Origin of the sequence: Microbacterium trichothecenolyticum (genome assembly GCF_030818955.1) — a bacterium.
Lineage (GTDB): Bacteria > Actinomycetota > Actinomycetes > Actinomycetales > Microbacteriaceae > Microbacterium > Microbacterium trichothecenolyticum_B.
Window position 1 is genome coordinate 510,851 of sequence record NZ_JAUTBF010000001.1, and the last position, 229,189, is coordinate 740,039.

At 69.4% G+C, this 229,189-nt stretch carries 213 protein-coding genes, 8 tRNA genes and 7 pseudogenes (2 of these 228 cut by a window edge); 152 read left to right on the forward strand and 76 right to left on the reverse strand.

All coding sequences use genetic code 11. The features are described from left to right. A protein-coding gene (locus tag QE412_RS02390; protein ID WP_307479689.1) for an MBL fold metallo-hydrolase crosses the window boundary here: on the reverse strand, positions 1-508 show its 5' portion. It extends 131 nt beyond the left edge of the window; the window shows 508 of its 639 coding nt (coding positions 1-508); it begins with the start codon at positions 506-508; its stop codon lies off the left edge, out of view. A gap of 185 nt (positions 509-693) precedes the next feature. Between QE412_RS02390 and QE412_RS02395 the strand changes: the two genes are divergently transcribed. Further along, positions 694-769: transfer RNA gene (locus QE412_RS02395), tRNA-Glu, on the forward strand. A gap of 171 nt (positions 770-940) precedes the next feature. Here QE412_RS02395 and QE412_RS02400 read toward each other — a convergent pair. Together QE412_RS02400 and QE412_RS02405 are read right to left on the reverse strand one after the other, a co-directional pair. After that, the gene (locus QE412_RS02400; RefSeq protein ID WP_307479693.1) at positions 941-1,984 is read right to left on the reverse strand and encodes a DUF4349 domain-containing protein; all 1,044 of its coding nucleotides are present in this window, start codon (positions 1,982-1,984) and stop codon (positions 941-943) included. Beyond that, the gene (locus QE412_RS02405; RefSeq protein WP_307479695.1) at positions 1,981-2,535 is read right to left on the reverse strand and encodes an RNA polymerase sigma factor; all 555 of its coding nucleotides are present in this window, start codon (positions 2,533-2,535) and stop codon (positions 1,981-1,983) included. Before QE412_RS02405 ends, QE412_RS02400 begins: the two co-directional genes overlap by 4 nt. A gap of 156 nt (positions 2,536-2,691) precedes the next feature. On the opposite strand from QE412_RS02405, the gene QE412_RS02410 reads away from it, so the two are divergent. Continuing rightward, on the forward strand, positions 2,692-3,756 hold the full coding sequence (locus QE412_RS02410; RefSeq protein ID WP_307479698.1) for a TerC family protein: 1,065 nt from the start codon (positions 2,692-2,694) through the stop codon (positions 3,754-3,756). A 25-nt stretch (positions 3,757-3,781) separates the two neighbouring features. On the opposite strand, the gene QE412_RS02415 is transcribed toward QE412_RS02410, so the two are convergent. Then, a complete protein-coding gene (locus QE412_RS02415; RefSeq protein WP_307479700.1) occupies positions 3,782-5,095 on the reverse strand; it encodes an LLM class flavin-dependent oxidoreductase in 1,314 nt (437 codons plus the stop codon). After that, a complete protein-coding gene (locus QE412_RS02420; protein WP_307479703.1) occupies positions 5,092-6,402 on the reverse strand; it encodes an O-acetylhomoserine aminocarboxypropyltransferase/cysteine synthase family protein in 1,311 nt (436 codons plus the stop codon). Before QE412_RS02420 ends, QE412_RS02415 begins: the two co-directional genes overlap by 4 nt. Before the next feature lie 252 nt (positions 6,403-6,654). Between QE412_RS02420 and leuC the strand changes: the two genes are divergently transcribed. From leuC to QE412_RS02450, 6 genes are all read left to right on the forward strand, one after another. Further along, on the forward strand, positions 6,655-8,154 hold the full coding sequence (gene leuC / locus QE412_RS02425) for a 3-isopropylmalate dehydratase large subunit (protein WP_307479705.1): 1,500 nt from the start codon (positions 6,655-6,657) through the stop codon (positions 8,152-8,154). 1 nt (position 8,155) lies between these two features. Further along, complete coding sequence (gene leuD / locus QE412_RS02430) at positions 8,156-8,752, forward strand: 3-isopropylmalate dehydratase small subunit (RefSeq protein ID WP_307479708.1); 597 nt, start codon at positions 8,156-8,158, stop codon at positions 8,750-8,752. A 63-nt stretch (positions 8,753-8,815) separates the two neighbouring features. Then, positions 8,816-10,192 carry a UDP-N-acetylglucosamine 1-carboxyvinyltransferase gene (murA, locus tag QE412_RS02435; RefSeq protein WP_307479711.1) on the forward strand — a complete coding sequence of 459 codons (1,377 nt, stop codon included), beginning with the start codon at positions 8,816-8,818 and terminating at the stop codon, positions 10,190-10,192. A gap of 4 nt (positions 10,193-10,196) precedes the next feature. After that, positions 10,197-10,934 carry a lysophospholipid acyltransferase family protein gene (locus tag QE412_RS02440; RefSeq protein ID WP_307479713.1) on the forward strand — a complete coding sequence of 246 codons (738 nt, stop codon included), beginning with the start codon at positions 10,197-10,199 and terminating at the stop codon, positions 10,932-10,934. After that, positions 10,924-12,066 carry an NAD(P)H-dependent glycerol-3-phosphate dehydrogenase gene (locus QE412_RS02445; protein ID WP_307479715.1) on the forward strand — a complete coding sequence of 381 codons (1,143 nt, stop codon included), beginning with the start codon at positions 10,924-10,926 and terminating at the stop codon, positions 12,064-12,066. Before QE412_RS02440 ends, QE412_RS02445 begins: the two co-directional genes overlap by 11 nt. Then, positions 11,966-13,051 (forward strand): D-alanine--D-alanine ligase family protein, encoded by a 1,086-nt coding sequence (locus QE412_RS02450; RefSeq protein WP_307479718.1) that lies wholly within the window; start codon positions 11,966-11,968, stop codon positions 13,049-13,051. Before QE412_RS02445 ends, QE412_RS02450 begins: the two co-directional genes overlap by 101 nt. A 162-nt stretch (positions 13,052-13,213) precedes the next feature. Here QE412_RS02450 and QE412_RS02455 read toward each other — a convergent pair. Next, positions 13,214-13,501, reverse strand: a pseudogene (locus tag QE412_RS02455) (DUF3515 family protein); the annotation flags it as partial. A 109-nt stretch (positions 13,502-13,610) separates the two neighbouring features. Between QE412_RS02455 and thiL the strand changes: the two are divergent. Then, complete coding sequence (thiL, locus tag QE412_RS02460; protein WP_307479720.1) at positions 13,611-14,615, forward strand: thiamine-phosphate kinase; 1,005 nt, start codon at positions 13,611-13,613, stop codon at positions 14,613-14,615. Positions 14,616-14,641: 26 nt separating this feature from the next. On the opposite strand, the gene rsmD is transcribed toward thiL, so the two are convergent. Then, complete coding sequence (gene rsmD, locus QE412_RS02465) at positions 14,642-15,205, reverse strand: 16S rRNA (guanine(966)-N(2))-methyltransferase RsmD (protein WP_307479725.1); 564 nt, start codon at positions 15,203-15,205, stop codon at positions 14,642-14,644. A gap of 122 nt (positions 15,206-15,327) precedes the next feature. On the opposite strand from rsmD, the gene QE412_RS02470 reads away from it, so the two are divergent. The 7 genes from QE412_RS02470 to QE412_RS02500 all read left to right on the forward strand — a co-directional run bounded on the left by QE412_RS02470 (position 15,328) and on the right by QE412_RS02500 (position 22,621). After that, the gene (locus QE412_RS02470; RefSeq protein ID WP_307479729.1) at positions 15,328-17,502 is read left to right on the forward strand and encodes an ATP-dependent DNA helicase RecG; all 2,175 of its coding nucleotides are present in this window, start codon (positions 15,328-15,330) and stop codon (positions 17,500-17,502) included. A 41-nt stretch (positions 17,503-17,543) separates the two neighbouring features. After that, on the forward strand, positions 17,544-18,041 hold the full coding sequence (coaD, locus tag QE412_RS02475; RefSeq protein WP_307479731.1) for a pantetheine-phosphate adenylyltransferase: 498 nt from the start codon (positions 17,544-17,546) through the stop codon (positions 18,039-18,041). A 400-nt stretch (positions 18,042-18,441) separates the two neighbouring features. Beyond that, on the forward strand, positions 18,442-18,936 hold the full coding sequence (locus QE412_RS02480) for a YceD family protein (protein ID WP_307486980.1): 495 nt from the start codon (positions 18,442-18,444) through the stop codon (positions 18,934-18,936). A 2-nt stretch (positions 18,937-18,938) separates the two neighbouring features. Further along, positions 18,939-19,148, forward strand: a complete 210-nt coding sequence (gene rpmF / locus QE412_RS02485; protein WP_013586329.1) for a 50S ribosomal protein L32 — start codon at positions 18,939-18,941, stop codon at positions 19,146-19,148. Positions 19,149-19,158: 10 nt separating this feature from the next. Then, positions 19,159-19,851 (forward strand): ribonuclease III, encoded by a 693-nt coding sequence (gene rnc / locus QE412_RS02490; protein WP_307479735.1) that lies wholly within the window; start codon positions 19,159-19,161, stop codon positions 19,849-19,851. Further along, on the forward strand, positions 19,844-20,734 hold the full coding sequence (gene mutM, locus QE412_RS02495) for a bifunctional DNA-formamidopyrimidine glycosylase/DNA-(apurinic or apyrimidinic site) lyase (protein WP_307479737.1): 891 nt from the start codon (positions 19,844-19,846) through the stop codon (positions 20,732-20,734). Before rnc ends, mutM begins: the two co-directional genes overlap by 8 nt. 99 nt (positions 20,735-20,833) lie before the next feature. Beyond that, positions 20,834-22,621 (forward strand): AIPR family protein, encoded by a 1,788-nt coding sequence (locus QE412_RS02500; protein ID WP_307479739.1) that lies wholly within the window; start codon positions 20,834-20,836, stop codon positions 22,619-22,621. A 72-nt stretch (positions 22,622-22,693) separates the two neighbouring features. Here the strand turns inward: QE412_RS02500 and QE412_RS02505 are convergent, their stop codons facing one another. Then, positions 22,694-23,776 (reverse strand): GNAT family N-acetyltransferase, encoded by a 1,083-nt coding sequence (locus QE412_RS02505; RefSeq protein WP_307479741.1) that lies wholly within the window; start codon positions 23,774-23,776, stop codon positions 22,694-22,696. 62 nt (positions 23,777-23,838) lie between these two features. After that, positions 23,839-24,105 (reverse strand): hypothetical protein, encoded by a 267-nt coding sequence (locus QE412_RS02510; RefSeq protein WP_307479744.1) that lies wholly within the window; start codon positions 24,103-24,105, stop codon positions 23,839-23,841. A 446-nt stretch (positions 24,106-24,551) separates the two neighbouring features. Here QE412_RS02510 and smc point away from each other — a divergent pair, with 446 nt between their 5' ends. The 4 genes from smc to QE412_RS02530 all read left to right on the forward strand — a co-directional run bounded on the left by smc (position 24,552) and on the right by QE412_RS02530 (position 29,957). Beyond that, positions 24,552-28,073 (forward strand): chromosome segregation protein SMC, encoded by a 3,522-nt coding sequence (gene smc / locus QE412_RS02515; RefSeq protein ID WP_307479752.1) that lies wholly within the window; start codon positions 24,552-24,554, stop codon positions 28,071-28,073. Between the two features lie 4 nt (positions 28,074-28,077). Next, complete coding sequence (gene ftsY / locus QE412_RS02520; protein ID WP_295840074.1) at positions 28,078-28,950, forward strand: signal recognition particle-docking protein FtsY; 873 nt, start codon at positions 28,078-28,080, stop codon at positions 28,948-28,950. A gap of 73 nt (positions 28,951-29,023) precedes the next feature. After that, entirely contained in the window at positions 29,024-29,524 is a 501-nt protein-coding gene (locus tag QE412_RS02525; RefSeq protein ID WP_307479756.1) for a DUF2004 domain-containing protein, read from the forward strand. 4 nt (positions 29,525-29,528) lie between these two features. Next, complete coding sequence (locus QE412_RS02530; RefSeq protein ID WP_307479758.1) at positions 29,529-29,957, forward strand: MSMEG_6728 family protein; 429 nt, start codon at positions 29,529-29,531, stop codon at positions 29,955-29,957. Between the two features lie 9 nt (positions 29,958-29,966). On the opposite strand, the gene lipA is transcribed toward QE412_RS02530, so the two are convergent. Together lipA and lipB are read right to left on the reverse strand one after the other, a co-directional pair. Further along, positions 29,967-30,971 carry a lipoyl synthase gene (lipA, locus tag QE412_RS02535; protein ID WP_307486983.1) on the reverse strand — a complete coding sequence of 335 codons (1,005 nt, stop codon included), beginning with the start codon at positions 30,969-30,971 and terminating at the stop codon, positions 29,967-29,969. Between the two features lie 26 nt (positions 30,972-30,997). Next, positions 30,998-31,636: a lipoyl(octanoyl) transferase LipB gene (gene lipB, locus QE412_RS02540; protein ID WP_307479760.1), complete on the reverse strand. Its 639-nt coding sequence runs from the start codon at positions 31,634-31,636 to the stop codon at positions 30,998-31,000. A gap of 67 nt (positions 31,637-31,703) precedes the next feature. Between lipB and QE412_RS02545 the strand changes: the two genes are divergently transcribed. Then, positions 31,704-32,252 carry a TetR/AcrR family transcriptional regulator gene (locus QE412_RS02545; RefSeq protein WP_307479763.1) on the forward strand — a complete coding sequence of 183 codons (549 nt, stop codon included), beginning with the start codon at positions 31,704-31,706 and terminating at the stop codon, positions 32,250-32,252. Between the two features lie 171 nt (positions 32,253-32,423). Continuing rightward, positions 32,424-33,968 carry a signal recognition particle protein gene (ffh, locus tag QE412_RS02550; RefSeq protein WP_307479764.1) on the forward strand — a complete coding sequence of 515 codons (1,545 nt, stop codon included), beginning with the start codon at positions 32,424-32,426 and terminating at the stop codon, positions 33,966-33,968. A gap of 45 nt (positions 33,969-34,013) precedes the next feature. On the opposite strand, the gene QE412_RS02555 is transcribed toward ffh, so the two are convergent. Then, entirely contained in the window at positions 34,014-34,733 is a 720-nt protein-coding gene (locus tag QE412_RS02555; RefSeq protein ID WP_307479766.1) for an SGNH/GDSL hydrolase family protein, read from the reverse strand. A 49-nt stretch (positions 34,734-34,782) separates the two neighbouring features. After that, the gene (locus QE412_RS02560; protein ID WP_307479769.1) at positions 34,783-35,946 is read right to left on the reverse strand and encodes a glutamate--cysteine ligase; all 1,164 of its coding nucleotides are present in this window, start codon (positions 35,944-35,946) and stop codon (positions 34,783-34,785) included. Between the two features lie 250 nt (positions 35,947-36,196). Between QE412_RS02560 and rpsP the strand changes: the two genes are divergently transcribed. From rpsP to trmD, 4 genes are read left to right on the forward strand one after another with little or no spacing between them, the layout of a single operon-like run. Beyond that, a complete protein-coding gene (gene rpsP / locus QE412_RS02565; protein ID WP_307479772.1) occupies positions 36,197-36,610 on the forward strand; it encodes a 30S ribosomal protein S16 in 414 nt (137 codons plus the stop codon). Between the two features lie 5 nt (positions 36,611-36,615). Beyond that, entirely contained in the window at positions 36,616-36,846 is a 231-nt protein-coding gene (locus QE412_RS02570; RefSeq protein WP_056230892.1) for an RNA-binding protein, read from the forward strand. Next, the gene (gene rimM / locus QE412_RS02575) at positions 36,846-37,505 is read left to right on the forward strand and encodes a ribosome maturation factor RimM (RefSeq protein ID WP_307479779.1); all 660 of its coding nucleotides are present in this window, start codon (positions 36,846-36,848) and stop codon (positions 37,503-37,505) included. The genes QE412_RS02570 and rimM overlap by 1 nt, the downstream gene beginning before the upstream one ends. Position 37,506: 1 nt before the next feature. After that, the gene (gene trmD, locus QE412_RS02580; RefSeq protein WP_307479782.1) at positions 37,507-38,196 is read left to right on the forward strand and encodes a tRNA (guanosine(37)-N1)-methyltransferase TrmD; all 690 of its coding nucleotides are present in this window, start codon (positions 37,507-37,509) and stop codon (positions 38,194-38,196) included. Positions 38,197-38,259: 63 nt separating this feature from the next. Here trmD and map read toward each other — a convergent pair. Next, a pseudogene (gene map / locus QE412_RS02585) lies at positions 38,260-39,043 on the reverse strand (type I methionyl aminopeptidase). A 109-nt stretch (positions 39,044-39,152) separates the two neighbouring features. Here map and QE412_RS02590 point away from each other — a divergent pair. The 10 genes from QE412_RS02590 to QE412_RS02635 all read left to right on the forward strand — a co-directional run bounded on the left by QE412_RS02590 (position 39,153) and on the right by QE412_RS02635 (position 47,085). Next, positions 39,153-39,644 (forward strand): MFS transporter permease, encoded by a 492-nt coding sequence (locus QE412_RS02590; RefSeq protein WP_307479785.1) that lies wholly within the window; start codon positions 39,153-39,155, stop codon positions 39,642-39,644. A 160-nt stretch (positions 39,645-39,804) separates the two neighbouring features. Continuing rightward, on the forward strand, positions 39,805-40,152 hold the full coding sequence (gene rplS / locus QE412_RS02595) for a 50S ribosomal protein L19 (protein ID WP_058597687.1): 348 nt from the start codon (positions 39,805-39,807) through the stop codon (positions 40,150-40,152). Between the two features lie 143 nt (positions 40,153-40,295). Continuing rightward, positions 40,296-41,048, forward strand: a complete 753-nt coding sequence (gene lepB, locus QE412_RS02600) for a signal peptidase I (RefSeq protein ID WP_307479788.1) — start codon at positions 40,296-40,298, stop codon at positions 41,046-41,048. Next, complete coding sequence (locus tag QE412_RS02605; RefSeq protein WP_307479791.1) at positions 41,045-41,698, forward strand: ribonuclease HII; 654 nt, start codon at positions 41,045-41,047, stop codon at positions 41,696-41,698. The genes lepB and QE412_RS02605 overlap by 4 nt, the downstream gene beginning before the upstream one ends. 96 nt (positions 41,699-41,794) lie before the next feature. Then, positions 41,795-42,118, forward strand: coding sequence for a DUF2469 family protein (locus tag QE412_RS02610; protein ID WP_295840058.1), 324 nt, complete (start codon positions 41,795-41,797; stop codon positions 42,116-42,118). 92 nt (positions 42,119-42,210) lie between these two features. Beyond that, positions 42,211-42,573: a YraN family protein gene (locus QE412_RS02615; protein ID WP_307479796.1), complete on the forward strand. Its 363-nt coding sequence runs from the start codon at positions 42,211-42,213 to the stop codon at positions 42,571-42,573. Next, positions 42,570-44,093, forward strand: coding sequence for a YifB family Mg chelatase-like AAA ATPase (locus tag QE412_RS02620; protein WP_307479798.1), 1,524 nt, complete (start codon positions 42,570-42,572; stop codon positions 44,091-44,093). The genes QE412_RS02615 and QE412_RS02620 overlap by 4 nt, the downstream gene beginning before the upstream one ends. Continuing rightward, entirely contained in the window at positions 44,090-45,241 is a 1,152-nt protein-coding gene (gene dprA / locus QE412_RS02625) for a DNA-processing protein DprA (protein ID WP_307479801.1), read from the forward strand. The genes QE412_RS02620 and dprA overlap by 4 nt, the downstream gene beginning before the upstream one ends. A gap of 118 nt (positions 45,242-45,359) precedes the next feature. Next, a complete protein-coding gene (locus tag QE412_RS02630) occupies positions 45,360-46,265 on the forward strand; it encodes a tyrosine recombinase XerC (RefSeq protein WP_307479804.1) in 906 nt (301 codons plus the stop codon). A gap of 211 nt (positions 46,266-46,476) precedes the next feature. Next, on the forward strand, positions 46,477-47,085 hold the full coding sequence (locus QE412_RS02635; protein WP_307479806.1) for a hypothetical protein: 609 nt from the start codon (positions 46,477-46,479) through the stop codon (positions 47,083-47,085). A gap of 92 nt (positions 47,086-47,177) precedes the next feature. Here QE412_RS02635 and QE412_RS02640 read toward each other — a convergent pair whose 3' ends face one another. After that, the gene (locus QE412_RS02640; RefSeq protein ID WP_307479808.1) at positions 47,178-47,657 is read right to left on the reverse strand and encodes a murein hydrolase activator EnvC family protein; all 480 of its coding nucleotides are present in this window, start codon (positions 47,655-47,657) and stop codon (positions 47,178-47,180) included. A gap of 314 nt (positions 47,658-47,971) precedes the next feature. Here QE412_RS02640 and rpsB point away from each other — a divergent pair, with 314 nt between their 5' ends. The 9 genes from rpsB (at position 47,972) to QE412_RS02685 (ending at position 54,738) form a co-directional block, all read left to right on the forward strand. Beyond that, positions 47,972-48,865, forward strand: coding sequence for a 30S ribosomal protein S2 (rpsB, locus tag QE412_RS02645; protein WP_307479811.1), 894 nt, complete (start codon positions 47,972-47,974; stop codon positions 48,863-48,865). A gap of 141 nt (positions 48,866-49,006) precedes the next feature. Then, positions 49,007-49,834 (forward strand): translation elongation factor Ts, encoded by an 828-nt coding sequence (tsf, locus tag QE412_RS02650; protein WP_307479813.1) that lies wholly within the window; start codon positions 49,007-49,009, stop codon positions 49,832-49,834. A 152-nt stretch (positions 49,835-49,986) separates the two neighbouring features. After that, a complete protein-coding gene (gene pyrH / locus QE412_RS02655; RefSeq protein WP_307479818.1) occupies positions 49,987-50,706 on the forward strand; it encodes a UMP kinase in 720 nt (239 codons plus the stop codon). A gap of 75 nt (positions 50,707-50,781) precedes the next feature. Continuing rightward, the gene (gene frr, locus QE412_RS02660) at positions 50,782-51,336 is read left to right on the forward strand and encodes a ribosome recycling factor (protein WP_307479821.1); all 555 of its coding nucleotides are present in this window, start codon (positions 50,782-50,784) and stop codon (positions 51,334-51,336) included. Between the two features lie 4 nt (positions 51,337-51,340). Further along, positions 51,341-52,390: a phosphatidate cytidylyltransferase gene (locus QE412_RS02665; RefSeq protein WP_307479824.1), complete on the forward strand. Its 1,050-nt coding sequence runs from the start codon at positions 51,341-51,343 to the stop codon at positions 52,388-52,390. Further along, positions 52,387-52,962 (forward strand): DivIVA domain-containing protein, encoded by a 576-nt coding sequence (locus QE412_RS02670; protein WP_307479827.1) that lies wholly within the window; start codon positions 52,387-52,389, stop codon positions 52,960-52,962. The genes QE412_RS02665 and QE412_RS02670 overlap by 4 nt, the downstream gene beginning before the upstream one ends. 49 nt (positions 52,963-53,011) lie before the next feature. Next, positions 53,012-53,719, forward strand: coding sequence for a transglycosylase SLT domain-containing protein (locus QE412_RS02675; RefSeq protein ID WP_307479830.1), 708 nt, complete (start codon positions 53,012-53,014; stop codon positions 53,717-53,719). A 9-nt stretch (positions 53,720-53,728) separates the two neighbouring features. Beyond that, positions 53,729-54,016: a hypothetical protein gene (locus QE412_RS02680; protein WP_307479832.1), complete on the forward strand. Its 288-nt coding sequence runs from the start codon at positions 53,729-53,731 to the stop codon at positions 54,014-54,016. Next, a complete protein-coding gene (locus QE412_RS02685) occupies positions 54,016-54,738 on the forward strand; it encodes an alpha/beta hydrolase (RefSeq protein ID WP_307479835.1) in 723 nt (240 codons plus the stop codon). The genes QE412_RS02680 and QE412_RS02685 overlap by 1 nt, the downstream gene beginning before the upstream one ends. A 2-nt stretch (positions 54,739-54,740) precedes the next feature. On the opposite strand, the gene QE412_RS02690 is transcribed toward QE412_RS02685, so the two are convergent. Beyond that, positions 54,741-55,814, reverse strand: coding sequence for an AI-2E family transporter (locus QE412_RS02690; protein ID WP_307486986.1), 1,074 nt, complete (start codon positions 55,812-55,814; stop codon positions 54,741-54,743). 176 nt (positions 55,815-55,990) lie between these two features. On the opposite strand from QE412_RS02690, the gene QE412_RS02695 reads away from it, so the two are divergent. Beyond that, positions 55,991-57,766, forward strand: coding sequence for a glycosyl transferase (locus QE412_RS02695; RefSeq protein ID WP_307479840.1), 1,776 nt, complete (start codon positions 55,991-55,993; stop codon positions 57,764-57,766). Next, complete coding sequence (locus QE412_RS02700) at positions 57,763-58,713, forward strand: tetratricopeptide repeat protein (protein ID WP_307479842.1); 951 nt, start codon at positions 57,763-57,765, stop codon at positions 58,711-58,713. Before QE412_RS02695 ends, QE412_RS02700 begins: the two co-directional genes overlap by 4 nt. A gap of 72 nt (positions 58,714-58,785) precedes the next feature. On the opposite strand, the gene glgB is transcribed toward QE412_RS02700, so the two are convergent. From glgB to glgX, 3 genes are all read right to left on the reverse strand, one after another. After that, positions 58,786-60,927 (reverse strand): 1,4-alpha-glucan branching protein GlgB, encoded by a 2,142-nt coding sequence (gene glgB, locus QE412_RS02705; protein WP_307479845.1) that lies wholly within the window; start codon positions 60,925-60,927, stop codon positions 58,786-58,788. Further along, positions 60,924-62,891: an alpha-1,4-glucan--maltose-1-phosphate maltosyltransferase gene (locus QE412_RS02710; protein ID WP_307486989.1), complete on the reverse strand. Its 1,968-nt coding sequence runs from the start codon at positions 62,889-62,891 to the stop codon at positions 60,924-60,926. The genes glgB and QE412_RS02710 overlap by 4 nt, the downstream gene beginning before the upstream one ends. Before the next feature lie 185 nt (positions 62,892-63,076). Beyond that, positions 63,077-65,095: a glycogen debranching protein GlgX gene (gene glgX / locus QE412_RS02715; protein WP_307479848.1), complete on the reverse strand. Its 2,019-nt coding sequence runs from the start codon at positions 65,093-65,095 to the stop codon at positions 63,077-63,079. A gap of 118 nt (positions 65,096-65,213) precedes the next feature. Here glgX and QE412_RS02720 point away from each other — a divergent pair, with 118 nt between their 5' ends. From QE412_RS02720 to QE412_RS02730, 3 genes are all read left to right on the forward strand, one after another. Then, the gene (locus QE412_RS02720) at positions 65,214-66,398 is read left to right on the forward strand and encodes a cysteine desulfurase family protein (RefSeq protein ID WP_307479851.1); all 1,185 of its coding nucleotides are present in this window, start codon (positions 65,214-65,216) and stop codon (positions 66,396-66,398) included. A gap of 9 nt (positions 66,399-66,407) precedes the next feature. After that, entirely contained in the window at positions 66,408-67,505 is a 1,098-nt protein-coding gene (gene mnmA, locus QE412_RS02725; RefSeq protein WP_307479853.1) for a tRNA 2-thiouridine(34) synthase MnmA, read from the forward strand. 206 nt (positions 67,506-67,711) lie between these two features. Further along, the gene (locus tag QE412_RS02730) at positions 67,712-70,165 is read left to right on the forward strand and encodes an NAD-dependent DNA ligase LigA (RefSeq protein ID WP_307479857.1); all 2,454 of its coding nucleotides are present in this window, start codon (positions 67,712-67,714) and stop codon (positions 70,163-70,165) included. Positions 70,166-70,175: 10 nt separating this feature from the next. Here QE412_RS02730 and QE412_RS02735 read toward each other — a convergent pair whose 3' ends face one another. Further along, positions 70,176-71,855, reverse strand: coding sequence for a long-chain-fatty-acid--CoA ligase (locus QE412_RS02735; RefSeq protein ID WP_307479858.1), 1,680 nt, complete (start codon positions 71,853-71,855; stop codon positions 70,176-70,178). 83 nt (positions 71,856-71,938) lie between these two features. On the opposite strand from QE412_RS02735, the gene gatC reads away from it, so the two are divergent. The 6 genes and pseudogenes from gatC (at position 71,939) to QE412_RS02765 (ending at position 77,738) form a co-directional block, all read left to right on the forward strand. Then, positions 71,939-72,238, forward strand: coding sequence for an Asp-tRNA(Asn)/Glu-tRNA(Gln) amidotransferase subunit GatC (gene gatC / locus QE412_RS02740; RefSeq protein ID WP_307479861.1), 300 nt, complete (start codon positions 71,939-71,941; stop codon positions 72,236-72,238). Then, positions 72,235-73,756: pseudogene (gatA, locus tag QE412_RS02745) on the forward strand (Asp-tRNA(Asn)/Glu-tRNA(Gln) amidotransferase subunit GatA). Before gatC ends, gatA begins: the two are co-directional and overlap by 4 nt. Beyond that, positions 73,756-75,270 carry an Asp-tRNA(Asn)/Glu-tRNA(Gln) amidotransferase subunit GatB gene (gatB, locus tag QE412_RS02750; protein ID WP_307479864.1) on the forward strand — a complete coding sequence of 505 codons (1,515 nt, stop codon included), beginning with the start codon at positions 73,756-73,758 and terminating at the stop codon, positions 75,268-75,270. Before gatA ends, gatB begins: the two are co-directional and overlap by 1 nt. Before the next feature lie 249 nt (positions 75,271-75,519). Beyond that, entirely contained in the window at positions 75,520-76,776 is a 1,257-nt protein-coding gene (locus QE412_RS02755) for a DNA polymerase IV (RefSeq protein ID WP_307479867.1), read from the forward strand. Positions 76,777-76,849: 73 nt separating this feature from the next. Further along, entirely contained in the window at positions 76,850-77,170 is a 321-nt protein-coding gene (locus QE412_RS02760; protein WP_307479869.1) for a hypothetical protein, read from the forward strand. Then, complete coding sequence (locus QE412_RS02765; RefSeq protein ID WP_307479872.1) at positions 77,145-77,738, forward strand: hypothetical protein; 594 nt, start codon at positions 77,145-77,147, stop codon at positions 77,736-77,738. The genes QE412_RS02760 and QE412_RS02765 overlap by 26 nt, the downstream gene beginning before the upstream one ends. Positions 77,739-77,776: 38 nt before the next feature. Here QE412_RS02765 and QE412_RS02770 read toward each other — a convergent pair whose 3' ends face one another. From QE412_RS02770 to QE412_RS02795, 6 genes are all read right to left on the reverse strand, one after another. Further along, a complete protein-coding gene (locus tag QE412_RS02770) occupies positions 77,777-78,145 on the reverse strand; it encodes a DUF2017 family protein (protein ID WP_307486991.1) in 369 nt (122 codons plus the stop codon). Between the two features lie 105 nt (positions 78,146-78,250). Continuing rightward, complete coding sequence (clpS, locus tag QE412_RS02775; protein WP_307479875.1) at positions 78,251-78,559, reverse strand: ATP-dependent Clp protease adapter ClpS; 309 nt, start codon at positions 78,557-78,559, stop codon at positions 78,251-78,253. Next, positions 78,550-78,831: a metallopeptidase family protein gene (locus tag QE412_RS02780; protein WP_373426564.1), complete on the reverse strand. Its 282-nt coding sequence runs from the start codon at positions 78,829-78,831 to the stop codon at positions 78,550-78,552. The genes clpS and QE412_RS02780 overlap by 10 nt, the downstream gene beginning before the upstream one ends. 261 nt (positions 78,832-79,092) lie before the next feature. Then, a tRNA-His gene (locus QE412_RS02785) sits at positions 79,093-79,168 on the reverse strand. 36 nt (positions 79,169-79,204) lie between these two features. Beyond that, positions 79,205-79,831, reverse strand: a complete 627-nt coding sequence (gene orn / locus QE412_RS02790; protein ID WP_307479880.1) for an oligoribonuclease — start codon at positions 79,829-79,831, stop codon at positions 79,205-79,207. Between the two features lie 37 nt (positions 79,832-79,868). Further along, positions 79,869-79,941 (reverse strand) — tRNA-Arg (locus QE412_RS02795). A gap of 103 nt (positions 79,942-80,044) precedes the next feature. Between QE412_RS02795 and QE412_RS02800 the strand changes: the two genes are divergently transcribed. Then, on the forward strand, positions 80,045-80,254 hold the full coding sequence (locus QE412_RS02800) for a methyltransferase (RefSeq protein WP_307479882.1): 210 nt from the start codon (positions 80,045-80,047) through the stop codon (positions 80,252-80,254). Positions 80,255-80,265: 11 nt separating this feature from the next. Here the strand turns inward: QE412_RS02800 and yczE are convergent, their stop codons facing one another. Continuing rightward, positions 80,266-80,874, reverse strand: a complete 609-nt coding sequence (yczE, locus tag QE412_RS02805) for a membrane protein YczE (RefSeq protein WP_307479885.1) — start codon at positions 80,872-80,874, stop codon at positions 80,266-80,268. Between the two features lie 61 nt (positions 80,875-80,935). Between yczE and yczR the strand changes: the two genes are divergently transcribed. After that, on the forward strand, positions 80,936-82,354 hold the full coding sequence (gene yczR / locus QE412_RS02810; protein ID WP_307479888.1) for a MocR-like transcription factor YczR: 1,419 nt from the start codon (positions 80,936-80,938) through the stop codon (positions 82,352-82,354). 90 nt (positions 82,355-82,444) lie between these two features. Here yczR and QE412_RS02815 read toward each other — a convergent pair whose 3' ends face one another. Next, positions 82,445-82,702, reverse strand: coding sequence for a hypothetical protein (locus QE412_RS02815; RefSeq protein ID WP_307479891.1), 258 nt, complete (start codon positions 82,700-82,702; stop codon positions 82,445-82,447). A 204-nt stretch (positions 82,703-82,906) separates the two neighbouring features. Between QE412_RS02815 and QE412_RS02820 the strand changes: the two genes are divergently transcribed. The 4 genes from QE412_RS02820 to QE412_RS02835 all read left to right on the forward strand — a co-directional run bounded on the left by QE412_RS02820 (position 82,907) and on the right by QE412_RS02835 (position 86,325). Further along, entirely contained in the window at positions 82,907-83,443 is a 537-nt protein-coding gene (locus QE412_RS02820; RefSeq protein ID WP_307479896.1) for a single-stranded DNA-binding protein, read from the forward strand. A gap of 78 nt (positions 83,444-83,521) precedes the next feature. Next, entirely contained in the window at positions 83,522-84,025 is a 504-nt protein-coding gene (locus QE412_RS02825; RefSeq protein ID WP_307479899.1) for a DUF6993 domain-containing protein, read from the forward strand. A 70-nt stretch (positions 84,026-84,095) separates the two neighbouring features. Next, on the forward strand, positions 84,096-85,775 hold the full coding sequence (gene ettA, locus QE412_RS02830; RefSeq protein WP_077051590.1) for an energy-dependent translational throttle protein EttA: 1,680 nt from the start codon (positions 84,096-84,098) through the stop codon (positions 85,773-85,775). 67 nt (positions 85,776-85,842) lie between these two features. Further along, a complete protein-coding gene (locus QE412_RS02835) occupies positions 85,843-86,325 on the forward strand; it encodes an acyl-CoA thioesterase (protein WP_307486994.1) in 483 nt (160 codons plus the stop codon). A 54-nt stretch (positions 86,326-86,379) separates the two neighbouring features. Here the strand turns inward: QE412_RS02835 and QE412_RS02840 are convergent, their stop codons facing one another. Beyond that, positions 86,380-87,249 carry an acyl-CoA thioesterase gene (locus tag QE412_RS02840; protein ID WP_307479902.1) on the reverse strand — a complete coding sequence of 290 codons (870 nt, stop codon included), beginning with the start codon at positions 87,247-87,249 and terminating at the stop codon, positions 86,380-86,382. Between the two features lie 52 nt (positions 87,250-87,301). Here QE412_RS02840 and QE412_RS02845 point away from each other — a divergent pair, with 52 nt between their 5' ends. Beyond that, positions 87,302-87,970 (forward strand): hypothetical protein, encoded by a 669-nt coding sequence (locus QE412_RS02845; protein WP_307479905.1) that lies wholly within the window; start codon positions 87,302-87,304, stop codon positions 87,968-87,970. Positions 87,971-88,138: 168 nt separating this feature from the next. Then, positions 88,139-88,984 carry a cation-transporting ATPase gene (locus QE412_RS02850; protein ID WP_307479908.1) on the forward strand — a complete coding sequence of 282 codons (846 nt, stop codon included), beginning with the start codon at positions 88,139-88,141 and terminating at the stop codon, positions 88,982-88,984. A gap of 38 nt (positions 88,985-89,022) precedes the next feature. Here QE412_RS02850 and QE412_RS02855 read toward each other — a convergent pair whose 3' ends face one another. The 5 genes from QE412_RS02855 to pepN all read right to left on the reverse strand — a co-directional run bounded on the left by QE412_RS02855 (position 89,023) and on the right by pepN (position 95,159). Continuing rightward, the gene (locus QE412_RS02855; protein WP_373426522.1) at positions 89,023-89,472 is read right to left on the reverse strand and encodes a globin; all 450 of its coding nucleotides are present in this window, start codon (positions 89,470-89,472) and stop codon (positions 89,023-89,025) included. Beyond that, positions 89,469-90,701: a mechanosensitive ion channel family protein gene (locus QE412_RS02860; protein ID WP_307479910.1), complete on the reverse strand. Its 1,233-nt coding sequence runs from the start codon at positions 90,699-90,701 to the stop codon at positions 89,469-89,471. The genes QE412_RS02855 and QE412_RS02860 overlap by 4 nt, the downstream gene beginning before the upstream one ends. A gap of 68 nt (positions 90,702-90,769) precedes the next feature. Continuing rightward, entirely contained in the window at positions 90,770-91,570 is an 801-nt protein-coding gene (locus QE412_RS02865) for an ABC transporter permease subunit (protein WP_307479914.1), read from the reverse strand. Next, a complete protein-coding gene (locus QE412_RS02870) occupies positions 91,567-92,478 on the reverse strand; it encodes an ABC transporter ATP-binding protein (RefSeq protein WP_307479916.1) in 912 nt (303 codons plus the stop codon). The genes QE412_RS02865 and QE412_RS02870 overlap by 4 nt, the downstream gene beginning before the upstream one ends. 131 nt (positions 92,479-92,609) lie before the next feature. Then, a complete protein-coding gene (pepN, locus tag QE412_RS02875; RefSeq protein WP_307479920.1) occupies positions 92,610-95,159 on the reverse strand; it encodes an aminopeptidase N in 2,550 nt (849 codons plus the stop codon). A gap of 151 nt (positions 95,160-95,310) precedes the next feature. On the opposite strand from pepN, the gene QE412_RS02880 reads away from it, so the two are divergent. From QE412_RS02880 to QE412_RS02905, 6 genes are all read left to right on the forward strand, one after another. Further along, a complete protein-coding gene (locus QE412_RS02880) occupies positions 95,311-96,498 on the forward strand; it encodes a ferrochelatase (RefSeq protein WP_307479923.1) in 1,188 nt (395 codons plus the stop codon). An 88-nt stretch (positions 96,499-96,586) separates the two neighbouring features. After that, the gene (locus QE412_RS02885) at positions 96,587-97,129 is read left to right on the forward strand and encodes a ribose-5-phosphate isomerase (protein ID WP_307479926.1); all 543 of its coding nucleotides are present in this window, start codon (positions 96,587-96,589) and stop codon (positions 97,127-97,129) included. Continuing rightward, positions 97,129-98,121: an Fpg/Nei family DNA glycosylase gene (locus QE412_RS02890; RefSeq protein WP_307479929.1), complete on the forward strand. Its 993-nt coding sequence runs from the start codon at positions 97,129-97,131 to the stop codon at positions 98,119-98,121. The genes QE412_RS02885 and QE412_RS02890 overlap by 1 nt, the downstream gene beginning before the upstream one ends. Then, positions 98,100-98,672: a GNAT family N-acetyltransferase gene (locus QE412_RS02895; RefSeq protein ID WP_307479932.1), complete on the forward strand. Its 573-nt coding sequence runs from the start codon at positions 98,100-98,102 to the stop codon at positions 98,670-98,672. The genes QE412_RS02890 and QE412_RS02895 overlap by 22 nt, the downstream gene beginning before the upstream one ends. Before the next feature lie 69 nt (positions 98,673-98,741). After that, positions 98,742-99,365: an FMN-binding negative transcriptional regulator gene (locus QE412_RS02900; protein WP_307479934.1), complete on the forward strand. Its 624-nt coding sequence runs from the start codon at positions 98,742-98,744 to the stop codon at positions 99,363-99,365. Then, positions 99,362-100,855: an amidohydrolase gene (locus tag QE412_RS02905; RefSeq protein ID WP_307479936.1), complete on the forward strand. Its 1,494-nt coding sequence runs from the start codon at positions 99,362-99,364 to the stop codon at positions 100,853-100,855. Before QE412_RS02900 ends, QE412_RS02905 begins: the two co-directional genes overlap by 4 nt. 157 nt (positions 100,856-101,012) lie before the next feature. Here the strand turns inward: QE412_RS02905 and QE412_RS02910 are convergent, their stop codons facing one another. After that, on the reverse strand, positions 101,013-101,498 hold the full coding sequence (locus QE412_RS02910) for a Dps family protein (protein WP_307479939.1): 486 nt from the start codon (positions 101,496-101,498) through the stop codon (positions 101,013-101,015). A gap of 198 nt (positions 101,499-101,696) precedes the next feature. Here QE412_RS02910 and QE412_RS02915 point away from each other — a divergent pair, with 198 nt between their 5' ends. Together QE412_RS02915 and QE412_RS02920 are read left to right on the forward strand one after the other, a co-directional pair. Continuing rightward, complete coding sequence (locus QE412_RS02915; RefSeq protein ID WP_307479941.1) at positions 101,697-102,413, forward strand: alpha/beta hydrolase family protein; 717 nt, start codon at positions 101,697-101,699, stop codon at positions 102,411-102,413. Beyond that, complete coding sequence (locus QE412_RS02920) at positions 102,410-102,976, forward strand: gamma carbonic anhydrase family protein (RefSeq protein WP_307479944.1); 567 nt, start codon at positions 102,410-102,412, stop codon at positions 102,974-102,976. Before QE412_RS02915 ends, QE412_RS02920 begins: the two co-directional genes overlap by 4 nt. Positions 102,977-103,014: 38 nt before the next feature. Here the strand turns inward: QE412_RS02920 and QE412_RS02925 are convergent. After that, positions 103,015-103,088, reverse strand: a tRNA-Gly gene (locus QE412_RS02925). Positions 103,089-103,248: 160 nt separating this feature from the next. On the opposite strand from QE412_RS02925, the gene QE412_RS02930 reads away from it, so the two are divergent. The 7 genes from QE412_RS02930 to QE412_RS02960 all read left to right on the forward strand — a co-directional run bounded on the left by QE412_RS02930 (position 103,249) and on the right by QE412_RS02960 (position 110,277). Then, positions 103,249-103,325, forward strand: a tRNA-Pro gene (locus QE412_RS02930). Positions 103,326-103,591: 266 nt separating this feature from the next. Continuing rightward, a complete protein-coding gene (locus QE412_RS02935; protein WP_307479947.1) occupies positions 103,592-105,124 on the forward strand; it encodes an APC family permease in 1,533 nt (510 codons plus the stop codon). After that, positions 105,121-105,873 (forward strand): gamma-glutamyl-gamma-aminobutyrate hydrolase family protein, encoded by a 753-nt coding sequence (locus tag QE412_RS02940; RefSeq protein ID WP_307479949.1) that lies wholly within the window; start codon positions 105,121-105,123, stop codon positions 105,871-105,873. Before QE412_RS02935 ends, QE412_RS02940 begins: the two co-directional genes overlap by 4 nt. Further along, entirely contained in the window at positions 105,870-106,640 is a 771-nt protein-coding gene (locus QE412_RS02945; RefSeq protein ID WP_307479951.1) for an SDR family NAD(P)-dependent oxidoreductase, read from the forward strand. The genes QE412_RS02940 and QE412_RS02945 overlap by 4 nt, the downstream gene beginning before the upstream one ends. Continuing rightward, positions 106,637-108,010, forward strand: a complete 1,374-nt coding sequence (locus QE412_RS02950) for a glutamine synthetase family protein (protein ID WP_307479953.1) — start codon at positions 106,637-106,639, stop codon at positions 108,008-108,010. Before QE412_RS02945 ends, QE412_RS02950 begins: the two co-directional genes overlap by 4 nt. A 2-nt stretch (positions 108,011-108,012) precedes the next feature. Then, positions 108,013-109,476, forward strand: coding sequence for an aldehyde dehydrogenase family protein (locus QE412_RS02955; protein WP_307479955.1), 1,464 nt, complete (start codon positions 108,013-108,015; stop codon positions 109,474-109,476). Positions 109,477-109,551: 75 nt separating this feature from the next. Then, the gene (locus QE412_RS02960) at positions 109,552-110,277 is read left to right on the forward strand and encodes a FadR/GntR family transcriptional regulator (protein ID WP_307486998.1); all 726 of its coding nucleotides are present in this window, start codon (positions 109,552-109,554) and stop codon (positions 110,275-110,277) included. Between the two features lie 18 nt (positions 110,278-110,295). Here the strand turns inward: QE412_RS02960 and QE412_RS02965 are convergent, their stop codons facing one another. After that, complete coding sequence (locus QE412_RS02965; RefSeq protein WP_307479957.1) at positions 110,296-110,838, reverse strand: acetolactate synthase small subunit; 543 nt, start codon at positions 110,836-110,838, stop codon at positions 110,296-110,298. Positions 110,839-110,897: 59 nt separating this feature from the next. Beyond that, positions 110,898-112,583 (reverse strand): alpha-keto acid decarboxylase family protein, encoded by a 1,686-nt coding sequence (locus QE412_RS02970; protein WP_307479959.1) that lies wholly within the window; start codon positions 112,581-112,583, stop codon positions 110,898-110,900. A gap of 122 nt (positions 112,584-112,705) precedes the next feature. Here QE412_RS02970 and QE412_RS02975 point away from each other — a divergent pair, with 122 nt between their 5' ends. The 6 genes from QE412_RS02975 to clpX all read left to right on the forward strand — a co-directional run bounded on the left by QE412_RS02975 (position 112,706) and on the right by clpX (position 118,551). Next, positions 112,706-113,143: an Lrp/AsnC family transcriptional regulator gene (locus tag QE412_RS02975; RefSeq protein WP_307479962.1), complete on the forward strand. Its 438-nt coding sequence runs from the start codon at positions 112,706-112,708 to the stop codon at positions 113,141-113,143. 258 nt (positions 113,144-113,401) lie between these two features. Next, complete coding sequence (tig, locus tag QE412_RS02980; protein WP_307479964.1) at positions 113,402-114,862, forward strand: trigger factor; 1,461 nt, start codon at positions 113,402-113,404, stop codon at positions 114,860-114,862. Between the two features lie 335 nt (positions 114,863-115,197). Further along, positions 115,198-115,686: a tetratricopeptide repeat protein gene (locus tag QE412_RS02985; RefSeq protein WP_307479966.1), complete on the forward strand. Its 489-nt coding sequence runs from the start codon at positions 115,198-115,200 to the stop codon at positions 115,684-115,686. Positions 115,687-115,764: 78 nt separating this feature from the next. Continuing rightward, the gene (locus QE412_RS02990) at positions 115,765-116,349 is read left to right on the forward strand and encodes an ATP-dependent Clp protease proteolytic subunit (RefSeq protein ID WP_307479968.1); all 585 of its coding nucleotides are present in this window, start codon (positions 115,765-115,767) and stop codon (positions 116,347-116,349) included. Positions 116,350-116,372: 23 nt separating this feature from the next. Beyond that, positions 116,373-117,035 (forward strand): ATP-dependent Clp protease proteolytic subunit, encoded by a 663-nt coding sequence (locus tag QE412_RS02995; protein WP_307479970.1) that lies wholly within the window; start codon positions 116,373-116,375, stop codon positions 117,033-117,035. A 247-nt stretch (positions 117,036-117,282) separates the two neighbouring features. Then, complete coding sequence (gene clpX, locus QE412_RS03000; RefSeq protein WP_307479973.1) at positions 117,283-118,551, forward strand: ATP-dependent Clp protease ATP-binding subunit ClpX; 1,269 nt, start codon at positions 117,283-117,285, stop codon at positions 118,549-118,551. Between the two features lie 47 nt (positions 118,552-118,598). Here clpX and QE412_RS03005 read toward each other — a convergent pair whose 3' ends face one another. Beyond that, positions 118,599-120,650, reverse strand: a complete 2,052-nt coding sequence (locus QE412_RS03005) for a M3 family metallopeptidase (RefSeq protein ID WP_307479976.1) — start codon at positions 120,648-120,650, stop codon at positions 118,599-118,601. Positions 120,651-120,731: 81 nt separating this feature from the next. Between QE412_RS03005 and QE412_RS03010 the strand changes: the two genes are divergently transcribed. Continuing rightward, the gene (locus tag QE412_RS03010) at positions 120,732-121,322 is read left to right on the forward strand and encodes a winged helix-turn-helix domain-containing protein (RefSeq protein ID WP_307479978.1); all 591 of its coding nucleotides are present in this window, start codon (positions 120,732-120,734) and stop codon (positions 121,320-121,322) included. Then, the gene (locus QE412_RS03015) at positions 121,319-121,543 is read left to right on the forward strand and encodes a hypothetical protein (protein WP_307479981.1); all 225 of its coding nucleotides are present in this window, start codon (positions 121,319-121,321) and stop codon (positions 121,541-121,543) included. Before QE412_RS03010 ends, QE412_RS03015 begins: the two co-directional genes overlap by 4 nt. Before the next feature lie 297 nt (positions 121,544-121,840). On the opposite strand, the gene valS is transcribed toward QE412_RS03015, so the two are convergent. Next, positions 121,841-124,408, reverse strand: coding sequence for a valine--tRNA ligase (gene valS, locus QE412_RS03025; protein ID WP_307479984.1), 2,568 nt, complete (start codon positions 124,406-124,408; stop codon positions 121,841-121,843). A 304-nt stretch (positions 124,409-124,712) separates the two neighbouring features. On the opposite strand from valS, the gene QE412_RS03030 reads away from it, so the two are divergent. The 9 genes and pseudogenes from QE412_RS03030 (at position 124,713) to ndk (ending at position 136,857) form a co-directional block, all read left to right on the forward strand. Then, positions 124,713-125,552, forward strand: a complete 840-nt coding sequence (locus tag QE412_RS03030) for a DUF559 domain-containing protein (RefSeq protein WP_307479986.1) — start codon at positions 124,713-124,715, stop codon at positions 125,550-125,552. A gap of 257 nt (positions 125,553-125,809) precedes the next feature. Next, a complete protein-coding gene (locus QE412_RS03035; protein ID WP_307479988.1) occupies positions 125,810-127,438 on the forward strand; it encodes an ABC transporter substrate-binding protein in 1,629 nt (542 codons plus the stop codon). Positions 127,439-127,489: 51 nt separating this feature from the next. Next, the gene (locus tag QE412_RS03040) at positions 127,490-128,443 is read left to right on the forward strand and encodes an ABC transporter permease (protein WP_307479992.1); all 954 of its coding nucleotides are present in this window, start codon (positions 127,490-127,492) and stop codon (positions 128,441-128,443) included. Then, positions 128,440-129,291, forward strand: coding sequence for an ABC transporter permease (locus tag QE412_RS03045; RefSeq protein ID WP_307479994.1), 852 nt, complete (start codon positions 128,440-128,442; stop codon positions 129,289-129,291). Before QE412_RS03040 ends, QE412_RS03045 begins: the two co-directional genes overlap by 4 nt. Next, positions 129,288-130,919 carry a dipeptide ABC transporter ATP-binding protein gene (locus tag QE412_RS03050; RefSeq protein WP_307479997.1) on the forward strand — a complete coding sequence of 544 codons (1,632 nt, stop codon included), beginning with the start codon at positions 129,288-129,290 and terminating at the stop codon, positions 130,917-130,919. Before QE412_RS03045 ends, QE412_RS03050 begins: the two co-directional genes overlap by 4 nt. A gap of 328 nt (positions 130,920-131,247) precedes the next feature. Beyond that, a pseudogene (gene ileS / locus QE412_RS03055) lies at positions 131,248-134,677 on the forward strand (isoleucine--tRNA ligase). After that, positions 134,674-136,027: pseudogene (locus QE412_RS03060) on the forward strand (bifunctional folylpolyglutamate synthase/dihydrofolate synthase). Before ileS ends, QE412_RS03060 begins: the two co-directional pseudogenes overlap by 4 nt. Continuing rightward, positions 136,015-136,437, forward strand: a complete 423-nt coding sequence (locus QE412_RS03065) for a DUF4233 domain-containing protein (protein ID WP_307479999.1) — start codon at positions 136,015-136,017, stop codon at positions 136,435-136,437. Before QE412_RS03060 ends, QE412_RS03065 begins: the two are co-directional and overlap by 13 nt. Positions 136,438-136,440: 3 nt before the next feature. Continuing rightward, positions 136,441-136,857 carry a nucleoside-diphosphate kinase gene (ndk, locus tag QE412_RS03070; RefSeq protein WP_055954335.1) on the forward strand — a complete coding sequence of 139 codons (417 nt, stop codon included), beginning with the start codon at positions 136,441-136,443 and terminating at the stop codon, positions 136,855-136,857. Positions 136,858-137,090: 233 nt separating this feature from the next. Here ndk and QE412_RS03075 read toward each other — a convergent pair whose 3' ends face one another. The 6 genes from QE412_RS03075 to QE412_RS03100 form a co-directional block, all read right to left on the reverse strand. After that, entirely contained in the window at positions 137,091-137,687 is a 597-nt protein-coding gene (locus tag QE412_RS03075; protein ID WP_307480003.1) for a vitamin K epoxide reductase family protein, read from the reverse strand. A gap of 124 nt (positions 137,688-137,811) precedes the next feature. Beyond that, complete coding sequence (locus tag QE412_RS03080; RefSeq protein ID WP_307480004.1) at positions 137,812-138,624, reverse strand: hypothetical protein; 813 nt, start codon at positions 138,622-138,624, stop codon at positions 137,812-137,814. A gap of 714 nt (positions 138,625-139,338) precedes the next feature. Beyond that, positions 139,339-139,653, reverse strand: a complete 315-nt coding sequence (locus QE412_RS03085; RefSeq protein ID WP_307480005.1) for a hypothetical protein — start codon at positions 139,651-139,653, stop codon at positions 139,339-139,341. After that, entirely contained in the window at positions 139,650-140,081 is a 432-nt protein-coding gene (locus QE412_RS03090) for a hypothetical protein (RefSeq protein WP_307480008.1), read from the reverse strand. Before QE412_RS03090 ends, QE412_RS03085 begins: the two co-directional genes overlap by 4 nt. A 14-nt stretch (positions 140,082-140,095) precedes the next feature. After that, a complete protein-coding gene (locus QE412_RS03095) occupies positions 140,096-140,395 on the reverse strand; it encodes a WXG100 family type VII secretion target (RefSeq protein ID WP_307480011.1) in 300 nt (99 codons plus the stop codon). Further along, complete coding sequence (locus QE412_RS03100; RefSeq protein ID WP_307480014.1) at positions 140,392-140,799, reverse strand: YbaB/EbfC family nucleoid-associated protein; 408 nt, start codon at positions 140,797-140,799, stop codon at positions 140,392-140,394. Before QE412_RS03100 ends, QE412_RS03095 begins: the two co-directional genes overlap by 4 nt. Before the next feature lie 303 nt (positions 140,800-141,102). On the opposite strand from QE412_RS03100, the pseudogene QE412_RS03105 reads away from it, so the two are divergent. Beyond that, positions 141,103-143,650 (forward strand): annotated as a pseudogene (locus tag QE412_RS03105) (Rne/Rng family ribonuclease). Between the two features lie 114 nt (positions 143,651-143,764). Here QE412_RS03105 and QE412_RS03110 read toward each other — a convergent pair. After that, positions 143,765-144,040, reverse strand: a complete 276-nt coding sequence (locus tag QE412_RS03110) for a DUF4031 domain-containing protein (RefSeq protein ID WP_307480019.1) — start codon at positions 144,038-144,040, stop codon at positions 143,765-143,767. A gap of 213 nt (positions 144,041-144,253) precedes the next feature. Between QE412_RS03110 and rplU the strand changes: the two genes are divergently transcribed. From rplU to rsfS, 9 genes are all read left to right on the forward strand, one after another. Beyond that, positions 144,254-144,562, forward strand: coding sequence for a 50S ribosomal protein L21 (gene rplU / locus QE412_RS03115; RefSeq protein ID WP_076675829.1), 309 nt, complete (start codon positions 144,254-144,256; stop codon positions 144,560-144,562). Between the two features lie 18 nt (positions 144,563-144,580). Beyond that, positions 144,581-144,838 carry a 50S ribosomal protein L27 gene (rpmA, locus tag QE412_RS03120; protein ID WP_058596273.1) on the forward strand — a complete coding sequence of 86 codons (258 nt, stop codon included), beginning with the start codon at positions 144,581-144,583 and terminating at the stop codon, positions 144,836-144,838. Between the two features lie 93 nt (positions 144,839-144,931). Continuing rightward, positions 144,932-146,476, forward strand: a complete 1,545-nt coding sequence (gene obgE / locus QE412_RS03125) for a GTPase ObgE (protein WP_307480025.1) — start codon at positions 144,932-144,934, stop codon at positions 146,474-146,476. After that, positions 146,473-147,309: a glutamate 5-kinase gene (proB, locus tag QE412_RS03130; protein WP_307480028.1), complete on the forward strand. Its 837-nt coding sequence runs from the start codon at positions 146,473-146,475 to the stop codon at positions 147,307-147,309. The genes obgE and proB overlap by 4 nt, the downstream gene beginning before the upstream one ends. Before the next feature lie 4 nt (positions 147,310-147,313). Then, positions 147,314-148,573 (forward strand): glutamate-5-semialdehyde dehydrogenase, encoded by a 1,260-nt coding sequence (locus QE412_RS03135; RefSeq protein ID WP_307480030.1) that lies wholly within the window; start codon positions 147,314-147,316, stop codon positions 148,571-148,573. Between the two features lie 49 nt (positions 148,574-148,622). Continuing rightward, a complete protein-coding gene (locus QE412_RS03140; protein WP_307480032.1) occupies positions 148,623-148,847 on the forward strand; it encodes a hypothetical protein in 225 nt (74 codons plus the stop codon). Positions 148,848-148,857: 10 nt separating this feature from the next. Beyond that, complete coding sequence (gene nadD, locus QE412_RS03145) at positions 148,858-149,454, forward strand: nicotinate-nucleotide adenylyltransferase (RefSeq protein ID WP_307480035.1); 597 nt, start codon at positions 148,858-148,860, stop codon at positions 149,452-149,454. Then, entirely contained in the window at positions 149,451-150,497 is a 1,047-nt protein-coding gene (locus QE412_RS03150) for a hypothetical protein (protein WP_307480037.1), read from the forward strand. Before nadD ends, QE412_RS03150 begins: the two co-directional genes overlap by 4 nt. Further along, a complete protein-coding gene (gene rsfS / locus QE412_RS03155) occupies positions 150,494-150,871 on the forward strand; it encodes a ribosome silencing factor (RefSeq protein WP_307480040.1) in 378 nt (125 codons plus the stop codon). Before QE412_RS03150 ends, rsfS begins: the two co-directional genes overlap by 4 nt. A 147-nt stretch (positions 150,872-151,018) precedes the next feature. On the opposite strand, the gene QE412_RS03160 is transcribed toward rsfS, so the two are convergent. From QE412_RS03160 to QE412_RS03170, 3 genes are all read right to left on the reverse strand, one after another. Beyond that, a tRNA-Ala gene (locus QE412_RS03160) sits at positions 151,019-151,091 on the reverse strand. Positions 151,092-151,130: 39 nt separating this feature from the next. Continuing rightward, positions 151,131-152,039, reverse strand: coding sequence for a 3-methyladenine DNA glycosylase (locus QE412_RS03165; protein WP_307480042.1), 909 nt, complete (start codon positions 152,037-152,039; stop codon positions 151,131-151,133). Next, positions 152,036-152,746: an SOS response-associated peptidase gene (locus QE412_RS03170; protein WP_307480046.1), complete on the reverse strand. Its 711-nt coding sequence runs from the start codon at positions 152,744-152,746 to the stop codon at positions 152,036-152,038. The genes QE412_RS03165 and QE412_RS03170 overlap by 4 nt, the downstream gene beginning before the upstream one ends. Before the next feature lie 291 nt (positions 152,747-153,037). Here QE412_RS03170 and srmL point away from each other — a divergent pair, with 291 nt between their 5' ends. Together srmL and QE412_RS03180 are read left to right on the forward strand one after the other, a co-directional pair. Further along, positions 153,038-153,919, forward strand: coding sequence for a PheS-related mystery ligase SrmL (gene srmL / locus QE412_RS03175; protein ID WP_307487001.1), 882 nt, complete (start codon positions 153,038-153,040; stop codon positions 153,917-153,919). 303 nt (positions 153,920-154,222) lie between these two features. Then, positions 154,223-155,117 (forward strand): IS5 family transposase gene (locus QE412_RS03180; protein WP_307480048.1). Its coding sequence is split into 2 segments (ribosomal slippage): positions 154,223-154,573 and positions 154,575-155,117, totalling 894 coding nucleotides; the frame shifts between segments, so codons are not numbered across the junction. Here the strand turns inward: QE412_RS03180 and QE412_RS03185 are convergent. Both QE412_RS03185 and QE412_RS03190 read right to left on the reverse strand, forming a co-directional pair. Next, a complete protein-coding gene (locus tag QE412_RS03185) occupies positions 155,114-156,145 on the reverse strand; it encodes an App1 family protein (protein WP_307480050.1) in 1,032 nt (343 codons plus the stop codon). The two genes, QE412_RS03180 and QE412_RS03185, sit on opposite strands and share 4 nt — an antisense overlap. A gap of 5 nt (positions 156,146-156,150) precedes the next feature. Further along, entirely contained in the window at positions 156,151-156,831 is a 681-nt protein-coding gene (locus QE412_RS03190; protein WP_307480053.1) for a DedA family protein, read from the reverse strand. A 42-nt stretch (positions 156,832-156,873) separates the two neighbouring features. Between QE412_RS03190 and QE412_RS03195 the strand changes: the two genes are divergently transcribed. After that, positions 156,874-158,112: an anthranilate synthase component I family protein gene (locus QE412_RS03195; RefSeq protein ID WP_307480055.1), complete on the forward strand. Its 1,239-nt coding sequence runs from the start codon at positions 156,874-156,876 to the stop codon at positions 158,110-158,112. 65 nt (positions 158,113-158,177) lie between these two features. After that, positions 158,178-160,751, forward strand: coding sequence for a leucine--tRNA ligase (gene leuS / locus QE412_RS03200; protein WP_307480057.1), 2,574 nt, complete (start codon positions 158,178-158,180; stop codon positions 160,749-160,751). Positions 160,752-160,821: 70 nt separating this feature from the next. Here the strand turns inward: leuS and QE412_RS03205 are convergent, their stop codons facing one another. After that, positions 160,822-161,322, reverse strand: coding sequence for a DUF2087 domain-containing protein (locus tag QE412_RS03205; protein ID WP_307480060.1), 501 nt, complete (start codon positions 161,320-161,322; stop codon positions 160,822-160,824). Positions 161,323-161,420: 98 nt separating this feature from the next. Here QE412_RS03205 and QE412_RS03210 point away from each other — a divergent pair, with 98 nt between their 5' ends. The 3 genes from QE412_RS03210 (at position 161,421) to QE412_RS03220 (ending at position 165,668) form a co-directional block, all read left to right on the forward strand. Further along, positions 161,421-162,035: a ComEA family DNA-binding protein gene (locus QE412_RS03210; protein ID WP_307480063.1), complete on the forward strand. Its 615-nt coding sequence runs from the start codon at positions 161,421-161,423 to the stop codon at positions 162,033-162,035. 2 nt (positions 162,036-162,037) lie between these two features. Further along, a complete protein-coding gene (locus tag QE412_RS03215) occupies positions 162,038-164,329 on the forward strand; it encodes a ComEC/Rec2 family competence protein (RefSeq protein WP_307480066.1) in 2,292 nt (763 codons plus the stop codon). 298 nt (positions 164,330-164,627) lie between these two features. Further along, positions 164,628-165,668 (forward strand): hypothetical protein, encoded by a 1,041-nt coding sequence (locus tag QE412_RS03220; protein WP_307480069.1) that lies wholly within the window; start codon positions 164,628-164,630, stop codon positions 165,666-165,668. A 3-nt stretch (positions 165,669-165,671) separates the two neighbouring features. Here QE412_RS03220 and QE412_RS03225 read toward each other — a convergent pair whose 3' ends face one another. Together QE412_RS03225 and QE412_RS03230 are read right to left on the reverse strand one after the other, a co-directional pair. Further along, positions 165,672-166,790, reverse strand: a complete 1,119-nt coding sequence (locus QE412_RS03225; RefSeq protein ID WP_307480071.1) for a hypothetical protein — start codon at positions 166,788-166,790, stop codon at positions 165,672-165,674. Between the two features lie 344 nt (positions 166,791-167,134). After that, positions 167,135-169,480 (reverse strand): AAA family ATPase, encoded by a 2,346-nt coding sequence (locus tag QE412_RS03230; protein ID WP_307480073.1) that lies wholly within the window; start codon positions 169,478-169,480, stop codon positions 167,135-167,137. A 314-nt stretch (positions 169,481-169,794) separates the two neighbouring features. Here QE412_RS03230 and QE412_RS03235 point away from each other — a divergent pair, with 314 nt between their 5' ends. Then, positions 169,795-170,013, forward strand: a complete 219-nt coding sequence (locus QE412_RS03235; RefSeq protein WP_307480075.1) for a hypothetical protein — start codon at positions 169,795-169,797, stop codon at positions 170,011-170,013. Positions 170,014-170,093: 80 nt separating this feature from the next. On the opposite strand, the gene QE412_RS03240 is transcribed toward QE412_RS03235, so the two are convergent. The 9 genes from QE412_RS03240 to QE412_RS03280 form a co-directional block, all read right to left on the reverse strand. Further along, positions 170,094-170,387 carry a hypothetical protein gene (locus QE412_RS03240; protein ID WP_307480079.1) on the reverse strand — a complete coding sequence of 98 codons (294 nt, stop codon included), beginning with the start codon at positions 170,385-170,387 and terminating at the stop codon, positions 170,094-170,096. 191 nt (positions 170,388-170,578) lie between these two features. Next, positions 170,579-171,756, reverse strand: a protein-coding gene (locus QE412_RS03245; protein WP_307480082.1) for an IS3 family transposase whose coding sequence is annotated in 2 segments (ribosomal slippage) — positions 170,579-171,460 and positions 171,463-171,756 — 1,176 coding nt in all. Because the reading frame shifts where the segments join, the coding sequence is not laid out codon by codon here. 51 nt (positions 171,757-171,807) lie between these two features. Further along, complete coding sequence (locus tag QE412_RS03250) at positions 171,808-172,236, reverse strand: hypothetical protein (RefSeq protein WP_307480085.1); 429 nt, start codon at positions 172,234-172,236, stop codon at positions 171,808-171,810. A gap of 122 nt (positions 172,237-172,358) precedes the next feature. Then, complete coding sequence (locus tag QE412_RS03255; RefSeq protein WP_307480088.1) at positions 172,359-172,958, reverse strand: VOC family protein; 600 nt, start codon at positions 172,956-172,958, stop codon at positions 172,359-172,361. After that, the gene (locus QE412_RS03260; RefSeq protein ID WP_307480091.1) at positions 172,955-173,674 is read right to left on the reverse strand and encodes an ABC transporter permease; all 720 of its coding nucleotides are present in this window, start codon (positions 173,672-173,674) and stop codon (positions 172,955-172,957) included. Before QE412_RS03260 ends, QE412_RS03255 begins: the two co-directional genes overlap by 4 nt. After that, positions 173,671-174,600 carry an ABC transporter ATP-binding protein gene (locus QE412_RS03265; protein WP_307480094.1) on the reverse strand — a complete coding sequence of 310 codons (930 nt, stop codon included), beginning with the start codon at positions 174,598-174,600 and terminating at the stop codon, positions 173,671-173,673. The genes QE412_RS03260 and QE412_RS03265 overlap by 4 nt, the downstream gene beginning before the upstream one ends. After that, positions 174,597-175,394: a SagB family peptide dehydrogenase gene (locus tag QE412_RS03270; protein WP_307480097.1), complete on the reverse strand. Its 798-nt coding sequence runs from the start codon at positions 175,392-175,394 to the stop codon at positions 174,597-174,599. The genes QE412_RS03265 and QE412_RS03270 overlap by 4 nt, the downstream gene beginning before the upstream one ends. Positions 175,395-175,405: 11 nt before the next feature. Continuing rightward, positions 175,406-176,488: a YcaO-like family protein gene (locus QE412_RS03275; RefSeq protein ID WP_307480100.1), complete on the reverse strand. Its 1,083-nt coding sequence runs from the start codon at positions 176,486-176,488 to the stop codon at positions 175,406-175,408. An 83-nt stretch (positions 176,489-176,571) separates the two neighbouring features. After that, positions 176,572-177,510: a TOMM precursor leader peptide-binding protein gene (locus QE412_RS03280; RefSeq protein WP_307480103.1), complete on the reverse strand. Its 939-nt coding sequence runs from the start codon at positions 177,508-177,510 to the stop codon at positions 176,572-176,574. A gap of 1,120 nt (positions 177,511-178,630) precedes the next feature. Here QE412_RS03280 and QE412_RS03285 point away from each other — a divergent pair. From QE412_RS03285 to QE412_RS03305, 5 genes are all read left to right on the forward strand, one after another. Then, positions 178,631-179,254, forward strand: a complete 624-nt coding sequence (locus QE412_RS03285) for an alpha/beta hydrolase family protein (protein WP_307480106.1) — start codon at positions 178,631-178,633, stop codon at positions 179,252-179,254. Positions 179,255-179,363: 109 nt separating this feature from the next. Next, the gene (locus tag QE412_RS03290) at positions 179,364-180,335 is read left to right on the forward strand and encodes an ABC transporter ATP-binding protein (RefSeq protein ID WP_307480109.1); all 972 of its coding nucleotides are present in this window, start codon (positions 179,364-179,366) and stop codon (positions 180,333-180,335) included. Then, entirely contained in the window at positions 180,332-181,138 is an 807-nt protein-coding gene (locus QE412_RS03295) for a hypothetical protein (RefSeq protein WP_307480111.1), read from the forward strand. The genes QE412_RS03290 and QE412_RS03295 overlap by 4 nt, the downstream gene beginning before the upstream one ends. 25 nt (positions 181,139-181,163) lie before the next feature. Further along, the gene (locus tag QE412_RS03300; protein WP_307480114.1) at positions 181,164-182,384 is read left to right on the forward strand and encodes a sensor histidine kinase; all 1,221 of its coding nucleotides are present in this window, start codon (positions 181,164-181,166) and stop codon (positions 182,382-182,384) included. Then, complete coding sequence (locus tag QE412_RS03305) at positions 182,381-182,992, forward strand: response regulator transcription factor (RefSeq protein ID WP_307480117.1); 612 nt, start codon at positions 182,381-182,383, stop codon at positions 182,990-182,992. Before QE412_RS03300 ends, QE412_RS03305 begins: the two co-directional genes overlap by 4 nt. A 37-nt stretch (positions 182,993-183,029) precedes the next feature. Here QE412_RS03305 and QE412_RS03310 read toward each other — a convergent pair whose 3' ends face one another. Further along, on the reverse strand, positions 183,030-183,242 hold the full coding sequence (locus tag QE412_RS03310; protein ID WP_307480118.1) for a hypothetical protein: 213 nt from the start codon (positions 183,240-183,242) through the stop codon (positions 183,030-183,032). A gap of 214 nt (positions 183,243-183,456) precedes the next feature. Here QE412_RS03310 and holA point away from each other — a divergent pair, with 214 nt between their 5' ends. After that, on the forward strand, positions 183,457-184,494 hold the full coding sequence (gene holA / locus QE412_RS03315) for a DNA polymerase III subunit delta (RefSeq protein WP_307480121.1): 1,038 nt from the start codon (positions 183,457-183,459) through the stop codon (positions 184,492-184,494). A 319-nt stretch (positions 184,495-184,813) separates the two neighbouring features. Here the strand turns inward: holA and rpsT are convergent, their stop codons facing one another. Next, the gene (gene rpsT / locus QE412_RS03320; protein WP_307480123.1) at positions 184,814-185,074 is read right to left on the reverse strand and encodes a 30S ribosomal protein S20; all 261 of its coding nucleotides are present in this window, start codon (positions 185,072-185,074) and stop codon (positions 184,814-184,816) included. A gap of 118 nt (positions 185,075-185,192) precedes the next feature. Beyond that, positions 185,193-185,915 (reverse strand): alpha/beta fold hydrolase, encoded by a 723-nt coding sequence (locus tag QE412_RS03325; RefSeq protein ID WP_307480125.1) that lies wholly within the window; start codon positions 185,913-185,915, stop codon positions 185,193-185,195. Between the two features lie 81 nt (positions 185,916-185,996). Here QE412_RS03325 and QE412_RS03330 point away from each other — a divergent pair, with 81 nt between their 5' ends. The 14 genes and pseudogenes from QE412_RS03330 (at position 185,997) to leuA (ending at position 201,392) form a co-directional block, all read left to right on the forward strand. After that, entirely contained in the window at positions 185,997-187,151 is a 1,155-nt protein-coding gene (locus QE412_RS03330; protein ID WP_307480128.1) for a pyridoxal phosphate-dependent aminotransferase, read from the forward strand. 29 nt (positions 187,152-187,180) lie between these two features. Continuing rightward, positions 187,181-189,026 (forward strand): annotated as a pseudogene (gene lepA / locus QE412_RS03335) (translation elongation factor 4). Positions 189,027-189,147: 121 nt separating this feature from the next. Further along, positions 189,148-189,696, forward strand: a complete 549-nt coding sequence (locus QE412_RS03340) for a DUF1990 family protein (RefSeq protein WP_307480130.1) — start codon at positions 189,148-189,150, stop codon at positions 189,694-189,696. Beyond that, positions 189,696-190,913, forward strand: coding sequence for a radical SAM family heme chaperone HemW (gene hemW, locus QE412_RS03345; RefSeq protein WP_307480133.1), 1,218 nt, complete (start codon positions 189,696-189,698; stop codon positions 190,911-190,913). Before QE412_RS03340 ends, hemW begins: the two co-directional genes overlap by 1 nt. 273 nt (positions 190,914-191,186) lie before the next feature. Continuing rightward, positions 191,187-192,227: a heat-inducible transcriptional repressor HrcA gene (hrcA, locus tag QE412_RS03350; RefSeq protein ID WP_307480135.1), complete on the forward strand. Its 1,041-nt coding sequence runs from the start codon at positions 191,187-191,189 to the stop codon at positions 192,225-192,227. A 54-nt stretch (positions 192,228-192,281) separates the two neighbouring features. Next, positions 192,282-193,403, forward strand: coding sequence for a molecular chaperone DnaJ (gene dnaJ, locus QE412_RS03355; RefSeq protein WP_307480138.1), 1,122 nt, complete (start codon positions 192,282-192,284; stop codon positions 193,401-193,403). A gap of 2 nt (positions 193,404-193,405) precedes the next feature. Then, positions 193,406-194,140 carry a 16S rRNA (uracil(1498)-N(3))-methyltransferase gene (locus tag QE412_RS03360; RefSeq protein ID WP_307480141.1) on the forward strand — a complete coding sequence of 245 codons (735 nt, stop codon included), beginning with the start codon at positions 193,406-193,408 and terminating at the stop codon, positions 194,138-194,140. Between the two features lie 193 nt (positions 194,141-194,333). Next, complete coding sequence (locus QE412_RS03365) at positions 194,334-194,681, forward strand: HIT domain-containing protein (RefSeq protein ID WP_307480144.1); 348 nt, start codon at positions 194,334-194,336, stop codon at positions 194,679-194,681. 49 nt (positions 194,682-194,730) lie between these two features. Next, positions 194,731-195,756, forward strand: coding sequence for a PhoH family protein (locus QE412_RS03370; protein ID WP_307487003.1), 1,026 nt, complete (start codon positions 194,731-194,733; stop codon positions 195,754-195,756). Further along, entirely contained in the window at positions 195,753-196,220 is a 468-nt protein-coding gene (gene ybeY, locus QE412_RS03375) for an rRNA maturation RNase YbeY (protein ID WP_307480148.1), read from the forward strand. Before QE412_RS03370 ends, ybeY begins: the two co-directional genes overlap by 4 nt. After that, positions 196,217-197,527 (forward strand): hemolysin family protein, encoded by a 1,311-nt coding sequence (locus QE412_RS03380; protein ID WP_307480151.1) that lies wholly within the window; start codon positions 196,217-196,219, stop codon positions 197,525-197,527. Before ybeY ends, QE412_RS03380 begins: the two co-directional genes overlap by 4 nt. Continuing rightward, the gene (gene era / locus QE412_RS03385) at positions 197,524-198,417 is read left to right on the forward strand and encodes a GTPase Era (RefSeq protein ID WP_307480154.1); all 894 of its coding nucleotides are present in this window, start codon (positions 197,524-197,526) and stop codon (positions 198,415-198,417) included. The genes QE412_RS03380 and era overlap by 4 nt, the downstream gene beginning before the upstream one ends. A 54-nt stretch (positions 198,418-198,471) precedes the next feature. Continuing rightward, positions 198,472-199,419 (forward strand): quinone oxidoreductase family protein, encoded by a 948-nt coding sequence (locus QE412_RS03390; protein ID WP_307480156.1) that lies wholly within the window; start codon positions 198,472-198,474, stop codon positions 199,417-199,419. Positions 199,420-199,631: 212 nt separating this feature from the next. Then, entirely contained in the window at positions 199,632-201,392 is a 1,761-nt protein-coding gene (gene leuA / locus QE412_RS03395; protein WP_307480158.1) for a 2-isopropylmalate synthase, read from the forward strand. Between the two features lie 15 nt (positions 201,393-201,407). Here the strand turns inward: leuA and QE412_RS03400 are convergent, their stop codons facing one another. Further along, positions 201,408-201,641 carry a hypothetical protein gene (locus QE412_RS03400; RefSeq protein ID WP_307480160.1) on the reverse strand — a complete coding sequence of 78 codons (234 nt, stop codon included), beginning with the start codon at positions 201,639-201,641 and terminating at the stop codon, positions 201,408-201,410. A gap of 95 nt (positions 201,642-201,736) precedes the next feature. On the opposite strand from QE412_RS03400, the gene QE412_RS03405 reads away from it, so the two are divergent. Next, positions 201,737-201,943 carry a hypothetical protein gene (locus QE412_RS03405; protein WP_307480162.1) on the forward strand — a complete coding sequence of 69 codons (207 nt, stop codon included), beginning with the start codon at positions 201,737-201,739 and terminating at the stop codon, positions 201,941-201,943. Between the two features lie 39 nt (positions 201,944-201,982). Here QE412_RS03405 and QE412_RS03410 read toward each other — a convergent pair whose 3' ends face one another. Continuing rightward, positions 201,983-202,681 (reverse strand): trimeric intracellular cation channel family protein, encoded by a 699-nt coding sequence (locus QE412_RS03410; protein WP_307480164.1) that lies wholly within the window; start codon positions 202,679-202,681, stop codon positions 201,983-201,985. Between the two features lie 270 nt (positions 202,682-202,951). On the opposite strand from QE412_RS03410, the gene recO reads away from it, so the two are divergent. The 11 genes from recO to QE412_RS03465 all read left to right on the forward strand — a co-directional run bounded on the left by recO (position 202,952) and on the right by QE412_RS03465 (position 215,535). After that, positions 202,952-203,680 carry a DNA repair protein RecO gene (gene recO / locus QE412_RS03415; protein ID WP_307480166.1) on the forward strand — a complete coding sequence of 243 codons (729 nt, stop codon included), beginning with the start codon at positions 202,952-202,954 and terminating at the stop codon, positions 203,678-203,680. Beyond that, positions 203,677-204,483 carry an isoprenyl transferase gene (locus tag QE412_RS03420; protein ID WP_307480169.1) on the forward strand — a complete coding sequence of 269 codons (807 nt, stop codon included), beginning with the start codon at positions 203,677-203,679 and terminating at the stop codon, positions 204,481-204,483. The genes recO and QE412_RS03420 overlap by 4 nt, the downstream gene beginning before the upstream one ends. A gap of 46 nt (positions 204,484-204,529) precedes the next feature. After that, entirely contained in the window at positions 204,530-205,213 is a 684-nt protein-coding gene (locus QE412_RS03425; protein ID WP_307480171.1) for a DsbA family oxidoreductase, read from the forward strand. 81 nt (positions 205,214-205,294) lie between these two features. Continuing rightward, positions 205,295-206,461: a tRNA dihydrouridine synthase DusB gene (gene dusB, locus QE412_RS03430; RefSeq protein WP_307480173.1), complete on the forward strand. Its 1,167-nt coding sequence runs from the start codon at positions 205,295-205,297 to the stop codon at positions 206,459-206,461. Between the two features lies 1 nt (position 206,462). Further along, positions 206,463-207,782, forward strand: a complete 1,320-nt coding sequence (locus QE412_RS03435; RefSeq protein WP_307480175.1) for a deoxyguanosinetriphosphate triphosphohydrolase — start codon at positions 206,463-206,465, stop codon at positions 207,780-207,782. Beyond that, positions 207,782-209,620: a DNA primase gene (dnaG, locus tag QE412_RS03440; RefSeq protein ID WP_307480178.1), complete on the forward strand. Its 1,839-nt coding sequence runs from the start codon at positions 207,782-207,784 to the stop codon at positions 209,618-209,620. The genes QE412_RS03435 and dnaG overlap by 1 nt, the downstream gene beginning before the upstream one ends. An 89-nt stretch (positions 209,621-209,709) precedes the next feature. Then, entirely contained in the window at positions 209,710-210,483 is a 774-nt protein-coding gene (locus tag QE412_RS03445) for an ATP-binding cassette domain-containing protein (protein ID WP_307480181.1), read from the forward strand. A 62-nt stretch (positions 210,484-210,545) separates the two neighbouring features. Further along, a tRNA-Asn gene (locus tag QE412_RS03450) sits at positions 210,546-210,618 on the forward strand. Between the two features lie 181 nt (positions 210,619-210,799). After that, on the forward strand, positions 210,800-213,742 hold the full coding sequence (glsA, locus tag QE412_RS03455; RefSeq protein ID WP_307480185.1) for a glutaminase A: 2,943 nt from the start codon (positions 210,800-210,802) through the stop codon (positions 213,740-213,742). A gap of 114 nt (positions 213,743-213,856) precedes the next feature. Continuing rightward, entirely contained in the window at positions 213,857-214,231 is a 375-nt protein-coding gene (locus QE412_RS03460) for a hypothetical protein (protein ID WP_013586497.1), read from the forward strand. Continuing rightward, positions 214,231-215,535 carry a glutathionylspermidine synthase family protein gene (locus QE412_RS03465; protein WP_307480190.1) on the forward strand — a complete coding sequence of 435 codons (1,305 nt, stop codon included), beginning with the start codon at positions 214,231-214,233 and terminating at the stop codon, positions 215,533-215,535. The genes QE412_RS03460 and QE412_RS03465 overlap by 1 nt, the downstream gene beginning before the upstream one ends. Before the next feature lie 216 nt (positions 215,536-215,751). Here QE412_RS03465 and QE412_RS03470 read toward each other — a convergent pair whose 3' ends face one another. Both QE412_RS03470 and def read right to left on the reverse strand, forming a co-directional pair. Further along, on the reverse strand, positions 215,752-217,944 hold the full coding sequence (locus QE412_RS03470; protein WP_307480193.1) for a YncE family protein: 2,193 nt from the start codon (positions 217,942-217,944) through the stop codon (positions 215,752-215,754). Positions 217,945-218,283: 339 nt separating this feature from the next. Further along, positions 218,284-218,850, reverse strand: a complete 567-nt coding sequence (gene def, locus QE412_RS03475; RefSeq protein ID WP_307480196.1) for a peptide deformylase — start codon at positions 218,848-218,850, stop codon at positions 218,284-218,286. A gap of 41 nt (positions 218,851-218,891) precedes the next feature. Between def and QE412_RS03480 the strand changes: the two genes are divergently transcribed. Together QE412_RS03480 and QE412_RS03485 are read left to right on the forward strand one after the other, a co-directional pair. Continuing rightward, positions 218,892-219,854, forward strand: a complete 963-nt coding sequence (locus tag QE412_RS03480) for a DMT family transporter (protein WP_307480199.1) — start codon at positions 218,892-218,894, stop codon at positions 219,852-219,854. A 62-nt stretch (positions 219,855-219,916) separates the two neighbouring features. Continuing rightward, positions 219,917-219,990, forward strand: a tRNA-Ile gene (locus QE412_RS03485). 112 nt (positions 219,991-220,102) lie between these two features. Here the strand turns inward: QE412_RS03485 and QE412_RS03490 are convergent. The 3 genes from QE412_RS03490 to QE412_RS03500 all read right to left on the reverse strand — a co-directional run bounded on the left by QE412_RS03490 (position 220,103) and on the right by QE412_RS03500 (position 224,051). After that, positions 220,103-221,524, reverse strand: a complete 1,422-nt coding sequence (locus tag QE412_RS03490) for a helix-turn-helix transcriptional regulator (protein WP_307480201.1) — start codon at positions 221,522-221,524, stop codon at positions 220,103-220,105. A 110-nt stretch (positions 221,525-221,634) separates the two neighbouring features. Continuing rightward, positions 221,635-222,657, reverse strand: a complete 1,023-nt coding sequence (locus QE412_RS03495) for a CNNM domain-containing protein (protein ID WP_307480203.1) — start codon at positions 222,655-222,657, stop codon at positions 221,635-221,637. Beyond that, positions 222,654-224,051 (reverse strand): hemolysin family protein, encoded by a 1,398-nt coding sequence (locus QE412_RS03500; protein ID WP_307480206.1) that lies wholly within the window; start codon positions 224,049-224,051, stop codon positions 222,654-222,656. Before QE412_RS03500 ends, QE412_RS03495 begins: the two co-directional genes overlap by 4 nt. A 312-nt stretch (positions 224,052-224,363) precedes the next feature. On the opposite strand from QE412_RS03500, the gene QE412_RS03505 reads away from it, so the two are divergent. Beyond that, a complete protein-coding gene (locus QE412_RS03505) occupies positions 224,364-224,705 on the forward strand; it encodes a DUF7882 family protein (protein ID WP_307480208.1) in 342 nt (113 codons plus the stop codon). 60 nt (positions 224,706-224,765) lie between these two features. On the opposite strand, the gene QE412_RS03510 is transcribed toward QE412_RS03505, so the two are convergent. Together QE412_RS03510 and QE412_RS03515 are read right to left on the reverse strand one after the other, a co-directional pair. Then, positions 224,766-226,193: a sensor histidine kinase gene (locus tag QE412_RS03510; protein WP_307480210.1), complete on the reverse strand. Its 1,428-nt coding sequence runs from the start codon at positions 226,191-226,193 to the stop codon at positions 224,766-224,768. Continuing rightward, entirely contained in the window at positions 226,190-226,864 is a 675-nt protein-coding gene (locus QE412_RS03515; protein WP_307480213.1) for a response regulator transcription factor, read from the reverse strand. Before QE412_RS03515 ends, QE412_RS03510 begins: the two co-directional genes overlap by 4 nt. Before the next feature lie 146 nt (positions 226,865-227,010). On the opposite strand from QE412_RS03515, the gene QE412_RS03520 reads away from it, so the two are divergent. The 3 genes from QE412_RS03520 to QE412_RS03530 form a co-directional block, all read left to right on the forward strand. After that, positions 227,011-227,508, forward strand: coding sequence for a hypothetical protein (locus QE412_RS03520; RefSeq protein ID WP_307480217.1), 498 nt, complete (start codon positions 227,011-227,013; stop codon positions 227,506-227,508). Between the two features lie 203 nt (positions 227,509-227,711). Next, on the forward strand, positions 227,712-228,506 hold the full coding sequence (locus tag QE412_RS03525; RefSeq protein ID WP_307480220.1) for a hypothetical protein: 795 nt from the start codon (positions 227,712-227,714) through the stop codon (positions 228,504-228,506). Between the two features lie 287 nt (positions 228,507-228,793). Next, positions 228,794-229,189, forward strand: partial view of a DUF3145 domain-containing protein gene (locus QE412_RS03530; protein WP_307480223.1) — the 5' portion only. Its footprint extends 108 nt past the window's final position; only the first 396 of its 504 coding nucleotides appear in the window; it begins with the start codon at positions 228,794-228,796; its stop codon lies off the right edge, out of view.

Sequence of the window (229,189 nt, forward strand, 5' to 3'; positions counted from 1 at the left end):
CGCGGTCGGGCTTGACGTCGACGACGAAGTCCATCGTGTCGCCGATCTTCAACCAGGGCGCACCGACGGGGGCCGCCAGGAGCGACACCTTCTTGTGCTTCGGGATGGCGTACGAGTCGCCGGGGTAGTAGAGCGCTTCGTTCACGAGCACGCCGACGTTGTCGACGACGGGGATGGACTCATGGATGACGGCGTGCCGACCGCCGAAGAACTCCAGGTGGAAGGGACCGAGGTCGAGCGTGTCACCCGGGTGGACGACGGTCACCTCGAACCCGGCGGCGGCGTGTGCGACCCCCTCCGGTCCGTAGATCGGCGCCCCGGGATGGGCGCTCAACAGACGCGTGAGATGTTCGGGCGTCCAGTGGTCGGGGTGCTCGTGCGTGATGACCACGCCGACGAGACCGACGAGGTCTTCCAGTGGCGAGGTGAAGCTACCCGGATCGATGACCAGGGTGTGTCCCGACTCGACGAGGACCAGGGCCGCGTGTTCGTGCTTCGTAAGGCGCATGCGTCTAGTTCACTCCGGCTCGGGGCGGGCGGCAACCGCTGGCGTGGCGGGCGATCTCGGGCTAGCCGCTCTTCCGTCGGGCCCGTCTTCGCGGTACCGTGTCCGGACACGCCCGAGAATTCGGCGGCTCGGCCTCGATTTTGCGTGCGCGTCAATCGTGGTGCATACTTGAACGGTTGCGACGCGGCCCCATCGTATAGCGGCCTAGTACGCCGCCCTCTCACGGCGGTAACGCGGGTTCGAATCCCGCTGGGGTCACCAACAGCGAAAGGCTCCGACCGAATGGTCGGGGCCTTTTTGCTGTTCTGGTGCGGTGGCGGAACGAGGAGCCGTATGCGCGGGTTGGGCCCCGCCCGGAGGCTCCGCGCGCCGCGCCGGATCCGGGACGATCCCAGCGCCCGATGTGGATCCGGCGACACCTTCCGGATCCACTCAGGTGTCGGCGCCCCGAGCGCGCCGGCGGCGGGCACGGCGCACGACCCACACCACGGCGGCGACGAGTCCGGCCGCGGCGAGCCATGGCAGCAGGAACCCGAGTCCGATCACAACACCGTTCAGCGTGGTGACGAGGCCGTTCCACCCCGCCACCAGACCGTCGCCGAAACCCGCCGGGTCGGCGGCCACCGTCGCTGCGGCGGGCATGACCTGGACGGTCAGCGACGACATCGCCACCTGCGACTCCAACAGCGCGAGCTGTTGACGATCGGCGTCGAGCTGCGCCTGTCGGTCGGCGAGCGCGGACTCGGCGGCGATGAGGTCGGCGACCGAGCCGGCCTGCGACATCAGCTCGGTGAGTCGGGCGACGGATGCCTCGGCGGCGGTGATCCGAGCCCGGAGGTCGACCGTCTGGTCGGTGACGTCACTGCGGGTGACCTTCGACGCTGTCACCGTTCCGAGCGTGGACAGGCCGTCCATCACGCTCGTGAGCGCATCGACGGGAACGCGGACGCGGATCCAGGCCGTCGAGGCGTCGGCGGGAAAGCTCTGCGCGCTCGCGTCGCCCGCGATCGGGATCGCACCCGATGTCGCACCGACCTGCGACGACTCGACGTAGCCGCCAGCCGAGGTCGCGGCATCCGAGACGGCTCTGACAGTCGTGGGCACATCGCTCACCTCGAGCGTGACCGACCCGTCCGCGATGACCTCGCGCACGGCAGTGCCGGGCGCCGCCTCGACCACTGTGCCGTCGAGCAACCTCAGTTCGGGGGAGGTGGGGGCGCTGAACGGCTCCGTCAGCGCGCTGCCGCTCGTTCCCGCCGCGGACTGATCGGCGAGCGAGATGCTCCCGCCGTGCACCACGGCGGGGCCGACCATCGCCGCGACCAGCACGACTGCCGCCGCGGCAACGGACCAGCCGCCGATCCGCGCACGGCGTCGCCGGCGCTCGGCTCGCTCGGTGCCGATGCGGGCGAAGATCGTCGTCTCCAGGGCGTCCACTCGGTCGTCGGAGAGCGTGGGCAAGGTGGGCGTGGTCATGGGGTCTCCGTTTCCATCGCGGTGGCGCGCACCCGGGTGCGGATGCGGGAGAGACGATTGCGCACCGTGCCGTGCGACACCCCGAGCGCGTCGGCCGCCGCCTGATAGCCGTATCCCTCGGCCGCGCACAGGCGGAAGATCTCGCGATCGAGGTCGCCCAATCCCTCCACCGCGGCGAGGATCGCGCGGACCGTCTCCGCGTCCACGACGTCGCGTTCGACGTCGATCCGGGCGGGCAGGTCTTCGTCGAGCGCCGCGTGCGCGCCGTGCCGTGACCGCGCGCGGAGGCGATTGGCGGCCTGGAGCCGGCAGACCGTCGCCAGCCAGGGCAACAGTGACGTTCCCTCCAGCGTGAGCTGGGGCAGTTTCCGCCACGCGACGACGAAGGTCTCCTGCACCACGTCGTCGGCGTCGGCGGCGTTGCCGACCAGTCCCATCGCCGTCCAGTACACGGGGCGTACGTACGCGCGATAGAGCGATCGGAAGGCCGTCTCCGACCCGGCGGCGGCGCGCGCCACGAGCGCCCTGTCGTCGATCACGTCGTCAGCCATGGCATCCATTTCTTCGACCGGCTTTCGCCGGTGCGAGCACTCTCTCATTGAGAGGTGTCAGCGCGCGCGAGATCGTCTCAGCGGGTTTCCGAAGTCCCGTTCGCGCGCCGTCCCCATGGATAAACTGGAGCGTTTCCCCGACGAAAGGCCCCGTGCATGGAGCTGCAGATCGATCCGCTTTTCCAGACGATCACGCTGATCGCGCTCGTGGTCATCCTGATCGCCGATCTGCTGATCATCCTCAAGCGTCCGCACATCCCGGCCGCGAAGGAGTCGACCCTCTGGGTGGTGTTCTACGTCACCCTGGCGCTGATCTTCGCCGGCATCCTGTGGGCCGTCGCCGGGGGAGAGGTGGCCGGGCAATTCGTGGCCGGGTGGCTGACGGAGTACAGCCTCTCGATCGACAACCTCTTCGTGTTCGTGCTGATCATGGGGCAGTTCGCCGTGCCGCGCCGGTATCAGCAGGAGGTGCTGATGGTGGGCATCATCATCGCGCTCGTCCTGCGCGGGGCGTTCATCCTCGTCGGCGCGACGATCATCGAGAACTTCAGCCCGATCTTCTACCTGTTCGGTGCGTTCCTCGTCTACACGGCGATCCGTCAGGCCTTCCCGGGTGGCGACCATGACGACGACACGCAGAAAGAGAACCTCATCGTGCGGACGCTACGCCGCGTGCTGCCGATGAGCGACTCCTACGACGGCAAGAAGGTCATCACGCGCGTGAACGGCAAGAAGCTGTTCACGCCGATGATCATCGTGTTCGTCGCGATCGGCGTGACCGACCTGCTCTTCGCGATCGACTCGATCCCCGCGATCTTCGGCATCACCCAGAGCCCGTTCATCGTCTTCACCGCGAACCTCTTCGCCCTGATGGGCCTGCGTCAGTTGTACTTCCTGCTCGGCGATCTGCTCGACCGCCTGAAGTACCTGCACTACGGCATCGCGTTCATCCTCGCGTTCATCGGCGTGAAGCTCATCCTGCACGCGATGCACGTCAACGAGCTGTCGTTCATCAACGGCGGCGAGCACATCGAGTGGGCGCCCGAGATCTCGACCTGGGTGTCGCTCGCGGTCATCGTGCTGTCGATGGCGGTGGCCACGATCGCGAGCATGGTCGCCGCGCGCCGCGAGCCGGCCGCGGCGGGGCCGCGGGAGGCCGCCGCCGAGGTCGCCGACGAGAAGGGCACCCCCGCGACGGTGGAGCACCCCGAGCGCGACTGACGCGGCTCGCATCGGCGTCCGCAGACTAGAACGCGCGCAGGTTCGCCGCCAGACCGCCCTCGACGTACTCCTCGCGGAGGATGCCGCGGCGGCGGAGGATCGGCACGAGCTCGTCGAGCGCGCGGTGCACGGTGACCGGGTGCAGGTCGCCCCACAGCAGGACGCCGTCGTTGCCCCAGTCGCCGAGTTCCTCGATGCGGTCGGCGAACTCATCCGCCGTGCCCACGAAACCGGTGCCGTCGTTCAGGCGGCCCAGGCGCGCGTGAGCGGCCAGAAGGGTCCGCAGCGGCGCGTCGGCGTCGTGCTTCCCGATCAGCCGCTTGATGCTGCCCTCCGACACGTGCTCCCCGAAGATCGAGCGGTCGAGCGGCCGGTCGAGGTCGAGGCCGGTCAAGTCGGTCTCGAGGTCGCTCGACTGCTTGCGGGCGATCTCGATCAGCTTCTCCTCGGAGGGGTGAGCGGATGCCGCGACCAGGCGGTCGGCCTCCTCCGGCGACGACACGAGCACCGGCTGAATGGCGAAGAGGATCTTGATGTCGTCGGCCGAGCGCCCGGCCGCCTCGGCCGCGGCGTGGATCCTGCCCCGGTACGCGCGGATGCTCTGCTCGTCGAGGGGAGCCAGCGCGAGCTGCACGTCGGAGTTGTGCCCGGCGAAGGTGAGCCCCCGCCCCGACCCGCCGGGGGAGACGATCGCCGGCTCGCCGTCGGTGAAGGGGACGGCGTTCAGCGGCCCGTCGAACCCGAAGTATTCGCCGCGGTGGGGCGTGGCATCCAGTTTCGAGCCGTCGGCGTACACACCGGACTCCTCGTCGACGACGAGCGCGCCCTCGCCCCAGCTCCGCCACAGCTGACGGATGCCGTCGAGCCACTCCTCGGCCCGGTCGTAGGCCGCGTCGTGCCCGAGCTGCGGAGCGGGGGAGAAGTGACGCGCGCTGCCGGTGTCGGTGACGACGTTGAGTCCCAGACGGTGCCCGCTCAGGTGCTGCAGCGTCGCGAACTGCCGGGCGGCGGTGTACGGCAGGTACGCGGCCGGATTCACCGTCGGCACGACGCCGAGATGACGGGTGGCGGCGAAGAGGTACGGGGCGAGCAGCAGCGGGTCGTGCTTCGGTCCGCCGAACGCGTGGCGCACGCGCAGGTCGATCGTCTCGGCGCTGCCGAGCGAGGGCGCGTCCTCGATGATGAGCAGGTCGAAGCCGGCCTGTTCGAGCGTGCGGGCCGAGTCCTGGTACAGGCCGGGCTCGGTCCAGCGGTGGTTCCACCGCAGGTACGGGTGGCCCCAGCCGTGCGGCCCGAAGCCGCGCGCGAGGAACCAGCCGAAGTGTTGCAACCGGCTCACAGCACGACCGTCTCGCGTTCGGCGACGGGGATGCCGACGAGCGCCTGCTCGAGGTCGGCGAGGAGGTCGTCGATGTCCTCGATGCCGATGGAGAATCGGACGGTCCCCGGGAAGACCCCCGCCCGCTCGCGCTCCTCGACGGTGCGCGCGGTGTGCGAGGTGCTTTGCGGGTGCAGGACGAGGGAGCGCACGTCGCCCAGGTGCGTCATGTGCGTGATGACCCGCACCGACTGCACGAGGTGGCGAGCGGCCTCGAGGCCGCCCCGGAGCGTCACGGTGAAGACCGAGCCCGTACCGCGTGTGAGGTACCGCGCGCCGAGGGCGTGGTGGCGGTGCGAGGCGAGGCCGACGTGATCGACGCGCTCGACCTCGGGACGCTGCTCGAGCCAGCGCGCCACGGCGAGGGCGTTGGCGGACTGCCGCTCGACGCGAAGACTCAGCGTCTCGATGCCCTGACCGATGAGGAAGGCGTTGAGCGGAGAGGGCGCGGGACCGAAACGCGGTGCGACGCTCTCACGGATGTAGGCGCCGCGCGCCCGCGGCCCGTGCTTCTCGGCGTAGCTGGTTCCACCGAGACGATCGGTCTGCACGAGGTGCGGGAAGAGGTGCCCGGATGCCGCGGCGTCGAAGCGTCCGTCGTCGACGATCACGCCGCCGAGCACCGCCCCCTGTCCGGCGAGGAACTTGCTCGCGGAATGCACCACGATCGCGGCCCCGTGCTCGATCGGACGCAGCAGGTACGGCGTGGTGAAGGTGCTGTCGACGACGAGCGGGATGCCGCGCTCCCGGCCGATCGCGGAGACGGCGGCGATGTCGAGCACGTCGTTGCGGGCATTGGAGAGCGTCTCGGCGAAGAGGGCCTTGGTGCGCGGGGTGATGGCATCCCGCCAGGCGGAGAGGTCGGACGTGTCGACGAAGGTCGTCTCGACACCGAGGCGCGCGAGGTTGTCGAGGAGGAGGCCTCGGGTGCCCTCGTAGATGTGCTCGGAGACCACGACGTGATCGCCCGCGCCCGCCAGGGCGAGCAGGGCGACGGTGACGGCCGCCTGACCGCTGGAGACGAGCACCGCCTGGTCGCCGCCCTCGAGCGAGGCGAGGCGCTCCTCGACGGCCTGCACGGTGGGATTGCCGGTGCGCGTGTAGCCGAAGCCGGTCCCGGTGCCGAAATGCTCGGCAGAGTGCTCGAGGTCGTCGAAGGTGAAACCGGCCGTCAGATAGATCGGCAGCGCGCGCGGTGACGCCGGCACCGTGGACGAGCCGACGTGCACCTGACGTGTCGAGAAACCGGTGTGGGTGCCTGTGGCCATGAGGCACGCTCCTTCGTTCGGGATCGGGCCAGATTCGCACGCACGTCGGCGTAGCACCGAAATGTGCGGCGCCGTGTTACGCGCCGCTCCGTACGCCCGGGGTCGGCGGGGGTGCAGCATGCCGGTGGTATCGTGGCGAGGTGCGGATCGTCGGCCTCCTCCTTAGCGGCCGCGACGAGACCTTGTTCTAGGCCTTTCTCGTCGCGGAGTTCGTCGCGGGCCTCACACCCCTCCCGAGGAGAAACCCCAGCCATGAGCAGCACATCGATCGACGGCATCCACGTTCCGGATCGCCCCCGTACCCTGGCCGAGAAGGTCTGGGACGACCACCTCGTCGTCAAGGGTGAGGACGGCCAGCCCGACCTCATCTACATCGACCTGCACCTCGTGCACGAGGTCACCAGCCCCCAGGCCTTCGACGGCCTGCGTGCCGAGGGGCGCCCCGTGCGCCGGCTCGACCTCACGATCGCGACGGAAGACCACAACACCCCGACGCTCGACATCGACAAGCCGATCGCCGATCTCACGAGCCGCACGCAGATCGACACCCTCCGCCGCAACGCCGAGGAGTTCGGCGTGCGCATCCACTCGCTGGGCGACAAGGAGCAGGGCATCGTCCACGTCGTCGGCCCGCAGCTCGGGCTGACCATGCCGGGCATCACGGTCGTCTGCGGCGACTCGCACACCTCGACCCACGGCGCCTTCGGGGCGATGGCGTTCGGCATCGGCACCAGCGAGGTCGAGCACGTGCTCGCCACGCAGACCCTGCCGCTCAAGCCCTTCAAGACGATGGCCATCACCGTCGAGGGCGAGCTGAAGCCCGGCGTCACCGCGAAGGACATCATCCTCGCGATCATCGCCAAGATCGGCGCGAACGGCGGCCAGGGCTACGTGCTCGAGTTCCGCGGCAGTGCGATCCGCTCCCTCTCGATGGAGGGGCGCATGACGATGTGCAACATGTCGATCGAGGCGGGCGCCCGCGCGGGCATGATCGCCCCCGACGAGACCACCTTCGCCTACGTCAAGGACAAGCCGCACGCTCCGCAAGGCCAGGACTGGGACGACGCGGTCGCGTACTGGCGCACCCTCCCCAGCGACGAGGGCGCCGTCTACGACGCCGAGGTGTTCCTGGATGCCGACGAGCTGGAGCCCTTCGTCACGTGGGGCACGAACCCGGGCCAGGGCGTCTCGCTCTCGGACGTCGTGCCCACCCCGTCCGACATCGCCGACCCCAACGAGCGCGCGGCGGCCGAGCGGGCGCTGGAGTACATGGACCTCGCAGCCGGTACGCCCATGAAGGACATCCCCGTGGATGCCGTGTTCATGGGCTCGTGCACGAACAGCCGCATCGAAGACCTGCGGGCCTTCGCCTCCGTCATCCAGGGCCGCACGAAGGCCGAGAACGTCCGCGTCATGGTCGTCCCGGGATCGGCACGCGTGCGCCTGGAGGCCGAGGCCGAGGGGCTCGACAAGGTCTTCCAGGAGTTCGGCGCCGAATGGCGCTTCGCCGGCTGCTCGATGTGCCTGGGCATGAACCCCGACCAGCTGGCACCGGGCGAGCGGTGCGCGTCCACCTCGAACCGCAACTTCGAAGGACGCCAGGGCAAGGGCGGGCGCACGCACCTCGTCTCGCCACTGGTCGCGGCAGCCACCGCCGTGCGCGGCACCCTGTCCAGCCCCGCCGATCTGGAGCCGCTAAAGGACACCTTGATCAGCACCGACGCGATCGTTTCGACCGGGGCGGAGGCCTGACATGGAGAAGTTCACCACGCACACCGGAATCGCTGCTCCCCTGAAGCGTTCGGCGGTCGACACCGACCAGATCATCCCGGCCGTCTACCTCAAGCGCGTCACCAAGACCGGCTTCGACGACGCGCTGTTCGCGAATTGGCGCCAGGATGCCGAATTCGTCTTGAACCAGGACGCCTACCGGTCGGCATCCGTCCTCGTCGTCGGACCCGACTTCGGCACCGGCTCCAGCCGCGAACACGCCGTGTGGGCGCTGCGCGACTACGGGTTCAAGGTGGTGCTGAGCCCGAAGTTCGCGGACATTTTCCGCGGCAACTCGGGCAAGCAGGGCCTGGTGACGGGTGTGATCTCGGAAGCCGACCTGGAGCGCCTCTGGGCGGCGATCGAGGCGCAGCCGGGCATCGAGATGACCGTCGACCTGACCGCGAAGACGGCCACGGTGGGTGACCTCCGGGTCTCGTTCGAGATCGACGATTACACTAGGTGGCGGCTTCTCGAAGGGCTCGACGACATCGGGCTCACGCTGCGCGACGAAGACAAGATCACGCAGTTCGAGGCGCGCCGCGAGGCATGGCGGCCGCGGACCCTTCCGGTCCGCTGAGCCCGATCGCCCCGATCGGGTCGATTCTCCGCCCCTCGTCCACGAAGTGAGGTCCACCCCCCTATGAGCACACTCGTTTCCGACACCGGAGAACACCACATCGGGCAGCAGCCGGACTGGGAGGCGGCAGAGACGCTCACCATCCGCGGCGGTCGCCCCTTGCGCGGCACCGTGGAGGTCAAGGGGGCGAAGAACCTCGTCACCAAGGCGATGGTGGCGGCGCTTCTCGGTGACACCACCAGCACCCTGCGCGACGTGCCGATGATCAGCGACGTGAAGGTCGTCCGTTCCCTCCTCGAGGTGCACGGCGTGACGGTCACCGAGGGTGCCGAAGAGGGCACCCTGCACCTCGACCCCTCGGGCGCCGTTGCCGCGCACTTCGAGGAGATCGACGCGCACGCGGGCGCCTCGCGCATCCCGATCCTGTTCTGCGGTCCGTTGCTGCACCTGCTCGGTGAGGCGCTCATCCCCGACCTCGGTGGATGCCGTATCGGCGACCGGCCGATCAATTTCCACATGGACGCGCTGCGCGCGTTCGGCGCCGTCGTCGACAAGAGCTACGAGGGCATCCGCATCACCGCCCCGAACGGCCTGCACGGTGCGAACATCACCCTGCCCTACCCGAGCGTGGGCGCCACCGAGCAGGTGCTGCTCACGGCGGTGCGCGCGAAGGGCGTGACGGAGTTGCGCAACGCGGCGATCGAGCCCGAGATCATGGATCTCATCGCGGTGCTGCAGAAGATGGGCGCGATCATCTCGTACGAGCCCAACCGCGTCATCTTCATCGAGGGCGTCGACAAGCTCGACGGCTACGACCACCGGGCGATCTTCGACCGCAACGAGGCGGCATCGTGGGCCTGCGCGGCGCTGGCGACCGACGGCGAGATCTTCGCCAAGGGTGCGCGTCAGCAGGACATGCTGACATTCCTCAACGTGTTCCGCAAAGCCGGTGGGTGGTTCGATGTCCGCGAGGACGGCATCCTGTTCCGCCGGGGCGAGGCGCTCAAGCCCGTCATGGTCGAGACCGACGTGCACCCGGGCTTCATGACGGACTGGCAGCAGCCGCTCATCGTCGCGCTCACGCAGGCTCCCGGCACCTCTACGGTGCACGAGACCGTCTACGAGAACCGCCTGGGCTTCACCGAGGCGCTGAACAAGATGGGTGCCGACATCGTCGTGCACCCGAAGGGGCTCGCCAGCGCCGACCGCCGTGTTCCGCGCCGCGACCTCGAGCAGGCGGCCGTCATCAATGGTCCGACGCCGCTGCACGGGGCCGACGTCGAGGTGCCCGACCTGCGCGGCGGCTACAGCTACGTGATCGCCGCACTGGCGGCCGAGGGCGAGTCCACGGTGCGCAACATCGGCATCATCCGCCGCGGCTACGAGAAGTTCCTCGAGAAGCTCACCGCTCTCGACGCCGACTTCTCCGTCGTGGGCTGAGGCCGTGAGCGCCACCCCCGAGAAGAGCAGGCCGAGCGCCTTCTGGCCGCTCGCGGCGATCGTGATTCCCGCGGTGGGCCTGTTCGCCCGCATCGAGATCCGCGGTGCGGAGAACCTCCCGCGGGAGGGCGCATACGTGCTCGCTGCGAACCACAACTCGGAGTTCGATCCGCTCATCGTCGCCGTTGCGGTCTGGCGGCTCGGGCGCGCGCCACGCTTCATGGCGAAAGAGAGCCTGTTCACGGTCCCCGTGCTCGGTGCCGCCCTGAAGGCGACCGGAATGGTGCCCGTGCCGCGCAGCTCGTCGAGTGCGAACCAGTCGATGAAGGCCGCGCAGCAGATCGCCGAGGACGGGCGCGGTGTCATCGTGTACGCCGAGGGCACTCTGACGCGCGACCCCGAGCTGTGGCCGATGCGCGGCAAGACCGGGGCGGTCCGCCTGGCCCTCGCCGGTGATCTGCCTCTCATCCCGCTCGCGCAGTGGGGGGTGCAGGAGATCATGCCGCGGTACGGCAAGCTGAAGTTCCCTCGGCGCTCGCACGTCGTCGTGCAGTTCGGTCCGGCCATGGACGTGTCCGAGTATGCCGGGGCGACGACCCCGGCCGTGCTCACGCGCGCCACCGACGAGCTCATGGGACGCGTCTCGTCGATGCTGTCGGACATCCGCGGCATCCCGGCCCCGGCCGAGCGGTGGAACCCGTCGCAGCACGGGCAGAGCGAGACGGGCCGCCTTGAGTCGTAAGAGCCCGGCGCCCGCCGTCGGCCCGAGGGTCGCGGTCATCGGTGCGGGGAGCTGGGGAACGACGTTCGGCAAGATCCTCGCCGATGGCGGGGCGTCGGTGGTCATGTGGGCTCGCCGGGCCGAGCTGGCGGCCGAGATCACCGAGTCCAAGCGCAACAGCCGGTATCTCGCGGGCATCAACCTGCCGCGCACCATGACGGCGACGACCGATCTCGCCGAGGCGATCAACGGCGCCGAGCAGATCTACCTGTCGGTTCCGAGCCAGTCGCTGCGGGAGAACCTCGCGGCGATCAAGCCGTTCGTCGAGCGAACCGACGTGCCGATCGTGTCGCTCATGAAGGGCGTCGAGAAGTCGACGGGGCTGCGCATGAGCCAGGTCATCGAGCAGGTGCTGGAGTGCGATCCGGCGCGGATCGCCGTCGCCTCCGGACCCAACCTCGCCCTCGAGATCGCGCGCGAGCAGCCCACGGCCGCGGTCATCAGCTCGCTCAGCGCCGAAACCGCCGAGGCCGTGGCCCGACGCGCACGCAACCGCTACTTCCGCTCGTTCGTCAACACCGACGTCATCGGTACGGAGTTCGGCGGTGTGCTGAAGAACCTCATCGCCGTGGCCATCGGCATCGTCGACGGCGTGGGGTACGGCGAGAACACCAAGGCATCGATCATCACCCGGGGCCTGGTCGAGATGACCGACTTCGCCGTCGCGCAGGGCGCCCAGCCCGAGACGCTGCAGGGCCTCGCGGGACTCGGCGACCTGATCGCCACCTGCCAGTCGCCGCTCAGCCGTAACAACACGGCGGGGCGCCTGCTCGGCCAGGGATACGGCTACAAAGACGTGGTCGCACAGATGCAGCAGACCGCCGAGGGCCTGGCATCCGTCGCCCCGGTGCTCCAGCTCGCGAAGCAGGTCGGTGTCGACATGCCCATCGTGCGACAGGTGAAGATGGTGCTCGACGGCACGATGGATCCGCGCGACATCGCACCCCACCTGACGACCGACGACGACCAGCCGCAGGGCGAGAGGACGCACAATGACCAGAACAGCGGTGGTGGTGCTCTTCGGCGGGCGCTCCAGCGAGCATTCGATCAGTTCCGCCACGGCGGGCGGAGTGCTGCGGGCGATCGATCGTGACCGCTTTCGGGTGATTCCGGTCGGTATCACCCGCGACGGCGCCTTCGTGCTCGAAGACGACGATCCCGACAAGTTCGCGCTGCGCCCCGAGGCCCTGCCCGAGGTTGTCGACAACGGCACCCGCGTGCGTCTGCCCGATTCGACGCTCTCGCGCGAGTGGACGGTGACGGATGCCGAGGGTACCCGCTCCCTCGGAGACGTCGACGTGGTGCTGCCGATCCTGCACGGCCGCTTCGGCGAGGACGGCACCGTGCAGGGCCTGCTCGAGCTTCTCGACATCCCGTACGCCGGCGGCGGGGTGCTCATGTCGGCGATCGGCATGAACAAGAACGTCACCAAGCGCGTGCTGCGCTCGGCGAACGTGCCGGTGGTCCCGTGGGTGGCCGTGACACGAGCGGATCTCGCGCGCGACCGCGAGCTGTGGGAGCGCCGCATGCGGGGGCTGGGCCTTCCCGTCTTCGTGAAGCCGAACGAGGCCGGATCGAGCGTCGGTGTGTCGAAGGTCTCGCGCTGGGAAGACCTGGATGCCGCTCTCGACACCGCCTTCGCCGAAGACGGCCTGGTGCTCGTGGAACAGGCGATCGTCGGTCGCGAGGTCGAGTGCGGCGTGCTGCCCGGCCGCGACGGCGGACCGATCCGTGTGAGCGTCGCGGGCGAGATCGTCGTGACGGGCCGGGAGTTCTACGACTTCGAGGCGAAGTACCTCGACGCGCCGGGCGTCGACCTGGTCTGCCCCGCGGATCTGAGCGACGGCGAGCTGGCCGAGATGCAGCGCATCGCCGCGCAGGCGTTCGAGGCGATCGGCGGTCAGGGCCTCGCGCGCGTGGACTTCTTCTATACGGGCACCGAGTTCTACGTGAACGAGGTCAACACCATGCCCGGGTTCACGCCGATCTCGATGTTCCCCACGTGCTGGATCGCCTCGGGGCTGAGTTACCCCGAGCTCATCAGCGACCTGCTCGACGCGGCTCTCACGAAGCGCTGACTCGTCGGCGCACTTCCCGACGATTACGGGGTGGGCGACGGTGACGGCGAGGCCGTGGCATCCGTCGCCGACGTGCACACGGCGCCCCGTGGCGGTGAGGTAGTCGCGGATGAGCGGACCGAGGGCCTGGGCGACGTCGGCGCTGCTGGCGGCCTGGTAGTCGAGGAACACCTGCACCGCGGGCTGACGGCCGAACGTGGTGAGGGTGTACCGGTTGTCGGCCGCCTGCGACTCGTCGACGAGCCAGTCCACGCCGTCGAACGACCGGCAGGGCAGCGTCGAGGGGGCCGGGGCCTCGAGTCCGCAGGTCATGAGAAAGGATGCCGGATTGCCCCACGCTCCGGTCGCCTGCGCGTCGGTCCAGCGGCGCTCCTGCCCCGAGATCGTCTTCGGCAGGCGGGCGACGATCTCGGCACAGGCCGGGTCGTTCGCGAGCTTCGCGGGCTGCATCGCGACCGTCGTGCTGCAGGCCGCGAGTCCCGGGAGGAGGGCGACGGTGGCGATCAACGCGAGGATCCGGGAAGAGCGGGGCACCCGTCCAGGCTAATAGCGTGGGAGCGTGACCGACGCCGAGACCACCCGTGAGACCACCGTGGGAGAACTGTCCGAGGGACAGATCCTCCGCGGCATCCTGGACCGCCTTCCGCCGTCGACGGCGCTCGTGGGCCCCGGCGACGACGCGGCGGTGCTCGCCGTGCCCGACGGTCGCGTGGTCGCGACGACCGACACGCTCGTGCACGGCCCGGACTTTCGGCTGGCGTGGTCGTCGGCGCACGACCTGGGCTTCAAGGCGGCTGCGGTCAACCTTTCCGATGTCGCGGCGATGGGCGCCCGGCCGGTCGCGCTGCTCGTCGCCCTCGCGATGCCCGACGCCACCCCCGTCTCGTTCGTACGGGGTTTCGCCGACGGCCTGGCCGCGGCGTGCGCCGAGCTCGCGCCCGGCTGCGCCGTCGAGGGCGGCGACCTCACCGTCTCGGACACCCTGACCATCGCCGTGACGGCACTCGGCTCGCTCGACGGTCGTGAGCCGGTGCGGCGCTCGGGGGCGCGGGTGGGCGACGGCGTCTACGTCATCGGTGAGCTGGGGCAGGCGGCGCGCGGACTCGACGTGCTGTTCCGGCGGTTCACGGATGCCGAGGGTGCCCCCGTCGCGCTCACGGCCGAGGCTCGCGCCGACCTGTCGCCCGCCGACGCGCACGCCTTGTCGCGTCAACTCACCCCGCACCCGCCGATCGCCGATGCCCTGCGGGCAGCCGCTGCGGGGGCGACGGCCATGATGGACATCTCGGACGGTCTGGCCCTCGACGCCACCCGGCTCGCGGATGCGTCCGAGGTGACGATCGCGTTCGCTTCGGCGGCCCTCGGAGACGACGCGGCGCTGGCCCTCGGCGGGGGAGAGGACCACGGTTTCCTCGTGACCTTCCCCGCGGATGCCGTCCCCCTCGGCCGCCGAGTGGGCACGGTTGAGGCGCGCGGAGCCGACGCGATCACGGTCGACGGGCGCGCGTGGACCGGGCGCGCCGGATGGGACCCGTACCGCGACTGGGACGCGGGGCGCGGCTGAGTCGGGGTGGGGACGTCGGGGCCGGGTCAGTCCCGGGGACGGCCCCACCACATCGTCGTGTCGCCGTACGCCCGGTCGCGCTCCGCCACGAGACCGGCGGTGGCCCACGCCGGTGCCGCGGAGCGCGTGGCCCGTTCCACGATCACCGTGGCGTCGGGGCTCAGACGCGGCGCGAGCGCGACCAGGGCCCGCGTGAGCTCGTCGTCGCCGATGTCGTACGGGGGGTCGAGGAAGACGAGGTCCCACTCAGCGCCGGATGCCGCGAGGTACGTCGACACGTTCGCCCGGTGCACCCGCGCGGGCGCGGCCACACCCGCGGTTCGCACGCGCTCGGCGTTGTTGCGGATGAGGGCTGCAGCGGGGGCGGAGAGCTCGACGAGGTCGGCCGACGCCGCGCCGCGGCTGAGGCTCTCGAGGCCCAGAGCGCCGGAGCCGGCGTACAGATCGGCGACGCGCGCGTCGTCGAGCAGTCCGGCCGCCTCCAGCGCGCCGAACAGTGACTCGCGCACACGGTCGCTCGTGGGGCGCGTGCCTTTCGGGGGGACATCGAGCACGGTGCCGCCGGCGCGGCCGGAGATGATGCGCGTCACCGTCTCAGCCTAGGGTCCCAGATGCCGGGGAGCAGCGCGAGCGAGGGGTGGGGGCGCCGCGGCTCGCGGACCGAGGCACCCGGTGATCGGGCCATGTCGGTGGCCCTCCCTAGACTCGGTGCATGCCCGGTCTTTCGCTCGCGTCCCGTCTCGACGGCGCCATCGGTGGGAAGACGGCGGCGGCTTTCGACCGCGCCTTCGGCATGAAGACCGTGGGCGAGCTGCTCGAGCACTATCCGCGGCGCTATGCCCGTCGTGGCGAACTGACCCCGATCTCGACCCTGCCCCTGGGGGAGCCGGTGACCATCGTCGCCGAGGTCGTCAGCGCGAACGAACGGCGTATGCAGAACCGTCGCGGCTCCCTGCTCGAGGTCGTCATCAGCGACGGTGACGGACGCATGTCCCTCACCTTCTTCAACCAGCCGTGGCGTCTGAAAGAGCTCGCCCCCGGTCGGCGGGGGATCTTCTCGGGCAAGGTCGGTGAATACCGTCGGCAGACGCAGCTCACCAATCCCGACTACGAACTGTTCGACGACATCGCCGAGGCGCGTGCCGAGGCCGAGGTGACGGCCAAACGCCCGATCCCGATCTATCCGGCCACGAGCACCGTGCCCAGCCCGCTCGTGCAGAAGACGATCGCGCTCGTGCTCGACGGCCTGGGCGAGGTCGACGACCCGCTCCCCGACGATCTGCGCGCCCGCCGGGGCTTGCTCCCTGCACGCAGGGCGCTCGAGCAGATCCACCGCCCCGAGAACGACGACGACATCCCTCCCGCGGTCGCCACCCTGCGCATGCAGGAGGCTTTCGTCCTGCAGACCGCGCTCTTGCAGCAGCGGCAGTTCGTGCGCGCTCTGTCGGCGACGAAGCGACCCGCCGCGCCCGGCGGGCTGCTCGAGCGCTTCGACCGCATCCTCCCCTTCGACCTCACCCCCGATCAGCGCAGTGTGGGGGAGCGCATCGCCGCCGACATGGTGGGCGACTGGCCGATGAACCGGTTGGTGCAGGGCGAAGTCGGTTCGGGCAAGACGCTCGTCGCCCTCCGAGCGATGCTGCAGGTAGCCGAGTCGGGCGGGCAGTGCGCCCTCATCGCGCCCACAGAGGTGCTCGCCGCCCAGCACCTGCGCTCGATCGCACGCATGCTCGGCCCCGAACTCGCGCCCGAGCTCATGCCCACGCTTCTCACCGGGCAGCTCCCCGCCGCCGAGCGTCGCAAGGCCGCCCTGCGGGTCGCGTCCGGCCAGGCCCGGATCGTCGTGGGCACGCACGCCCTTCTCAGCGCGACGACGACCTTCGCCGACCTCGGCTTCGTGGTCGTCGACGAGCAGCACCGCTTCGGCGTCGACCAGCGCGAGGCGCTGCGGTCGAAGGGCGATTCGCCGCACACGCTCGTGCTCACGGCCACCCCTATTCCCCGCACGGTCGCCATGACGGTCTTCGGCGACCTCGACGTGTCGACGATCCGCACCATGCCGGCCGGGCGTGCCGGCATCCAGACCTTCGTCGCCCCGCTGGCCGAGAAGCCGAGCTGGTTCGCGCGCGTGTGGGATCGTGTCGCCGAAGAGGTACGCATCGGTCGGCAGGCCTTCGTGGTCTGCGCGGCCATCGACGCCGAGCAACTCACCGCAGACGACAAGAGCGACGAGCCGGCCGACGCACCGGCGGCTGCCGCCGAGAGCGCTCGCACCCGGTGGGGTGTCGTGCAGGTCGAGGCGCTGCTGTCGCGGCTGCCCGCGTTCGCCGACATCCGGGTCGAGATCCTGCACGGCAAGATGCCCGCTGACGAGAAAGACGCGGTCATGCAGGCGTTCGCGCGCGGTGAGATCGACGTGCTCGTCGCGACCACCGTCATCGAGGTGGGTGTGGATGTGCCGAACGCCTCGACGATGGTCATCCTCGAGGCCGATCGTTTCGGGGTGTCGCAGTTGCACCAGCTGCGCGGGCGCGTCGGTCGTGGGGGTCTCCCCGGGCTGTGTCTGCTGGTCACCGAGGCGTCTCCCGGGTCGTCGTCGCGCTCGCGGGTCGAGGCGGTCGCGAGCACGCTCGACGGCTTCGCCCTGGCCGAGGTCGATCTCGAACTCCGCGGCGAGGGCGATGTGCTCGGCGGGGCGCAGTCGGGGGCGCGGTCGTCGCTGCGGCTGCTGCGCGTCGTGACCGACGCCGATCTCATCACCGAAGCGCGGGCCGAGGGAGAACGCCTGCTCGCCGACGACCCCGCCCTGCAGCGGCATCCCGGACTCGCGGCGGCCCTCGAACGGCGCGTCGGTGTCGAAGAGCGGGCCGCTCTCGCCAAGTCGTGAGTGCCGGAGCCGTCGCGGGCCGTCGTCGGTAGGCTGGCCGCATGGACCCCCGGATCGCCGTCGTGCCCGGCTCGTTCGACCCGCCCACGCTCGGTCACCTCGACGTGATCCGTCGGGCCGCCGGTCTGTTCGACCAGCTGCACGTGCTCGTCGTGCACAACCCCGGCAAAGCGGCCATGCTGCCGATCGCCCAACGGCAGTCGTTGCTCGAGCAGTCCATCAGCGAGGCGGGCATCGAGGGCGACGTCATGGTCGCGACCTGGAGCGTGGGGCTGCTCGTCGACTACGCCACCGGAGTGAACGCCCGGGTTCTGGTCAAAGGCATTCGCTCGCAGGTGGATGTCGCGTACGAGACGCCCATGGCGATCGTCAATCGCGACCTCGCGCACGTCGAGACGGTGTTCCTGCTTCCCGACCCGTCGCACGCGCTCGTGTCCAGTTCGCTCGTGCGTCAGGTGGCCGGCCTCGGCGGCGACGTCTCGCCATACGTTCCGCCCGCCGTGGCGCGCTTCCTCGACACCGAGCGGCGCGACGTCTGACGCGAGTCGCCGTCGCCCGCGTTCCGCGGAGGGGCGCGGGGCGGGGGTGGCTGCGGCGTTGTGGTGGTGAGGCGTTGAGGCGTTGAGGCAGCGCCGGTGCCGATGCGGGGTCGGCGGTGTCGCGTCGGCGCTGCCGCGTCGGCCCTCACGCCTCAGCCCCCGTGTGCTGCTCCAGCGCAACGGCTTCGGGACACGCGGTAGCCCGGCGGACGGTCGCGCGTCCGCCGCGCGTCGTGCGAACGCCGCGGCACCTGCCCCGCGCTGCGGCACCCGCCCCGCGTCGCCCCGCGCCGCCCGGCCCTCGTCCAGGGGCACGCGGGTAGCATGGACGACCGTGAGAACCCACCGTCCCGGCCCCTTCCAGCTCCCCGTGCGCGACATCGAGCGCAAGCCCGGTGAGATGCGCGAGCACAGCCTCGAGATCCCCGCACCCGAGAAGTGGGGCGAGGGTCTCGTCTCCGTTCCCGAGGCTGAGCCGCTCGAGCTCGAGGTCCGCCTGGAGTCGGTGCACGAGGGCATCCTCGTCTCCGGAACGGTCGACTCCACCGCCACCGGCGTGTGCGGACGCTGCCTGATCGACATCGAAGAGCCTGTCGAAGTCGAGTTCCAGGAACTTTTCGCGTATCCTGGGCATGAAGCGAGTGACTTCGACGTTCAAGACGACCACGTGGATCTTGAAAATCTGGTCCGGGATGCCATTGTCCTGTCGCTTCCGTTCCAGCCGGTGTGTCAGCCGGACTGCCCCGGGCTCGACCCGATCACGGGCGAGAAGCTGACGGAAAGCCCCGGCGACACGGAGCGAACGTCCGTTGATCCTCGATGGGCTGCGCTCCAGCAGTACACCCCAGACGACGGCGATGCGCTCCGCGCCGCCCCCAAGACAGAGAAGAGCTAGTCATGGCAGGTAACCCCCCGAAGCGGAAGGTCTCCCGCTCCAACACCCGCTCGCGCCGCGCGCAGTGGAAGGCCGAAGCCCCCGCGCTGGTCAAGACCATCGAGAACGGCAAGGTCGTCTACAGCCGCCCCCACCAGGCGAAGGTCGTCACCGACTCGCAGGGCACCGAGCTCTTCCTCGAGTACAAGGGCCGCAAGGTCGCCGACGTCTGATCGGCGCTTCGTGACGCGTAACACCACCGAGCGCTCCGCGCTCACCGAGAAGCTCGGGGTCGATATCGACCCCGAGCTTCTTTCGCTCGCCCTGACGCACCGCTCGTACGCGTACGAGAACGGGGCGATCCCGCACAACGAACGCCTCGAGTTCCTCGGCGACTCCGTCCTGGGCCAAGCGGTCACGGTACGCCTGTTCACCCGGCATCCCGATCTCGATGAGGGCAGCCTCGCCAAGCGGCGCGCCAGCGTCGTCTCGACTCTCGCCCTGGCTGAGGTCGCTCGCGGTATCGGTCTGGGCGATCACGTGCGCCTGGGGCGAGGCGAGATCCTCACCGGGGGGCGCGACAAGGACTCGATCCTCGCCGACACGATGGAGGCCCTGATCGGGGCGACCTATCTGTCGGCGGGACCCGAAGCCGCGACGGCCATGGTGCTGCGCCTCGTCGAGCCGCTGCTCGCCGACCCCGAGCGCTACGGCGCGGCGATGGACCCCAAGACGAGCCTGCAAGAGATCGCTGCGCGCCAGGGCCTCGCCGCCCCCGCCTACGCAGTCGTAGCCACCGGTCCCGATCACGACCGGCGCTTCACGGCGACCGTCACGGTGGGAGATCTGGCGACGACCGGCGAGGGCACCAGTAAGAAGCAGGCCGAGATGGCCGCAGCGCTCTCCGCGTGGCGCGAACTCGACGCGCGTGCCTGAGCTCCCCGAGGTGGAGGTCGTCCGTGCGGGCCTCGAACCGGCCGTCACCGGAGCGCTCATCGCCTCTGTAGACGTGCGCGACGACCGCGCCCTCACACGGCACACCGGGGGAGCGGCGCATTTCGAGGCGGAGCTCACGGGCCGGCGGATCCGCGCAGCCGTTCGCCGAGGCAAATTCCTGTGGATGCCAGTGGCCGACGACGAAGCCGTCGTCACTCATCTCGGTATGAGCGGCCAGATGCTGCTGCGGGCGCCCGGATCTCCGGAGGAGCGCCATGAGCGCATCCGTATCGAACTGGAGCACCCCCTGCACGGCGCGTTATCGGTCGTGTTCGCCGACCAGCGCACGTTCGGGTCGCTCGCACTCGACGCCTTGGTGGCCACGCCCGACGGCGCCGCCGCGGGTCGCGGTTCCGACCTCGCGAAAGTGCCCACCCAGGTCGCCCACATCGCCCGCGATCCCCTCGACCCCGCCTTCAGCGATGCGCGCTTCCGCGCGCGGATGGCCGGCACCTCATCTGCCGTCAAGCGTGTGCTGCTCGATCAGACCGTGGCCAGCGGTATCGGCAACATCTATGCCGACGAGTCGTTGTGGGCGGCGCGGATCCACCCCGAGACCCCCGGATCCGCTCTGCCGACGCGGGCGGTCAACCGCCTCCTCGGCGAGGTGCGGGCGGTGCTGGAGAAGGCGCTGGCCGAGGGCGGCACGAGCTTCGACGCGCAATACGTCAACGTCAACGGTCAGGCCGGGTACTTCGCGCACTCGCTGAACGCGTACGGGCGCACGGGTCAGCCGTGCCCGCGCTGCGGGCGGCCGATCGTGCGCGTGTCGTTCATGAACCGGTCCAGCCATTTCTGCCCGAGGTGTCAGCGCTTGCGCTGATTCGCGAGGATCTGAGTCGGCGGGTGGGAAGAGTCGCTTAGGCTGAGAGCTGTGCCGCGTTTGTAGCGCGATCGAGGTCGAACTTTAGGGGGGGCAACGATGGTTGCAGAAAAGGGTCCGAAGCACGATAGTTGGACGGCGGCTTTCCGGCAATTCTCGCAGTCCCTCGAGTTGGGGGCCGACGGGATTGGGCTTTTCGCTATCGATCAAAGATTCGGTGTGGAAGACGTTCGGACCGCAGCGGTTGAGTCCATCACCGGGGGTGGCGATGACAAGAAGCTGGATGTAATATTCCTCGATGTAAGTCGCGGGCTATTAGTTATTGCGCAGTGCTTCGATTCACCAAAGCCGAAGCAGGCTGCACCAGCCAACAAGGCATCAGACCTAAATTCCGCGGTCGCATGGCTCTTGAATTCCAGTATTGACTCGGTTCCGGAAGAGATTCGCGGTAGAGTTGCGGAAGTGAGGGATGCGCTCGAAGCTGACATGATTCGAGACTTCCACCTCTGGTATGTGCACAATGCGCCGGAGTCAAAGAACGCGTCGGTAGAGGTTCTCAATGCCGAGCGAACCGCCGCCAAGCTACTCTCGAAACGAGGTGGCGTTCAAGTTTTCGGTGCGGAGGTTGGAACCGAGACGCTGGAGCGGTGGTACCTCGGTTCGAAGCGTGCAATTAAGGCGACGAGTAAATTCTCAGTTAGGGTCGCCGATGCTATTGAGATTTCGAGTGATCGATGGAGTTCAGTGACGACGCTTGTCCCCGGACATTGGCTCCGTCAACTGTTCTTGGATCATAAAGAAGATCTCTTCTCGGCAAATGTGCGGGATTACTTGGGCTCCAGGCGTAGCGGCGACAACATTAACAACGGGATCAAGGAAACCGCTACTACGGAGCCGTCGGATTTTGCTGTCTACAACAACGGAGTGACGGCTCTAGTTCTTGACTACCACCTCGGACCGCGAGCCCGTGCTGGACGCAAACTGGACGTCGTGGGTATCTCGGTGGTTAATGGAGCGCAGACTACTGGCTCGCTCGGGTCACTTCCAGAAGATCCCGATCCCGACCTTCTTGTTCCTATTCGGTTTGTGAAATCGAGCGACGAGCAACTGCTGGCGAAGATCGTACGCTTCAACAACATGCAGAATAAAGTTCAGGCTGCAGACTTTCGGAGTGGTGACGAAATTCAGAACCGGTTACGTTCCGAGTTTCAGGGTATGGCCGGCGTGAGCTACGATGGCGGCCGCCGAGGAGGATCGAGCGATGCAATCAAGCGAAGTCGTACATCGATTGCGGCTCATACGGTTGGGCAGGTTCTAACCGCGTTCCACGGCGATCCTGTGGCGGCGTATGACAAGAAGGCTGACATCTGGGTGGATGACGGATTATACTCGCGGATCTTCTCTGAGCGAACCTCGGCCGCACACATCCTTTTCGCGTATTCCCTTTACGACGCCCTGACTACTCGCCTGCTCACTCTACGAGGTAAGGCTCGCGTGGGTGGACCCGGGCTGACAGAGCCCGAGGAGAAGGAACTACGCTTCTTGTCGCTAAAGGGCGCTCCCTACCTTCTTGTCGAAGTCGTGGCTCGATCTCTCGAGACCATCATTGGGCAGACCGTTCCTAACAGGTTTGCGTTGCGATTCAGTGGAACGCCGACGTTGGCCGATTCAGCCGCAAAGTGGCAGATTGTGATCGATGCTGTGCTGCCGCTCTCCGAACAGCTGCGTGGTGCATTCAATCGGGGACGAGTAGTTCGCGACGGAAAGGACGCGGCGATCGTTGCGTTCGACGGTCTGTTTCGCGCTCTCCAAAGCCTCCGCCCGGAAGCGTTTCAGGAGTTCGCCAAGGCCGTGAAGGTAGTGGAGCCCGAACTGCAAAAGAGCTGAGCTGGGCTCTGCACCGGATTGATCTACCTCAGGGCGGACGGACGCGATGGTTTCCGGCGACTGCGCGTGGCGTCAGAGCAGCACCTTCTTCCATGCTCCTTCGTAGGCCGCGGGGACGAAGCCGATCTCCTCGTTGATCGAGAGCATCGGGCGGTTCTCCTCCGCGTTGTAGGTGAGGACGCGCGGGGAGTCGGGCGCGATGTCCCGCCAGGCGAGTAGGCCCGCGCACTTCACGAGCATCCCGAGGCGGTGGCCGCGGTGCCCGGCGAGCACCAGGGTGTCGTGCTGGTGCGTCGCGCCGGCGCGGTCCTTGCCGATGGCCAGTTCGTTGAAGGCGACGAGGTCTCCGCTGTCGATGTGCTGCGCGGCCGTGACGAGCAGGAGTCGTCCGGCGTCGAGGTAGGTGCGTTCGTAGCGGCGCACGCGCGCGGCATCCCACACCTCGCCGTCGAACTCCAAACCCGCGGCCGGCGCGTCGGTCACCATGCGCTCCTTCATCCGCGCGAGCCCCTCGACGAACTCGTCGGGAGTCGGCAGCGTCCACTGGACGACGCGGTATCCGACCGCGGCCTCCTCGGCGCGGGCGAGCAGCTCCTCCAGGCGCGGGCGTGCCTGCGCGAGGTCGAGGGAGCTCATGCGCTCGACCTGTTCGAGCGTGTGCCCGGATGCCAGGAAGTACCGCGCGATGTGATCGTGCGGCACCGAGCCGAAGCCGGTGGGGGCCTCCAGGTGCGGGCCGTCCGCGGCGGGGTGCTCCGCCCAGGACTGTAGGACGGTCCGACCATGTTCGCGCGCGGTGCGCTCGACGAGCTCGAACCCGGCCCGGCCGATGCCGCGCCCCCAGACGGAGCGGAGCAGCTCGACGAGCCAGAACCCCGACCGGGCGCCGTCTTCTTGCGGAAGGTCGAGGCCGACGCGGCCGACGACCTCGCCGTCGAGCACCGCCAGCCAGGAGAAGCGCAATTGTGCGGGGTCGAGCTGAAAGTTCGGGAGGAGCTCGTCGGCGGGCATGAAGTGATCGTCGTGGCCGGAGATCTCGGCGTACACGAGATTGCGGACGCGCGTCATCTCGCGGAAGTCCACGGCGTCGTCGCCGTCGATGGAGGCCGGGATGTGGAGGCGTCGGAACTCGAGGCCGGCGGGGAACGTGGTCATGAGGTGTCCTTCGTGGGGAGAGGGAGGGGTGCGCGCCGCCCGCGGGGGACGGCGCGCACCGATCAGGAAGGCGGACGCAGCAGCGTCGCCGCGCGGTACCAGTCGCGTTCGCGCTGTTCGCGCTGCGCCGTCTGGACACGCGCCCGGTGGGCGTCGGCCGTGCGGAGCTCGATCACCTGCACGCGCGCGGCGTGGCGCGTCAGCAGCCAGAGGCCGAGACGGAGGGTGAGTCGATCGATGAGGCCGACGCGGCGGTCGGTGGTCGAGGGAAGGGAAACGGTGGGCGTGGCCGCGGTGTGCTGCGGCGCGCGCGTGGGCAGGGTGCTCATGCGGAGGCTCCGAAATGGGGGGAGAGCGAGGGAGGACGGCGAGCGATGCTCGCGCGGTGAGGGATCGAGAGATCCGGATGCCCGGCATCCACGAGGATGCGGCACGGAAGGCGGAGGCGCGGGGCGTCTCGACGCGGGGGTCAGCCCTGGTGAGAGGGCATTCCGACGACGGTGGTCACTCCGGCGGACGGGGCAGACAGCACGGGAACGGCGATGAAGCCGGTAGCGGCGAAGCCGGTGGTGTTGCGAATCATGGGAGGACCTCCTTTCGTCGTCGGTTGCGACCCCCGACGCTAGCGGGGGCGTTCGGCGAATGTCAAGCTGACTTCCAGATTCGCGCGTCGCCCGGGCGCGCCGCAGCCGGTGTCACCGGCTTGCCGCCGCGGAATCCCGGGGCTCATCCGGTAGCGTGAGGCGCTCAGGACCGGGGCGGGAGGCGCGGCGACATGCACTTGAAGAGCGTGACGCTCAAGGGCTTCAAGTCGTTCGCCCAGTCCACGACCTTCGCGCTCGAACCGGGTGTGACCTGCATCGTGGGCCCCAACGGATCGGGCAAGTCCAACGTCGTCGACGCCCTCGCGTGGGTGATGGGCGAGCAGGGGGCGAAGACCCTGCGCGGCGGCAAGATGGAGGACGTCATCTTCGCCGGCACGTCCACCCGCGGGCCGCTCGGACGCGCCGAGGTCCAGTTGACGATCGACAACTCCGACGGCGCTCTGCCGATCGAGTACAGCGAGGTCACGATCAGCCGCACGCTGTTCCGCACCGGCGCCAGCGAATACGCGATCAACGGGCAGACAAGCCGCCTGCTGGACGTGCAGGAGCTGCTCAGCGACTCGGGTCTCGGCCGCGAGATGCACGTGATCATCGGGCAGGGGCGACTGGACACGGTGCTGCAGGCCACTGCCGAGGATCGGCGCGGTTTCATCGAGGAGGCCGCGGGCATCCTCAAGCACCGCCGCCGCAAAGAAAAGACCGTCCGCAAGCTCGACGCGATGGAAGCGAACCTGACGCGCCTCAGCGACCTCGCCGGCGAACTGCGCCGGCAGTTGAAGCCCCTGGGCAAGCAGGCCGAGGTCGCGCGCGAGGCCGCCGGGATCGCGGCGGTGGTGCGCGACGCGAAGGCCCGTCTCTTCGCCGACGAGCTCGTCCGGCTCCGCACCCAGCTCGCTGACGCCGCGCGCGCCGAGACCGAACGCCATACCGAGCGGTTGGTGCTCCAGGAGCAGGCGGACGGCCTGCGTCGACGGGTCGAGCGGCTGGAGGAGGAGCAGCGCTCCGAGGCCGTGGACCACGCGCGTCGCGTGGCCTTCTCGCTCGAACAGGTGCAGGAACGACTCCGCGGTCTCTACACCCTCGCCGGTCAGCGTCTCGCCCTGCTGTCCGACGACGATCGCGACCAGATCGCCTTCTCGCCGACCGTCTCGCAGGCGACGATCGACGACCTCCGCAGCGAGATCGATGACATCGCGGCCGGCCTGGGGGACGCCCAGGATGCCGCCGCGGACGCCGCCCGCGCGGTGACGCGCGCTCGCGGCGATCTCGATGCGCTGGACGTCGACATCGCGGCGCAGAGCGCGCTCGTCTCGGAGCACGACATGAAGCTCACCGCCCTGCGGGGCGCGGCCGCGGCGGCGTCGTCGACCCGGGATGCCGTCCGCGCGGGCGTCGAACGACAGCAACGCGCGCTGGACGCGGCGTTGGCCCGCCGTGCCGAGGCCGAGGAGGCCCTCGCCGCTCTCGACCCCGCCGCGGCACCCGAGGCGTCGACCGCCGAGCACGCCGCCGCCTACGAACGTGCGCAGCGCGCTGCCAACGACGCGGAGTCCGCCGTCACGGACCTGCGCGAACGCCTGCACGCGTCCGAACGCGAACGCGACGCACTCTCCGCGCAGACCACGGCGCTCGGTCGCGCTCTGGACGTGCGCAACGCCGCCGCCGACCTCGTCGCCTCCGGGCAGCCAGGGGTGCGCGGCCTGGTCGGCGATGCGGTCAAGGTCACGTCGGGGTACGAGGCCGCCGTCGCGGCCGCGCTCGGGTCGCTCGCTGAGGGCGTCCTCGTCGACGACGCCGACGCGGCCTTCGCGACGGCCCGGGCGGCCTCCGAAGACGATCTGGGTATCGTCGAGATCGCTGTCGCGACCCCCGCGCGCGGCGAGCCGCCGGTCGCCGCCGTGGAGGGCGGTGTCCGCGCGATCGATGTCGTGACGGCCCCGGCGGGGGTGCTCGGCATCCTGTCGCGCGTTCTGATCGTCGATGACCTCGAGAGCGCCCGCGCGGCGCTGGCCGACCTCGACGCGGGGGCGATTCTCGTCACGCGGGCGGGGGAGGTTCTGACGACCCACACCCTGCGGGCGGGCTCGGGCGCCGGCCGGTCACGCCTCGAACTGGCCGCCGAGCGGGATGCCGCCGCGGAGCGCCTCTCGGAGATCGTCGTCGTCGCCGACTCGCTGCGCGAAGCCCTGAGCGATGCGCAGCGGACGCTGACCGACGCCCGACAGCGGACCAAGGACACCCTCGCCACTCTCCGCTCGCACGATGCGGCGCTTGCCGCGCACGCCGAGAAGGTCAACCGCGTCACCGTGCGGCACGAGGCCGCGGTCGCCGAATGCGAACGCCTCGAGGCCGGTCTCGCGCAGGCGGCGGACGCCGTCACCGAGGCGGAGGACGCGGCCGCGGCGGCGGATGCCGCGTTCGCGCGCGCCGCGGAGGCTCCGCGGCCCATCCTCGACGCCTCGGCGCGGGACGGGCTGCTCGCCGAGCTCGAGGCTGCCCGCGAGACGGAGATGCGAGCGCGGCTCGACATCGAGACGTTGAAGGAGCGCGTCCGCGCGGGGGAGGCCCGCATCGTCCAGCTGGAGCAGCAGCGCGAGCGCGAACGTGCGGCGGCCGAGGAAGCCGCCCGCCGCGCGGTCGTCCGCCGCGCCCAGCGGGAGATCGCGGCGGACGTCGCGCGGCAGTTGCCCGCGCTGCTCGATTCGGTCGACCGGTCCGTCAGCCAGGCCCGTGTCCAGCTCGCGGCGGCCGAGGCCACGCGGACCGCCGTCTCGGCGGATCTGGCGAGAGCACGCGCCGACGAGACCGAAGTCCGCGAGCGTCTGGCGCGCCTCACGGAGAGCGTGCACGGCCTCGAGCTGCAGATGCACGAGAAGCGACTGCACGTGACGAGTCTGCTCGAGCGCGTGCAGTCCGAGCTCGCCCTCGACGAGGACATTCTCATTTCGGAATATGGTCCGGACCAGCCGATCCCGACCGATGGAGAGGGTGAGCCGACCGCGTTCGACCGGTCCGCGCAGAAACGGCGCCTGCAAGACGCCGAGCGCAAACTGAGTCAGCTCGGCCGGGTGAACCCGCTGGCCCTCGAGGAGTTCGCGGCGCTGGAGCAGCGTCACGCGTTCCTCACGGAGCAGCTCGCCGACCTGCAGCAGACGCGCAGCGACCTGCAGACGATCATCGCCGAGCTCGACGAGCGCATGCAGACGATCTTCGTCGCGGCCTTCGAGGACACGCGCGCGGCTTTCACGGAGATCTTCCCGATCCTGTTCCCGGGCGGTGCCGGGAGCATCTCGCTGACCGATCCCGACAACCCGCTGACGACGGGCATCGAGGTCGCCGTCCGCCCCGTGGGGAAGAAGATCGAACGTCTGTCGCTGCTTTCCGGCGGAGAGCGATCACTCGCGGCCGTCGCGTTCTTGACCTCGATCTTCACCGCGCGGCCGAGCCCCTTCTACATCCTCGACGAGGTCGAGGCGGCCCTCGACGACGCGAACCTCGGTCGCCTGCTCGGCGTGTTCGAGAAGCTCCGGGCGAGCAGTCAGCTCATCGTCATCACGCACCAGAAGCGCACGATGGAGATCGCTGACGCGCTGTACGGCGTCTCGATGCGCCAGGACGGGGTGTCGGCCGTCGTCGGGCAGCGCGTGGGCGACCGTGCCGCGAGCCGGGCGGAAGCCGCGCCCGTAAGCTGAAGCAATGGCTGAGAACTCCTGGTCGCTGGGCCGCGCGCTGCGCGGGCTGTTCGTCAAACCCACCATCGATGAGACGACGTGGGACGACCTGGAGACGGCGCTGCTGACCGCGGACTTCGGCCCCGACGTGACCGAACGCCTCATCGACGAGCTGCGCGAGAAGGTCGAGCGCTATCGCACGACCGACCCGCGCGACCTGCAGCGCATGCTCCGCGAGACGCTCGAGGAGCACTTCGCGAAGTTCGACACCACCCTGCGCCTGACGGAGCGGCCGGCCGTGGTGCTCGTGGTGGGTGTGAACGGCGTGGGCAAGACCACCACGATCGGCAAGTTCGCGAAGTTCCTGCAGCGCTACGGGCGCACGGTGACGGTGGGCGCCGCCGACACGTTCCGCGCCGCCGCGGTCGATCAGCTGGCCACGTGGGCTGAGCGCGGGGGAGCCACGATCGTGCGCCCGCAGCACGAGGGCCAAGACCCCGCATCCGTCGCCTTCCAGACCGTCGCGCACGCGAAAGAGACCGGCACCGAGATCGTGCTCGTCGACACCGCCGGCCGCCTGCACACCAAGGGCGGGCTCATGGACGAGCTCGGCAAGATCAAGCGCGTGATCGAGAAACAGGCGCCGATCAGCGAAGTACTCCTCGTGCTGGATGCCACGACCGGACAGAACGGCCTCATGCAGGCGCAGGCGTTCCTCGACAGCGCCGGCGTCACGGGGCTCGTGCTCACCAAGCTCGACGGCTCGGCCAAGGGCGGTTTCGTGCTCGCGGTGCAGGAGCGCACCGGTATTCCGGTCAAGCTCCTCGGCCAGGGCGAGGGCATCAACGACCTCACCGGTTTCACCCCGCACGTGTTCGCCGCGTCGCTGGTGGACTGACCGGCCCTCATCGCACCACGGCGCCCGGGCGGGTCGTCTTCCCGAACACGGGGCGGGCTGCTTACATGGACTCATGGCCATCGAGCACGATTTCTTCGGACTCCTCGAGTCGGGCCCCGACGGGTCGATCTTCTGGAGCGAGAACGTCGAGTTCGGCGATCAGAGCGTCACGGTCGACCTGACGGCACCCGACCAAGACGACGTGTCGGTCGAGGCGCTCGACGTCGCGGCATCCATGATCTCCTCGCTCGAGGCGATCGATCTCGCCGCCCGCAACGCCATGGTGAACGAGCTCGACGACCGCACGAGCGAGGTGACCGAGTACATCCTGCAGCAGCAGTCGACCCTCGGCGACGAGCTCGAAGATCTGCTCACCGATGTGACGGGCGACACCCATATCGACGTCATCAAGGCGCTGCAGCTGATGAGCATGACGATCCTCGCCGACGAGCACGGGGGAGCCGACCCCTTCGCGGTACTGGAGTACGCCCTCGACCCCGACGCCACCGATGACGTGCTGCTGGTCAACCTCGCCTCCGACGGGCGCGTGCAGTCGGTCACGAGCGCCGACTGACCGCGTGCAGACCTTCCTGCCGTATCCGTCGTTCGCCGACTCCGCGAGAGCCCTGGATGCCAAGCGCCTGGGCAAGCAGCGCGTCGAGACGTTTCAGCTGCTGCGGGCGCTCACGGTGCCGGATCACGGCTGGCGCCACCATCCGGCGGCCAAGATGTGGGACGGTCACCTGCCCGCGCTCGTGTCGTACGGCCTGGTCATGACCGACGAGTGGATCGCGCAGGGGCGCAACGACACGGTTCGCGAGAAGATCCGCGTGTTCGCGCCGGAGGTCGACGGGGTGCCGCAGAGCGCTCTCGACCTGCCGCCGTGGATCGGCGACGAGGCTTTCCACCTCGCGCACCGGTCCGACCTCATCCGTAAGGACGCCGAGTTCTACGTGCCCCGCTTCGGCGACGTGCCCGACGACCTGCCCTACATCTGGCCGGTGTGAGCCGCGCGCCTACACCGCCTGTGCGAAGCCGGCGTCGGCCGCGGCGATGTCCTTCGCGAGGTGCGACAGGTGCGGCGGGATCTCGCGGCCCTTCGACACCATCGACTGCGCCCACAGGCGCCCGGCGCGGTACGACGAGCGCACGAGCGGACCGGCGAGCACACCGAGGAAGCCGATGCGCTCGGCCTCTTCCTTGAACTCGACGAACTCGGCCGGCTTCACCCAGCGCTGCACCGGCAGGTGCCGGGGCGTCGGGCGGAGGTACTGCGTGATGGTGATGATGTCGGTGCCGGCCTCGTGCAGATCCTGCAGCGCCTGGACGACCTCTTCCGGCTCCTCGCCCATGCCGAGGATGAGGTTCGACTTGGTGATGAGACCGGCGTCGCGCGCTGCCGTCAGCACGCCGAGCGAGCGCTCGTACCGGAAGGCGGGGCGGATGCGCTTGAAGATGCGCGGCACCGTCTCGACGTTGTGCGCGAACACCTCGGGCCGCGACGAGAACACTTCCTCGAGGTGCGCGGGGTTTCCCGTGAAGTCGGTCGCGAGGATCTCGACGCCCGTCCCCGGGTTCTCGGCGTGGATGCGGCGCACCGTCTCGGCGTGCAGCCACGCGCCCTCGTCGGGCAGGTCGTCGCGCGCGACGCCCGTGACGGTGGCGTAGCGCAACTGCATCCGGGTGACGCTCTCGGCCACGCGACGCGGCTCGTCCGTGTCGTAGTCGGCGGGCTTGCCGGTGTCGATCTGGCAGAAGTCGCACCGGCGCGTGCACTGCGAGCCGCCGATGAGGAACGTCGCCTCGCGGTCCTCCCAGCATTCGAAGATGTTGGGGCACCCGGCTTCCTGGCACACCGTGTGCAGTTCCTCGGTCTTCACGAGGTTCTGCAGGGCGGTGTACTCGGGGCCCATTCTGGCCTTGGTCTTGATCCACTCGGGCTTGCGCTCGATCGGCGTCTGGGCGTTGCGCACCTCGAGGCGCAAAAGCTTCCGTCCGTTCGGAGCGGTGGATGCCGGCATCCCGGCGCTGCCGGTCCCGCAGGCGCTCACGCCGCCACCGTCGCAGCCGACGCGGCGAAAACGCGCTCGATCGTGGGCGCGAGGTCGGCGGGGGAGACGTCGGCACCGACCACCTCGCTGACCGTGGTCACTCCGGCATCCGTGATCCCGCACGGGACGATGCGGCGGAACGCGGCGAGACTGTTGTCGCAGTTGACGGCGAAGCCGTGCATGGTCACTCCTCTTTCCACGCGGACGCCGATCGCCGCGACCTTGTCGATGCTGAGGGGGCGACGTACCCAGACGCCGCTGCGCCCCTCGACCTGGAATCCCTCGACGCCGTGCGCGCCGAGCGCCTCGATGAGCAGGGATTCGAGTCGCCGCACGTGGGCGACGACGTCCATCGGCTCGGGCAGTCGCACGATGGGATAGCCGACGAGCTGCCCCGGGCCGTGCCAGGTGATCTTGCCGCCGCGGTCGACGTCGACCACGGGCGTGCCGTCGTCGGGACGCTCGTGCGCCTCGGTGCGCTTGCCGGCGGTGTAGACGGCCTCGTGCTCGAGCAGGAGCAGCGTGTCGCCGCGGTCGCCGGCCACCACGTCCGCGTGGATGCGGCGCTGGTGCGCCCAGCCGTCGAGGTAGGGGACGTAGTGCGGGGCGAGGCCCACGTGCTGGATGTCGATCATCGACCGCCTCCGATGTTGGATCGCGTCCAACAATACACTCGCCCCTCACCTCTAGGCTGATGACACCATGGCTTCCGAGCATCGCAGCGGTCGACCCCGCGCCTCATCGCGAGAGGTCCTCGCCGAAGCCGCGTGCGAGCTCTTCCTCGAGCAGGGCTACGACGCCACGAGCGTCTCCGACATCACGCGCCGCGCGGGCGTCAGCCGCTCCAGCTTCTTCAACTACTTCTCGGCCAAGAGCGACGTGCTGTGGTCGGGTCTCGACGAGCAGATGGATGCCGCGACCCGGCGCCTGCGCGACGGCGAGTCGGTCGATGACGCGCTGGCCGCGATCGGCGATCGCCTCGCCCCCGATGCCTTGGCGCTGGCGATCACCAACGCCGAGGCGATGGGCATCGCGACCGAGCTCGACCGTGAGCGTGCCGTGCGGCAGTTCCGCCTGCAGCGCGAGCTCTCGGCGCGGCTCGCGCGCGACGGGATGCCGCCCCTCGCCGCCGAAGTCCGCGCCGGTGCCCTGGCGGCGGCGGTGCTGGCCGCGGTCTGGGCCTGGGCGGATCGCACGGGCGCGGGCAGACCCCTGGGCGAGGTGCTCGCCGAGGCGCTCGCGCTGGTCTGAGCGCGGGCCCGGCGGCTGCGTAACCTCAGTGATCTGCACGAAGTCAGTGGCATCCGGCCGGTTCGGGCTGAGGTTGTGCGGATCGCTGAGGTTGTGAGCGGGATGCGGGGCGCAGGCATGCGCGGCGCCGCGGCAGCGCCGTCGGCGGCACCCGCGTAAACTCGTTTCATCATGGCGACTTTCGGCACCCTCTCCGACCGGCTCACAGAGACCTTCCGCAATCTTCGGAAGAAGGGCCAGCTCACGCCCGCCGACGTCGACGGCACGGTGCGCGAGATCCGGCGCGCCCTGCTCGACGCCGACGTGGCGCTGCCCGTCGTCAAGGAGTTCACCGCCGCGGTGCGCGAGCGCGCCCTCGGCGACGAGGTCAACCGTGCCCTGAACCCCGCGCAGCAGGTCGTGCAGATCGTCAACGACGAGCTCATCGGCATCCTGGGCGGCCAGCAGCGTCGTCTGCAGTTCGCCAAGAACCCGCCGACCGTCATCATGCTCGCCGGTCTCCAGGGCTCGGGTAAGACCACCTTCGCCGGCAAGCTCGCCAAGATGCTCGAGAAAGACGGGCACACCCCCCTCCTCGTGGCGTGCGACCTGCAGCGTCCGAACGCCGTCAACCAGCTCCAGGTCGTCGCCGAACGCGCCGGGGCCGCGATCTACGCGCCCGAGCCCGGCAACGGCGTGGGCGACCCGGTCAAGGTCGCTCGCGACGGCGTCGCTCACGCCACGCGCCAGCAGCACGACATCGTCATCATCGACACCGCCGGTCGCCTCGGCGTCGACGCCGAGCTGATGAAGCAGGCCGCCGACATCCGCAAGGCCACCCAGCCCGACGAGGTGCTGTTCGTCATCGACGCGATGATCGGTCAGGATGCCGTCAACACGGCCAAGGCGTTCCAGGACGGCGTCGACTTCACCGGTGTCGTGCTGTCGAAGCTCGACGGCGACGCGCGCGGTGGCGCCGCGCTGTCGGTCGCGTCCGTCACGGGCCGCCCCATCATCTTCGCGTCGACCGGTGAGGGGCTCGATGACGTCGAGCCGTTCCACCCCGACCGCATGGCATCGCGCATCCTCGACCTCGGTGACATCCTCACCTTGATCGAGCAGGCGCAGAACGCGTTCGACGAGGCCGAGGCGATGAAGGTCGCCGAGAAGCTCGCGACCGAGACGTTCACGCTCGAGGACTTCCTCGAGCAGATGCAGCAGATGAAGAAGATGGGCTCCATGAAGAAGATGCTCGGGATGCTCCCGGGCATGGGAAACATGAAGCAGCAGCTCGAGGACTTCGACGAGCGCGAGATCGATCGCACCGAGGCGATCATCCGCTCGATGACGGTTGCCGAGCGTCGCAACCCCAAGATCCTCAACGGCTCGCGACGCCTGCGTATCGCGCGGGGTTCCGGTATGACCGTCACCGACGTCAATCAGCTCGTGCAGCGTTTCGACCAGGCGGCGAAGATGATGAAGACCGTCGCGCGCGGCGGTGTGCCCAACATCCCGGGCATGGGTCCCGTCGGCGGCAAGCCCGGCGCGTCGTCCAAGCGCGGCAAGCAGCAGAAGGCGAAGGGCTCGCGCTCGGGCAACCCGGCCAAGCGCGCGGCCGAGAACGCCGGCATCGCGGCATCCACGGCTCCCACCGGTTCGGGCTTCGGCCTGGGCGGTCAGAAGATGCCGAGCGAGGCCGACCTCGCCGAGCTGCAGAAGATGCTCGGCCGCGGCTGACGACCGTCAGGGGACGACCCTGGACATCGGCTCGGGTCGTGAGCGTCAGGGCAGGATGTCGTCGTCCTGCAAGGCCGACATGACGGTCTGCTCGATGGCCCGCTGACCCCGCGGTGTGGGATGGATGTCGTCGTCCTGCATCCAGTCCGGGTGATGGGCGAGCGGCTGACCGATGTCGATGAATGTGCCGTCGACGGCCTCCACCGCGTCACGGAGCGCGTCGGAGGTGACCGCGGTGTCGTCGGGAACGTCGGGGTCGTCGTTCCAGATCGTGCTGAGTCCGACGATGTGCGTGTCGGGGAGGGCCTCATGCAGTGCCTTGACGGCATCGGCGGTGTCCATGCGGATCTCGTCGTCGTCTTCCCAGAAGTCGTTGCTCGAGGACTCGATGACGATGAGCTGCGGCTGCAGCGCCACCGCCGCGGGCACGAATCCCGAGAAGGTGACGTCGCAGTCGCCGGGCACGACGAATCCGCCGCCTGCGCAGGCGAGGTTCGTGACAGCGAGGTGCGCCCGCGAGCCGAGAAGCGCGGGCCACGCCTGCTCGGGCCGCAGCCCGAAGCCGGACATCAGGGAGTCCCCGATGGTGACCACCCGCATCGGGGGAGGCCCGCTGCTGGTCGTCGGCGACGGGGAGGCCGACAGCTCCGGTTCGCTGAACGTGGGTGCGGGGCGGGCGGTGGGGGGCTCCGCCGCGCACGCCGTGAGCGCGAGGGCCAGCCCGAGGGACACCGTGGCAGCAGCCGTCGAACGCCCCAAGATCATGACGTGATCCTAAGAGGCGGATTCTATGAACGAGCGCCGAAGCGGGTGGTCACACGCGCAGCGCCGCGAGGTGTTCGCGAAGCGTGGGGCCCCCGCGGAATTCGCGGATGAGGTGCTGCACGACTGCGCGCAGATCCCCGTCGGCCGCCTCGGCCACCGCGATCTGGCGTGCGGAGCTGCCGCCGGTGGCGAGAATGGTGTCGAGGCCGGCGAACTCGCGCGCGCAGTGCAGCTCGACCGCGATGTCGGCGAGTTCGTCCATGGTCGAGCGCAGGTGCTCCACGACCGGCAGCTGGGTGCCCTCGCGGTCGACGATGACGCGGGCGTCCAGCCCGTACCGTGCGGCGCGCCATTTGTTCTCGCGCGCAAACCAGGGCGGGATGCCGGGGAGCTCGCGGCCCTCGTCGATCATGCGCGAGAAGTGCTCGACGAGGGTCTGCGCGAGCGCGGCGACGGCCGCCAGCTCGGGCAGGGTCGACATGCCGTCGCATGCGCGGATCTCGACGGTGCCCCACCTCGGCGCGGGACGGATATCCCACCGCACTTCACTGGCATCCGCCATCACCCCGGTGCGCACCATGTCGTCGAGGTAGTTCTCGAAGTCGGTCCACGAGGCGAGCTGCCACGGCAGGCCCGCCGTGGGCAATTGCTGGAACACCAGCGAACGGTTGGAGACGTAGCCGGTGCGCTCGCCCGCCCAGAACGGGCTGGATGCCGACAGGGCCTGGAGGTGAGGGAGGAAAACGGTCAGCGCGTTGACGATCGGCAGCACCTTCTCGACGTCGTCGACGCCGATGTGCACGTGCACGCCCCAGATCATCATGTTGCGCCCCCACCACTGGGTGCGCTCGATGAGGGTGTGGTAGCGGGTCTTGTCGGTGACCTGCTGGTCGTACCACTGGGCGAACGGGTGGCTGCCCGCGCAGAGCAGTTCGATCCCTCGCGGCTCGGTCTCTTCGCGGAGGGCGCCGATGGCGTCGGCGATGTCGTCCACCGCGCCGGCGACGGTGTCGCCCACGCCGCTGGTGACCTCGACGGTGTTGGTGAGGAGCTCTCCCGTGACGGTGAAGCGCTCGAGGGCCGTGCGCTCTTCGAGGCGCTCCAGGATCTCGGGCGCGCGGGGGACCAGGTCGCCCGTCTCGCGATCGGCGAGCATGAGCTCCCACTCCAGCCCGACGGTCGAACGCGATGACGGAGCGAACGGCAGCCTCATGCGGCTCAGTCTCGCACGCGGCGTGAGATGGGCCGCGTCGTGGGAGACGTCGTGTTACGTGCAAGTGGCCGACGCGGGATGTCATCGGACGACGCTGTCGCAGGGTGGGCGGACGATCTGGCAGAATAGAGGGTCGGACCCACCACTCGACCCTCTATCCAGTGTCGGTCCGCCCTTTTGAGCTTCCGCCGGGTGTGCACCCCACGCTCCAGGCGTTCGGTTCGTTCGTTTTCCATCATCAGGAGTCATCGTGGCTGTCAAGATCCGTCTCAAGCGCCTCGGAAAGATCCGTGCGCCCTACTACCGCATCGTCGTCGCCGACTCGCGCACCAAGCGCGACGGTCGTGTGATCGAGGAGATCGGCAAGTACCACCCGACCGAGGAGCCCTCGTTCATCGAGGTCGACTCGGAGCGCGCCCAGTACTGGCTGTCGGTCGGCGCCCAGCCCACCGAGCAGGTCGCCGCCATCCTCAAGCTCACGGGCGACTGGGGCAAGTTCAAGGGCGACAAGAACGCCGTCTCGACCGTCAAGGTCCGCGAAGAGAAGGTCGCGTTCGAGGCCGACGCCTCGAAGAAGTCGGTCGTCAAGCCCAAGGCCGAGAAGAAGGCCGAAGCTCCCGCCGAGGCGCCCGCTGAGGACGCCGCCGAGACCTCGGCCGAGTAATTCCCGTGCTGTCTGCCGCGCTCGAACACGTCGTCAAGGGGATCGTCGATCACCCGGACGCCGTGACCATCCGTTCCAGCTCGTCGCCCCGCGGCGACGTGCTGGAGGTTCGCGTGCACCCCGATGACCGGGGTCGCGTGATCGGGCGCGGCGGACGCACTGCCAAGGCTCTGCGCACGGTCGTCTCCGCTCTCGCCGACGGGCGTCGCGTGCGCGTCGACGTCGCCGACGACTGATGGCGGGCGGCGACACCGCGGGCGCCCAGCCCGCCAAGACCCAGCTTCGCGTCGGACGCCTCGTCAAGGCCCACGGCCTGAAGGGTGCCTTCAAGCTGGAGCTGTACACCGACGATCCCGACGGGCGATTCGTCCCGGGCAGCACTTTCACGCTGCAGGTGCCGGAGTCCTCTCCCTGGCACGGACGCGAGCTGACCGTCCGCGAGTTCCGCTGGATGAACTCCCACCCCGTCGTCTTCTTCGAGGGCGTCGACGACCGCACGGTCGCCGAAGAGCTCGTGAAGGCGATCCTGTGGATCGACCAGGACACCGAGGCGGCCCCCGCCGAAGACGACGCCTGGTACGACCACCAGCTCGTCGGTCTCGACGTCGTCCGTGAGGATGCCGTCATCGGCCGCGTCGTTCGGGTCGATCACTTCCCCGCACAAGACCTTCTGATCGTGCGCCCGACCGGCGATGAGCGCGAGGTTCTCGTGCCGTTCGTGAGCGCGATCGTTCCGGAGGTCGACATCGCCGGCGGTCGCGTGGTCGTGACGCCCCCCGCCGGGCTCTTCGAAGACCTGCCCGCCGACGACGGCGACGAGCCGGAGCCCGTCGCCCCGGCGACCGACGACGCCGAGGGCGCCGCCGCGGAGAACGCCGCTCCCCGCGAGGGCTGACGTGCGCATCGACGTCGTCTCGATCTTTCCGACGATCTTCGACGCGCTCGAGGTGTCGTTGCTCGGCAAGGCCCGCCAGAGCGGCCTTCTCGACGTCCGCGTGCACGACCTGCGCGACTACACGCACGATCGCCATCGCACGGTCGACGACACGCCCTATGGCGGCGGGGCCGGCATGGTCATGAAGCCCGAGCCGTGGGGCGAGGCCCTCGACGACATCGCGCGCGACGCCGCGGCGCGGCCTGTGATCGTGTTCCCCTCGCCCGCGGGGGAGCGCTTCACCCAAGCCACCGCTCGCGAGCTGTCGACCGTGTCGCACCTCGTGTTCGGATGCGGTCGCTACGAGGGTATCGACGAGCGGGTCTTCGACTACGCCGCAGAACTCGGTGACGTGCGACTGCTCAGCCTCGGCGACTACGTGCTCAACGGCGGCGAGGTTGCCGTGATGGCCATGGTCGAGGCCATCGGCCGCTTGATCCCCGGAGTCGTCGGCAATCCTGAGAGCCTCGTGGAGGAATCGCACGAGGACGGGCTGCTGGAGTATCCCTCCTTCACCAAGCCCGCCCTCTGGCGTGAGCGCGAGGTGCCGCCGGTGCTGCTGAGCGGCAACCACGGCGCTGTCGCCGCGTGGCGTCGGGAACAGCAGGTCGAGCGCACGCGGGAACGCCGGCCCGACCTGCTCGCGGACTGACGCCCGGCCCGCGGGCGCCGGGGCGGCGCTTCGTCACCCGCCGCGGCGTCGGTGAACCAGGTATCAGTCGACGCCCAGGAACGAACGGTCCGTCAGCACGATCGGGCCATCCGCGGTGATGGCTACGGTGTGCTCCGAATGCGAACCCCGCGAGCCGTCGGCACTGCGCAACGTCCATCCATCGGGGTCGGTGACGAGCTCGTCTGTTGTCTGCAGGAACCACGGCTCGAGGGCCACGACCAGACCCGCCCGCAGGGGATAGCCGCGTCCCGCCTTGCCGTCGTTGGCGACGTGGGGGTCGCCGTGCATCGTGCGGCCGACACCGTGGCCGCCGAAGTCGGTGTTGATGCTCAGCCCCTCGGCGCGGGCCACCGCAGCGATGGCGGCCGAGATGTCGCCGATCTTGTGGCCGACGGTGGCGGCGTCGATGGCGGCGGGCGAGGGCACGCTGGGTCGTGTCGATCAGCGCGAGATCCTCGTCGCGGGCGGTGCCGACGACGAAGGAGACGGCGGAGTCGGCGACCCAGCCGTCGACGGAGGCGGCGAAGTCGAGCGAAACCAGGTCGCCGTCGCGCAGCGTGTAGTCGTGGGGGAGTCCGTGCAGCACCGCGTCGTTGATCGAGGTGCACAGCACCTTGCCGAACGGGCTCGCGCCGAACGACGGGTGGTAGTCGATGTAGCAGGACACCGCACCGGCGGCGCGGATCATCTCGTGGGCGCGGCGATCGAGGTGCAGGAGGTTGGTGCCCACCTTGGTCTCGTCGCGAAGCGTCGCGAGCACCTCCGCGACGAAGCGGCCGGCGGGGCGCATCGCCTCGATCTCGGCCGGGGTGCGCAGTTCGATCATGGTGGTTCCTCTCGTCGAACCTCTATTCTCTCCGAAGGCGCGAGCGGGCGCGAAAGCCGGCATGGCATTCTCATAGCCGCTCCACATTCGCGCGACGTAGCATCGCGACATGGCGCTGCGCAGACTCTTCCTTCGCTGGCTCTTCCCGGCCGCATTCGTCCTGCCGCTGTGGCTGTTCGTGGGATGGGTCGTCTTCGCCGGAGGGAGCGCGTGGGCTCTGCTCTGGCTCTTCGTCGCCGTCCCCGCCGTCTTCGTCTCGCAGCTGCTGCTGGCCCTGCTCATCCGCGCGCGGGCGAGCGTGCGCGACAGTCGCGCCGCGTCGTGGCGAGATCTCGCCGGCGTCGGTGTGTGGCAGATCGTCATCGTCGCCCTCGGCCTGTTCGACTCCCGTGTGTTCTTCCCGCTGCTCGTGCTCTCGGTCGTCGGCGCACTGCTGCTGTTCTGGTCGTCGCTCGCGCAGCTCTGGAACGAAGCGCGCGGCGCGGTCACGGTCCTGCACGCCAGTGACGGCACGGCCTACATCCCGCCGACACCGGAGCACACCGTGCCGCGTCCAGGAGGCGAGGTCATCATCGTGTCGGAGACCCGACAGCCCGACTGAGCCGGTTTGGTCGGGCGCGGCGTCCGTGGCAGAATAGACGCTTGTGCCCTGACCGGCTCTGCCTCAGGGGAGTCCCGCCGCATCCGCGGCCTCGGGCACGCCTCATCCTTTTCCCTTTTATCGTGCGATCGACCTGTGGCGGTCGCAGGAAGTGACGATCATGCAGATCCTCGACTCCGTCGACGCGGCCTCGCTCCGCTCCGACATCCCCGCCTTCGCCCCCGGCGACACCGTCAAGGTGCACGTCAACATCACCGAAGGCAACCGCTCGCGTATCCAGGTCTTCCAGGGCGTCGTCATCGGCCGCTCGGGCGACGGCGTGCGCGAGACCTTCTGCGTCCGCAAGGTCAGCTTCCAGGTCGGCGTCGAGCGCACCTTCCCGGTCCACAGCCCCGTGATCGATCACATCGAGGTCGTCACCCGCGGTGACGTGCGTCGCGCCAAGCTCTACTACCTGCGCAACCTGCGTGGCAAGAAGGCGAAGATCAAGGAGAAGCGCGACCGCTGAGTCTCGCTCCCCGAACGCCCCGTGGAATTCACCACGGGGCGTTCGGCGTTTTCGCGGCCCCGTCGGTCGTCGCGGGGCCTCGCGGTGTGCGAACCTGGACGATGGGGTTCGGTCGGTGTGCGACGAACCCGGTAAAGGAACACATGAGCGACCAGACCGCCTCGACCCCGGATGCCATGGCATCTCGTTCCGACCGACGGCGTCGCCGCGGTTGGGGGGCGTTCTTCCGCGACCTGGTCGTGATCGTGCTGATCGCGTTGGTCGTGTCGTTCCTCGTCAAGACGTTCGTCGTGCGGTCGTTCTACATCCCATCCGCGTCGATGGAGAACACGTTGATGATCAACGACCGGATCCTCGTCGACGAGCTGACGCCGCGCTTCGGCGAGTACTCCCGGGGTGATGTCGTGGTGTTCCGCGATCCGGGCGGCTGGCTCGACACCGCCCCGTCGGCGCCGCGTTCGCCGGTCGTCGAGGGAGTCGACTGGGTGCTGTCGCTGTTCGGCCTCGCGGCGCCCGACAGCGAAGACCACCTCATCAAGCGCGTGATCGGTGTCGCCGGTGATCACGTGGTGTGCTGCAACGCTCTGGGGCAGACGACCGTCAACGGCGTGCCGCTCGACGAGACCTACGTTCGGCTCCCCCCGGGCGCCACCGCGCCGGAGCCCGTGCCGTACGACGTCACCGTGCCCGAGGGCTCGCTCTGGGTGCTCGGTGACAACCGCAACAGTTCGCGCGACTCCCGCTTCAATCAGGATCAACCGGGCCACGGGTTCGTCCCGGTCGACAACGTGGTGGGTCGCGCGTTCCTCAAGACCTGGCCGCTCGACCGGTTCGGTCTGATCGACTTTCATCACGAGGTGTTCGCGGGGGTTCCCGCACCGGGGACCGGGCAGTGATCGCACCCACCCTCACGCTCGAGCGTCGCCTGCTGAAGGAGCACGCGATCGTCATCGCCTGCGACGAGGTCGGACGCGGTGCGCTCGCGGGGCCGGTGGCCGTCGGCGCGGCGGTGATCGACCCGGTCCGCTCGCGCAAGCGTGTGCCGCCGGGGCTGCGAGACTCCAAGCTCGTCCCCGAGCCGCGCCGCCCCGAGGTCGCTGCACGGGCGGCCGCGTTCGTGCAGCACAGCGCGGTGGGGTGGGCCAGTTCGGTCGAGGTCGATGAGATCGGCATCATCCGCGCGTTGGGACTGGCAGCCGTTCGAGCCATCGCCGACCTGCGCGCGCACGGCGTCGTACCGGAGGAGGCCGTCGTCATCCTCGACGGCAACCACGACTACATCACGCCCGCGGGGGAGGCGGGGTTGACGGTGCGCCCCGTCGTCAAGGCCGACCGCGACTGTGCGAGCGCCGCCGCGGCATCTGTCATCGCCAAGGTCGCGCGCGACACCCTCATGACCGGCCTGCACGACGATCTCCCGGCGTACGGGTGGGCTCGCAACAAGGGGTACGCGAGCCCGGACCACCGCGAGGCGATCACCGCGCACGGGATGAGCGTGCACCACCGTCACTCGTGGGCGATCGCGGCGGCGCCGACGTTGTTCTGACCGTCGACACCACGTGTGCGGCGGGTCGCGCGAGACGCGCCCGGGTGCCCCCGGCATGAGGCGTACCCCGCGATGCCCGCCTAGGATGGAGAGACCATGGATGACGACGTCTTCGAGGACTACGACCGCGAACTCGAACTGGCCCTGTACCGCGAGTACCGCGATGTCGTGCGCCAGTTCACCTACGTGATCGAGACCGAGCGCCGGTTCTATCTGGCCAACGACGTCAACGTCGTGCGCCGCGACACCGAGCACGACTTCTACTTCGAGATCTCGATGACCGACGTGTGGGTGTGGGACATCTACCGCGCCGACCGGTTCGTGAAGTCGGTCCGCGTGCTGACCTTCAAAGACGTCAACGTCGAGGAGCTCTCGCGCCACGACTTCCAGCTTCCCGACGAGCTCTCGCTCGACAGCTGAGGCTCCTCCCCAGGGAGCATTCTCGTCGAGCTCTCCACGGATGAGCGGCTCCCGTCCCCGTCACCGACGATCCGGATGCCACGCTCTCGGGCATGGCAGCGAAAGACGACCTCGGCAGAGCCGGAGAAGAGCGCGCCGTCGCCTTCTTGATCGGCGACGGGTACCGGATCATCGCACGCAACTGGCGATGTCCCCAGGGCGAGATCGACATCGTCGCGGAGCGCGACGGCACGATCGTCGTGGTCGAGGTCAAAACTCGCCGCAGTGACGAGTACGGGCATCCGTTCGAGGCGATCGACCGGCGCAAGGCCGCGAGACTCTGGCGCGTGGCGATGGCTTTCCTCGCACAGCATCGCGACCTGGTGCGGGGGCTCCAGCTCCGCATCGACGCGATCGCCGTGATCGGCGCCGACCCCGCGACGGGCCGACTCGAGCACCTCGAGGACGCGCTGTGACCGTCGCGCGCACGTGGTCGGTAGCGCTGTCGGGGCTGCGCGGAGACCTCGTCGAGGTGGAAGCCGACGTGTCGTCGCAGACGCCCGAGTTCGCCATCATCGGTCTCCCCGACAAGGCCCTCGGCGAGGCGGGACGACGCGTGCGCAACGCCTGCGCGAACCGCGGTCTCGACCTGCCGAAGCGGCGCATCACCGTCAATCTCTCCCCGGCGAGCCTTCCGAAGCGGGGCTCGGGCTTCGACGTGGCCATCGCGATCGCCGCTCTCGCAACCAGCGGCCGGATGGATGCCGATCGTATCGCCCGCACCGTGCACGTGGGCGAGCTGGGGCTCGACGGGCGGCTCCGGCCCGTGCCGGGGGTGCTCCCCGCGGTCGTCGCCGCGCGCGGAGCGGGGCACACGCGCGTGGTCGTGCCCGCCGCGAACGCCGCCGAGGCGGCCCTCGTCGAGGGAGTCGAGGTCTTCGCGGGAGCATGTCTGGCGGAAGTGGTGCGCTGGCACGGGGGAGTGTGCGACGCAGCGCCGCTCGCGCCTGTGCAGGGCGCGATCGTCGACGAACCCGATGACGTGCCCCTGGAGCTCTCCGACGTCGTCGGCCAGGCCGACGCGGTGGACGCGCTGGTGGTGGCTGCCGCGGGTGGCCACCATCTGCTGATGAGCGGACCGCCCGGTGCGGGCAAGACGATGCTCGCGCGACGGCTGCCCGGCATCCTGCCTCCGCTGGACGACGAAGCGTCCCTCTCGGTGGCGTCGGTGCGCTCCTTGGCGGGCGAGACGGTGACGCGGCTGTCGCGTACGCCGCCGTTCGAGAGCCCCCATCACGGAGCTTCGGCGGCGGCGCTCATCGGCGGCGGCTCCGGGGTCATCCGCCCCGGCGCGATCGCCCGCGCCAGTGAGGGCGTGCTGTTCCTCGACGAAGGGGGCGAGTTCCCCGCCGCGGTGCTCGATGCCCTTCGCCAGCCCCTCGAAAGCGGCGTGATCCAGGTGCACCGGTCGGGCGTCGCCGCGACATACCCGGCCCGGTTCCAACTCGTCGTCGCGACGAACCCCTGCCCGTGCGGCCAGTACGGCGTTCCGGGCGGGGCGTGCGAGTGCGCGCCCCAGGCGATCCGTCGTTACACGCGGCGTCTCTCCGGTCCCTTGCTGGACCGGATCGACATCGACGTTCGTCTGCAGCGTGTGTCTGCCGCGCGACGAGAGGGCGGCTCGCGGCCGGTCACCACGGGACGAGCGCGTGAGACGGTCGCCGAGGCGCGAGCGCGCGCCGCGCGGCGGTGGGCCGGCACGCCCTGGCATCGCAACGCCGATGTACCGGGAACCTGGCTGCGCGGCCCCGCCGCACCCTCGACAGAGGTGCTGCGCCCCCTCGACGCGGCGTTGCGCCGGGGAGCGCTCACCCTGCGCGGCTACGACCGGCTCCTGCGCGTGGCGTGGACGGTGGCCGATATCGCCGGGCACGACACCCTTCTCGCCGACGATGTGGGGCGCGCGCTGTACCTGCGCCGAGGAACGGCATCGTGAACCTGCCCGATCTGACGGCGGCGTCCACTCGTCGGGCGCTCGCGGGAATGCGGGGCGACGAGACGCGCACGGGTGATGCCTATGCGCGAGCGATCTGGAGCGTCCTGGTCGAGCCGGGCGACGGCGTCGCGGGCGCGCTCATCCAGCGGCACGGCGCCGAAGACGCCCTGCGCGTCGCGCTCACCGCATCGGGGGAGACCCTGTCGGAAGCTCGCGCACGATGGCTGCCGCGGATGCGGCCGGTCCTCATCTCCGCGGCGCTGGAGGCGGCTCGACGCGCCGGAGCCGCCCTCGTCGTCCCGGGCGACGACGACTGGCCCGCCCGTCTCGACGACTTGGGCGAGCACGCGCCGATCGCCCTCTGGCGCCGTGGCCGCACCTCGCGCAACGACGCCCCGGTCGTGGCGCTGGTGGGGGCACGCGCATCGACCGCGTACGGGGAGGGAGTCGCAGCCGATCTGGCGGCCGACCTGGCATCCGAGGGGGTGACCGTCGTATCCGGCGCCGCGTATGGGATCGATGGAGCGGCGCATCGCGCAGCGCTGAGCGTCGGGGGAGCCACGAGCGCCTTCCTCGCGGGAGGAGTGGACCGGTCCTATCCGCGCGGCCATGAGGGACTCCTCGCGCGCATTGCCGAATCGGGCGGCGTCTGGAGCGAGACGCCGTGCGGCGCAGCGCCGACGAAGTGGCGCTTCCTGTCGCGTAACCGTTTGATCGCCGCGACGGCCGACGTGGTCGTCGTGGTCGAGGCGGGATGGCGCAGCGGGTCGCTCAACACCGCGGCCCACGCGGCGACGCTCGGGCGAGCACTGGGTGCCGTGCCGGGACCGGTGACGAGCGCAGCATCGGCTGGGTGTCACCGCGTCCTGCGGGAGTACGACGGCGTGTGCATCACCTCCGCCGGCGATGTGCGCGAGATGCTCGGAGCCGGTTCCGGCGGGGGAGGGACAGAGGACTCTCGCACCGACGACACGACCCGGGTCGTCGACGCCCTTTCCGCGCGCACCGCGAGGACCACCGCGGAGGTCGCGCGTCGAAGCGGGGTCGCGTCGACGCAGGCGGCCGTCCTACTGGGTTTCGCCGAGCTCGACGGCCGGGCGTTCCGCGATGACGACGGGCAGTGGCTGCTCCGGCGCCAGGGAACATGAGTGCCCCGGGATGACGCGGGTCCCGTGCGGGGCGCGTGTGCCGGGTTTCCGGCGCGCGAACATCGCCGACGTGCGCGTGGCGTCGCGATCGGGGGACGTTCGGAGGCAGGGTGGGAAGGTGAACGTGTCCCAGGCCGTTGACGGGTACCTCCGCCACCTCTCCGAGGTGAGGCGCCTGTCGTCCGCGACCGTGCGCGCCTACCGGTCCGATTTGACCGACCTCATCCGCGCGACCGGTGATCCGCCCCTGGCGGCGCTCGCGATCGACGACCTCCGCGAGTGGCAGTGGCAGGCTCAGGCTGCAGGTCTGTCCAAGGCGACGGCCGCTCGACGAACCTCCGCGGTGAAGGGGCTCTTCGGCTGGGCCCGCGACGAGAGCGTCGTGGACGTGGACCCCACCACGCGGTTGATCTCGCCCAAGCGCGGTCGAACCCTTCCCACCGTCGCCACATCGGCCGCGCTGTCCGCCGTGCTCGCCGATGCGTCCGACTGCGCTCGGGGCGGGGACCCCGTCGCCCTGCGCGACCACGCCCTCCTCGAGACGCTCTACGGGTCGGGCGCGCGTGTGTCGGAGATCTGCGGTCTCGACATCGACGACGTCGATCACGACCGTCGGACGCTGCGTCTGCTCGGCAAGGGCGCGAAAGAACGCGTGGTGCCGTACGGCATTCCCGCGGCCCATGCCCTCGACGCGTACCTCGTGCGAGGGCGCCCCGCGCTCCTGGCGCGGGGCGACGGCCGAGCGGGACGGGCGGTGTTCCTCGGCGTGCAGGGGGGGCGGCTCGGGCCCCGTGCCGTACACGCCCTCGTCTCGCGAACCGTGGCCCCGGTCGTCGGCGCCGACGCCCTGGGCCCGCACGCACTCCGCCACTCGGCGGCGACGCACCTGCTCGACGGGGGTGCGGATCTGCGGGCGGTGCAGGAGATCCTCGGGCACGCCAGTCTCGGAACCACCCAGGTCTACACCCATGTGTCGGGCGAACGCCTGCGGGAGGCCTACCGTCTCGCCCACCCCCGGGCCTGAACCACGACCCCTGACCCGGGAACAGTCACCCTCGAGCCCGACCCTCGAGCCCGACCCTCGAGCCCGACCCTCGAGCCCGACCCGCGAGCTCTGACGCGCGAGCGCGGTGCGCCATCGTGCGCCCGAGAACTTCTTTCTCCCTCGATCCGTCCTTCTTCCCCTCGCGCTCCCCCCTGGTGTTCCGGCCGATGCCGGCCGTACCGTGACCAGGGTGATGAATCGTCGCGTTCCCCTTCTGCTGGGTGCCATCGTGCTCGTCGCTGTGCTGAGTGCGTGCGGACTCGGTCCTCGGCCCGTCGAGACGAGGCTGCCGCCCGCGGCGACGCGGACGTCTGAGTCGCCCGCTGTCACCGTGCCGTCGCCGACGGTGGTCACGATCTCACCCGCCCCTCCCGTGAGCGTCCCGGATTCGACACCGTCGGCAGATGCGGGAGCGGTATCGTGCGGCGACGGAGGGTCTCAGAGCGTCGCCGGTGGTGAGCAGACCGTCCGCGTGGTCGGGACGTGCGCCGAACTGAGCGTGTCGGGCTCGGCGCTGACCGTGCAGGCGGGGGCGGCGTCGATCGGAACATTGCGCGTTGCCGGTGATCGGGTGACGGTGGTCGCCGCGGCGATCGATTCCGTGGTCGTCCAGGGCAACGATGGCGCCATCAGCTCGGGTGGCACCATCGGGAGTGTCGATCTCAGCGGAGACCGCACGAAGATCACTGCGCGCGGCGTCGTCTCGTCGGTGGTGATCCGTGGGCAGGACAACGTCATCGAGGCGGGCGGCGGAGTAGGGCACACGACGGTCGAGGGCCGCGGGAACCAGATCGGCTGACGCCGCCGCGACCGCGACGCCTCGTCCGCCGGGTGGCGGACCACGGGGTCCGCAGCAGCCGCGCAGTCGCCGCGACCGAGCGACGCGAGCGTTCAGCAGCACGGCAGCAGCACGGCGCGGGGAACCCCGCCGAGTAGGCGGAGCGGGTTGATGTACTCGCCGTCGAGACGAACGCCGAAGTGCAGCGAGTGCGCGCCGGTGTGTCCCTCCGGCGAGACATGACCGACGACGGCGCCCCGGGCGACGACGTCACCGCTCGACAGCTCGGTGGCCAGGGGTTCGAGGGTCGAGACGAGGCCGTTGCCGTGGTCGATCGTCACGACCGATCTGCCCGCGACCGAGCCCGCGAACGCGATGCGTCCGTCCGCGGGGGCGCGGACGAGGTCGTCGACTGCGAGGTCGATGCCGCGATGGCCGGGCCCGTAAAGATGCGCGGGGGCCTCGTACGGGCGGAGGAGCTGCACGGTGTCGACCGGCCACCTCCAGCCCGCATCGGCGAGCGAGTGGGGCGGGCCGGTGAGGGCGAGAATCACGGCGAGCGCGAGGGAGGGGCGAGAGAGAACGACGGGCATGCCGCAAGCCTGACGAGTCCGTCGTCGCCGCGGAGCTCGGATGTCGTGGTCGGGGGAGCGTGCACGCCGCGCATGCGGTGGGGAGGAGTGGTCCTGTATGCTGGTCATCGCATCCCGCATGTCGGGATGACTCCGCGTGCCCAGAGCGCAACGCTCCGTCCCTCGGGTCGGCGCATCGCGCGGCATCCACACCCCCTGGTCCTCCGCTTCGGCGGATGGCGGGTGTGCGCCGGGCACCAGGCTCGTCAGGCGAACCGTCTGGCGCGAACAACCACAACCACGGCGCGAAAGCGCCCAGAAACAGGAGTACGACCATGGCCGTCGTCACCATCCGCCAGCTGCTCGACAGCGGCGTTCACTTCGGACACCAGACCCGCCGGTGGAACCCGAAAGTCAAGCGCTTCATTCTCACCGAGCGCAGCGGCATCCACATCATCGACCTGCAGCAGTCGCTCGGCTACATCGACAAGGCGTACGAGTTCGTCAAGGAGACCGTCGCGCACGGCGGCACCATCCTCTTCGTCGGCACCAAGAAGCAGGCGCAGGAAGTCCTCGCCGAGCAGGCGACCCGCGTGGGCCAGCCCTACGTCAACCAGCGCTGGCTCGGTGGCCTCCTCACCAACTTCCAGACGGTGTCCAAGCGCCTCGCCCGCATGAAGGAGCTCGAGGAGCTCGACTACGAGAACCCGGCCGAGAGCGGCTTCACCAAGAAGGAGCTGCTGCTGAAGAAGCGCGAGCTCGACAAGCTGCACAAGTCGCTCGGTGGTATCCGCAACCTGCAGAAGACCCCCTCGGCGATCTGGGTCGTCGACGCCAAGCGCGAGCACCTCGCGGTCGACGAGGCCAAGAAGCTCGGCATCCCCGTGATCGGCATCCTCGACACCAACGCCGACCCCGACGAGTTCCAGTACCCGATCCCCGGCAACGACGACGCGATCCGCTCGGTGAGCCTGCTCACGCGCATCATCGCCGACGCCGCCGCCGAGGGCCTGATCCAGCGTCACCAGCCCGCGGGCGAGGCCGAGGCCGCCGAGCCGCTGGCCGAGTGGGAGCGCGAGCTGCTCGAGACGGGCGCCGAGACCACCGAGGCTGCGACCGAGTCGACCGCAGACGCCGCCGGTGCCGAGGCACACGACGAGGCCGTCGCCGCCGCGTCGGGCGAGACCGCGACCGAGGTCGCCGACGCCGAGGCCGCCGACAGCAAGTAAGCCGCGAGGCCGCCGCGTCACCGCGGCGCCACCCGCACAGGCTACGATCCGGCGGGGTCGTGCCCGCCTCCTCCGCGGAGGACGGCGACACGGCCCCGCCGGGCTCACATTCAGAACCACACGACAAGGAGACGCCACACCATGGCAAACTTCACGATCGCCGACATCAAGGCGCTGCGCGAGCAGCTCGGCACCGGCATGGTCGACACCAAGAAGGCGCTCGAAGAGGCTGACGGCGACGTCGAGAAGGCCGTCGAGATCCTGCGCCTCAAGGGCGCCAAGGGCAACGCCAAGCGCGCCGACCGCTCCACCAGCGAGGGCCTCGTGGTCGCTCGCGAGAACGACGGCTCCGTGACGCTTCTCGAGCTCGCCTGCGAGACCGACTTCGTCGCCAAGAACGAGCGCTTCATCGCTCTCGCCGAGAAGGTCGTCGACGCCGCTGCCGCCGCCGGTGCCGACTCCGTCGAGGCCGCCCTTTCCGCCGACGCCGGTGGCCAGAGCGTCGAGCAGCTCATCTCCGACGAAGCCGCCATCATCGGCGAGAAGGTCGAACTGCGTCGCGTGCGCACCATCTCGGGCGAGAAGTTCGAGGTCTACCTGCACAAGACCAGCAAGGACCTGCCCCCGCAGGTCGGCGTGGTGCTCGCCTACACCGGTGACGACGCCGAGACCGCTCGCTCCATCGCGCAGCACATCTCGTTCGCCAACCCCTCGTACCTCACCCGCGACGCCGTGCCCGAGGCCGACGTCGAGAAGGAGCGCGAGATCGTCACCGAGATCTCCCGCAACGAGGGCAAGCCCGAGGCTGCCCTGCCGAAGATCGTCGAGGGCCGCGTCAACGCCTTCTTCAAGCAGGTCGCCCTGCTCGACCAGGACTACGCGAAGGACAACAAGCTGTCCGTCGCCAAGGTCGCGTCCGACGCCGGTCTCACCCTGACCGACTTCGCCCGCTTCAAGGTCGGCGCGTAAGCAATCGTGAAAGGCCCGGGATGCCAAGGCATCCCGGGCCTTTTCCCTGCCCACCGACCCCGCCTGTCGGTGCTGCCCGCGCCGCCGGTGCACGGCCGTATCGCTGGCGGGGAGGGGCGGGATAGTTTGTTCAGAACGAGAGGACACCACACGTGATCGATGAAGCCACCAAGCGCCGCCGCGTCCTGTTGAAGTTGTCGGGGGAGGCGTTCGGAGGAGGCCAACTCGGCGTGAACCCCGACGTCGTCAGCCAGATCGCCCGTGAGATCGCCGAGGCGGTGGATCGCGTCGAGATCGCGATCGTCGTGGGCGGCGGGAATTTCTTCCGCGGGGCCGAGCTGAGCCAGCGGGGAATGGACCGGGGGCGTGCCGACTACATGGGCATGCTGGGCACGGTCATGAACTCCCTGGCCCTGCAGGACTTCCTCGAGCAGGCCGGTGCGGCCACGCGCGTGCAGTCCGCCATCTCGATGACCCAGGTCGCCGAGCCCTACATTCCGCGCCGCGCCGTGCGCCACCTCGAAAAGGGCCGCGTCGTCATCTTCGGGGCGGGTGCGGGCCTGCCGTACTTCTCGACCGACACCGTCGCTGCGCAGCGGGCTCTCGAAATCGGCGCCACCGAGGTGCTCGTGGCCAAGAACGGCGTCGACGGCGTCTACACGGCCGACCCGCGCGTGGATCCGACGGCGACCAAGTTGGACCACCTCACCTATAACGACGCTCTGCAGAAGGGGCTGAAGGTGGTGGATTCCACCGCGTTCAGCCTGTGCATGGACAACGGCATCGACATGCGCGTGTTCGGGATGGAGCCGGCCGGCAACGTCACCCAGGCGCTGCTCGGCGAGACGATGGGCACCCTCGTCACCGCGTGACGCGCCGTGCGGGCCCGGGGAGCCGGGCCCGCACGCGGCTAGACTGAGACGTCAGTTCCAACGAATGGAGTCACCGTGATCGCCGATGTCCTCGCCGATGCCGGAGCGCGCATGGATCGCGCCGTGGAGGCCGCCAAGGAGGACTTCGCGACCGTCCGCACCGGGCGCGCGAACCCCCAGATGTTCCAGAAGGTCCTCGTCGACTATTACGGTTCGCCCACCCCTCTGGCCCAGCTCGCGTCGCTGAACAACCCCGAGGCACGCACGCTCGTCATCAACCCCTACGACAAGTCCGCGTTGAAGGCCATCGAGCAGGCCATCCGCGACATGCCGAACCTCGGCGTCAACCCGACGAACGACGGCACGATCGTGCGTGTGACCATGCCGGAGCTCACGCAGGACCGCCGCAAGGAGTACGTCAAGATCGTGCGCGGTAAGGGCGAAGACGCCAAGGTGCAGGTGCGCAACCTGCGCCGCAAGGCCAAGGACGACCTCGACGCTCTGAAGAGCGAGGTCGGCGAAGACGAACTGGTACGCGCCGAGAAAGAGCTCGACGTCGTCACGCGCACGCACGTCGACCTGATCGACGAGGCACTCAAGCGCAAAGAGGCCGAGCTCCTCGAGGTCTGAGTCGATGACCGATGCCCCCGAGACCGGCGATGCCGAACCGGTCGCACCCAGCGGTTCGCGCCGTGGCGATGCGGCGCGCCGGTCGCCGGTCACCGGCGAGGGCGTGACGGCCATCGAATCGCAGCTGCGCGCCATGCGCACGGATGCCGAGCAGCACATCGCCCAGGCGAGGGCGGAGTTCGATCAGGCCAACGAGCGATTGAAGCAGCGCACCGGTCGTGACCTCATCGTCGCCACGCTCATCGGCGTCGGTATCGGTGTCGTCGTGATCGCGTCGCTGGTCTTCGTCAAGTGGCTCTTCGTGCTGTTCGCCGCCGGCGCCATGGTGTTGGGCGTGCTGGAGCTGTCGCGCGCCCTGCAGGTGGCCGGCCGCAAGGTCGATGTCGTTCCGCAGCTGGTGATGGGGTTCCTGCTGTTGCTCAGCGGGTTCTTCCTCGGTGCGTGGGTGCACTGGGCCGCGTCGCTCGTCGCCGTCGCCGTCGTCGTGATCTGGCGCCTCACGGCGCAGCTGTTCGCGGCCGACGGACGCGCACCCATCGAGGTCATCGGTGATGTCCTCGTCGGGGGCTTCGTGCAGGTGTACGTGCCCTTCCTGACCAGCGTCGCGTTGATCCTGCTGGCCCAGCCGCGCGGCGAGTGGTGGGTGCTGGCGTTCCTGATCCTCGCGGTGGCGGCCGACACCGGCGCGTACGTGTCGGGATTGACGTTCGGCCGGGGCGGACGGCATCCGATGGCACCCCGCATCAGCCCCAAGAAGACCTGGGAGGGGTTCGCGGGAGCATGTGTGGCGGCCCTCGTCGCCGGAGGACTCCTCGCGGTCTTCATGCTGCAGGTGCCGTGGTGGGCAGGTCTGATCTTCGGCGCCGTGGTGCTTGCGACGGCCACGGTGGGCGATCTCGGCGAGTCGATGGTCAAGCGCGATCTCGGCATCAAAGACATGAGCTCGTGGTTGCCCGGCCACGGCGGTGTTCTCGACCGCCTCGACTCCATCCTGCCGTCGGCCACGGCCGCCCTCGTGATGTTCTACCTTCTCGCCCCGTTGGGAGTGTCATGACCGAGACCCCGATCCATGATCGTGTGAGCGCCACGCCGTTTCCCGCGGCGTCCGGCCGTTCGAAGGGATACGAGAAGCGCGCTGTCGACGCGTTCCTCGCGCAGGCCCGCGAGGCGTTCGAGGCCGATGACGCCGGTGTGCTGCGATCGTCCGAAGTGCGGGCCGCGGCCTTCCCGCTCGTGCGCGGTGGATATGCCGTCGCGCCCGTCGACGCGGCGCTCGGGCGCGTCGAAGACGCCTTCGCCGCGCGCGAGCGCGAGTACGCGCTCTCGCGATTGGGGGCGCGGGCATGGGTCGCCGAAACCCGCGACACCGCCCAGGTCGTGCTCGACCGGCTCGGCCGTCCGCGCGGCCACCGCTTCGATCGGGTGGGACTCCTGCACTACGGCTATCGGGTCGACGAGGTCGACATCGTGGCCGATCGCGTGTCGCGTTACCTCGCCGCCGGCGACCCGGTGACTCCCGAGCAGGTGCGCGCGGTGGCCTTCCGCATGCAGCGCGGGGGCTACCGCGAGACGCAGGTCGATGCCGTGCTCGACGCGGTCATCGAGGTCATGCTCGCTGTCGGATGACCCGCACGCGTGGCACGGCCCGGTGCGCATCGGTAGACTCGTCGACACTGTGACTGCCGGTTCTGAGCTCTCGCGCGCAACGTCGTCCCGCGCCGCCCGTCGGGGCGGCACCTCGCTCGACGTCGTTCCCCCCGTGCTGCCGCGTCGTTCCGCGCCGCGATGGTCGCGCCGCCGTGGTGTGGTCGGCGTGTTCGCCGGGTGCGCCGTCGTGCTGTTCGCGGGCGCGTACGTCGGCCCGATGGGGGCTGCGCTGACGCCCGCGCAGGCCAAGGAGCCTCGCACGGTGACTCTCTACGCCGAGGGACTCGACGACACGCAGGCGGTCTCGACGACCGGTGAGAAGCAGGTCCCCGTGCTGGATCGCTCGAGCTACAACGTGTACGTCAAACCCAAGCCGACCCCCACCCCCACGCCGACGCGTTCGTCGGACTCCTCGGGTTCCTCGGCCGTCGACTCGGGTCCCCTGTACTACTCGGGAGGCGGAGCCCCGGGCGAATGGATGGCGGCGGCGGGAATCTCCGACGCCGACATGGGATACGTCGACTACATCGTCAGCCGCGAGAGCGGGTGGAACCCGAACGCGACGAACCGGTCGTCAGGGGCGTGCGGTCTCGTCCAAGCGCTGCCGTGCAGCAAGGTGCCCGGCAACGGCTACGACCCCGTCGACAACCTGCGTTGGGCCACCGGCTACGCCACGGGCCGATACGGCAGCTGGGCCGGCGCCTACGCGTTTTGGACCAGTAACCACTGGTGGTGAGCGGCATCCATGCCCCGCTCCCGTAAGCGTCGCCCCGATCCCGATCGCGGCAATGCCTCACTCGACCGCCTGATCGCCGGGTGGAGGCGCAGCGAGGTCAAGCGCGGCGTCGAGTACACCGTGCAGCCCCTGTCCGCGGCGCAGGCGCAGAAGGATTACCTGTGCCCGGGTTGCGGCCGCACCGTCGCCGCCGGCACGGCTCACCTCGTCGTGTGGCGGGCCGACGGTGTTCTGGGTGACGCCGCCGACCTGGCCGCTCGACGGCACTGGCACACCCACTGTTGGAGGATCGCCTGATGGAGATTCGCGGACCCGTCCTGCTGCCCGCGCGGCGCGAAGACATCGAGCTGCGCACGGTCGATGAGCTCACGCTCGTCGGCGAGCTGGCTCTTCCTCTAGAGCGCGAGCCCGTCGCCACGCTCGTGACGCTGCATCCGCTGCCGACCGCCGGCGGGTTCATGGACTCGCACATTCTGCGCAAGGCCGCGGGCCGCCTCCCGGCCCTCGCCGATCTGGCGGTGCTCCGATTCAACACGCGCGGCACGACGTCGCCGCGCGGTACGAGTGAGGGCGCTTTCGACGGGGGAGCGAACGAGGCGTTCGACGTCGCCGCGGCGGTCGACTTCGTGCGCGAGCGTGGCCTTCCCCGGCCGTGGCTGGTCGGGTGGTCGTTCGGCACGGAACTCGCCCTCAAGTACGGCCGCGACCACGACATCGAAGGCGTCATCCTGCTCTCGCCCCCGTTGCACCGCGCGACGGCCGACGATGTGGCCGCCTGGGCGGCGGACGAGCGCCGCATGGTGGTGCTCGTCCCGGAGTTCGACGACTACCTCCGCCCCGAAGAGGCACGTGAGCGCTTCGCGTCGGTCGCGCATGCCACCCTCATCGCGGTCGACGGAGGCAAGCACCTGTGGGTGGGCGAGACGCAGACACGACGTGTTCTGACCGAGATCGTTGCGGCGGTGAACCCCGACGCGTTGCCTCTGCCCACCGAGTGGGATGGCGACCTCGCGGGCTGATGTCAGCGCTCGTTCTGCCGCGGGATGATCACTTCGCGGTAGATGATGAGGATGCTCGCCGCCACCGGGATGGCGATGAGGGCCCCCAGCAGGTTCAGCAGCGCGCCGCCGGCGAGAGCCGAGATGACGACGACGGAGCCGGGCACCGAGACCGCGCGGTTCATGATGCGCGGCGAGATGACGTACGCCTCGATCTGCATGTACACGAGGTAGTAGATCAGGGCGATCAGCGCGATCGTGGGCGAGCCCAGGCCCGGGATCAGGCACAGGAGCACGATGATCGTCGAACCGGTCAGCGTACCCACCAGCGGGATGAGCGAGAAGAAGAACGCGATCACGGCGAGCACCGCCGGGAAGGGCGCGTTGATGATCGACAGGAAGATCGCACTCAGCACGCCGTTGATCACGCCGAGGCTCACCTGCCCCATGACGTAGTACCCGACGGAGTCGGTGATCTTCTCGGCCAGCTCGATGAAACGTGCGCGTTTCGAGGCGGGTACGAGCTGATACACGGCTGATTTGAGCGAGGGCGTGGATGCCGTGAAGTAGATCGTGAGGATGAGCACGATGAACGCGCCGCCCACGCCGGCCGCCACCGCGCCGCCGATGGTGAGGAGGCTGTTGCCGACCATGGTCGATATCGAGCCGACGTCGAGCGTGCTCACCCACTGCTGTACGCCCGCCCAGACCTCGTCGAGGCGGAGCCACGGGAGTGTCTCGGACACCCAGGTCTGCACCTGGACGACGACTTCGTTCCAGCGTGCGGGCTGGAGCAGTTGCTCGACCTGGACGACGAGCTGTGTGATCTGGCCGACGATGATCGGGACGACCATGACGATGATTCCCGCGAAGACGCCGAGCACGGCGAGGATGGTGATGAGCACGGCCGCCCACCGGGGGAGACCTCGCTTCTCGAGGAACGAGACAACGGGGTCGAGCCCCAGCGAGAGGAAGAGCGCCGTGCCGACGTACAGCAGGATCGTGGAGAGGTTCTGGACGCTGCCGATCAGCAGCAGTCCGACGCCGACTCCGAGGGTTGCCAGGAGTGCGACCTGGAAGGGGTTATGGATCTTCATGCCGAGCGACTCCCACCTCACACGGGCACGACGGCGCCCCGTGTGGTCAGGATACTGACGCCCGGCGGCGGCGGTGCGCATGACGTGCCTCGCCGCGAACTTTCAGCCGCCCTCGGCTAGTCTGAAACGTCGATTCTTCGGTGGCGCCAGTGCCGCCGGTGGGGATGGTGTGAAGCGTGAGATTCGTCTGGGCTGTGGTGGCGTTCGTCATCGCCGCCGTCATGATCGGTGCCGGCATCGCACAGCGGACCGTGTTCCAGGGTCCGTCCGAGACCACGACCACCGTGCAGACCCAGGGTTCGACCCCGTACACGCTCATCGACGGTTCGGTCTTGACCAGCACGCCCGGCGCGCAGACGCTCCGGGTGGGCGGCGATGGGCAGGTCTTCGTCTCGTACGGACGCACGTCCGACGTGAAGGCGTGGCTGGCCGACACCGGCTATACCGCCGTGACGCCGGGGAGCGACGGTGGGGTGCAGACCTCGGTCGTCCAGCCGACGGTGACCGCGTCGGGGCAGGCGGCGGGGCGCAGCCCGGTCGACTCCGACCTGTGGCTCGAGGAGTATGAGCAGACCGGTCCGCTCTCGACCACGTTCCAGCTCCCGTCCGACATGAGTGTTCTCATCGCCTCGGACGGAACGGCCCCGGCGCCGGCCGACATCAGCGTGACCTGGCCGATCGATGACAGCACGCCGTGGGCGGGACCGCTCATCGTCGGCGGCGGAATCGCCCTGCTCGCGGGCCTGGTGCTGTACCTGCTCGGCATCCGGCACGTGCGTCGATCGCGTCGTCCGCGCCGCAAGGGCCTTCCCCTGCCGGTGACCGAGCCCATCTCCATCGCCGACGCGGATGCCGCGGCCAAGGGCGTCGTGAGCGAGTCGCCCGCGCGTCGGTCGCGTCGGGCCTTCATCGCCGTTCCTGCCCTCGGCATGTCTGCGGTCCTGCTGGCGGGCTGTTCCGCCGACGCGTGGCCGCAGCTGGCGCCGAGCGAGACCCCGAGCCCGACGGCGACGGTGATCGTCCCGGACGGACAATTCCCGCCCGCCGTCACCGAGGCGCAGGCGAGGCGTATCGTCGCGCGCGTGTCGACGACGGTGGCGCAGGCCGACGCCGCGCTCGACAAGACGGCCGCGGCGACGCGTCTCACGGGCCCGGCACTGGCCGAGCGCGAGACCAACTACACCCTGCGCGCGGCGATCCCCGATCGCGCGGCCCTTCCGGCCATTCCGGCCGAGCCGGTGCAGATCATCCTCCCCCAGACGACGGGCGCGTGGCCGCGCACGCTCATGACCGTCGTGGAGTCCGCCGACGCTGCCACTCCGACGACCACCATCATGATGCTCACGCAGGAGAATCCCTGGGCCGAGTACAAGGCGGCCTACGTCGGCAACCTGGAGGCCTCCACGAACCTCCCGGAGCTGGCCGCGCCGTACGTGGGTGCGACGCAGGTCCCGCCGGACTCGTCGTTCCTGGTCATGGCGCCGCAGAAGGTGGCGGCCGCCTACGCGGACATCATCAACAACGGGCAGAACAGTGCCTCGCACGGGGCATTCGACACCGCGAACGACCTCCTGCTCTCGGCCATTCAAGACAACAAGACCAAGCGCACCGACGAGCTGAATCAGACCGGCCAGGGGACGGCCGAGATCAGCTTCTCGGCATCCGCGGGTCCGGCGTCGCCGATCGCGCTGGCTACGCTGGACACGGGAGCGATCGTCGCGGTCAACGTATACGAGAGCGACACGGCGAAGCCCACCAATAAAGACGCGGTCATCAAGCTCGACAACAACCCGGCGGTCAAGGCCCTGACCGGTGTCGACCAGTCCGCGACAGGATTCACCACGACCTACTCCGACCAGGTGTTCTTCTACGTTCCGAGCCAGGGCTCCGACGACCAGATCCGCCTGCTCGGCTACCGATCCAGTCTCCTCGAAGCGAAGGTGTCCCCGTGAGCACTCCCGCCCCCGGCTCCGTGATGCGCGGTGCCGTCGATCTGTCGTCGCTGCGCAACCGCCCCCAGCCGCCCGCCCCGGCTCCGACGGCGCTCGCGTCGGAAGCGGGCGCACCCGCCGGTGCGCTCCCGCTCGTCTTCGATGTCACCGACGCGACCTTCGGCGAGGTGCTCGAACTCTCGCGGACGGTTCCGGTGGTCATCGATCTGTGGGCCGAGTGGTGCGGTCCGTGCAAGCAGCTCAGTCCGGTGCTCGAGAAGGTCGTCACGGAACTCGCGGGGCGGCTCGTGCTCGCGAAGGTCGACGTCGACGCCAACCCCCAGCTCGCCCAGGGTTTCCGTGCGCAGTCCATCCCGATGGTTCTCGCGCTCGTCGCGGGTCAGCCCGTGCCGCTGTTCACCGGGGCGGTGCCCGAGCAGCAGGTGCGCGACGTCTTCGCGCAGCTCCTGCAGCTCGCGGCCCAGCACGGGGTTACCGGCACGATCCCCGTCGACGGCACGGCGGGTGCCGATGCTCCCGCCGAGGAACCGCCGCTTCCTCCGCTGCACGCGGAGGCGTTCGCCGCGATCGAGGAGGGCGACTACGCCCGCGCGGTCGCCGCATACGAGAAGGCGCTCGTCGAGAACCCCCGTGATACCGACGCCCGCGCGGGACTCGGCCAGGTGCGTCTGCTCGATCGCGTCCAGGATGCCGACCTGCAGGCGGCCCGCGCGGCCGCTGCCGCCGACCCGACCGGCATCGATGCGCAGTTCCTCGTCGCCGACCTCGACGTCGTGGGTGGTCACGTCGACGATGCGTTCGCGCGTCTGCTCGACCTGTTCGCGGCGCTGCCGGCGGAGGAGCGCGTGCCCGTCCGGGAGCGTCTCCTCGAGCTGTTCGCTCTCGTGGGCGACGACGACGCTCGCGTGATCCGCGCGCGCTCGCGCCTGGCATCCCTGCTGTTCTGACGCCCCGTCGTCACCGACGACGAAGGCCGCGCCCCTCACGGACGCGGCCTTCGTCGTTGCGCGGTGCGGGGATCAGCTTCCGGCGCGGTGGTGCAGCCACAGCACGCCGAGCGGGGGCACCGTGAGCGAGGCGGCGCCGCGGCTGTCGGTGGTGACCGAGCCGAAGTTGCCCTGCCCCGAGCCGCCGAACGCCTCAGCGTCGCTATTGAGGATCTCCGTCCACGTGCCCGCCTCGGGCAGGTCGAGGGGGAAGTCGCCGAGCGGCACGCCCGAGAAGTTGCAGACCACCGCGATGGTGTTCCCGTGGTGGTCGCGGCGGGCGAAGGAGAGCACATTGGGGTTCCACGCGGGGGAGCCCAGGCGCGAGAACGCGGCCGCGTCATGGTCGCGCGACCACAGGGGCGCGTGCTCCTTGTACACGCGGTTGAGCTCGGCGACGAAGTCCCACAGTTGGTGGTGAGAGGGCTGGTCGAGCATCCACCAGTCGAGGCCGCGCGACTCGGACCACTCCGACATCTGACCGAACTCCTGGCCCATGAACAGCAGCTGCTTGCCCGGGTGCCCCCACATGTACGCCAGGAACGCGCGCATGTTCGCGAGCTTCTGCCAGTGGTCGCCCGGCATGCGGCCGAACAGGCTGCCCTTGCCGTGCACGACCTCGTCGTGGCTGATGGGAAGGATGAAGTTCTCGCTGAAGGCGTACACGAACGAGAACGACAGCTCGCCCTCGTGGTGCGACCGGTACATCGGATCGCGCGCGATGTACTGCAGTGAGTCGTTCATCCAGCCCATGTTCCACTTGAAGCCGAACCCGAGGCCGGCGTGCGAGGTGGGGGCGGTCACGCCGGGGAAGCTGGTCGACTCCTCGGCGATCATCGCGATGCCGGGGTAGCGCTTGTAGGAGGTCGCATTGACCTCTTGGAGGAAGCGGATCGCCTCGAGGTTCTCGCGCCCGCCGAACTGGTTGGGCGCCCACTCCCCGTCGTTGCGGGAGTAATCGAGGTAGAGCATGGAGGCCACGGCATCCACCCGCAAACCGTCGACGTGGAACTCCTCGAACCAGTACAGTGCGTTCGCGACGAGGAAGTTGCGCACCTCGTTGCGGCCGTAGTCGAAGATGAGGGTGCCCCAGTCCTTGTGCTCGCCGCGGCGCGGGTCGGGGTGCTCGTACAGCGCCTCGCCGTCGAAACGGGCGAGGGCGAAGTCGTCTTTCGGGAAGTGACCCGGAACCCAGTCCATGATCACGCCGATGCCGGCCTGGTGGAGCCGGTCGATCAGGTAGCGCAGGTCGTCGGGATCGCCGAACCGGCTGGTGGGGGCGTAATAGCCCGACACCTGATACCCCCACGACCCGCCGAAGGGGTGCTCGGACAGGGGGAGGAACTCCACGTGGGTGAAGCCCTGCGCACCGACGTACGCGATGATCTCGTCTGCCGCGTCGCGATACGACAGCCCCGGCTTCCAGGAACCGAGGTGCAGTTCGTAGATCGACAGGGGGCGGTCCAGCGGCGCCGTGCGCGCGCGTTCGTCGATCCACGCGTCATCGGCCCAGGCGTACGCGGAGTCCGTCACGACCGACGCCGTCGCCGGCGGCACCTCGGCCAGACGCGCCATCGGATCGGCCTTCTCGATCCACGCGCTGGCGCGGGTGAGGATCTCGAACTTGTAGCGGGTTCCCACCCCGACCCCCGGTACGAACACCTCCCAGACCCCGCTGCCGCCCATCGACCGCATCGCGCTGCCGGTGCCGTCCCAGCCGTTGAAGTCCCCGATCACCCGCACGGCCCGCGCGTCGGGCGCCCACACGGTGAAGGCGGTGCCGTACGTGCCATCCATCTCGCGCACGTGTGCGCCGAGAACGCGCCAGAGTTCCTCGTGGCGTCCTTCGGAGATCAGGTGCAGGTCGAGCTCGCCGATCGAGGGCGGGTGGCGGTAGCCGTCGTCAGAGGAGTGCTCGTCGCCGCTGTCGTAGGTGGCGCGCACGGTGTAGCGTCCGGGGTGCGCCGCGCCGGCAGCCTCCCAGATCCCCCCGTGCAGGTGCGACAGCGCGACGCTCTCGCCCGTCTCGAGCTCGGCGACCACTTCGCGCGCCAGGGGGCGGCGGGTGCGGATGACCCACCCGTCGCCGCTGCGATGAACACCGAGCACGCTGTGCGGGTCGTGGTGCGCGCCGTTCGCGACGGCATCCAGGATCGCGGGGGGAAGGGTGCTCATCTGTTCTCCTTGACGTGCAGGATGTGCACGGGCTCGGCGAAGGCGTCGAGGCGCACGAAGTTGTGGTCGGCCCACGTCCAGACCTGGCCGGTCACGAGGTCTTCGACGTCGTACGACGTTCCCGGTTCGACACCCCAGACGGTGGTGTCGAGATGGACGGTGCTCTCCCGCGCGGAGTGCGGGTCGACGTTGGCGACGACGATGATCGTGTCGCTGTGCCCCGTCGGCGACAGCGCGGCGTCGAGGTGCTTGGAGTAGACGAGGATCGAATCGTCATCGCTCCAGTGCACGCTGAGGTTGCGCAGCTGGCGAAGCGCGGGGTGGGCGCGACGGGCCGCGTTCAGCATGCGCAGGTACGGCGCGAGAGAATCGCCCGCGGCCTCGGCGCCTTCCCAGTCGCGGAACTTGTACTCGTACTTCTCGTTGTCGATGTTCTCTTCCGAGCCCGGGCGGGCGACGTTCTCGAACAGCTCGTAGCCGGCGTACACCCCGTAGGTGGGCGCTGCGGTCGCGGCGATCGCTGCACGGATCTTGTATGCCGGGCGTCCACCGAACTGCAGGTACTCGGTGAGGATGTCGGGAGTGTTGACGAACAGGTTCGGACGCAGGAAATCGGCCGTCTCGTGGGCGAGTCCCGAGAGGAACTCCTCGAGCTCTTGCTTCGTGTTGCGCCACGTGAAGTAGGTGTAGCTCTGCTGGAAACCGGCCATCGCCAACCCCTGCAGCGGCGCGGGCCGCGTGAAGGCCTCGGCGAGGAACACCGCGTCCGGCTCATCGGCGCTGACGGTGGCGATGAGCCATTCCCAGAACTGCAGGGGCTTGGTGTGGGGGTTGTCGACGCGGAAGATGGTGACGCCCTGCGCGATCCAGTGGCGGATGATGCGCAGCACCTCGGCGCGGATGCCCTCGGGGTCGTTGTCGAAGTTGACCGGGTAGATGTCCTGGTACTTCTTCGGCGGGTTCTCGGCGAACGCGATCGAGCCGTCGGGCAGGGTCGTGAACCACTCGGGGTGAGCGGTGACCCACGGGTGGTCGGGGGAGGCCTGCAGTGCCAGGTCGAGGGCCACCTCGACGCCGTTCTCGCGTGCGGCCGACACGAAGGCGCGGAAGTCGTCGAGGGTTCCGAGGTCGGGGTGCACGGTGTCGTGACCGCCGGCCGCGCCGCCGATGGCCCACGGCGAGCCTGGGTCGCCGGGCTCGGTGACGAGGGTGTTGTTCGGGCCCTTGCGGTTGGTTTGGCCGATCGGATGGATCGGCGGCAGGTACAGCACGTCGAAGCCCATTGCGGCCACACCCGGCAAGCGGTCGATCGCGGTGCGGAAGGTCCCGCTGACGACCGAACCGTCTGCGACGCGCGTGGCCCCCTCGGACCGGGGGAAGAACTCGTACCACGCACCCACGCCGGCGCGCTCCCGCTCGACGAGCACCTCGGCATCCCGACCGATCGACACGAGGCCCATCAGGGGACGCGCCGCGAAGATCTCGGCGATCCCGGGGTCGCGCACGATCTGCAGCGCGACGTCGTCGTGGGTATCGGTGTCGCGCAGCGCGCGAGCGGCCTCGTACAGCACGTCTTTGTCGGTGCCGGGGCGCTTCTTCTCGCCGCGCGCGCGATCGAGCAGCTGTGCGCCCATCTCGCGCATGAGCGCGGTATCGATGCCGGCGGCGATCTTGATCTCGGCGGCGTGCTCCCACGTTGCGAAGTCGTCGGCGTACGCCTCGAACCGGAAGCGCCAGACGCCCTGTTCGAGCGGGGCGACGAGCACCGACCACCGGTCGAACCCGTCGTTCAGCGGGCTCAATCGATGCAGGGACTCGTCGCCGGAGGGGGAGAACAGACGCAGATTGACACCGATGCGATCGTGGCCCTCGCGGAAGGCCGTGACGGTGAACGGGACGGCCTCGCCCACGTACGCCGACGGTCGGAAGCGTCCACCCGGGACGCTCGGATGCGGCTCCGCCATGGGGATGCGCGGGGTGACCACGCTGCGCGACGTCGCTGTCGGCTTGACCGGACGCACCGGGATCGGGGCGGCACTGCGCCAGGGCAGCTCGGGCGAAGGAGTCGTCGTGTCGGCCACGCTCCGAACCTACCGCGGGCCGGCGGCGTTGCCCTCACCTTCGCCGTGGCCTTGACAGGGCGCGCCGGTCACTCGACGCGGAACAGTCGCATCGACGTACCCGCGATCGGCACGATCTCGCCCGGCGCGAACCGTTCGGCATGATCGCTCGGAGACTCATCGGCGCTGGACCACAGCGAGACGAAGGTCGCCCGCTCGGGCTCGTCGAGCACCGGCAGCACGATGTCGATGGGCTGCTCGGTGCCATGAACGACGAGGAGGACGCGATTGGGCTCCTCGTGTTCGGGGGTCGAGGTCGCGAGGTATTGCAGAGTCCGGTGGGCGGGGTCGTTCCAGCCCTCGCTCGACATCGTCTCGCCGCGCTCGTCGAACCACTGCATGACCGAGGCGGAGGGGATCCGTTCACCGAGGCGCGCGAACCGCTTGGGCCGCAGCGCGGGGTTGTCGCGCCGTAGCTGCAGCAGGCGCTGCGTGTGGGCGAAGAGGTCGCGTTGCCAGGGCGCGAGGTTCCACGACAGCCACGTGAGCGCCGAGTCGTGGCAGTAGGCGTTGTTGTTGCCGCGCTGCGTGCGTCCCATCTCGTCGCCCGCCGTGATCATCGGGATGCCGGCCGAGGTCAGCAGGGTGCCCATGAGGTTGCGCATGGCTTTGCGTCGCGTCGCGAGCACGCGCTCGTCGTTGGTGCTCCCCTCGGCGCCGTGGTTGAACGAGCGGTTCGTGTCGGCGCCGTCGCGGTTCTGCTCGCCGTTGCCGAGATTGTGCTTCACGTCGTACGAGACGAGATCGCGCAGGGTGAAGCCGTCGTGCGCGGTGACGAAGTTGACACTGGCCAGCGGCCCCCGTTCTGCGGCGAAGGTGTTCGACGAGCCGGCCAGCCGCGTCGCGAAGCCGCCGATACCCGCCGGAGCGTTGTCGGCGCGGCGGGCGTAGTCGATGTCGCTCAGCCAGAAGTTGCGGACGCGATCGCGGTACCGGTCGTTCCACTCGTGCCACCCGTCGCCGAAGTTGCCGGTCTGCCAGCCGCCCATGCCGACGTCCCACGGCTCGGCGATGAGCTTGGTATCGGCGAGGGCCTCGTCGTCGCGGATGGCCTGGAGCAGCGGGTGATCGGGTGTGAACGAGTGGTGGGCGTCGCGCCCCAGCGTCACCGCCAGATCGAAGCGGAAGCCGTCGATCTGCACGTCGTTGGCCCAGTAGCGCAGCGAATCGAGCACGAGGCGCGCCGCGGCATCCGTCGCCGTGTTCACCGCGTTCCCGCACCCGGTCTCGTCGATGTACGACCCCTCCTCGGTCTGGCGGTAGTACGACCGGTTGTCGATCCCGCGCAGGCTCGTGCGGGGGCCGCCGATGCCCTCTTCGGCGGTGTGGTTGTACACCACGTCGAGGATGACCTCGAGACCGGCCTCGTGCAGCAGCTTCACCATGCCCTTGAACTCGCGCAGCACCGCTTCGGGACCTTCGGCCTGGCTGGCGGCCGTGGCATACGCGGCGTGCGGGGTGAAGAAGTTGAGGGAGTTGTAGCCCCAGTAGTTCGTCAGGCCGAGCTGCAGCAGACGGGGCTCGGTGGCGAACGCGTGCACCGGAAGGAGCTCGACGCTGGTGATTCCGAGCGAGAGGAAGTGCTCGATCATCGCCGGGTGTGCCAGTCCCGCGTAGGTGCCGTGCAGGGCGGGCGGGATGAAGGGATGCCGCTTGGTGAGTCCCTTGACGTGCCCCTCGTAGATGACCGTGCGGTCCAGCGGCACCCGGGGCTTGAGCGAGGACCCCCAGTCGAATCCGCCGTCGACGACGACGGAGCGCCAGTCGCCGAAGTTGCCCGAGACGAGGCCTCGCGCGTACGGCTCGATCAGCAGCGTCTGCGGATTGAAGGTGTTGCCGGCACCGTGTGGTCCGCCCACGCGGATCGCGTAGCGCGCGCCGGGACGCAGCAGCGGTGTCGTCGCCTCGAAGACGCCGTCGCCGAGAGCGGTCATGGGCAGCGTCTCGGTGGCCCAGTCGAGGTCGACGTCGTCGAACACGAGCAGCTGCATCGCATCGGCGTGGCCGGACCAGACGCGGAGCGTTCCTCCGTCGGGGCCGAGCCTCACGCCGAGGTCGTCGAAGGCGTGGGCGAGCAAGCCGGGGCCGGGCGCGGAGGGCAGTCTCGGGTCGGACCATGCGTCTTAGGGTAGTGAAGGCGGCCGGTGATGTCGGGAGGGCGGTGCCATGCAGGTCTACCTCGATCACGCAGCGACGGCTCCTTTGCGCGCAGAGGCACGCGACGCCTGGCTGGCCGCACACGACGTGCTCGGTAACCCGTCGTCGATCCACGGTGCCGGGCAGGCGGCACGGCGGCTGCTCGAAGACGCGCGCGACGAGCTCGCGGCGGTGCTGCACTGCCAGCCCATCGAGATCGTCTTCACCTCCGGTGGCACCGAGTCCGCGAACCTGGCGCTGAAGGGTCTATGGTGGGCTCGACCCCCGTCGGCAGACGCCGTGGTGCTGCCCGACGGCGAGCATCACGCCACGCTCGACGTCGTCGGCTGGCTCGCCTCCCACGAACGGGCGGCGATACGCGCGGTCGGTCTCGACCGGCTGGGCCGCATCGATGCACGACGTTTCGCCGAAGCCCTGCCGGGAGCCGCGCTGGCGACCGCGCTGGTGGCCAACAACGAGGTGGGGACGCTGCAGAATGCCGGGGCGCTGGCATCCGCGGCAGCCGCGGCCGACGTGCCCCTGCACCTCGACGCCGTGTCGGCACTCGGCAGCGTCCCGGTCGACTTCGCCGCCTGGCGCGGGGCGGGGGCGGCCGCCGGGGGACTGGTGGCGCTGTCGGTGTCAGCGCACAAGGTCGGTGGACCGGTGGGCGTGGGGGCGGCCGTCGTCTCGCGCCATGCGCGCCTGACACCTCTCGTACACGGCGGCGGACAGCAGCGGGGTCTGCGCGCGGGCACGCAGGACGTCGCCGGGGCCGCGGCCTTCGCCGCGGCGGCCACGGTGGCCGAGGCCGAGCGGGTGGAAGAGAGCGCGCGGCTCGCCGTCCTTCGCGAGCGCTTGATCCGCGGCATCCTCACCACCGTTCCCGGTGCCCGGCTGCTCGGCGACCCGGTCGACCGTCTGCCCGGGAACGTGCACGTGCTGTTCCCGGATGCCGCGGGCGAGACGCTGCTGTTCCTGCTCGACATGGCGGGGATCGCGGTGTCGACCGGGTCGGCGTGCCAGGCCGGCGTCGCCGAGCCGTCGCACGTGGTGCTCGCCCTCGGCCTCGACGACCGCGCGGCGCGGTCGGTGCTGCGTTTCACTCTCGGGCGCACCTCGACCTCGAACGATGTGGATGCCGTGCTCGCGCGCCTTCCCGAGGTGTATGCCCGGGCTGTGGCATCCGGAGCCCGTTCAGTCGGCGGTTCGTAGACTGGGAGCATGCGAGTACTGGCGGCGATGAGCGGTGGGGTCGACTCCGCGGTGGCCGCGGCCCGCGCGGTGGAGGCCGGTCACGACGTGGTCGGGGTGCACCTGGCCTTGTCGCGTGCCGGCGGGACCCTGCGCGCCGGCAGTCGCGGCTGTTGCACGATCGAAGACGCGATGGACGCCCGACGCGCCGCCGACAAGCTCGGTATGCCGTTTTACGTGTGGGACTTCTCGGAGCGTTTCCGCGACGACGTGATCGACGACTTCGTGGCGGAGTACCGCGCGGGTCGCACACCCAACCCGTGCATGCGCTGCAACGAGAAGATCAAGTTCGCCGCCCTGCTCGAGCGGGCGATCGAGCTCGGTTTCGACGCGGTGTGCACCGGGCACTACGCCACCCTCGTCGACACGCCCGAGGGGCGCGAGTTGCACCGGGCCTCCGACAATGCGAAGGATCAGTCGTACGTGCTCGGCGTGCTGACGGCCGAGCAGCTCGCACACACGTATTTCCCGCTCGGGGCGACGCCGTCGAAGGCGCTCGTGCGCGCGGAGGCTGCCGAGCGCGGGCTGACCGTCGCGCACAAGCCCGACAGCCACGACATCTGCTTCATCCCCGACGGCGACACGCGCGGGTGGCTGGCCGAACGGGTCGGCGCCGAGAAGGGCGAGATCCTCGATCGGTCGGGCGCCGTGGTGGGAACGCACGACGGCGCGCACGCGTTCACCGTCGGCCAGCGCCGCGGACTGCAGCTGGGCGTACCCGCCGCCGACGGCAAGCCGCGCTTCGTGCTCGAGGTGCGCCCGGTGAACAACACCGTCGTCGTGGGCCCGAAAGAGGCACTGGCGTGTGCCGAGATCGCGGGGGAGCGCTTCACGTGGGCGGGTCGGGCGCCGTCGGAGACGTCGTTCGCGTGCGACGTGCAGATCCGCGCGCACGCCGACCCCGTGCCGGCGATGGCCGTGCTCGAGGGCGGCGTGCTGAGCGTGCGGCCCGAGACGCCGTTCGACGGCGTGGCGCCCGGTCAGACCGCCGTGTTGTACGACGGCACGCGCGTCATCGGGCAGTTCACGATCGATCGCACGGTGTCGGCGGTGCCCGTCGGGGCGTGAACCGCGGGGCGTGGGTGTCGGGGCGTTCTTCGGAGCCTGGCGCCGCGCGTTTCTCGGGCTGGTGTGATCACGGGAGGACGAGGGCGGGCGAAGGATGCCGTGGGCGTTCTGGCCCTCCGTTCCTTTCTGACCCTCCGCCCGTCACGCCGCGCCCGGGCCGAAGCAAGGCCCGCGTCGATGTCGGAGGCTCTCCCTAAGCTGGATGGGTGACAGAGCACGACCAGCTTCCCGACCTGAGCCTCGACGACGCGCGTGTCGAGGCCGCCGACCTCACGCAGCGCATCGTCGGCGCCCGCGAGGCGTACTACGGGCAGGATGCCGAGCTGGTCGACGACGCCACCTACGACGCCTGGATGCATCGGCTCGAGGCCATCGAGCGGCTTCATCCCGAGTTGCAGGGGCAGGACAGCCCCACGCAGTCCGTCGGCGCGGCCACGACGACGGAGCTTGCGACCATCGAGCACGCCGAACGCATGCTGAGCCTCGACAACGTCTTCTCGATCGACGAGCTCCGCGACTGGGCGATCAAGACCGAGGCTGCGGCCGGCCGCCGCGTGCGCTGGCTCACCGAGCTCAAGATCGACGGCCTCGCGATCAGCCTGCGCTATGAGAACGGTGTTCTCACTTCTGCCGCGACGCGCGGCGACGGACGGGTGGGCGAGATCGTCACCGACAACGCGTTGCGAGTCGCCGGCATCCCGCGCGAGCTGAAGGGGACGGGGCATCCGCCGCTGGTCGAGGTCCGCGGAGAGGTCTTCATCCCGATCGCTGCGTTCGAGAACCTCAACGCCCTTCAGGCGCAGTATCGGGATCGCGCGGTCGACGAAGCTCGTGCCCGGTCGGCCGGGCGCCTGTCGGGCGCACGAGCGTTCGATCGCGAGAAGGCCGAACAAGCCGCCGCGCGCCGCTTCCCCGCCTTCGCCAATCCGCGCAACGCCGCCAGCGGCGGCCTGCGGCAGCAGCTCGAGAAGAAGTCGGGGCTCGAACTCGACGCGGCGCTCGCACGCATCGCCGCTCTGCGGCTGTACGTGCACGGAATCGGCGCGTGGGCAGAGCCGCCCGTCGCCTCGCAGAGCGAGATCTACCGTCTGCTCGAACGCTGGGGGCTCCCGACGTCTCCCCACACCGCCGTCGAAGACTCCATCGACGGGGTGGTGGCGTACGTCGAGCGTCACGGCGCACAGCGCCACGACCCCTCCAGCGCCGTCGAGCACGAGATCGATGGCGTCGTGGTCAAGATCGACGAGCTCGCGCTGCACGACGAGCTCGGAGCCACGAGCCGTGCTCCGCGGTGGGCCATCGCCTTCAAATACCCTCCCGAGCAGGTCAACACGAAGCTCATCGACATCGTCGTCTCGGTCGGGCGCACGGGCCGGGCGACGCCGTACGCGGTGATGGAGCCCGCCCACGTGGCGGGCAGCGTCGTGCGTCAGGCCACGTTGCACAATCAAGACGTCGTCAAGATCAAGGGCGTGCTCATCGGAGACACCGTCGTGCTCCGCAAGGCCGGCGACGTGATCCCCGAGGTGCTCGGTCCGGTCGTCGAGCTGCGCGACGGCTCGGAGCGGGCCTTCGTGATGCCGACCGATTGCCCCGAGTGCGGCACGCCGCTGCGTCCCGCGCGAGAGGGCGACAAAGACCTGCGGTGTCCCAATGCGCGTTCGTGTCCCGCTCAGGTGCGAGGCCGGATCGAGCACGTCGGTTCCCGCAACGCCCTCGATGTCGAGGGTCTCGGCGAGGTCTCCGCGCTCGCGCTGTCGCAGCTCGCGCGTGAGGTGCGAGCGGTGCGCCCGGTGCGACTGTCGGAGCGGCCGGCGCCCACCGAGCGTCCACGCCTGCGCTGGTCGCTTCGCCCGCGGCGTCACCCGGCGACCGTCGAGGCGCGCCTGTTCGAGCTCACGGCCAAAGACCTGTTCCCGATCGAGATCGTCATGCGCGATGTCGAGACCGGGCTCCCGCGTCTCAAGCCCGACGGCAGCCCTGACGTTCGCGCCCCGTTCCGGCGGCGGCGGACCAAGAACGATCCGCCGCACGTGCCCGGCGGTGCCTTCGACGGCGACACCGAGTTCGTCCCCTCCAAGGCGGCCGATGAATTGCTCGAAGGACTGCGACAGGCGAAAGCCAAAGACCTGTGGCGCATCCTGGTCGCGCTGAACATCCGACATGTGGGTCCGCCCACCGCGCGGGCGCTGGCGCAGTGGTTCGGCTCGGTGCGCGCGATGCAGCGTGCGACACGCGACGAGCTCGCGGCGGTCGAGGGGGTCGGCGGCATCATGGCCGACGCGATCATCGACTGGTTCGCCGTCGACTGGCATCATGAGATCGTCGATCGGTGGGAGGCTGCCGGCGTCCAACTTGCGACACCCGGCCACCCGGGCCCGGGCGGCGCCGTCACCGAGGGCGGCGTTCTCGAAGGTCTCACCGTCGTGGCGACCGGCTCGCTCGAGGGGTATACCCGCGAAGGAGCGCAAGAGGCGATCATCAACGCCGGAGGAAAAGCGGCGTCGAGCGTTTCGAAGAAGACGGACTTCGTCGCTGCCGGTCCGGGCGCGGGGTCGAAGCTGGCGAAGGCCGAGGCTCTTGGCATCCCCGTCCTCGACGCCGCGCAGTTTCACCTGTTGGTCACGCGGGGGGCCCGAAGCCCTGGGGTCCACGGCTGAGGGCTGAGCCTCACCGGGCGAGCAGCGTGTCGCGCACCTGCCGACGCAGCACCTTCCCGATGAGAGAGCGCGGCAGATCGTCGACCACGACGATGCGCTTGGGCACCTTGTACGGGGTCAGGATGCCGCGCGCGAACGCCCGGAGTGCTTCGGCATCGACCTCGCCGCCGCCGGCGGGGACGACGGCTGCGACGACCTCTTCGCCGGAGTGCTCGCTGGGCAGGCCCACCACCGCGACGTCCGCCACGGACGGGTGCTGACGCAAGACGTTCTCGACCTCGGTCGGAGCGACGTTGAAACCGCCCGTGATGATGAGTTCCTTGATGCGATCGACGATGCGGACGAAGCCGTCGTCGTCGATCGTGACGATGTCGCCGGTGCGGAACCACCCGTCGACGAAGACCTCCTCGGTCTTCTCGGGCTTGCCGTAATAGCCCGAGAACACCTGCGGGCCGCGTACGAGCAGTTCGCCGCGTTCCACGTCGGTACGAGGATCGTCGGGGTCGACGACGCGGCACTCGGTACCGGGGAGCGGAAGCCCCACCGTACCGGCGACGCGATTGTCGGCGACGGGGTTCGCCATGAGCACCGGGGAGCACTCGCTCAGACCGTATCCTTCGACGAGGTAGCCACCGGTCGCCTTCTCGAACGGTACGACGAGTTCGTGGGGGAGCGCCATGGCGCCCGAGATGGCGACGTCGGTGCCGGCCAGCGACACGCCCTTTGCTTCGGCGGCCGCGAGGAGGCGGTCGGCGATCGGCGGAACCAGTGGCAGGAAGGTCGCGGGGTGCTTCTTCGTCACCGCGAGCACCAGGTCGGGGTCGAACTTGGGGAACAGCACGAGGCGCGCCCCCATCGACATCGCGAACGTCAGGCACAGGGTCAGCCCGTACGCGTGGAACATGGGCAGCACCGCGTAGACGACGCAGCCCTCGCCTCGCACGATCTGCGGAACCCAGGCACGGGCCTGCGCGGCGTTCGCGAGCAGGTTGGCGTGCGTGAGCATCGCGCCCTTGGGGGCGCCCGTCGTGCCGCTGGTGTACTGGATGATCGCCAGATCATCGGTCGCGGGGCGGGGGTGCGTCTCGGGCAGCGGCCCGTGGCGGAGCAGCTCGCGCCACGGTGTGGCATCCCGGGTCTTCGTCGTCAGGGCCGCGCGGGACTGGCGTGCCTTGGCGAGGGGGAGGCGCAGCGCGAGCCGCGTGAGTCGGGGCATCGCCTCGGTGACGTCGACCGAGACCAGGGTGTTCACGCGCAGATCGGACGGGAACTCCTGCACGGTGGCGACGACCTTGCTCCACACGATCGCGTGCTTGGCTCCGTGGTCCTCGAACTGCTTGCGCAGCTCTCGCGGTGTGTAGAGCGGGTTGTGCTCGACGACGACGGCTCCCAGACGCAGCACGGCGTAGAACGCGACGATGTGCTGAGGACAGTTCGGCAGCACGATGGCCACCGGGTCTCCGGCGCGCACGCCGTGCGACGCGAGGGCGGCGGCCGCGCGCGCGATCTGGTCGGACAGGTCGGCGTAGGTCGTCTCGCGGCCGAAGAACTGCAGGGCCGGGGCGTCGGGGTAGTCGTGGACCGAGGCGTCGACGATGTCGACGAGTGAACCGCTCTGCGCAGCGAGGTCTTCGGGCACGCCCGGGGCGTAGCTGCGGGTCCAGGGGCGCGGCGGCTCGAAACTCGTCACCCGGCCAGCCTACGGGGCTCCTCCGCCCGGCGCGGAAGCGCGCGCGAACGAGACGCGAACGCGACGCGAACTAGACTCGTGGGGTGTCTGAAATCACTCCCGATCTCGTGCGCCATCTCGGTGTGCTCGCCCGGATCCAGTTGAGCGACGAGGAGATCCAGAGCCTGACCGGTCAGCTGGATGCCATCGTCGACAACATCGCGAAGGTGTCCGAGGTGGCGACGCCCGACGTCGTCGCCACGAGCCACCCGATCCCGCTCGAGAACGTCTTCCGTCCCGATGTCGTGCAGCCGCAGCTCACCCGTGAGCAGGTGCTGCAGAACGCACCCGACCAGGCCGACGGCCGGTTCCGTGTGACCGCGATCCTGGGGGAGGAACAGTGACCGATCTCACCCGCCTGAGCGCCGCCGACCTCGCCGCCGCGCTGGCGAAGAACGAGGTGTCCAGCGTCGAGGCGACGCAAGCGCACCTCGACCGTATCGCCGCCGTCGACGGCGACGTGCACGCGTTCCTGCACGTCAGCGACCACGCACTCGAGGTCGCGGCCGACATCGACCGACGGCGTGCCGACGGCGAGCAGTTGCACGAGCTCGCGGGTGTCCCGCTGGCCGTGAAGGACGTACTCGTCACGACCGACATGCCCTCCACGAGCGGATCGAGAATCCTCGAGGGGTACATGTCTCCCTACGACGCCACCGTCGTCGCGCGCTCGCGCGCCGCGGGCCTGGTGCCGCTCGGGAAGACCAACATGGACGAGTTCGCCATGGGCTCCTCGACGGAGTTCTCCGCCTACGGTCCCACGCGCAACCCGTGGGACCTCGACCGCATCCCCGGCGGCTCCGGCGGCGGTTCGGCTGCGGCCGTCGCGGCCTTCGAAGCGCCGCTGGCCCTCGGCTCCGACACGGGTGGTTCCATCCGCCAGCCCGCGCACGTCACCGGCACGGTGGGCGTGAAGCCCACCTACGGCGGTGTGAGTCGCTACGGCGCGATCGCCCTGGCATCCAGTCTGGATCAGGTCGGTCCTGTGACTCGCACCGTGCTCGACGCGGGTCTGCTGCACGACGTCATCGGCGGCTACGACGCCAACGACTCGACCTCGCTCAGCGATGCGTGGCCGTCTTTCGCCGCCGCCGCGCGAGAGGGCGCCACCGGTCAGGTGTTGAAGGGTCTGAAGGTCGGGGTCGTGCGTGAGCTCGACGGAACGGGGTTCCAGTCCGGCGTCGCCGCGTCCTTCCGCGCGGCCCTCGCAGCCATGGAGGCCCAGGGCGCCGAGATCGTCGAGATCAGCGCGCCGCACTTCGAGTACGGCGTCGCCGCGTACTACCTGATCCTCCCCGCCGAGGCATCGAGCAACCTCGCCAAGTTCGACTCGGTGCGCTTCGGTCTTCGCGTGACGCCGCAGGGCACACCGACGGTCGAGAACGTCATGGCCGCCACACGCGACGCCGGCTTCGGCCCCGAGGTGAAGCGCCGCATCATCCTCGGCACCTATGCCCTGTCGGCCGGCTACTACGACGCGTACTACGGCAGCGCGCAGAAGGTCCGCACGCTCATCCAGCAGGACTTCGATGCCGCGTTCGCACAGGTCGACGTCATCGCGACGCCCTCGTCGCCGACCACGGCGTTCCGGCTCGGCGAGAAGATCGACGACCCGCTGCAGATGTACCTCAACGACATCACCACGATCCCGGCGAACCTCGCCGGTGTCCCGGGCATCTCGATCCCGAGCGGCCTCGCCGAGGAAGATGGGCTGCCCGTCGGCATCCAGTTCCTCGCCCCCCGCGCGCGAAGACGCTCGTCTGTACCGCGTCGGCGCGGCCCTCGAGGCCCTGCTCGTCGACCAGTGGGGCGGCCCCCTGCTGGACCGCGCCCCCTCTCTCACGAACGGAGCGTCGCTCTGATGGCGAAAGACGCACTCATGGACTTCGACGAGGCGCTCGAGCGGTTCGAGCCCGTCCTCGGTTTCGAGGTGCACGTCGAATTGAACACCGCGACCAAGATGTTCTCGGCTGCGCCCAACCCTGCCAACGAGGCCAATCACGGAGCCGAGCCCAACACGCTCGTCGCCCCCGTCGACATGGGCCTGCCCGGCGCACTCCCGGTCGTCAACGCCGAGGCGATCCGCTCGTCGATCAGCCTGGGCCTGGCCCTCGGCTGCTCGATCGCGCCGTCGAGCCGGTTCGCGCGGAAGAACTACTTCTACCCCGACCTGGGCAAGAACTACCAGATCTCGCAGTACGACGAGCCGATCGCGTTCGAAGGCTCGGTCGAGGTCGAGCTCGAGGACGGCACGATCGTGACCGTGCCGATCGAGCGCGCCCACATGGAGGAGGATGCCGGCAAGCTCACCCACATGGGCGGTTCGACCGGTCGCATCCAGGGCGCCGAGTACTCGCTCGTCGACTACAACCGCGCAGGGGTCCCGCTGGTCGAGATCGTGACCAAGCCGATCTTCGGCGCGGAGCACTCGGCTCCGGCGCTGGCGAAGGCCTACGTCGCGACGATCCGTGACATCGTGCGCGCCCTGGGCATCTCCGAGGCCAAGCTCGAACGCGGCAACCTGCGCTGCGACGCGAACGTCTCGCTGCGCCCCCGCGGCCAGGAGAAGCTCGGAACCCGCACCGAGACGAAGAACGTCAACTCGATGCGTTCGGTCGAGCGCGCCGTCCGGTACGAGATCCAGCGCCAGGCCGCGATCCTCGCCAAGGGCGGCACGATCACGCAGGAGACGCGTCACTGGCACGAGGACACCGGCCGCACCTCGCCGGGCCGTCCGAAGTCGGATGCCGACGACTACCGCTACTTCCCCGAGCCCGACCTGCTGCCGGTGGTGCCCGCGCCCGAGCTGATCGAAGAGCTGCGCGCCGCGCTCCCCGAGCCACCCGCCGCCCGTCGTCGCCGTCTGAAGGCCGAGTGGGGCTTCACCGACCTGGAGTTCCAGGACGTCGCCAACGGCGGCCTGCTCGACGCGGTCGCCGACACGATCGCGGCGGGCGCGGCGCCGGCCGCTGCCCGCAAGTGGTGGACGGGCGAGATCACCCGCGTCGCCAACGCCCAGGAGCGCGACGCGGAAGACCTCGTGTCGCCGCAGAACGTCGCCGCCCTGCAGCAGCTCGTCGACGCGGGCACGCTCACCGACAAGCTCGCGCGCCAGGTGCTCGAGGGCGTCATCGCCGGTGAGGGAACCCCGCAAGAGGTCGTCGACGCGCGCGGTCTCGCGGTCGTCTCGGACGACGGCGCCCTGATCGCCGCCATCGACGAGGCCCTCGCCGCGCAGCCCGACGTGCTCGCGAAGATCCGCGACGGCAAGGTGCAGGCCGCCGGCGCCGTCATCGGCGCGGTGATGAAGGCCATGAAGGGCCAGGCCGACGCCGCACGCGTGCGCGAGCTCGTGCTGGAGCGCGCCGCCCAGTAAGACACCGGATGCCACGACCCGCTCTGTGAGCCCGGGGTCGTGGCATCCGTCGTGTCCGGGGGATTCGTCGGCCGCGTCGTCTGACCGTTCGCGGAAGGGGCGGCGGGGCCGGTGCGCAAGGTGGGCGATGTGCGCAGGCTCCGTGGGTTTCGCGGGTTCTCGGCTGAGGTTGTGCGCGGCGCGGAGGTCGTGTGCGGGGCGGCACCGCGACCGGCCTCGATGTCAGAGGTCCGGGGGAGAATGGATGCCATGGGACGAGGCGATGGCACGGGGCGCCTCGTCTCGCGTGCCGACGCCGACGACACGGGCACCGGCATCCTGCACGTCGACATGGACGCGTTCTTCGCCTCGGTCGCCGTGCTCGACGACCCCTCGCTCGCGGGGAAGCCGCTGATCATCGGCGGTTCCGAGGGGCGCGGGGTGGTCTCGAGCGCGTCGTACGAGGCGCGGCGGTACGGGGTGAGGTCGGCGATGCCGGTCGCGATCGCCCTGCGATTGTGCCCGACGGCCATCGTCGTGAATCCGCCCTACCACCGCTACACCGAGATGTCGCGACAGGTCATGGCGATCTTCCACGACGTGACGCCGCTGGTCGAACCCCTGTCGATCGACGAGGCGTTCCTCGACGTGCGTGGCGCGCGGCGGCTGTGGGGGAGCCCGGGCACCATCGCCCGCGACCTGCGGGCCCGGGTGAAGGCCGAGACGGGGCTGACCTGCAGCATCGGGGTCGCCGCCACCAAGCACGTCGCCAAGATGGCATCCACCATCTCCAAGCCCGATGGGCTGCTCGTCGTCGCCGCGGCCGACACCGAGGCGTTTCTGCGTCCGCGCTCGGTGCGGGCACTGTGGGGCGTCGGGCCCAAGGCTGCCGAGGCGTTGGAGGGGCGCGGCATCCGTCTGGTCTCCGACATCCTCGATACGCCGCGGCACGCGCTCGACCAGGTGCTCGGCGCCGCGATGGGCGAGCGGATCTGGCATCTCTCCCGCGGTATCGACGCCCGCGAGGTGCACACGGCACGCACCGAGAAGAGCGTGGGACACGAAGAGACCTTCCACGCCGATATCTCCGACACGCGGACTCTGCACGTGGAGTTGCGACGGCTGGCCGACCGCGTCGGTGCGCGACTGCGTGCCCAGGACTATGAAGCGTCGACGATCTCGATCAAGGTGCGCTTCTCCGATTTCACGACCCTCAGCCGGTCTCGCACCCTGCCCGATCCGACGTCCGTCGGGCAGCGCATCGGCGACGCTGCGATCGAGTTGTTCGACGCGATCGACCGGCGCATGGCGGTGCGGCTGATCGGCGTGCGGGGTGAAAAACTCAAGCCGGCCGCGATGGCGGCCACGCTGTGGGACGACGACGCGGAGTGGCGCGCCGTCGAGGACGCCCTCGACGGCGCCACGGCGCGCTTCGGCCGCGGCGCGGTCACGCGCGGCTCGCTCCTCGGCCCGGCGCGCGGCGGGGGAGCCCTCCCCACCAACCCGCGACCCTCCTACGACCACTGAGCAGTCGCGTGGCACGCCCGCTCCCGCAACGCAACACCTGGGATGGAGGCTGACGGGCCGGTACGGTGAACACATGCCCAACATCGCTCTGGAACTCGGCAAGCAGTCCACCAGCTTCGGCGTCACCGCCGCTTACGGCGAGCAGCAGGACGTCGACGGCGTGCGCATCGTGCCCGTCGCTCTCGTCTGGGCCGGTTACGGCGGCGGATCCGACGAGCAGGGCAACGGCGGTGGCGGGGGCGGCGGGTACACGCTGCCGCTCGGCGCCTACATCCGCCGTGGCGACGACCTGCGGTTCGACCCGAACCTCGTCTCGCTCCTCGCCGTCGGCATCCCGTTCGTGTGGGTCGCCGGCCGCGCGCTCAGCCGTGTCATCCGCGTCCTCAAGAAGTAACGGCGACCCGATCGACGACGCCCTCGCCGCGGCCACCGCCGCGGTGTCGGCGCTCATCGTCGCGGTCGGAGCAGCCAACCCCGTCGTCGTCCTCGACGGTCGCAGCGGGGCGGGCAAGAGCTCGTTGGCGCGCCGGCTCGTCGCGTCGTGGCCGCTTCGCGGCCGCGTCCAGCTCGTCGCGCTCGACGACATCTATCCCGGCTGGGATGGACTGGACGCGGGTTCGGTGTACGCGCGCGAGACGGTTCTCACCCCGCACGCCAAGGGCGGCGTGGGCGTGTGGGAACGCTGGGACTGGGAACGGGGAGAACGCGCAGAGGCGCACGCCGTCGACCCGTCTCTCCCGCTCGTCATCGAGGGCGCGGGTGCCCTCACCCCCGAGACGGCGCGGTTGGCCGACGTATCGGTGTGGGTCGAGGCGCCGTCACCGTCGCGCAAGCACCGCGCGCTCGACCGCGACGGCGACACCTATCGCCCACATTGGGAGCGCTGGGCGGCGCAGGAGGAGCAGCACCTCGCGGCGCACGATCCCGTCTCCCTCGCGACGATCGTCGTACGCGTGCCCTGAAGACGCGCCCCGGGCCGCCGGGTCGGGGCGAGAGGGCGTCAGCCGCGATCCAGCGCCGCGACGAGTCCATCCAGCCGGTACCCGATCCAGTCGTACACGCCGAAACGAGGATCGTCGGGCTGGTGGTCGTCCTCGGTCTGGATGCCGAGACGCGACGCGAGCACGAGGCGCACCGCCGAGAGGGTCCGCATCCAAGCGAGAGCCTCGCTCTCGCCGAGGGCCACCGAGATCGTGGCATCCGGGTCTGCGTCGGTGTCGCCACCGTCCATGCCGAGCGTCTGCAGCACGACGGCAGCGTCGTCGGATCGGCGCTCGAGCAGATCGTCGGCCGTGAGGCGGCGGAACTCCCGCGTCGCCTCCTCGTCGTCGGGGTACGCGTCCGGCGTCAGCCGGGCGAACCGCGGGATCGTCGTCGCGGCGGCTGCCGGCCAGGACGTCGCGGAACTGTCCCACGATTCCCGCGAGGTGCAGAGCCTCGAGGTGACTCACCTCGAGCACGACGATCTTCTCGTTCACGCGGGTTCCTTCCGGACGGTGGCCCAGAGGCCGAAGTCGTGCATGGCCTGGGTGTGGGCTTCCATCACCTCGCGGGGGCCACGAGCGACCACGGCGTGACCCTCGTGATGCACGGCCAGCATGAGTCGCTCGGCCGTCGCGGCATCGAAGCCGAAGTAGGTGCGGAACACGCGACTGACGTAGCTCATGAGGTTGACGGGATCGTTCCACACCACCGTCTGCCACGACGACGGGGGCTGCGCGGCGAGCCAGGCGTCTTCGACGACATCGAGGTCGGGCGTTGCTGCACCGGCCATCAAGCCCACCCCAACTCGTGCAGACGGTCGTCGTCGATGCCGTAGAAATGGGCGATCTCGTGAACGAGCGTGGTGTGGATCTCGTCGCGGAGCTCGCTTTCGTCGGCACACGCGGCGAGGTGGGGCTCGCGGTACACGATGATGCGGTCGGGCAACTCCCCGGCGCCGTAGCGTTCCCGCTCGGTCAACGCCCAGCCGTCGTACAGTCCGAGCAGGTCGAGCGATCCGTCGTCGGGGCGGTCTTCGACGACGAAGACGACGTTGTCGAGCCCCTCGACCATGTCGTCGGGCAGACGGTCGAGCTCGTCGACGACGAGACGCTCGAACGATTCGGCATCCACGTCGAGAAGGACGCGAGCGGGGGCGTCGTCGTTCACGGCACGCCTCCCGTCATCGCGGTCCGGACAATGGATGCCGCGACACCGGCGGCGTGGTCGATTCTACGGGGGCACCCCCCCGTCGCGGGCCGCCGGTCGAGCGGAGGACGGAGGGGTACCCGGGATGCACGAGAGCCCGGCCGACGGGCCGGGCTCTCGTGATAATGGGGTGGCTAACGGGACTTGAACCCGCGACCCCCGCGACCACAACGCGGTGCTCTACCAACTGAGCTATAGCCACCATGTGCCTGCCGCAGCAGACAACTGAACGATTATGTCATACGTCCAGGGCGAACGACGACACGGCCGAGGCCGACACGGCCTTCGCTTCGTCGCTCGTGGGGCCCGGCTGCGGCACGAAGACCGCGGCGCGGTAGTAGGCGAGCTCGCGGATGGACTCGCGGATATCGGCGAGCGCGCGGTGCCCGCCGTTCTTGGCGGGCGCCTGGAAGTAGGCGCGCGGGTACCACCGACGCGAGAGTTCCTTGATGCTCGACACGTCGACGTTGCGGTAGTGCAACCAGCGGTCGACGCGGGGCATGTACTTCGCGAGGAACATCCGGTCGGTGCCGATCGTGTTGCCCGCGAGCGGGGCCTTGCCCTCGACGGGGGCGAAACGCTGGATGTACTCCAAGGCCTGGAACTCGGCATCTGCGAGGCTCACCCCGTGCGGGATCTCGTCGAGCAGCCCCGACGAGCGGTGCATTTCGGTGACGAACTCGCCCATGTTGGCGATCGCGGAGTCGTCGGGCTTGATCACGATCTGGAAACCGGGGTCGAGCACGTTCAGCTCGAAGTCGGTCACGACGACGGCGATCTCGACGAGTTCGTCGACCGCGAGGTCGAGTCCCGTCATCTCGCAGTCGATCCAGACGAGACGGTCGTTCTCGGAGGCGCCTACCATTCCCACATTCTAGTGAGCGCAGTGCCGGGGCTTCGGGTCCCCCAGACACGATTCGAACGTGTGACCGGCGGATTAGAAGGCCGCTGCTCTATCCACTGAGCTACTGGGGGTCATCGTCCAGGATATCGGCGGCGGCCCCTCGTCCGCACCAGGGCCTGGCGGGGTGGACGGCTCGCGCGTAATCTTCCGGTCACCGAGAGCAAAGGAGCACTCATGTCCGAGACGATCGTGCGACGTCTGTGGGTCGCTTACGGCCCCGTCGGGGTGGTCGGCAAGATCCAGAAGGATGTCGACGGGTACACCGTTCACATGGCCGGGAAGAACGAGCCGCTGGGCGTGTATCCGTCGATGGAGATCGCGAAGAGCGCCCTGCAGACGCACCTGCGGCCCGGCAGCGACCGCCCGCAGTTCCGCGAGCACTGACGCAGGCGCGCTCACACCCGAGCCGGCCGATGCGACGCTCGCGTCGGCTCGGGTGTGGCCAGCAGGGGCAGTGCCACGTGCACGAGCGGACCGATGCCCAGCGCGAACACCACGGTGCCGATGCCGACCGTGCCGCCGAGGAGCCAGCCGAGTACGAGAACGGATCCTTCGACGGTGAGCCGGCAGATCCAGATCGGCCAGCCGAAGCGCGCGTGCATGCCGGTCATGAGTCCGTCCCGGGGGCCGGGGCCGAAGTGTGCGCCGATGTAGAGACCGGATGCGACGGCGACGAGGACCACACCTCCGACGAGCATGGCGGCCTGTAGCCAGAGTGCATCGGGGTGGGGGAGGACCCAGAGCGCGACCTGCATGCTCGTTCCGACGAGCAGGACGTTGGCGATGGTGCCGATGCCGGGTTTCTGACGCAGTGGGATCCACAGCAGCAGCACGGCGAGTCCGACGATGTTCGTGACCCAGCCGACGCCCACGCCCGTGACACGCGAGATGCCCTGCGCGAAGACGGTCCACGGGTCGACGCCGAGCCCGGCGGCGACGGTGAAGGCGCAGCCGACGCCGTAGAGGGCGAGTCCGACAAGGAGGCGGGTGATGCGAGAGGACATGATAAAAGCCAATCATGAGATTGGCTTGATAGAGTAAGTCCAATATCGCTAACGTGGCCTCATGGACTCGAGAATCTCCGCACGCGCACTGGCTGCCGCACTCGGGGGCTGGCGCGGCACGGGGCCGGCGTACGAGTCGCTGGCCGACGGCATACGGTTGCTTTGCCTCGACAACCGGCTGGCGCCGTCGACAGCGTTGCCCGCGGAACGCGAGCTCGCTGCCGCCCTGTCGCTGAGCCGCACGACCGTGGCTGCGGCTTACCGGAGCCTGCGCGAAACAGGCCACATCGAGAGCCTGCGCGGCAGCGGAAGCGTCACTCTTCCCCTCGGCCGGAACGACCCCGGACGCTTCGAGTCCGACGATGCCGTCATCGATCTGCAGCAGGCCAGTCCCGCGGCCTGGCCGGGTCTTCCCGCGGTGATCGCCGAGGTCACCCAGGACGTGCCCGCGCTCGTCGCACGCACGGGTTACGACGTGGTGGGCGACCCTCTCCTGCGCGCAGCGATCGCGGACCGCTACACCCGCCGCGGGCTCGCGACCGACCCCGAGCAGATCCTGGTCACCACCGGCGCGCAGAGCGCCATTCACCTGATCGCCTCGATCCTGCTGAATCGTGCTGACCGGGTGCTCATCGAGACGCCGACGTACCCCCACGCGTCCGATGCCTTCCGCCGCATCGGCGCCCGTCTGGTGGGTGTCCCCGTCGACGTGGAAGACGGGTGGGACCTCGAGCGGGCTGCCCAGACGTTCGCGCGTGCCCTGCCGACCTTGGGCTACCTCATGCCCGATTTTCACAATCCGACGGGTCGCACCATGACCGATGCCGAGACCGCGGCATTCGTCGATGGCGCCCGCGCGGTGGGGACGACGCTCGTGCTCGATGAGACCACGGCCGAATTGGACATCGATCGTCGGGGGCCGGCGGCACCGTTCCCCGACGACGAGCACATCATCCGGGTGGCATCGCTGGGCAAGACGGTGTGGGGCGGCCTCCGGGTCGGGTGGATCCGCGCGGTCCCCGACGTGGTGCGCCGCCTCGCGAGCGGGCGACCGGTGCACGACCTCGGAACCCCCGAACTCGAACAGGCCATCGCGGCTCGCCTCGTACCGCGACTGGACGAGATCGCCGCCCAGCGCGGAGATCTGCTGCGCGCGGGGCGGAACAGTCTCGTCTCGGCGCTGCGGCGGTCATTCCCGGAGTGGGAGGTGCCGGAACCCCGCGGAGGCGTCTCGCTGTGGGTCGGCCTCGGCGCGCCGCTGAGCACACCGCTCGTCATGAACGCGCGGGCGCGGGGCCTCGCGCTGTCGGCGGGCTCGCGCTTCGCCGTCGACGGCGGACACGATCGTCGGCTGCGCGTGCCGTTCACGGCGGCCCCGAGTACCCTCGAGCGGGCCGCGGACATTCTGCGCGCGGCGTGGGCTGACGTGCGGGGCGGCAGATCGGTCGACGCGCGCGTGGAACTGTCGACGGTGGTGTGAGTCGTCGCCGGACGCCCAGGGCGAAGCCGCGTCGGGCGTTCGGTGGACCCCGCCCGAGCGCGACCGCCGCGAGCGCCGGGCGGGAAGTCGTCAGCGGCTGTACCGCAGGCACTCGAAGGCCTCGTTCGACGACCAGAACTCGCCCAAGCGACGGAAATGTCCCGACGCCGCATGAAATCGCTCGGCGGCGTACCGGTAGCCCCCCTCGGCGGCGACGGCCCGGATGTGCCCCACGACGATGCCGCGAGGGTCGGCGATGCGCCACAGGCCCGCGGCGACGTGCGTCGCGGCTCCCCACCCGGCCGGACGCGGTGCCGGGGCGAGGTCGTTCCACAGTGCGGTGCTCATGACGGCGACGGTACGCCGAACCTCCGACATCGAGCCGTTCGCGAGATCGCGCCCATCCTCCCCACGTCGACGGTTGCTCGATTCCTCCACGGATGCGGGTCACGCGACAGCGGGACCGCCGCTCGCACCGTCATCCTGGGCGGGCTCCGGCATCCGTCGGGCACACGGATGCCGGAGCGCACATCCGAGCGAGAGGACAACATCATGAGCGACCACATCACCATCGTGGGCAACATCGTCGGCGACCTGGAGCAGCGCTCGACGCGCGGCGGGGGACCGGTGGCGGCCTTCCGACTCGCCGTCGGCGAACGACGGCTCGACCGCGAGCGCGGCGAATGGGTCGACGGGCACACCAATTTCTATGCCGTATCGGTCTTCGGCGAGCTGGGCGCGAACGCATTGCGCTCCTTCCGCAAAGGAGAGCGGGTGATCGTGAGCGGTCGGCTGCGCCTGCGCGAATGGGAGGCCGAGAACCGCCGCGGTGTGAGCGCCGACGTGACGGCCGATGCCGTCGGCCACGACGTGAGGTGGGGGATCACCCGCTTCGTTCGTATTCCCCGCCCGGAGGAGGCGGAGGCGACCGCGCGCGACGAGTCGGGAACCGCTGCGCATCCCCCCGCCGCACGTGATGCCGACGGGTGGGCCGTCCCCGGTGCGTCCGGCGCGGCAGGCGGGGCCGAGCGGGTGCCCGAGGCCGGGGATGCTCCCGCGCCCGGAGAGCCGGTCGAGACGCCGTTCTGACCGTCACCGGCACGAGCAGTGCGGCCTCCCCGGGGAGAGGGCGGGGCTTGCTCCGGCGGCGTCCGTACAATCGATGGCGTGTCTCGTCTCACCGGTCGCTCCCTCGCAGCCCTGTCCGTGCTGGCCGTGCTGGGCTTGGCGGGGTGTGTCGCTACCCCCGTGGAGCGGGCACCGTCTGCCTCTGCCGGCTCCGCCTCCGCCGCCCCCACGGCCGACGCCGGTGCCACCGCGAGCGCCACGCCGATGGCGCCGGCGTTCGTTTCGAACGGGACGGCGTCGCAGAATCTGCCGTTCTTCACCAGCGTGGTCGGGACGGTCTGGTCGGGCCCCGACCAGGTCGCCGGACGCGCCTACATCGACGCCCTCGTCTCGGCCGGGTTCGACAAGGCGGCGATGCAGGTGACCCCCGACCAGAGCACCGTCGGCAACGCGGCGGAGAGCATCGAGTTCTCTGTCCGAATGGGCGACGAGTGCCTCGTCGGACAGGTCGGGCCGTCGATCGGTGCGCCGGTGACCGCGGTGCTGCCCGGTCTGTCGGCGGGCGGCTGCCTGATCGGTCAGACACGCGCGATCGACTGGTGACCCACGACGGCTGCCGCCCGTGCGCGCAGCCGTCGGTGACGACGCACTCCGCCCTTAGACTGGAGGGGTTATGGCGGAATACATCTACTCCATGGTCCGCGCCCGCAAGGCTGTGGGCGACAAGCTGATCCTCGACGACGTCACGATGTCGTTCCTCCCGGGTGCCAAGATCGGCATGGTCGGGCCGAACGGTGCGGGTAAGTCGACGATCCTGAAGATCATGGCCGGGCTCGACACCCCGTCCAACGGAGAGGCACGGCTGAGCCCGGGCTTCACCGTCGGCATCCTCATGCAGGAGCCGGAGCTCGACGAGAGCAAGACCGTGCTGGAGAACATCCAGGACGGCGTGGCCATCAAGCCAAAGCTCGACCGGTTCAACGAGATCTCCGCCCTCATGGCCGACCCCGACGCCGATTTCGACGCGCTGCTGGCCGAGATGGGCACACTGCAAGAAGAGATCGACGCCGCCGACGGCTGGGACCTCGACTCCCAGCTCGAGCAGGCGATGGACGCGTTGCGCACCCCGCCCGCCGACGCTTCCGTCGTGCCGCTGTCCGGAGGTGAGCGCCGTCGCGTCGCCCTCGCGAAACTCCTGCTGCAGAAGCCCGATCTGCTCCTGCTCGACGAGCCCACCAACCACCTCGACGCCGAAAGCGTGCTGTGGCTCGAGCAGCACCTCAAGGCCTACAAGGGCGCGGTCATCGCCATCACCCACGACCGGTACTTCCTCGACAACGTCGCGGAGTGGATCGCCGAGGTCGACCGCGGTCACCTGTACCCCTACGAGGGCAACTACTCCACCTACCTCGACAAGAAGGCCCAGCGCCTCGACGTCCAGGGCAAGAAAGACGCCAAGCTCGCCAAGCGCCTGAAGGAAGAGCTCGAGTGGGTCCGCTCCAACGCCAAGGGTCGTCAGGTCAAGTCCAAGGCCCGCCTCGCGCGGTACGAGGAGATGGCAGCTGAGGCGGAGCGTACGCGGAAGCTCGACTTCGATGAGATCCAGATCCCCGCGGGTCCGCGCCTGGGCAGCATCGTCATCGACGCCAAGAAGCTCGAGAAGCGCTTCGGCGACCGGTCGCTCATCAGCAACCTCAGCTTCAACCTGCCCCCGAACGGCATCGTCGGTGTCATCGGCCCCAACGGTGTCGGAAAGACGACGTTGTTCAAGACGATCGTCGGCCTCGAGCCCCTCGACGGCGGCACGCTCAAGATGGGCGAGACCGTCAAGATCAGCTACGTCGACCAGTCGCGCGCCAACATCGACCCCGAGAAGACGCTGTGGGAGGTCGTCTCCGACGGTCTCGACATCATCACGGTCGGCAAGACCGAGATCCCCTCCCGCGCGTACGTGTCGAAGTTCGGTTTCAAGGGCCCGGACCAGCAGAAGAAGGCCGGAGTGCTCTCCGGCGGTGAGCGCAACCGCCTGAACCTCGCGCTCACCCTCAAAGAGGGCGGCAACCTGCTGCTGCTCGACGAGCCCACGAACGACCTCGACGTCGAGACGCTGAGCTCGCTCGAGAACGCGCTGCTGGAGTTCCCCGGCTGCGCCGTGGTCATCACGCACGACCGGTGGTTCCTCGACCGTATCGCCACGCACATCCTCGCGTACGAGGGCACCGAGGAGCATCCCGACCAGTGGCACTGGTTCGAGGGCAACTTCGAGGCCTACGAGGCGAACAAGATCGAGCGTCTGGGCGCCGACGCCGCGAACCCCTCGCGCTCGACCTACCGCAAGCTGACGCGTGACTGACGCCTCCGCCGCGCCGCACGGCGCGGCATCCCCCGACGAGGGCCCGGACGCCTCCGGGCCCTCGCGGGTGCACGTGCCCATCCATCTGCGATGGGGCGACCTCGACGCGCTCGGGCACGTGAACAACACGTCGATGTTGAAGTTGCTCGAGGAGGCGCGGCTGCGCGCCTTCTGGCACAGCGACGGCGAGGGCGAGCCTCTGCCGACCGCCGTCTTCGACATGGACGTGCTCGACAGCGGAGGCGAGCGCGCGACGCTCATCGCCCGCCAGGAGATCGAGTACCTCCGCCCGACGCCCTACAGCCAGCGACCGCTCGACGTGCGCATGTGGATCGGTGCGATGGGCGGATCCAGCGCCGATATCTGCTTCGAGGTCTTCAGCCCCGTCGGCGACGCCGAGCCCGTGCTCTATGCGCGCGCCACCGCCGTGGTCGTCCTCGTCGACACCGCGAGCGGGCGCCCGATCCGGTGGACCGAGCGCGAGCGAACAGCCTGGGCGCCCTACGTCGGCGACCCGATCGAGTACCGACGGCGTCCCGGCCGCACCTGAGACCACCGCGACACCGTCCGTGCGGATGCCGCGGGGCCCGGCATCCGGGATCCGTCAGTCGTGCGGCACCCGCACCATGACCTCTTGGGCGACGCTGGCCGCGAGCACCCCGTCACGGGTGTACATGCGCCCGGTCGACAGCCCACGCCCGCCGCGGGCCGTGGGGGACTCCTGCACGTACAGGAGCCAATCGTCGACGCGGGCCGGGCGGTGCCACCACATCGCGTGGTCGAGGCTGGCCACTTTGAGTCCGGGCGTGCTCCAGGGGACGCCGTGGCCGCGCAGGATCGGCTCCTGAACGGTGAGGTCGCTCAAATACGCCAGTGCGGCGCGGTGCACGGCGGGATCGTCGGGCAGGGGGCGTCGCACCCGCATCCAGACGGCTTGGCGCGGCTCGTGCGGACCCTCCACCGAGGTGTAGACCGGCGAGGGCACGTGCAGCACATCGACGGGCCGCTCCGAGAACAGGCGTCGGCTCACCGGGTGGAGACCCTCGGGGTCGAAGGGCGTCAGCTCCTCGGGCTGCGGGATTGCCTCGGGCAGGGGCTCCGCGTGCTCGAGTCCCGGGTCGTCGTCTTGGAATGACGCGATCATCGAGAAGATCGGAACCCCGGCCTGGAAGGCCTGCGTACGCCGGGTCGAGAACGAGCGGCCGTCGTGGATACGGTCGACCGAGAACGTGATCGCGGCAGAGGGGTCGCCCGGTCGCAGAAAGTAGCCGTGCATGGAATGCACCGCGCGCTCGGGCGGGAGCGTGCGCGAAGCTGCGACGACCGACTGGGCGAGCACCTGGCCGCCGTACACGCGGCCGGACGGCATGGCCTGCGAGACCCCGGTGAAGATGTCTTCGGTGGTGCGTGCGCCCACGTCGCGCAGGTCGAGCACCGCCAGCAGTGAGGCCACCGGATCGAGGTCGTCGGTCACATCGGTCCCCTTCCGGCGCGGAGGACACGCACCACTTGATAGTTTAGGGCGGGTGTCCGCGCGCCTGTTGTTCCCCGACCCGCAGGCGGCAGCCGACCTGCTCACCTTCGCCTCCCGGGCGATCCGACTCGGCGACGGAACCGTGCGCGTGCGTGCGCAGGCCGGCGTCCTGGTGACCACCGCGGCCCCCTTGGCCCCGCGTGGACTCTTCGACGCCACACCGACGATCCTGGGTCTGCGCGTGTCGGCGATCGACCCTGAGCTGGAATGCGACCTCGTCATCGACGCGTCGTCGTTACTGCCCGCCCCCGATGACGCCGCCGCCGTCGTGCTCCCCGAGACGGCGACGTCACCCGCCTGGGCGGGGATCTCGCCGCCGCGAAGCGGCTGGGAGCAGACGGATGCCATCGACGCGGCCGTCCTGGCCTCCCGCGCGCAGTACGGTGTCGCCGCCGTCGCCGACGCTCTCCCGGCCGATGCGGGGGAGGACGTCGTGCGGGTCGTTCGAGCCCAGGTGTGGGGCCAGCCCGACGACGCCCTGGGGGGCCTGCCCCTCGGCACCGCCTTCGCGGCCTTCGCCCTCGGCTTCATCGCGGGGAGCGAGATGGCCCCGGTCCGAACGAGCGGCGCGTGGACGCGCGTGACGCTGGCGAGGGGTCACGTCCTCGTGCGCGGGCCGGTGCGCACCGGCCTCACCGCCGTGCGGGCGACCCGGGGGTGATCCAGCGAACGCAGAGGTGCGCGTCCTATGCTGGCGGCAGCAAGGGGAGTACTCCCGTCGCGATGCATCCGTCATCACGAGGCCACCGCTGGTCTCCGGGTGCATCGGCCCCCGGGCGGAGGAGACCTTGACGTCGCAGCCGTGCGCTGCCCGTCGAGAGGTCCTTCTATGGTTTCGTTCTCCCGTCTGTTCGATATGGCATCCAAGGCTGTCGACAAAGCGTCGTCGTCCGCTGGCTCGTCGTCACGTACCGGGGCCGCGGGTGGCCGCGACTGGCGGCAGGTGGTCCGCACGGCGGCCGATGCCGTCACGGGCGACCGACGCAGCGACGCCCCGTCCGCGTCCCGAGCGACATCGCACCCGACCGGCGCTGCCGCCGCGCGCTTCGTGCCTCCCGTCTCGACCGGAGCGTCCGCGCCGCTGTCACGCGATGATCGCGCGGCCATCGCCCGCTACGACTACCTTCTGCGCACGGCCGATCCCGACCGCATCGAGCAGATGCACCGCGAGGCGTTCGCCCGTTTGACACCCGAACAGCGCGCTCACGTGCGCGCCCGCATGGATGCCGATCTGCCGCCGCACGAGCGGTCCCGCACCGACGCTGCCGACGACCTGGCCCGCACGGTCGCCCGTGCCGAGGCGACGCAGCCGGGTCGCCTGTCGCGCATGCTCGCTCGCGCGGGCCGCGGCGGGATGATCGGCGCGGGCGTGGCCGGGGCGGGCGGCCTGCTCGCCGCCGTCGCCGGCGGAGTCGTCGTCAGCGCGGCGGCCGGTCCGCTCCTGGCGCAGGCGGTCAGTCTCGGCGTCGACTTCGAGGCACTCGCCACCGGCGTCGACCTGGATGCCCTGGCATCCGGCGTGCCGCTCGAGGCTCTGGCATCCGGAGCCGACGTCGACGGATGGGTCGGGGGTGCGCACGATGCGGTGTCGGGTCTCGGCGAGCAGGTCAGCGGGTTCGGCGAGAGGCTGTCGAACCTCGATATCCCCGGGTTCGGCGACTTCCTCGCTCGCTGAGTCGCGCGGATGCCGGACGGCGGTGACTCCGCGTGTCGTCAGTGGGCCGCGCGCACGGGGAGTCCCGTGTCGGGGCGACCCTGCTGTTGCGGTCCGATGCCGCCGGGCTCGAAGGTGTTGACCATCGCGTAGGCCGCGCGTTCGAGGTAGTCCCAGAGGGGCGCCTCGAACGCCGGCGGCAGCGCGATCTCGTCGACGGCGGCACGCATGTGCCGCAGCCACCTGTCGCGCGCATCGGGGTCGACGTGGAAGGGCATGTGGCGCATCCGCAGACGCGGGTGACCGCGGGTCTCGCCATAGGTGCTCGGGCCACCCCAGTACTGCGCGAGGAAGAGCGTCAGCCGCTCGGCCGCGGGGCCGAGGTCCTCCTCCGGATACATCGGTTTCAAGACCTCGTCGGAGGCGACCCCGCGATAGAACGCGTCGACGAGCCGGCGGAAGGTGTCCATGCCGCCGACCTGGTCGTAGAAGCTGATCGGCTCGGTCACTTCGCGTCTCCCTCGTCGGCGCGGACGGCCGGGGGCGTGGGCTTGGGTACATCGGCGCCGGGGTCAGCGGGGAGATCGACCACGGCGGTCGGGGTGTCGTCGCGCACGGTTTTCTTCTTCTTGACGCGCGGCGGCGCCTCGGCGACGGCGGCGTCGTCGGCCCCGGTCGCCTTACGCCGTCGCGGGCGCCACACCGGCCGCTCGGGCGCCGTGGGGACCGGGGTCTCCTTGGTCTTCGGCGGGTGTGCACCCCGCACGCTCTGCGCGCCCTCGGCGCCCGTGAGCACGATCGAGTTCAGCTGCGGGAGCGCGATGCCCATCGCATCGATGGCCTTCTTCAACCGCGCCCGCAACTCTCGCGCCACGTCGTCCTTGGCGCTGGAGCGGGTCTTGATGACGAGCCGGATGACGAGAGCGTCGCCGCTGATCGACTCCAGGCCCCAGATCTCGGGCTGCTCGATGATCCGCGAGCGCCACTTCGGTTCTTTCGACAGCGTCTTCGCCGCGGTGAGCATGGCCGCTTCGACGTCGTCGATGTCGGCATCCGTCGGCACGGCGAGGTCGATGATGACGCGGGACCAGCCCTGCGACATGTTGCCGATCCGGGTGATCTCGCCGTTGCGCACGTACCAGAGCGTGCCGTTGACGTCGCGCACGTGGGTGATGCGGACGCTCACGAACTCGACGATGCCGGTGGCCAGGCCCAGGTCGACGACGTCGCCGATGCCGACCTGGTCCTCCGCGACGATGAAGATCCCGTTCAGCACGTCCTTCACGATGTTCTGCGCGCCGAAGCCGAGACCGGCGCCGATGGCCGCGGTCAGCAGGGTCAGCGAAGCCAACGCGTTCGGAGCGACGATGCTGGCGATCCAGACCAGGGCGACGATGACCAGCACGACGTTGACGATGTTCTGCAGGATCGTCCCGAGCGTGCGCGTGCGTTGCACCAGACGGACCGCGCTGAGCGGCGACCGGTCCAGAGCCTGCGTGTCGTCGACGCGGGCTTTGACCTTCGCCCCGTTGACGATGCGGTCGACGACGCGGCGGATGATGACGCGGAGAAGCCACGCGGCGACGGCGACACCGACGATGATTCCGACGATGCGCAGGATCACCCCGCCGAAGTCGAGCGCCTGCCCGCCGAGCCACGCCCAGAAGTCCAGGCTCGTGACGTCGGGGGGCGCGGTCGATGACGGGGACGGCTCGGGGTTCGCGGCGAGAACAGACATCCTCTCCAGCGTAACGACGGATGCCTCGGCGCCGGCTGGGCGTCGAGGCATCCGTTGCGGAAATCGGGTCAGGCGTCCCGCGCGCGCAGAGCGACCCATCCCAGCACGAGGGGGGCGAGGGCCCACGCGGCCAGCGTGATGCCGCCCGTGGCGAGCTCGTCACCGCCGGGCGCCGTGAGCAGCGCCGCCGCGTTGACCGGAAGGTACTTCGCCCCGTCGACGAGCCACTGCCAGCTGGGCCCGCCGAACGAGAACAGGCTGAACACGATGGGCAGCACGAACAGCACGCCGACCGTCGCCGCGATCGCCCCGGCACCGCTGCGGATGAGGAAGCCGAAGCCCAGACCGATGAGCGTGAAGGCGGCCATCGAGACCACGCCGAGCACGAGCGGCACGAGCGACTGCGCCGGGTCCGACCAGTCGAAGCCGCTGGTGAGCAGGGGAGCGGTCACCGCGATCGCCACGGCGTAGATGACCACGGTCGTCGCCGCCATCACGAGCGCTACGACGACGGCCTTCGCCAGCAGTACCGCGCCGCGGCGGGGCTCGGCCGTGAGCGTGGACCGGATCATCCCCGTGGAGTACTCCCCGGTGATCACGATCGCCCCGAGGATGCCGGCGACGAGCATGGTGAACTGCGTCGGCGAGACGATGACGTTTGCGGCGGGGAAGCTGCCCCCGAAGTCACGTGAGGCTGCGGCGATCAGCAGCGAGATGCCGATCGAGAGGGCGGCGGTGACGCCCAGCGACCACCACGTCGAGTGCAGGGTGAGGATCTTGACGAACTCGCTCTTCAACAGGTGGGCGAAGCTCAGGCGGAAGGCGGGAGCGTGCGTGGCGCGGCGCGGCGCCGCAGCGACGGCGGTCATGCGATCTCCTTGGTCTTGTACTCGACGGAGTCGTCGGTGAGGGCGAGGTAGGCGTCTTCGAGCGAGCCGGCCTTCGGCGTGAGCTCGTACAGGGGGATGCCGTTCGCGGCGGCGAGATCGCCGATGGTCTCGGCGGTGACGCCGGTGATCTGCACGGCGCCGGGTTCGAGCACCGAGACCGTGGCATCCGGGATGCGCAGCGACGACACGAGCTCGTCGAGGCGAGGGGAGCGCACGAGGAGGGTCGTCGATGTCCATGTGCTCACGAGCTCGGGCAGCGGGGCATCGGCGAGCACGCGTCCGCGACCGAGCACGATGACGTGGTCTGCCGTCTGCGCCATCTCGCTCATCAGGTGGCTCGAGAGCAGGACCGTGCGGCCTTCGCTCGCGAGGTGTCGCACGAACTGTCGCACCCAGCGCACGCCCTCGGGGTCGAGGCCGTTCACCGGCTCATCGAGGATGAGCGTGTGCGGGTCGCCGAGGAGCGCCGCGGCGATACCGAGGCGCTGTCCCATGCCGAGCGAGAACCCGCCCGCGCGCTTGCCCGCGACCGAACCGATGCCCGTCAGCTCGATCACCTCGTCGACGCGGGCGCGACCGATGCCGTGTGTCGCCGCCATCGCCCGCAGATGGTTGCGGGCGGAGCGTCCGGTGTGGACGGCCTTGGCGTCGAGGAGCACGCCGACCTCGGTGAGGGGCGAGCGCAGGCGCCGGTAGTCCTGGCCGCTCACCGTCACCTGGCCGCTCGAGGGGCGGTCGAGCCCGACGATCATGCGCATGGTGGTGGATTTGCCCGCGCCGTTCGGGCCGAGGAAGCCGGTCACCCGTCCGGGCGCCACGGTGAACGAGACGTCGTCGACGGCAGTCTTGTCGCCGTATCGCTTGGTGAGGTGTTGTGCAACGATCATGGCTTCACGCTACGAACACCGCCCGGGGTGCGGCATCCTCCCAGCGGATGACATCTCGCGACCGGAGGATGATCCGGTCCACGAACGGATGCCCCCTCCCGGCCGGGAGAGGGCATCCGTTCGGCGGCGGATTACTGTGCGTCGCGCTCCTGCACGGCCAAGGCGCGCTCCACACCGGCGAGGTTCTCGCCCACGAGACGGCGCAGCGCTGGAGCCGCGTCGGCGTTCTGCGCGAGCCAGGCGCGCGTGGCGTCGCGCAGCTGCGCGTTCGCGAGGGCGGCCGGGTACAGACCCACGATGAGGTAGTTCGCGATCTGGTAGCTGCGCGACTCCCAGATCGGCAGCAGCATCTCGAAGTACGGCTCGACGAACGCGGACAGCACGTCGACGGTCGCGGGGTTCGTGAAGCCGGCCGCGGTCGCGCGCACGATCGTGTTCGGGGCGTCGGTGCGGTCGATGAGCGACGCCCACGCCTCTTTCTTCGCCTCGACCGACGGCAGCGACGCCTTGGCCATGGCGGCGAACTCGCCGCCCTTCGCCGTGTTGTCGGCGGCCCGCGCCGCATCGATGTCGGCCGCGGTCACGGCACCGGCCGCGGCGAGCGAGACGAGCAGCTGCCATGACAGATCGGTGTCGATCGCGAGGCCCTCGAGCGTGGTCTCGCCCTCGCGCAGGGCGCGCACCGTCTCGGCGTGCGCCGGGGTGGATGCCGCCGACGCGAAGGCCGTGACGAACTGCAGCTGGCTGTCGCTGCCGGCCTCGGCGGACTGGGCGAGCTCCCACAGGCCGTCGGCGACGCGCTCGCGAGCGGCGGTGCGGGTGGCCGGGGCGACGTAGGAGTTGGCGGCGAGTTGCAGCTGGCCGAGTGTCGTGCGCACGGTGGTGGACTCGGTCTCGGAGCCGATGTTGCGCAGCACCAGGTCGAGGTAGTCGGTCGCCGAGGCCTCGGCATCCCGGGTCTGATCCCACGCCGCGCCCCAGACGAGCGAGCGGGCGAGCGGGTCGGAGATGTCTTTCAGGTGCGCGATCGCCGTGGCCAGCGAGCGCTCGTCGAGACGGATCTTCGCATAGGCGAGATCGTCGTCGTTGAGCAGCACGAGATCGGGACGACGGATGCCGCGGAGCTCGGCCACCTCGGTGCGGTCTCCGTCGACGTCGAGCTCGACCTGGTGCACGCGCTCGAGGGCGCCGGCGTCGTTCAGCGAGTAGAAGCCGATGCCGAGACGGTGCGGTCGGATCGTGGGGTAGTCGGCCGGGGCCGTCTGCACGATCGCGAAGCGCGAGATGGTGCCGTCGGCGCCCTCTTCGATGAGCGGCGTCAGCGTATTGACGCCCGCGGTCTCGAGCCACTTCTTCGCCCAGTCCGCCAGATCGCGGCCGCTGGTGGCCTCGAGCTCGACGAGCAGGTCGCCGACCTCGGTGTTCGACCACTGGTGCTTCTGGAAGTAGGCCGCGACGCCGGCGAAGAACTGCTCGATGCCCACCCAGGCGGCGAGCTGCTTGAGAACCGAGCCGCCCTTGGCGTAGGTGATGCCGTCGAAGTTCACTTGTACGTCTTCGAGGTCGTTGATCTCGGCGACGACGGGGTGGGTCGAGGGCAGCTGGTCCTGACGGTAGGCCCAGGTCTTCTCCATCGCGTTGAAGGTCGTCCAGGCGGCCTCCCACTCGGTGGCCTCGGCGGTGGCGATGGTGGAGGCCCACTCGGCGAACGACTCGTTCAGCCACAGGTCGTTCCACCACTTCATGGTCACGAGGTCGCCGAACCACATGTGGGCCAGCTCGTGCAGGATCGTGACGACGCGGCGCTCCTTCACGGCATCCGTCACTTTGCTCCGGAAGACGTAGGTCTCGGTGAAGGTCACCGCGCCCGCGTTCTCCATGGCGCCGGCGTTGAACTCCGGAACGAACAGCTGGTCGTACTTCGCGAAGGGGTAGGGGAAGCCGAACTTCTCCTCGAAGTACGCGAAGCCCTGACGGGTCTTCTCGAACACGTAGTCGGCATCCAGGTACTGCCAGAGGCTCTTGCGGGCGAACACACCGAGCGGGATGACACGGCCGTCGGCGCTGGTGAGCTCCGAGTACGTCGCCTCATAGGGGCCGGCGATGAGTGCGGTGATGTACGACGAGATGCGCGGCGTCGGCGGGAAGTCCCAGCGGGCGGCGTCGTCGGAGACGGCGACGGGTTCGGGAGTGGGGGAGTTGGAGATGACCTTCCACGACGCCGGCGCTGTCACCGAGAACGTGAACTCGGCCTTCAGATCGGGCTGCTCGAACACCGTGTACACACGGCGGGAGTCGGGCACCTCGAACTGCGAGTAGAGGTACACCTCGCCGTCGACGGGGTCGACGAAACGGTGCAGGCCCTCGCCGGTGTTGGTGTACTCGCAGTCGGCCTCGACGACGAGCTCGTTCTCGGATGCCAGGCCGTCGAGCGCGATGCGCGAGTCGGCGAAGACGGCGGCGGGGTCGAGCGAGCGCCCGTTCAGCGTGACCGTGTGCACCGTCCGGGCGATGAGGTCGATGAAGGTCGACGCGCCCTCGGTGGCGGCGAAGGTGACGACCGTGCGCGAAGAGAACACCTCGTCACCGCGGGTGAGGTCGAGCTGTACGTCGTACGCTCGCGTGTCGACGATCGCACGCCGCTCCTGTGCTTCGATGCGGGTGAGGTTCTCTCCTGGCATGGGCATGCTCCCTGGGATGAGGGCGGAATCGTCGCTGATCGGACGCTGGCGCGGGTGACGACGGACGCCGTCAGCGACGATGACAACCAGATAAGCCTAGTCACGAGATAACCGGCGTCCAGGCCCCGCGGGCAGGTGGGAGGATGGCAGCGTGAGCACGACCGACACGGACATCAGCCCCGACACCGTCCTCTACGCGTCAGCCGCCGCGGCACCCGGACCCGAGTGGGTCGAGACGCCCGTCGCGTACGACGGCATCCTCCTCGCCGGCTTCGGCGGCCCCGAGGGCCAGGACGACGTCATCCCGTTCCTGCGCAACGTCACGCGCGGACGCGGCATCCCCGATGAGCGCCTCGAAGAGGTCGCCCATCACTACCGACACTTCGGCGGCGTCAGCCCCATCAACCAGCACAACCGCGAGCTGAAGGCGGCGCTGGAGGCGGAGATCGCCCGGCGCGGAATCGGCCTGCCGGTCTACTGGGGTAACCGCAACTGGGCGCCCTACCTGGAGGAGGCCGTGACGGAGGCGGCCGAGGCCGGTCACACCACGCTCCTGGCGATCGCCACGAGCGCGTACAGCTCCTTCTCCAGCTGCCGCCAGTACCGCGAGGACTACGCCCGGGTGCTCGAGGCCACGGGCCTCGGCGAGACGGTCACGATCGACAAGGTCCGCCAGTTCTTCGACCACCCCGGCTTCGTCTCGACCTTCGTCTCGGGTGTCACCGATGCCGTGAAGACGTACGTCGCCGACGGCATCGCGCCCGAGAAGATCCGCGTGCTCTTCTCCACCCACTCCATCCCCACCGCCGACGCGCAGCGTTCGGGTCCCCGCGACGTCGATTTCGGCGAGGGCGGCGCGTACGAGGCACAGCACAAGGCCGTGGCCGCGTTCGTCATGGCCGAGGTCGCGGCCGCCGTCGCCGACGTCGAGTGGGAGCTCGTGTACCAGTCGCGCTCGGGCCCGCCGACCCAGCCCTGGCTCGAGCCCGATGTCAACGACGTGATCGCCGAGCTCCCGGGCCGCGGTGCCGAGGCCGTGGTGATCGTGCCGCTGGGATTCGTCAGCGATCACATGGAGGTGCTCTGGGACCTCGACACCGAGGCGATGGAGGCCGCCGAGGAAGCGGGCATCCGCGCGGTGCGCACGCCGACGCCGGGCATCGACCCCGCGTACGTGTCCGGTTTGATCGACCTCGTCGAAGAGCGTCTGAAGGGCACCCCGAAGAGCGAACGACCCCACCTCACCGCCCTCGGGCCCTGGTATGACGTGTGCCGCCCCGGGTGCTGCGAGAACATCCGCGCGGGCTTCAAGCCGGTCGCCGCGGGGCTGCGCCCCTGACATTCATCGACGCCGCCCGTTCCTCCCGGGAGCGGGCGGCGTCGTCGTTCCCGCCCGCGGTGTCGGCGGTGCTCAATAGGATGAGCGCATGCGTATCCACATCGGCACCGATCACGCCGGTCTCGAGTTCTCCACCCAGATCCAGCACCACCTCGCCTCGCAAGGGCATGAGGTCATCGACCATGGGCCGATCGAGTACGACCCGCTCGACGACTACCCGGCGTTCTGCATCCGCGCCGCTCAGGCGGTCGTGCGCGACCAGGCCGCGGGCATCGACGCCCTCGGTGTCGTGTTCGGCGGCTCGGGCAACGGCGAGCAGATCGCGGCCAACAAGGTCCTGGGCGTCCGCGCCGCGTTGGTGTGGAACGTCTCCACCGCCGAACTGGCGCGCGAACACAACGACGCCAACGTCATCTCGATCGGCGCGCGGCAGCACACCTTCGACGAGGCGTCGTCGTTCATCGACCGCTTCATCGCCACGCCGTTCTCGGGCGAGGAACGGCACGCACGTCGCATCGCGCAGCTCGCGGCCTACGAGCAGGACGGCGTGCTGCTGCCCGACCCGCGTGCCGGTCTGAGCGAGAACCCGAAGACCGACGCCAGCGACTCCTTCGACCCCGAGGCAGGCTGATGCCCGAAGGGCATTCCGTCCACCGCATCGCGCGGCAGTTCGACCGCAACGTCGTGGGGCGCACGGTCTCGGCATCCAGTCCGCAGGGCCGGTTCGCCGAGGGCGCTTCCGTCATCGACGGGCGCGAGGCGCTCGAGGCCCGCGCGGTGGCGAAGCAGATGTTCCTGCGCTTCGACGGCGACGTGTGGCTCCGCGTGCACCTCGGCATGTACGGCGCGTGGGACTTCTCGGGCGAGATCGCGGTCGACGCGACCATCGCCTCGGCCAACGGCCGCATGGGCCACACCAACCAGCGCGGAACGGTGCTCGAGGAGGCGCCGATCCTGGATGCCGCGGGCGAGAACTCGCTGAGCTCGATCGGGGCTCCCCGCCGGGCGCGCGTGCGCATGTCCGAACAGACCACGGGTCTCGACGAGTCGAGCGAATGGCCGCCGCCGGTCGTGGGCGCGGTGCGGCTGCGCCTGCTCACCGAGGCGACCTGCGCCGACTTGCGCGGACCGACCGCCTGCGTGCTGCAGACGCCGGACGAGGTGGCCGCGACCATCGCGAAGCTCGGTCCCGACCCCCTCGTCGACGATGTCGCCGAGGGCGAGGAGCGCTTCACCGCGACGGTGAAGAAGAAGCCGACGGCGATCGGCCTGTTGTTGATGGACCAGTCCGTGGTCAGCGGCATCGGCAACGTCTATCGCGCCGAGATCCTCTTCCGTGCGCGACAGAACCCGCACACGCCGGGCCGTGACGTGCCCGACGAGGTCGTGCGCGGCATGTGGCGCGATTGGGTGCGTCTGCTGTCGATCGGCGTCGAGACCGGTCAGATGATGACGATGGACGACCTCGACCCCGATGCCTACCGTCGCGCGATGGCCCATCGCGACGATCGGCACTGGGTCTACCACCGCGCGGGGCTGCCGTGCCGCATCTGCGGGACGACGGTGCTCATGGAAGAGGCGGCGGGGCGAAAACTCTACTGGTGCCCGAATTGTCAGGCGTGACCGAACGCGGCGAGACCGGGGATGCCGTACTCCGCCCGTGGGCGCGGGAGGATGCCGCCGACCTCGCCCTCGTGGCGGGGAGCGCCCCGGACCTCGCGACGCAGATCCCTCCGGAGGTGTCCGCCGGCCGCGCGGCCGCCGACGAGCACATCAGGACGGTTCTCCGGTTCGAGGACGATGAGAGGAACTGGGCCATCGTCATCGACGGCGTCCCCGTCGGCAATGTCGGGGTCACCGGGATCGAGTTCCGCCACGGCACGGCCTGGATGTCGTACTGGTTGGCCGCGGGCGCGCGGGGGAGAGGCCTCGCGACGGCGGCCCTGGTCTCGGCGAGCGCGTGGGCGTTCGACGCCGGCTTGTACCGGCTCGAACTCGGGCACCGCGTGAACAACCCCGCGTCGTGCCGGGTGGCCACCGCGGCCGGGTTCCTTCCCGAAGGGATCGAACGCCGCAAGCTCCGCTACGGCGACCAGCGGTTCGACGTCGAGACGCATGCGCGCCTGGCCGAAGACCCGTGGCCACGCGTCTCGGGACTGCCCTTCGCGGAATGAGCGCGGCGCGACGCCCGACGCAGCGGTTGTGCGTGGGGGAGCGCCGGTTCGGCGTTCTAGGCTGATCCGGTGCGCCAGAATCCCAGCTTCGCGATGACCGATGTCGGCGAGATCCGTCGGCTGATCGAACGTCACCCGTGGGTCACCCTCGTCAGCCAGACCGAGGAGGGTCTCGTCGCCTCCCACTACGCCGTCATGTTGGACGACGATCGCGACGACCTCACGATCGTGGGCCACGTGGGAAAGCCCGACGACGCGATCCTGGGACTCGGCGACCGGGAACTGCTCGTCGTCGTGCAGGGCCCCCACGGCTACATCACGCCGCGGTGGTACGGCGACGTGCCGGCCGTGCCGACCTGGAACTTCGTCTCGGCGCATCTGTCCGGCATCCCGGAACTGCTGAGCCCGGCCGAGAACCTGCGGGTGCTCGAACGACTCGTCGCGCGGTTCGAAGGCGACGGTGCCGACGCGCGCGGCCTCTACGCCCTGCCCAACGACGCGGAGTTCGTGGAGCGGCTCGAACGGGGAACGGTCGGCTTCCGGCTGACGCCGACCCGTGTCACCGCCAAGCGCAAGCTCAGCCAGAACAAGAGTGCCGAGGTGGTCGAGACGGTCATCGCGGGGGTCTCGGCGGACAATCCCGAGCTCGCCGCCGAGATGCGTCGGGCCGCGGACGCGCGGGTGCGCCCGTGATCGGCGAGACGGTCGGCTTCATCCGCGGGGTGCGGGTCGCAGGCCCCGGCCGCGAGCTGCTGCCCACCACCGAGCCGGTCGACCTCGTCATCGCGAACGGCACGATCGCCGACATCGCCCCCACCGGCAACCTGCGCCCGCGCGGCCCGGTTGTCGAGGGCGAGGGCGGCTGGCTGCTGCCCGGGCTCTGGGACCATCACGTGCACGTGCTGCAGTGGGCGCTCGTCGCCGACCGCGTTCCCCTCGGTGAGGTCGGGTCCGCCCGAGAGGCCGCGGCGGTCATGGCGTCCGCCCCCGTGTCCGACGGGCGCCGCATCGGCTCGGGTTTCCGCGACGGTCTCTGGCCCGACGCCCCCACTCTCGAACTCCTGGATACCGCGACCGGCGAGGTTCCGACCTACCTCGTGAACGCCGATGTGCACAGCGTCTGGATGAACAGCGCCGCCTTCCGTCGCGAGGGCTTCGAGCCGGTGGCATCCGGGATCGTCCGCGAGGAGGACGCGTTCGAGATCTCGCGTCGCCTCAACGCCGTGGAGCCCGACGTCGCCGATCGTGCCGTCCAGCGCATGGCGCGAGCCGCCGCCGCGCGCGGGATCGTCGGCCTCGTCGACCTCGACATGACCTGGAACGACGAGCCGTGGCAGCGGCGCGTCGCCCGCGGGTTCGACACGCTGCGCGTGTCGCACGGCACCTACCCGCAGCACCTCGACCGCGCGATCGCCGAGGGCCTGCGCACGGGCGACCCCGTGCGCGGATCCGCTCATGACCTCGTCCGCGTCGGGCCGCTCAAAGCGATCACCGACGGCTCGCTCGGCACGCGGACGGCCGCGTGCGCGCACCACTATCCCGGGGAGGTCGGCAACCACGGTCTGCTGACCATCGCTCCCGACGAGCTCGTCGACATGATGACGCGGGCGACCGCAGCGGGGCTGGAGTGCGCGATCCACGCGATCGGCGACGTCGCGAACGCGCATGCGCTCGACGCGTACGCGCTGACGGGTGCGGTGGGCACGATCGAGCACGCGCAGCTCGTGGCGCACGCGGACATCCCGCGGTTCGCCCGCCTGGGCGTCGCCGCGAGCGTGCAGCCCGAGCACGCCCTCGACGACCGCGACATGACGGATGCCATCTGGGCCGAGCAGTCCGCCCAGCCCTATCCGCTGCGGGCGCTGGTCGACAGCGGCGCGAACGTCCGCTTCGGCTCCGACGCGCCGGTCGCGGCGCTCGACCCGTGGGCGGCGATGGCGTCCGCGGTGTTCCGCACGCGCGACGGGCGCGAGGCCTGGCAGCCGCACCAGCGGGTCGACATCGCGACCGCGATCGCGGCATCCACGGCCGGCGGCTCGACAGCATCGGCCGAGATCGCGCCCGGGGCCCTCGCCGACCTCGTCATCGCCGACGCGGACCCCCTGACCGCCGACGAGGCGGCACTGCGGGCCATGCCGGTGCGCACGACGCTGCTCGCCGGTCGCGTGACCCACCACGCCTGACCCGCCCGTCGCCGCCCCACCCGCCGCGTGCGCGTGCGAGTCGCCACGATGTGTCGCCTCGGCCCCGACGACCGCGACACATCGTGGCGATTCACGCGAGGGGCGAACGACGACGGGGGCGGTGCCGAAGCACCGCCCCCGTCGGGGAGAGAAACGATTACGCGGCGAGGTGCGCGAAGAGGAACCAGCGGTCCTTGTCGAGGCCGCGCTTGATCTCGATCGCGACGTCCTGGCTCGACATGTCGATCTCGTCGAGGCCCTCGATGGCGTTCTCGATGTCGACGAGGACCGCGTCGATGTCGGCGATCACGGCGCGGATGACGACGTCGGACTGCGCGAAGCCGGCGGGCACCTCGGTGGCCTTGGCCTTGGCGGCGACGGTCGACAGGCGCGAGTCGATGGGAAGACCCAGGGCGACGATGCGCTCGGCGGCGAGGTCGGCCCAATCCTGCGCGTGAGCGACGACCGTGTCGAGCAGCTCGTGCACGCCGATGAAGTTCGAACCGCGCACGTGCCAGTGGGCCTGCTTGCCGTTGACGACGAGGGCCTCGAGGCCGATGACGACGGGGGAGAGGAACTGGGCCGTGCCAGCGGCCATCGTGGGGTCGACGGTGGTGGCGGGCGGGGTCTGGACGGTACTCATTCTTTGCTCCTTCAAGCGACGTGCGAAGTCTCGATGGATAGAACGCTACTCACTCCCGCGCATTCCGCAAGCAAGATGAGGCTCGGCTAAATCCCAGATGAATAGGCAATCCTCACCTGACCTCGCCGCCCGCAACCGCGGTTCTCGGAGTCGGCTCGGCACGGAGCGAGCCCGTGTCGGCCATGCCAGGATCGGAGCATGCACCGCCACGCCACCGACGTCCGGGTCTACGGCGCCCACCCCGACCAGTGGCTGCGCGCGAACGGTGACCCCGCGGCATCCGTCTGCATCTGCTTCGTTCACGGCGGCTACTGGCGACCCCGCTACACCGCGCAGCTCATGGAGCCGTTGATGGACCGACTCACGGACGACCCCGCCGTCGCGACGGTCAACATCGAATACCGGCGCGAGGGCGACGCCGAGGCCATGCAGAACGACGTGCGCTCCGCTCTGCGTCTGACGCGCGAGCTCTTTCCGCGCGCGATGCGCGTGGTCGTGGGACATTCCGCGGGAGGGCATCTCGCGCTCGTGACGGCGGACGAGGTCGAGCTGGTCGTGGCCCTCGCGGCGGTGACCGACCTCACCGGCGGGTACGCGGCGGGCATCGGCTCGGGGGCCGTCGCCGCGCTCCTGGGCGGGTCTCCGACCGAGCGTCCCGCCGCGTATGCCGCGGCCACCCCGCGCCCGCCCGCCGTTCCGGCCCTGCTCGTCCACGGCGCCGACGACGCGGCCGTGCCCGTGAGCCACTCCCGCGGCTTCGCACGCTCCGCCGAGGCCGCCGGCGCGCCGGTCGAGTACCGGGAGTGCGCCCACCTCGATCACATGCTCCTCATCGACCCCGACGGCCCGCATTGGCCCGACACCTGGGCCTGGGTCGACCGACACGTCACCGACTCCCGAAAGGAGCGCCCATGAGCGTCGCCGCGGATGCCTCGATCCTGGCCCTCCCGGATGCGACCCCGACCGTGTCGGACGACGCGTTCGTGGCATCCGGGGCCCGTGTGATCGGCGACGTCACCCTGGGGGCCGGCTCGAGCGTCTGGTACAACGCTGTCCTGCGCGGCGACAGCGCGGCGATCGTCGTCGGTGACCGGTCGAACGTGCAGGACAACGTCTCGGTGCACGTGGACCGGGGCCGGCCGGTGAGGATCGGCTCCGACGTCTCGATCGGACACAACGCGGTCGTCCACGGGTGCACCATCGGCGACGGCTCGCTGATCGGCATGGGAAGCGTCATCCTGTCCGGTGCGGAGATCGGAGCCGGATGCCTCGTCGCCGGGGGCGCGGTGGTGCTCGAGGGAACGGTGGTCCCGGCGGGCTCTCTCGTGGCCGGGGTCCCCGCCAAAGTGCGCCGCGCGCTCACCGACGAGGAGCGCGCGGGCATCCGCCGCAACGCCGAGACCTACCTCGCGCACTCCGCACGGCACAGCGGTGCCCGCGCGGTGGAGGACGGCGGGGGGTTCCGCGGGGAGGACTGATCGGGTGCGGCGAGGACCCGTGCCGTACCGACGATGTGTGGAGGGGCTGACGAGAATCGAACTCGCATCATCTGTTTGGAAGACAGAGGCTTTACCACTAAGCTACAGCCCCGGATTTCCGCGGATCATCACGAGGATGATCGTGAAACCGGACGGCATCAGTCTACGACACGTCGGCGGCGGCGGCGAACGCGACACCATCCCGCGCGTCCGCAGACCGATCGACTAGACTTCTGACGGTCGTTTCGTCGAACGCGCCCCGCGCGTCGTCCCGGGGCGTAGCTCAGCTTGGTAGAGCGCCCGCTTTGGGAGCGGGAGGCCGCAGGTTCAAATCCTGTCGCCCCGACCACCTGTCGCACGTGCGTGCCTTTGTGCCACCCGTTCGGATGGTTGTCCGTGCGGCCGCCCACACAGAGACCCCGGTCCTGCCGTCGAGCGTTGATCGGCTGCGCCGATTCCGCGCACCCCGCGCGACCGGCGACCGCAGCCCACGTTTCGACCACGTAAATCCTCGCGTCTCCGCTTGAGCGGGCGCTTTCGGCGTGCTGGTATATATTCCGTACCAATCATCCGATCCGATGTTGAGCTCCACGACATCCCGCCCGAGGAGACCCCGTGACGCATTCATCTTCCACTCCGCCGCCCGGCACAATTGCCGGCCCCACGCGCCTTCGGGGGAGCCTCGGCATCCCCGCCATCACGCTGCTGGTCATCGCCGCCGCCGCGCCGCTCACGGTCATCGGCGGTGTGCTGCCGGTGGGTCTTCTCATCGGTGACGGCGTCGGCTTCCCCACGATGTTCCTCGTCTCGGCGCTCATCCTCGTCGTGTTCGCGATCGGGATGACGCGCATGAGCAGCGAAGTCCCGCACGCGTCGTCGTTCTTCGGGTTCATCGCCCACGGCCTCGGGCGCATCCCCGGCACCGTCGCCGCGTGGCTCGCCATCCTCTGCTACTCGACCGTGCAGTTCGCCGTCTTCGCGTACCTCGGCGGAACCATCAGCTCGAGCCTCGCGCTGGTGGGCCTGCCGACGGTTCCCTGGTGGATCATCACCTTGATCTCCGTCGCGATCGTGGGCGTGCTCGGGTACCGGCACATCGAGCTGAGCTCGCGCGTGCTCAGCGTCGTCCTTCTCGCCGAGATGTCGATTGTGCTGGTGCTCGCCGTCGCGGTGATCATCCGCGGGGGAGCAGAGGGCATCTCGCTCGCCCCCTTCACACCGTCCGCCTTCCTCTCCGGCTCACCGGCGCTGGGACTGATGTTCGCAATCGCCAGCTTCATCGGCTTCGAGTCCACCGTGGTCTTCCGGCACGAGGCGAGAGACCCCGATCGCACGATCGGCCGGGCCACGTTGACGGCCGCCATCGTGATCGGCATCTTCTACGCGATCGGCTCGTGGGCGATCGTCATGGCGTGGGGTCCGTCGGCGGTCGTCGCCGTGACGGCCGAAGATCCGACGACGCTCCTCGCCCGCACGACCGACCACTATCTCGGCCCGATCGGCTCGTTCGTCATCACACTCCTGCTTTTCGGCAGCATGTTCGCCAGTGTCCTGGGGCTGCACACCGTGCTCGCGCGCTACCTGCACGCGATGGCGGGAGCCGGTCTCGTGCCCCGGCGGTTGCGCTCTGTCCACCCGAAGCACGGTTCTCCGCACGTCGCCGCCGTGGTGCAGGCCCTGAGCGCCGTCGTGCTCGTCGTGGTCGGCATCATCGCGGGTACGGACCCCGCACTGCTGTTCGCCTGGTTCGCCGGCGTCGGCACGTTCATCATCGTGGTGCTCATGCTCGCCACCTCCGCCGGGGTCGTCGTGTACTTCGCCACGCATCGCACGAACGCCAACCCCTGGTCGGTGTACGTCGCGCCGATCGTGTCCGGCGTCGCGCTGCTCGTGACGGTGGTGCTCATCGGCGTCAACTTCCCGCTCCTGGTGGGAGACACGGATGCCACGGGCGAGCCCGTGTGGGGCGCGCTCAGCATCGCGTTGGTCGCTCTCGTCGTCGTCGTCGCGGTCATCGCGATCGGGCAGGCCCTGTACTTGCGGGCGCGCCGCCCCGACACGTACCGCGGGATCGTCGCCGCTCTCGACGCGACGGGCGACTCGGCAAGCGACGCGCCCTCCGCCGAGACGAGCGAGGCGGGAGCATGAGCGCCGACCGACCCCTCATCGGCGTCACGGGTCGACGGGTCTCGGTGCGCGACATCGGCGGACCCCGCGGATTCCACGACGCCACGGCGGACACCTATTACAGCGAGTACGCGCGGGCTGTCGCCCTCGCGGGTGGAATCCCCGTCCACCTGCCGCTGCAGACCGACGCCGCGGACCTGATGGAACACCTCGACGGGCTGCTGCTCACCGGCGGTGACGACGTCGACCCCACGCTGTACGGTTCCCACGCCGGTGCGACCACGACGGTCGTCGACCCGCTGCGCGACGCCAGCGAGCTGGAGCTGCTGTCCGCCGCCCGGTCGAAAGGGGTAGCCGTCCTCGGCATCTGCCGCGGGCTCCAGCTCATCAACGTCGCGCACGGCGGGTCGCTCATCGCCGATCTGCCGCTGTCGGAGGGCTGCGCGCATGCCTCCTACGCCTATCCGCGCGCCTACCGGCGCCACGAGGTCTCGTTCGCTCCGGGCAGCCGGGCCCACGACGCCTACCGCGCAGACACGCTCGTCAACTCCTTCCACCACCAGGCCGCCGACCGGCTCGGCGCCGGACTCGTCGCGACCGGATGGGCACCCGACGGCATCGTCGAGGCGCTCGAGTCGTCGACCGAGCCCATCCTGGCCGTGCAATGGCATCCCGAATGCTTCGGTCGCGACCCGGCCTTCGACTGGCTCGTCTCCGAAAGCTCCGCACGCTCCACCCGCTCCATCCAGAACAGGACCCTCACATCATGAGCTTCACCCACCACGGAAAGGTCGCCCTCATCACCGGGGCGGGCTCCGGCATCGGTCGCGAGACGGCTCTGCGTCTCGCCGCGGAAGGTGCCCGCATCGCGGTCGCCGACATCTCGGCGGATGCCGCGGACGAGACCGTCGCGCTCATTCGCGCGCAGCACGGCGAAGCGCTACCGCTCGTGTTCGATGTCCGCGATCGGGAGGCCATCGCGCGGGGGGTGCAGATCGTCGTCGATGTCTACGGTGGTCTCGACTACCTCGTGAACAACGCGGGCGTCGTGACGAAGCACTCGTTCGAGACGTTGACCGAAGAGGCGTGGGACTTCGTCGTCGACGTGAACCTGAAGGGCCAGTTCCTCGTCTCGCAGGTCGCGGCCCCCGTCCTCGCGCGGAGCGGCGGCGGCGCCATCGTCAATCTGTCCACGCTCGAGGCGACGGTCGTCGTCACCTCCGGCACCACGGCACAGCCGCACTACAACGCGAGCAAGGGCGGCGTTCCGATGCTGACGAAGGCTCTCGCGGTCGAACTGGCCGCGCAGGGCACGCGCGTGAACTGCGTCGCGCCCGGTCCGATCGCGACGAACTTCTTCGATCTGGATGCCGTGACCTCCGAGGAGGGGCAGGCGTTCATGAACCAGCGGCTTCTCATCAAGCGTGTCGGTCGACCGGCCGACATCGCCGCCGCCGTGTCGTTCCTGCTCTCGGATGACGCATCCTTCATCACCGGCATCCAGCTCCCCGTCGACGGAGGGTGGCTGACGCGATGAATGACTACCTGCTCGCCCCCGAAGAGCTCGTCGAGCTCGGCATCACCACCGTCATCATCGCCACGCCCGACCTGCAGGGACGGCTCGTTGGCCGGCGCGTTCCGGTCGAGAACTTCCCGCGCGTGATCGAGGATGGCATCGAGATCTGCACGTGCGCGTACTCGTGGGATCTCGAGCAATCGCTCGCCCTCATCGAGGCGAACAAGTTCGCGCTGTGCAGCATGCACAACGGTTTGCCCGACATCTCGCTCAAGGTCGACCTCGGTACGCTCCGGCGCGCAGCCTGGCTCGACAACGTCGCGGTGTGTTTCGCCGACCCGTGGGACCCGCGGGCGGAGGAGTTCCTTCCGATCTCGCCCCGTACGATCCTGCGCACACAGATCGACCGCCTGTCCGGGCTGGGCCTGCGTGCCCAGACGGGCACGGAACTGGAGTTCTACCTCTTCCTCAACGAGCCGCGTGCGCTGCGGAAGTCGGGGTTCCGCGACCTCGATCCGACGACCCTGATTCCCTCGGACTTCATGATCCACGAGGGCAACGGATACGAGTGGTTCTTCCAGAAGCTCCGCGCCGACCTCGCGGCATCCGGTATCGAGATGGAGGCGGCGCAGTCGGAGTGGGGGACGGGGCAGTGGGAGATGACCTTCCGCTACCAGGACCCGCTCGAGATGGCCGACCGGCACGCGTTGTACAAGCTCGCGGTTCGTGACTCGGCTGCTGCCGCGGGCATGTCGGCCACGTTCATGGCCAAGCCGTTGAACGCGGGTCAGCCCGGGTCGTCCTGCCACGTCCACCTGTCGGTCGTGGATGACGAGCGCGCACCGGTGTTCTGGAGCGACGCCGACGAGCATCACCTGTCGCCCGTGATGCGCCAGAGCATGGCCGGCGTGCTGGCGCACGTCGACGAGCTGCTCGCGCTCTACGCCCCGACGGTGAACTCGTATCGTCGGACGAACTCGGCGGACGTCGCCGGGTGGGGGTCGACGTGGAGCATCGAGAACCGGACGACGTCGGTGCGGGTCGTGGGGCATCGTCCGCGTGACCGCCGCTTCGAGTTCCGCCTGCCCGGTGCCGACACCAACCCGTACCTCACGCTGGCGGGTTTGCTCGCCTCCGTTCGTGACGGGATCGAGAACGCTCGCGAGTTGCCGCCGCGCACAGAGGGCAACGGGTACGACACGCCCCTGGCATCCGGCACTCCGCGCCACCTCGGCGAAGCGGCGACGGCGTTCGCCGCCTCCGCCTTCACGGCGCAGGAGTTCGGCGCCGAGGTCGTCGCCCACATGGCCGTGCTGTTGCACGACGAGTGGAACCAGTTCCTCGGTGCCGTCAGCGATTGGGACCTCCATCGCTACTTCGATCGGATCTGACGGTGGTCACGGAATCGACGCTCTCGCCGGTCGCGCTTCCGCTGGCGCACACGTGGATCGCCGGTCGCGGTACGTCGTCTGCGGGGGATGACGTCATCGCCCTCGACGATCCGAACACCGGCGCGCCGATGGCCGACGCCCGCGAATCCTCGATCGCACAGGTGGCCGAAGCGGTGGACGCCGCCGCGCGCACGCACGAAACGGGTGCGTGGCGTCGGCGCGCACTCGCCGATCGCGTCGAGGCGTTGCGGCTCTTCGCCGACGGTCTCGACGCGCGGGCGGAGCGCATCGCGACGTTGGACGCCCTCAGCAGCGGCGTTCCGGTGCGCTTCACGCGGTTGTTCGCGGGCTCGCTCGGCGACACCGTGCGGCGCGCGAGCGCCCTCGCCCTCGAGGCGGGGGAGGAGCGCGCGCTCGAGGCGGGGGGCCGCGACGTGCGGCTGCAGCGGGTGCCGTGGGGACCGGTGGCGCTGCTCCTGCCGTGGAACGCGCCCGCCGCCGTCGCGGTGAAGAAGATGGCCTACGCCCTCGTCGCGGGCAATCCGGTCGTGCTCAAACCCTCGCCCGTCGCGCCCTGGAGCATCCAGCTCGTCATGGAGGCGGCGATCGAGGCCGGCATCGAGCCGGGCGCGCTGAACGTCGTCTTGGGCGGCACCGCCGTCGGCTCGGCGCTCGTCGACGACCCTCGTGTGCGGGTGATCGCGCTCACCGGGTCGACGGAGACGGGGCGCGCCGTCGCCCGCTCGGCGGCTTCGCGGATGGCGCGGCTACGGCTCGAGCTCGGGTCGAACAACCCCGCGATCGTGCTGGCGGATGCCGACCTGGCGCTCACGGCGACGGCTCTCGCCGACGGCATGACCAAGCTCAACGGACAGTGGTGCGAGGCGCCACGGCGCGTCTACGTGCCCCGATCCGCGATCGGCGAGCTCGTCGACCGGCTCCGGGAGGGCCTCGGCGAGCGGGAGGCGGGGTCGTCGTTGGACGAGCGATCGACGTACGGGCCGCTCGCCTTCCGTGGACGTCTCGAGGCGGTGCGCTCCGCCGTCGAGGCGTTGCGGGCCGAGAGCGGTGAGGTGCTGTCGGTCGGTGAGATGCCCTCCGCGGGATGGTTCCACGCCCCCACTCTCGTCGTCGGAGCCGATGCTTCCGAGGGGGAGTGCTTCGGGCCGGTGCTCACGATCCAGGAGGTCGCCGACGAGGGCGAGGCGATCGCGCGCGCGTCACACGGGTCGATCGGTCTCGCCGGCTACGTCTTCGGTGAGCGCGATCGCGCGTTGCGCGTGGGAGAGCGCCTGACCGCGGGGGAGGTGAAGATCAACGGCACGAGCCTGCTCGACCTGGCCGACGACTCGGCGCAGTCGTTCTTCGGCGACAGCGGCGTGGGCGGTCATGGCGACCGGGACGTGCTCGACTTCTACTCCGGCGTCCGCGTCATCGGGGAAGACCTGCTCGACCCGCCGATGTGAGAGCGGCCCGCCGTCTGCGCGATGATGGAGAGGGGCTGACCGACCGGCAGCCGCCGCGAGAAGGGAACGGTGTCGATGCCGCACACGCGTCGAGTGGTCGATGCTTCGCAGTTCCCGCCGCTGCGCCCGGTTCCGGGGTACCTTGCCGTGGTCGACTTCGTGCGCCGCGAGATCTCGCTCGGTCGTCTCCTCCCCGGCGACCGGTTGCCGGCCGAGCGGCGCCTTGCGGAGCAGCTGGGCGTGGCGCGCGAGACGCTGCGGCAGGCCCTGCGGGTGCTCGAGGGCGGTGGCTTCCTCTCGATCGAGCGTGGCGCCAACGGCGGGGCCGTGATCCTGGCGGACGTCGTGGACGACGCCGTCCTGCGCAGCGAGCTGCGCACGCGCAAGGATTCGCTCGTGCAGCTGATCGAGTACCGCGCCGAGATCGAGTCCTCGGCCGCGCGTCTCGCCGCGACCAAGCGGACGGATGCCGATGTGGATGCCATGCGTGCCGCGCAGGCGGAGCTGTCGGGCGCCGAAGACAAGGACGTCTCCCGGAGCGCCGACACCGCGTTCCATCTCGCGGTCGCGACCGCCGCGGGCAACCCGTTCCTGCTCCAGGCCGTCGAGGATGCCCGAGCGACGATGTTCTTCCCCGTCGATCTGGCCACGTTCGAGTTCGTCAAGGAGACGAGCCACCGCGGCCACGAGGCGGTGCTGCGCGCGATCGCGGATCGCGATCCGGATGCCGCTGCGGCGGCGATGCGCGAGCACGTCGAGCAGACGCGCGTCGACCTGATGGCCCTGATCGACGCGGAGTGATCCCGTCCCGTCGCTGTGTCACGCGGTCCGGTGCCGGCGTGCCCGCTCGGGTGCCCGAGCGGCTCGAGCGGCTTGGGCGCGGAGGAGGACCGGGCCGGACCGCGCGAGTTGGCGGATCGCCTCGCTTCCGATCCTCGCCAGGGTGGCGTCGATCTCGGACGACGTTCCCGTCAGCTCGATCGTGAGTTCGTCGCGCGTGCGACTCAACAGCCGCGCGTGGCGTGCGCCGGAAGTCACCAGGAGGGAGAAGAGCTCCATCGAGGCCGTGGCCGTGAGCACGGCCAGTTCACGCCCGACGGCGAGCTCACCGGTGGCCGTCGTATCGGCGCCGATCACGCGGTGCACGCCGACCACGCGGTTCAGTGCCTTGCACGCCATATTCATCGTGAGCGGACCGAGATCGACGTGCACGGTGAGCCACGACCTGCCGCGGTCGTCCTCGGTCGTGATCGTCGCCGAGACGACACGCAGGTTGCGCTGACGCAGTACGCCCAAGACGCGGCCGAGAGTTGCCGGGTCGGCATCCATCGTCACGAGAAGCAGTGCGAACGGCGAGGTCATGGATCCTGCGAGGGAGAGGGGTGTCTGATCTATAGGTATGGAATATAGACCATAAACGCTCAGTGCGTGTTCGTCGCGGAGATCCCGGCGGTCAGGGCGAGAAGCAGCCGCGGCGCGTCGCGGGCGTCGAGCACAAGTCGCACGAGAGCGGGACCCGTTTCATGCTCCAGTGCCGCCAGCACGTCGCGCAGTTCGGCATCCGTCGTCGCCGCGAACGTCGCCGTGCGGCGCGCGCCGAGGGCCGGGGGAAGCGCCTCCCAGTCCCAGGCGCGGATGTCCTGGTACACCGCGTCGGGGCTCTGGATGAGGCGCTCGACCGTGTAGCCGGCGTTGTCGAGGACGAACACCACAGGGCGCGCATCGACGTCGAGCAGCGCACCGAGCTCCTGGATCGTCAGCTGCGCCGAGCCGTCGCCGATGAAGAGCACGGGCCGGTGCTCGGGGCGGGCGAGCGCGGCACCCAGGGCCGCGGGGAGCGTGTAACCGATCGACGACCAGACAGGTTGTCCGAGCAGGTCGCTGCGCGGCGGCAGCACCAGGTCGACCGCGCCGTAGAACGACGTCCCCGCCTCCGCGATCACCGTCGTCCCCGGCTGAAGCCAGCGCTGGACCGCGGGCCACAGGACGGCGTGCGTCAGCGGCTCGCCGAGTGCACGCGCCGCTTCGGTCCCCGGCCTCTCCGAGGTGAGCCGCGAGGGGTCGAAAACGGGCGGGAAGCCTCGTCGCGCCGTCTCCTCGGTGAGCACGGCGACGGCATCCGCCATTCGCACACCGGGATACACGGCATGGGCGATGCGGGCGCTGTCGGGGTCGATCTGGATCGCGGATGCCGCGTCGTACCGCTGCGTGAAGAAGCCGGTCGTGAAGTCGCTGAAGACGGCTCCGATGAGCACGAGCGGATCCGCATCGTCGACGGCATCGCGCGTCTCGTCGCTCCGCGTGACGGCACCCAGGTACGTACCGAGGCTCGCGGGGTGATCTTCGTCGAGGAGTGCCTTCGCGCCCGTCTGCGACGCGATGCGCACGCCGGGGTGATCGGCAAGCGCGGCGACCGTGGCCTCGAGTCCCTGGCGGTGCACGCGGGCTCCGGCCAGGACCGTGAGGTCGGCGGCCGTCGCGAGTCGGGCGCGTAAGGCGATACGGAACGCGTCGACGGCCGCCGGGTCGCTCGACGGCGCGCGCAGCGGCACGCGGAGCCTGTCGGCATCCACATTCCATCCCGCCAGATCCAGCGGGATGCCGAGGTAGGCGGGACGACGGTGGGTCAGCATCGCGGTCACGACGTCGTCGATCTGCTGCGCGGCATCGTCGGGACGCAGCACCTCGCAGGCGACGGCCACTTCGCGAGCGATGCGCACGAATCGATCGACGTCGCCATCGAGAAACGTGTGGTGCAGGGGCGTGCGCGACGCGCGAGCGCTGGTGGAGGGCATGCCGACGATGTGGAGCACGGGTACGTCCTCCGCGTAGCTGCCCGCGATGCCGTTCACCGCGGAGAGCTCCCCGACGCCGAACGTCGTCACGAGCGCGCCGCACCGTCGTCCGACGCGCGCATACCCGTCGGCCGCGTAAGCCGCGTTGAGCTCGTTCGTCGAGCCGGCCCAGTGCAGGCCGTCCACGGCGACCATCTCGTCGAGGAGCGTGAGGTTGAAGTCACCGGGGAGTCCGAAGACGTGAGCGGCCCCGATCTGGAGCAGGCGGTGCGCGAGATAGCGTCCGACGGAGAGTGAAGCGTGTGCGTCCATGCGAGGATCACAGCACAAAGCACGAGAATCAACTTCTGGCTTCGAAAAGGATGATCAAAATGACCAATGAATCGCGTCCTGGCTGTGCGGCGCTGACCAGACCGACCAGTGTCCTGGACCGCATGGCACGACGGGTTCTGCACGCGCTGGACCGCGAGCCTCGTGCGACCGTGGGTTGGTTGTCCGAGACGCTCGGTATCGCGCGCGGCACCGTGCAGGCCCGCCTCGGGGCGTTGTTCGAGACCGACGTCCTGCGCCCGCCGAGCACGACCGCGCGTCCGGCCAGCCTCGGGTACAGCCTCCGCGCCTACGTGACCGCGGCCGTCGCGCAGAGTGAGTTCGACAACGCGATGCGGGCGCTCCGGCACATCCCGGAGGTGATCGAGTGCGTCGCGGTGGCGGGGACGGACGACCTCGTGCTGCAGGTCGTCGCACGCGATGCCGACGACCTCTACCGCATCGGCCAACTCGTTCTGCGGTGCCCCGGCATTCGGCGGACAGCCACGTCGCTGGTCCTGCAGGAGCTGATCCCGTATCGCATGGCCCAGCTGCTCGTGTGACCGGACGCGGCGGAACACGGGCGGACTGCCGCGCGGGAAGCATCCGATAGACTCGACGACGGCCGTCGCCGCTCCTTCGTCTCCGCGTCGCCCCGTGCGAATCGTGGAGTCGGCAGACCTGCGGTGACTCCAGGCGACCGGCGAAGCGCCCTCGGGTGCGTAGCGCGATCACTGATCCGCCCCGGCGTCACGGCCCCACAGACCACAGGCCTAGCCGGCCCCCGCGTGCGCGCGGGCCACACGAGGAGAACGAACCGCATGGTCAACAGCACCGTCGAGAAGCTCAGCCCCACCCGGGTCAAGCTGCACATCACGGTCTCGCCCGACGAGCTCAAGCCGAGCATCGCCCACGCCTATGAGCACATCGCGCGTGACGTGCAGATCCCCGGCTTCCGCAAGGGCAAGGTGCCCGCTCCCATCATCGACCAGCGCATGGGCCGCGGTGCCGTCATCGAGCACGCCGTCAACGAGGGCCTCGACGGGTTCTACCGCGAAGCCGTCGAGGCGCAGGAGCTGCGCGTCATCGGCCGCCCGAGCGCCGAGATCGTCGACCTGCCCGACCTGAAGGACTTCTCCGGCGACCTGGTCGTCGACGTCGAGGTCGACGTGCGCCCCGAGTTCGATCTGCCCGCCTACGACACCATCACCGTGACCGTCGACGCGGCCGAGGTCGACGAGGCCGGCATCGACGCCGAGCTCGACCGCCTGCGCGCCCGCTTCGGCACGCTCGTCACCGTCGACCGCCCCGCGGCGAAGGGCGACTTCGTCGAGCTCGACCTCGTCGCCACGATCGACGGTGCCGAGATCGACCGCGCCGAGGGCGTGTCGTACGAGGTCGGCTCGGGCGAGCTGCTCGAGGGTATCGACGAGGCCATCGACTCGCTCACCGCCGGTGAAGAGACCACCTTCCGCTCGAAGCTCGTCGGCGGCGACCACGCCGGTGAGGAGGCCGAGGTGGCCGTCACGATCACCGCGGTCAAGGAGCGCGAGCTCCCCGAGGCCGACGACGACTTCGCGCAGATGGCATCCGAGTTCGACACCATCGGCGAGTTGCGCGAGTCGCTGAGCGAGCGCGTGTCGCAGCAGGCCGTGTTCACGCAGGGTTCCGCCGCGCGCGACAAGTTCATCGAGGCGCTGCTCGAGGCCGTCGAGATCCCCGTTCCGCCGGCTCTGATCGAAGACGAGGTGAACAACCACCTCGAGGGCGAGAACCGCCTCGAAGACGACGCGCACCGCGCCGAGGTCACCGAGGCGAGCGAGAAGCAGTTCCGCACGCAGATGGTGCTCGACAAGATCGCCGAAGACGCCAACGTGCAGGTGTCGCAGGATGAGCTCACCCAGTACCTCATCCAGTCGGCCGCGCAGTACAACATGGCGCCGCAGGACTTCGTCAACGCGCTGCAGCAGGGCAACCAGCTCCCCGCGCTCGTCGGTGAGGTCGCCCGCAACAAGGCCCTGGCCATCGCGCTCGGCAAGGTCACCGTCGTCGACACCAACGGCAAGCCCGTCGACCTCACCGGCTTCGTCGCCGTCGAGGGCGAGGAGCCCACCGAGGCCGACGAAGAAGAGGTCGTCGAAGAGGCGCAGGAGATCGCCGACGCGGCGGCCGACGCCGACGCCGTCATCGAGGCCGAGGAAGCCGCCGCCGAGGAGGCCCCCAAGAAGGCCCCCGCCAAGAAGCGCGCTCCGGCCAAGAAGAAGGCCGCCGACAGCGAGTGATTCGTGACGAGGGGGCGGGTGCTACGGCATCCGCCCCCTCGTCATTTCCTGGTTTCGCCGCGCCCGGGACACCACCCGCGGGGCTCCCACGGCGGTGACTTGCGCGAAACGCTCGCCCGGCGGGGCTCCCGGTGGACATATGGCATAAGTCAGCGGTCTGCGCTGGCGGGGCGTCACCGGCAGGGAGTTGACTTGCGCCGAATGCTCGCCTGGCAGGGCTGCCGGTGAACATATGGCGCAAGTCAGCGGTCCGTCGAGCGCCAGGTGAGCGGCGTGGCGGGATGGGGGTGAGGCGTGGCGGCCTCGGGGCAAGAGGAAAAGGACAGGAACACATCGTGAGCGACTGGCAAGACAGAGTGGATGCCGTCTGGGCAGACGACACGCTCGATCCGGTGGAGGTCATCACGCGGATCGACGCGCTGGCGGGGGAGCGGTCGGCGGATGACGCGGTGGCGCTGTTCGAGCGGGCGGGTGCGCGCGACTCTGCGGGGCTCGAACAGGAGGCGGAGCCGCTGTATCGCCGCGCCCTCGAACTCGGCCTCGACGAGGAGCGGCGGACGCGGGCGACGATCCAGCTGGCCAGCACGATCCGCAACCTCGGCAAGACCGACGAGGCCCTCGTAATGCTCCGCGCGGAGTACGAGCGCGAGCCGCGCGCCGCACTCCACGATGCCGCGGCGGCCTTCTACGCCCTCGCGCTGGTGTCGAGCGGAGCGCCGGAGCGGGCGGCATCCATCGCCCTTCAGGCCCTCGCCCCGCACCTTCCGCGCTATACCCGGTCGGTGACCGGATACGCGCGAGAAATCGCCGAAGAACCCCGCTGATCCGCCCGCGGCGAACACGGCATCCCGCCCCGTGACCCGCCGGTAGATTCGTTGCAGATCACCGGAAGAGGAGCACCAATGCCCGAACCCCTTATGGCAACGAGCGTCTTCGACAGGCTGCTGAAGGACCGCATCATCTGGCTCGGTTCCGAGGTGCGCGACGAGAACGCCAACGAGATCTGCGCGAAGATCCTCCTGCTCGCCGCAGAAGACGCGCAGAAGGACATCTACCTCTACATCAACTCGCCCGGCGGCTCCATCACGGCCGGCATGGCCATCTACGACACCATGCAGTTCGTGCCGAACGACATCGTCACCGTCGGCATCGGCATGGCGGCGTCGATGGGCCAGCTGCTGCTGACCAGCGGCACCAAGGGCAAGCGCTACATCACCCCCAACGCCCGCGTGCTGCTGCACCAGCCGCACGGCGGCTTCGGTGGGACCTCGAGCGACATCCAGACTCAGGCGCAGCTCATCCTCGACATGAAGCGCCGCCTCGCCGAGATCACCGCGTCGCAGACCGGCAAGAGCGTCGAGCAGATCAACGCCGACGGCGACCGCGACCGCTGGTTCAGCGCGCAGGAGGCTCTCGAATACGGCTTCGTCGACCACATGCGCGAGCACGCCAGCGACGTCACCGGCGGCGGCGGAACCGCGGCCTGAGGCCGAGAGGAAAGGACACCGACATGAACATCCCCACCTTCGGCGGCGCCGCGGCCCACATGCCCTCGAGTCGCTATGTTCTCCCGCAGTTCGAGGAGCGCACGGCATACGGCTACAAGCGCCAGGACCCCTACAACAAGCTGTTCGAGGACCGCGTCATCTTCCTCGGCGTGCAGGTCGACGACGCGTCGGCCGACGACGTCATGGCCCAGCTGCTCGTGCTCGAGTCGCAGGACCCCGACCGCGACATCATCATGTACATCAACTCGCCCGGTGGCTCGTTCACGGCGATGACGGCGATCTACGACACGATGCAGTACGTCTCGCCGCAGATCCAGACCGTCGTTCTCGGTCAGGCCGCGTCCGCGGCATCCGTGCTGCTGGCCGCCGGCGCCCCGGGCAAGCGTCTCGCCCTGCCGAACGCCCGCATCCTGATCCACCAGCCCGCCATGGGCGAGGCCGGTCACGGGCAGGCGTCCGACATCGAGATCCAGGCGCAGGAGATCCTCCGCATGCGCACCTGGCTCGAAGAGACGATGGCCCGTCACACCGGGCAGGACGTCGCGAAGGTCAACAAGGACATCGACCGCGACAAGATCCTGTCGGCGCAGGAGGCCCTCGAGTACGGCATCGTCGACCAGGTGCTCACGACTCGCAAGCGCACTCCGGCGGCCCTCACCGCCTGACGCGCTCGCGCCACGAACAGCCCCGCAGACCCGTTTCGGTCTGCGGGGCTTCGTGCTGCCGGGGACGAGCAGTCGACAGCGGTCGTTCCGCGTGCTCCTCGGTACCCGCACCCGGGGGCAGGCGGATGCCGGGCGTCCGCCCTGGGCGATCATGACGACGCCCGCACCGCAAATGCCCTCGGTTGACGCGGGCACGGGTTAGGCTCGGGTACACACCGGCGGGGGCCGGGTGATCGGAGGATCGAGCATGGCACGCATCGGTGAGAGCGCCGACCTGTTCAAGTGCTCCTTCTGTGGCAAGAGCCAGAAGCAGGTACAGCAACTCATCGCCGGTCCCGGTGTGTACATCTGCGACGAGTGCGTCGAGTTGTGCAACGAGATCATCGAAGAACGCATGGCCGAGTCCTCGGCCGGCGAGGTCGCCGAGTTCGATCTGCCCAAGCCCCGCGAGATCTTCTCGTTCCTCGAGGAGTACGTCGTCGGTCAGGAACCCGCCAAGCGCGCCCTCGCCGTCGCCGTCTACAACCACTACAAGCGCGTGCGCTCGCACGGAACGCTGCAGACGGCCGAGGCTCGGGCCGAAGAGATCGACATCGCCAAGAGCAACATCCTGCTGCTCGGTCCGACCGGGTGCGGCAAGACCTACCTGGCGCAGACCCTCGCGAAGCGCCTCAACGTGCCCTTCGCGGTCGCGGATGCCACGGCTCTCACCGAGGCGGGATACGTCGGCGAAGACGTCGAGAACATCCTGTTGAAGCTGCTCCAGGCGGCCGATTTCGATGTCAAGCGTGCCGAAACCGGCATCATCTACATCGACGAGGTCGACAAGATCGCCCGTAAGGCCGAGAACCCCTCGATCACGCGCGACGTGTCCGGCGAGGGCGTGCAGCAGGCGCTGCTGAAGATCCTCGAGGGCACGGTGGCCTCCGTTCCTCCGCAGGGGGGACGCAAGCACCCCCACCAGGAGTTCATCCAGATCGACACGACGAACGTCCTGTTCATCGTCGCCGGTGCCTTCGCGGGCCTGGAGGAGATCATCTCTGCGCGCGTCGGCAAGCACGGCGTCGGCTTCGGTGCCCCGCTGCACCGCAAGGAGGACGCCCCCGACCTCTTCAGCGAGGCGCTGCCGGAAGACTTGCACAAGTTCGGTCTCATCCCCGAGTTCATCGGACGCCTGCCCGTCGTGGCATCCGTCTCGCCGCTCGACCAGGACGCGCTGATGGAGATCCTCACGGCGCCGCGGAACGCGCTCGTCAAGCAGTACCAGCGCATGTTCGAACTCGACGGCGTGCAACTGGAGTTCGACGAGGACGCCCTGCGCGCGATCGCCGACCTCGCTGTCGCCCGCAAGACCGGCGCCCGGGGCCTCCGCGCGATCCTCGAAGACGTGCTCGGCCCCATCATGTTCGACGTGCCCTCGGCCGACGACATCGCCAAGGTGATCATCACGCGGGCCGCCGTCGAAGACGGCGCGCAGCCGACGATCGTGCTCGCGCAGAAGCGTCGCAGCGCCTGATGCCGTGCGTGCCCGGCGGCTGAGCCGAGGGCACGCACGGCGCCGCGTCAGCCGGTAAGACCTCGCCGCTCCAGCAGCGGCTGGATCTCGGCATCCCGGCCCCGGAAGTCGCGATAGGCCGCGAGAGGATCGCCGGAACCGCCGACGCCCAGCAGGCGCTGGCGGAACCGGTCGCCGTTCGCGAGGGTGAGACCGCCGTTCTCGCGGAACCACTCCACCGTGTCGGCGTCGAGCACCTCGCTCCAGATGTAGGAGTAGTAGCCCGCGCTGTAGCCGCCCGAGAAGACGTGGGCGAAGTACGTCGAGGAGTAGCGGGTGGGCACCGCGGGGTTGTCGAGCCCGATGTCCGCGAGGGCCGCGGCCTCGAACGCGGCGACGTCGATCTCTTCCGACGCGTCGTCGACGGACAGGCCGTGCCAGGCCTGGTCGATCCAGGATGCCGCGAGGTACTCGCTCGTGGCGAAGCCCTGATTGAACGCCTCCGAGGCGTGCAGGCGCTCGACGACATCGTCGGGGAGCGGCTCGCCGGTCTCGATGTGGCGGGCGTAGTTCGCCAGGATCTCGGGCCAGAGGATCCACATCTCGTTCACCTGGCTGGGGAATTCGACGAAGTCGCGGTGGACGGCGGTGCCGGCGAAGTGCGGATAGGTCACGGTGGCGAAGAGGCCGTGCAGGGCGTGCCCGAACTCGTGGAAGAGCGTGGTCACCTCGTCGAGCGTCAGAAGCGTGGGGGTGCCCGGCGCCGGCTTGTTCACGTTGAGGTTGTTCGCCACCACCGGCGCGGTCCCTCGCAGCCGGGACTGCGTGACGAGGGAGTTCATCCAGGCCCCGCCGCGCTTGGTGTCGCGCGTGTACAGGTCGAGGAGGAACAGTCCGAGCTCGCTGCCGTCGGCGTTGTGCACCTCGAAGACGCGCACGTCGGGGTGATAGCCCTGCAGATCGTGACGCTCGGTGATGCGGATGCCATACAGCTGCTCGGCGGCGAAGAACACGCCGTCGCGCAGCACGCGCTCGGCCTCGAACCAGGGCCGCAGTGCGGCACGATCGAGGTCGTACTCGGCCGCACGGACCTTCTCGGTGTAAAAGGCCCAGTCGTGCGCCTCGACCTGGATGCCATCGGCCTCGGCGATGCGCTGCAGCGCCGCCTGCTCGGCTCGGGCGTTGGCCGCGGCGGGGAGGGCGAGCCGGCGGAGAAGGTCGTGCACGGCCTCCGGCGAGCCGGCCGTCTGATCGGCGAGGATCGCCGCGGCGTGCGAGGGGTAGCCGAGGAGCGCCGCCCGCTCGGCGCGGAGGCGGACGATCTCGCGCAGGACGGCGCGATTGTCGTGCTCGTTGCCGCGGGCAGCCCGCGAACGCGACGCGTCGAGCAGGCGCCGGCGGCTTTCGCGGTTCGTCAACGACGCGAGGTACGGGTGGCCCGTGTACAGCGTCAGGGTGACCACGTAACGCCCGTCGAGGCCGCGCGTCGTGGCCGCCTGCGCCGCGGCCGACAACTCGCCGTCGCCGAGTCCGTCGAGCTCGTCGGCGTCGTCGAACACCACGGCGAGATCATTCGTGTCGGCGAGGAGATTCTTCTCGAACGTCGTCGTGAGCACGGACAGACGTTGATTGAGATCGGTCAGGCGCTCTTTCTGTTCGTCGTCGAGCCCCGCGCCGGCCAACGACATCTCGCGGTGGTGACGCTCGACGAGGTAGCGGCTCTCGGCATCCAGATCGAGTTGATCGAGGCGCGCGTGCAGGTCCGCGATACGCGCGTAGAGGGCCGCGTCGAGCTGAATGGCGTCGCGGTGCGCCGCCATGAGCGGGGCGAGCTCCTCTTCGATCGCCTGGATGTCGGCGGTCCCGTCGGCGGAGGTGACGGTGTAGAACGTGCGAGCGACGCGGTCGAGAAGCGCTCCGCTGCGCTCGAGGGCGACGAGCGTGTTCTCGAAAGTGGGCTCCTCGGTCTGCGCGGTGATCGCGGCGACCTCAGCACGGTGGGCGGCGAACGCCTCGTGGAAGGCGGGGAGGTAGTGCTCGGACCGGATGCTGCCGTACGGCGGCAGGCCGTAGGGGAGAGCGGGCGGTGAGAGGAGGGGATTGGTCACGGCATCCGTCATGCATCCAGCGTATCCATGCGATCGGAGGGAGGCTGCAAAGAAGTGTTTGCATTCAGGGCATTGCAAAGATATCTTTGCATCATGACCGAACAGGATCCCCGGGAACGCGTCCTCGACGCGGGCGCGCTCCGTGCCCTCGCGCATCCGCTGCGCGTACGGCTCTTCGATCTGCTCAGCCAGTACGGCGCGCAGACGGCCAGCGGCCTGGCGGCCCTGACGGGGGAGTCGACAGGAGCGACGAGCTACCACCTTCGTACCCTCGCCCGACACGATCTGATTCGTGAGGTCGAGGGGCGGGGGACGGCGCGCGAGCGCTGGTGGGAGCGCCCCGTGGGAGCGGTCGCGCTGTCGAATCCCGAGCTCGTCGAGACGCCTGCCGGCCGCGCCGTCCAGGAGGCGGTGGCGAGCGAGACACTGACCCTGCGTCAGGAGCAGCTCATGCGATTCGTGCGCGACGGGTGGGAGGAGACCGCCGAGTGGCGCGAAGCCACCCTCATCTCGACCGCCAGCGCGCGCTTGACCGCCGCCCAGATGGCCGAGCTCAGCGCTCGGCTTCAAGCCGTCATCAACGAGACGGTCGCCCAGTACCGCCACCAGACCGGGGACGACGTGCGCGTGGTGTCGATGCGCGCCGACGTCTTCCCCCTGCCCGCCCGAGGAGCCTCATCATGAGCACATTGACCGCGCCGTTGAACACGACCGCACGACGAGCACTCGCGCCCACCGCCGTCGATCGAGCACTGCTCGTCCTCTCGCGCGTGCTCGCGCGGACCGCTGAAGCGCGCATGCAGCGGCGAGCGACGCGCCGCCTCGACGATGAGGTCCGTCGCGTCGCGCGCGAGAGCGGGCGTTCCCCGATGGCCGAAGCCGAGTTCGCACTCCGGGTGCGCTGACGGCGTGCGGGTATGTCGCCGCCGCCGTCAGCGGCCCGGGCTGTCGCTCAGGCGAATTCGTCGCCCTCGTCGTACCGCACGACGACCTCGCGCCCGAGGCCTCCTGCGTCACGATCACCCCGGTGTCGAGCTCGGCGACCGCGCGCCCCTCGAGGAACGTCAGCGTCCAGCGGGGCGCCGGGGCGCTGAGTCCATCCGGATTCAGCGCCTCTTCGACGGCGGCGATCTGCGCGTGCAGCGCTGCCGGCACGGCGGCGGGCGGCTGCTCGCCGGCGGTCCAACGGGTTCCGAGTTGCATCAGGCCTCCTGGGGTGCGAACACGATGTCGGTGACGGCGGTGGTGTCGGCCGAGACGAAGGTGATCGTCTCGATTCGGCCGACGGCGCTCAGGTCGCCCTCGGCGAGACGAAGAGCCTCAACGCTCGGTCCTGCCACGGTGAGCGAGGTCACGGGCGTCTTCTGCGAGGCCTTCGCCTCGGTCTTCGCGCGACGGATGCCGATCAGTGCCTCGCTCACGGCGGTGAGCACTGACGTGTCGCCCTGGATCCCCAGCGGGGTCGGCCACGCGGCGGTGTGCACCGAGCCCTCTTCGAACCACGACCACACCTCTTCCGCGGCGAAAGACAGCACGGGCGCGAACAGACGCACGAGTGTCGACAAGGCCGTGCGGAGGGCGAGCGCCGCCGACGCCTGGCCGACGTCGGTCTGGTCGTAGGCGCGTTCCTTGACGAGCTCGAGGTAGTCGTCGCAGAACGTCCAGAAGAACGATTCGGTGATCTCCAGCGCCCGCGCGTGGTCGTACGCCTCGAAGGCGGCGGTGGCGTCGGCGATCACGGCATCCAGGGTCGCGAGCATCGACGCGTCGAGCGCGTGCGTCACCTCGGCGCCCTCCGGCACGAGGAACGACAGCACGAACTTCGCCGCGTTCAGCAGCTTGATCGCGAGGCGCCGGCCGATCTTCACCTGCGTCGGGTTCTGCGGGTCGAAGGCCGCGTCGGTGCCGAGACGGCTGGACGCCGACCAGTAACGCACGGCGTCGGAGCCGTGCTGCTTCAGGATGTCGGCGGGCGTGACCACGTTGCCCTTCGACTTCGACATCTTCTTGCGGTCGGGGTCGACGATGAACCCCGAGATCGCGGCATCCGACCAGGGACTCCGATCGTCCTCCAGGGCGCTGCGCAGCATGGTCGAGAAGAGCCAGGTGCGGATGATGTCCTGACCCTGCGGGCGCAGGTCGAACGGCGACACGAGGTTCCACAGCTCCTCGTCGCGCTGCCAGCCACCGGCCAGCTGCGGGGTGAGCGACGAGGTCGCCCACGTATCGAGGATGTCGCGCTCGGCGTCGAAACCGCCGGCCACGCCGCGCTGGTCCTCGGTGTAGCCCGGGGGCACGTCGGTGGTCGGGTCGACGGGGAGCGATGCGAGGTCGGGCGTGAGCACGCGGTCGTAGTCGCGTTCGCCGTTCTCATCCAGCGCGTACCAGACCGGGATCGGCACGCCGAAGAAGCGCTGGCGCGACACGAGCCAGTCGCCGGTGAGGCCGTTGGTCCAGTTCTCGAAGCGCACGCGCATGAAGTCCGGATGCCACGACATCTCGCGACCGAGCGAGATCAGGCGCTCGCGCAGCTCGGCATCCCGCGCGCCGTTGCGGATGTACCACTGGCGCGTCGACACGATCTCGAGCGGCCGGTCGCCCTTCTCGAAGAACTTCACGGGGTGCGTGAAGGGCTTGGGGGCACCCTCCATGGCGCCGGACTCCTGCAGGAGTTCGACGATGCGCTTCTTGGCGCTGAACACCGTCTTGCCCGCGAGTTCGTCGTACGCCGCCTTCGCGGCATCCGTCACGATCACATCGGGGGCCTCGGCGACGATGCGGCCGTCCTTGCCGATGATCGTGCGGTTCGGCAGGTCGAGCTCGCGCCACCAGATGATGTCGGTCACGTCGCCGAAGGTGCAGATCATGGCGATGCCCGACCCCTTGTCCTTCTGCGCGAGCGGGTGGGCGAGCACCGGCACCTCGACGTCGAACAGGGGCGTGCGAACGGTCGTGCCGAACAGCGGCTGGTAGCGCTCGTCATCGGGATTCGCCACGAGCGCCACGCACGCGGGGAGCAGCTCGGGGCGGGTGGTCTCGATGAACACGTCGCCCGAGCCGTCGGTTTTGGCGAAGCCGACGCGGTGGTAGGCGGCGGGCTGGTCGCGGTCCTCGAGCTCGGCCTGAGCGATCGCGGAGCGGAAGTCCACGTCCCACAGCGTCGGCGCGAGCGCCTGATAGGCCTCGCCGCGCTCGATGTTGCGGAGGAACGCCAGCTGGCTCGTGCGGATCGAGTCGTCGGAGATGGTGCGGTAGGTCTGCGTCCAGTCGACGCTGAGACCGAGCTCGCGGAAGAGGTCTTCGAACTGCTTCTCGTCTTCGACGGTGAGCTGCTCGCACAGCTCGATGAAGTTGCGGCGGCTGATGGGCACCTGGTCGGCGGCCTTGCTGCTCTTGTTGTCGCCGCCCGCGAACGGCGGGGTGAAGTCGGCGTCGTAGGGGAGCGAGGGGTCGCAGCGCACCCCGTAGTAGTTCTGCACGCGGCGCTCGGTGGGCAGGCCGTTGTCGTCCCAGCCCATGGGGTAGAACACCGTCTTGCCGCGCATGCGCTCGAAGCGCACCTTCACGTCGGTGTGCGTGAACGAGAACACGTGGCCGATGTGCAGGCTCCCGGATGCCGTCGGCGGCGGGGTGTCCACCGAGTACACGCCCTGGCGGCCGGCGTCGGCGGCGCGGAGGCGATCGAAGACGTACGTGCCGCGCTCGCGCCAGGCGGCATCCCACTTCTGCTCGAGGCCTTCCAGGGCGGGCTTGTCAGGGATCGTGGCCATGGGGGTACTCCTCGAGCGATATGGGCGGCACTGTGTGAGCGTGCCTGATGGGTATGGCATCCATCGTATCCGGCCGGGCCGGTCGTGTCGGGGCGCCGCGGGCGCGAGGTCGTTTTGCGCGGGGGCGTCTGCGCGCAAAGTCGGCGATGCGCATAATCTCCGGTGATTCGGGGCCTTGCGGGCAGAGGATGTGCGCATCGCGGAGTTTCTGTGCTCGGTCCCGCCTGTCCTGCACAGGACCCGATTTCTCCACAGGCGTGACGCGGCGCCTCGGCGGCGCGTACTCGTCACCCAGCATGTGGTCATGCAGATCGATCGAGCGCGCGCCGTCGCCGACCGTGTCGCCGCACTCGGCGGCGTGGCGCGACCGACGCGACTGGTCCGCGAAGGCCATGGTCGTCGTCAGATCGCGGATGCCGTCTCCCGGGGACTCGTGACGCGGGTACGGCGCGACTGGATCGCGAGCCCCGATGCCGACGAGTATTTGATCGCGGCGGCGAGAACGGGGACCGTCGTCTCGTGCATCACGGCTGCGGAGCGCCTCGGGCTGTGGGTGCATGAGCGCCCCGATCGTCCACATGTCGCTTACCCCGGACGGGGGAAGCCGGTGCCGACGGTGGCGGTCGTGCACTGGCAGCGCGCGATCGTCCCGCGGCATCCGGATGTCCTCGAAGACGGCATCGAGAACGTGCTCATGACCGTGGCCGCGTGCCGGCCGTACGAAGAAGCCCGCGCGGTGTGGGAGTCGGCCCTGAACAAGCGACTCGTCGACCGTCGCCGGCTGGAACGGCTGCCCTGGGTGGGCACCGCAAGCCGTCTCGCGACGGAGGTGACGCCCTGGGCGGACTCCGGGCTCGAGACGTACTTCCCCGTGCGTCTGCGCTGGATCGGGCTGCCGATCCGACCGCAGATCTGGATCGACGGTCACCGGGTGGATTTCCTCATCGGTGACCGGCTCGTGGTCCAGATCGACGGCGGTCACCACGTCGGCCCGCAACGGTCGGAGGACATCCGGCACGATGCCGCGCTCATGTTGCTCGGGTACCACGTCATCCGGGTGAGCTACGACCAGGTGATGCACCGATGGCACGAGATACAGGAGCAGATCATGCAGGCGGTGGCGCAGGGGTTGCACCGGGCATGACGCTCGCGAAGCTCCGCGCCCGCGTGGAGGCACGGGATGTCGAGACGCCCGGTGATGCGCGCGGGCACGAAAACCCGCACGCGGGGGTGAGCGCCGCGCACAAAGTCCGCGATGTGCGCATAGTCAGTGGGGTGTGGCGGATGCCGACGGAGGTTGTGCGCATCGCGGAGCGTGTGCGCGCGCTCGCGTTTTCACACCCGGTACAGAAACCGAAGGTAGGCTGGAGATTCCCCCACCACACACCCAGAGGTTGCTCCATGCCTTCCGTGCCCTCCCGCAGGTCGCTCACCCGCCGCGCGCTGTCGGCGGTCGCCGTCGCCACCGTCGCCGCCCTTTCCCTCTCGTCCTGTGCCGGGTCCGACCCCGCCGCGAACGGCGACGGCGAGATCGTCTGGGCCATCGAGGGCGCGAACCTCTCCGCAGGCCACATGGACCCGCAGACCAGCCAGCTCGACGTCTCGGCGATGGTGCAGCGCGCGGTGCTCGACTCCCTGGTGTTCCAGGAGGCCGACGGCTCGTTCTCGCCGTGGCTCGCCACGTCGTGGCAGGTCGAGGACGGCGGCGCCACCTACGTCTTCCACCTGCGCGACGACGTCACGTTCCACGACGGCACCGCGTTCGACGCGGCCGCCGTGAAGGCGAACTTCGACCGCATCGTCGATCCCGAGACGGCGTCGGCGCAGGCGGCATCCATGCTCGGCGGCGACCTGTACGCCGGGACCGACGTCGTGGACGAGCACACCGTCCGCGTCCGTTTCACCCAGCCCTACGCGCCGTTCCTGCAGGCGGCCAGCACGTCACTTCTCGGGTTCTACTCGCCGGCCGTGCTCGAGACCAAGGCCGACCAGCTCAAGGCGGGCGGCCCCGGCGTCACCGTCGGCACCGGCCCGTTCGAGCTCACCGAGTACACGCCCGACCAGGACATCGTGTACACCCGCAACGACGACTACGCGTGGGGCCCCGACGGCGGCGGGAAGCCCGCCTTCCAGACGCTGCGCGTCGACATCCTTCCCGAGGCGTCCGTCCGCGTGGGCGCGCTCACGAGCGGGCAGGCCGACGTCGTGACCAACTTGCCGCCGAACCTCGTCTCCCAGGTGCCCGCCGACGACACCGTCGAGTCGCTCGCCTACCCGGGCCTTCCGTACTCGCTGTTCCTCAACGAGAAGTACGGGGTGTTCGCCGACCAGAACGTGCGCCAGGCCTTCACCCGCGCGATCGACGTCGACACTGCCGTGCAGGAGATCTTCTTCGGCCAGTACCCCCGCGCCTGGAGCATCCTCGGCGCCACCACTCCCGGGTACGACGCCAGCCTGGAGAACTCCTGGCCCTTCGACCCCGCCGCCGCGAACGCCCTGCTCGACCAGGCCGGCTGGACGGGACGGGATGCCGACGGCATCCGCACGAAGGACGGTCAGCGCCTCACCGCCCGCTGGATCGCGTGGACGCCCGTGCCCGATGACCGTGCCGCGCTCGCGAACGCGGTCCAGAGCGATCTGAAGGCCGTCGGCTTCGACCTGCAGCGCGAGGTGCTGGAGCCGGGCGCGTACAACGAGCAGTACGGCCCCAAGACGTTCGACGTCACCGACTGGGGCTTCTCGGGTGTCGACCCCGACCTGCTGCGCAGCCACCTCGCGAGCGACGGGTTCCAGAACGCGTCGCAGGTGAGCGACCCCGCCGTCGACGCCCTCCTCGAGCAGGGCGCGTCCACCACCGATCAGGCCGCCCGAAACGGAATCTACGCGCAGGTGCAGCAGTGGAACCTCGAGCACGCCGCCATCGTGCCGCTGTACAGCCCCGCGCTGATCAGTGCGGTGCGTCCCGACGTGACCGGCCTGACGTTCGACCTCTACGGTCGCCCGCTCTTCGCCACGGCGTCGGTCGGCTGACGCGCGGTCGCTGAACCCGGACCCCGGATGCCACGCCCTCGCCCGCGCGCCGTGATCGCGCGTATCGGCGGGGTCGTGGCATCCGTCGTCCTGGTGCTGTGGGGCGCGGCGACGCTGGCGTTCGTCGCGTTCCGGATCATCCCGGGCGACCCGGTTGAGGTCATGCTCGGCCCTCAGGCGCAGGTGAGCGATGCGGTGAAGGACACCATCCGCGCCGATCTGGGCTTGGATCAGCCGGTCATCGTGCAGTACGCGGCGTTCCTCGGGCGGCTCGTGCGCGGCGACCTGGGGGAGTCGTATCAGCTGCGTCTTCCGGTCGCGGAGGTCATTGGACGCCAGCTCGGACCGACCCTGCAGCTCGCGGCGCTCGCGCTCGCGATCGCCGTCGTGCTGGCCCTCGCGTCGGCGCTGCTCGTGCGGAGCCGGACCGGCAGGTCCCTGGCATCCGGGATCGAGCTCGTCGTGCTGTCGTCGCCGGTGTTCTGGACCGGCCTGGTGCTCCTGAGCGTGTTCTCGTTCCAACTGGGCTGGTTCCCGGCGTCGGGTACGCGCGAGGCGTCGGCGATCGTGCTGCCCGCGGTGACCCTGGCTCTGCCGGTCGCGGCGCTGCTCGCGCAGATGCTGCGCGACGGGGTGCAGGCGGCCGAGCGCGAGCCGTTCCTGCTCACGGTGCGCGCCCGCGGGGCCACGCCGCTGCGCGAGGCCGTGCACCACACGCTGCGCCACGCCAGCGTCGGCGGCGTGACCCTCGCGGCCTACCTGCTCGGATCGCTCCTGGGCGGCGCAGTGCTGGTGGAGACCGTGTTCGCGCGTCCCGGCATCGGCCGGGTGACACTGACGGCGATCACCGACCGCGACCTCCCCGTGATCACCGGGGTGATCCTGCTGAGCGCCCTCGTGTTCGTCGTCGTGAACACGCTCGTCGACCTCGTGGCGCCGCTGCTCGACCCGCGGCTGCGCGGGGCGTCGGCGGCTCTGCGCGTGCGCGCGGGGGTCCCGGCATGACCCGTGTCGCCTTCGCCCCTGTCGCGACCCGCCGGCGCCCGCGCGGGCGCTCCGTCGCGCTCGCTCTCGCTTGCGCCGTGCTCGCCCTCATCGCCCTCGCCGCGATCGCTCCGGGGCTGCTCGCGACGCAGGACCCGCTCGTCACCGACGTGCGTGCGGCCCTCCAGCCGCCGAGCCCCGCGCACTGGTTCGGCACCGATCAGAGCGGCCGAGACGTGTACTCCCGGGTCGTGTGGGGCGCGGGGCGCTCGGTCGGCATCGGTCTGCTCGCGACAGCGTTGGCCTTCGCGGTCGGGGTGATCGCCGGTTCGCTCTCCGCGGTCGCACCGCGGGTGCTGGATGCCGCGGCCATGCGCGTCGTCGACGTGCTGCTGGCGTTTCCCGAGTTCCTCGTCGCGCTGCTCGTCGTCGCGGTGCTCGGTCCGGGACCGGTCAACGTCGCCGTGGCCGTGACGCTCGCGGCCGTGCCCGTGTACATCCGCCTCGCGCGGGCCCAGACGCGGTCCCTCGCGGCCGCCGAGCACGTCGAGGCCGCGCGGATCGTCGGGGTGCCCGCGTTTCTCGTGCACGTGCGGCACGTGCTTCCCGGCGTCGTCGGCGCGGTCAGCGTGCTGGCCACGATCGGCATCGGCACGAGCATCCTCGCCGCCGCGGGTCTGAGTTTCCTGGGCCTCGGGCCCACTGAGCCGACGCCGGAATGGGGCCTCATGCTGTCGGCCGGGCGCAACCTCCTGCTGCAGGCGCCGTGGGTCGCGGTCTTCCCGGGCCTGGCGATCACGGCGACGGTCGTGAGCGTCAGCGTCGTGGGGCGCATCCTGCGGGCTCGGGCCGAGGAGCGCGGGGCATGACCGGGTCAGCGCGGGACAGGGATGCCGAAGCCACCGCGGGCGCCGACCGGGGCGCAGACGTCACCGCGGCCGGGCTGCACGTGCGAAACCTGCGCATCTCCAGCGCCACCGGAGACCTCGTGCGGGGCCTCGACCTCGACGTCGCCCCCGGGGAGTGCGTGGCGATCGTCGGCGAGTCGGGCACGGGCAAGTCGCTGAGCGCACGAGCGTTGCTCGGTCTGCTCCCCGCGTCGCTGACGGGAAGCGCCGACGCGCTCGTCATCGACGGCGTCGACGCGCGCGCGCTTGCGGAGCGGGGATGGCGTCGCCTGCGCGGGCGCCGGATCGCGCTGGTGTCGCAAGACGCGCTGGTCTCGCTCGACCCGCTGCGGCGGGTGGGCGCCGAGGTGGCCGAACCGCTTCGCATCCATGAGCCCCGGGTACGGGGCACGGCCCTGCGCGACCGGGTACGCGGTGCGCTGGAGCGGGTCGCGCTGCCCGAGCCGGACCGCCGCGCTCGGCAGTACCCCCACGAGCTGTCCGGCGGGCTGCGACAGCGCGCGCTGTTGGCATCCGCTCTCGCCGCCGACCCCGTCATCCTCGTCGCCGATGAGCCGACGACGGCTCTGGATGCCACGGTGCAGGCGCGCGTCCTGGACCAACTGCGGCGCGTGGCCGACGACGGCGTCGCGGTGGTTCTGATCAGCCACGATCTCGCGGCGGTGCGGCGCGTCGCCGATCGCGTCGTCGTCATGCACGCCGGCCGCGCCGTCGAGACCGGGGAGACCGCCGCGGTCCTCGCGACACCCCGTGACCCGCAGACACGGGCACTGGTGGCAGCCACTCGGCACGAGCCGTTGCACCGGGCTCCGCGGCTCGACGCCCCTCTCCTGACCGGCGACGGCTTGACGAAGCGGTTCGGCGACCGGGTCGCGGTGAACGACGTGGGCTTCACGCTGCAGCGGGGCCGCACACTCGCCGTCGTGGGCGAGTCGGGCTCGGGCAAGACGACCCTCGCCCGGATGATCGTGGGCGTGAGCGAGCCCGATGCTGGCTTGCTCACCTTCGACGGCTACCCCTGGTCGCCCGAGGCCGCCAGAGGCCCTGCCCGTCGCCGCGTCCAACTCGTTCCGCAGAACCCGTGGGGCTCGCTCGATCCGCGTTGGAGCGTGACGCGGACGCTCTCCGAGGCGCTGGCGTCGGCGAGCGTGCCGCGATCGCAACGCCGTGCCGCGGTCGACGCCCTGTTGGACGAAGTGGGCCTCGACCCCGGGTTCGGCCGTCGCCTTCCCGCGCAGCTGTCGGGTGGGCAGCGTCAGCGCGTCGCGATCGCCCGTGCCCTGGCGACGGACCCGGATCTTCTCGTGCTCGACGAGCCGGTGTCGGCACTGGATGCCACGGTGCGCGCACGCATCCTCGATCGCCTGCGGGCGCTGCAGCGCGACCGCGACCTGGCGATGGTGTTCATCACGCACGATCTCGACGTCGTGGCCGGAATCGCCGACGACGTCATCGTGATGCAGGACGGCCGCGTGGTCGACGCGGGCACCGTCGCGTGCGTGTTCGCCGAGCCCCGGCATCCCTTTACCCGCGAGCTCCTGTCGGCGGCAGGCCTGGCCCCACCCGGCCGCGTCCCACCGCCACCTTGACCGTCCAGGACACGCCGTTTCGACCCGGGGCGTGACGGCGTGTCTTGGACACTCGACGGTGTGGGGGCCGTGGGCGGCGGAACCGGACCGACGAGCGCGCCGGGCCACGTAGAATAGACGGATCAGCACCGATCCGGCCATCACCGGGGAGCTCGCGGAAGAACGTCCGACCCTTCGACTCGCACAGGGACCGGATCAGTAGAACCGCGCGGGGCAGGCCCGTCACAGCCGCAGTGAGAGCGGCACCCTCGCGAGAGGGCGCAATGCAGGGTGGTACCGCGGTCCGAACGGATCGTCCCGGCGAGCAGACCTCGACCCGCGGAGTGACATGACCTACCCTCGCCCCTCATCCTTCGGCCCGGCCGCCGACGCGACCCCGGATGCCACGACCTCGGCGTCCGCGCAGGGCGCCGCCGGCGCGGCATCCGTCGTCTCCAGTCCCCGTTTCCCCGCGATCGAGCAGGAGACGCTCGCCTTCTGGGCCGAGGACGACACCTTCCGCGCCTCGATCGCGAACCGCGAGGGCGCCGAGGAGTGGGTGTTCTACGACGGCCCGCCGTTCGCCAACGGCCTGCCGCACTACGGGCACCTGCTGACCGGGTACGCCAAGGACCTCTTCCCGCGCTTCCAGACCATGCGCGGCAAGAAGGTCGACCGCGTCTTCGGGTGGGACACGCACGGCCTGCCGGCCGAGCTCGAGGCGATGAAGCAGCTCGGGATCACCGAGAAGGACGAGATCGAGCGCATGGGCGTGGCGACCTTCAACGCCAAGGCCCGCGAGTCGGTGCTCGAGTACACGCGCGAGTGGCAGGACTACGTCACCCGTCAGGCGCGCTGGGTCGACTTCGAGCGCGGGTACAAGACGCTCGACACCACCTACATGGAGAGCGTCCTGTGGGCGTTCAAGACCCTGCACGACAAGGGCCTCGCCTACGAGGGCTACCGTGTGCTGCCGTACTGCTGGCGCGATGAGACGCCCCTGTCGACGCACGAGCTGCGCATGGACGACGACGTCTACAAGATGCGGCAGGACCCCTCGGTCACCGTCACCTTCCCACTCGTCGGCGCGAAGGCCGAGGCGCTGGGCCTCACCGGCGTCCGGGCGCTCGCGTGGACGACGACGCCGTGGACCCTGCCGACGAACCTCGCTCTCGCTGTTGGTCCCGGCATCCGGTACGCCGTCGTCGAGGGGGGCCCGAACGGCGCCGCCGACGTGCACACCACTCCCGACGGCACGCCCGACGAGTCCTTCGAGGCTGTCGCGCACCGCTACCTGCTGGCCGAAGACCTGCTGGCGAACTACGCCAAGGACCTCGGGTACGACAGCGCGGATGCCGCCCGCGCGGCCGTGCAGACCACGATCCTGGGTGCCGAGCTCGAGGGCGTCTCGTACGACCGCCTCTTCGACTACTACGCCGACGCGTCGGTGTGGGGGACGCAGGATGCCTGGAAGATCCTCGTCGACGACTACGTCACCGTCAGCGACGGCACGGGCATCGTGCACCAGGCCCCCGCCTACGGTGAGGACGACAAGCGCCTCGCGGATGCCGCGGGACTGCCGACGATCATCTCGCTCGACGACGGCGGCCGGTTCCTGTCGGCTGTGACCGACGTCGCGGGGGAGCTGTGGCTGGACGCCAACCGCCCCCTCATCCGCCTGCTGAAGCAGGAGGGCCGGCTGCTGCGCGAGGCGTCGTACGAGCACTCGTACCCGCCACTGCTGGCGCTGCCGGAACCCCCTCATCTACAAGGCCGTGTCGAGCTGGTTCGTGCGCGTGACCGACATCAAGGACGACCTGCTGGCGAACAACCAGCGGATCACCTGGGTGCCCGAGAACGTCAAGGAGGGCCAGTTCGGCAAGTGGCTCGAGGGCGCGCGCGACTGGTCGATCAGCCGCAACCGCTATTGGGGCTCACCCATCCCGGTGTGGAAGAGCGACGACCCGAACTACCCGCGCGTCGACGTCTACGGCTCGCTCGCCGAGATGGAGGCCGACTTCGGCCGCCTCCCGGTGAACGCCGACGGCGAGGTCGACCTGCACCGTCCCTACATCGACGACCTCACGCGCCCCAACCCCGACGACCCGACGGGGCAGTCGACGATGCGCCGCATCGAGGACGTGCTCGACGTCTGGTTCGACTCGGGCTCCATGCCGTTCGCGCAGGTGCACTACCCGTTCGAGAACCACGAGTGGTTCGACGAGCACGCCCCCGCCGACTTCATCGTCGAGTACATCGGCCAAACCCGCGGCTGGTTCTACGTGATGCACGTGCTCTCGACGGCGCTCTTCGACCGCCCCGCCTTCACGGGCGTGTCGTGCCACGGCATCGTGCTCGGCAACGACGGTCAGAAGATGTCGAAGTCGCTGCGCAACTACCCCGACGTGCGCGAGGTGTTCGACCGCGACGGCTCGGATGCCATGCGCTGGTTCCTCATGTCTTCGAGCGTGCTGCGGGGTGGGAACCTCGTCGTGACGGAGGAGGGTATCCGCGCGGGCGTCCGGGAGTTCCTGCTGCCGCTGTGGAACGCGTGGTACTTCTTCGCGACGTATGCGAACGCTTCGGGCCCCGAGGGCTACACCGCCGCGTGGCGCACCGACTCCACCGACGTGCTCGACCGGTACATCCTCGCGCTGACCGGCGATCTCGTCCGCGACGTCGCCGCCGACCTCGAGGGGCTCGACTCCACGACCGCCGCCGAGCGCCTGCGCGACTTCGCCGAGGTGCTCACCAACTGGTACATCCGCCGCTCGCGTGACCGCTTCTGGGTGGGCGTGACCGACGACCCGACCAGCCGCGAGGCCTTCGACACGCTCTACACCGTGCTCGAGACCCTCACGCGTGTCGCGGCCCCGCTCATCCCGCTCGTCTCCGAGCGCGTGTGGCAGGGCCTCACCGGCGGCCGCAGCGTGCACCTGGAGGACTGGCCGGACGCCTCGGTGTTCCCCGCGGCGGCAGACATCCGCACCGCGATGGACACCGTCCGCGAGGTCTCCAGCGTCGCCAACGCCCTGCGCAAGAAGGAGGGCAAACGCGTGCGCCTGCCGCTGCCGCGTCTGACGGTGGTGACCCCGGATGCCACGGGCTTGGCGCAATTCGACGACATCCTGCGCGAAGAGCTCAACGTCAAGGCCGTCGAGCAGGTCGCCCTCGAAGACGGGACGGCGGGGGAGTACGGCATCACCCACCGCCTTTCGGTGAACGCCCGTGCCGCGGGCCCGCGCCTGGGCAAGCAGGTGCAGCAGGCCATCAAGGCCGCCCGCGAGGGCGACTGGAGCGAGGTCGACGGACAGGTCGTCGCCGGGGGCATCCCGCTGGAACCGGCGGAGTACGACCTCGTCGTCGAGACCGCGGGTCGCCCCGAGGGCGAGGCGCTGGCGGTGCTGTCGAGCGGCGGCTTCGTGCTGCTCGACACCGTCACCACCCCGGAGCTGGAGGCCGAAGGCCTGGCGCGCGACATGATCCGCGGCATCCAGGACACCCGCAAGGCCGCCGGCTTCGACGTGAGCGACCGCATCTTCCTGTCGTTGACGTTCGTCGAGGACGCCGACGCACGGGCCGTCGCCCAGGCGTTCGACGTCGCGGGCGTGGCATCCGAGACCCTCGCCGAGGCCGTGGTTCTGGCCGGTCCCCAGGGCCAGCTCATCGAGCGGGGGTCCGCCCTTCCCCCCGAGCACGAGACGCAGATCGCCGCCAAGACCTACGCGAACGTCGGCGCCGTCACCGTCGCCGTCGCCCGCATCGGAGGCACCGCATGAGCGACCGCACCCGGGCCGACGCCGTCTACAGCGCGCTGCTGGAGCGCCAGGGCGAGCAGTGGGTGCAGCCGCGCGTCGAGCGCACGCGCCGCGTGCTCGAGCTCCTCGCCGACCCGCAGCGCACGTACCGCGTCATCCACGTGACCGGCACGAACGGCAAGACCTCGACGAGCCGCATGATCGAGAGCCTGCTGCGCGCGATGGGGCTTCGAACCGGCCTGTTCACGAGCCCGCACCTCGAGCGGTTCACCGAGCGCATCCTCATCGACGGCGAGCCGGTGTCGGATGCCGCGGTCGCCGACGCGTGGGACGAGATCACCCCGTTCGTCGACATGGTGGATGCGGAGCTTGCCGCGGCCGGCGACGCGCCGCTGACGTTCTTCGAACTGCTCACGGTGCTGGCGTTCGTGGTCGCGGCGGACGCGCCGATCGACGTGCTCGTGCTCGAGGTCGGCATGGGGCGGGGAGTGGGACTCCACGAACACCGCCGACGGCGACGTCGCGGTGTTCACGCCCATCGACATCGACCACGTCGACCGGCTCGGGTCGACGGTCGCCGAGATCGCCACGGTGAAGGCCGGGATCATCAAGCCGGGTGCCGCGGTCGTGTCGGCTGCGCAGCCGGAGGACGCCCTCCGGGTGATCCGTGCCCGCGCCGAGAAGGAAGGTGCGACCGTCGCCGTCGAAGGCTCCGAATTCGGGCTCGAGTCGCAGACCCTCGCCGTGGGCGGGCAGCAGCTCACCCTCCGCGGTGTGGCGGGCACCTATCCCGAGATCTACCTGCCGCAGTACGGCGCACACCAGGGCCACAACGCCGCTCTGGCGGTGGCCGCGGTCGAGTCGCTCATCGGCGGCGGCACGCAGCCGCTCGCGGCGGACGTCGTGGCCGACGGACTCGGCAACGCCACCTCACCCGGTCGCCTGCAGCTGGTGGGTACGGCTCCGACCGTGCTCGTCGACGCCGCTCACAACCCGCACGGCGCCCGAGCGCTCGTCGCCGCGCTCGATGAGTCGTTCGATATCGACGAGTGGGGCGCCGTGGTCGGCATCCTCGACGGGAAGGATGCCGCGGGCATCATGTCGGCGCTCGTACCCGCGGTCACACGGGTGTTCGCCACGGCTCCCGAGAGCGACCGCGCCACCGATCCCGACGCGATCGCCGACGTGGCCGAGGCCGCCGATCTGCCGGTCACGGTGCACCCGACGCTGGAAGACGCCGCGGACGCCGCGCGCGAATGGGCTGCCGAATCGGATCGGCGTGCGGTCGTCATCGTCGGCTCCGTCGTGTTGGCCGGTGAAGCGCTGAGGTTGTCGGCGCTCGAGGACTGGAAGTCCGGGTGGCAGGAGTGAGCCCGCGCGAGCCGCGGGCCCCGCGCGCCCGACGGCAGCGGGGAGCGCTCGAGTCGCTCGGCGCGGTCGTGCTCGGCTTCGAGTCGATCATCGTGTTCCTGGGCGGTCTCGTCGTCTACGGCCTGAAGGTGCTGCCGTTCGGCATCGAACCGTGGTGGGGGATCGTCGGCGGTGTCGTCATGGCGATCGCCATGGTGGCCGTCTCGGGGCTGCTGCGCCACCGGTGGGCCGTCTGGGCCGGTTGGGCGCTGCAGGTGCTGCTGCTGCTCGGCGGTTTCCTCGTTCCGGCGCTCGCGGTGGTCGCCGTCATTTTCGGCGGCATGTGGGCGTATGCGACGATCAAGGGAGCGGCGCTCGACCGACGCAACGCCCGGTTCGCCGCAGACCCCGACCTCTCGAACGGAGAATGACCCATGGCCACCGAAGAGACCCTTGTCCTGGTCAAGCCCGACGGCGTCGCCCGCGGACTGACCGGCGCCATCCTCGCCCGCATCGAGGCGAAGGGGTACGCGCTCGTCGACATCCGCCTCGTCGAGCCCGACCGCGAGACCCTCGCCCAGCACTACGCCGAGCACGAGGGAAAGCCGTTCTACGAGCCGCTGCTCGAGTTCATGCTTTCCGGCCCCTCGGTCGCCATCCGTCTCGCCGGCAACCGCGTGATCGAGGGCTTCCGCTCGCTGGCCGGCACGACCGACCCCACCACCGCCGCCCCCGGCACGATCCGCGGCGACTTCGGCCGCGATTGGGGCCTGAAGGTGCAGCAGAACCTCGTCCACGGCAGCGACAGCGTCGAGTCCGCCGAGCGCGAGCTGGCGATCTGGTTCGCCTGATCCCGGATGCCGAGACGGCCGTCGCCCAAGGGGGTGGCGGCCGTCGTCGTTCACCGGTGCGCGCCCGGCGCAGCCTCGGCGATTCGCACAAAGTCAGCGGCATCCCGCGCCTCCCTGCTGAGAATGTGTAGATCGCAGAGGATACGCGGCACCTACCCACACGACGTCAGGGAACGTGGGGAAGAGCGGGTGTCATGGCGTCCATGAGGCGACGCCAGCGGACGCGCGTGCGATCAGATCTGGCCCAGCACGTCGAGACGCAGCTGCGCGATCACGGCGATCACGACGAACGCGGCGAGGGTCATCAGGGGCACCCAGTGCATGAGACGGTCGGCGATGTGGCGAACCCGTTCACCGGGCACCACACCCTCGCGCAGCACGTGGAGGGTCACCACGAAGAATGACGGGATCACGACCGACCACGTCACCATGCACCACGGGCAGAGGGTCGCGAGCACGAAGATACTCTGCGAGATCAGCCAGATCACGAAGGTGATCGCGAAGGCGAAGCCGAGCCAGAAGAGCGCCCAGAACCACCGCGCGAAACGCGCACCGGCCAAGAGCGCCATACCGACCACGATCGGCGCAACCCAGGCGGCCAGCCCGATGATGGGGTTCGGGAAGCCGAAGACGCTGCCCTGCGGGGACTGCAGGTTGGCGGAGCACTGCACGAGAACGCTGAAGTCGCACGACGCGGCGGCTGAGGGATCGGCGAGCTGCTGGAACTTGTCCATCGTGAGCGAGAAAGCGGCCCACCACCCGACGATCCCCGCGAAGATGAGCCAGACGGCGACGACGACGGGGCGACGCGGCGTGACGGTTTCGCTCATGAGCGCGATTCTCCCACCAGACTGCTATGCGCATGCTTTGAGCGCACCGGGCCTGCCTTCTCTTTGGCGGAACTGCCGCGGCCGGCTATCCCGCACAGCTCGCGCCACCACGCTTCCGGCGGCTTCACTCGTGGGTCGTGAAGACGCTGTGATCCACGACCTCGCCGGTGAACACGTCGACACCCGGTGGCGGACCACCGTGCTCCTCGGCATATTGCTTCTCCCACGCGGCGACTGAGTCGGTGTAAGCCTTGTTGTTGTGCGCGTCGAGCGGGCTGACAGGACCCGACATAAGTACTCGGTGGACGTTCGGAGCCGTCTCGTCGTAGGCGCTCCCATCGAGCGTCGGCACTATGTCGGTCACGTGTTGGAAGGCGTACACGGGAATCTTCCGTGGGATATCGAACGAATCGATGGGCGAACCGTTGGTGACCACTCCTACCGTGTTGTACGGGAACGAGCGATCCGCGGCAAGGTTCGCCGCCATGATCCCGCCCTGGCTGAACCCGGTCAGGACGACGTCGCTCCCCGGGGGGATGCCGGCGTCGCTCATCGCTTCGAGAACCGCCCGCTCGTAGGCGGTACGGAGAAGAGGATTGTCCGCCATGAGGGCGACGTTCGAGTCGCGATCGTTGAGTGCGCCGGCATCCGGACCCAACTGCCAGTCCTGCGTGGAGGGGAGCGACACGACCCAACGCTCGATGCCGTCCGGACCCTTGATTTTCTTGACGTCGATCGCGGTCGAGTTTGCGGCGCCCATGGCGTCGGTTGTTCCATTGACCGAGACCAGGTCCGCCAGCGAAGAAAGATGAGTGACCTTTTGGGAGTCTTTCCAGGCCTCGTGCGCCTCGGTCCCGAGGGTCGCGGGGTCGATTTCTTCGACATCGGTCGAGTTCTGTATGAAGTTCTGCGCGGCCCCACCGAGGATGAAGCCCACGCCGACGCCGAGCCGCCCCGAAAGGCACCCGCGCGAGGGCGTTAGCCATCGGCAGCATCTGGGCAATGATCTGTCGCAGTCGGCTCAGCCCCTCCGCGACGATCGGAAGGAGCTTTTGAAGCAGGGCGCCCAGTGCAAAAAGGGCTTCGAGTAGGTCGGTGACGAGGCGCCCTGTCGCTTCGATGAGGTCATACGCGGCGCGCGCGAAGTCCTCCACCCGGTCGGCGATCTCGAACGGATTGAGGCTGAACGAGAAGATTTGATCAGCGAACTGCGACAACTGCACGAGCGCGTCGCACACGTACGACCGGGTTGCCTCGACGATCCGAGAGGCAAGGCGGAGAGCCGCCGCGGTGGCGGCCGTCCACTCGGCGGCGTCGAGCGCGATGCGGTGGAGGTCCTCGTGACGCTCGCGAAGGGCGCGAACCGTGCGTCCGTCGAGTTCGGCGAGAGACGATCGTGCCTGTTGGACGGTATCGGGGATACCCACCAGGGCTCGCGAGGCATCTTCCCATGCCGCCGCGACGGATGCCGTCGCGGCGGGGTCGCCGACCAGCTCGTCGAACCATTCGCGTAGAGGCTGCACGAACTGGAGAACGACGCCGGCAATGCCGGGAATCTGCGCGCAGTAGTCGCCACCGGGACCATTGGTGGGGAGCCCCCCGGCCCAGCTTCCTCCGGCGAGTTCTGCGCTGATGCCAGATGCCACGGTCATTAGTCGCTCCGGGAGAAAGCGTCGACGGCGTCCTGTTCAACGGTGGAGAAGCCCGTCGCGGCCTGATCGACCCCGCCCGCCACTCTCTCGGCGAGATCGCCCGCCGATGACAGTAGCTCGCGCGCTCGCCCCGCGAGCGCGTTGGCCGAAGGTACGACCAGACCTCGGCTCAAGAGCCCGAAGGCGTCCCCGGGGAGCTCGGCGCGGATGCCGTCTCCGGCCGTGCCGAAAGCCGACGACGCCTCTCGAACATGATTCGCCTGTTTCTGGAGGACGCCACCGTCGATCTCGATGTGCTGGTTCGCTGCGGTCATCGTCCGGATTCCTCCGCGATCTTCCTCGCTTCATCCATTGTGATGCTGGTTCCGTCGTACCCGGGGGTGGCGCCGAGACTGGTGAGCGCGGACGCGACATCAACGGACTCGTCCTCGGCGTCGCGGAAGGCCAGATCCAGATAGCTCATGCTCATGGACCGACCGTTCAGTGCGACGCCGATGACGTCACGCACAAACTCTGGCGTGGCTTCAGTGCTTTCGTTCGGAGGGAGTTGAACCGTTCCCCCGATCGACAGAGTCTCCGTGAAGCCGCTCAGGCTGACCCCCGCCCACGCGTCGGTGATCCCCAAGTCCGCCGCTTCCAATACGGCAGGAATCTCCGTCTTGTACGAATCATCGTGGAAGGGCATCTGGCTACAGCCGGAGGCGACGCTCGCGGCGAGGGCGATGCCGAACAGGGCGGCCACGCGAGCACGCCGGATCACGCCGTCGCCCCCAGTCCACGAGCTCCCGCGAGGTCGGCCTCGCTGTACGCGGTGGCGAGGTCCTCGAGGGCACCGCTCAATCGAGCCAGCAGGGCGGTTCGATTGACCAACCGTTCGCCGAACTGCGCCTGAGCACGCGCGTAGGCCTGCTGAGCCTCACCGCTCCACTGGGTGCTGAGGGTCGCTGCCTCGCGCGTGAGATTCTCGAGAAGCGCGTCGATCTGCGCGCCAGCCGCCTTGACGTTCTCCGCTGTCGTCGACAGGCGGAGTGGCGTGACTTCGAGGTGCTCGATCATCGGCCCACCGTTCCCGTGGTCGGGCCCGCGTACTCATCGTCGATCCGATGACGGGTCGATGCGACCAGCGGCGACGAATCACCCAGGCTCTCCGCCATGCGCCGAAGCGCGGCATCGGCGGCATCCCGCTGTGTCTCGCGCACCGTCTCGGTCACGATGCGCGAGAGCGTCGCCGCGTCGAGATCCAAGGCTCTCGGCGAGATGTCGATGCGGTCCACGCGACCGCTCGCGTTCGCCGAGACGCGCACTTCACGACCGACCGACGTCCGTGTCGCTGTCGCGGTGCGTACCTCGTCGGCCATGCGCGAAGCATCGTGCGCGAGCACTCGCGCCTGCGCAGTCTGGGCTTGCACGCGTGCGCGCGCCTGCCCCAGAGCGGTGAGCGAGTCGTCAGACAAGGTCATGGGGCCCCCTTCGCCGGAATCTCGACCCTAGCGATCTCGGTCGCGCCCACGGAAGTGCCTGTGGATAACGGGGCTCGCGCTCGACGTCGTGAGCGTTCGTCCCGGTCCGTGCGATAATGAAGGCTGATGTGACCGCGGCCGCGCCGCAGGAACATCACCAGAAGACTTCGGGCGATGACCGCCCTTCGCAGCACGAGCCGCAGGCCTGCTGCAGACCGAGTGAGTTCGCGGCCCCGCCGGGTGCGGCGCCGCATGAGATTTCGTCGGGCGACGCGCGGTGTCGCCCGCCAGGGAGTACCCCGCATGGCCGATGTGACAGACGAACAGAGCACCTCTGACGAGGCGGCGAACACCGCCCCCGAGACGCGGATTCCCGCCGAGAACGCCGTGCAGGCCGCCGACGTGGCCGACGCCCCCGGGGCCGACGAGGACGAAGAAGCGGTTCAGGACGCCGAAGAGGCGGCCGCCGAAGACAGCGGTGAGCCCGCGGTCCTCGACGACACGGCCGACGCTCCCGCGGAGGCGGCTTCCGCAGCGGCCGATGTGAACGGTGCGGGCGACGCCCCCGAAGCGGCTCCCACCGCCGAGCCCGTGGCATCGCCCTTCTCTTCCGACGACACCGTGACGGCGTCCGCCGCCACCGCTGAGTCGGCGGAGACCGGTGTCACGCCGGCGCCTGCCCAGCCCGAGAAGCCCGCTCGCCCCACGGCGGTGTCGCTGGGTCTGCTGCCCGAGAACTTCGTTTCGGCGGTCTCGACCGCTCTGCACTTCTACGCGCCCGAGTTGCCCCCGCTGCCGGCGCGCGAAGACTTCTTCGACCGTGACGAGCGCGACGACGACGATGCTCCGAACGAGCGCGGCTCGGCGAACGCCCGTCGGCGCAACCGCCGCCGCGGGAGCACCGCAAGTGGATCGGACGACGCGGGAGAGGCGCCGACGCCGCCCGCGCGTCAGCGTGCCGTCGAGCTCATCACCGAACCGCAGCGCATCAAGGGCTCCACCCGCCTCGAGGCGAAGAAGCAGCGCCGTCGCGACGGTCGCGAAGCGGGCCGACGTCGTCCCGTCGTGACGGAGGCCGAGTTCCTCGCCCGGCGTGAGGCGGTCGATCGCGTCATGGTCGTGCGCTCGAAGGCGGGCCGCATCCAGATCGCGGTGCTCGAAGACAACGTGCTGGTCGAGCACTACGTCGCCCGCAACCAGGACGCGTCGCTGATCGGCAACGTGTACCTCGGTCGTGTGCAGAACGTGCTGCCCAGCATGGAGGCGGCCTTCGTCGACATCGGTCGCGGCCGTAACGCCGTGCTGTACTCCGGCGAGGTCGACTGGGACGGCGTCGAGACGAACAACCAGCCGCGCCGCATCGAGCTCGCCCTCAAGTCGGGCGACCGCGTGCTCGTCCAGGTGACGAAAGACCCGGTGGGTCACAAGGGTGCGCGTCTGACGAGCCAGATCTCGCTGCCGGGCCGTTACCTCGTGTACGTGCCCAACGGCACGATGAACGGCATCTCGCGCAAGCTCCCCGACACCGAGCGTGCGCGTCTGAAGAAGATCCTGAAAGAGGTGCTGCCCGAGTCGTCGGGCGTCATCGTGCGCACCGCCGCCGAGGGCGCCACCGAGGAGCAGCTGACCCTCGACGTGCAGCGCCTCACCTCGCAGTGGGAGCACGTCTCCAGCCAGGTCAAGACGATCCAGGCTCCCGCCCTCCTGCACTCCGAGCCCGACCTGCTGGTGAAGATCGTGCGCGACGTCTTCAACGAGGACTTCACGCGCATGCTCATCCAGGGTGACGAGGCGCTGCAGACGATCTCCACCTACCTCAAGGGTGTCGCGCCCGACCTCGCTCGAGCGCGTCGAGAAGTACGAGGGCGATCAAGACCCCTTCGACGCGTTCCGTGTCACCGAGCAGATCGAGAAGGCGCTCGACCGCAAGGTGTGGCTGCCCTCCGGTGGCTCGCTCGTCATCGACCGCACCGAGGCGATGACCGTGGTCGACGTCAACACCGGCAAGTTCGTGGGTTCCGGCGGCAACCTCGAAGAGACCGTCACGAAGAACAACCTCGAGGCGGCCGAGGAGATCGTGCGTCAGCTGCGGCTGCGCGACATCGGCGGCATCATCGTGGTCGACTTCATCGACATGGTGCTCGAGTCCAACCGCGACCTCGTGCTGCGTCGGCTCATCGAGTGCCTCAGCCGTGACCGCACGAAGCACCAGGTCGCCGAGGTCACCTCGCTGGGTCTGGTGCAGATGACTCGCAAGAAGCTGGGCCTCGGTCTGCTGGAAACCTTCAGCGAGGCGTGCGAGGTGTGCGCCGGCCGTGGTGTCATCGTGCACCACGATCCGGTCGTCAAACACCGCTCGACCGGCATCGGCAACGGTTCCAGCGGCGGCAACGGCGGTTCTTCCAACCGTCGGGGCCGCGGCGGCAACGCCGCCTCGAACGGCAACGGCGCGAACGGCAATGGCGGGGGAGCGGGTAACACCACGCCCTCGACCCCGAACGGAGGCACGCACGTGATCACCGAGGGCGTCAAGTCGGCGCTGGCGCAGATCGCGGCATCCACCGTGAAGCCCACCATCGACGATCCGGCCGTCATCGAAGCCGCCGTGGTGGCCTCGGTCGAGGCCGTCGTCGAGGCGAAGGCCGAGACGCCGGCGCCCGTGCGCGAGAAGCGTCCGCGCAAGAAGCGCGAGCCGCGTGCCCCCCGCACCGAGAAGGACGCGCTGCTCGAGTCGGTGCTCGAAGCCCTCCCCGAGCCCAAGGCCCCCGGCCAGGGACGCTCCCGTCGTCGCGTGACCACGGCGGCGTTGACCGGTACCCCGGTGAACGCCCAGCCGTCTTCAGAGGGCTGAGCACCGCGGCATCCCTCCGACGGGTCGGGTCAGGTCGGCGAGCTCCGCTGCGCCGGCAGGAACCGACCCGTCGTGCGTCTGCCCCGCGGTCGCGCGGCAGCACCGTGCCCGGCCTCAGCTGCGAGGGTGCCGTTCGCGAGCGGTGATGCGCAGGCCCGAGGCCCGCAGACGCCGCACCAGTTCCTTGCCCCCGACGTGTTCGGCGCCGGCGGCCACGAGGTCGGCGTGACGCTCGTCGGGCACGTCGTAGTGGTCGAGATCGAATGCGCGCCGGGGGATTCCGGCTGCGGCGGCGAAGGCGTGCAGTTCGGCGAGATCGCTGTCGCTGACCAGATGCGCCCACAGTCGGCCGTGAGCGGGCCATTGCGGGTCGTCGATGAGAATGGCCATCCGGTGATCCTACGGCCGACACGCGGAGCGAATGTTTTTGCCGGATGCGCAGGCGTGGGCTAAACTTGCTCTTTGGTGCGTCGTGTCCGCCCTTCCGGCGCGTGACCCCGCGAGCTTCGGCCCGCCGGATCGCACCGAGACTTGGGTCGTCAGACCCTCCCGACGTCATCAGACAACCGGAGCCCCGCGCTCCCGAACGAAAACAGGTGTGAAGTGGTTTACGCAGTTGTGCGCGCCGGCGGCCGCCAGGAGAAGGTCCAGGTCGGCACGGTCGTCGTGCTCGACCGCCAGAAGGCGAAGGTCGGCGAGAGCATCCAGCTGCCCGCCGTTCTGTTCGTCGACGGCGACGCGGTCACGACCGACGCCGACAAGCTCGCGAAGGTCTCGGTCACGGCCGAGGTGCTCGGCGAGGAGCGCGGTCCGAAGATCGTGATCCAGAAGTTCAAGAACAAGACCGGCTACAAGAAGCGCCAGGGCCACCGCCAGGACCTCACGCGCGTCAAGATCACCGGCATCAAGTAAGAGCCAGGAGACGCAGAGATGGCACACAAAAAGGGCGCAAGCTCCACCCGCAACGGTCGTGACTCCAACGCACAGCGCCTCGGCGTGAAGCGCTTCGGTGGTCAGGCCGTCAACGCCGGCGAGATCCTCGTCCGCCAGCGCGGCACGCACTTCCACCCCGGCGCCAACGTCGGCCGTGGTGGCGACGACACGCTGTTCGCCCTCGCCGCCGGTGCGGTCGAGTTCGGCAACAAGGGCGGCCGCAAGGTCGTCAACATCGTCGCCGCAGCGGAGTAATCCACAGCGCTCAGCGCTTCGGAGGGGGTGGGCACTGCCCGCCCCCTCTTCTTTTCTGTCCGGCCCGTGCCGGCCCGTCCCGAAAGGACTCTCATGGTCACCTTCGTCGACCGCGTCACCCTGCACCTGCGTGCGGGCAAGGGCGGCAACGGCTGCGTCTCGGTGCGCCGCGAGAAGTTCAAGCCCCTGGCGGGCCCCGACGGCGGCAACGGCGGCAGCGGCGGCGACGTCGTGCTCGTCGCCGACCCGCAGGTGACCACGCTGCTGTCGTACCACCACTCGCCGCACCGTTCGGCGGGCAACGGCGGCTTCGGCATGGGAGACCACCGTTCGGGTGCCCTGGGCGAGGACCTGGAGCTTCCCGTTCCGATCGGCACCGTGGTGAAAGACCCCGACGGTACGGTGCTCGTAGACATGCTCACCCCCGGGATGCGCTTCGTTGCTGCCCCGGGTGGGCTCGGCGGCCTCGGTAACGCCTCCCTCGCCTCGCCCAAGCGCAAGGCGCCCGGGTTCGCGCTGCTGGGAACTCCCGGCTGGGAGGGCGATGTCGTCCTCGAGCTGAAGACCGTCGCCGACGTGGCGCTCGTGGGCTTTCCTTCGGCGGGCAAGTCGAGCCTCATCGCGGCCGTATCCGCGGCGCGGCCGAAGATCGCCGACTATCCCTTCACGACCCTGCACCCCAACCTCGGTGTCGTACAGTCGGGCGACGTGCGCTTCACCATCGCCGACGTGCCCGGCCTCATCGAGGGAGCGAGCGAGGGCAAGGGGCTCGGTCTGGAGTTCCTGCGACACGTCGAGCGCTGCACCGCCCTCGTGCACGTTCTCGACTGCGCCACGCTCGACCCGGGCCGTGACCCGCTGAGCGATCTCGACGTCATCCTCGCCGAGTTGGGCGCCTACCCGGTGCCGGAGGGGCAGACGCCCCTGCTCGAGCGCCCGCAGATCATCGCTCTGAACAAGATCGACGTCCCCGAGGCCCGGGAGCTCGCTGATTTCGTGCGCCCCGATCTCGAAGCGCGTGGCTTCCGCGTGTTCGAGATCTCCACGGTCAGCCGCGCGGGCCTGCGCGAGCTCACTTTCGCCTTGGCCGACATCGTCGAGCAGCATCGCATCGCGACGATCGACGACGCGCCGTCCGAGCGCATCGTCATCCGGCCGCAGGGCTCGAAGAAGGACTTCGAGATCAAGGTCGAGGGAGGCACGTACGGCCCGGTGTACCGCATCCTCGGCGACAAGCCCGTCAAATGGGTCCAGCAGACCGACTTCCAGAACGAAGAAGCGGTGGGCTACCTCGCCGATCGTCTCGCGCGTCTGGGCGTCGAAGACGGCCTGTTCCGCGCCGGTGCAGTCGCCGGTGCGACCGTGGTGATCGGCCCCGGCGACGGCATCGTCTTCGACTGGGAGCCCACGCTCACATCCGCCGCCGAGCTCATGACCGCGCCCCGGGGTACCGACCCCCGACTGGTTCAGAACCCTCGTCGTACTTCGTCCGAGCGCCGTGAGCGTTACCACGAGCGCATGGATGCCAAGGCGGAGGCCCGTGCCGAGCTCGAGACCGAGCGCCGCGCCGCGCGCGCCGCCGGCATCAGCCCCGACGGGGACTCGACGGTGCTCTTCGACGAGGACGACGCCCGATGACGGCGAACGTTCGCGCCGACATCCCCGGCGCCGCCCGCGTCGTGGTCAAGGTCGGCTCGTCGTCGATCAGCGGCGACGGCGCACACCGTATCGACACCATCGTCGACGCTCTCTCGCGTGCGCACGGCGCCGGTACCGAGGTGGTGCTCGTGTCGTCGGGCGCGATCGCAACGGCGCTGCCCCTGCTCGACCTCGGCGGACGACCCAACGATCTCGCGACGCAGCAGGCGGCCGCCGCGGTCGGTCAGAACGTGCTCATGTGGCGTTATCAGACCTCTCTCGACCGGTTCGGCCTGCTCGCCGGCCAGGTGCTGCTCACCGCGGGCGACCTCGAGAACGCCACGCACCGTTCCAACGCACGGCGCGCCATGGAGCGGCTGTTGGGTCTCGGCATCCTGCCCATCGTGAACGAGAACGACACGGTGGCGACCCACGAGATCCGCTTCGGCGACAACGACCGTCTCGCCGCCCTGGTCGCCCAGCTCATCGGCGCCGACGCCCTCGTGCTGCTCAGCGACATCGAGTGCCTCTACACGCTCCCGCCCAGCGACCCCGGCGCACGCCCGATCACCGACGTGGCCTGGGGCGATGACCTGTCGGCGTTCGAGTTCGGCGCGGGCGTCGTCAACGGCGTGGGCACCGGGGGAGCGGCCACCAAGGCCTCGGCGGCGAAGCTGGCCTCGACCGCTGGAGTCGGCGTGCTCGTCACGAGTGCCGATCTCGTGGCATCCGCCCTCGCGGGTGAGTCGATCGGTACCTGGTTCGCTCCGAACCCCGACCCCGTCACCCTCGCGACCGGTCCCGTGGGCGCCGTGGGCGCGCGGGTACACTGAGCCCATGACCACGATCGCCGCCTCCGTCGACGAGCGCCTGCGTCTGGCCAAAGACGCCGCGCGTGAGATCGGCTTGCTGGATGCCGAGAGCAAGACCTCTCTGCTGAACGCCGTCGCCGATGCCCTCGAAGCTGCGTCCGATGTCATCGTCGCGGCCAATGCCGACGATCTCGAGCGGGGGCGCGCCACCGACATCGGCGATGCTCTGCTCGACCGCCTGCGTCTCGACGAGTCGCGTGTCGCCGCTCTCGCGGCGGCGGTGCGTGCCGTCGCGGTCCTGCCCGATCCCGTCGGTCGCGTGCTCGATCGGCGCACCCTCGCGAACGGTCTCGAGCTGACCAAGGTGGCGGTGCCGTTCGGTGTCGTCGGGTCGATCTACGAGGCCCGTCCGAATGTCACGGTCGACATCGCCGCGCTCGCCCTGCGCTCCGGAAACGCCGTCGTGCTGCGTGGCGGTACCGCCGCGCAGAGCTCGAATGCCGCCCTGGTGACCGTCATGCGTGACGCCCTGCAGGCGCAGGGCGTCACGCCCGAGGCCGTGCAGAGCGTCGACGACTTCGGTCGCGACGGGGCACGGGCTCTCATGAACGCCCGCGGTCTCGTCGACGTGCTGGTCCCGCGGGGCAGTGCCTCGCTCATCGAGACGGTCGTCACGCAGTCCACCGTGCCCGTCATCGAGACAGGCGCGGGCGTCGTGCACATCTATCTCGACGCCAGCGCCCGCGACGACTGGGCGCGCGACATCGTTCTCAACGCCAAGACGCAGCGTCCCAGTGTCTGCAACGCCGTCGAGACGGTGCTCGTGCATCGAGCCGCCGCCGACCGGCTGCTGCCGGAACTGCTGGCATCGCTGGTCGATGCCGGCGTCACCGTGCACGGCGACGAGACCGTCGTGGCGCACGATTCCCGCGCGATCGCGGCGACCGACGACGACTGGGCACGCGAGTACCTCAGCCTCGACCTCGCCGTGCGGGTCGTCGACGACCTCGACGAGGCGCTGGCGCACATCCGCCGCTACTCGACGCACCACACCGAGTCGATCATCACCGCCGACCAGGCGGCAGCCGATCGCTTCCTCGCCGAAGTCGACTCGGCGGTCGTCATGGTGAACGCCTCCACGCGTTTCACCGACGGTGGCGAGTTCGGCTTCGGTGCCGAGGTCGGCATCTCGACGCAGAAACTGCACGCCCGCGGACCCATGGGACTCGCCGAGCTGACGAGCACCAAGTGGCTCGGGCGCGGCGACGGCCAGGTGCGCGCCTGACCGCCTAAAATGGCTGTGCGCCTCGCGCAGAGCACTGATCGGAGCATTGATGACTTTCGTCACACTTCTGGCCCACGCCGCAGAAGAAGGCGCCCACCACGGCGGCAACGTGCAGGCGCAGACCTTCTGGTTCGGTGCCGTCGCATTCGTCGTCTTCGTGGCGCTGAGTCTGGTCACGCTGTCGTACCGCAACGTCGCCAACCGTCACGCGCACAAGGCAGAGGCGTACACGCAGAAGCACGGCACGCCCACCCCCGAGGCGCACGGCCACTGAGGCCACCTGTATGTCGGTGACGCGCGCCCCTCGTATCGGGGTCATGGGTGGGACGTTCGATCCGATCCATCACGGTCACCTGGTCGCGGCCTCCGAGGTGGCGCAATCGTTCGACCTCGACGAGGTCGTCTTCGTTCCCACGGGCCGTCCGTGGCAGAAAGACGACGTCACCGAGAGTGAGCACCGTTACCTCATGACGGTGATCGCAACGGCATCCAATCCGCAATTCGCGGTCAGCCGCGTCGACATCGACCGCGCGGGACCGACCTATACGATCGACACTCTGCGCGACCTCCAGCAGCAGCGGCCGGGGGCGGAGTTGTTCTTCATCACCGGCGCCGACGCCGTGGCTCAGATCCTCGGGTGGCGCGATCACGACGAGCTGTGGGACCTGGCCCACTTCGTCGCTGTCTCGCGCCCCGGGCACGTCCTGACGACCGAAGGGCTGCCCACCGACACTGTGAGCCAATTGGAGATCCCGGCGCTGGCGATCTCGTCCACCGACTGCCGCGCGCGTGTGCGCAGAGGACACCCCGTGTGGTACCTCGTGCCCGACGGCGTCGTGCAGTACATCGCGAAGCACCACCTTTACCGGAGCAAGGCATGAGCACTCCCGAGAACACCGAGAACCCGCCGCTGACACGTCGTCAGCTCCGCGAGCTCCGCCAGACCGGCGCGACGCCCATCATCACGCCCGAGACGGATGCCGCGCCGCCGGCGCCGACGCCCGAGCCGGAGCCGGAGCACGACACTGCCTCGCCCGCACCGGTAACCGCTGCGGAAGAGGCCGCGACCGTCGAGGGCGACGCGGCGCCGGCACCGTCCACGCCGACAGAGGCGCCGTCGCCGGTTTCGCGGCCCTCGGCGTTCGAGCCTGCGTTCGGTGACCACGGCTCAGAGCTGGGCGTCTCGGGTCTCACGCGTCGACAGGTACGTGCGCAGGAGAAGATCCGCACGGCTGCCGTCCCCGTCATCAGCCCCGACCTCGAGCCGGCCCTGCCCGGACAGAGCGCGCCCTTCGCGCCGTTGCCCGAGGCTGATCCGAGCCTGCCGGCGATCTTCCGACCCGCCGCCCCCGCCGCCCTCGACGCCCCCGACGTTCCCGAGATCGCAGGCGTTCCCGCCGCCGACGAGGTGCCGGGGCCGTCGGTGGTCAATCCGGCACTCGGGTCCGAGCTGCTCGACGGGGCGAAGCCCGATGTGACCCTGCCCGCCTCGTTCGACCAACTCATCTCGCGGACCGCATCGGCCAGCGGGGCCGTCTCGACGCCGAATGCGCTGATCCTCTCGCAGACGCCGACGGGCGTTCCGCTCGTGGGACCGGTCACCGCGACCGGCGAGATCATGATCACCGGCACGTTCGAGCTCCCCGAGGGCCTCGGTTCGATCGGGCACGCACGCGGGACGACCGACGGCCGTGATGCCGACGCCGTCCTGCTCGACGGCGAGCTGCCGCCCGCCTCGTCGCCCACGCCGATCGCGGCCAGCGCCGCCATCAGCACCGTCAAACAGCCGGGCGAGATCATTCGCCCCCCGGCGCCCGAGAAGGGGAGCAAGCTCCTCATCGGCCTCATCATCACGACCGGTGCTCTCGCACTGGCGGTGGCCGTCACCCTCGTGCTCGCCTTCACGACAGGAGTCTTCCGATGACCGCCACAGCCAATGGCCGTGAGATGGCGCAGATCGCCGCCCTCGCTGCCGACGCGAAGAGCGGTGACGACATCGTCGCCCTCGACGTCTCCGATCCGCTTCCGCTGGTCGACGTGTTCCTGCTCGTCACCGGCCGCAACGAGCGCAACGTCGCCGCCATCGCCGACGAGGTCGAAGAGAAGCTCCTCGAAGCGGGCCACAAGCGACTGCGCCGTGAGGGGCGCCAGGAGTCCCGCTGGGTGCTGCTGGACTTCGGCGATCTGGTCGTGCACGTCTTCCACGAGGAGGAGCGGGTCTACTACGGCCTGGAGCGTCTGTGGAAGGACTGCCCCGTCATTCCGCTCGAGCTGCCGACGCCGGCGACCGCCGACTGAGCGTCTGACGATTCACGCCCGCTGCCGATCTCGGCGGCGGGCGTTTCGTTTCGGGAAGGTCATCGCGCAACGCCCGTTCCGTCGTGGACGCCGTCCTCGCGGGAAACAAGAAAACCCCCGCCGAGGCGGGGGCTTTCTTCATTTGTGTGGACCTGAGGGGACTCGAACCCCTGACCCCCTGCATGCCATGCAGGTGCGCTACCAGCTGCGCCACAGGCCCATTCTTGTTTTCCGCCCCGTTCGAGGCAACTCCATGAGTTTACAACACAGAAGTCGGGCGCAAGAAATCGGCGCCGCCGGGCGTGTCGTCGGAGGGTGTCACGGCGGCGAGAACAGCGCGCCGCAGGGCCTGTCCGCGTTCGCTCAGCGCGCGCTGACGGGAGACGTACTCGGCCTTGCCCGCGGGCGTCTCGACAGCCACCGGCCGGTAACCCCAAGCGCTGAGATCGTACGGAGAAGCCTCCATGTCGAGCGTGCGGATGTCACGGGCCAGGACGAACGCGTCGAGCAGTAGCGGACCCGGGACGAGCGGGCCGAGCTTCACGGCCCACTTGTACACGTCCATCCCGGCGTGCAGGCATCCGGGCTGCTCGTGGTCGACCTGTGCGTCGCGCGAGAGTGACTCGCGATTGCGCGGGACAGCGTCTGGCGTGAAGAACCGGAACGCGTCGAAGTGCGTGCACTTCAGGTCGTGGGCGTCGACCACGGCATCGGTGCCCGCCCGTCCAAGGCGTAGCGGAACCGCGTGCCGCACCTCGTCGGCCCGGTAGACCATCGCCCATTCGTGCAGGCCGAAGCAGCCGAACTGTGCCGGCCTGTCCTGCGTCGCCCGCAGCAGGTTGACGATTCCGCGGTACAGCGATCCGCGCTCGGCACGGAAGGCATCGGCATCCACGATTATCCCGTTACCGGCGTGCCGGTACCAGCGCCATCCGGCTCGTTCGTCGGCGTCGGCGAGCGCGACGCCCGTGCCCGGATGCCACCGTCGCAGCACGGCCGGCTTGTAGGAGTAATAGCTGAAGAGAAAATCCTCGACCGGGTGCTTCTCGGCGCGACGCGCTCGCTCCCGGTGGTCGGCGGTGAGAGCATCGGCCCGCGCGGCGTGCTGATCGGCGAGGGCGGTCCACTCGGTTCTGTCGAGCGTCGCAGCGTCGAGCAGGACGCTCATTCGACCGGCTCGATCAGGGCGGACGAGTCGTTGCGCACGTTGCCCACAGCCGGCGACACCACGTGATCGTCGAGTGTGTCGGCGACATCGGGGGCGGCGTCGATCGCGGCGTCGAGCACATCGCCGACGTTCTCGGTGGTCGGATCGAGCCAGGCGTCGGCGAAGTCGGGGTCCATGAACAGCGGCATACGGTCGTGGATCGAGCCGAGTCGACCGATCGCATCGCGCGTGAGGATCGTGCAACTCAGCACCCACCGGGCGGGATCGTCGTCAGCGTGCGCGGGGTCTTTCCACCACTCGTACAGGCCGGCGAAGAACAGCGGCGAGCCGTCGGTGGGGTGGATGTAGTGCGGAGTCTTGCCCGCCTCGGTCGTCTTCCACTCGTAGTAGCCGGATGCCGGGATGACCGCGCGCCGCTTGATGAGGGCGTTGCGGAACATCGGTTTGTCTTCGACCTCTTCGGAGCGCGCGTTGAAAGCGCGCGCGCCGACCTTGACGTCTTTCGCCCACCCGGGAACGAGGCCCCAGCGGGCGGCCTCGAGTCGGCGCACGGGTGGCTCGGTCTTCACCGAATCGAGCACGATCGCCACCCGTGAGGTTGGTGCGATGTTGTACGACGGTGCCGGTAGCTCATCGGCCGCGACGTCGACGCGCAGCACCCCCACGAGCTCGGATGCCACATTGGCCACGACGAATCGACCGCACATGCCTCCACCGTACGCGCCACCTCCGACATCGGGTCGTGGCATCCGAGAACGAGCTGTTGTCGGTCTGGAGGTTGTTCGCGCTCCTCGTGGGCGGTCCGTTGCACAGGTAGCCTGAGTCGTGCTTTGGCAGCAGCGATTTCGGAGCCCCCGGCCTGTTTATGGCCGCGGGGCCGTCGACGCGCGCTCGTAGCGCAAGAAGTCTCCGCAGGTACGGCCGGGGGGAGTTCTCTCCTCAGCCAACCTGCAACCGGTTCGGAGACCTCCTCACGTCGCACACCGACTATCTGACTTCTGCCCAGCTCTGCCGCGCGCTACACCTGCGCGACCTCACGGACCCCGCTCAGGGCGCGCACGCCACCTGCTGCTCTCGAGGCCTACGCGGGATGTAGCGAGGTCGATGAACTGATCGTGGCCCCGGGTCACGTGTACCGGCGTGACGCCGTCGATCGCAGCCACGTGGGCGAGCCGCACCAGGTGGATCTCTGGCGCATCCGCAGTACACCGAACACGGGCGACGAGGAGATGCTCGGGATGATCGGCCGCTTGGTCGACGCTGTACTTCCGGGAGCGCAGTGGAAGACGACCGACGTCACGCACCCCTACACCGTGGGCGGCCGGCAGATCGACGTCCTGCACGAGGGCGAATGGCTCGAGCTCGCCGAGTGCGGGCGGATCCATCCCGCAGTGCTGCGCGGTTCAGGGCTCGACCCCGATCAGTGGTCGGGGCTCGCCCTCGGCATGGGGCTGGAGCGGGCCCTGATGCTTCGAAAAGGCATCCCCGACATCCGCTGCCTTCGGGTAGAAGACCCACCCATCGCCACGCAGATGCTGACATTGGAGCCATGGCAGCACGTCTCGCTGCTGCCGATGGCACGGCGCGACATCTCGGTGGTCCTGAGCGCAGAGGAGGATGAGGAGACCCTCGGCGACCGTATCCCCACCGCCCTCGGCGACGACGCCGACGTCATCGAGTCCGTCGACGTCTCGGTCGCACGACGCACGAGGATCCGCCCGAGGCAGCGCGCGTCCGGCTCGGCACACAGAGCGGTCAGGTCAATCTCCTGCTGCGGATCGTGCTCCGCCCCATCGACCGCACCCTCACCTCGGACCAGGCCAACGCACTACGCAACGCCATATACCGGGCAGTCCACGAAGGACCGGTGCAGGAACTGATCTGATCGTCATGACTTCACGTCTGCACGCCAACGCGCCCCTCTCGCCCGAAGGACGCCGCCGATTGATCGAACGCTGCCAGAGCCGGCCGATTTCTGTACGCCCGCACCGGGAACGCAGAGACCGAGCACGCGAGCGCCCTCGAGTTCTGGAACCAGCACGACAACGACCGGCGGCCGCATGGCGCGTACGACGGACAACCACCCGCATCCGGGTCGCCATCACGCGTCAACAACGTCCTGGCCTCATACACCTAGGGCGTGTCTGACAAAGATTGGTGGGTTGGGCTGAGAGGGTGGGGTCGTGTCGCGGTTCCAGTTGCTCTCTGATGCTCAGTGGTCGTTGATTGAGTCGATGTTGCCGAAGCCGACGGGGCGTCCGGGGCGGAGGTTCTCGGATGCGAGGTCGATGCTGGAGGGCATCATCTACCGGTATCGGTGCGGTATCGCGTGGCGTGATCTGCCGGAGGTGTTCGGGCCATGGCAGACGGTGTGGACCTGGCATCACCGCCTCGCCGCTGACGGGACGTGGGATGTGATCGTGTCCACACTGATCGCGCAGGCCGACGCCGAAGGATTGGTGGACTGGTCGGTGTCGGTGGATTCCACGATTGCCAGGGCGCATCAGCACGCGACGAACACGACCCGCCCCATAGGGGGCTGGATCGAATTACACGAATCCGGCCGTCGAGCCGCCTGATCACGGCATCGGCCGCTCCCGGGGTGGCTTGTCGACGAAGATCCATCAGCTCGTCGACGGCAACGGGCTCCCGCTCGTCACCGTGATCACGCCTGGGCAGGCTGGTGATTCGCCGATGCTGATCCCGATGCTGGAACAGCTGCGCGTGGCTCGACCGGTCGGACGGCCCCGCACACGTCCGGATGCCGTCCGAGGCGACAAGGCCTACTCGTCCCGCGCGATCCGAGCGCACCTGCGCGGCCGGGGAATCAAGGCCGTGATCCCGGAACCGCGCGACCAGCAAGGACACCGCAAACGCCGTGGATCACGCGGAGGCAGGCCCGTCGGGCTCGACGCCGACGACTACCGCAACCGCAACGTCATCGAGCGGCGGTTCTGCCACACCAAGCAATGGCGAGGCCTCGCCACCCGCTACGACAAGTTGGCGGTCATGTTCCGCGCCGCCGTCCTCATCCACGCCACCATCACCTGGACCAAGACATTGTCAGACACGCCCTAGCCGTCGCGCGAGATGACGCCGACGTCCTGCAGGCGCTCGAGCAGGCCCGCGCCGTCCGACGCGGTGACCCACGGCACCTCCGCCGCCGAGTGGTCGTCGACGACGGTGCGGCCACCGGCCAGCACGGCTTCGGCGGGGAGCAGACGGCGGATCGCGACCGCGGCCACGCTCTGCGGATGCTCGATGGCGAAACCCGTGTAGATCGCATCGTCGTGCTGGCCGTCGTCTCCGACCAGCAGCCACTTCACGTGCGGGAATTCACGAGCGATGCGGCGGAGATTCTGCTCCTTGTGATCGCGACCGCTGCGGAACCACCGGTCGTGCGTGGGGCCCCAGTCGGTGAGCAGAAACGACCCCGCGGGAAACAGGTGCCGGCGCATGAACCGAGTGAGGGTCGGGGCGACGTTCCACGCGCCGGTCGAGAGGTAGATGACCGGCGTGCCCGGGTGCTCCCGCGACAGCCGCTCGAGCATGACGGCCATACCGGGCACGGGCTGGCGCGCGTGCTCGTCGACGACGAAGGAGTTCCAGGCCGCCAGCAGCGGGCGGGGGAGAGCCGTGACCATCACGGTGTCGTCGATGTCGCTGACGACGCCGAAGTGCACGTCCGAGCCGACGATGAACACGCGCGTCTCGGTGGGCTCGCTGCCCTCGACCGACATCGTGACGGTCTGCCATCCCGGCGGCAACGACGCCGGGAGGGTCGCGTCGATCACTCCGCCGCGATCCGCGGACACCTCGTGCGTGACACCGTCGATCACGACGTTCACCCGCGCTGAGCCGACGGGCACCGCCGCGAAGCTTCGCCACCCGCGCAGGCTCGCGAATTCACCCGTAGACGTGCGCTTGAGGGGCGGAGCGATCAGGACCCGGCCGAGGACGCGGACCCAGTCCTGCGTGCCGTACCCCGGGAAGCCGGTCACGGCGGGACGAAGCCCGCGCGCACGGGCTCGCCGCTCACGCCACCGATGGAAGCGGCGCTCCAGTCGGGCGAACCAGAGCACTTTGGCACGAGGAGAGCGAGACATCGCGCTCAGTCTTTCACGTCGCCGTCCGCCGTTTCGGGGGGCTGGACCTCGTCGGCCAGGTGACGTCTCTCGGCACGTTCGATCACCTTCTTGCCCACGAAGACGAGCACGAGGAAGGCCACGAGGACCGCGACGAAGACGTACCCGGCGTAATGCAGTCGGTCGGCGAGCTCGCGATAGGTACCCGCGGCGGAGGCCGCCACCGACACGTAGAGACCGGCCCAGATCACGCACGCGGGCGTCGTCCACGCCAGGAAACGCCGATAGGGGTACTCGCTCATGCCGACCGTGAGCGGCACCAACGAGTGCAGCACCGGCAGGAAACGCGAGAGGAAGATCGCGATTCCCCCGCGCCGCCGCAGATAGCGCTCTGCGCGTTCCCAGTTGCGGTCACCGAGCTTCTGGCCGAGGCGCGAGGCGCGGATGCGCGGACCGAAGAACCGGCCGAGCCAGAAGCCGAGACTCTCGCCGATCAGTGCCCCGACGACGATGGCGGCGGCGAGCACGATGCCTTCGAGCGGGGAGGCCACGGCGGTACCGGCCACGATGACCATCGTGTCGCCCGGAACGACGAGACCGACCAGCACGCTCGTCTCGAGCATCACCGCGACCCCCGCGAGGATCGTGCGCAGCACCGGGTCGACGTTCTGGACGACGTCGAGCAGCCACGTGAGGATCTCGTTCACCTCCGTCAGCCTAAAGGCGTCGGCCACGCCTAGCCTGGGAGCGTGCCGCACTCCGCCACCCCGTTCGCGTTGCCCGCGTGGGTCGACCCCGAAGCGGTCTTCGTGCACCTGTTCGCCGACGCTCCCCACGCGTTCTGGCTCGACGCGGGCGTCGACGCGCGCGAGGGATGGAGCTGGATGGGAACGGGCGAGCCCGACACCTCGTCCGCGCCCATGGACCAGCACGCCGCCGGGAGTGGCGGCTCTCGGGAACCGGCGGGAGCATTCCGGGGAGGATGGGTCGGCTGGCGCAGCTACGAGGGGGAGCCCGCGTGGCTGCGGGTGCGCGATTTTCTGGCCTTCGATCACGCCGCCCGTCGCGTCTGGGTCCACGGCGACCCCACGCTGGCCACACGAGCGGTGGCCGCCCCCGCCGCCCCCGCGGTCCCACCGGCGCAGCACCGGGGCACGGCATCCGGTCGTGTGCCGCCGGCACGCTATGCGCAGCTGGTCGAAGCCTGTCGCGAGCGCATCCGCGAGGGCGACGCGTATCAGCTGTGCCTCACCACGCGTTTCACCGTTTCCGGGAACGTGCGCGCCGTCGACGTCTTCCGCCGCCTGCGCCGCTCTTCGGGATCCCACCATGCCGGGCTGATCCGCCTCGGCGCGACGACGCTCGTGAGCGCCTCGCCCGAGCGGTTCCTCGAGGTGCGGGACGGGAGCGTCCACACGCACCCCATCAAGGGCACGCGTCCGCGCTCCGCCGACCCCGCGCGCGACGCCGCCCTCGCCGAGGAGCTGCGGACGGATGCCAAGGAGCGCGCCGAGAACGTCATGATCGTCGACCTGATGCGCAACGACCTGTCGCGGGTCTGCGCGCCGTCGAGCGTCGGCGTCGACCGCCTGCTCGAGGTCGAGACCTATCCACACGTGCATCAGCTCGTCAGCGAGGTGTCGGGCAGGCTGCTGCCACGCACCACCCTCGGCGCGCTGCTGGCGGCGACCTTCCCGGCCGGCAGCATGACGGGTGCGCCCAAGGAATCCGCAATGCAGATCCTCGCCCGGCTCGAGGGTGCCGACCGCGGCATTTACTCCGGAACGTTCGGCTGGATCGGCGACGACGGCGCCGCCGACCTCGCGATGGTCATCCGCAGCATCGTCGTGGAGCAGGATGCCGCCTGGGTCGGCGCCGGTGGGGGGATCACGTGGCGTTCGGTCGCGGCATCCGAAGTCGCCGAGGTGGGAATCAAGGCGCGCGCACCGCTCGCCGCCCTCGGCGCCGAGGTGCCGCCGGGGTGGTAGAGGGTCGGGTCCGATAACCTGGACGTTGGCCCTCGGGCCTCCCGACCTCATGATTGGCTTCACCCGTGTCTGAGAACACCACACCTGTGCCCGGCGAGGGCGCTTTCGACGCTCACGCGATCCAGGCCAAGTGGCAGAGCGCGTGGGCGGACAAGGATCCGTTCCGCGCCGGCGGCGACGACGACAAGCGCCCGCGCAAGTACGTGCTCGCGATGTTCCCGTACCCCTCGGGCGACCTGCACATGGGCCACGCCGAGAACTACCTTTACAGCGACATCGTGGCGCGCTTCTGGCGCCACCGCGGCTACAACGTCCTGAACCCCATCGGGTGGGACTCGTTCGGCCTGCCGGCCGAGAACGCCGCCATCAAGCGCGGCGCCGACCCCGTCGAGTGGACCTACGCGAACATCGCGCAGCAGAAGGAGAGCCTGAAGGACTACGGCGTCTCGTTCGACTGGAGCCGGGTGCTGCACACCAGCGACCCCGAGTACTACCGCTGGAACCAGTGGCTGTTCCAGAAGCTGTACGAGAAGGGCCTGGCGTACCGCAAGGACGCGCTCGTCAACTGGGACCCGGTCGACCAGACCGTGCTCGCCAACGAGCAGGTGCTGCCCGACGGTACGTCCGAGCGCAGCGGCGCCGTCGTGGTCAAGAAGAAGCTGACGCAGTGGTTCCTGCGCATCACCGACTACGCCGACCGCCTGCTCGACGACCTCAACCAGCTCGAGGGCTTCTGGCCGAGCAAGGTCATCCAGATGCAGCGCAACTGGATCGGCCGCTCCGTCGGCGCCGACATCGAGTTCGAGATCGAGGGCCGCGACGATAAGATCACGGTGTTCTCGACGCGCCCCGACACGCTGCACGGTGCGACGTTCTTCGTCGTGGCGCCTGAGTCCGACCTCGCGGCCGAGCTCGCGGCATCCGCGGATCAGGGCGTGCGCGAGACGTTCGAGGCGTACCTCGCGCAGGTGCAGCGCGCGACCGACATCGAACGCCAGGCGACCGACCGTCCCAAGACGGGCGTGTTCCTCGGCCACTACGCGATCAACCCGATCAACGGCGAGAAGCTGCCGATCTGGGCCGCCGACTACGTGCTGGCCGACTACGGTCACGGCGCCGTCATGGCCGTGCCCGCCCACGACCAGCGCGACCTCGACTTCGCCCGCGCGTTCGACCTTCCCGTCAAGGTCGTCGTCGACACGCACGCGCCGGTGACCGGCGCCATCCCGGTGATCGAGCTCGACGAGAACGGCGTGCCGATCGATCCGCTGGGGGATGCCGAGGAGACCGACCCGGTGAAGACCGGCGTCGCCCTGACCGGTGACGGCCGCATGATCAACTCCGGCTCGCTCGACGGGCTGTCCAAGCGCCACGCCATCTCGCGCGTGATCGAGGAGCTCGAGGCCAAGGGCGTCGGCCGCGCCGCCAAGACCTACCGCCTGCGCGACTGGCTCATCTCGCGTCAGCGCTACTGGGGCACGCCGATTCCGATGCTGCACGGCGAGGACGGCTCGATCACGCCCGTTCCGGCCGATCAGCTGCCGGTCGTGCTGCCCTCGGTCGAGGGCCTCGACCTCAAGCCCAAGGGCACCTCGCCGCTGGGGGCTGCGACCGAGTGGGTGCAGGTGACCGACCCCGAGACGGGTCAGACGCTGCTGCGCGACCCCGACACGATGGACACCTTCGTCGACAGCTCCTGGTACTACCTGCGGTTCCTGTCGCCGAACAGCGAGACCGAGGCATTCTCGGGCCGCGAGGCGGCGAAGTGGGGTCCCGTCGACTTCTACATCGGCGGCGTCGAGCACGCGATCCTGCACCTGCTGTACGCGCGCTTCATCACCAAGGCGCTGTTCGACATGGGCCTCGTGGAGTTCACCGAGCCGTTCTCGAGCCTCATCAACCAGGGCATGGTCATCCTCGACGGCGCGAAGATGTCGAAGAGCAAGGGCAACCTCGTGCTCTTCCAGGAGGAGCTCGACGCCCACGGCGCCGACGCCCTCCGCGTCGCGCTGGCGTTCGCCGGTCCCGTGGAGGACGACAAGGACTGGAACGACGTCTCGACCACGGGTGCGGCGAAGTTCCTCGCCCGCGCCCTGCGCATCGCGCACGACGTCGACAGCGAGAAGGACGTCGTGTGGGCCGAGGGCGACCAGTCCCTTCGCCGCGTGACGCACCGCCTGCTGGCCGAGGCGCCGAACCTCATCGAGCAGACGAAATTCAACGTCGTCGTCGCCCGCCTCATGGAGCTGGTCAACGCCACCCGCAAGGCGATCGACGGCTCGGCCGGCACGAGCGACCCCGCCGTCCGCGAGGCGGCCGAGGTCATCGCGATGACCCTCGACCTGTTCGCCCCGCACACCGCGGAGGAGATGTGGCAGACCCTCGGCTACGACGGCTTCGTGGGCCTTGTGACCTGGCGTCAGGCCGACCCGACGCTGCTCGTGGAAGACAACGTGGTGGCCGTCGTGCAGATCGACGGCAAGGTGCGCGGCACCCTCGAGGTCTCGGCCAAGATCGGCGCCGACGAGCTCGAGAAGCTCGCGCGCGCCGACGAGAAGGTGCGCCGGGCGCTGGGCGACCGCGAGATCGTGCGGGCCGTCGTGCGTCCGCCGAAGGTGGTCAGCTTCTCGACGAAGTGAACGACCCTCGGATGCCACGTCCCTGACGTTCTGCGGAGCGGGTGGGGCGTGGCATCCGGCGTTCTCGGGGTCACCGCGCGGCGAGCGAGTATTGCGAGCCGGACGGCGTGCGCGTGATGAGACCCTCGTCGACGAGGGCGCGGCGTATGCGGGCGGTGTCGTCGGTCACCTCTGACAGCCGCTGGTTGATCTCCTTCTCGGCGATGGTCTCGCCCGCGTCGAGGACGCGCGATGCGAGATGGACGAGAAGCGCGTGACGGTCGTCGGCGCGCGACGGATATGAGACCAGGCGTCCGTCCTTGAGGAAGCGGTGCACCCCCTCGGCGCGTGCTGGACTACCCGCGGTGGCCATCGCGCGGGTGAACACGTCGGCGACGGCGTCGTAGCCCTGCGGTGTTCGCATCACCAGTCCCGCGCTGATCAACGTGTCGACGATCCGCTGCGCCTTTCGCGCGGGCACCGCGTCCAGGGTGTCTTCTACCGGTTGCCCCAGGACGATGCGCGCGTAGACCTCCCGGGCCCGATCGTCGGCAAGGGCCGCCAGGACGGCGCGCCAAGCGTTCTCGTTCATGAGGTGATTGTCCTCCCCAGGCTGCAGGTCCACCGTTTTCTCCCCCGATCGCGTCCGGTGTGCCGCGCGGCTCCACCGCACCTTCCTAGGGTGGCCGCGTGACCGACACCCTCGACGAACCGCCCCCGGCGCTTCCGGCCCGGCGCCGGTTCGGCGTCGGCGCGGTCATCGTGCTGGTGCTGCTCGCGTTCGCGGTGACGATCGGCATCGGGATGCTGCGGGGCGTCTCCGGCTCGCAGACCGTGTCCGTCGCATCGTCGCCGACGACCGCGGTGTCCGCCCCCGCGGAGGCGGGGCTGTACGTGCACGTCACCGGCGCCGTGCGCTCCCCGGGCCTGTATCGGCTCGCGGCGGGGGACCGGGTCGCGGATGCCATCGCCTGCGCAGGCGGCTTTACCGACGACGCCGAGCGGGCCGGCGTCAACCTCGCGCGCCCCGTCGCCGACGGCGAGCAGATCGTCGTGCCGGTGCACGGAGCGGTGACCGAGAGTGCGGCACCCGGCGGCGGGTCGGTCGCCGGTGGACTCATCGATCTCAACACGGCCACCCGCGAGCAGCTCGACACGCTCCCGCGCGTGGGACCGGCGATCGCCGACCGCATCATCGCCTGGCGAGAAGAGAACGGACGGTTCACCAGCGTCGATGATCTCGGCTCGGTGCCCGGCATCGGAGAGAAGATGCTCGACGGGCTCCGCGATCTGGTGCGGGTATGAGCATGCCGCGACGCCTTGCGCGTCCTGCCTCGGTCGCGGCGGTGACCTGGGCGTCCGCGGCGGCCGCGACGATGTGCCCCGACCTGGTCGTCCTGTGGGCGGTCCTGGCGGTTGCCTCCGGTGCGTGCGTCGTGGCCCTCAGCTGGGTGCGGCGTCCCGCGCTCGCCGTCGCCGCGGTCGCGCTCGCGTGTGCGGCCGCGGCAGGCGGGAGCGTCGCGGCCCTCGCGCCCGTCCGCGCGCAGATCGACGCGCTCCAGGTCGGCGGGGGTCGCCAGCTCGAGCTCACCGCCGTGGTGGTCGGTCACATCTCCGGCACGGCGAACGGCGGCGCCTGGTTCGACGCGACCGCCACGAGGGTGGCCGCCGGATCCGTGAGCCTGAGCGGCGAGATCCCGAGCCGGATCGGCGTTGACGGCGACGGTCGAGCCGCGCTCGCGGCATCCGGGCAGGGAAGCGAGGTCCGACTCGTCGGGCGCGCCATCCCGGCGCGGGCGGGGGAGAGGGCCGTGCTCGTGCTGCGGGCCACGGAGGTGCTGAGCGCTCCGGCACCCGGCGGGGTGTGGGGGTGGTTCGAAAGCCTCCGCGACGGCCTGGTGGCCTCGACGCGCGGACTCCCGCAGCCCGGGGCCGGTCTCGTGCCCGGGCTCGCCGTCGGCGACACCTCGAGCCTCGATGCCGCCACCGAGACCGCCATGAACGCCTCCTCGCTCTCGCACCTGACCGCCGTGTCGGGGGCGAACTGCGCCCTCGTCGTCGGCGCGGCGTTCGCGGCCCTCGCGCTCGCGGGTGCGCCCCGATGGCTGCGCGTCGCCGGTGCCTTGACGGTGCTGGTCGGCTTCGTGGGGCTCGTCACTCCTGAGCCGAGCGTCGTCCGGGCGGCGGCGATGGCGGCGATCGCTCTGCTGGCTGTCGTTTTGGGACGCCCGGCCGCGGGCGTGGCCGTGCTCTCGGCGGCGATCACCGTCCTGCTCATCGCCGATCCGTGGCTGTCGACGTCGCTCGGATTCGCCCTGTCCGCCGCCGCGACGGCCGCCCTCCTGATCCTGGCCCGCCCCCTCGCCCGGGGGATGGAGAGATGGATGCCGCGCGCCCTCGCGCTCCCCCTGGCGGTGCCGACGGCCGCCCAGCTCGTCTGCGGCCCGCTCATCGTCCTCATAGACCCGCACGTGCCGCTGCTCGGCATCGCCGCCAACCTCGTGGCCGACCCCGCCGCCGCGCCCGCGACCGTCGCGGGTGTTCTCGCTTGTGTCTCTCCGGTGCCGTGGCTGCGGGACGGCCTCACGGCACTCGCCTGGGTCCCGGCATCCTGGATCGCCGCGGTCGCCCACACGACGAGCACGATCGGCGCGCAGAACCTGCCGTGGCCCGACGGAGCCGTCGGCGCGGCATTGCTGGCCGTGGTCAGCACCGCGATCGTGGTGGCGATCGTTCGTCCGCGGCGCATCCCGTGCGTGACCGCGCTGGCGAGCATCGTCGTCACCGTCGTCGTGGGCCTCGTAGCCGGGCAGGTGGCGATCCGGACGGTCGCGGGTCCGCTCACCGTCCCGACCACGTGGGACGTCGCCATGTGCGACGTCGGACAGGGGGATGCCACGCTCTGGCGCTCGGGCGATGCTGTCGCGCTCGTCGACGCCGGGCCCGAGCCCGATTTGCTTGCGCAATGCCTGCAGACGTTCGGCGTCGCCCGCCTCGACCTCGTCGTGCTGACGCACTTCGACCTCGACCACGTCGGCGGCTCGCGCGCGGTCCTCGGACGCGCGGCGCTCGTCGTGCACGGCCCGGTGGATGCGCCCGACGACCAGCGCCTCCTCGACGACTTCGCGGCGGCGGGTGCCCGGTTGCAGCAGGCCTCGACCGGGATGACGGGGACCGTGGGCGACACCCGCTGGCAGGCGCTCGGTCCCGCACCGCGCGACGCACCCGGAAACGACGCGAGCGTCGCTCTCGATGTGGTTGGGCCCGACTTCCCCCGCACGGTACTGCTCGGCGACCTCGGCGCCGACGCGCAGGCCGCCCTCATGCGACGCGTCGACGTGCCGCGCGTCGACGTCGTGAAGGTGTCGCATCACGGCAGCGCCGACCAGGATCCGGACCTGTATCGCCGCCTGCACCCGGCCGTGGGGCTCATCGGCGTCGGGGCTCAGAACCGCTACGGCCACCCGACCGCCTCGCTGCTGTCGACGCTGTCCGCCCTCGGCGTCGTCGTGGGCCGCACCGACACCGACGGCGATCTCGCGGTCAGCATGGACGACGAGGCGCGGCTGACCCTCTGGCGGGCGAAGCCGCCCGGGTGATGGGGCGGCTTGCCTGGCACACCGAAGGTGCCCCGGGAAGTGCCATGCACCTCCCGCATCCGCTCGTTCAGCCATTGCCGGCGCAGTTCCGACTGGGTCAGTGGTATGCGTTTGACACGGTGCGGAAAGGCGCCGGCGGGCGACCTGGGCCGATCACATAACCGGAACCGACCCGACATATCTACATGAACTGAGTCTGTACCTATGCGGCAGAGGATGGCCGACCGCGAAGTGGCAATCCCGTGGCTACACGGTCGAACGGGTGTTTCAAGTGGGCTCGGCGGTCTAGATTCGGCGCATGCTGCACCAGTACGCTCACCACAGGGACGAGCACGTCGATGCCGTCCGCACACGAACGGATGCGTATCTCGAAGAGCATCCTGCCCTTGCCGAGCGGATGTCGAGCACCTGGTGGGTGCATCACTTCCTGCTCGATCTCGCCCCAATCACGCCGGAGAACTTCGGTTCGGGTCATTTGCTGGCGCTGATTGAGTCAGAGTACGAGCTGGCCTCGTCGGGCAGCGCAGCGAGGTTCGGCTTGTATAAGCAAGCGATGGTCGCGTTGCGCAGCGTGTTGGAGCTCGGTCTGCTCTACATCTACTGGGACACAGACGACGATGCGCACCGGGCGATTCAGAACTGGCTCCGTGGAAGCGAACAGACGCCCCACGAGCGGGAGGTCCGGAAAGGACTCGCGCGAATCCCAGGCGTCGCCCGCTACCTCGAGCATGACCCAAGATTCCTCGACGACCTTCAACACCTGAGCTTCGAGCTGGGGGCGTTCGTGCACACACGGGGGAGAGCAGGCTCTATCCGCGGGTTGAACCCAACGACGAACTTCCCGTCGTTTTCAGCGACCGCGTTCGAGCGCTGGGTCGAGATGGCGGAACGGGTCGTGCGCGGGGTGACCGCTCTTCATCTGATGAAGTATCCGATCGGCCTGCAGGTCACGCCGCTGAGCGAGAAATTCGGGCTGAACCCACCTGCAGGCGGGTTCGTCGAGCCAGCGGTACGGGACCGATTCCGTGACTATCTGGATCCGGATATGCGGGACCGTCTGCAGTTGCAGAGCGACGACGATCCCGCCGCCGTCGCAATGAGGGAACAGATCGACGCCATGCCTGATCTGACGGAGGACGATTGGCGTGATCATCTGCGGGCTCAGGACCAGTTCCTGATTGAGGGGATGGGGTACGAGGCGTGGCGGGCGAGCCGCTCGATCATCCGTGACCACCTCGACGACGCCGAACTGGCCGCGCGAGAGGCCTACGAGGAGGAACTGCGGCAGTGGGCAGTCCAGGAGGGATGTGTGGACGGGCCTCCTCAGAGGCCGATATGAACCTCAGCCGTCGTCGACTCCGGCCTCATGAGCCCAACTCGCGAGATCGAGCGCAAGGGTTCGCCCGTCGCTCCGGCCGGATCGTTCAAGTGCCGGCTGGAACCGCGCCATCGCTGCATCATCATCGAGCCCGTCAATCCACCGCGCGAACCTCTCACGGGACGGCTCACCGTACGCGTCTACAAGCAGCTCGAGCATGCCCTGACGCAGCTGTTGGGCAGCGACGCGGTTCTGCATGCGCTTCGCCGCCGGCACGAGCCCGGCCGTCTTCCACGCCGCATCGAGGGATTCGTGGGTGCGGGTGATGTCGAGATGGGGCGGAATGTGAGGGAGGTCCCAACGTCCCATCGTCAGTATGGGGAGCGCGATCTTTCGCACCCAATCAACGATCTCGCCGACCTCCTTCATCAGTGTGATCCACTCGCCCGTGTGCGGGCGCTGCACGACGACGTCCGGCCAGATGGAGTAAAGCTCTCGGGCGCCCCTGGGTACTGACGCAAGCACATCGCCCACGCTCACAACGTCTCTGTGCTCGACCGGTTTCCGAAACAGGTCGGAGTCCTTGTCCACCCGGCCAACTCGGGTGAGAGCCACGGCGGGCTCCCGATGTTTGGCGTGGTTCGTGTGCGCGACCAGCCGCTGCAGCGGGTGTGCCTGGGGGTCCGTGCGATGAAACGGCTGCAGCCTATGCACGCGATCGCGCAGTTCCTCACCAACCTGTAGGAGCCCGAGGGAGCCGCGGTGTTTTGCGCGCGCCCACGCATCGAACGTTTCCGGCGTTTCGACTGCCGGCACCTCCAGCGCCCGTGCTTCCTGCGTCGTCAGCGGACGCCCCAACCGATGGACGACTTCGGCGTACAGTGCGTGTTCGAGGCAGTTCCGGGCAGCGTTGAGCGCATCGGCGAAGAAACGGTTCGACGCTGGCGGGGGCGGGGTGACACCGACAAGGACCGCCAGTTCTTCCGTCTTCGTGAAACGGCGCTCAATCTGGAGCGGCTCGGTCTGGAGGTACTTCTCGAGGGCGAGACCGAGTGCGTCGACGATCCCGTCGATGTGTGCGACGCCATAGAGAACCTGGCTCTGGTGAGCAGGGAGCCAGCTCAGTGCACTGCGCGACGTCATGTATCGGATCGTATTCGCGCCAGACAGCGCCCGGGCGAAACGTACGCCGGGGCACGTTCTCGATTGAGCCGCGCTCGCCCAGCATGATCCCGAGTCAGGCATGATCGGCTTCATGCCCGACTCGCAGGACGGAATGCACGAGGAAGCAGCCCGTCCTCCTGCGCAACATTGCGACTCCACTCGGACGACTTGGACGCAACGTTGACATCGAGTTCCAACGACGCTGTCAACGTCGGCAGCTACTCATCGACGAAGCGATCGACTGTCACTTGGACGGTCGAGTCAGGGGGCCTCGATCTAACTCTTTCACCCGGTATCCGGGTGACCACGCTTCCAAAAGTCGATTAAGACGGGAGTGCGAACAACTCCGACTCTTCTATACCGAGCGCTTCGCACATCGCGGACAGATGCTTCGGATCGTTGGCACGAATGAGCAAGAAGAGCGACCGCAGCACGACCGTCGCCTCGCTTGGGTCGATCATCGCTGACACGTTTCCCTCTTCGTTGTGCGAGTAGGCGTGCAGGTAGCGTTCGACGTGCGTTCGGATCGCCGGGTCGTTGACCTCTTCGATCGCGGCTTTCATACCCTGATGGAACCTGCCGATGTGCTGCGGGAATCGGAAACTCAAGAACGCCTCCAGCATTTTCCGGGCTGCGTTTGGGGCGAGGGCGAGGAGGTCCATCCGCTCCGCCAAGCTGAGATCGGGCTTCGCTTCGATGACCGACGTCGCCACGCGTGCGAAGAGGAAGTGGTAGAGCGATCGAAGTTTGCTGGACTGTCGGGTATCGGAAGTCCAGGGGTCAAGCTCGGGAGTGCGGCGAGGAGCGCTGGCGCCCACGCGGCGGTGTTTCATACGAATCTCGTGGATGGAGTATCCGCCGAGGACGTGTCGACCTGCGCCTTCAAGCTGAACGACCCACTGCCGGAACAGCTCGAAATTGTGGGTCAGTAGAAAGACCTGGCTGGCGTAGCTGTTCTCCACCAGGGACGACCAGAGAAAGGACGACAGCCCGAAGAGGATTCCCTCGTCCATGCTAGACACCGGGTCGTCGATGACCACGATGGGTGCCTCGCCCGCCAGAACGCCTTCGCGGATGCTCGCGAGGAAGTGCAGGAGCGCGATGGCGGTGCGCTCTCCCTCGCTCAGATGAGTAGCGGGCATGCCGGACCGTTCTATCCGGTATTGCTTACCGTCGTCGCTCGGGGCGAAGGCAAGCTCCGATCGTCCGAGTAGACGCGCGACACTTCCGGTCAACTCGGTTGCTTGGGGGACCGGGTCGGCATCAAGGCTGCTAAGCGTGATGATTCGCTGGCTGAGCTCGCGAAGCTCATCCTCCAGGGACGTTGCTTTCTCATCGAGTTCGTGAGCTGACTCCGCGAGGAGGTCATACTCCTCGGCGAAGGCCTTCACTCTCGCCAACTCGACCCTGCGAGCGGCCGCGGAGGCTTCTTTTTCGTGCGCGAGACGGCGTGTCTCGTGCGTGGCGATCACCTCGGCGACAGCACGAAGTGTCGGCGTCGCTGCTGTCGTGAGCTCATGTTCAGGAATAGCGAAAGGGTTCGATCGCTTCTCGCTGAGAAGACGCTCAAGCTCGGAGAGAACACGCTGGTAGCGGTCGACCTGGTCTTGAACCTCGCTGCGCGCCGTTCGCAGCGCCCCTGCCAGGTCGGGGTAGAGGTCTCCATCACCAGGCACGCTGTCGGCGAGTCTGGATGCGCTCTGCGAAGAGTTCCTCAGGATCACGACTTGGTCGTCGATACGGGCTTGCAGGTCGGTTACCGACCTGTCGAAGTGAGCTGCGAGGGCAGCTCGACGCTCAGAAGAGATCTCGCTGCCGCAGAACAGGCACGCAGTCTCGTGCTCGTGGAGCTGCAGGCCGCGCTGAACCCATTCGGCTCCGGCGGTATTTTCGGCGAGCTGCTCGAGGGGTTTCGACGTGACATCGGCTCTCAGAAGCGCCTCGGAGTCTCGGATGATCTCGTCGAAGCCCCGCAGTTCCCCTCGGAACAACCCTGTGTACGGGCGGGGTGCGCTTGATGTGGCTAGACCTCTGTCGGCAGCGATGTCGACCGATGCTGAATCGAACAGCGTCCGGTCGCCGACTAGCAGTTTGCGTACGTTTCTGCGGGTGTAGGTGTTCGTGCCGCGGTAGGTCGCGACGGGGGAGTATCGCAGGTCCTCGTAGACGTGTCCCGCGACTCTCGTCATGCGTCGTTCGACCTCTGCGTCGGCGGCCTTCGCGGCAGAACGTGCGGCCGCGGCCGCGAGCTCGATCTCGGCTTTGCGGTTCTGCGCTTCAGCCAGCTCGAGCTCAGCGTCGACGTTCGCCTTGCCCAGGGTGAGAAGGCTGTCGGAGCGAGGGCCCTGATTGTCATCGAAACGCAGGTTCTCACGCACATACTCCGCGTTGAAAACCTGCACGCGGCTCCAGAACCCCTCGGTGGCGTGGGTCACAATGCTCTCGACGCCGTCGATGGACGCTGCGAGTTCGATCCTCGCTTGCGCGGCAGCGGGATCTGACGCTGCGCAGGACCTCAGAAGACTAGCCAGAGTGCTCTTCCCGCTGCCGTTGGTGCCATAGAGCAGATTGACTCTGGCGAAGTCAATTGCCCGCCGGTCGTCGGTCCATCGCTGGAAGACGCGATAGTCGTGAACTTTACGAATGCGGGTGATCGTTGCCGTGGTCACAGTTCTCCAGTGCAGCAGGGTTGAGCGTTGCGACGAGGCTAGCGTCCACCGCTGGCGACGTCGCGGCTGAGAGCCTCGCGGCACGGGAAGGGATCGCCGCCGCGGGCGACTCAGGATCGTCAAGGCGTCGCCGCCGCCTCTCATCGCGGAAGCGTTCGCGAAGCTGCCGAGGCTCGGCTGCGAGGACGCGCGAACACCCCGCTGGCAAAGAGCCCGGTGGTCCTACTTCACTCAGGATGACCCTCACGCGGACCACCACAATTCACCCTGTGGATATGTTCGAGCAGGCCACCTGCTCCGATAGACAGATCTGCATGACCGATTTCACCGCCGCCGCCCCCGTTGAGTTCCCGAGCATCGTCCTTGCACACGGCGAGCCCACCGCGGTAACCCTGGCGCTCGAGGTCGTGCAAGAACGCTCCGAATATTCGGCTACCGTGTCGCCCGCCGAAGTAGGGGATGGGCCTTCGTTCACACTGGACGTCGCATCTATGCGCCGCCTGGTCGCCGCGCGGCAGAGTATCGATCGCTGACCACGGCAGGATCTGCGCCTTCCGTGGGCCGCAGGACGGCCAGCTGCGCGTCACCGAACAGGCGACGAGCCCACGACCGCTCAGTTGGCGTTCAAGCCGTGTGGGCGCCGCGAATGTAGAGCCTGCTTCCAAAAGCTCTCGCGAGCGAGGATCGCCTCGGCTTTCGTCTTCGGATCGAAGATCTCAAGTATCGAGTACTGGAAGTTCCCGACGATATGCGCGTCGCCCAGCTCACGGCGGATGCCCTCCAGCTCACGGTTCCCGCCCGTCAAGTTGCTGAGCTGTGCATAGCCCGCCCACCGCTGCCGGAGACCGTTCGCTTCACCTGAGGCCGAGCCGACGCAGAGTCGGCCGTCGCTGAGGTCGGTGATCACGTATACGCCCTTCACGCTCGAGAGGCGCGTCCTTCCAGGACGGCTCGTCGTTCGCGACGATCCTCTGCAGCTCGTGATGCCGAAGCCGGACGTTCTGGTAGCCCGGGAACGTGCCGAGCTTGGTGTCTGGCGCGAGCTCGTAGACCTCGCGGGCAAGCGGGTCTGCTGTACGGATAGGTGACAGGGGTTAGTCAGGCCGCGAGGGCCAGGGTCTTGGTCATCATTGTCTCGAACTCGACCGGGGTCAAACGGCCGAGACGGTCTTGCCGACGGCGTCGGTGGTAGGTTCGCTCGATCCAGGTGACGATCGCGATGCGCAGCTGTTCGCGGGTGGTCCAGGAGCGTCGGTTGAGGACGTTCTTCTGCAGGAGCGAGAAGAACGACTCCATGGCGGCGTTGTCGCCCGCAGCTCCCACTCTGCCCATCGATCCGACCATGCGGTGACGGGCCAGGGCGCGGATTGCCTTCCGGGAGCGAAATTGACTGCCCCTGTCGGAATGTACGACGCAACCGGCGACGTTCCCGCGCAGAGCGGCGGCGTTGTCGATCGCGTTGACGACGAGACGGGACTTCATCCGGGAGTCGATCGAGTAGCCGACGATCTTGCCCGAGAAGACGTCCTTGATCGCGCAGAGGTAGAGCTTGCCCTCGCCGGTGTGATGCTCGGTGATGTCGGTCAGCCAGAGCCGGTTCGGCGCGTCCGCAATGAACTCGCGTTGGACGAGGTCGTCGTGAACAGGAGGGCCGGCCTTGCGGCCTTTCCCGCGGGCGCGTTTCTTGCCAAACGCCGACCACCAGCCGTTCTCCGACGTAATACGCCATGCGGTCCGGTCGGACATCGCCTCCCCGGCGTCGCGGGCCTCATCGGCGAGGAGGCGGTGTCCGAACTCGGGGTCGTCGCGGTGCGCGTCGAACAGCGCGTTCGCGCGAAATGCCTCCACCAGCTCCGCGTTGGTGATGGGGTTGGCGAGCCAGCGGTAGTAGGGCTGGCGGGCGAGCTTGAGGACCCGGCACGTCACCGTGACGGGGATCCCGTCACCGGCGAGCTCTTTCACGAGCGGGTAGAGCCTTTTCCCGGCAGATGCGCCTGCGACAGATACGCCGTCGCCCGTCGCAGCACCTCGACCTCCTGCTCCAGCAGCCGGTTGCGCGCCCGCAGTTCGCGGACCTCGGCGTCTCGGTTAGTTGGCGACGGAGCACCGGTATCGGCAGCGGTCTTCTCGGCGCGGGAGCGGGCGAGCCACTTCGTGAGGGTCATCGGGTGGACCCCGAAGTCGGCGGCGATTCGCTCGATCGTCACACCGGGCTCACGGTTCTCGGCGACACGCACCACGTCGTCGCGGAACTCCTTCGGATAAGGCTTGGGCACGATGGCATCCTTCCAGGCCCGTCCTGCGGGGCAAGCCAGATCAGATGTCACCTATCCGTGCAGCAGACCCAGCTGCTCCTGCACTGTCTCGTACCGGCGCAGGTAAACCTGCCGCCCGAGAGGTTTGTCGAGCTTGATGATCAAACGCTTGATGTATTGAGCGTGAAGCTCCTGCAGTTCCAGGTCGTAGCCGTAGCCGTCGATGACCGCGGGGACGACAGGCGCGACGCGAAAGAATCCGCCGAAGATGAAGTAGTTCGGCCCGTACGGGTAATACTGCGCCCAAGCCATCAGGTAACGGGCATCCCTCATGTTGTTGTTCGCGCTGACGGCGCGCCATCGGCTGAGGTTCAGCCATTCGGGGTGGTCGTCGACGAGGAAGTCCCATGCCTCGCCGCCGCCGTTGCCGGCACGCATGTTGAACTTCAGCTTCGTGGAGGCCGGCTCGGGCACGGGCAAGAAGTCCGCGAGGCGGATCATCGGTGGCCCGAGCTGGTTAACATGAATGAAGGCTACCGAGTGTGAATTCGCGACAGTTGCGCCCGATCAGACCTGTACGTGATCGGGAAGACTCACCGCAAGTCCCGCCCGGAACTCAGCATTTATAGGAACCGAAGAGTTTCTCTTTCTGGCCCATAGACGGTTCGGCGAGTTGCCTGCGAGTCATTGAAGATGGGGTACCACGATGAGCGAGGTTCTGAGCATGGTTGGGCACGGACGGAGGTTCCGAAAACCTTCAAGTAGAAATTATCGCTGGCGCTTGGTCGAGGTGAATACAACCGGCTGCCGACGATCCCCCCACCGATGCCGAGTTCGGTGGGATTGACGCCGGATACACCATGGCCCTCCCAGAGGCCCGTGGTGGCGCCCAACGGGTCGGCAAAGACGGCGATGCGGCCGGAGCAGCCGATGGGCACTGGTGGGGTGAGCGTCCTGCCGCCGGCCGCTCGAATGCGGTCGAGGGCGTCCTCCAGGTTGGGAGTGTGCAAGTAGGTGGCCCATTCGGTGGCCGCAGTGAGGCCGAACATCTTCGGGCCGATGGCCGCGACTTCCTGGTATCCGGCGTAGGCGATGCAGTAGGAATTCTGATCGGGTGCGGGTGCGAAGCTCCAACCGAAGTGCTGCGCATAGTAGCGACATGCCGCGACAACGTCGTCGACGCGAAGTTCCCACCAGCAGGGTTGGCCTTCCCGGATTCTCATCGGTGCACGGTCCGTTCGACGCGGCGATACCCCACTCCCGCAGCGATCGCGAACACCGCCGCGTATCCCACACCGACCAGGATGGCTTGCCCGGCCGGCGCATTGGTGAGAGCGGCGTAGATGAGGTCCATCCATGCGCCGGTGGGTGACCAGGGATGAATAGCACCGAGCAGACCGTCGGTGACGGGTCCGAACAGTCCGCCGATGAAGGACAAGGGAAAGTAGATCAGGTTCGTGATACTGGCGGCACCGCGGGCGGGAAGCCAGTAGCCCAGGGCGAGCCCGAACAGCCCGTGAACGATCGCACCGAGGAGGAGCGCTCCGAGGACGGCTGCCACAGTCGGGACGGACAGCGGGTGGAGCTTGCCTGCGACGAACGCTGCGGCGGAGATCGGGATGCAGAAGGCGGTGGAGAAGAGTGCGCCAGAGGTAAGGAGCGCAGCAATGCGCTGCCATGCCCGTCCGGGCAGGGTGAGGGTGTACGTATTCCATGGGTCGTCTCTGGTGGCGGCGATGCCGACACCGAACTGGAACATCATCGTCCCGAGGATCGCGAAGGCGCAGTACCCCAGGTAAATCAGGTCGGTGCTACCAGGTTGTTGGAGGCCAAGAAAGAGGTAGAGAACCGTCGGAAAGACCGCGAGCGGTAGCAGGAAGGAGGGTAGTCGCAGCAGTTCTTGGACGCTCGCCCGAACCGAGGCGATGACGATGCTCACCGCTGACCGTCCGTCTTCACATCGTTGCGGCCATTGTCGCCTCCGGCCAGGAGCGACTCGATCGCCTCCGCCAGGGTGGGCTTCCGGATGAGCAGCCCCGGATTGGGAAGGGTGTTCAGGATCAGTCGCGCTACCGCATCCGGCCGCTCGGTGATGGCCTCCACTCGACCGCAGGAAAGGCTCACGCGGGCACCCGGGTCGCACCGATAGATCATGGGCAGCACCTGGTCGACCGTGCTCGTGAACGTGAGTGTGATTCCATCGAGTTGGTCCTTGATCCCGGCGACGTCGTCGGACGCCACGAGCCGCCCATGAGCAATGAGCTGGATGGTGTTGGCAATCTGTTCTACTTCCCCCAGATCGTGAGAGGCGACCAGCACGGTGCGGCCCTCCTGTCCGAGAGCTCTGATCAGTTGGTGCAGCTGCTGCTGACCGGGGACGTCCAAACCGGCAACAGGTTCATCCAGAACCACCACCGGCGCGTTCCCCACGAGCGCGCACGCCAATCCGAGACGACGCGTCTGCCCGCCAGACAGCCCCCCACACAAGGACCTAGCCTGTTCTGCTAACCCGGCCCAATTGAGTACCTCGCGCACCGGCACTGGGGCGGGATAGTGCGCGGCAACCAAGCGCAGGACCTCCTCGACCGTCAAGGTGGCAGGGAAAGTCAATGCTTGCGGGGCGAAGCCGATCAGCTTGGAGGCTTCACCACCGCGTCGGACTCGGTGATCGGCAACCCACACCTCGCCGCGGTCGGGCCGACGAGCGCCGGTCAACAGCGCGAACGCAGTCGACTTTCCCGCTCCATTGGCCCCAAGGATGCAATGAACACCCGCGCCGAGGGACAAGCTAAAATCGTCCAACGCCGCCACTTCACCGAAATGTTTACTCACCCGTCTCCACTGAACGGTGGTTGCAGTACTCATGAGATTTCGATCGGGTGTCCGAAGGCAGCACTGTGCACGGCGGAGGCAGCGACGCCATCCAATCCGAATGTTGTATCCACATCCCGGTCGAAGAAGCCACCGACGGTGCACGCGCCGATACCTTCCGCTTCGGCGATGAGAAGCATGCTCTGCACGAGGTGCCCGGCCTCAATCAGGGCGAACCGGTATGCGCGCTGTCCGTACTTCACGCGAACACGATCAAAATTAGCGACAGTGAACACATGGAACGCTGCTGTCCCGGCGAGATCCTGGTAGGCCAGCACCGAAATGAGCCATTCCCGCGGGTCGCGGGTGATGTTCAACGGCAGAAGACGGTGATGATAGGGATCATATCCGTAGAAGCCTGCGTGAACATCATCGACGTTTGCAACGGTGACGTAGCAGTCCAACGGATACAGCGCCCCTGGTGACGGCGTTCCTCTCCCGTATGCGGTTGTGATCCCAGCTGCCTCGTCAAGCACCCGATAGAGTACCTGGCTGGCCACCGGCCGCCCGTCATCGAAAATGGGCAGGGATCGGCGGGATCGGAGAGCGTCGATCACACCCACAACGCTTTCCTGAGTGTCCTCGGGTGCGCGTATTGCCGAGGGGCCGGAGGCGAATACCGTTGGCGTACCGAAGCGCGCCAACGCTGCCGGATCGGTCGCGAACTCGTACGCGTACGCCTCGGAATAGGCCCCGCTCACCAGCGGCGACATCTTGGAAGCTACGAGGAAATTTTCCGCCGGGTCGTCCAGACCGGGCACCGGCAGCGGTCGGAACTGATCATTCACGAGGGCCCCTTTCACGGAAACGGATGAGGAACAGCGTTGGCAATCACCGGCAGCTGCGCCCGGTGGATTGCGGTGACGTCGAGGGTCGCGGCATTCGGGCTGAGCGCGCGGATCACATGCCAGCCTGCAGTTCGGACATCTGAAGAAGCGACGTCCGCCAAGTACACGGTCCACCCGGCACTTGCGCATCGGGACAAGGCACCCTCGAGGGTGAGTTCCGGTCCGGCCAAGAACTCAGTGACGCTGATGCGGGAACCGCTGTCGATGAATGCGTTCAGCGGCTTGTTGACCGGGTTGGCGTGAAGAGCGATGTGAGACTCCAACGACACCATCTCGTCAGTGAACCGTGCAGGTTCGATCGTCGTGGCCCAATTATGCGTGTGGACGCATTCGATGAAAGCTGCCCGCAGAGCCTGCTGGAGGGTTGGCTTGGCGGCGCACCCGACAGCGAGCCCGACGGTCTCAGAGCGAGCGCAAGCCAGCACACCGGACAGCCCACCGACCGCCGGCATCTTCACAAATCGAACCCGCACTCCCCGGAGTTGCACTCGCTTGGCCATCGCAGTGGCCTCGGGGTCAAGAGCACCGCTCTTCAGAACGTCCTCCAACGTCACGACGGGGTGCGTGAAGCCTCCGTACCATGCTCGGAGGAAGCTGTCTCGTTCGATAAGTTCGAACACCGCGGCCCGAGCTGCGGCTCCCGCCGTGCGGTGCGCGGCCAGCCCGTTGGAGGAAATGGTGCACCACTGACTTTCCCCGGTGGCACGCAGGTACACCAAGTCAGCTGGAACTCCCACCTGGTCCCCGCTGATCGGATCAACAGCCCAGACGTGTGCAACCTCGCCCGTTGCCGGCGGTGGGCTGAAGGGAAATCCCGGTGTTTGGTACTGGTCGTGGGTGAAGGGGAGCCACTGGGCCAGGCCCGTCCGGCGCTCGACGGGGATCTCGGGGAACGTGTCTGGAGTGATCGCCGCTGCGTATCGCTCGATCACTTCCCCCGTGCCCGATCCAATCAGTTGCTCCGCCGTGAAGCCAAACCCGGTAGCCGGTCGCGCCGGCGCATCAGTCAGGGTGAATGCGGGCAGGCGTGGCATGTCCATCATCACGGCTGCCGCTTGTATGTTCCCCGGTCGCACTCGGGTTGGGATGACGCGGCTGATGACCCCGAAATCGGGGCCTATGAGTCCGTCGCGGAGCTGTCGGGGCGCAACCAGGGATAACTGGTCGAGTAGGTCTCGATCGCGGAACAGGTTGGGCACCGGGGCACGCTCCAAACTCGTGAGGTGTACATGGTGAGATCGGTCAAGTTCAGCGATGTTGCATGCCCCACCGCGTCGTCATCGCGGCTCACAAACGCTCGTTTGATCAACCGAACGCCCACACGGGCGGCGAGCGCCAGGTCCTCCGTCTTCCAGCGCCGCACAAACGCCGGGCTTTCCGTCAGCGCCCAGTAGTCGTCGGCGTTTACTGCCGTGCCGCTATTTCGCAATCGCAGACACGTGTAGCACGCGGTGACCGGGGGGAGCGCTAGTGGGCCGATCAAGGCCGCCCGCCCGTTCGGGGCGCTCAAGGGCAGGTGCGGCCGCTGCGCTGTCCAAGCGGCGACTGCCATCTTCGACAGCTCCGCGGGGGCGGAGGACACAAGGAAAATGACATCGGCTAGCTCTGACGCCGTGGTCGTGACGTCTTCTGCCTCCGTCAACGCCGAACGCACCACGGATGCCAGAGCCTCATCGTCGCTCTCGACACCGATGTGCAGCGCACGATTCTCGGTCAGCGCATAGTCGAACGTCGCTGCTAGACCCGGAGTGTGGGTACGCCGTCGCGCCGGGTACGTCGTGAGTACGCCCGCGGAGATTAACCGTTCGGCCAGATCGATCGCGTCGACCTCCGGGACGGCCTGCGTCAGATGTTCGGGGGAAACCCCGCCGGACATGGCGCTGAAGAAACGCTCCACCAGTTTCCCCTCGGTGGGGAACCGCAAGGTGGTGCGGTCTCGCACGACGACAAAGCCGTCCCGGAAATCGCACCACCCCACGCCCGGAGCAAGCCGGTACTGCATGCTCAGTTCTTTCTTCTCCCACCCGCGCAGCAGGACGTCGTGGTCGAGGTACACAGCGAGAAGTCCATGGTGTACGTGTCCGCACCCGGACCCGTCATCTCGAACTCAATTTTGACTGCATCAGACATGGGCGCGCACGCGGGCGCAGGCTCCATCGTTGCGATACTCATTGCTACTCCTTTCGGTCGACTTGCGTCGGGGGCTCCACCGCGTCAAACCATCAGCAGTGATGCGTCTCCCACCTCGATTCGTAGCGTCGTCTCGCGGGCGAAAGCTGCGGACGCGCGAACCTTGCAGACAGGGTGAGAGTCGAGAAAAGGGGCCTTTACCGCCCGCACAAGTCGATGAGGCGGCTCGCGTGTTCGAGAGTTGGGTACGCGATCTGAGGCCGGCTCTCGATACCTGGCTCATCCTCCTAGTCGTCATCCCTCTGTCACCGCTCACCCATGGTGCGTCGGAGCGATAAGCGGTGTGAACCACCTGATCGGTGAGGCAGCTATGCATGACGCGCCTGCGCTCCACGTGGAGCGAAGCCCATCCTGCAGACGGCATGCGGCGCACGACAAGGAGCGAGCTGCTCCTGCACGGTCGTACCTGCGAAGATCGCCCTGTCGCCCTAGTGACTTGTCGAGCTCGATGACCAGACGCTCGATGTACTGGGCTCCACGTGGTAGCCGGAGCCGTCCGTCACGGAACGCATCACTGGCGTGATCCGGAGAAGATCGCCGAAGAAGATCCCACGTTTCATCGCCGCCGTTGCCGGCACGCATGTGGGAATCTAGTTATGTGGAGTGAGCTCGGGTAGCGAAGGGTGCGGTAGCAGCGCAGCTGGTCGTCGCGACCGATACGGGTGCTCAGAGCGATCGAAGATCATCGTGTTCTCCCACGTCGGCTGAATGTGTGGCGGCAGAGCACCGTCATCGGCGTACCCGGGGTCGATCTCATAGTCGTTAGCGAGCAGCAGCCATTGCACGGCCGCTGTCGCACTCTGTGGCGCGTCCGGTCCGAGCCTGATGGCCCGTATGGGCAACTTCGGCGCCGCGCCGGCGTTGTCGACCACAGCACCCCACTTGCCGGTCGGGCTGGTCACGAGCCGGCCGTGAGGTCGTGGCCCCATGCTGCTCGGAGTCGTGTCCCGGGCGCTGCTGCGCGCCGCTCGCGCTCTCTCGTAACCGTGCACGGAGGATTCGGTCTGTCCCTGCAGCCCGTGTCGGGCATCTCCGACCGCGCCGACGACCTCGACATGCTCTTCGCTCATGTTCGGGGTGGCGGCGAGCTCGGCAGCGGATGGGCCTCCGCGGGCCGCGGGCAGCGCAAGCGTCAGGCGCTCGACGATATCGGCGCCGTTGTCCGCCACGAATCCGCGTGTCGTCGCACCGTCAGCCTGATGGGCACCTCGCACGGTGGATGGCTGGCATTGCTGTGTGCTCTTCGCCACCCGTCGCTCATCGACCGGGTGTGCGTCACTTCGCCGATCACGCACCTGCCTGCCTACTTGCGTTCGGATATGGGGCGGAAGCACCGCGCTGAGTTCCCACCCGAGGACGTTCTCGACCAGTTCGATCCGATGACGCGTATCGCACGGGCGACCGGCGTCGTCCCCGACCTCATGATCGTGCACGGGGCAGCGGACACGACGGTCCCGAACCAGGATCCTGAGGCCTTCGCTGCGGCATGGCGGCGCGCAGGGGGTCGGTGTCGCATCGTTCGACATTCCGGAGGCCATTACGGTCCCACGGACGGCGAGGCTCCGCGCATCGTGCGCGAGCAGAGGAGCTTCGTCGGGGTCGATGCCTGACAAATGTCACATCTGCCGGTGATGCCGGGTCCTGGCCGAAACCGGACTCGGACATCACTGTAGAAGCATGGTCGACAGTCACTCTTCGGCGTCTCTTCCTTCCCTCAGCATGGACCGTGTCGATTCCGCGATCGTCGTCGAGCAGGCGCGTTGCGCATACGACGATTTCGTCGCGGTGGATGACGTGTCCTTCACGGTGCGTCAGGGCGATGTGCATGCCCTCCTCGGGACCAACGGCGCGGGAAAGACGACTCTGCTGGAGAACATCCAGGGCTTTCGTCAGCCCGCTGATGGAACGATCCGAGTGTTCGGACGAGACCCGTGGCGAAACCGGACGACGCTGGCGGCGAGGACAGGCACGATGCTGCAGGAATCGTGCTTGGTCGACGAGATGACGGTGGCGCGTCAACTGTCGCTCTGGCGCTCGATCAGTGTGCGTGAGGACTCGACAGACCGTGTGCTGGAGATCGTCGGGCTGACCCACCGCAGGAAGGTGCCGGTTGCGGTTCTCTCCGGCGGAGAACGACGCAGGCTCGACTTCGCGATGGCCATTTGGGGGAGCCCCGAGTTGCTCATTCTCGACGAACCGACCACCGGACTGGATCCGCAGTCGCGCCGCGCGATGTGGGAGATCATCGGCGACCTGCACGCAAAAGGATCGACCGTTCTCCTCACCACCCACTACCTCGACGAAGCGCAGAGCCTCGCGGATCACGTGACGATCCTGGATCGGGGCAAGGTCGCCGTCGCCGGGTCCCTCGCCGACGTGCTCGACAGCATCCCCGCGCGGATCTCGTTCACCTGTCATGCCGCCGTCGGCGAGCTGGCCGGGCTGCGGACACGCCTCCATGGAGCACTGGATGCCGCGGGCGACGCATCGATGAGCAGTGTGGAGATCCGCACCGGTGCGTTGCAGGAAGACGTCAGCACGGTCATGGACTGGGCGCGCGCGCAGAGCCTGAGCCTCGGCAGCTTCCGTTGCTCCCCGGCATCCCTCGAGGACGTGTTCTTCACGATGCCCACAGCCGCAGCCTCCCGCGGAGCGACGCGCCCGGAAATGACGACAGGAGGAGCACGATGACGGTGACACCGCCGCTCACCTCGACGGCCGACAACCCGGGGCGGCGCACCCCGCGAGGAGAAAGAAAGAGCGCCCCACGCCTGATCTTCGCGCTCGCCGCGGCCGAGATCGGCGTTTTCTTGCGGCAACCGGTGATAATCGCCCTGACCCTTCTGCTGCCTGCCGGCCTGCTTGCCATCACAGCGCTGGGACCGACCTCGGGGGGTGCCGAGCTCTGGGCCGAGACGGCGGGCCGCAACATGGTCGCCACACAGTGCATCACGGTCTATTTCGTCGCGTTGAACACCCTGACGGCGCGCCGCCACACACTCGCGCTCAAGCGCCTGCGCAGCACTTCGCTTCCCAGCGCCGGCATCGTGGCGGGGCTTCTGGTCCCGCCGCTGCTGGTGGGCGGGTTCCAGATCGTGGTGATCTTCGCCGGCATGATGCTTCTCGGCGCTCCCGCCCCCCAACGCCCTCTGCTCGTGGCGATCTCCGCGGTGCTCGGGATGAGCGTCGCTGCTCTGGCGGGCGTGATGACCAGCGGTTTCACGGCCACACCGGAGAAGGCGCAATGGACGATGATGCCGCTCTTCGTGGCGGCGCTCGGGGCCACCGCGGTTCTGCCCGTCGTCGATGCGGGGCTCGCGGTCGCCGTGCGCGCGGTTCCGTTGGTGGCGAATGCTCACCTAGCGGCGGCAGGATGGTACTCGGCGACGGAGGATGTCGGCGCGGTCGCGCTCGATCTGATCTACATCGTCGCGTGGGGCGGTTTCTTCGCTCTGATCAGCTGGAAGACGTTTCGCTGGGAGAGACGGCACTGACGAGCACGTGAAGATGCGGGGGCGGATGAGCGGCGACGGGCGAGAACACGACGGTCTCCGTGCCATCTCGCTGTACGTGCACGCGACCCACGTGATCCTCGCGGTGGCGACGGTGGCGCTGCCCACGGCCGCCTTCATCGTCGATCCTCGACCTTTCGCCATGGTCGGCCCGGGAGCTGTGTCAGCGATCATCGTCGGTGCGGGCGGCGCGTTCCTCGTCGCAGCCACGTTCGCTCCTCATCACCGACTCGCCCGATGGTTGCAGAGACCGGGCGCTACGACAGGGCTGCGCCTGGCCGTGCTCGCTGCCGCTGTCGTCGTCGAAGCCCTCCTTCCGCCCGCCTCGCCGCCCCATCTCGCCGAGGCGGTCCCGATCGCGTGGGCGCTGTTGGCTGTCACAGGCGGTTTCTCGCGGCGCGGAATGGCGCGATTGCTCGCCTCCGCGGTGGGCATCGGGATCGTGACGTGGACGGTCGACTTCGTGGTGGGGCGGGACTGGGAAGCCGTCACCCTGATCGTCGCAGCCTTGCTCACACTCGGAGTGTTCGGACAGGACGTGGTCTACACGCTCGCCATCGAGCTCGACGATCTCCGCACGCGCGAGGCCGAGCGTGCCGTGCTCACGGAACGCAGGAGGTTCGCCGGCGACCTCCACGACATCCAAGGTCAGCATCTGGGACTCATCACGGTGGAGTCCGAATTGGTCAGAAGACTGATCGCACGCGGTGACTACGCCGCAGCGGCAGCGCACGCCGAACGGGTCCAATCGATCACCATCGAAGCCCTCGACGAGATGCACCGGGTCGTCCACGCGAATCGCGAGGTCCGTCTCGACGAAGAAATCGCCAATGCGATGCGCGTGCTCCGGTCCGCGGGAATCTCCGCCCGCCGGAATACCGCCGATGTGTCCTCTCTCGATGACGAAACGGACCGCCTGCTCGGTCTCACCGTCCGCGAGGCGATCACGAACGTCCTCAAGCACACGCGGGCGCGTACCTGTTCGATCGAAGCGCGATATGAACGCCGCCAAGGCCGAGAGGGCGTTTCCCTCGTCGTCGTGGACGCTCCATCGAGCGCCCGGCCCATACCTTCGACCGGCGGGATGTCATCCGGGACGGGCTTGAAGACCCTCGCTGAGAGATATCGCCGACGGGGCGGGACTTTCGCATTCGACCAGAGCGATGGCGGCCGCCTTGTCGGATGGCTCCCTCTCGCGAACCCCGGCCCCCAAGGAGACGCATCATGAACCCCATCAAAGTGGTCCTCGCCGACGACGAGCAACTCCTCCGGGAGGCAGTCGTGACCCTGCTCAGTCTCGACGAAGACATCGAGATCGTCGGCACTGCTCGCGACGGCGCTGACGCCGTCGACGTCGTCGCGCGCACGCGACCGGACATCGCCGTACTGGACCTGGAGATGCCCCATCGCGACGGGCTCGAGGCCGCCGCCGAGATCCGCGCCGCATCACCCGATACCCGGGTGGTGCTCCTCACGCGTTACGCCCGCCCGGCTGCGCTGCGACGGGCTCTCGAAGCCGGCGCTGTCGCCTTCGTCACGAAGGCGACTTCCGTCACAGAGTTGCCGCACATCCTACGCACGGTGCACGACGGCGGCCGCTATGTGGACGGTTCCGTCGCGACCGCCGCGTTGTCTGAGAGTGGATGCCCCCTCACGGATCGCGAGATCGACGTTCTGCGGGAGTCGATCGACGGCGCAACGGTGAGGGTGATCGCCGAGCGTACGCATCTCGCGCAGGGCACCGTGCGCAATTACCTCTCGACAGCGATGACAAAACTCGGAGCAGAGACCCGCGTGGGCGCGGCGCGCATCGCGTGGAGCGAGGGATGGATCTGAGATCGCGGCTACGCGGGGCGCGCAGGGAGCGAACGACTTATCGGCGGCGCCACCGGGGGAGGCCGACCGCGAGTCGCACGGCGAAGTAGACGACGGTCGCGCCCACAAGCACCCACCGCCACGCGTCGGGCAAGCGATCCGGGAAGAGCACGAACAGCAGGAGCACCACTGCCCCGATCTGCACGAGAGCCGCGAGGAGCTCCCGGCCCGGGGTCGATGCGGGCCCCAAACCCATGATGTCCGCGGCCAACCCCCTCCTAGCGTGGGGAGGGGTGTGGGGCTGATCGTCGGGCCAATGCGTCATCATGTTCCCACCGTGCCAAGCTCCTCCGGCCAAGGACAGGTACACCCATCACCACTGGGATGACATCCGTCATGTTCTGAACTCGTGCGCTGCCTTCTCGTGCCGTCCGTCGGCGGGCGCTGCGCGGTGCGATGTCCGAGCCGATCGGTAGGCTGGGCTAGTGACCCCGGCACCCCGACGATCCGCTCCCGCGAAGGCGAAGTCCGTCATCCCGCAGGTGTCGTGGCGCACCCCGCAGCCGGCTCCGATCGTGCTCGTCTCGGGCCCCGAAGAGGTCTGCGCCGAGCGGGCGATCGCCGGTATCCGCGCGATGCTGAAGAGCGAAGACCCGAGCCTCGAGGTCACCGACATCCGCGCCGACGACTACGCCGCGGGCACGCTCCTCGCCGTCACCTCGCCGTCGCTCTTCGGCGAGCCACGCCTGGTTCGCATCAGTGGCGTCGAGAGATGCAGCGACACGTTCCTCACCGAGGCGGTGTCGTATCTTTCGCAGACGCAAGAGGGCGCCACGGTCGTCCTGCGGCACACCGGCGCCAGCGTTCGCGGCAAGAAGCTGCTCGACGGCATCCGCGCGGGCCAGGGGAGCGGCATCGAGATCGCCTGCCCCGCGGTGAAGCGCGACTCCGACCGATTCGACTTCGCCGTCGGCGAGTTCAAGGCCGCGGGCAAACGCATCGCCCCCGTCGCCCTACGCTCACTCGTGTCGGCCTTCGCAGACGACCTCACCGAGCTCGCCGCGGCTTGCCAGCAGCTCATCGCCGACGTCCCCGGCGACATCGACGAACGCATCGTCGAGCGCTACTACGGCGGCCGCGTCGAGACCTCTGCCTTCACCGTGGCCGACACCGCCATCGCCGGTCAGTACGGCCCGGCCATGCTCGCCCTGCGTCATGCCTTGGCATCCGGGGCCGACCCCGTACCCCTCGTCGCCGCGGTCGCGATGAAGCTGCGCACCATGGCGCGCGTCGCCGGCACCCGCGAGTCGTCGTCGGCTGCGGCTCAGCGTCTCGGTATGAAGGACTGGCAGGTCGACCGCGCCCGCCGCGACCTCGTCGGGTGGACCGGCAACACGCTCGGCATGGCGATCCACGCCACTGCCCGCGCCGACGCCGAGGTGAAGGGTGCCTCCCGCGACGCCGTGTTCGCGCTCGAACGCATGATCACGGTGATCGCGACGCGCGCGCCCTACGGCGACTGATCCGCGGCCGTCCAGAGCCCGGCGGTCATCGGGCCCGCCGGGCGCCGCACCCGGCGCACCCACCCGCTGGGGCGTCTCCCGGCGTCGCACCTGCCCGCCCGGCAGCACGAGAACAGGGGATCGCGTGAGAACAGGTCGGATCCGCGCGACGTCGCCCTGTCCTCGCGTGATCCCCTGTTCTCGACGCGCAGAACACCCCACCCCGCACGCACCACAGCCAGTCCCACCCGCTGCGCCACGTCTCCCACAACCGACCGCAGCCCGGAAACCACGAAGGCCCGCCCCGTTCGACACGGGGCGGGCCTTCGACGATCGGGGCTCAGAGAGCGTTGACCTGCTTCGCGATGGCCGACTTGCGGTTCGCGGCCTGGTTCTGGTGGATGACACCCTTGCTCACGGCCTTGTCGAGCTTCTTGGTCGCGGCGGCGAGGGCCTTCTCTGCGGCCTCCTTGTCACCGGCCAGGATGGCCTCGCGGGTGCGACGCACGTGCGTCTTCAGCTCGCTCTTGACGGCCTTGTTGCGCTCGTGCGCCTTCTCGTTGGTCTTGTTGCGCTTGATCTGCGACTTGATGTTCGCCACGTCGACGGTCTTTCGTTTGAGTGAGTGTTGGAAGTGCCGGTCAAGCGGTAGAGGGACGCTGCACCAGCGGTCGTGGAGGTCGGGAAAAACCCCACACGCAAGCCAAGGACCGAGTCTATCAGGTCGAGGCCTCGATCGTGGTGAGGGCCACGTCCAGCAGCGCGTTGAACACGCGCGGTCGCATCGCCGTGACGAGGTGCGTCGTGCGCGGGACGACGATCAGCTCGGCATCCCTCGCCACCGACAGGAAGAGTCTTTCGTTCGCGCGCAACTGGTCCCACTGCCCGTTGATGAACCACAGCGGCACGCGGATCCTCCGCAGCGCCGCCAGCAGATCCAGCACCGACAGCGACGCGAGGGCCGTGTCCTGCGCGTCGAAGGCGTACCCACCGGCACCGAAGTCGGCGCGGGTCTCGGGCGGCAGGGTGCGATCGAGCACGCGGTTCGTCAGCCCGAGGCCCCGGTCGGGGAGGCTGTCGAACCGGCGAGCCAAGAACCGATACGCGGCGAGGCCCACGCCCCGCGGGATCGACGTGCACGACGCGGCGATGAAGGCGGCGACCGGCGGGGGCTCTTCACGACCCACGTACTCGATCGACAGCAGCCCGCCCATCGAATGCCCCACGAGCAGCACGGGGCCGCGGGTCGCGGCATCCCGGACCGCGCGGTCGATGGTGGCGAACGCCTCGTCCAGGGTGAAGACCTCACCGAGGCGCGAACCGTGACCGGGCAGATCGACGGCGGTGACGGAGTTTCCGCGCCGGGCGAGATGCTCGATCTGCGCCCGCCACATCGTCGCCGACGTGCGGATGCCGTGCACGAGCACGACCTGGACCGCCATGGCATCCATGCTACGAAACCGATGTGGCGCGCACCCCGGCGCGAGACCGAAGTCGAAACATGCCGTGCCTAGCATGAGCGCATGCCCCAGTTCTCGTCCCGCGCGTTCGCCATGCCCGCGTCGGGGATCCGTCGTATCTTCGAGCTCGCGCTACTGCGCCCTGACACCGTGATGCTCGCCGTGGGCGAGCCGGTCGCCGAGCCGCCCGCCCACACGCTCGCAGCCGCGGCCGACACCTGGTCGGTCGCCGATGTGCGCTACACGGCGAACGCCGGCATCGCGGGGCTCCGCGCCGCCATCGTCGACAAGCTCCGCCGCGAGAACGGCCTCGTGGTCGACGGCGCGCGTGTCCACGTCACCAACGGCGGCACGCAGGCCCTGTCGCACGCCATGCTGCTCACCCTCGGCGAGGGCGACGAGGTGCTCGTGCCCGATCCCGGCTACACGGTGTTCTCGATGGCTCCGCGCATGATCGGCGCCGTCCCCGTGCCGTATCGCCTGCGCGCCGAGCACGGTTTCGTGCCGCAGGCCGACGACCTCGCCGCACTCGTCACCCCGCGCACGCGTGCGATCGTCGTCAACTCCCCGTCGAACCCGCTCGGTGTGGCGTACTCGCGCGACACGCTGCAGGCGATCGTCGACCTCGCCGTGGCGCACGACCTCTGGATCATCTCCGACGAGGTGTACGAGCGGTTCGTGATGGATGCCGCACACGTCTCCGTCGCGGCGCTGCCCGGCGCCGCGGAGCGCACGCTCACCGTGCACTCGGTCTCGAAGACCTACGCGCTCACCGGCGCGCGTGTGGGCTGGCTCGTCACCCCGGCGGGCGCCGAGGTGACGCTGGCCAAGATCCAAGAAGCGACGACGAGCTGTGTCAACACGCCCGCGCAGCACGCGGCCCTCGCCGCGCTCACCGGAGCGCAGGATGCCGTGGATGCCGCCCGCGAGCTGTACCGCGAGCGCCTCCGCGCGAGCTGCGCGGTGCTGGATGAGCGCGCAGTGCCGTATCTGCCTCCCACCGGTGCGTTCTACCTGTGGATCGACGTGTCCCACGCCTCCGGGGGAGATGTGGCCGGCTGGGCGGAGCGCTTCCTCGTCGAAAAGGGCGTCGCCGTGGCCCCGGGCTCCGCCTTCGGTGCGGGCGGCGAGGGCTGGATCCGCATCTGCGCGGCGAGCCCGTGGGACGACCTCGCGCGCGGTCTCGCGGCCCTGCCGTCTCCACAGCGCCCGGCGTGAGGCACGCCCTCCCGTAGAATCGACGGAACATGTCACCGCGCGCACTGAAGCCCCTCGAGCCGTCTGCCACCCCGCCGGAGCAGATCCGCAACTTCTGCATCATCGCTCACATCGACCACGGCAAGTCGACGTTGGCCGACCGCATGCTGCAGATCACCGGTGTCGTCGCCGACCGCGACATGCGGGCGCAGTACCTCGACCGCATGGACATCGAGCGCGAGCGCGGCATCACGATCAAGTCGCAAGCGGTGCGGATGCCATGGGCCACCGCCGACGGCACGTTCGCGCTCAACATGATCGACACGCCCGGCCACGTCGACTTCACGTACGAGGTCAGCCGCTCGCTCGCCGCGTGCGAGGGCGCGATCCTCCTCGTCGACGCCGCACAGGGCATCGAGGCGCAGACCCTCGCCAACCTCTACCTCGCGCTCGAGAACGATCTGCAGATCATCCCGGTGCTGAACAAGATCGACCTGCCCGGCCGCCGACCCCGAGAAGTACGCGGCCGAGCTCGCCGGTCTCATCGGCGGCGACCCGGAAGACGTTCTGCGCGTCAGCGGCAAGACGGGTATGGGCGTCGAGGCGCTGCTCGACCGCATCGTCGAGCAGATCCCGGCTCCGGTCGGCAGGGCTGATGCTCCGGCGCGCGCGATGATCTTCGACTCGGTGTACGACGCCTATCGCGGCGTCGTCACGTACGTGCGCATGGTCGACGGGGCCCTTCAGCCGCGCGAGCGCATCCAGATGATGTCGACCGCCGCGACGCACGAGTTGCTCGAGATCGGCGTGTCCAGCCCCGAACCGGTGCCCACCAAGGGCCTCGGCGTCGGCGAGGTCGGCTACCTCATCACCGGTGTGAAAGACGTGCGCCAGTCGAAGGTCGGCGACACGATCACGAACCAGCGCAAGCCCGCCACCGAGGCCCTCGCCGGGTACACCGATCCGAAGCCCATGGTCTTCTCGGGCATCTACCCCATCGACGGCAGCGACTACGCGGAGCTGCGCGAGGCACTCGACAAGCTCAAGCTCTCCGACGCCTCGCTGCAGTACGAGCCCGAGACCTCGGTCGCCCTCGGCTTCGGTTTCCGCGCCGGGTTCCTGGGCCTGCTGCACCTCGAGATCATCACCGAGCGCCTCTCGCGCGAGTTCGGCCTCGACCTCATCACCACGGCGCCCTCGGTCACGTACGAGGTCACCACCGACACCGGCGACACCGTCTCGGTCACCAACCCCAGCGAATACCCCGACGGACGCGTCGCCGAGGTGTCGGAGCCGATCGTCAAGGTCGGCATCCTGCTGCCGAAGGACTACGTGGGCACCGTCATGGAGCTCTGCCAGTCCCGCCGCGGCACGCTGCTCGGCATGGACTACTTGAGCGAGGACCGCGTCGAGCTGCGGTACAACATGCCCCTCGGCGAGATCGTGTTCGACTTCTTCGACCACCTGAAGTCCCGCACGCAGGGCTACGCGAGCCTCGACTACGAACCCGCGGGCTCGCAGACGGCCGACCTCGTCAAGGTCGACATCCTCCTGCAGGGCGACAAGGTCGACGCGTTCAGCTCGATCGTCCATCGCGAGAAGGCGTACAGCTACGGCACCATGATGACCGAGCGCCTGCGCAAGCTCATCCCGCGTCAGCAGTTCGAGGTGCCCATCCAGGCCGCGATCGGCGCGCGCATCATCGCGCGCGAGAACATCCGCGCCATTCGAAAAGACGTGCTCGCCAAGTGCTACGGCGGTGACATCACCCGCAAGCGCAAGCTGCTCGAGAAGCAGAAAGAGGGCAAGAAGCGCATGAAGATGGTGGGCCGCGTCGAGGTGCCGCAGGAAGCGTTCATCGCCGCCCTGTCGGGCGACGTCGAGACCAAGAAGTAACGACCGAACCGAGAGGGGAGACCCATGCGCCGGCAGAACTTCACCGACGACACGGTCGACTACGCGGCGGTCGGCGCCACCCAGGCGCCCGATCTCATGCAGTACCCCGCCCGAGCATTCCGTGCCCGCCGAAGACGCGTGGCGTATCGGCAGCGGCGAGGAGCGCTTCATCGCTGCGAGCGAGCTGCTGCTGTCGTGGGCGCCCCTGCGGGTCGAAGAGCTCAGCATCAGCGACGTGCGCCCGGCATCCGGAGAGGGATACGCGGGCGTCGGCTTCGACGCCGAGGGCGCTCCCGTCGCCCCGAGCCGCCTCGAGGCCGAGCAGCGGTTCGCCGCCGACGGCACCCCGTTCGTAAGCCCCGGCACGGGTGTGAAGCTGCACGGCAAGGTCGACGGCCACCGCGCCGACGCCGAGCTGCGGGTCATCTCGGTGTTCGAAGAGCCGCGGCGCGTGGGGTTCATCCTCGGCACGGTCGGCCACTCGATCGTGAGCGGGGAAGAGCTGTTCGCGCTCGAGTGGCGTGACAACGACGAGGTGTGGTTCGTCGTGCGGGCGTTCGATCGCCCCACGGCCCCGTCGTACAAGCTGTTCACCAGTCTCGTGCGCCGCCGTCGCAAGGCGCTGTTCGCGCGCTACCTGCGTGCGATCTCGCCGCTGTTCACGTCCTGATGGGGGGACCTCTTCCGCTCGGAGATCCCGCCCCGGTCGACGGCCGGCTGCCCGCCGATCTGACGATCGACACCGCCGTCGACTTCGGCGTGTACCTGCACGTGCCGTTCTGCCGTGTGCGGTGCGGCTACTGCGACTTCAACACCTACACCGCGAGCGAGCTGCGCGGTGCCCGTCAAGACGACTTCGCCGACACCCTCACGGCTGAGGTGCGCCTGGCGGGCGGAGTGATGGATGCCGTGGGCGGCCGCCGCGCGGCATCCACCGTGTTCTTCGGCGGCGGAACGCCCACCCTGCTGCCACCCGGCGATCTGGCGCGCATGCTCGACGCCGTGCGGACGGAGTTCGGCATCGAGGACGACGCCGAGGTGACGGTCGAGGCCAATCCCGACACCGTCGACGACACCGTGATGCGGACCCTCGCCGCCGCGGGCGTCACCCGCGTGTCGATCGGCATGCAGTCTTCGCGCCCGCACGTGTTGGCGATCCTCGACCGCACCCACGACCCCGCCAATGTCGCGACGGCCGTCGCCGCCGCGCGTCGTGCCGGACTCGACGTGTCGGTCGACCTGATCTACGGTGCGCCGGGGGAATCGCTCGACGACTGGCGGTCCTCGCTCGAGACGGCGATCGCTCTGGACCCCGATCACGTGTCGGCGTACGCCCTGATCGTGGAGGATGGCACGAAGCTCGCCCGGCAGATCCGCTCGGGTGTCGTGGCCGAGCCGTCCGACGACCTCCAGGCAGACATGTACGAGTTGGCCGACGACCTGCTCGCCGCCGCGGGGTACGACTGGTACGAGGTGTCGAACTTCTCGCGCGGTGTCGCCCACCGATCGCGGCACAACCTCGCGTACTGGCGCGGGACGGACTGGTGGGGCTTCGGGCCCGGTGCGCACAGCCACGTCGCAGGGCTGCGGTGGTGGAACGTCAAGCATCCCGCGGCGTACGCGCAGCGTCTGGCCGCGGGGGAGTCACCGGCCGCCGCGCGCGAGCGCCCCGACGAGACCGCGCGGCGTCTGGAGTCGGTGCTGCTGCGCAGCCGCATCCGCGAGGGCCTCGCGGTGTCGGAGTTGCACGTGGAGGGGCGCAAGGCGGTGGCCTCGCTCATCGCCGACGGGCTCGTCGAGGGCGGGGATGCCGTGCGCGGGCGCATCGTGCTGACGCGCCGGGGCCGGCTGCTGGCGGACGCCGTCGTGCGGGCACTGACGGCCTGAGCGCGGCGCGACCGTCTCGCGCGGCGGGTCCGGGGGTGCGGGCGCGAGGTGCGGCGCGGGCGTCAAGGGCGGGGGTGCCGCCCAACGCACACGCATAAACGCGATTCGCGCGCATAAACGCGCTGTCCCCGCGTTTATGCGCGCGAATCGCGTTTATGGGGGTACGTCGACGGAGCCGTGCTCGCCACCGCGCGAGCCGCCCGGCGTGCTGCCGCGACGATCCCGTAGAATTGGCACTCAGGTATTCGGAGTGCCAGCCGAGAGGAGCAGCGCATGGTGTCGGAACGCGGCCTTCAGGTGCTCCGCGCGATCGTGCAGGACTACGTCGACACGCGTGAGCCTGTCGGGAGCAAAGCCATCGTCGAACGCCACGCCTTCGGGGTGTCGGCGGCCACCATCCGCAACGACATGGCTCTTCTCGAAGACGAAGAGCTCATCGTCGCCCCGCACACGTCGTCTGGGCGCGTTCCCACCGACAAGGGCTACCGGGTCTTCGTCGACCACCTCGCCGAGCTGCGCCCGCTCTCCGGAGCCCAGCGCAGCGCCATCACGTCGTTCCTCGACGAGGCCGGCGACCTCGACGACCTGCTCGCCCGAACGGTTCGCGCACTGACCCAGCTGACCGGCCAGGTCGCCATCGTGCAGTACCCCTCGTTCGCGCGCGCCAACCTGTCGCACGTCGAGCTGGTCGCCCTCGGCGGACCTCGGGTGCTCGTCATCCTGGTCACCGACACCGGCCGTGTCTCGCAGCGCATCGCGCTCGTGCCGATCGAGCCCACCGAGGCCGACATCGTCCAGTTGCGAGCCCGCGTGGGTGCCGTGCTCGTCGGGCGCAGCGTCGCGGACTGCGTGCAGCGCGTCGCCGCCACCGTGGCCGAGGGCCCGCGTGCGGGCGTCTCCCTCGATGTCGTCGCCGACGCCGTTCTGCGCGTCGTGGGTGAGGAACTCGAGGAGTTCCGTCAGGACCGCCTCGTGATGGCGGGGACCGCGACGCTCGCCAAGCGCGAATCCGATTTCCGCGGCAGCATCTACCCGCTGCTCGAGGCCATCGAAGAGCAGGTGACGTTGCTGCGGCTCATGAGCGAGATGGTCGCCGACGAGCAGGGCCTGTCGGCGAGTATCGGCCGCGAGAACGAGCCGTTCGGTCTCGTCGAGGCCTCGGTGCTCGCCAGCCGGTACGACGGCTCCGCGGGCGGTGCGCGAGTCGGCCTGCTGGGCCCCACCCGCATGGACTACTCCTCGAACCTCGCGGCGGTGCGTGCCGTCGCTCACTATCTGACCCGGGTGCTCGAAGACGACGACAGCGCCCGCTGACGACGAGCATCCCATCCGTGAACAATCCCGCGAGAGCGGGCAGGAAGGCGATTTGTGGCTGACCACTACGAGGTCCTGGGCGTCGAACGCGACGCCAGCCCGGAGGACATCAAGAAGGCGTATCGACGTCTCGCGCGCCAACTGCACCCCGATGTGAACCCCGGTGAAGACGCCTCCGAGCGTTTCAAGCTCGTCACGCACGCGTACGACGTGCTGAGCGACCCCGAGCAGCGCCGCCGCTACGACATGGGCGGCGACCAGAACCCCTTCGGCGGCGGGGGAGCGGCCGGGTTCGGCGGCTTCAGTGACATCTTCGAGACGTTCTTCGGCGGTGCGCAGGGCGGCGGCGGCCGCGGGCCGCGACCCCGCTCGCGCCGTGAGCGCGGACAGGACGCCCTCGTGCGTGTGACCCTCCAGCTCGGCGACGTCGTCTTCGGCACCCACCGTGACATCGACGTCGACACCGCCGTACTCTGCGAAACCTGCCAGGGCGCGTGCACGCAGCCGGGCACGAGCGAGGTCACGTGCGACATCTGCCACGGCTCGGGCCATGTGCAGCGCACGGTGCGGAGCCTGCTCGGCAACGTCGTCACCAGTCAGCCCTGCACCGTCTGTCACGGTCACGGCACCACCATCCCCTACCCGTGCGGCACCTGTCAGGGACAGGGGCGCGTGCGTGCCCGTCGCACGGTGTCGGTCGACATCCCCGCCGGCGTCGAGTCCGGTCTGCGCCTGCAGCTGCCGGGCTCGGGCGAGGTCGGCCCCGCGGGCGGCCCGAACGGCGACCTGTACCTCGAGATCACGGTCGAGGCGCACGACGCCTTCAGCCGCGAGGGCGACGACCTTCTCGCCACCCTCGAGGTCTCGATGCCGGACGCCATCCTCGGCACCACCACCACGATCGACGCGCTCGACGGCTCCGTCGACCTCGAGGTGCGCCCGGGCGTGCAGTCGGGCGACGTGCTCACGATCAAGGGCCGCGGCATCACGCCGCTGCGGGGCAGTCAACGCGGTGACCTGAAGGTCGGCGTGCACGTGGTGACCCCCACGCGTCTCGACCACAAGGAACGCGCCCTCATCGAGGAGTTCGCGAAGCGGACGAAGGCCCCCAAGCCCCGTCTCGCCGAGTATCAGCAGGGCATGTTCTCGAAGTTCCGCGACCGCTTCCGGCACTGATCGTGGTGCTGCACTTCGTCACCGCCGACGCGGCATCCGCGCGCCCCGGCGACATCGTCGAGCTCACCGGTACCGAGGCGCATCACGCGGCCGTGGTGCGGCGCGTGCGTCTCGACGAGCCGGTGACGCTCGGTGACGGGCGCGGGGCGTGGCTGGTGGGGGTCGTCTCGGCCGTCGCTGCGAAGCAGGTCGACGTGACCGTGACCGCGCGCGAGGACGTGCCGGCCCCGAGCCCGCGCTTCGTGCTCGTCCAGGCCCTGGCGAAGGGCGACCGCGACGAGCTCGCCGTGCAGGCCGCGACCGAGCTCGGCGTCGACGCGATCGTGCCCTGGCAGGCGGCGCGCAGCGTCTCGCGATGGGATTCCAAGGCCGAGAAGGGGCTGACTCGCTGGCGCACGATCGTGCGCGAGGCGGCGAAGCAGGCGCACCGGGCATGGATCCCGCAGGTCGAGGGGGTCGTGCGTACGGCCGACCTCGTGCGCCTCGCCGGCAGCGCCCGGGTGCTGGTGCTCGAGCCCTCGGCATCCGCTCGTCTGACAGCGGTCGCGACCGAGGCGTCGGACGTACGTGACGTCGTGCTCGTGGTGGGACCGGAGGGTGGGATCGCCCCCGAAGAGCTCGCGGCTTTGACCGAGGCGGGGGCTCTACCCGTTCGCCTCGGGAACACGGTGCTGCGCACCTCCACCGCCGGCGCCGCCGCGATCGCGGTGCTGTCGGCCTCGCACGGCCGGTGGTGACGCTCCCGTCGCACGGGTTCGGTTCGGTGCGCGCTTCTGTTTGGGGCGCGTTCTTCCCATTGGGGCGCGCAATCCCGCGCCCCGAACGGAAGAAGGCGCCCCAAAGCATTCTCGGCGGCGCCGCGGCGCGGCGGCCGGGCCGCGGCGCGGCGGCCCGAACTGCGTGTCGGAGGCCGTCACTAGACTGGATGACATGACCGAACCGTCGATCTTCACGCGCATCCTGCAGGGCGAGATCCCCGCCGAGATCGTGGCCGAGACCGAGAACGCTTTCGCGATCCGCGACATCGCGCCGCAGGCGCCGGTGCATCTGCTCGTCATTCCGAAGACGCAGAAGTACCGCAATGTGGTCGAGCTGGCCGCCGGCGACCCCGATCTCCTCACCGAGGTCATCGGCCTCGCCAATTCCGTCGCCGCGGAGCACGCCGACGGCGATTTCCGTCTCGTCTTCAACACCGGCGAGGGCGCCGGACAGACCGTCTTCCACGTGCACGCCCACGTTCTCGCGGGTGGCCTGAACGAAAAGAGCCTGGGTGGCTGATTCCCCCGAAGAAAACGTCGTCGAGCGCATCGAGGTCGACGGTGTGGCCATGGTGCAGCTGCTCGGTCCCCAGGACCGCCTCCTGCGCGTCGTCGAGAAGGAGCACCCCGACGTCGACGTACACGTGCGCGGCAACGAGATCACCCTGTCGGGAACGGCGTCGGCCGTCCGCGCTGCACGCGGCCTCGTCGACGAGCTGCTGTCCATGACCCGCTCGGGTCAGGGTCTCGACCCGTCCGACGTGTCGAGCTCGAACCGGATGCTGCGTACCGACGGCGGGCCGCGGCCCTCCGAGGTGATGGGCGAGGCGATCCTGTCGTCGCGCGGCAAGGTCATCCGGCCCAAGACCGCGGGGCAGAAAGAGTACGTCGACGCGATCGACGAGAACACGATCGTGTTCGGTATCGGTCCGGCCGGTACCGGAAAGACCTACCTCGCCATGGCGAAGGCCGTGCAGGCGCTGCAGCGCAAAGAGGTCAACCGCATCATCCTCACGCGTCCCGCCGTCGAGGCGGGGGAACGACTGGGCTTCCTCCCGGGCACCCTCACCGACAAGATCGACCCCTACCTGCGCCCGCTCTACGACGCGCTCAACGAGATGATGGATCCCGACATCGTCCCCAAGCTCATGGCGACGGGAACCATCGAGGTCGCGCCTCTGGCGTACATGCGCGGGCGCACGTTGAACGACTCGTTCGTCGTGCTCGACGAGGCGCAGAACACCACGCCCGAGCAGATGAAGATGTTCCTCACACGCCTCGGCTTCGGCACCCGCATGGTCGTCACCGGCGACATCACGCAGGTCGATCTGCCGCAGGGGGCATCCGGCCTGCGGCTGGTCACGCGGGTGCTGAACGAGATCGACGACATCCACTTCTCCCGCCTCACCAGCGACGACGTCGTGCGTCACTCGCTGGTCGGCCGCATCGTCGACGCGTACAGCGAGTACGACGAGAAACGGTTGGCCGCGCGCCGTGAGCGCGACGAGGCCTCCGAGTTCGCCGCCCGTGCGGAGCGACGCGGCTCGAGCGCCGCCGGTCCCCGCGATCACCTCCCGAGACGAAACCGCTCATGACGATCGAGATCAACAACGAATCCGGCTACGAGATCGACGAGCAGGTCCTGCTGCGTCTGATGGAGTACAACCTCGCGGAGCTGCACGTCAGCGCCGACGCCGACGTGGCGATCGTGCTCGTCGACGAGGGCGCGATGGAATCGCTGCATGTGCAGTGGATGGACGAGCCTGGCCCCACCGACGTGCTGAGCTTTCCGATGGACGAACTGCGGCCCGGCTCCGAAGACGCCCCCACGCCGGCGGGGCTCCTCGGCGATATCGTGCTGTGCCCGGCCGTCGCCGAGACGCAGGCGGTGACCGCGAAACATTCCACGCAAGACGAGTTGATCCTGCTCACCACGCACGGTCTGCTGCATCTGCTCGGTTTCGATCACGCTGAGCCCGACGAGGAGCGCGAGATGTTCGGCCTGCAGCGCGAGCTCATCACCGGCTTCCAGGCCGTCGAGCGCCAGCGCCGCGCATGACAGAGGCGCTCCTCCTCGTCGCCGCCTTCCTGCTCGTCGCGTTCGGCGGACTGATGGCGGCGTCGGAGGCAGCCCTCGGCGTCACCTCCCGCGCCGATCTGCTCGAGCTCGGCGCCGGCGGCCGAAACGCTCGTGCGCTGCGGCGCATCGCCGATGACACGAGCGCGCACGTCACCGCCGTCGTCTTCATCCGTGTTCTGGCCGAGACCACCGCCGCTGTCCTGGTGGCCGCGGCGTTCATGCTCATCTTCGACAACATCTGGCTCGCGGTGATCGCGGCGGCCGTGCTCATGACCGGCATCTCCTTCGTTGCCGTCGGCGCCAGTCCTCGCTCCGTCGGCCGCCAGCACGCGCGGGGACTTCTGCGCGGCGGGGCACCGATCATCCGCGGCATGCGCATCCTGCTCGGCCCCCTCGCGTACGGGCTGGTGGCGGTCGGCAACCGCGTGACACCCGGTGTGCCGCACTCGACGTCGTTCGCGTCGGAGGAGCAGCTGCTGAGCATCATCGACGAGGCCGCCGAGAACGAACTCATCGAAGAAGACGACCGCGAGCTCATCCATTCGGTGTTCGACTTCACCGATCGCTACGTCCGCGAGGTCATGGTGCCGCGCACCGACATGGTGACGGTGGATGCCGCGGCCACCTCCCGCGAGGCCCTGGCCCTGTTCCTCGAGAAGGGCGTCTCCCGCGTCCCGCTCGCCGACGACGACGCCGACGATGTCGTGGGCGTGCTGTACCTGAAAGACCTCGTGCAGTTCGGCTTCCGCGACGAAGAGGGGTGGCGCGACGCGCCGATCCGCCGCATCGCGCGTCCTGCGGTCTTCGTGCCCGAGTCGATGAAGGCCGAGACGCTGCTGCAGCAGATGAAGAAAGACGCCGTGCACGTGTGCCTCGTCGTCGACGAGTACGGAGGCGTCGCGGGCCTGGTCACGCTGGAAGATCTCATTGAGGAGCTCGTGGGCGAGATCTCCGACGAGTACGACGCCCCCACCAGCGAGGTCGTCCCGCTCGACGAGGGCCGGTATCGCGTGAATGCGCGCCTCGGCCTCGACGAGGTCGGCGACCTGTTCGGCATCGAGCTCGACGACGACGACGTCGATTCGATCGGCGGCCTGCTGGGCAAGGCCCTCGGGCGCATTCCGCAGCCCGGCGCCACCGCCGAGCACTCCGGTCTCGTGATGACCGGCGGAGCCTCGCGGGGTCGCAACCGCGGCATCGCCACGGTGATCGTGGAGCGTGCCGAGACTCCCATCGACGACGGCGCCGAGGCAGAGACCTCCGCGCGTGAGAGGAACGACAGATGACCGACACCCGATCCGGTTTCGTGACCTTCGTGGGCCGGCCCAACGTCGGCAAGTCCACGCTGACCAATGCCCTGGTGGGCGAGAAGGTCGCGATCACGAGTGAGAAGCCTCAGACCACGCGACGCGCGATCCGGGGCATCGTCAACCGCCCGGGCGGCCAGCTCGTCGTCGTCGACACCCCCGGCATCCACCGCCCTCGTACCCTGCTCGGTCAGCGGCTCAACGATCTCGTCGAGCAGGTGCTGGGCGACGTCGACGTGATCGCCTTCTGCGCGCCGGCGACCGAGAAGGTCGGCCCCGGCGACCGCCGCATCGCGGAGTCGCTGTCGGGTTACCCGCGTGCGAAGAAGGTCGCGCTCGTGACCAAGACCGACGCCGCGACCCGCGAGCAGATCACCGAGCGCCTGATCGAGGTCGACGCCCTGCGTGAGGACTGGGCCGCCGTCATCCCGCTGTCGGCCGTCACCAACGACCAACTCGACGTGCTGAGCGACGAACTCCTCGCCCTCATGCCCGAGGGGCCGGCACTGTACGACGACGACGTCGTGACCGACGAGACGCTCGAGGACCGCATCGCCGAGATCATCCGCGAGGCGGCGCTGCACGGTGTGCGCGACGAGCTGCCGCACTCGATCGCGGTCACGGTCGACGATGTTGCGAAGCGCCAAGACAGTGATCTCACCGACGTATACGCGAACATCGTGGTCGAGCGCGACAGTCAGAAGGCCATCATCATCGGGCGCAAGGGCTCCCGCCTCGCCGACGTGGGCGCGCGAGCTCGGCAGGGCATCGAGCCCCTGGTGGGCGGACGCGTGTACCTGTCGCTGCACGTGCGCGTGGCCAAGGAATGGCAGCGCGACCCCAAGCAGCTCGGCCGACTCGGTTTCTGACTCGCGCCCGCCGGGGACGGCGGGTGCGACCGCACGACGATGAAAGGCGCAGGCATGGACAAGAGGTGGACGACTCCGGCCCCCGGTCCCATCGACACGTGGAGCTTCGACGACGTCGAGGTCGCACGGCCCGGTGCGGGTGAGGTGACCGTACGCGTGCACGCCGCCGGGGTGAATCCCGCCGATGCCAAGCACGTCGCACACGCGCGTCCCGGGGTGATTTTTCCCGCACCGATCGGCTACGAGCTGTCCGGCGAGGTGACCGCCGTCGGCCCCGGTGCCGTCGGCGGCTCCGGTCCGCTCGCCGTCGGCGACGAGATCGTGGCGTTCCGCGTGCAGGGCGCCTACGCCACCGCGCTCAACGTTCCCGCGCGCGACGTCTTCGCCAAGCCCGCGAACCTCTCCCACGCCGAGGCGGCGAACCTGCTGCTGGCCGGAACGACGGCTGCCGAGATGATCCAGGTCACGCGCGTCACCGCGGGCGACACCGTGGTGCTGCACGCCGCGTCCGGCGCGGTGGGTGTCAGCCTGCTGCAGCAGGCGCGCACGCTCGGCGTGCGGGTGATCGGCACGGTGGGCCCGGATGCCGAGGACTCGGCCGCGCGCGTGCGTCGCTACGGCGGCATTCCGGTGGCCTACGGGAACGGCCTGCGTGAGCGGATCGAGGCTGCCGCGCACGGCGCCGAGATCGTCGCGGCGTGGGACGCTGCGGGCACCGACGAGGCGATCGACGCCTCCCTCGCCCTCGTCGCCGCGCGCGATCGCATCGTGACGATCGTGAATCCCGACCGGGCGCGAGAAGACGGCTTCCTCTGGATCGCCGGATCTCGTGCCGAGAGCGCACGCTTCCGCGACATCGCCCGCGCCCGCGTGCTCGAGCTCGCGGCATCCGGTGCGCTCGAGGTGCCGCTTGCGCGCACCTCGGCACTCGCTGATGCGGTCGAGGCTCTGCGATTCGTCATGACCGGCCACCCCGGCGGCAAGGTCGCGTTGCTGCCGTGAGACGGATCGGATGAGCACCGCGCGCGTGCCCGGCGGGACCGGATGCATCGCGAAGGTTTGCTACGATCGCAGAATGCGCTTCGGTGGTCTGCTTCTTCTTAGCTGCCGCGACGAGTCCTCGATCTAGGGCCATCCTCGTCGCGGAGCTCGTCGTCGGCCCCTCCTGATGCCCCTTCCCGGGCGGGAACCACGAACAAGAGAAGCGACACATCATGAAGAACACCCAGAAGCCCACGTCCGCTCCGGTGCACAAGTACCGTCCGTTCCACGAGCAGATCCGGGTCGACCTGCCCGATCGCACGTGGCCCTCGAAGCGCATCGAGGTGGCGCCGCGCTGGTGCGCCGTCGACCTGCGCGACGGAAACCAGGCCCTCATCGACCCGATGAGCCCCGAGCGCAAGCGGGTCATGTTCGACCTGCTGGTGAAGATGGGCTACAAGGAGATCGAGGTCGGCTTCCCGAGCGCGAGCCAGACCGACTTCGACTTCGTGCGTCAGCTGATCGAAGAAGACCTGATCCCCGCCGACGTCACCATCCAGGTGCTGACGCAGGCCCGTGAGCACCTCATCGCCCGCACGTACGAGGCCATCGCCGGCGCGAAGCAGGCCATCGTGCACCTGTACAACTCGACGAGCGTGCTGCAGCGCGAGGTCGTGTTCCGCACCGACCAGCAGGGCGTCGTCGACATCGCCCTCGAGGGCGCGCGCCTGTGCAAGAAGTACGAGGCGACGATCCCCGAGACCGAGGTCTACTACGAGTACTCGCCCGAGAGCTACACCGGCACCGAGCTGGAGTTCGCGCTGCGCATCTGCAACGAGGTGCTCGAGGTCTTCCAGTCGACGCCCGAGCGCAAGGTCATCCTGAACCTGCCCGCGACCGTCGAGATGGCGACCCCCAACGTCTACGCCGATTCGATCGAGTGGATGTCGCGCAACCTGAACCACCGCGAGAACGTCATCCTGTCGCTGCACCCGCACAACGACCGCGGTACCGCCGTCGCGGCCGCGGAGCTGGGCTACCTGGCCGGCGCCGACCGCATCGAGGGATGCCTGTTCGGCAACGGTGAGCGCACCGGCAATGTCGACCTGGTCGCCCTGGGCGTCAACCTGCTGACGCAGGGCATCGACCCGCAGATCGACTTCAGCGACATCGACCAGGTCAAGCGCACGGTCGAGTACTGCAACCAGCTGCCCGTCCCCGAGCGCAGCCCCTGGGCCGGCGACCTGGTCTTCACCGCCTTCAGCGGTTCGCATCAGGATGCCATCAAGAAGGGCTTCGAGGCGATGGAGGCCCGTGCTGCCGCCGAGGGCAAGGGCATCGACGACATCGAGTGGGCCGTGCCGTACCTGCCCATCGACCCGAAGGACCTGGGGCGCTCGTACGAGGCCGTCATCCGGGTGAACTCGCAGTCGGGCAAGGGCGGTGTGGCCTACCTGCTGAAGGCGGATCACGCGATCGACCTGCCCCGCAAGCTCCAGATCGAGTTCTCGGGCGTCGTGCAGGCGCGCACCGACGCCGAGGGCGGCGAAGTCTCGAGCGACCAGATCTGGGACATCTTCACCGACGAGTACCTGCCGTCGAAGGACGACGACCAGCGCTGGGGACGCTTCGAGCTGCTGTCGACCCGTTCGTCGAGCGACATGTCGGGTGACGTGCACCTCGATGTCTCGCTGCGCGACGGCGACGAGACGCGCCCCGCTTCCGCCGTGGGCAACGGCCCCGTCGCCGCGTTCCTCGAGATCGTGCGCGCGCAAGGCTTCGACGTCACCCTGTACGACTATGTCGAGCACGCCCTCAGCTCGGGCGGCGACGCTCAGGCCGCGGCCTATATCGAACTGCAGGTCGACGACCAGCGCCTGTGGGGCGTCGGCATCGACGGCGACATCTCGACCGCGTCGCTCAAGGCGATCGTCTCGGGCGTGAACCGCGCCATCCGCACGCGCCAGACCACCGGGGCCCTCGCCGGCGTCTGAGAACGTCGCCGTGGCCTACGCCGCGGACACCACGAGGGCGTGCTGCGTTCCCACGCCGCGCGCACCGTCGCAGACTCGGCGGCGTACCTGGTGTCGTCGCTGTACCCCGGCGCCCGCATCCTCGATGTGGGCGCCGGGTCCGGCCCTGACGGGCTCGGCGCGACGCGCGACGTCGATGACGGCGGGGTGATCTGGCATCCACGGATCCCGGCCCTCGACGAGTGGCTCCTTCTCTGCGACGCGGTGCATCGCGGGCTCTCCGGCGAATCGAACGCGGGCCGCCGACGGAAGTCCTGGGCTCGGGAGGCGAGCTTCACCCGTGTGAGGCCAGCGCGAGCGTCCGGTTGTTCGACACCGACGAGAAACGCGCGTGGTGGGGCGGGATGTGGGCCGACCGCGCACTCGCCTCGGCGTTCGCGGGCCACGCGCGGGCGCTCGGGCTCGCCGACGACGCGCTGCTCCAGCGCAGCTCCGTCGCGTGGCGCGAGTGGGCGGAGCACCCCGACGGCCGGATCCTGTTACCGCACGGCGAGATCCTCGACCGCTGCTGACATCGTGCGATCGTCCCGCGTCACCGGGCGCGGTCGCCGTTACTCCGCGTCGTCGGTGCGGATGATCGGGATGCCGGTGGTCTCGACCGCGACCTTCCGGCGGTAGAGCTTGCGCTGCTCGGGCAGCGACAGGTCGAACAGCACCGCGAGCACGCGGATCACGGTCGTGACCACGAGCCCCACGACCGCGGCGATGGGGAGGGGCACGCCGAAGGCGGCCACGGTCGCGAGCACCGCGCACCCGCCTCCCGCGGCGACGGCGTAGAGCGACCCGACGTGCATGATCGACACGGGAAGTCCCATCAGCACGTCGCGCAGCACGCTGCCGCCCACCGCGGCGAGCACGCCGACGAAGATCGCGGGCACGGCCGGAAGACCGAGAGCGAGCGCCTTGGACGTGCCGAACGCTCCGAAGAGGCCGATCACGACGGCATCCAGCATGACGATCGCGCGGTTCAGACGTTGGAAGAGTCCCGACATCAGCATGCCGACGATCGCGGCGCCCGTCGCCGTGAGCAGATACCAGTTGTTCTGCAGCGTCGCCGGGGTCTGACCCAGCAGGAGGTCGCGGATGAGTCCACCGCCCATCCCGAGCAGGATGCCGATGATCGCCACACCCAGGAGGTCGAGCCGGCGCTGGCCCTGGAAGCCCGACGCGAAGAGCGCGCCCTGGATGCCGCCCAGCGCGACGGCGACGAGGTCCGCCCACAGGGGGATGATGAAGGTGGGCGCGTTCACGGCATCCATTCTCCTGCGTCGCGCCTCGCGCGCGGCCCGAGAAGACGCCGTCACGGGGTGAGCATCGGCGGCGTCCTCGAAGGCTCGCATTACCCAGCGCACGACCACTCGTCCTCGAGCACGGGGACGAGCCCCACGACGGGGCCCCGACGCGGGCCACCGGCTGAGGCGACGTCATCTCGATCGTCACGCGCCGCACCCCGGCGCCGATCCCCGCGCCCCGAGCGCGCCGCGTAGGCCTCTCACGGCAACGGCGGACGATAATGGACTGTGCCCACCTACCGCGACGAAGTCGTGGTCCTGCGTACCCACAAGCTCGGGGAGGCGGACCGCATCCTCACCCTCCTCAGCCGCCGCAACGGCAAGATCCGCGCGGTCGCGAAGGGCGTGCGGCGCACGTCGTCGAAGTTCGGCTCGCGGCTCGAGCCGTTCATGGTCGCCGATGTCCAACTGTTCAAGGGGCGCAACCTCGACATCGTGCAGCAGGCCGAGTCGCTCGGCTCGTACGGCGCCGACATCGTCGTCAACTACGACCGGTACACCACCGCCAGCGCGATGGTCGAGACCGCCGACCGGCTCAACGAGGCCGAGGCGACCCCGCAGCAGTACCTCTTGCTCGTCGGGGGGCTGCGCTCGCTCGCGCGCGGAGATCATTCCGAACGCAGCGTGCTGGATTCTTACCTGCTGCGCGCCATGGCACTGTCGGGCTGGGCTCCCGGGTTGACCGAGTGCGCGCGGTGCGGCACGGTCGGCGACCACGCGTTCTTCCTTCCGCAGCTCGGCGGCATGGTCTGCTCCACGTGCGCGCCGGCCGGTTCACCCCGGGTCGCCCACGACACCGTCGCGATGCTGCGCGCCCTCATGGCGGGCGAGTGGGACACCATCGACACCGCCCCCGGCCGCACGGTCGCCGCGGCCTCGGGCCTCGTCGCCGCGTACGCGCAGTTCCATCTGGAGCGCGGCATCCGTTCCCTCTCGCACCTGGAGTCGCATCGATGACACCGAAGCCGTTCACGCACCGCGACGCCGTGCCGTACCGCCCGCTCGACTGGACGGGGGAGTACCCGCCCGTCTACCCCAAGGGGTCGGTGCCCGAGCACGTCGCGATCGTGATGGACGGCAACGGCCGCTGGGCCAACCGCCAGGGCCTCACGCGCGTCGAGGGTCACCGCGCGGGCGAGGCGGCGCTGCTCGACGTCGTCGCCGGAGCGATCCAGGCGGGCGTCAAGCACCTGTCGGTGTACGCGTTCTCGACCGAGAACTGGTCGCGCTCACCCGACGAGGTGCGCTTCCTCATGGGCTTCAACCGCGAGGTGCTGCACCGCCGCCGCGACCAGCTGAACGAGTGGGGCGTGCGCATCCGCTGGTCGGGACGCAAGCCGCGCCTGTGGGGCTCGGTCATCAAAGAGCTGCAGCACGCCGAGCGCCTCACCGAGGGCAACTCCACCCTGACCCTGACGATGTGCGTCAACTACGGCGGACGTGTGGAGATCGTGGATGCCATGCGCCGGATCGGCGACGACATCGCGGCCGGGAAGCTCAAGCCGTCCGCCGTGACAGAGAAGCTGATCCGCAAGCACCTTTACCAGCCCGACATGCCCGACGTCGACCTGTTCGTGCGCTCGAGCGGCGAGCAGCGCACCTCGAACTTCCTGCTGTGGGAGTCGGCATACGCCGAGATGGTCTTCCTCGACACGCTGTGGCCGGACTTCCGCCGCACGCACCTCTGGGACGCGATCGGGCTCTACCTCTCCCGCGACCGCCGCTTCGGCGGTGCGATCGACACCCCCACCGGGAAATGAATGCCGCGATCGGAATAGATCGCTCGCCTGAAGGGTTCTACGCGATATGACGGATGCCATCAAGATCGACGTGTGGAGCGACATCGCCTGCCCATGGTGCTACATCGGCAAGCGAAACCTCGAGAACGGCCTCGCCGCGACGGCCGATGACGACGACGCTCCGGTCGTCGAGATCGAGTACCACTCGTTCGAGCTCTCGCCCGACACCCCCGAGGACTTCGACGGGGGAGAGGTCGATTACCTCTCGCAGCACAAGGGCATCTCGCCCGCCCAGGCGCGCGAGATGCTCGACCGGGTGACCGGTGTCGCCGCCGACGCTGGTCTCGCGTACCGCTTCGACATCCTCAAGCACACCAACACCGTGAAGGCGCACGAACTCTTGCACTTCGCGAAAGAGAACGGCAAGCAGCTCGAGCTGGCCGAGGTGCTCATGTCGGCGTACTTCCTCGAGGGCAAGCACGTGGGTCGCGACGACGACCTCGTCGCCCTGGCCGCCGAGGTGGGTCTCGACGAGGATGCCGCCCGCGAGGCGCTCGCGTCGCAGCGCTACCGGGCCGCTGTCCGTGCCGACCAGGAGCAGGCGCAGCAGTTCGGGATCACCGGCGTGCCGTTCTTCGTGATCGACGGCAAGTACGGCGTGAGCGGGGCGCAGCCGGTCGAGGCGTTCTCGCAGATCGCCCGCCAGGTGTGGGGCGAGCGACGCGAGGCATCCGCGACCGCCGACGCCTGACTTCCCCTCCACAGCGGTGTCCGCTCCCGGCTCACGCCGGCGCGGGCACCGCTGTCGCACGACGTCTGGGAGAATGAGACAGTGAACACGGCATTGGCTCCGGCGCGGACGCTCCGCATCGGCAACATCGAGCTCGACGCTCCCGTCGTCCTCGCTCCGATGGCCGGCATCACGAACACGGCGTTCCGTCGCCTGTGTCGCGAATACGGTGCCGGGCTGTACGTGAGTGAGATGATCACGACGCGCGCCCTCGTCGAGCGCAACGACACGACCATGCGGCTCATCCGCCACCACGAGTCCGAGACTCCGCGCTCGATCCAGCTGTACGGCGTCGACCCGGCGACGGTCGAGGCGGCCGTGCGCATCATCGTCGACGAAGACCACGCCGACCACATCGATCTCAACTTCGGCTGCCCCGTCCCCAAGGTCACCCGCCGCGGCGGGGGAGCCGCACTGCCCTGGAAGACCACCCTGTTCCGCGAGATCGTCGAGCGGGCCGTCCGCGCCGCGGGCGACAAGCCCCTCACGATCAAGATGCGCAAGGGCATCGACGCCGACCACCTCACCTACCTCGAGGCCGGCCGGATCGCCGAGGGGGCCGGCGTGGCATCCATCGCCCTGCACGCGCGCACCGCGAGCGAGTTCTACTCGGGCCACGCGGACTGGTCGGCGATCACGAAGCTCAAAGAGACCGTCACGAGCGTTCCCGTCCTCGGCAACGGCGACATCTGGTCGGCCGACGACGCCGCGCGCATGATGGCCGAGACCGGCTGCGACGGTGTCGTGGTGGGCCGTGGCTGCCTCGGCCGCCCGTGGCTCTTCGGCGACCTCGCCCGCGCACTCGGCGAGCCCGGAGCCGCCCACGGCGAGCCCGTCGACGCCACGCTGGGCTTCGTCGCGAACGCCTTCCGCCGCCATGCCGAACTCCTCGTCGAGTTCTTCGAAGACGAGGGCCGCGGATGCCGAGACATCCGCAAGCACGTCGCCTGGTACTTCAAGGGTTACCCGGTCGGCGGAGAGCTGCGCGCGAGCCTCGCCACGGCGTCGACCCTCGACGAGATCGACGAGCTGCTGGCCACGATGGAGCTCGACGCGCCCTACCCGGGAGCCGCCGCCGAGGGTCAGCGCGGGCGCGCCGGCACGCCGAAGCGCCCGGCGCTGCCCGACCGGTGGCTCGACTCGCACGAGATCGGCGACGCCGCCGGTCGCGAGCTCGCCGAAGCGGAGCTGCACCACAGTGGCGGCTGAGGTGACGGTGGCGTCCGCCCGCCCGCTCGGGTACGCGGATGCCGATGCCGCCCGGTTCCACGAAGAGAAGCACCGCTCGCAGCGCGACGATTTCGCCCGCGACCGTGCTCGCGTGCTGCACTCCGCCGCCCTGCGCCGCCTCGCCGCGAAGACGCAGGTGCTGAGCCCGGCCAGCCCCGCCGACTTCGCCCGCAACCGCCTCACGCACTCGCTCGAGGTCGCCCAGGTCGGACGCGAGCTCGCGACGGCCCTGCAGCTCTCACCCGATGTCGTCGACACGGCGTGCCTGAGCCACGATCTCGGCCACCCGCCCTTCGGCCACAACGGCGAGCGGGCGCTGAACGACTGGGCATCCGACATCGGCGGCTTCGAGGGCAACGCGCAGACCCTGCGCATCCTCACGCGCCTCGAACCCAAGGTGTTCGGTGCCGACGAACCATTCGGACTCAATCTGACGCGCGCCAGCCTCGACGCCACGTGCAAGTACCCGTGGACGGTCGACGAACCCGTCCCCGACCCCGGCGGGCGCCTCAAGTTCGGCGTGTACCCCGACGACGAGCCGGTGTTCCACTGGATGCGCGGGGGAGCGCCCGCGCGGCAGCGCTGCATCGAGGCCGAGGTCATGGACCTCTCCGACGACATCGCCTACTCGGTCCACGACTTCGAAGACGCCGTCGTCAACCGTTACGTCGACCCCGCCCGTCTGGCATCCCGGGTCGGACGCGAGGGGCTGCTCGACGCGATCCAGCGCTGGGTCGGCTACGACTTCGTCCGCGACGACCTCGCGCAGGGGCTCGACCGGCTCATGGCCATGCCGGAGTGGATCCACTCCTTCGACGGCACGCGCCCCGCTCTTGCGCGGCTCAAGAACCTCACCTCCGACCTCATCGGACGCTTCGCACGCGCGGCGACCGCGGCCACCCGCGAGGCGTACCCGGCCGACGAGCTCACGCGCTACCGCGCGCGCGTCATCGTCCCCGCCGAGGTCGAGACCGAGATGGCGGTGCTGAAGGGCATCATCGGTGCGACTGTGGTCTCGATCGACGGCCGCAAGGTGCTGTATCGCGAGCAACGGCACGTCCTCAAGCGCTTGGCATCCGCCCTCTGGGAGAACCCGGGAGCCCTCGACGCGCTGCACGCCCCCGATTTCGCCGCCGCGGAGGACGACACCGCCCGCCGCCGGGTCGTCGTCGACCAGGTCGCGAGCCTGACCGACCAACTCGCGATCGCCTGGCACAACCGCCTGGTGGGCGACGTGGATGCCGCCGAGCTCGGCGTCTGGGCTCCGGGTGCGCGTCCGCCGCGCGGGGCGGATGCCTGATGCCCCGCATCCGCCAGTCCGACGTCGAGGAGGTCAAGGCGCGGGTCAACATCGCCGATGTCGTCGGTGAGCGGGTGGCGCTGAAGCCCGCTGGCGTCGGGTCGATGAAGGGCCTGTGTCCCTTCCACGACGAGCGCAGCCCCAGCTTCCACGTGCGTCCGCAGGTGGGGTACTACCACTGCTTCGGCTGCGGCGAGTCGGGCGATGTGTACTCGTTCCTGCGGGCGATGGACCACGTGTCCTTCACGGAGGCCGTCGAGCGGATGGCCGCGCGCGTGGGCTACACGCTGCACTACGAGGACGGCGGCCCCGCCCCCGAGACGACGGGCCGCTCGCGGCTGTACGCCGCCAACGCCGCGGCCGCGGAGTACTTCCGCGCGCAGCTGATGACACCGGAGGCCGAGACGGGTCGGCGGTTCCTCGGCGACCGCGGTTTCGACGCCGGCGCGGCCGCGCACTTCGGTGTCGGCTACGCGCCGAAGGGCTGGTCGCACCTCATGGACCACCTGCTCGCGCAGAAGTTCTCGCGCGACGAGTTGCTGCAGGCGGGACTCGTGTCCCAGGGCCAGCGTGGTGTCTACGACCGTTTCCGCGGACGACTCGTCTGGCCCATCCGCGACGTGACGGGCCAGGTCATCGGCTTCGGCGCGCGCAAGCTGTTCGACGACGACCAGGGCCCCAAGTACCTCAACACCCCCGAGACGCCGATCTACAAGAAGGCGCAGGTGCTCTACGGTCTCGATCTCGCCAAACGCGACATCTCGCGCTCGCACCGCGTCGTCGTCGTCGAGGGGTACACCGACGTGATGGCGTGCCACCTCGCCGGAGTGACCACGGCGATCGCGTCGTGCGGCACCGCGTTCGGCAGCGACCACATCACGGTGCTCCGCCGCGTCATGGGCGACGACAGCTCCTCGGGAGAGGTCGTGTTCACCTTCGATCCGGATGCCGCGGGTCAGAAGGCGGCGCTGCGCGCCTTCGCCGACGAGAAGCGTTTCGCCGCCCAGACGTACGTCGCCGTCGCCCCCGAGGGCCTCGACCCGTGCGATCTGCGCCTCCAGCGCGGTGACGGTGCCGTGCGAGCGCTCATGGACAACAAGGCGCCGATGTTCGAGTTCGTCATCGACCAGCGCCTGAAGGACTTCGACCTCGGCAGCGTCGAGGGGCGCGCCGGGGCGCTCCGGGCCGCGGCCCCGATCGTCGCCGACATCCGCGACCCCGCTCTGCGACCCGGGTACGTCCGCGTGCTGGCCCGGCGACTCGGTCTCGACATGCCCGAAGTCCAGGCCGCGGTGGAGCGCGCGGCGCGCGGGGCCGACCGGGCCGAGAAGCGCGAGACGACGCGCGAGGCCGATGCGGCCCCCGTCGCGGTGGCCGTGACGATGGCGTCTCTGCCCAACACCCGCGACGTGGCTCTCGAGCGCGGCGCGATGATGGCGTTCCTCCAGTACGGGCACCGGATCGAGCCCGAGCTGTTCCTGCGCGCGTTGCAGACGCCGTTCGGCCACCCCGCCCTCGAAGCGGTGCGGAGCACCTTGGCATCCACGGATCTGTCCCAACCCGGTTGGGCCGTCACAGCCGTCGAGGCGGTCCGCGAGCCGTTCCGCTCCCTGGCCGCGGAGTTGCTCACGGCCGAGTTCCCGGCGCGCACCGAGGAGGGGGCGGTCGTCGCGGCGAACGATCTCTCCCGGCGCCTGCTCGTCCGCGAACTCGAGCGGCAGAAGGCCGAGCTGCTGCGCGAGGTGCAGCGCGTCCCGGCCGACACCGACGAGGGACGCCGACTCGGGCTCCGCCTGCGTGACCTCGAGGCCGATCGCCAGCGTCTCATCGCCTCCTGACGGGGCATTCCCGGCGAGGCGCTACCGCACCGGCGTGTCGGGAGGGAAGCCCGATGCGCACGCACGGCTCTTCAGGGGAGGATGGGGGAATGCCCCGGACACTCGACACCGACGTCGCCATCCGCGCCGACGATCTCTCGCTCGCCCGCAACGGCGTCCGCGTGATCGACGGCATCACCCTGACGCTGCCGTTCGCCGAGACCCTCGTGGTGAGAGGGGCGACGGGCTCGGGCAAGACCTCCCTGGTGTCGATGCTCGCGGGCCGACCCGACGACGGACTGAGCGTCGTCGGGGGAGAGGCGTACGTGCACGGCATCTCCGCGAGGCGCCCGGGGCGTGCCCATCGTGAATGGACGTTCCACACGGGATACCTCCCGCAGGGCGCCGGGGCGTCGCTGCCCTCGCGCCTGACCGTACAGGACGTCATCGCCGAGCCCATCACGAGTCGCGATCGCCGCGTGAACAGCCGCGCGCTCGCGGTCCGGGTCGCGACCCTTCTCGACGAGATGGAACTGCCCCTCGGCACGGCGCCGAAGTACCCGTACGAACTCAGCGCCGGCATGCGACAGCGCGTGGCCCTCGCCCGCGCGTTCGTCCTCGAGCCACGACTGTTCGTCGCGGACGACCTCTACGCCAACCTCGACGTCGAGGTCCGCGCCGCGGCGCGCGCATCGATCGTGCGCCGACGCGACGAGCGCGGCATGGCCACGCTGGTCGTCACGAACGACGCCGATGCGCCGACGGATCTGGATGCCGACGTGCTCGTGCTGCACGGGGGACACGCCGTCGCGCTCGGTCACGGGTCCGAGGACCTGCAGTGGACCCCGGGCGGCGCGCCCGACCGGCGCGTTTCGACGGCCTGATTTTTCGACTGCGCCGCGGTGCTGTTAGTATCGTGTGGTTGCCCGCCGCAAGGCGAGCATGATCCTCGGTAGCTCAATTGGCAGAGCAATCGGCTGTTAACCGATAGGTTCTTGGTTCGAGTCCAAGCCGGGGAGCGAGAAGTCCACGCCCATCTAGCGTGGCTCTCACCCTAGGCCCGGGCTTCCACCCCGGGCCTTACCTTTTTCCCGGCGACGACCACGGGGGAGCTGCTCCCCGGACCCGTGTCCCCGCCTATGGGAGCGGTTCCATTAGACTCGCTCCGGCCGACTCCCGCGGCCGGAGAGGACGCCGCCCGTGCACGCTGCGACACCGCGTGTGCGCCGCGACCTCCAGGGACTCCGCGCCCTCGCCGTCCTCGCCGTGGTGGCGACCCATCTGACGGGCTGGCCGCGGGGCGGGTTCGTCGGCGTCGACGTGTTCTTCGTCCTCTCGGGCTTCCTGGTCACCGGCATCCTGCTCCGCGATCTCGAGTCCACCGGCACGGTGCACCTCCGCCGTTTCTTCGCGCGCCGGATCCGCCGACTCCTTCCCGCGGCGCTGCTCGTCCTCGCCGTGATCGTCGGAGCGGGGTTCCTCGTCTTCCCCGGCGTCCGGGCCGAGGCCCTTCTCGGCGACGCGCTCGCGGCCGGGGGACTCGTCTCGAACTGGCGGTTCGCCCTCGAAGGGCGCGACTACTTCTCCCACATCGACGTGTCCGCGCTGCAGCACTTCTGGTCGCTGTCGGTGGAGGAGCAATTCTCCCTGGGCTGGCCGCTGATCGTCCTGCTCTCGGTCGCGCTCGTCCCCGCCCTCGCCCGACGCGGACGCGCGGGCCGTACGGCGGTCGGTTCGGCCGCGGTGCTCGTCGTCGTGGCATCCGGAACCGTCGCGTGGATCCAGACGGCGAGCGACCCGTCGATGGCGTACTTCTCGACGTTCACCCGTGCGGGGGAGCTCGGCGTCGGGGCCGTCCTGGCCTGCCTCGCGCCCGCCCTGGGCCGCCTTCCCACTGCGGTCCGCATCCTGTCGATGTGGGTCGGCTTGGGCGTCGTGGCCGCCTCGTTCGTCGTGGTCGACCCGGGTGAGCCGTTCCCCGCTCCGTGGGCGGCCCTCCCTGTCGCCGGGGCGGCGCTCGTGATCGCCGGGGGGATCGGCGCAGACCCGCGGCACCGGCACCTGTTCGTCGTGACGAACCCCCTCGCGGTGGCCGTCGGCGACGTCTCGTACTCCCTCTACCTCTGGCACCTGCCGGTCATCGTCTTCGCCGGCGCGCTCCTGCCTCCGGGGCCGGCAGCCATGCCGATCACCGTGCTGATCCTCGTCGTCCTGACCGTCGCGACGTACCTCGGCGTGGAGCAGCCCGTGCATCGGTCACCGTGGCTGTCGCGGAACGACGGCGCCCTCTCCGCATCGGAGGCATCGGCACCCGCGCCGGAGACGTCCGTGGCCGCGCCGATCGCACGCACGCCCCCGACGCAGACCGCCCCGCAGCATGAGTCCACGCCGCTTCCCCGTTCCTCCGCCCTGGCCTCGCGGCCCGCCGGGTGGGTGCCGGGACAGCGGTACTACCCGGGCTCGCGCCCCCTCGCGCCGGCCCGGTCGGACCCCGCACCCGGTGTCTCCGAAGCCTCCCGACCCGTGGTTCCGTCCGTCAGACCGGCAGGATCCCCCTCGCCCGCGCTCCGGGCGTCCGCCCCTGCTCCTCCCGCTCAGCCGGCCGCTCCGTCCTCCTCGCGCGGCCCGGCCTGGGCCGACTGGCGCGCCCGCTACGGGCCGCGCATGGGGGTCGCCGCCGCGAGCCTCGTCATCGGCGCGGGCGCGACGGTGCTGGCGGTCTTCGTGGCCTACGGAGCCCCCACGCTCCCGAGCGCTCCCGCCCCCGTCGCGGTCGCCGCCCCGGACGACGGCGCGGATCCGCTCGGCACCCTGCAAGCCGATCTCGCCGCCGCGACCACGGCGTCGGCCTGGCCCGAGCTGCATCCGTCCCTGGACGACGCGATGCGCGAGTCCTCCGCCGCCAACCGCGCCCACGACTGCTTCACCCCCGACCCCCTTCCCGAGATCGGCCGCTGCACCTGGGGGAGCGCGGACGCCCCGCGGCACCTCTACCTCGTCGGAGACTCGAGCGCGATGGCCTACGCCCCCACGTTCGCGAAGCTCGCCGAAGACAGCGGGGGTCAGTGGCGCGTCACCACGGTGGGGATGTACGGATGCCGCTTCACCGACGTCCTCGTCGAGAGCCGGGATCCCGCGGTCACGGCGACCTGCGCGCAGCGCAAGAGCGACGTCGCCGCCCTCATCGCGGCGGCTCCGGCCGAGGCTGGGACGGTGACCCCCGCACACGATCCCCACCCGTACGACCTCGATGACCTGCGCGAGAGCCTGCTCGACGAACGCGGGGGCGAGGTCGACGACAGCATCCCCCAGCTGGCGACAGCCGATCCCGATCTCTGCGCGATCGCCCTCTCGCTGCCCGACGGCAGCGTGCGCCGGAGTACCGACGCGGAGGTGGCGTTCAGCATCCAGTCCGCGGTGAAGCCGTTCCTGTTCGCGCTCGCGCTGTTCGACACCGACGGCGAGGCCCTCGATCGGGTGGGCATCGAGCCCACGGGAGAGTCGTTCGACGCGATCAAGCTCGAGAGCGGAACGGGGCGCCCGCCGAATCCGATGGTCAACGCGGGTGCGCTGCTCACCGCGTCGCTGGTCGACGGCGGAGGACCCCGCGAGCGCGGCGCCCGCATCGCGCGGGGGCTCGCCGCGTTCGCCGGTCGCGAGCTCGACGTCGACGAGGACGTAGCGCACAACGAGCACCTGCTCGGCGACCGCAATCACGCCCTCGCGCATCTCATGCGCGCCGAAGGCACGCTCGCGGTCTCCGCCGATGACGCCGTCGCGGTCTACGCCCGCGCCTGCGCGACACTCGTGGATGCCGAGACCCTGTCCGTCATGGGGGCGACACTCGCGCTCGGCGGCGTCAACCCGCGCACCGGCGACCGGGTGGTCCCGGAGCGCGTGGCCCGGGACGTCGTGTCGGTCATGGCGACGTGCGGGGTGTACGACGGCTCCGGCCGCTGGATGCGAGCGGTCGGCGTTCCCGCGAAGTCGAGCGTCTCGGGAGCCCTGGTCCTGTCGGCGCCCGGTCGCCTCGGGGGCGCGGTCGTCAGCCCGCCGCTCGACGACCAGGGCACGAGCGTGCGGGGGCGCATCGCGAGCGAGAGACTCAGCGACGACCTCCATCTCCACAGCTTCGCGGTCTGAGGACTCGTCCCCGGAACACCGCAGGGATACGGCGCCGGTGCACACGGCATGTGAGAGCATCTGGTTGTCCCCTCCACCCCGCTCATCTCCACCCCGCTCATCCCAGGAGAGCCGATGCCCGTCGCCGCCCGCCGCCGCGCGTCACGCACCGTGACGATCGGTGTCGTCGCCGCCCTCGCCGCCACCCTCACCGGGTGCGGGCAGGGCACGAACGTCTCGGAGGACTACGCGCAGATCTGCCGCGATAACGCCACCGAGAAGCGACTGCCCGACGACGACTGCAACAACCACGGCGGCAGCGCCCACTGGTACTACCTGCCCCTGGGGTCGAGCAGTCGCAACGTGCCGGCTGTCGGCGATCGCGCCTCCGGCGGCGTCGACACCCTGCCCGGCGGGAAGACCGCCGCGAAGGGCATCTCGGGTGACGGCGCGAGCGTCTCGCGCGGAGGTTTCGGCGGATCCGGATCCGACGGAAGCCACGGCGGCTGATGCGCCGCATCGAATTGGCGCCCCGGCCCGACTGGGAGCGCACGATCAAGCAGTCGGGCCTCATCTACTCGCGCTCGCTCCGCGACGACGGCTCGGCCGTCGAGTACTGGAACGACGGCGCAGCGTACGTCTTCACCCTCCCCGAGGTCGAGGCGCTCGAGACGCAGACCGAGGAGCTGCACCGGATGTGCCGCGAGGCCGCGACCTACCTGGCATCCGGAGAACTCGGTCACCTCGGGCTGACCCCGCAGGCGTTCGAGTTCGCGCAGTGGTCCCTCGAGCAGGACGAGCCCGACGTCTACGCGCGCTTCGACCTCGCGTATGCCGGCGACGGCTCCCCGGCGAAGATGCTGGAGTACAACGCGGACACTCCCACCGGACTGATCGAAGCGTCGCTCACCCAGTGGTTCTGGCTGCAGGACCGCATCAAGAGCGGAGCCCTGCCCGCTGACACCGACCAGTGGAACGGGCTGCACGAAGCCCTCGTCGAACGCTGGCGGGTCCTTCTGCACCGGTCGTTGAGCGAGGGGGAGGGCGGGCGCCTCTTCGTCGCCCACTCGGATGCCGACATCTACGGCGAGGACTGGGACACCGTCGCCTACATGCGCGATCTGGCGGGCGAAGCCGGCTGGGAGCACACCGGCATCGAGATGAAGGACATCGGCTGGCACCACGGTGCGCGGCAGTTCGTCGGCGTTCCCGAGCCGTGGGGCTCCTCGCGCAGCGTCAACGCGCTGCCGGGGGATGCCCCCGAGACGCAGTACCCGGTCATTCGCAACCTCTTCAAGCTCTATCCCTGGGAGGACATCGTCTCGGGGGACGACCGCGTCGTCGGCGACCAGGAGTTCGGGGCCCTGCTCATCGCCGGGCGCGGTCTGTTCGGGCGCTGGTACGAGCCGGCGTGGAAGATGTTCCTGTCGAACAAGCTGCTGCTCGCCGCGCTCTGGCGCCTGTTCCCGGATCACCCCAATCTCCTTCCCGCGTACGCCGACGGACCGAACGCGATGACCGACTACGTCGTCAAACCCGTCTTCGGGCGCGAGGGCGACGGCATCCGGGTCCACCGCGCCGACGGCAGCGTGATCACGAACGGGCAGGAGTACCGCCGCGAAGGGACCGGGCGCGAACGCGTGTGGCAGCAGTACCACGAGCTCCCCGACTTCCCCGGGTCGAACGGCAGCAACCACCCGGTGCTGGGTTCGTGGGTCGTGAACGACGAGGCGTACGGCGTCGGCATCCGCGAGTCCGACGGGCCGATCACCGACTACTACTGTCGGTTCGCCCCGAACATCATCGAGGGCTGACGGGCGGACCCCGGCGGATCGGGGAGCCGTGTCCACCACGAGGACCCGCGATCCCCGGTCGGCCGTGGGACGCACCCGGATGAGCGTGCGGGGACACCTCGCGCGCGAAACTCTCCGCGGGCTTCACCCGTTCCGGGGCTGACGGATCGCGGTGCGCGCGTCCCGACGGGGGGTCGTCGTGCACCGGGCGGACCCGAGCACGACGACCACCATGGGTCAGCGGATGTCGATGATGCTGACGCCCGGCTTGTCGATGTCGTAGTCGCCCGTGTATGCGGTCGTGTCGGACAGGACGGCGAGAGAGAGCGCGCTCGGACCCGGGTTCCAGGCCGCGACCACCTTGTTCGTGCTCGTCGACACCGCCGAGATGGTGTCCGGTGTCTTCGTCAGGATCAGGATGCGCGTTCCGTCGGGTGTCCTCTCGATGTCGGCCACGGACTCGCCCTGGACCGGAATCCGTGCGAGCACCTCCGATGCGGTGAGATCCACCACGGCCACGGAACCGCGCGTCGCGACGAACGCGTGTTCACCGTTCGTCGAGACGGCCATCCGTGCGGCGGATTCGATGTCGACGTGCAGATCGAGCTTCCAGACCTCGGTGTGGTCCGACGCCTGTAGACAGTGGAGGATGCCATCGCCGTCGACGAAGTAGAACCGATCGGCGTAGGCGCCGCGGCCGCCGACGACGGCCGTCAGCCAGGACCCGCTCACCTCGGCGAGCAGGGTGTCCGCGGCGGTGTCGATGACCATCACGACGCCGTCTCGGGGAGCCGCCGCGTAGACCCGCCCCGCGCTGTCGTGGGCGGAGATCTGGGCGATCTCGTGACCTCCATCGGGCCGCGAGAGCGTGGCGACGATCGCGTTCGCCGCGATGTCGTACACGAAGACGCGTCCGTCCTCGGGGAACAGGTACAACCGGGTCGCATTGCTCTCGGAGGCGGCCGCTATCGAGAAACACGTCGACGGCAGGGTGACGGTGCGGGTGAGGGTGTTGGTCAAGGTGTCGACAGCCTTCAGGACTCCGGCGACCGGGTCGAGTACCCAGAGGGTCGAACCAGCGAGCACCATCTTCGCCGGGCGGGGCGGAAGGGAGACGCGCTGGCGGATGGCATCGATCCAGACGTCCGCTGCGGCGGTGTCGGCGCCGGCCGTCGCCGTCACCCGTCGCCTCCCCGAAGCCGACGGCGCCGACGACACGGTGGCCACAGCGGTGAACACCCCGTGGTCATCGGTGGTGCCCGAGAGGGGCGACAGGGTAACGTCGCTGGACGGCGACGAGAGCGTCACCGCGGCGCCCGCGGCGGGGGTGCGATCGGCATTGGTCGCCGTGACCGTGACCTGGCTCGTCCCACCCCACGGCACGACGGCGGGGGACACCGTCATCACGACCGGGACGACCGGCGACAGCACCGCAAAGGTCGCTGTCGCACTGTCGGTGCCGGCCTTGGCGGTGACGGTGTACGTCCCGGGTCGCGCCGACTTCTTGGCGACGAGATCGACGGTCACATGGCCATCCGTGCCCGTCGTCACCGTCGAGGGGTACTTGATCTGCGAAGACGCCACGGCGTCTCCGTCCTCGTTGACCTCCGTCACCGAGATCGTGACGGAGCGCTTCGCGCGCGGGTTGGCGGCGGCGTTGTAGGAGGCCACGATGGCTCGCGCCGTCCCGCCCTGCTCGATCTGCCGGGTGGCGATCGACAGTTCGAGGGCGTCGACGACCGTCACGGACACCGCGTCCTCCAGCCCATCAGCCGTGGCGGTACTGACGGTCCACAGTCCCGGTTGTCCGGGGCCGTCCCCCGTGAGCACATTCGCCGCGGTGCCCTGCGCATCGGTGTGCGCGTAGTTGTCCTTGAAGCCGATCGGGCCGCTGCCCTCGAACGTGAGCAGGGCGCCCGACACCGGCCTCGCCTGGTCGTCCAGCAGTCGTACCGTCGCGTTGACGCTCCGGTCGGAGCGCATCCGCGTCGTCGCCAGCGTCAGCAGAAGCGCTCCGGCCACCGAGATCGTCGTCGAGATGGTTCCGCTGCTCGTCGAGGCGGAGATGACGTAGTCGCCCTGAGCGACGCCGGTCGCGACAGCGACGGTCGCCGTGAAGGTTCCCTGGGCGTCGGTGGCACCGGTCGAGGGCGTCGCGGTCACGCCGGGGTCGCTGGATGTCAGGGCGACGGCGCGGCCCGAGACCGCGGCGCCCTGGGCGTCGACGACGCGGACCGCCAGCGTGGTCGTGTCACCGGGCTGCACGCGACGCTGCGCGAGGGTCGCCGAGGTGGCTTCCCCCGAGGTCGCGGCGTGCGCCGGCGTCGCGACCGTGAGCGACACCGCCGGCACGGACCAGGCTGCGGCGGTGAGGACGGCCCTGCGGCCGACGGGCGAGACGGGCGTCGTGCCCGAGGGGTGCGTGGTCATGGGCGTGTTCCTTCGTGAGGCGATCAGGTCGTGTCGCTCGGCAGCGTCAACGACAACCGTTGCGCATGTATACACGCCCGCACGGACGCCCCGATGATCCCCGCCCGGGGGGAGACGATGGCGCTACCGGCGGTTACGCGCCGCACGGCGACGACGCGCAGGAAACTTCAGCGGCGTCGCCTCACCCTTCGCTTCAACCTCAGGGGACCGGCCGCTGACCCGCTGCCACACCCCTGCCGCGCCGGTCGCGCGAGACCGGGCTCGCGCGACATCGGCACCGCTCGACTTCGAGCGGGCCTCGACGTCTGCACGCGGAGCCCGACGCCCCGCGCGCCGGCATCACGCGTCGATGTCGTCGACTCCCGGCATCCAGGACGCACCGGGCTTGCCCCACTTACGCTTCTTCGCGATCTTCGCGACGACACGAGCGTCCTCGTCGTCGAGACGGTCGATGTACAGGATGCCGTCGAGGTGATCGAACTCGTGCTGCAGGATGCGCGCCCGCCAGCCCGTCACCTCGACGCGGACGGGTTGCCCGTCGAGATCGACGCCGGTGAGGAGTGCGGCGTCCGACCGGCGCAGCGGGAAGCGCTCGCCCGGGAAGGAGAGGCAGCCCTCGGACTCGTCGTCGGGGTCGGGGTAGCCCGGCTCGAGAGGACGGATCCAGAGCTCGGGATTGATGACGACGCCGCGCCACGGGAGACCCTCGTCGTCCTCGTACGTGTAGGTGAAGATGCGCAGTCCCACACCGACCTGGGGCGCGGCGAGACCCACACCCGGGGCGGCGTCCATCGTCTCGAACATGTCGGCGACGAGGGTGCGCACCTCTTCGGTGATCTCGTCGACGCGGGCGGCGGGAGCGTGCAGCACGGGATCACCCATGATGCGAATCGGGAGAACGGCCACGTCACCAGCCTATCCAGCGAGCGGGCGGCTATCGTCGGAGGGTGATCCCGCTCGATGTCTCCCTCAGCGACGGAATCGACCAACTCGTCGGTGTCTTCCGCGACCCCCGTATCCTTCTGGGCATCCCGCTCGCTCTGCTGGGCGCGGTGTTCATGTCGTTCGGTGCCCAGTACCAGCACCGCGGGGTGCAGAAGGTGGAGCGGTTGTCGGGCAAGACCACCGGTGGACTCTCACGCGCGCAGCTCGCGTCGCTGCTCACCCGTCCCTCGTGGGTGGCGGGAACCCTCATGCTCGGACTGGCGATCGTGTGCCAGCTCGCGGCCCTCTCGGTCGCACCGCTCATCCTCGTTCAGCCGCTCGGTGCGATCGCCCTCGTCATCACCACGGTATTGAACGCTCGCGTCTCCCGTCACAAGCCCACGCGGCAGTCGCTCATCGCCATCGGCGCCTGCGTGGGCGGCATCTTCATCTTCGTGACGATCGCGGCCTTCTTCGCCACCGAGCACACCGTCACCTCGCGCGAACTGTTGATCATCCTCGGCATCCTGGCGATGGTCGTGATCGTGTTCGCGGTCTTCTGGATCCTCGTGCGCCGCCGCGCGCAGGCGCTGTTCTACATCATGGCGGCAGGGGTGATCTACGGCTTCGTCGCGACGCTGGCCAAGGTCATCATCAGCCGTATCCAGGCCGGCAACTTCGAGTGGCTGACCTTCCTGTGCGTCGTCGCCCTGATCGCCGCGGTGGCCGTCGGGGCCTACTTCGTGCAGACGGCGTATTCGGTCGGCCCGCCCGATTTGGTCATCGCCGGCCTCACGGTCATCGACCCGATCGTCGCCGTGTTGATCGGTCTGCTCGTGCTCGGCGAGGCCTCCACGGCTCCTGCGTGGGCGCTCATCGGCTTCGCCATCGCGGGGGCGATCGCCACGTGGGGCGTCATCCAGCTGACCCGCCACCACCCGCAGATCACCGCCGACGGCAAGGCGGTCGAACCGCGCGTGCACTGAGCGGCAGGCGCCCCCGTCGTTTCACGGCCGGCAGCGGATGCCGATAGGCTCGTCGTCGTCAAGGGGCGGTGGCCAAGCTGGTCAAGGCAGCGGGCTCATAACCCGACGATCGTGGGTTCAAGTCCCACCCGCCCTACTCCCCGTCGCTCCGGGAGCGCGCCCCGGCGCGGTTCCCGAGCGACGTCGGCCCGCGGCGCCCGTCCGTTGCCGCAGACGCCCTCCCGCCGTCGACACGCCACTCTGCGCCCTCAGGCCTCCCCATCGCGCGGGAGCAGCCCCGCGACGCCCTCGCGACCGGAGACGCCCAGCTTGCGATACACCCGACGCGCCTGCGTCTTGACGGTGTTCAGGGACACGCCTCGCTCGGCCGCGATCTCACGAAGCGTCTTCGATCCCCGTAGGGCCTCGGCCACTCCACGTTCCGTCAACGACAGGCGTGCCACCGCGCCGCCCCGTGAGGGAAGCCCGACCCGTTCGAGGGCAGCCGAGATGGGCGCGACGAGCGGAGACAGACGCGGATGCGCACCGACGACACCCTCGATGAGGCTCAGTGTCTCGTCGACGGGCATCGCGATGAAGGGGTTCGTGGAGTTACCGGTCTGGTCGATCAGCATCAGCGCCGACTCCATACTCTGATGGGCCCTGCGCCCTTCGCCGATGCGCTGGAAGGCGATCGCACGGCGAACGAGGAGCGGCACGAGGGTGCGCAGGCAGTGATCGTCGTGGGATAAGCACGGTGCCGTGTCGGCGAGCAGTTCGCGCTCACGCGCGAGCTGGAGCAGGCACGCCGATCGCTGCATCGCGAAGCAGATCGCGTGACCGTCGGGACTGACCACGGATACCAGTGCCTCGAGCCCCTCGGTGAACCGGTGCTGCGCGGCGAGGACGTCGGCACGGAGGCAGAACAGGAAGAATCGAGTCATCCGAAGGGTACCGGTGAGGTCGCCGCGCAGGAGTTGCGTGCTCGCGGCGTCGGCTGCCGCGCGATCGCCGTTGAGCAGATCACGCATCACCCGCGCCGTGTGGGCGGCGAACACCCACGACGAGTCGTCGGGCCGCAGCATGTCGTGCATGTCCGCGGCTTCCGCGAGCCCGGTGGCATCCATGCGTGCCGCCGACATGAGCATGTGCGCCTGGAGAAGGAGGAACGACGTGTCGGCGGGCTCCCAGCCGTTGTCTTCGAACAACTGATGCGCTTCGGCCGCGGCGCCCGCGCCGGCGAGGTACTCGCCGTTCACCGCGAAGTTCAGCGCGCAGGTCGAGAGCGCGCGGTAACGCGCCGGCGCGTGGTCGGCAAAGAGAAGGGCTTCCCGGCCGAAGCGGGCACCGCGGCTGGCCCGCCCGATCGCGCCGCAATACTCGGCAGCACTCGACATCAGCACGGAACGGGCTTTCGCCGAGAGTTCTGCCGGAGCGCGGAGTCGGGCGTCGTCGAAGTACCGGTCGACGAGTCCCACATCGTCTTCGAGAACGTCGCGTCGGGCTCGTGCCGCGAACATCGCCGACACCCGGTTCGCGATGTCGTCGGTCCACGTCTTCGGTGCCGGAACCGGCGGCGCCTCCGCGAGCATCGCCAGATGGTGGGGAAGGGGCTGACCGTATCCGGGAACCAGACGCAGGAGCGTCAGCACGGTCGCGGCGCGAAGCGCCGTGTGTGCAGTCACCGCCATCGGCTGATCCCTTCTCGGCCACGCTGCCTTCTCCTGCCGAGCGGAAGAGCGTGACGACCGCGATGTCGAGACGCTCCCCGCGTCGTGCGCGGCTTCGGCCGCAGCGCTCCTCAGGCGCTCACCGGGGCGAGCTCACCCGGCCCCGGCAAGATCTCCCGCAACAGATCGTCGAGCGTCACCACACCCACCAGTCGCGTGTCGTCGACGACCGTCGCCAGCTGCACCCGGCCGCGGCGCATCCGCGCGAGCGCGTCATATGCCGATGCGGCGGGTTCGAGAACGAGCGGCTCGCGGGTGATGTCGAGGGCCGGCGTCGACGGGTCGATGGCCAGGGTGTCGCGCACGTGCGCGACACGCGAGCTCGCTCCCGTCCCGACGAGGATGCGCAGGTGCGTGGATGCCGCGGCGGCGGCCTGCAGGTCGGCGACGGTCGCGTCGACCCCCACCGCTGTCGGCGTCCGGTCGGTGCGGACGATGTCGCCGACCGTCAGGGTACTCAGGGCGATCGCCTGGGCGATGGGCTCGGAGTACTGCTCCTCCAGGGTGCCCGCTCTGCGCGAGTGCGCCACGAGCTCACGGATGGTGTCGGCATCCTGTCCGCCGGCGGCCGCCTTGTCGACCGGCTCGATGCCCGACGCCTTCACGAGACGGTTGGCGATGTGGTTGATCCAGAGCAGGAACGGTCGCAGCGGCCAGGTCATCGCGCGAGCGAGGATGCCGGTGGCCTTCGCCGCGGTCTCGGGGTGGGCGATGGCCCACGACTTCGGAGCCATTTCGCCGATGACGAGATGGAGGAAGGTGACGACGATCAGCGCGAACATGAACGCGACGATGTCGGCGAACACGGCGGGCAGGCCCCACTGCGTGAGCAGGGGCGCGAGGGCGTAGTCGATCGCGGGTTTGGTGATCGCTCCGAGGAGGAAGGTGCACGCCGTGATCCCCAATTGAGCGAAGGCGAGCATGACGGTGAGTTCGTTGATGCCGCGCAGCGCGGCCCGAGCCGATGCGCTGGTCGCGGCCTGCTCCTCGAGGCGATGGCGACGTGCGGCGAGCAGCGCGAATTCGACGATGACGAAGAAGGCGCTCGCGACGATCAATGCGGCGGTGACGCCGGCGACGGTCCAGCCGTTCATCGGAACGCTCCCTCGTCGCGGGTGACCGCCGGCGTGGCGTCGCGGTCGCGCTCGTGCACCTGCAGCCGTAGGTGCGACGGGACGTGCCGGTCGACTTCGACGACCTCGAGCACGAGCCAGCGTTCGATGTCGAGACCGTGCACCGCCTCCGAGGGGCGCGCGGGCAGGTCGATGCGCACGGCGTCGCCCACCGCCGGCAGGTCACCGTGCTTCGCGATGACCAGACCTGCGACGGTCTCGGCGTCGGAATCGGTGAGGTCGTGACCGATCAGGCGCTCGAGCTCGTCGAGGTGCAGGTCGCCGGGAACGCTCCACGCGTCTTCGCCGACCGACGCAGCCTCGGCGGCGACGTCGACGTCATGCTCGTCGGAGAGCTCCCCGATCACTTCCTCCGTCAGGTCTTCGATGGTCAGGATGCCGTCGAAGTTGCCGTACTCGTCCACGACGCACGCGAGCTCGTTCCGCGTCCGCCGCATGCGGTCGAGGGCGGTCGGGAGAGCCATGGACGTCGGCAGGACGACGGCCGCGCGCATCACCGCCGACACGGGGGTGTCGTCGGTGGGGTTCTCGCGCAACACGTCGATGAGCTCGATGACCCCGACGGGGGAGTCCTCGTCGCCGATGACGGGGTAGCGCGTATGCCCGGTCGCCATGAGCCCCCGCACATCGCCGATCGTGGTGTCGGGTGTCACAGAGTCGATCTGCGATCGCGGGACCATGGCGTGTTCGACGTCGCGTTGCGGGAAGTCGAGGATGCGGTCGATGATCATCGACAGATCGTCGGGGAGGTCGCCGCTGGCGCGGGACTCCTCGATGATCGCCTCGAGATCACGTGCGGTGGCGCTGTCGTCGACGTCTTCCAGCGGCTCGATGCGCAGGAGCCTGAGAAGAGCGTTGGCGGCGACATCGAAGACGGTGATGAGCCATCCGAAGAGCACGAGGTAGATGCGCGTCGGGACGGCGAGGGCGCGGGCCAACGGCTCTGGGCTGGCGATGGCGAGGTTCTTCGGATACAGCTCGCCGAAGATCATCGTGACGACGGTTGCCAGCAGCAGCGCGCCGACGGTGCCGATGATGATCGACACAGCCGGGTCGATCCCGACGCCGCCCAGCAGGGTACCCAGGGACTCGCCGATCAAGGGCTCTGCGACGTATCCGATCAACAGACCGGTCACCGTGATGCCCAACTGGGCACCGGACAGCATGAACGAGGTGCGCTTGGTGATCGCGAGCACGCGCTTCGCCTGGGCGTCACCCTTCTCCGCGAGCGCCGCCATGCGCGAGCGGTCGACCGACATGTATGCGAACTCCTGCGCGACGAAGAAGCCGCACGCGACGATGATCGCCAGGGTTACGATGACGCCCAACAGCAGTGTCAGGACCGCAGCCAGCATCAGATCTCACCCCCTCTCGAAACGAGGGGGCTCGAAGATCGGCCCTCCTGGTCGGTGGAGGTGCGGTGATGGCTCACGGGTTTGTCTCTCGTGGGTCGGGGAATCGCAGATCCCCTCGACCTTATCGAGACGTCGGCGAACGATGCTGGGGATTTGCCCCGACGTGCCCGAGGTGTGGTGACGCAGGCCGTTCTCCCGGCCCAGGCGGTCGATGCGATGGCACAATGGAGATCCCCGCATTGCCTCGCTTCCCGGCGTGGTCCCGCCCTTTGCACAACAGGTACGCTTCGGCGCGCCGGAAAAGGACCAGCTGTGGGACGCCTCATCTACCGCGATCGCGCTTCGTTCGACATCGACGACCGCATCCTCGCCCACCTCCGCATCGTCGTGATGAACAAGTTGCGCCGTAACGAGGGCTTCATGCTGCAACTGCCCGTCAACGAGGGAGTTCGGCAGGCCAGTCTGTGGATCCATGCATCCAACGCTCTGGTGATGCAGTTCTACGGCGGTCGCGAGCCCGCCATCGATCGAGAACTCGTCGACCAGATGATGTACGACGCCAGCGGTGCCGACGGGCTCACGCTCTCGGCGTCCGGGGTCGCCCCGCATCCGGCGCCCGCGCGCCAGCCGGCGGGGACGCGCTCGGCGCGCTGACGGCCACACCCCGGGCGAAGGCCCGCCGCGCGGGCGGACCGGCCGACGGCGGCTGCTCACTCAGGTCGCGTACCGCCCACGCAGGGGGAGCGTGAGCGCGAACCGCGCGCCGCCGGTTCTCGGGGCGTAGCGGACGTCGCCGTCGTGCGCGCGAGCGATTCCCCGCGCGATGGGCAGGCCCAGGCCGACCCCGGTCCCCGCCCGGGCCGCGTCCAGGCGCACGAGACGCTCGAAGATGCGCTCCCGGTCCGCCTCGGCCACTCCCGGGCCGTCGTCCGACACGGCGACGGCGGCCGCGGTCTCGGTCACGCTCACCTCGAGCTCGATCGAGCCACGGCCCCCGGTCGCCCGAGCGGCGTTCTCGACGAGGTTCGACAGCACCTGCGCGATGCGTCCGGCGTCCACGCGCACCGGCACGACGGCATCCGGAAGCACGCTGCACACCCGCACCGAGGGGTGAACCAGGTGCGCGCGCTCGACTTCGGCGGTGACGAGGGCCCGCAGGTCGATGTCGGAGCGCGTGAGATCGAGCCCCTGGTCGACGCGCGCCATCGTCAGCAGATCGTCGACCAGGCGGGATGCCCGGGTGGCCTCGCGGGCGACGTGGGCGGCCAGCATCTCGCGCTCGGGGCCGTCGAGGTCGGCTCGCACCAGGGTGTCTGCCGCGGCACGGATCCCCGCGACCGGCGTGCGCAGTTCGTGCGCCGCATCGGAGAGGAACGCCCGCAGGCGGGTCTCAGCCTGGCGAGCCGCCTGTTCGGCGCCGGTGACGTCGTCGATCATGTCGTCGAGCGCGGCGGCGACCCGGCCGATCTCGGTGTCTGATCGGGTGGGGTTCAGTCGTCGATCGCGATCACCCGCACCGATCGACCGCGCGATCTCGGACACCTGGTCCAATGGCCGGAGCGTGCCTCGCACGACCACGGTCACCGCGACCGCGGCGAGCACCAGGACACCGACCGACGCGAGCGCCATGATCCACCGCACCTGCGCGAGGGTCTCGTCGACGCCGGCGGCGGAGGCCGTGAGCGTCAGCGTCGACCCGTCGCTGAGCGTGGAGCTCAGTGTCACCAGGTCGTCGTCGCCCGTCACCGAGGAGGCCACGACGCGGACGTCGCTCGACGCGGCAGGCGTCGGCACCGACGGCTGGGCCGGACCGGGGCCACCGGGTCCGGGCGGAGAGTGGCGGAGTTGCTCGGGGCTCGGTCCCGCCACGACCGACTCGCCGCCCGCGCTGTCGATGCGAACGGCAAGGCCCTGGTCGGAGAGGCGTTCGGCGAGGTCTTCGTCGTCGACGGTGCCGACGAGTGACGCCGCCGCCGCAGCGCGGTCGCGCAGGCGTTCCTCGATCTGTCCGCGAAGGCGAGCCCCGAGCGCGATGTCGACGACCACCGACAGCACGATCAGCAGCACGGCCACGAGCGCCACCACGGCGATGATCGTGCGCCGACGAACGGAACCGGCGCGCAGGGGGCGCGGATCGCTCACGGACTCACGCTCAGTCGGTAGCCGAGCCCGCGCACGGTGTGGATCAGCCGGGGCCCCCGGGCCTCCATCTTCCGGCGCAGGGCGCTGAGGTGTACCTCGACGAGGTTCGGGTCGTAGTCGTCGTAGCCCCAGACCTGGGTGAGGATCTGCGCCTTCGACAGTGTGCGTCCGCGGCTCTCGGCGAACAGGCGCAGCAGCCGGAACTCCGTCGCCGTCAGATCGAGCACCGATCCCGCACGGCGGGCCGTCGTGGCATCCGGATCCACCACCAGATCGCCCACCTCGATGGTCTGCGGGAGGCGGCCGCGTCGGCGCAGGACCGCGCTCGTCCGCGCGATCAGCTCCGCCATGGTGAAGGGCTTGACCACGTAGTCGTCGGCACCTTCGGCGAAGCCGCGCAGGCGGTCGTCGACCTCATCGCGCGCGGTGAGCATGATGACGGCCGCGTCGCTCGTGGCGCGTACCAGCGGCAGCAACCGGATGCCACTCGGTCCGGGCATCATCCAGTCCAGCACCACGAGGTCGGGGCGGAACGCCTCCAGACGCCCGGCGAGGTCGGTTCCGTCGGGCGCGGATTCGGCGATGAAGCCGTCGGCACGCAGCGACGTCGTGACGGCGACGCGGATGGTCTCGTCGTCGTCGAGGACGAGAACGCGAGCGGGAGATGGCATCCGGCCCACGCTAGGGGTGAACGCTGGACACCGGGTATGCGAACGGCATGGGTTGACTCCGCCGCGATGAGCTTCAGGCTCGCTTCAGTCGCCGTACGAAAGCTGGTTCTCGAGCCGGTGATCGCCATCGGCGCAGAGAGATGGTCATGAACGACGACGACGACAACCCCACCCTTCCCCTTCCGCGAATGGACGACGCGCCCGAACCGTCGCGCCGCTCGTGGAAGCGTCCGGCGCTGATCGCGGGCGCGGTCATCGTGGCGGCGGGCCTGACCGGCGGAACCGCCGCGCTGGCTTCGTCGTCGGGCGGCACACCGGCCCTGACCTCGGCGACCTCGGCGCCGAACGCCGACGGCGTCTCGCCGGGCACTGTCACACCCACGCCCGGTGCCACGCCGACCGCGGCCCCCTCCGACGGCGCACAGCCCTCACCGCCCTCCGACGGCGCCGCGCCCGCAGGTCGGGGTGGCGGTCCGAAGCCGAGCGAGTGCGGTTCCGGTGGTCCCGGCGCGCCGACCCCGCCTGCTGACGGCTCGGCCCCGACCCCGCCCGCCCCGCCGGCTGACGGCTCGGCCCCGACGCCGCCCGCCCCCGGGACGGAACCCGGCACCGGGGCCACACCGCCCGCGCAGTCCGGTTCGTGAGCGCACTGCCGCGCTGACCGCCGCGCCACGCGTCGTGCGTGCAGGGTGCGGTCAGCGCGGTGGGGCACGATCGAAGGGTGGCGAACACCAAGACACGGCCGAGGTCGTCGACCGGGCGCCGGCCCTCGCGCCGGTCGGGGACCCGTCGTCGATCGCGCCGCCCCGCGTCTGCCGTCATTCGGCGACGGCGCGTCGCGATCGGTGTGATCGGTGCACTGCTGGTCGGCCTGGTCGCACTCGCGATCACGCCGCTCGTGGGACTCGTCTCGGCGTGGAACGTCGAAACCCGCCGTGCAGCCATCGACCTCACGTCGTTCGACCCCGGCACCCTCATCAGCGATGCCGATTTCTACGACGGCGATGCCATGACGGCTGACGAGATCCAGTCCTTCCTCGACGAGCAGGTCGGTTCGTGCCGCAACGACTCGTGTCTGAACGTGCTCACGACGACGCTGCCCGCGCGCGCACCCGTGGTGTCGGATGCCACCGGCGAGACCGTGTGCGAGGGATACGACGGTGGCGAGCTCACGGCCGCCCAGGTCATCGACCGCATCCAGCGCGCGTGCGGAATCTCTGCGAAGGTCCTGCTCGTCACGCTGCAGAAGGAGCAGAGCCTTGTCTCCGGCCGGATTGCTCGCGCGCCCGAGCCACGAGAGTTGGGCGCGGCGATGGGTGCGCGGTGCCCCGACGATGCCGCGTGCGACCCCGGGATCGCGGGGTTCGCGGCACAGGTGGCCCAGGGCGCTACGGACCTGAAGTCGTACAGCGCCTCCGACTACATGCGCCAGCCCGGGACGCACTACCTCGCGTACTCACCCGATCCCTCGTGCGGTGGCTCCGACGTGGCGATCACGAACGAGGCGACGGCTGCCCTCTACAACTACACGCCGTATCAACCGAACGCGGCGGCCCTCGCCGCACGGTGGGGGACCGGCGACTCGTGCTCGGCGTATGGCAACCGCAACTTCGCGCTGTACTGGGCCCTGTGGTTCGGCTGACTTCTGTGTCGGTCACGACCTCTCGCGCCGTGCCGAGCCCCGCTCGCGCCGCGGCACAAAGTCGGTCGTGTGCGTAACGTCCGTCCAGAGCGGCGGATGCCACGGAGTTTATGCACATCCCTGACCTTGTGCCCCGCGCGGAACGCCTCGCCGCAGCCGCAGCACGCCCAGGGAATGACAGTGTTGTGATTTCGTTATGAACGAGTGATAATGGCCGGGACAATCGAAAATACGCCGGCACTCCGTCACAGGTCGTAGGGGAAGACGTACCTGACGAAGGAGAGACCATGGCGATCACGTCTTCGCGCGGAGTGATCCTGATTCACTCCGCGCCCCGCGCGCTGTGCCCCCACCTGGAGTGGGCGGTCGGACGCGCGCTCGGCCGCGCCGTGAACTTCGACTGGGCCGATCAACCGGTGCTCACGGGAAGCCGACGCGCCGAGTTCTACTGGGAGGGCCCGGTCGGCTCGGGTGCGGCCCTGGCCAGCGCCATCCGCGGCTGGGAGCATCTGCGCTTCGAGGTGAGTGAAGATCCCACGCCCCGTAGCGACGGTGGCCGGTGGATGCACACGCCCGGTCTCGGCATCCACTACGCCCAGACCGACGCGAGCGGGAACGTCGTCATCGGTGAAGACCGGGTGCGCTACGCGATGGAGATCGCCTGCGGCGATGCCGTCGAACTG

Bases quoted from the DNA above. Each gene is read 5' to 3' on its own strand.
- QE412_RS03150 (WP_307480037.1), top strand. From the start codon at position 149,451: ATGAGCACTCCCGAGAACACCGAGAACCCGCCGCTGACACGTCGTCAG.
- QE412_RS03185 (WP_307480050.1), bottom strand. From the start codon at position 156,145: ATGTCTCGCTCTCCTCGTGCCAAAGTGCTCTGGTTCGCCCGACTGGAG.
- QE412_RS03030 (WP_307479986.1), top strand. From the start codon at position 124,713: ATGCAGATCGATCGAGCGCGCGCCGTCGCCGACCGTGTCGCCGCACTC.
- QE412_RS03460 (WP_013586497.1), top strand. From the start codon at position 213,857: ATGCCCGTCGCCGCCCGCCGCCGCGCGTCACGCACCGTGACGATCGGT.
- hemW (WP_307480133.1), top strand. From the start codon at position 189,696: ATGGGGGGACCTCTTCCGCTCGGAGATCCCGCCCCGGTCGACGGCCGG.
- QE412_RS02670 (WP_307479827.1), top strand. From the start codon at position 52,387: ATGACCGAGACCCCGATCCATGATCGTGTGAGCGCCACGCCGTTTCCC.
- QE412_RS03010 (WP_307479978.1), top strand. From the start codon at position 120,732: ATGACCGAACAGGATCCCCGGGAACGCGTCCTCGACGCGGGCGCGCTC.
- glgB (WP_307479845.1), bottom strand. From the start codon at position 60,927: ATGAGCACCCTTCCCCCCGCGATCCTGGATGCCGTCGCGAACGGCGCG.
- QE412_RS03100 (WP_307480014.1), bottom strand. From the start codon at position 140,799: ATGACCTTGTCTGACGACTCGCTCACCGCTCTGGGGCAGGCGCGCGCA.
- QE412_RS02665 (WP_307479824.1), top strand. From the start codon at position 51,341: ATGACCGATGCCCCCGAGACCGGCGATGCCGAACCGGTCGCACCCAGC.
- QE412_RS02505 (WP_307479741.1), bottom strand. From the start codon at position 23,776: ATGACCACGTTCCCCGCCGGCCTCGAGTTCCGACGCCTCCACATCCCG.
- QE412_RS02780 (WP_373426564.1), bottom strand. From the start codon at position 78,831: ATGGTCGAGGGGCTCGACAACGTCGTCTTCGTCGTCGAAGACCGCCCC.
- QE412_RS03250 (WP_307480085.1), bottom strand. From the start codon at position 172,236: ATGATCCGCCTCGCGGACTTCTTGCCCGTGCCCGAGCCGGCCTCCACG.
- QE412_RS02525 (WP_307479756.1), top strand. From the start codon at position 29,024: ATGGCCATCGAGCACGATTTCTTCGGACTCCTCGAGTCGGGCCCCGAC.
- QE412_RS02850 (WP_307479908.1), top strand. From the start codon at position 88,139: ATGGTTTCGTTCTCCCGTCTGTTCGATATGGCATCCAAGGCTGTCGAC.
- QE412_RS02720 (WP_307479851.1), top strand. From the start codon at position 65,214: ATGCAGGTCTACCTCGATCACGCAGCGACGGCTCCTTTGCGCGCAGAG.
- QE412_RS02945 (WP_307479951.1), top strand. From the start codon at position 105,870: ATGAGCTTCACCCACCACGGAAAGGTCGCCCTCATCACCGGGGCGGGC.
- QE412_RS03290 (WP_307480109.1), top strand. From the start codon at position 179,364: ATGGACCGTGTCGATTCCGCGATCGTCGTCGAGCAGGCGCGTTGCGCA.
- ybeY (WP_307480148.1), top strand. From the start codon at position 195,753: ATGACGATCGAGATCAACAACGAATCCGGCTACGAGATCGACGAGCAG.
- QE412_RS03295 (WP_307480111.1), top strand. From the start codon at position 180,332: ATGACGGTGACACCGCCGCTCACCTCGACGGCCGACAACCCGGGGCGG.
- ettA (WP_077051590.1), top strand. From the start codon at position 84,096: ATGGCGGAATACATCTACTCCATGGTCCGCGCCCGCAAGGCTGTGGGC.
- QE412_RS02690 (WP_307486986.1), bottom strand. From the start codon at position 55,814: ATGAAGATCCATAACCCCTTCCAGGTCGCACTCCTGGCAACCCTCGGA.
- QE412_RS02950 (WP_307479953.1), top strand. From the start codon at position 106,637: ATGAATGACTACCTGCTCGCCCCCGAAGAGCTCGTCGAGCTCGGCATC.
- QE412_RS02685 (WP_307479835.1), top strand. From the start codon at position 54,016: ATGGAGATTCGCGGACCCGTCCTGCTGCCCGCGCGGCGCGAAGACATC.
- lipB (WP_307479760.1), bottom strand. From the start codon at position 31,636: ATGATCGACATCCAGCACGTGGGCCTCGCCCCGCACTACGTCCCCTAC.
- QE412_RS03235 (WP_307480075.1), top strand. From the start codon at position 169,795: ATGACCGATTTCACCGCCGCCGCCCCCGTTGAGTTCCCGAGCATCGTC.
- era (WP_307480154.1), top strand. From the start codon at position 197,524: ATGACCGACACCCGATCCGGTTTCGTGACCTTCGTGGGCCGGCCCAAC.
- QE412_RS02970 (WP_307479959.1), bottom strand. From the start codon at position 112,583: ATGGACGCACACGCTTCACTCTCCGTCGGACGCTATCTCGCGCACCGC.
- QE412_RS02815 (WP_307479891.1), bottom strand. From the start codon at position 82,702: ATGAGCACCGCACTGTGGAACGACCTCGCCCCGGCACCGCGTCCGGCC.
- QE412_RS03490 (WP_307480201.1), bottom strand. From the start codon at position 221,524: ATGGCGGTGACTGCACACACGGCGCTTCGCGCCGCGACCGTGCTGACG.
- obgE (WP_307480025.1), top strand. From the start codon at position 144,932: ATGGTCACCTTCGTCGACCGCGTCACCCTGCACCTGCGTGCGGGCAAG.
- QE412_RS02800 (WP_307479882.1), top strand. From the start codon at position 80,045: ATGTCCGAGACGATCGTGCGACGTCTGTGGGTCGCTTACGGCCCCGTC.
- QE412_RS02405 (WP_307479695.1), bottom strand. From the start codon at position 2,535: ATGGCTGACGACGTGATCGACGACAGGGCGCTCGTGGCGCGCGCCGCC.
- rpmA (WP_058596273.1), top strand. From the start codon at position 144,581: ATGGCACACAAAAAGGGCGCAAGCTCCACCCGCAACGGTCGTGACTCC.
- QE412_RS03035 (WP_307479988.1), top strand. From the start codon at position 125,810: ATGCCTTCCGTGCCCTCCCGCAGGTCGCTCACCCGCCGCGCGCTGTCG.
- QE412_RS03165 (WP_307480042.1), bottom strand. From the start codon at position 152,039: ATGAGCGTCCTGCTCGACGCTGCGACGCTCGACAGAACCGAGTGGACC.
- pepN (WP_307479920.1), bottom strand. From the start codon at position 95,159: ATGCCAGGAGAGAACCTCACCCGCATCGAAGCACAGGAGCGGCGTGCG.
- QE412_RS03305 (WP_307480117.1), top strand. From the start codon at position 182,381: ATGAACCCCATCAAAGTGGTCCTCGCCGACGACGAGCAACTCCTCCGG.
- QE412_RS03390 (WP_307480156.1), top strand. From the start codon at position 198,472: ATGGACAAGAGGTGGACGACTCCGGCCCCCGGTCCCATCGACACGTGG.
- QE412_RS03220 (WP_307480069.1), top strand. From the start codon at position 164,628: ATGCTGCACCAGTACGCTCACCACAGGGACGAGCACGTCGATGCCGTC.
- QE412_RS03140 (WP_307480032.1), top strand. From the start codon at position 148,623: ATGACTTTCGTCACACTTCTGGCCCACGCCGCAGAAGAAGGCGCCCAC.
- QE412_RS02545 (WP_307479763.1), top strand. From the start codon at position 31,704: ATGGCTTCCGAGCATCGCAGCGGTCGACCCCGCGCCTCATCGCGAGAG.
- QE412_RS03015 (WP_307479981.1), top strand. From the start codon at position 121,319: ATGAGCACATTGACCGCGCCGTTGAACACGACCGCACGACGAGCACTC.
- orn (WP_307479880.1), bottom strand. From the start codon at position 79,831: ATGGTAGGCGCCTCCGAGAACGACCGTCTCGTCTGGATCGACTGCGAG.
- QE412_RS02480 (WP_307486980.1), top strand. From the start codon at position 18,442: ATGCGCGAGCACAGCCTCGAGATCCCCGCACCCGAGAAGTGGGGCGAG.
- hrcA (WP_307480135.1), top strand. From the start codon at position 191,187: ATGGTGTCGGAACGCGGCCTTCAGGTGCTCCGCGCGATCGTGCAGGAC.
- QE412_RS02995 (WP_307479970.1), top strand. From the start codon at position 116,373: ATGAACATCCCCACCTTCGGCGGCGCCGCGGCCCACATGCCCTCGAGT.
- QE412_RS03515 (WP_307480213.1), bottom strand. From the start codon at position 226,864: ATGCCATCTCCCGCTCGCGTTCTCGTCCTCGACGACGACGAGACCATC.
- QE412_RS03255 (WP_307480088.1), bottom strand. From the start codon at position 172,958: ATGAGAATCCGGGAAGGCCAACCCTGCTGGTGGGAACTTCGCGTCGAC.
- QE412_RS02910 (WP_307479939.1), bottom strand. From the start codon at position 101,498: ATGAGTACCGTCCAGACCCCGCCCGCCACCACCGTCGACCCCACGATG.
- QE412_RS03425 (WP_307480171.1), top strand. From the start codon at position 204,530: ATGACGGATGCCATCAAGATCGACGTGTGGAGCGACATCGCCTGCCCA.
- QE412_RS02400 (WP_307479693.1), bottom strand. From the start codon at position 1,984: ATGACCACGCCCACCTTGCCCACGCTCTCCGACGACCGAGTGGACGCC.
- QE412_RS02965 (WP_307479957.1), bottom strand. From the start codon at position 110,838: ATGACCTCGCCGTTCGCACTGCTTCTCGTGACGATGGATGCCGACCCG.
- QE412_RS03465 (WP_307480190.1), top strand. From the start codon at position 214,231: ATGCGCCGCATCGAATTGGCGCCCCGGCCCGACTGGGAGCGCACGATC.
- mnmA (WP_307479853.1), top strand. From the start codon at position 66,408: ATGCGAGTACTGGCGGCGATGAGCGGTGGGGTCGACTCCGCGGTGGCC.
- QE412_RS02920 (WP_307479944.1), top strand. From the start codon at position 102,410: ATGAGCGTCGCCGCGGATGCCTCGATCCTGGCCCTCCCGGATGCGACC.
- QE412_RS02975 (WP_307479962.1), top strand. From the start codon at position 112,706: ATGGCACGACGGGTTCTGCACGCGCTGGACCGCGAGCCTCGTGCGACC.
- QE412_RS02610 (WP_295840058.1), top strand. From the start codon at position 41,795: ATGGATGACGACGTCTTCGAGGACTACGACCGCGAACTCGAACTGGCC.
- rpsB (WP_307479811.1), top strand. From the start codon at position 47,972: ATGGCCGTCGTCACCATCCGCCAGCTGCTCGACAGCGGCGTTCACTTC.
- QE412_RS03110 (WP_307480019.1), bottom strand. From the start codon at position 144,040: ATGGCCATTCTCATCGACGACCCGCAATGGCCCGCTCACGGCCGACTG.
- lepB (WP_307479788.1), top strand. From the start codon at position 40,296: ATGAGCGACCAGACCGCCTCGACCCCGGATGCCATGGCATCTCGTTCC.
- rsfS (WP_307480040.1), top strand. From the start codon at position 150,494: ATGACCGCCACAGCCAATGGCCGTGAGATGGCGCAGATCGCCGCCCTC.
- QE412_RS03330 (WP_307480128.1), top strand. From the start codon at position 185,997: ATGCCCCAGTTCTCGTCCCGCGCGTTCGCCATGCCCGCGTCGGGGATC.
- QE412_RS03520 (WP_307480217.1), top strand. From the start codon at position 227,011: ATGAACGACGACGACGACAACCCCACCCTTCCCCTTCCGCGAATGGAC.
- lipA (WP_307486983.1), bottom strand. From the start codon at position 30,971: ATGCCGGCATCCACCGCTCCGAACGGACGGAAGCTTTTGCGCCTCGAG.
- QE412_RS03470 (WP_307480193.1), bottom strand. From the start codon at position 217,944: ATGACCACGCACCCCTCGGGCACGACGCCCGTCTCGCCCGTCGGCCGC.
- QE412_RS03275 (WP_307480100.1), bottom strand. From the start codon at position 176,488: ATGCCACGCCTGCCCGCATTCACCCTGACTGATGCGCCGGCGCGACCG.
- QE412_RS03500 (WP_307480206.1), bottom strand. From the start codon at position 224,051: ATGCTGGCTGCGGTCCTGACACTGCTGTTGGGCGTCATCGTAACCCTG.
- ftsY (WP_295840074.1), top strand. From the start codon at position 28,078: ATGGCTGAGAACTCCTGGTCGCTGGGCCGCGCGCTGCGCGGGCTGTTC.
- rpmF (WP_013586329.1), top strand. From the start codon at position 18,939: ATGGCAGGTAACCCCCCGAAGCGGAAGGTCTCCCGCTCCAACACCCGC.
- QE412_RS02615 (WP_307479796.1), top strand. From the start codon at position 42,211: ATGGCAGCGAAAGACGACCTCGGCAGAGCCGGAGAAGAGCGCGCCGTC.
- QE412_RS03445 (WP_307480181.1), top strand. From the start codon at position 209,710: ATGCCCCGGACACTCGACACCGACGTCGCCATCCGCGCCGACGATCTC.
- leuA (WP_307480158.1), top strand. From the start codon at position 199,632: ATGAAGAACACCCAGAAGCCCACGTCCGCTCCGGTGCACAAGTACCGT.
- QE412_RS03085 (WP_307480005.1), bottom strand. From the start codon at position 139,653: ATGACCGCAGCGAACCAGCACATCGAGATCGACGGTGGCGTCCTCCAG.
- QE412_RS03050 (WP_307479997.1), top strand. From the start codon at position 129,288: ATGACCGGGTCAGCGCGGGACAGGGATGCCGAAGCCACCGCGGGCGCC.
- QE412_RS02420 (WP_307479703.1), bottom strand. From the start codon at position 6,402: ATGGCCACAGGCACCCACACCGGTTTCTCGACACGTCAGGTGCACGTC.
- QE412_RS02450 (WP_307479718.1), top strand. From the start codon at position 11,966: ATGACCAGAACAGCGGTGGTGGTGCTCTTCGGCGGGCGCTCCAGCGAG.
- yczE (WP_307479885.1), bottom strand. From the start codon at position 80,874: ATGTCCTCTCGCATCACCCGCCTCCTTGTCGGACTCGCCCTCTACGGC.
- yczR (WP_307479888.1), top strand. From the start codon at position 80,936: ATGGACTCGAGAATCTCCGCACGCGCACTGGCTGCCGCACTCGGGGGC.
- QE412_RS03205 (WP_307480060.1), bottom strand. From the start codon at position 161,322: ATGAACGAGAACGCTTGGCGCGCCGTCCTGGCGGCCCTTGCCGACGAT.
- QE412_RS02865 (WP_307479914.1), bottom strand. From the start codon at position 91,570: ATGACCGCCGTCGCTGCGGCGCCGCGCCGCGCCACGCACGCTCCCGCC.
- QE412_RS02870 (WP_307479916.1), bottom strand. From the start codon at position 92,478: ATGATCGTTGCACAACACCTCACCAAGCGATACGGCGACAAGACTGCC.
- QE412_RS02915 (WP_307479941.1), top strand. From the start codon at position 101,697: ATGCACCGCCACGCCACCGACGTCCGGGTCTACGGCGCCCACCCCGAC.
- QE412_RS03005 (WP_307479976.1), bottom strand. From the start codon at position 120,650: ATGACGGATGCCGTGACCAATCCCCTCCTCTCACCGCCCGCTCTCCCC.
- QE412_RS02680 (WP_307479832.1), top strand. From the start codon at position 53,729: ATGCCCCGCTCCCGTAAGCGTCGCCCCGATCCCGATCGCGGCAATGCC.
- QE412_RS03495 (WP_307480203.1), bottom strand. From the start codon at position 222,657: ATGAACGGCTGGACCGTCGCCGGCGTCACCGCCGCATTGATCGTCGCG.
- leuD (WP_307479708.1), top strand. From the start codon at position 8,156: ATGGAGAAGTTCACCACGCACACCGGAATCGCTGCTCCCCTGAAGCGT.
- murA (WP_307479711.1), top strand. From the start codon at position 8,816: ATGAGCACACTCGTTTCCGACACCGGAGAACACCACATCGGGCAGCAG.
- rplS (WP_058597687.1), top strand. From the start codon at position 39,805: ATGCAGATCCTCGACTCCGTCGACGCGGCCTCGCTCCGCTCCGACATC.
- QE412_RS02755 (WP_307479867.1), top strand. From the start codon at position 75,520: ATGGGACGAGGCGATGGCACGGGGCGCCTCGTCTCGCGTGCCGACGCC.
- coaD (WP_307479731.1), top strand. From the start codon at position 17,544: ATGGACCCCCGGATCGCCGTCGTGCCCGGCTCGTTCGACCCGCCCACG.
- QE412_RS03325 (WP_307480125.1), bottom strand. From the start codon at position 185,915: ATGGCGGTCCAGGTCGTGCTCGTGCACGGCATCCGCACGTCGGCGACG.
- QE412_RS03095 (WP_307480011.1), bottom strand. From the start codon at position 140,395: ATGATCGAGCACCTCGAAGTCACGCCACTCCGCCTGTCGACGACAGCG.
- QE412_RS02940 (WP_307479949.1), top strand. From the start codon at position 105,121: ATGAGCGCCGACCGACCCCTCATCGGCGTCACGGGTCGACGGGTCTCG.
- QE412_RS03135 (WP_307480030.1), top strand. From the start codon at position 147,314: ATGACCACGATCGCCGCCTCCGTCGACGAGCGCCTGCGTCTGGCCAAA.
- QE412_RS03215 (WP_307480066.1), top strand. From the start codon at position 162,038: ATGCCGCGACGCCTTGCGCGTCCTGCCTCGGTCGCGGCGGTGACCTGG.
- QE412_RS02710 (WP_307486989.1), bottom strand. From the start codon at position 62,891: ATGGCGGAGCCGCATCCGAGCGTCCCGGGTGGACGCTTCCGACCGTCG.
- QE412_RS03420 (WP_307480169.1), top strand. From the start codon at position 203,677: ATGACACCGAAGCCGTTCACGCACCGCGACGCCGTGCCGTACCGCCCG.
- QE412_RS02640 (WP_307479808.1), bottom strand. From the start codon at position 47,657: ATGCCCGTCGTTCTCTCTCGCCCCTCCCTCGCGCTCGCCGTGATTCTC.
- smc (WP_307479752.1), top strand. From the start codon at position 24,552: ATGCACTTGAAGAGCGTGACGCTCAAGGGCTTCAAGTCGTTCGCCCAG.
- QE412_RS02560 (WP_307479769.1), bottom strand. From the start codon at position 35,946: ATGAGGCTGCCGTTCGCTCCGTCATCGCGTTCGACCGTCGGGCTGGAG.
- QE412_RS02410 (WP_307479698.1), top strand. From the start codon at position 2,692: ATGGAGCTGCAGATCGATCCGCTTTTCCAGACGATCACGCTGATCGCG.
- QE412_RS02590 (WP_307479785.1), top strand. From the start codon at position 39,153: ATGGCGCTGCGCAGACTCTTCCTTCGCTGGCTCTTCCCGGCCGCATTC.
- QE412_RS02555 (WP_307479766.1), bottom strand. From the start codon at position 34,733: ATGATCTTGGGGCGTTCGACGGCTGCTGCCACGGTGTCCCTCGGGCTG.
- QE412_RS02990 (WP_307479968.1), top strand. From the start codon at position 115,765: ATGCCCGAACCCCTTATGGCAACGAGCGTCTTCGACAGGCTGCTGAAG.
- valS (WP_307479984.1), bottom strand. From the start codon at position 124,408: ATGGCCACGATCCCTGACAAGCCCGCCCTGGAAGGCCTCGAGCAGAAG.
- QE412_RS03400 (WP_307480160.1), bottom strand. From the start codon at position 201,641: ATGCACCGCGTCGCAGAGAAGGAGCCACTCGTCGAGGGCCGGGATCCG.
- tsf (WP_307479813.1), top strand. From the start codon at position 49,007: ATGGCAAACTTCACGATCGCCGACATCAAGGCGCTGCGCGAGCAGCTC.
- clpX (WP_307479973.1), top strand. From the start codon at position 117,283: ATGGCACGCATCGGTGAGAGCGCCGACCTGTTCAAGTGCTCCTTCTGT.
- ffh (WP_307479764.1), top strand. From the start codon at position 32,424: ATGGCGACTTTCGGCACCCTCTCCGACCGGCTCACAGAGACCTTCCGC.
- QE412_RS03380 (WP_307480151.1), top strand. From the start codon at position 196,217: ATGACAGAGGCGCTCCTCCTCGTCGCCGCCTTCCTGCTCGTCGCGTTC.
- QE412_RS03170 (WP_307480046.1), bottom strand. From the start codon at position 152,746: ATGTGCGGTCGATTCGTCGTGGCCAATGTGGCATCCGAGCTCGTGGGG.
- gatB (WP_307479864.1), top strand. From the start codon at position 73,756: ATGGCGAAAGACGCACTCATGGACTTCGACGAGGCGCTCGAGCGGTTC.
- ndk (WP_055954335.1), top strand. From the start codon at position 136,441: ATGGCCACCGAAGAGACCCTTGTCCTGGTCAAGCCCGACGGCGTCGCC.
- QE412_RS03075 (WP_307480003.1), bottom strand. From the start codon at position 137,687: ATGAGCGAAACCGTCACGCCGCGTCGCCCCGTCGTCGTCGCCGTCTGG.
- QE412_RS03225 (WP_307480071.1), bottom strand. From the start codon at position 166,790: ATGACGTCGCGCAGTGCACTGAGCTGGCTCCCTGCTCACCAGAGCCAG.
- QE412_RS02885 (WP_307479926.1), top strand. From the start codon at position 96,587: ATGCGTATCCACATCGGCACCGATCACGCCGGTCTCGAGTTCTCCACC.
- QE412_RS02960 (WP_307486998.1), top strand. From the start codon at position 109,552: ATGCCGCACACGCGTCGAGTGGTCGATGCTTCGCAGTTCCCGCCGCTG.
- QE412_RS03370 (WP_307487003.1), top strand. From the start codon at position 194,731: ATGGTGCAGCTGCTCGGTCCCCAGGACCGCCTCCTGCGCGTCGTCGAG.
- QE412_RS02500 (WP_307479739.1), top strand. From the start codon at position 20,834: ATGGTTGCAGAAAAGGGTCCGAAGCACGATAGTTGGACGGCGGCTTTC.
- QE412_RS03045 (WP_307479994.1), top strand. From the start codon at position 128,440: ATGACCCGTGTCGCCTTCGCCCCTGTCGCGACCCGCCGGCGCCCGCGC.
- proB (WP_307480028.1), top strand. From the start codon at position 146,473: ATGACGGCGAACGTTCGCGCCGACATCCCCGGCGCCGCCCGCGTCGTG.
- QE412_RS02820 (WP_307479896.1), top strand. From the start codon at position 82,907: ATGAGCGACCACATCACCATCGTGGGCAACATCGTCGGCGACCTGGAG.
- QE412_RS02860 (WP_307479910.1), bottom strand. From the start codon at position 90,701: ATGTCTGTTCTCGCCGCGAACCCCGAGCCGTCCCCGTCATCGACCGCG.
- leuC (WP_307479705.1), top strand. From the start codon at position 6,655: ATGAGCAGCACATCGATCGACGGCATCCACGTTCCGGATCGCCCCCGT.
- rimM (WP_307479779.1), top strand. From the start codon at position 36,846: ATGGCGGGCGGCGACACCGCGGGCGCCCAGCCCGCCAAGACCCAGCTT.
- QE412_RS02470 (WP_307479729.1), top strand. From the start codon at position 15,328: ATGCCCGGTCTTTCGCTCGCGTCCCGTCTCGACGGCGCCATCGGTGGG.
- dnaG (WP_307480178.1), top strand. From the start codon at position 207,782: ATGCCCCGCATCCGCCAGTCCGACGTCGAGGAGGTCAAGGCGCGGGTC.
- QE412_RS02510 (WP_307479744.1), bottom strand. From the start codon at position 24,105: ATGAGCACCCTGCCCACGCGCGCGCCGCAGCACACCGCGGCCACGCCC.
- QE412_RS03265 (WP_307480094.1), bottom strand. From the start codon at position 174,600: ATGAGTACTGCAACCACCGTTCAGTGGAGACGGGTGAGTAAACATTTC.
- QE412_RS02890 (WP_307479929.1), top strand. From the start codon at position 97,129: ATGCCCGAAGGGCATTCCGTCCACCGCATCGCGCGGCAGTTCGACCGC.
- QE412_RS03365 (WP_307480144.1), top strand. From the start codon at position 194,334: ATGACCGAACCGTCGATCTTCACGCGCATCCTGCAGGGCGAGATCCCC.
- QE412_RS02760 (WP_307479869.1), top strand. From the start codon at position 76,850: ATGCCCAACATCGCTCTGGAACTCGGCAAGCAGTCCACCAGCTTCGGC.
- nadD (WP_307480035.1), top strand. From the start codon at position 148,858: ATGTCGGTGACGCGCGCCCCTCGTATCGGGGTCATGGGTGGGACGTTC.
- QE412_RS03300 (WP_307480114.1), top strand. From the start codon at position 181,164: ATGAGCGGCGACGGGCGAGAACACGACGGTCTCCGTGCCATCTCGCTG.
- tig (WP_307479964.1), top strand. From the start codon at position 113,402: ATGGTCAACAGCACCGTCGAGAAGCTCAGCCCCACCCGGGTCAAGCTG.